A 230,686-nucleotide genomic window follows, 5' to 3' on the forward strand; every position below is an offset into this window, starting at 1 on the left:
GCCAGCCAGCAGCCGAAAAAGCTAAGTCTTAAGCAGGTTTCATCAGGTTTTTAGTACCAGATATCATGTTATTTACGGCCTGAGCACCTTTTGTTCAGGCCGATTTCAGGAAAAACGATATGACCCGATTTTTTATCACACGCCCGATTTTTGCTAGCGTGCTGTCTATCATCATCGTGTTGGCAGGGTTGGCAGCGGCATTTAAATTGCCGATTGCACAGTATCCGCAGATTGCGCCGCCAACCGTACTGATCACAGCGACTTACCCTGGCGCCAGTGCCGAGACACTGTCTAAAACCGTGGCTGCCCCGATTGAAGAGCAGTTGAGCGGGGTGGAAAACCTGCTTTACTTTAACTCAAGCTCAGACAGTAGCGGCACGCTGACCATCACCGCGACTTTTGACATCGGTACCGATGTCGACCAGGCAACGTTTAACGTCAGTAACCGCGTGAATATCGCCTTGCCGAGGCTGCCGGAAGATGTGCGCAGGACCGGTGTGGTGGTGCAAAAACGTTCCAACGATATTCTGCTGGTGGTGATGCTGATCTCCAGCAAAAAAGAACATGACCGTTTGTTCTTGAGTAACTACGCCACGCTGAATGTGCTGGATGAATTCAAGCGTATCAAAGGCGTGGGCGATGTCACCATTTTTGGTGGCCAGGATTACTCCATGCGTATCTGGTTGCGTCCTGACCGCATGGCGCAGCTGGGTGTTTCAACCAGTGATATTTCTGCCGCCATCAATGCACAGAACGCGCAATATGCGGCAGGTAAGATAGGCGCCGAACCGGCACTGCCTAGCCAGCAATTATCATTCACGGTGACAGCCAAAGGGCGTTTGATCGAGCCTGAAGAATTTGGCAACATCATTATCCGTGCGCAAGGCCCGAACGGTGTACTGCGCCTGAAAGATGTCGCACGGATTGAACTGGGTGCACAGACTTACAACGTGGCTTCTGCGCTGAATGGTCAGCCAGGTGTCGCGCTGCCTATCTTCCTGCAAACCGGTGCCAACGCGCTGGAAACGGCTGAAGCGATCAAGGCGAAAGTGGATGAGTTGAAAGCCAAGTTCCCTGAGGGCATGGATTACAACATTCCTTACGATACCAGCGACTTCGTGAAAGCGACTATTGAAGAGGTGTTCCACACCTTTGGTGAAGCCTTGCTGCTGGTGGTGCTGGTGGTGTTCCTATTCCTGCAAAGCTGGCGCGCGACGTTGATTCCGATGATCGCGGTACCTATTTCTATCGTCGGTACCTTTGCCGGGTTATACCTGTTTGGTTTCTCTATCAACCTGTTGACCATGTTCGCGATGATTCTCGCCATTGGTATTGTGGTCGATGATGCGATTGTGGTGCTGGAAAACACCGAACGCTTGATGAAGGAAGAAAACCTTAATCCTCTGCAAGCGGCGATCAAATCGATTGCCCAGGTACAGGCAGCGGTGGTGGCGATTGTGCTGGTGCTGTGTGCGGTTTTCGTGCCGGTGGCTTTCCAGGGTGGTATCGCCGGTGAACTGTATAGGCAGTTCGCGGTGACGGTTGCCATCTCTGTGGTGATCTCGGGTGTAGTGGCGTTGACGCTGACACCAGCCCTGTGCGCCATGATCCTGAAAAACAGCCATCATGAAAACAGTTTCTTCAGGGCGTTTAACCGTGGCTTTGGCCGTTTAACCAACTGGTACACCGGTACGGTGAACCTGACCCTGCATCATAAAATCATTGGTGCGGTGGTGTTTGGTGGCATGGTGATCGTCATGATTTTCCTGTTCCGTGCCGTACCAGGTGGCTTTGTACCGCCAGAAGATCAGGGTTATGTGATCAGTATCGTCGTCATGCCAGATGGTGCGACGCTGAAACGCACTTCACAAACTGTGGAAAATATACGCGCGACCATCGCCAAAGACCCTGCTACCGCGCATGAATTTGCGGTGAACGGTTTTGAACTGCTGACCGGTGCGAATAAAACCAACGCCGGTACCATGTTTGTGCGTATGACAGACTGGGATAAACGGACCACCAATGCTGACCAGATGGTAGGCAAATTGATTGGTGTGGGTATGAGCCAGCCGGATGGTATGGGCTTTGCGGTGAACCCGCCAGCGATCCGTGGTTTGGGTTCTGCCGGTGGTTTTGAGGTGTATGTACAAGCCCACGGCGATACTGATGCCATCAAGCTGGCGCAAGTCATGAATAACTTTATGGATGCCATGCGCGCTAGCCCGCAATTGACCGGTATCAACAGTTTCTTCCGCCCGACTGTACCTCAGTTGTTTATTGAGGTGGATGAAGCCAAGGCCTTGTCACAAAATGTGAAGATCGCTGATATTTATGCCACTTTGCAAAGCACCATGGGTTCGCTGTATGTGAACGACTTTAACCGTAGTGGCCGTACTTATCGCGTCCAGTTGCAAGCCGAAGCCGCTTATCGGATGAAGCCGGAAGATTTGGGCAAAGTGTATGTGCGTAGCCAGCCGACCGCAGACAGCCCGGATGGCAATATGGTCCCGATGTCTGCTTTGGCCAAGGTCAGCAATATTGTAGGTGCTGAACAACTTGAGCGTTACAACGGCCTGCTGTCTGCCAAAGTATTTGGTAGCGGTGCGCCTGGTGTGAGTTCGGGTGATGCCATCAAACTGGTGGAAAAAATCGCCAGGGAAAACCTGCCGGATGGCTACCAGATTGCCTGGACTGGCCAGGCTTACCAGGAAAACCGTACCGGTTCTGCCGCATTGGTTGCCTTTGGTTTTGCGACCATTATGGTGTTCCTGATTCTGGCAGCACAGTTTGAAACCTGGGCATTGCCACTGGCTGTGATTATGGCGATTCCGTTTGCGATGACAGGCGCGTTGATTGCCGTGCTGACACGTGGCATGAATAACGACATTTACTTCCAGATCGGGCTAATTACCCTGATCGGGCTGGCGGCGAAGAACGCGATTCTGATTGTGGAATTCGCCTCGCAGAAAATGGAAGAAGGGATGCCGTTGGCCGAAGCTGCACTGGAAGCTGCCCGTTTACGTTTCAGGCCTATCGTGATGACGTCCATGGCATTTATGCTGGGGATTCTGCCACTGGTGTTTGCGACAGGGGCTGGTGCGGCAGCGCGTCAGTCTATGGGTACCGGCGTGTTTGGCGGTATGTTGCTGGCGACCTTTATTGCCACCATTTTTATCCCGCTGTTCTTTACCTGGCTGACCAACGAGAAAAAAGTGCGTCACCACGGTCATATTGAAGAAGAGGAATCGGTATGAAACCGACAATGAAATTGAGTTTAAAACCATTGCAACAGTCGCTACTGTTAGGGCTGGTCACCATGTCACTGGCTGGTTGCCAGGTGCTGGGGCCATTTTATTCACGGCCTGAACCGGTCGTACCTGCGGAATATACCAGCGGCCAAGCGGGGCAACTGACCCAGGAACAGCAACTGGCATTACAACAATGGTGGACATTGTTTAATGACAGCAAGCTCAACCAGCTGGTCGATACCGCGCTGGCAAAAAACAACAACCTGCAATCCGCCGTAGCCCGCATCGAAGAAGCCGACGCGTTTGCACGTGAAAGTGGTGCCAGTTTGTTGCCTACTGTTACAGGTACTGGTTCCGGCATTCGTAACCGGGTGACCGAATCCGGGATTTTCCCGGTGTTTGGTGATAACCCGCGTAAAACCTACAAAATTGGTTTGAACGGTAGTTATGAGCTGGATTTCTGGGGCAAACTGCGCCGGGGCAATGAGGCTGCACGTGCACAATTGCTGGCGACCCGTTATGCGAAAGAGGCTGTCACCTGGTCACTTTCCAGCCTGGTGACCAACAACTACCTGATGATACGCAGCCTGGACGGACAGTTGCTGGTTAACCAGCAAAACCTGAAAACAGCACAGGAAAGCCTGGATCTGGCCAAGCGCCGGGTTGAGGGTGGTGTTTCCACCATTCTCGATGCACACCAAGCTGAACTGGTCGTGACCACATTGCAAACGCAGGCGCTGGAACTGAAAAGGCAGCGTGCTTTAAGTGAGCATCAGCTGGGTTTGTTAACCACAGACCTGGGCTTGAGGATCCCGGCCGGTGATCTGATGGCGATGCCGCAACCACTGACACCGCCTACCGGTTTGCCTTCAGCGCTGATGGAAGCCAGGCCGGATGTACGCCAGGCTGAGCAAGCCATGATTGCGGCGAATGCCAATATCGGCGTGGCACGTGCCGCGTTCTACCCGAGTATTGCGCTGACGACCACTTATGGCGGTGAAAGTATCGCGCTGAATAACTTGCTGAAATCGCCAGCACGTGTCTGGTCATTGGGCCTGGATATCAACCTGCCGATTTTCAACGGCGGACGTCTGAAAGCACGTGAAGATCAGGCCACTGCGCAACAAAAGCAAACATTGGCAAGTTATCAAAGCACCTTGCAAACCGCCTTTACTGAAGTCAGCGATGCGCTGGTGAATACCAGCCAGTATCGTGAACAGGAAACACTGGCGCAGTCCAAGGAAAAAACTACGGCGAATATCCTGACAGTGGCACAAAATCGCTATCAGGCCGGTTATACCAGCTATCTGGAAGTACTGGATGCGCAACGTAACCATAACGAAGCGACGCAAGCGATGGTGCAAAGCCGCCAGAACACCCTGATCGCCACCGTAGATTTATTCAAGGCCTTAGGTGGTGGCTGGAAACCTGAAAGCGTGAAACAGGAAGAGTATTACAAAAAGTAATTGTTTGATTACCTGCCTGTAAAACCGGGATAGCATGCGAGTGCTATCCCGGTTTTTTATTGCCTGTTTCCGCAAGAGCCAAGCTCGACTCAGAAGGCGCCATGCATAACCTTTGCATCAACTATCCATGCTCAAGCCCGGTCAATATGGCTGGGCAAATGCATCAACAGTTTGATTAGCTCAGGCTGGCGGTTAGTGGCGGTTTTCTGGTAGATCGATTGCAGTTGTTTGCGGATAGTGTCTTCTTTTTTACCTAAGGATTCCGCGATTTCAATCACTGCATAGCCTTCGGCCAGCATCGCGGCAATCTTGCATTCAGCGGGTGTAAGGCCGAAAGCGGCACCAAGCAAGGTCGTATCGACCGGCGCGGTAGATTGTGGCAAGTAAAGAGCCAGCAACTTCTCGGCTTGCCCGCACTGGTTTTGCGCCTGTAAATTCAATACTTTGTATGGATGGTTGGCGCCATTTTCATGTTGTCTATTTTTAATATCCTGTTCAATCGCTGCGCACTCATCAAGAAACTGCGCTAACGCGCATTCCGGCATGCATAGATATTCCTCATTGATTGAAACCAGCCCGGTAGTCGCAAGCAGATGTTGCGCGGCATCATTGGTGAGTACCACTTTGCCGGTGATGGTGGTTAAGATCACTGGCTGTTTCAGTTTATTGATAAGGGTGTGCCCGATCAGCGCCTGGGTGGAATAGATAAAGTGGCTGGTATTGATCCTCACTGCGCGATGTAAATGCGGCAGTAATTGGTGGATCAGCTGGATTGCTTCCCCGGACAGCGGACCTTGCTCTGGGCCGCGCAGGCAAGCGATAGAAAACGAAATGTCATCATTTTCGATCACTTTCAATGCCGTGAGGTAGCGTACGCCATAAGGTAGCAAAAATGCCTGGTAAAACTCACTGTTGGCGACATAGTGATCGTCAAACACTTCGTGGTCATGAAAGCATGCCATGGATGGCAGAATACTCCAGTGCTTGCTGCGCGGATCAATAAATTGGTATTTCTGCAAATAGCTCAGTTCGCTATCCACAGGCAAATTCGAACCGCTACTAAACGACATGGTGCCGTGATGTTTATCAATGGCAAAAGCATGCACGACTTTGCAGTCTAGCGCCGCTCGCAACGCTATAAATACCTGGTCCCACAGGCTAGCGTCATGAATGGTGTCGTAAATCAGGTGAACCAGACGCTCGTAATTTTGTGAGGGTAAATCCATTTCTTTTCCTGTGATCATGGGATTCAGTGAGTAACGTTCCTGATGTCGCCGGGAACATTCTCAATTCTGTTTTCAATGGATTTAATCATACTTTGTTTACATTAAATAACATATGTATTGTTTGGTATGATATTTAAGTAGCGGTGCAGCACTCTCATAAGAACGTTGTGTATGGGTAAAAGAGACCAAAAATGTGCCATCGTGCAATCGGCCTCACTGTCAGGCCTTTATGAACTCTTATTTCCAGGGGCATGGTTTCACGCCGCTAGTGATATCTGATCAAATGGAAAAGCGGCCAAACAGTCTCTTTTTCTAGAGGTGGTGCCGTTTCTGGCAAGAAAAGTATTGCTGAGGACTGTATATCTGCAGATTCAACTTGGCTATGGCAGCAATAGGGAATAACCCGACATGATGGAGCTGCCTATCGCTTCCATTGATGGTGATTTATTGATCGAATTGCACTTTGCATTATCATGACGGTATGTCTGATATTTCCTCTTCTCCCTCTCTCACTCGTATTGCGTTCGCCAGCTTTATTGGCACTGCCATAGAGTTTTATGATTTTTATATTTATGCCATGGCGGCAGCACTGGTGATCGGGCAAGTGTTCTTCCCCACCAGCGACCCTGCTGCGCAGTCCTTAAATGCATTCCTTACTTTTGGCCTGGCATTCATCGCCCGTCCCTTGGGCGCAATGTTGTTTGGTCACTTTGGCGATAAAGTCGGGCGCAAGTCCACGCTGGCGGCTTCATTGCTGGTCATGGGCGCTTCTACCTTTTTGATTGGATTATTGCCGGGATACGACACGATGGGTTTGTGGGCACCGGTATTGCTCTGTGTGCTGCGTTTTGGTCAAGGCATAGGGCTAGGCGGGGAATGGGCTGGGGCAGCGTTATTGGCAACGGAATATGCGCCCGAAGGTAAACGGAGCTGGTATGGCATGTTTCCGCAACTTGGGCCTTCAATAGGCTTTTTGCTGGCGACGCTGACTTTTCTGGCGTTAAGCCTGAGTTTGACTGACGCGCAGTTCGTACAATGGGGATGGCGGGTGCCCTTTATTATCAGTGCCGCCTTGGTGCTGGTGGGCTTGTATGTCAGGTTCAAATTGGCTGAAACCCCGGTATTTGCAAAAGCGCAATCTGCACATCATTTGCACCGCTGGCCACTTAAAACATTGTTATTGCAACATGGCCGCGCCATTGTACTTGGTGCTTTGGCGATGAGTGTGTGCTACCACCTGTTTTATACCGCGACGGTGTTTTGCCTGAGTTATGGCACGCAGGCATTACATATTTCGCGGCCTGTCTTTCTTGGTCTGTTATGTGTGGCGGTGCTAGGTATGACAATGGCGACTCCGCTGGCAGCCTGGTGGGCTGACCGTGCCGGCCGACGGCCGGTATTGCTGGTTGGTCAGTTACTGGCGTTAGTGCTTGGCTTTGCTTTGGCGCCCATGATAGGGAGTGGGCAACTACTCTTGATTGCATTGTTTTTGTTTCTGGCCCTGTTTCTAATGGGCGTGACATTTGCACCCATGGGCGCATTTTTACCTGAGCAATTCCCGGTAGCCGTGCGTTACAGTGGCGCCGGATTGGCTTACCAGTTAGGAGGCATTCTTGGCGCCTCTTTTGCCCCGGCCATCGCACAGTTTCTGGTGCAACAGGGCGGTTTGACCTGGGTAGGGTGGTATATGTCGGTGATGGCTGCGATCAGTGCCTGGGCGGTCTGGCAAATAAAGCCACAAAAGATTACGCATGACTGAAGGTTTGCCTGAGCAGGTATAATGCAACTTTTTATAGCAAAGCCATTTGAGTATGTTCATCCATCCGGGGTTTAACCCTATTGCGTTGCAAATCGGCAGTTTTGGTATCCACTGGTATGGCCTCATGTACCTGGTGGGGTTCTTTGGCGGCTTGTGGTTAGGCCAGTACCAGGTCAAGCGCCTGCTAAAGATAGACCCTAACTCACCCTGGCAGCACAAAGACCCTGACGACATGCTGTTTTATATTGCGCTGGGTGTGGTGCTGGGTGGTCGCTTGGGCTATGTGCTGTTCTATCAGCCGCTGTATTTCTTGCAGCACCCGCTGGAGATTTTCGCCTTATGGCAAGGTGGCATGTCTTTTCATGGTGGCTTTATCGGCGTGATGGTGGCGATGGCCTTGTTTGCACGCAAGCGTGGCGTGATCTGGTTGCAACTAATGGATTTTGTCGCCCCGCTCGTACCGATTGGCTTAGGCGCAGGCCGCCTGGGTAACTTTATCAATGGCGAATTATGGGGCAGGCCGACACAGTCAGACTGGGGCATGGTGTTCCCGCAAGTGGACGCATTGGCACGTCATCCTTCACAGCTGTATGAATTTGCGCTGGAAGGCATCGCGATGTTTCTGATCTTGTGGATTTTTTCCGGTAAAAAACGTCCGATAGGCGCGGTCTCGGCCGTATTTTTGCTGAGTTACGGCAGTTTCCGTTTCCTGGTCGAATTCACGCGGGAACCGGACAGTTTCCTCGGCTTGTTGTCATTAGGTTTGAGCATGGGCCAATGGCTGTGCATCCCCATGATACTGGTCGGCCTGGCCATGCTGCGCTGGGCTTACCGCAAAACTTGATTTCAAGCCCCGGGTTGCGTCGCCAGTTCAAGCGTATTCAGCCAGGCGATGGCATAGTCCCGGCTTTGCTGCGGCGTGCCACACATTTCCAGGCTAGGTTGCAGGCCACCACAAAACGCCGGGCGTTCCGGTTTGCCAAATAATTTACAACCATAGCGTTCATCCAGCTGAATGCAGGGAACACCGGCCGGTTTTCCATCGGGCATGCCGGGGATAGCGCTGGTAATCGAAGGGGCGATGCAGCAGGCCCCACATTGTGGACGGCAATCCATAGGTTTAAACATCCACCCACGGATAACCCAATGCGGTCACGCCAGCCTTTAAGTGAAGCATGGCCTGTTTCACCAAAGTGCTTTCACCTTTCATCCCTACTTCAGTGGTCCGGCGCTGATTGGTCCGTGGCAAACTGAACAGCTTCAACATGGGGTACTGCGCCAGCATCTGGTTCATCAAATCAATCAGGTCACTTTCACCTGCTTCAGTCACTACAATCGCTTGTTCCAGATAATCCAGCGTATGAAATAAATGGCTGTAATGCGTATCCAACACCCATTCGATCATCGGGTGGGCCATTTCAGGAAATCCAGGCACAAAATAATGCTGGTTAATACTGAACCCTGCCACGCGGTTAATCGGGTTGGGGATTAATTCGCAGCCTTGGGGGAAATCAGCCATCAACACCCGTTTTGGGTAGGCGCCGTCACCATATTGCGCTTCTATATTAGCCACTGCCCCAACGTGCCGCTCAATCGGCACGCCTGCAGCCTCTGCGGCGCATTGCCGGGTGTGGTCATCCGGTGTGGCACCTATGCCGCCAAAACTGAATACCACCTCGCCGCGTGCCATACTTGCTTTGAGATGGCTGGTGATCTGATCGGGAATATCAGAGATAAAGTAAGCCCAGCTTAATGGCAGCCCGCGCGCAGATAGCAATGAAATGACTTTGCTCAGATGCGCATCCTGACGTTTGCCGGACAGGATCTCGTCGCCAATGATGTAGATACCGAAAGACTGCATGCTGAGTGAGTATGTTGAAGAAATAAAAACCTATTATACCGTTGGCCGCGCTTGATATTGGATCATTGCAGAATGAGGGATATTCGCGGACCAAATTCCCTAATCTAATAGGCTCAAAATAAAATGGCGATGACTTTTCAGTCATCGCCATGTTTGTTTTATACCTTGTGCTAAAAGTCAGCTGGCAAGCATTAGCCTTTTCGCAATGCGCGCGACAGGAAAATCAGGAAAATAGCACCCACGGTCGCTACTACAATGCTACCGATCAAACCGCCGCTGGCACTCAAGCCCAGCAAACCGAACAGCCAGCTACCTACAACAGCACCTGCAATACCTAAAATCAAATCCCAGATCAGGCCGTAGCCATCACCCTTCATAATCAAACCCGCCAGCCAGCCAGCAATAATGCCAATTACGATGGTCCAGATCATATTCATTTCCTCATTGTTGTTATCAAATGTTTGAGTCGCAATGTTAATAGCTACCTCATGCTTAATCTGTCAGAGCATGTAGGAAAAACTTGTCAGAAAAGACTGATACTGATTTCCGGAAAACTTATTTTTTCAAGCCAACCAGCACAAAGCCTGCGCCGGCAATAATCAGAATCACACTGAGGGCTTGGGGGATTGCCACATCTTTAGTGATATCGGCACTGGCTTCCAGTGAACCGATTTTTGCGACAGTCTCTTTGCTTTCGTAACTGAACCCTTTGTAGATAAGACCGGCAGAGCCAAGTGCAATCAGGATAATGCCGATGATGATGGATGATTTCATGATGGTGTCGCTCCCTGTTCAGTTGAATGAAACATTACCTTAACATAGGCTTAATCTTAATGTGCACTTTCCCAGTTGTTGCCCATGCCGACTTCGGCTAATAGCGGCACATCCAGCTTGGCAACGCTTTCCATCAGCAGCGGTAATTGTTGTTTCACCAGTGCTAGTTCTGCATCTGGCACTTCCAGCACCAGCTCATCGTGTACCTGCATAATCAGCTTGGTCTGCAGTTTTTCCTCAGTCAGCCATTTATCCACGGCAATCATGGCCAGTTTGATCAGGTCTGCAGCGGTGCCTTGCATTGGGGCATTAATGGCGGCACGTTCTGCACCTGCCCGGCGATTGCCATTGGCACTGTTGATTTCGGGCACCCATAATCTGCGGCCAAAAATGGTTTCGACATAACCTTGCTGTTTGGCGAGTTCGCGCGTCTCGCTCATATACTGGCGCACGCCTGGGTAGCGGGCAAAGTAGCGTTCAATGTAACTTTGCGCGGCGCTGCGTTCGATATTCAGGTTTTGCGCAAGGCCGAATGCGCTCATGCCATAAATCAGGCCGAAGTTGATCACCTTGGCATAGCGGCGTTGTTCATTATCGACGCTGGTTTTATCGACACCGAATATTTCGGCGGCAGTGGCGCGGTGGATATCTTCATTATTGGCAAAGGCGCTGAGCATGCCGGCATCCTGCGAGAGATGCGCCATGATGCGCAATTCGATCTGTGAATAATCGGCTGACACGATATGGTTACCGGGTGCGGCGATAAACGCTTCACGGATACGGCGGCCCTCAGCCGTACGCACCGGGATATTTTGCAGGTTGGGGTCGCTGCTTGCCAAACGCCCGGTGATCGCCACCGCCTGGTTGTAATTGGTATGTACGCGCCCGGTAGCCGGGTTGATCATTTTCGGCAATTTGTCGGTATAGGTCGATTTCAGTTTGGCCAGGCCGCGGTATTCCAACAGCACTTTAGGCAGCGGATGATCCAGTGCCAATTCTTGCAACACATCTTCATCGGTAGAAGGCACGCCGGAAGGCGTTTTCTTTAATGGCTTGATGCCCAGTTTGCCAAACAGGATTTCCTGTAATTGTTTCGGGCTGCCCAGGTTGAATGGCTGCCCGGCCAGTTCATACGCCTGTTTTTCCAGTTCCATCAGGCGCAGGCCGATTTCATTGCTCTGGCGGCTGAGCATATGGCTATCGATCAGTACGCCGTGACGTTCCATACGCTGTAATGCCAGCATGCTCGGCATTTCGATCTGCTGGTAGATAAAGTCCAGCTTGGATGATTCTGCCACTTGCGGATAGAGTGCGCCATGGAGTTGCAAGGTGATATCGGCATCTTCTGCCGAATATTCGGTGGCCTGTTCCACTGTCACCTGGTTAAAACCTACCTGTTTGGCACCTTTGCCGGCCACCGCCTCGAAAGGGATAGGCGTAATGCCTAAATGGCGCTCACTCAGTTCGTCCATGCCGTGGCCTTTATGGCTCTCAAATACGTAGGATTGCAGCAGGGTATCGTGGGCGACACCTCGTAACTGTATGCCGTGATTAGCCAGTACATGCATATCATATTTCAGGTTTTGCCCGACTTTTTTGATGGCCGGGTTTTCCAGGATAGGTTTCAGTTTCTCAAGCGTTGCATTTAATGGTAACTGAAAAGGTGCATCAAAGTAATCATGCGTGAGCGGCACATAGGCAGCCTCGCCGGGCGTGACACTAAAGGACACGCCGACGATTTTTGCTTGTAACGGGTCCAGCGAAGTGGTTTCAGTATCGAAGCACACCAGCGCTGCCTGTTGCAGCTTTGTTAACCACTGATCCAGATCAGCGTCCGTGAAAATCGCCTGGTACTGGCGGCGGGTGTCAGGGATGTAGTCTGTTTTGATCGCGGCTGGTGCTGAAGGAGTGGATGGGGAGGGCGTAGCAGGCGAGCCATCCGCCAGCTTATCCAGCTCGCGTTTCCAGGTGCGAAATTCGAAGTGGTCAAATAAAGAATGGAGTTTTTCTTTATCTGGTGTCTGTTGAATCAGGTCATCAAATTTTTCGCATACACCGACGTCGCAGCGGATAGTGATCAACTCACGTGCGGTTGGTAACCAGGGCAGGGCTTTGCGCAGGTTATCGCCTACCACGCCTTTGATGTTGTCGGCATTGGCGACAATATTATCCAGTGTACCGTATTCTTTTAGCCACTTTACCGCGGTTTTAGGGCCGACTTTTTCCACGCCAGGCACGTTATCCGAGGTATCGCCAACCAGCACTAAATAATCAATGATTTTGTCGGGCGGGATACCAAATTTGTTTTCCACGCCTGCAACATCCAGCACATCATCGGTTTTACGGAAAGCATCGCGCATGGTGTTGACGACAGTGATATGCGCATTGACCAGCTGTGTGATGTCTTTGTCGCCGGTGGAAATAATGGTTTTGATGCCTTCTTTTTCTGCCTGCTTGGCTAATGCACCGATCACATCATCTGCTTCTACGCCTTCTTCAATGATCAGCGGCCAGCCCATGGCGCGTATGGTCTCGTATAAAGGCTCGATCTGCACCCGCAAATCATCCGGCATGCTGACGCGGTTGGCTTTGTATTCTGGATACAAATCATCGCGGAAAGTCTTGCCCTTGGCGTCGAACACACAGGCGCTGTAATCGGATGGGTAGTCTTTATGCAGTCGGCGCAGCATATTCAGCACGCCCTGAATGGCCCCGACCGGCTCATTGGCTGAGTTGCGCAAATCAGGCATGGCGTGAAAGGCGCGGTAAAGGTAACTGGAGCCGTCTACCAGAAGCAGGGTCTTCATTATTTAGTTCTCAAGGGTTAAATGGACTTATGCAATCGCTAAAGTCAAAAACATTTCAAAGGCGTATTTTACGCAATTCAAAGCCACTTCATGTACACTAATTTTGTTTGTAATTTGAAGGACTGATGTATGAACAACCAAAAGCTGCCCAGCATGGTGGAGCCTGAATTGCTCAATGGTGCTGATGCCAGCCATGAATCCTGGCATGCGTTCGAGATTATGGCCGAGTTTGTGGGTGCCACCGAAAATCTCAAGGCGATTATGCCTGCCGTATCCATTTTTGGCAGTGCGCGCACCAAGCCCGACCATCCTTACTATCAACAGACAGAAGAAATCGCGCGATTACTCTCTGATTCCGGCTTTAGCGTACTTTCTGGCGGCGGCCCGGGCATTATGGAAGCCGCCAATAAAGGCGCTTTTCCCGGGCGTGGTGCCAGTGTGGGCTTGAATATCAGGCTGCCATTTGAGCAGCATGGCAACCCGTACCAGGATATAGGCATCAGCTTCAAATATTTTTTCATGCGCAAAGTGATGTTCGTCAAATATGCCAGCGCATTTGTGGTGATGCCGGGCGGTTTTGGCACGCTGGATGAATTGATGGAAGCCATCACGCTGGTGCAAACCGGCAAAACACGCAAATTGCCTATCATCCTGGTTGGCAGCCAGTATTGGTCAGGCCTGGTGGATTGGCTGCGCAATACGCTGGTGGCGGAAGGTATGGCGTCAGAGGCCGATCTTGACCTGATTCAACTGATTGATGAGCCGCAAGCAATTGTGGATGCCATATTCAAGCATTATGAAACAACCGGTTTTGAGCTTACCCCTGCTGAACGCAAGCTGCAGCTTTATTTATAAGGGTTTTTTCACTGAAAATGACTTCTGTACGCACCGCGCCAGGCCATTTGATTGATTAATATATTTATTTCGCGGTTATTGTGATTGCAGGTGTCGCCTAGAGGCGGCTTTTTGCTAGAATAGCAATCACTGATTAAGGAGTTCTCCATGCGTGACTTTCCCCGTTTCTTGCTTGCTCTTGTAGGTATTGCCGGTATCGTACTGCCGGTATGGGCAGCGGCCCCTGGCAATGCAGAATTGCTGGAGGAAGTCCCTTCTCCGCCCAAAATCATTGAAGGCCAGCCGATAGACCAGCCTACTATTTCCAAGCGCAAAGATGGCGAAAATGAGCTTGAGGAGTACAGTATTAATGGCGACGTCTACATGGTTAAAGTGACGCCACCTAGCGGCAAACCTTATTATTTGCATCGCGAAGACCGCAATGGCGATTGGGTCAATGATGGCCCGACCCGTCCGCTCTCCGTGCCTAAATGGACACTGTTCCGATTCTAATCCTAATCTTTGAGGTCTGCCCGAAATGGGCGGGCCTGTAAATCACATGTCTGTTTTTACCACCCTGAGTTTGGAAGAGGTACGCGAGTGGCTGGCGCCGTTTAGTATTGGCGAATTGCAGACGCTGCGCGGTATCGCTGCCGGTATCACCAATACCAATTATTTTGTAGAAACCACGCAGGCACGTTTTGTGCTGACGGTATTCGAAAAAAATGATTTTGATGAACTGCCTTATTTTGAGCATTTGCTGGCGCACCTGTCACGGCATGGCGTGTTATGCCCAAGGCCGATTGCAGATACCAATGGCGTCGCGCTCCACCGCATTCACGGTAAGCCTGCCTTGATGGTCAGCTGCCTCAACGGCAGCGACGTCAGCCATCCCAACCTGGTGCAGATTGAGGCAGTGGCACACACCCTGGCGCGTATGCACCTTGCCGGGCTGGATTTTAATGAGCAGTCGCACAACCAGCGCGGGCAAGGCTGGCGGGCAATGACAGCCCAGCAAGTCATGCCCAAACTCGCACCAGTGCAGCAGCATTTGTTAAAGGAAGAGCTTGATTTTCAGCATGGCCTGGATTTATCCGGGTTGCCGCACGGCGTGATTCATGGCGATCTGTTCCGTGATAATGTGCTGTTTGATGGCGACGCCCTGGGCGGCTTTATTGATTTTTACTATGCCTGTTACGATGTGCTGGCTTATGACGTCGCCATTGCTGTCAATGAGTGGTGCGCAGACGCCAATGGCGCTTTTGTCGATGAAAAACTGGCTGTATTTATGAATGCCTATCAGTCGGTGCGTGCCTTTACGCCCACCGAAAAAACACATTGGCCTGCACTCTTGCGCCGGGCTGCCTTGCGTTTCTGGTTATCGCGCCTGTATGATTTTCACTATCCAGTCGCGGGCGAACTAACGCATGCCAAGGACCCGGCACATTTTGAGCGGGTGCTGCTTAACCGTAAAGCTTTAACGTAAAAAAGATAAAAAAAGGGAAAGTCATGACAGAAACCGGAACCCAACAGGGCCTGCGCTGGGTGCGTGAGAGTCTTGCCTTGTTTAAAACGCAGCCACATGTCTGGATGCTTTGGTCACTGGCCTATATTGTCATTTTCAGGGTATTGCCTTCGCTGGATAAGATACTGGCATTGCTTTCTGTCGTGATCTGGCCGGCGTGTATGGCCTTTATCGTCATGCTGTACCGGCAGATGGATTTGCAGGGAGAGATTCATCCGCGGGTCGTGTGGCAGCAGTTGCAGGCACACTTTAAAACATTGACATTGCTTGGCCTGAGTTGCCTGATTTATGCATTATTGGCGACTTACCTGCTCGGCAGCGAATTGGCAGCTTTGGTCGCACATGCGCCTACCAAGGCTGGTATGACAGAGTCGCAGATGACACAGTTTCTCGAGGGCACCCTGTCGTTTATCGTCAAACTGCTGCTGTTACTTTTGCCATTGTTCATTGCCACCTGGTTTTCACCCATGTTAATCGCCCTGAATGGCTACGATTTGCCAAAAGCCATCAAATCCAGCATTGCAGGCATGTTGCAATACATTGTCCCCATGATCATCTCATGGGTGGTGATGACACTGGGTATGCTGATCGTGATGCTGGGCCTGGGTCTGGTGATCGGTATTCTGGGTGCTTTGATTCCAATGCTGGCGGAGTTGCTGATGCCGTTGCTGGTGTTTGGCGCGTTACTGGTGATTAATGCCTTGATGTTTGCCTTCCAATACATCAGTTACAAAGACGTGTTCAGGGCTGCGACTGTGGTTCAGTAGCGATTTTCTTCTGTTAGTCATACAATAAAAAACGCCTGCATTGAGCAGGCGTTTTGTGTTTTAAGCGATGCGCTTTTTAAATCAATTCAAGCTCAAGCAATCGTTTTCTTTTGAGCGCGACGACGCATCAAGCCAGTCACTCCCAGGCCTGCCAACAACAAGCTGATGCTTTCTGGTTCAGGAACAGCGCTGGCTGTATAGGTCACGTTATCCACTGTATAAACGCCATAGGCAGATTTATATACCACTTTATCCACCAGCCCATTGAAACCACTGGCAAAGTAGGTCGGGGTGTCACTTAAGCTGCTAAAAATGGCTGATTCAAAAACCAGGGTATTGTTTTTATATAGCAAATATTGGACTGTATCGGGATCACCAAGCTCATCTGTTTCAGGGTCAGCAACTGGTTCTCCAAAACCAGATAAAAACGAGCCATTGAACACAAAGGCTGTTGCAGAAGTGATGCTGTTTGCTGATACGTCAACAAAAGCTCTGGTTAATCCGGATGCCGGAGTGAATGGGTTTTCATCAACTGTGTCAAAATAAGTCCAGCCAGTCCAGGTTAAACCTTGATAGTTAGCCGGTAAAGCACCTGCGCCCGTCAGATCATCAAAGGTTATCACTGTGGCAGATGCTGCAGATGCTGCGTTGGCAGCGCCTAAAAACGCTAATGCGGCCATCCATTTTTTCATTTTCTGACTCCTCAAATGCAATCCGGTTAAGGGTTTGCTTCTAGCTTATTATTAAATATTGTTTCTAGAATACTAAATCAAATTCAAACTCACAATAGTACGTTTGGGTAATGCTAGGTAAATCTTTTGTCAATGGGGATTGGCTATTTTTTCCTTTAAACACCCGTTAAAACAATCTATCGCGTGGCGGGTGAGTATTTAACGCCTGCTTTAAACTGCAAGACATTAGCTTTTAGCATTGGCTTTGTTTATTTCGGCCAATAACCCTTTAAGTATAGATTGATCTTCGGGCGCTAATTTTCGGAGATCAGCCTCTAAATTTCCACCAGCAAGCAGCTGGATCCGTTCGAGATGTTGCATGGCTTCAGTATGTCTGTGCCGCAGTTCGAGCAAGGTCACGTAGTGCAAGCTGGGCATACGTAGTGGAATAAAATGAATCGCACTTTCAACAATCTTTAATTGCACATCTGACTGCGCCATATTTGGGCGCATATAAGTGGCCAATACCAATTCAGCGTAAGGTGCCAGCAATGTATATTCACTCACCCAGATCATCTCTTCTACAAATGCCTGCTTTTGTGAATCAGACATATCGGCCTGACTGGCAACAGTAATCTGGGTTTCCAGTTTCCGATAACCGAGTTGCATCACATACAACTGATACCCCCCGTAAACCAACACAGCAATAAGAGAAAACTTGAGTAATTGTTGTGCTGAACGAGATAACCGGCGCAGGTCCAGGCTGGCGGTCTCTCCCATGCCGAGCAAAAAAGCGCATATGCCTAAAAACGGTGTGTACCATAATGGATATTCCAGCATGCTGTGTGCGCCAATGATTGCCAGCACGCCAAGCAGCCACCATGATTCCCAGGTGAGTGCGTTTCGTTTGAAAAAACCATAAATCCAGATGGCCAGGCCTAGCAATACCATCACTCCGGCAAACAAGCCCATTTCAGCTAATAAATTCAGAAATAGATTATGCGCATGTTCGAAAAAGATGCGTGCCGGATTTACTATCGGGTTATCTGACATCAAATAAGTCTGCCAGCGCATTTGACCTGCGCCTATCCCCAGCCATGGCGACTGGCTAAACAGGGCGAGGCTGGTATGCCAGAACTGCCAGCGTAATGAGGCTGATGGCGTACCCATCGTCTCCATTGTTCGCATGATAGGTGTCTGAATCAATGCTTGCGGCAGAAAAGTTGTCAGGAGTATTTGTAACAGAAAGAAAAGTGGCAGTAGAAGCAGGCTGATGTGAAGCAGTTGTTTGGCAGAGGACGTCTCCTTTGCTTGATGCCGGAGTCCCATATAGATTAAAAAGTTCAGCAATGCGATGATGGCTAAATAAAGTACAGAACTGCGTGAGCCAGAAAACGACAATAGGGTTAAGCCTGCCAGTAAACCCATCGCCAGCGTTTTAAACCGGATCTGTTTTTGGGTATATAAATACATCAATGAAACAATGGCCAGGCTTATAAAGTCTGAAAATTGATTGGTTTGAGCAAGCATGCCATAGCTTTGAAGGGTGGGGATGGGCAACTGCCATCCCAGCCGTTGCAGGATTTGTAGAACAAAAAAGCTGGCATTTATTGCCGCCGCAATCACCACAGCCTTGGCGAGAGTGCCTGCTATTTTCCCTGCACTCAGATGTATGCTCAAGTGGTGACCCAGGATCGTTAACAAGCAGGCCCATAACAGATACAGTTGAATCAATAAGTTATGTTGAGGTGAAAGCTGGGGCTGGCTCATTAACTGCAGGTTGCAGATGAGTAATAGCCCTGCAAAAACGAGCCCGATTCTGGGCATTTGCATGGCTTGCAAGTAGCGAGGATTCAGTAGTCCTAGCAATGCCAGTAGCCCGAAAGCAGCTGCCAGCCACTCCCCATAAAATGTCGCAATCGGAACATCGTGGTAGGCAATGATAAACGGCAGGCTAAACATCATTGCCATCAAGTACAGGCTGGCCTGTGGAGATGTCACTCTAAGTGCAAGCCGTTTTAGCATGCCTTAGTTAGATTTTTTCCAGCTTGGCATATTCGAGCATCAGTGTTTTTAATCCCGCACTGCCAAAGTTGACTTTCACTGCCAAATCACTGGCGTTCCCCTCATAGCTGACCACTACACCTTCGCCAAATTTGCCATGGCGCACGCCTTGGCCAATTTTAAAAGGGTAACCGGCTTGTGTGCTCTTGGCAGGCGCATATTGGCCACCAGTGGCATAGGTCTTGGCAACAGGTTTGCTGTTGAGTCGTTTGGTCAGCTCTACCGGTATTTCATCAATAAACCGCGAGGCGATGCCGTAACGTACCTGCCCATGCAACATGCGGCTTTGCGCGTAGCTTAAATACAAGCGCTGGCGTGCACGCGTCACTGCGACATACATCAGCCGGCGCTCTTCTTCCAGCCCGCCGTTTTCGTAGGCAGCCTGCTCGTGCGGGAATAAACCTTCTTCAACTCCACCAATAAACACGCTATGAAACTCTAATCCTTTAGCTGCGTGCACAGTCATCAATTGCAATGCTTCATGGCCGACATCAGCCTGATGGTCGCCGGCTTCCAGGCTGGCATGGTTAAGAAACTGGGTCATGAGGTCAGCATCTTCCTCCATGTTATGGTGGTTGCCTAAATCCTGTTTGCTGAAAGCGACGGCTGCGGTGACCAGCTCCTGCAGGTTTTCAACCCGGTCTTCGCCTTCTTTGTCGTTTTGGTAGTGGGCCATCAATCCGCTCAGGGTGATGACCATTTCTGCCACCTCACCCAGGGTGATGCCATAAGTCTGGTCTACCATATGGCGGATTAGCGCCACGAAGCCTTCCAGCCCTTTGCTGCCCAGCATGCCTTCGCCTACCTTGTTGGTGGCTGCCTGCCATAAACTGCATTCGTTCTGGCGTGCGGCTTCCTGCAACTGCTCCAGGCCGCGCGCGCCTATGCCGCGTGGCGGGAAGTTGATGATGCGCAATAACGCAGTATCATCGTTGGCATTGGCGATCAAGCGGATGTAAGCAAGCGCGTGTTTGACTTCGGCGCGCTCAAAAAAGCGTAAACCGCCATACACACGGTAAGGGATATTGGCCGAGAACAGAGAGTGTTCCAAAATACGCGATTGCGCATTGCTGCGGTAGAGCAGGGCGATATCGCTCAATGCCACGCCTTCGCTTTGCAGCATATTCACTTCATCGACAATGAATTGGGATTCATCGGTATCGTTATAGGCTTCATAAATGCGGATAGGCTCGCCTTTGCCGGCTGAAGTCCACAAATTTTTACCAAGACGGTTGCTGTTATTGGTAATGATGGCGTTGGCTGCATCCAGAATATTGCTATGCGAGCGATAGTTTTCTTCCAGTTTGACGATGTTCTCGACTTTAAAGTCGCGCTGGAAATCGGTCATATTGCCGACACGCGCCCCACGGAAAGCATAAATACTCTGGTCATCGTCACCTACGGCAAAGATACTGTTGTGCGCACCGCCCAGCAGTTTTAGCCATAAATATTGCAAGCGGTTGGTGTCCTGGAATTCGTCCACCAGGATATATTGGAAACGCTGCTGGTAATGCGCGCGAATATGCGGCTCTCGTTGCAACAGTTCATAGCAACGCAACAACAGTTCGGCAAAGTCGGTGACGCCATCACGGTTACATTGCTGGTCATAGGCCGCGTAAATCTCGCGTAGTTTCTGGCTATGGCCATCGTAAGCATCGACGGCATCCGCGCGTAACCCTTCTTCCTTGCAGCTGTTGATATAGCCCATGGCTTGTTTGGGCGGGTACTTTTCGTCATCGACATTCATGATTTTCATCACGCGTTTGATGGCAGAGAGCTGGTCGGCTGTGTCCAGTATCTGAAAAGTGCTGGGCAATCCGGCTTCACGATAATGCGCACGCAACATGCGGTTGCACAAGCCGTGGAATGTGCCTGCCCACATGCCGCGGGTATTGATCGGTAGCATGCTGGTCAATCGCGTCAGCATCTCTTTGGCAGCCTTGTTGGTAAAGGTCACTGCCATGATGCCCATAGGCGAAGTTTGAGAGGTTTGGATCAGCCAGGCGATACGGGTAGTCAGCACCCGGGTTTTGCCACTGCCCGCGCCCGCCAGGATCAGCGCCGAGACGTGCGGCAGGGTGACCGCTTGCAGTTGTTTGTCGTTCAGGCCCTGTAATAAATCGATTTCAGATTGCATCTTATTATTATCGCATGATGTGGCATTTGAGCAGACAATCCCGCGCGATCAAATCTGTATACATATGCATAAATAATTCGGCTGGAACTTTTTGAATTTGTGCGCACTCATACAAATACGATGATGATGAATCATCTTTCCGCTTCTTTCCTCCCTGAGCGGAAGCCTTTACGATGAGGCCTGTTGCCCCGATTTACCCCTTAATCGGGGTTTTTTTTGTCCGTTTCAAACGCCACCGGTAAAACCGGTCTGGCGCCAGGCTTCATATAAAAGGATGGCGGCAGAGTTTGATAAGTTGAGGCTTCTGCTATGCGGCAACATGGGAAGCCTGACTCTATGTTCTGCTGCGAATTGGGCACGAATGTCTTCCGGCAAGCCGCGAGACTCTGGCCCAAAAACAAAGACATCTTCGTCTTTAAATGCTAGATCTGTATGCCTGGTGCTGCCTTTCGTGGTGATGGCAAACATGCGTTTTTCTTGCAAGGCCTGCTGGCAAGCCGCCCAGTTTTCGTAGACGTTTAATGCAGCATATTCATGATAATCGAGCCCGGCCCGTTTCAGATGTTTGTCTGATAACTCGAATCCTAAAGGTTTGATCAAGTGCAGGCTAGCACCGGCGTTGGCACACAAGCGGATGATATTTCCCGTATTAGGCGGAATTTCTGGTTCAAAAAGCACGATATGAAACATGTTTTGCGGTTTGTTTACAAATGTAAGATTGGAATGTTGATGATATGATAGATGAAAATATCTATTACGATAAATAATTAAAAAGCCATGGCACGTCCCGAAAAAATTAGACTAGGGGAAATTCTAGTCAGACAGAATTACATGACCCAAGCTCAGCTTGATCAAGCGCTGGAAGAACAGCGCAAGACAGGCCGCCGCCTGGGTCGCGTCATTGCCGATAAAGGGTTTGCCAGTGAACGGCAAATTGCCGAGGCAGTAGCACATCAACTGAATATCCCTTTCCTTGATCTGGGGCAGTACGAACTGGACGTCAAGCAGGTGCAAAAGCTGCCGGAAGTCCAATCCAGGCGGTTCCGTGCCATTCTGCTGGAAGAACGCATCGACAGCTTCCTGATCGCTATGGTCGATCCTTCAGATGTGTATGCTTATGATGAGTTAGTCCGTTTACTCAAGCGCGATATTGAAATTGTCGTCGTGCAGGAAAGTCTGCTCATGCAGACGATCGATCGCTCTTATCGACAAACCGAACAAATCTCTTCCCTGGCGCTTGAGCTGCAAGAAGATCTGGCCGCCAGCAATGTGGATCTCGCCAGCCTGATGGGCGTAGACCTGGGGATTGATGATGCCCCGGTCGTTAAACTTTTGCAGACCATTTTTGAAGATGCGGTGCAGGTACGGGCTTCTGATGTACATATCGAACCGCAAGAAAACAAGTTGTTGATCCGTTTCCGGATTGATGGCGTGATGCACTTTCAAACCCAGGCGGATATGAAGATCGTTTCCGCACTGATCATGCGTTTAAAAATCATGGCGGGCCTGGATATTTCCGAGAAGCGTTTGCCGCAGGATGGCCGCTTCGGGTTTACCGTCAAAGGCCGTGCGGTCGATATGCGTATTTCTACCATGCCTACCCAGTATGGTGAAACCGTGGTCATGCGGCTGTTGATCCAGAATACTGCGCATTTCCAGCTAGACAAACTAGGCATGCCGCCTGAGTTACTGGCGCGCTTCCGCAGAATGATCAACCGGCCCAGTGGCATGGTGCTGGTCACCGGGCCAACCGGTAGCGGTAAAACCACCACGCTTTATTCTGCATTAAGTGAACTGAATACGCCTGAAACGAAAGTGATCACGGTTGAAGACCCGGTAGAGTATCGCTTGCCTGGCATTATCCAAACCCAGGTCAGTGAAAAAATCGAGCTCGACTTCCCCAAGCTACTACGTGCTATTTTGCGTCAAGACCCGGATATCGTCCTGGTCGGTGAGATGCGGGATGAGGAAACTGCCCAAACTGGTTTGCGTGCGTCCATGACCGGTCACCTGGTGTTATCCACATTGCATACCAACGATGCTTCCACTGCCCCGGTGCGTTTGATTGATATGGGTGTGCCACGCTTTATGGTGGCAATGTCATTGATTGGGGTGATGGCGCAACGTTTGGTAAGGTTAATTTGCCCGCATTGTGCTGTTGAGCATGCACCGAGTGAGGCTGAAACTGTCTGGTTGCGCCAAGTGTTACCGCAAGAAGAAATCCCCGCTTTTTTCAAACATGGCAAAGGTTGCCAGCATTGCAACCGCACCGGTTATCTGGGGCGTGTCGGCTTATATGAATTGCTTGAGATGACCAATGATCTTGCTTTGGCAGCCAACATGACAGATACCAATATCTTTATTACTAAAGCGCGCGAAAAGCTTAAAGGACAAACCTTACGCGACCAGTCTTTGCAACTCGCTTTACAGGGTAAAACGACTCTCGATGAAATCATGCGTGTGGATAATCAGTTTGAAGGGTAGAGCAGATGCCATTATTTGATTACAAAGGGCGTAGCGAAGATGGTTTGATTGTGACTGGTACGCAGGAAGCGACCGATTTTGATGCACTGGGCGCAGCGCTCATGGTCTCTAAAATCACACCGCTTGAAATTAAACAAAAGTCTGCAGTTTCAGTTAGCTTTAATCTTTTCGAGGAAAAGATTGAGAGTCTTGATGTAATGCTATTTAGTCGCCAGTTGTATACATTACTTAAAGCCGGCATTCCAATTATGCGGGCTTTAAGCGGCATTCAGAGCTCGGTAGGTAATCTGCAATTAGCAAAGGTTGTAGGGCAGTTGCGCGTTAGTCTTGATTCAGGGCGGGAGCTATCTGCAGCCATGGCTGAGCACCCTAAAGTATTTGACGGTTTTTATATAAGCATGATTCGAGTTGGTGAAACAACGGGTAATCTCGATAATATTTTTCTCCGTTTGGCTGAGCATATTGAATTTGAGCGATTCATGCGTGGCCAAATTAAGTCTGCTTTGCGTTACCCTATGTTCGTGATGATTGCGATGGCGATTGCAATTGTGGTGATTAACATTATGGTGATCCCCCAATTTGAAAAAGTATTCGCCACTATGAATGCTGATTTACCCTTAATTACAAAGATGTTAATTGGGTTTTCCAATTTTATGCGTAATTATTGGTTTGTGCTGATCGCAATGGTTGTGGGTGCTTGGTGGGTGTTTAAATCTTATATCAGTACATCTAATGGCCGTTCACAATGGGATAGGGTAAAGATGCGCATTCCTATTGCCGGGAAAATTATTTTTAAAGGGACTATGGCAAGGTTTGCACGCAGCTTTGCATTATCCACTCGAAGTGGATTGCCGATTCTTTCGGCATTGCGCTTGGTTTCGCAGACGGTTGAAAATGATTACATAGCGATCAAAATTCTTGGTATGTCCTCGGGGATTGAACGTGGAGAAACTATTTTAAGAACGGCTACGCAGACAGGTGTGTTTAACCCTCTGGTATTGCAAATGATAGCAGTGGGCGAAGAGTCTGGTTCGCTAGATGATTTGATGCAGGAAATTGCTGATATGTATCAGGCAGATGTTGAGTACGACGTTAAAACGCTAGGCGCTCAAATCGAACCAATTATGATTATTTTCCTGGGTGTTTTAGTCTTGATTCTAGCATTAGGCGTGTTTTTGCCGATATGGGATATGAGTTCAACCATGCTTAAGGGTACTTAAGCGGTAACAATCCAGGATGCTTGCAGGTAAAGTTTTTACTTATAATAAATTAACCATTAAAGATTGTTGTATTTAGCCGATAACATAAAATATTGTCGCATTAATAGTTGTAATGATACGATTCAGCAAATAGGACCAAAATTGTCTGGCACACTATTTGCTTTTTACTAACTAACGCAGTTTTTACCTGTCACTGTGCGAATAAAGGCAGGAAATTTTGATAGGAGTCTTTGCAATGAATAAACAGGCTGGCTTTACATTGGTTGAATTGGTTGTGGTAATTGCAGTGTTGGGAATCTTGGCGGCAACGGCCTTGCCACGATTTATCAATGTGCAATCAAGTGCGCAAAAAGCGGCTGCACAAGGGTTGGCTGGTGCCGTCTCATCAGCTGCAAGTTTGGCTAAGGCTGCTTGGGTGGCTGGCGGTGCTTCGGGCACAACCGTAAAAATGGATAATATCGATGTTACTGTGAATGCTGCGGGAACTACTGGCGAAGGCTGGCCTGTTTCGAGTGCTGCTGGCATTGATGCGGCGATTCAGGATAGGGCTGGTTTTACATTTAACGCTGGAGCCGGAACATATACCAAAGGAACTTGTGTCGTGACTTACACGCCTGCTACTGGTTTGGCAGCAGTTACTGCAAATTGCCCATAAGGTTTTACAATGAAGGGCTTTACCCTTGTTGAGTTAGTGGTCGTGATCTCAATAATGGGGATACTGGCGGCGGTAGCTGCCCCCAGGTTTGCGAATGGAGATATCTTCGAAACCCGCGGTGACGCGGGTTTACTTGCTTCTACCATCCGGTATGCACAAAAAACTGCCATCGCTCAGCGAAAGATCGTGTATGCGATACATACTGCCAGCCCTTTGCCAGGTAAGGTGAGTCTATGTTTCGATGTTAGCTGCAATCAGGCGGTGATCAATCCAGAAACTGGCGGCGCGTATATTTTTAGCGTTTCAAAAAATGTTGAGGTTGTGCCATCTAATGCCAGTCTTGGATTTGACTCTTTGGGGCGGGCCGTACCGGATGAGTTGGCGAAGTATAAAGTAAGTAATAGAAAAAATTTTGCTCAGGTAGTGAACATCCTGGTTGAGGCAAATACCGGTTATATCCACTAATATGCCATCTGGTTGGCAGGCGAGATGATGCAATGACCAATACAGACAAAAATAATATTAAAAAGCGATCTCGCTTTTATCGACAGCCCGCCAAAGGTTTTACTTTAGTGGAGTTGGTGGTATTTATTGTGATTGTCACGACTGCTATTGCTGGCGTTCTCGGTGCTTTGGCATGGATGAGTGGCCACTCCGCTAACCCTCTGGTACGCAAACAAGCGCTGGCGATTGGTGAATCACTCATGCAAGAAATCCAGCAAATGCCATTCACTTTCTGCGACCCCGATGATGCAAATGCTTCTACCGCTAATGGTTATGGAGATTGCACCAATCCACAGAATGCCAGTTTAAATGGCCCGACACCTTCACTTGAAAGTCGCTACAGTGCAACCAACCCGTTTGATAATGTGGCTGATTATGGTGGATTTACCATGCCTGGCGGTGGCTGCTCTGGTATTTGTCGTATCGGTAGCTCAGCGGCTCTTACGGGTTTAAATGCATATGTAGCTTCTGTGGCGATTGCGCAGGCTGGCGGTACTGGGGCATTTATTGGACTGCCTGCAGATGCAGTGTTGCAGATTGTGGTGACTGTGAAAGGTCCTGTTAATACTACGATACAACTGACTGGCTTCAAGGTACGTTATGCGCCCAAAGTTTAAGTCATTACGAGCGCAGATGACTGGTTTTACGCTCGTTGAGCTGGTGGTTGTCATCGTCGTTGTTGCGATTTTAGGCGGTATCTCGGTTACCTTTATTAAAAATTCGGTATTAGCCTATGTGAACTCAGAGGCTTATTATGAGTTAGCCGATCGCGCAGATGTGTCTTTACGGCGTATGTCACGCGATATCAGAAACGCATTACCTAATAGCGTGTGGGTTTCGTCAAACGGGTTATATGTTGAATTTGTTCCGATCAAAGCCGGAGGGCGTTATAAACAGGACTCATTGGATTTTTTAACTGGCAATCCGCCTCCATACACCTTCACCGTGCTTGGTGACATGGTCCCAGTGGGTGCTGGCGATCAGATGGTTATTTATAACTTGGGGATTGATGGTGCTGATGCTTATGCAGGCAACACGGTGCGCACGATTACTGGCAGTAGCTCAAGTACACTGACATTCTCGGGCACTATGTTTCCACTACCATCACCGGCCAATCGCTTCTATGTTGTCAATGGCGCTGTGATTTATGCATGCGATCTTGCCAATAAACGCTTGTTAATGTATTCCAATATTGCTATTCCATCCACGCCCCAAGCCTTACCACAACATCCGACAAGTTTTTCAGGGTTGAGCCCAAGCATTGTTGCCGAGGATGTCACAGGATGCAGTTTTACTTATACCGAAGGCGTAATGCAACACTCCGGTGTTGTGACCGCCCAGCTTCAACTGGAAAAACGCGGTGGGATTGTCAGGTTGCTGAACTTGATCAATGTGGTGAATTCACCATGAAAAATACAGTTATTCGCCAAAATGGTTTGATGTTGCCTGTGGCAATATTTTTACTCGTGATATTGGCTGGACTTGTTGGTTACGCCATGCGTTTGTCTTTGCTCGCCAATATGGGGACTACGCAAGATATTCAAGGTGCACGGGCTTATCTTGCAGCCAGGGCTGGCATAGAGTGGGCGGCATATCAAGTGTTATCGCCGGGTTCAACCACCATGCAAGTGTGTCCTACACCGCCTTCACCATTTGTGATTAATGGTTTCAATATTGTGCTGACTTGTAGCCGAGTGGTGCCGAAAGATAAGGGAGACACTCAGGATATCGGGATATATACGATTATCTCGAGAGCGTCAGTGGGGGCCGCAGGTGCACAAGACTATATTGAACGAGAAATCAAAGTTACGCTCAGTCGGTGCCTATTTGGGACTGAGGAGTGTAGCTAAAGGATAATTATTCGTGCATAAATTCACTAAATTAATATTAAAAACACTTTTGCTTACAGCAGGAGTGTTTTTTTATACGAGTGCCAATGCTGGATTTGTACATATCAATAAAGCTGGTGGCACTACAAGTGGAGATGGGCTGCATTTTATTATCGATGACAGTACACAACTTCAGGTAGTTAGAAATAAAAAAGGTCAGGTTTTTGCTGATAAATCCACACCAGATAGGCAGTGGGCTATAGATAATTTAGGGTATACAGACGCTAGGCCAGTACTTGAACGATTGGATAACGGAGTGTATCTGCGGGCGAATAAGCAGGTTTATGGGCCTAAACATCTCGCTATCGCTGCTAATAGTACTCTTGTACACTATGACCAGTTAGTTTATAGCTCAATCACTGCCGCAACGCCTGCAACCATCTCACAAGGGCAGACGCAACAAACAACTTCAAAGTTTAAGCTGCCGCCAGCGGGACCTGAGGTGGAGATTACCTGGAGTTATATTTTCCCGTATGACTTTATCACCGCAAATGTAAAAATTAAAATTCCGGCAGGTTATCCGGTGAGTACAACAAACCATGTACGCTACTTTCACGTGATAGATACTTACCTCGGTGGCGACGATAATGGTTGCGGTGTTATGTATAAGGACCCCAAGGGTAAACAAGTGATTGGTACTTATCCGCGCATCAGTGGAGGGTGTCCGAAGAGTGATGGTTTGCCGTCAGGTTTAGACACGGTTGAGACTTTTCGCGAGAGAGATGGAGCGTTTAATTCTTGGTGCGTTGGGTATTATGAGTTCTGGGGTGAAGGCGGGAGCTTAACTGACTGCAACATCACCACGGCTCAAGCGTCGAATAGCACTGCTCCAGCTTTGAATAGAACTGTGAGTAAAGTTTATAAAGATACGGCCATGGCTATTGAGTATGATTTCACTGCTCCAGGAGATTATACATTTAGTTATGACTTTGTTGTAGGGTCTACAGCTGTGCCTGCTTATGACCATCTTGAAGTCAGGCATCCTGGCACCAGTTCATTATGTCCTGTTAATGTACAAGTTTTAGCCTGTTTGTCTTCTGCAGTGCCATGCCCTGATAATCAATTGATCTATTCAGGAGATTTGACCGGTGATTTAACGTTGGTACCTGGAATTCCAGCAGTCAGTAAATCTCCCAATCAGCAATTCAGTATAGGCTCAAATGGTCCCATCTGGACTTATGCTCTGCAAGGTAGCTCGGCGGGGGTGTACACATTTGGATATTCGGGACTGAATGCTGCGCCACTGAATGGTCTGAAATGCTGGGATACCTCGACTAACTCGCAAAGCTGCAGTTTTGCCATTACCAATACGCCGTGTGTAGACAAGTTTGAGTGTATGGAAAATACGCTAACTTATAAAAACCTCACAGTCAGTCCTTCTGAGCGCAATCCGCTATATACCAAAGTATTGGGTAAGGATTTTGATGTAGATGTGGTGGCCGTGCTGGCCAGTGGCAGTCAATCCAGTGGCTACAACTCAACATTGGGGTTAACTGTTGATTTGGTAGTCGAGAGTGGTAATACCTGCGGGCCTACGGTGGTCGCCTCTCAGACTGTGCCTTTCACCTCCTCTGATAACGGTCGGAAAAAAGTGACGTTTACTGCCTCAGCAGCAAATATGCTGCTCGGCACCTATCCGAAGAATGCCAGCCCGATTTTAAGATGCAAAGTGCGTGATTTGACGTTAAATAAGTCGGGTTGTTCGTCTGATAATTTTGCTCTTCGTCCTCAGGTAATGACTGTGTCGTCTACAGATGCCGTCCAAACCTTGCCCGGATTAACGCCATCGGAAACGGTCACACCAGTGTTCAGGGCTGGTTCAGGAAGTTTTAATCTGACTGCTTCGACTGGAGAGATAGGGTATAACGGGACACCTAAGGTGAGGGCAAAAAATCCTGGGATAAGTTATAACCCCCTGACGGCACACCCAAGTGCGCCTGCGATTGGCGATCTAGATGGTAACTTCCTTGCAGCATCGTCCGGGGTGAGTTCAGCTAACTTCAAATATAGTGAAGTCGGTCATTTCAAATTCAAGGCGCAGGCCTTGTATGATGATACATTTACAGCGGTAGATTCGGCTAAGGGCGATTGTGACAATGCTGCTGCGAGCCAGTTTAATAATGATCCATCTGCGACACCAAAGTTGTTTGGTTGCTCGTTTGGGACAGCCGCCGAGAGTAATTATTTTGGTCGTTTTATCCCTGATAAATTTAAAGTTGTTCCAGGTACTGCTGTCGCAGCGTGTGGAGGTTTTGTATATTATGGACAGGATACGCCTTCGACCGTAACTCCACCGTCCCCAGGTGCGGCAGGATTGAAAACCCCATTCACACTCAGTGCAATCAACTCAGCTGGTAATGTGACTCAAAATTACACAGGTAGCTATGCAAAGTTTTCTTTAGCAAATTGGGACAATTTCAAATTCACGGCATCCCCACTCAATGGAGCAACATTATCAGCCAGTGATTCCAAACCTAATGTCACTGGAAGTTGGCTAAATGGAGTTGCTGCAATTGAGGCGAAACATAAATTATCTCGCCCCGCGAACCGGATATCAGAGCAAGCTGTGACAATATATACTGAGATACAGCAAAATGAGGGGACCGTGATCACTCCTGTCACGGTTGTAACAAATCCTGCACAGGCCCCTTTAAATACTGTGAATTATCGATTTGGCCGCCTTGCAATCATCCCGGCACATGGTTCGGAATTATTGCCATTACCTGTGCAGATTGAAGCGCAGTATTGGACTGGCGGAGTTAATGGGACGTACATCAGAAGTGTTGGTGACAGTTGTACAACTATCGCCCCTTCAACTATCGTGATGAAAAAGTATAAAGTGAATTTGAATCCCTGTGAGACACAGATTTCAGGTGGTCCCCTGATGAGTAGTGGTGTTTTGAATATGCTGCTGTCGGCACCAAAAATTGGAACGGATGGCAAGCCTAATATAGGGAGCGTGGATTTAGAAGTGAATCTGGGTGCTAAGGCCGTTCCTCCTGACGATATAGAGAAAACATGTATTGGCTCAGCCGAGTCGGATGCCACAAGTGGAGTGATCCCGTGGTTGGGTGGGCCGGATCCTGTTGGTCGAGCCTCTTTCGGCATCTACAAAGCCCCCATCATCTACATGCGAGAAAACTTCTAGTACACACAAAACCACCTAAATCAGGTGGTTTTGTTCTTTTAATCCCCGGATTGAACCGTTAATTCAGGCACTAAAGTTGCTAACACTAATTTGATGGCGTATTTGTTGACACTATTTGTAACTAATACAGCAAAGTTTTAAAACTTTTTCGGTCAGACCTTTTCTCGCGTCTCGAAAGATGGTTTTTTAGCATACAATGCTTTATATTAACTTTAAATGTTCATTGTTATACATTGATTTTAAATAATAATTTCTTATAGAGAGTAGATGAATGTCTATGAGTTGGTTTAAACGACAAAAGAACAAGCAACAGGTGGGGGTCAGCTTCACTGATATGCATGTGAGCACCGTGGCTTTAACGCCTGGGCTGGATGGCGCCAAACCAATCGTCTCATTCGCTGCGATTCAGCAGGTGCCTTTGCAGGCAGCGTCTACATTGCGTCACTTTGTGACCAAAAATGACTTAAAAGCCATGCCTTGTAATGTCATGCTCAATGTTGATCAATACAATGTGTTGCAGATTGAAAAACCCACCATGCCTGAATCCGAGATCAAGCAGGCATTACGCTGGAAGGTCAAGGATCTGCTGGATTATTCGGTTGAGCAAGCTGTGGTGGATGGCGTGAACGTGCCAGTAGACCCTGCCTATGCCAATCGCCAGCCATCCATGTTAGCCATCTGTGCCAAAAAAGCCACCGTGACCCAGATTGGTAACCGGATCGTGGAAGCTGGTTTTAATTTGAAGTCGATTGATGTGCATGCGCTGGTGCAACGTAACATCGCCCAATTGCTGGAAATAGAAGACCGTGCCCTGGTCATGCTGACCATGTTGCCCAGAGGTTGCCTGCTTACATTTACTGCCAAAGGGGAGTTGTACCATGCTCGCCTGATCGAGTTGGACAAAGACTTTCTTAATGACAGGGGTGAGTTGTACCAAAGCAACTTTGATAAGCTGGTACTGGAGCTGCAACGCTCGCTGGACAGTTTTGACCGTCAATTCCCTTATCTGAGCCTCAATCGCCTGGTGGTCGCACCGGTTGCCAACCGTGATTACCTGGTGACGGGGTTGAGTACCAGCCTGTATGTGCCGGTAAATATATTTAACCTGGAAGATATCGTCGATCTGCCGCCTAACCAGGATTTCGCCAGCCTGGAAAAACAAGCCATGTTGCTGCCAGCATTAGGTGCTGCCCTGCGTCAGGAGGCCGTCGCATGAGTCAGCAAGTCAACCTGTTTGAAAGTGGGCTGGTCAAGTCCAAAGACTGGTTTACATTAACGCTGGTTGGCGCAGTCTATGCACTGGCGGCGCTGGCGATGGTTTATTTCTACACCGGCATCGAGTCAGAAAATGCGCAGTTGCTCGAACAACGTAACCAGGCTGTCGCCCAGTATGAGGCGATGCAAAAAAAGGTGGATGAGTTTGCCAAGAAGGCTACGCCGGTGGATAACAGCAAGCTGGAGGCCGAACTGAAGCAGTTGAACAGCCGGTTTGAAATGCAATCACAAATACTCGCCATTTTTCAGCAATCTATTTCTGAGAACGCTTACCACCTGATTGATTACATGCGTGCCTTGACCGGACAACAGCAGCCAGGCTTGTGGCTCACTGGTTTTAGAATCGAGCCCAGTGCCCAGCATGTCTCTCTTTCTGGCCAGGCTTTGCAGACTGAGGATATCCCTTTGTACCTGGATTTATTGTCTGCGCAACGTGTATTTGAAGGTACCCAGTTTTCTGGTTTGCAATTTAAACAAGTCGAACTACAAAAAAATGTGCCTGCGCCAGCAGCGGTAGCTGTCGTCGCGCCACCTGTGGCCGCACCAACGCCTCAGGCTTCAGGTAAAGGAGCGTCAGCCGCAACACCTGTTGCAACGCCGGCGACACCCGCTGCCACAAGTACACCTGCGGTTGAAGTGCCCGTGAAATTGCAGGTGTATGCGTTCGACGTTAAAGGCCAGGATTTACGCGATAAAACTAAAGCCGTGAGCGCGATGAGCTGGGATGAGTTTGTCGGTCAGACCGGAAAACCACCGCAATCCAAGCCTCAAGCGAAGCAGCCATAGGAAAAACGCGCATGCGATTCGAACAGTTACACACACTTAACAGTAAATGGTTGGCCCTCTCCAAGCGGGAGCGCTGGATGATTTTTGGCGCGGGCCTGTTTGCCGTAGTTGGCTTGCTGGATACCTTTTTGCTGGAACCACAACGTGGTCAGCTCACCAATACGCAAGCAGAGATTCTTAAAATACAGAGTGATACAACGGCGTTGACTGAGCAAATGAGCACCATTGCCAGCCAGGCCCAGCCACAGCCCGCGAGCAATGCTTTTCAGCATGAGATTGATGCAGTGAATGCAAAAATCACCAGCCAGTCTTCAGACCTGGTCAGGATTTCTGCCTACATGGTGCCACCGCAAGAGATGGTGTTGTTGCTGAAAAAGCTGCTGCAAAAGCATACGGATGTGCAAGTACTTGAGATGCAGTCGCTGCCAGTGACGGATTTTATTGAAAAACAAAGAAAGCTGATCCAGGAACAAACAGCCCCTGTTGCTAGCCCTTCGCCAACCGGCGCGGAGGATATCTGGCTGAATGTGCCACATGTTTACCAACACGCAGTGAAGGTGAGGTTAAAAGGTAAATACTTCGCTTTAATGGATTATGCGCAGTCGTTAAAAGCCATAGGCCAGCGTGTGGCATGGGAAACCGCGGAACTGAAGTCAGATTATCCGGAAAATGAACTGACTATTCAGGTATATACCCTGAGTGGTGAAAATGCATGGTTGGGGATTTAGCATGCGCGTATTGATACAAGCATTTTTGATGTTGTGGCTCGCACAGGGAAATGCCTTTGCCGAGTTGATTGATCCGACCAAGCCGCCGCCTGCCGTGCTGGAGTATTTGCCAAATGCAGAATCACAGGCAGAAAAACCATGGGAGCTGACAGCGTTACAACACAATGGCAAAAGTGGGTTTGCTGTGGTGAACGGCCAGATGGTGCAGCTGGGGGAGAGCTACAGCGGATTCAAGCTCACTTCAGTGAAGAACCAGCAGGCGGTGTTTATCAGTAGCACGGGTGAGAAGAAAGTGATTGGATTGGGTTTGACCAGCTATATCGTAGAAGCCAAGCCGCAGGTAAAAACAACACCAAAAGCAAAAACGACCAGACACACTGGAAAAGTAAAGAAATAAAGTAATACATACCTGCATGTTGAAAATTGTTCGGCATCCGGGTTTATACACATTGAGAGACTGCTATGAAAACTTTTGTGAATACGTTGGGTTTGATGATCATCAGTGCCGGGTTGGCAGGATGTAACAGCAATCCGTTTGCGCCAAGCAATGTATCAATCAACTCTAAAATTCAGAGTGAGCTGAGCAAATCGGCCGCCCAGGCAAAGGCACAGGTCGCGCCACCCCCTAAAGAGGTGACTGATGAACTGTTCGAGCCGCTGCGCATCGAGCCGCCAAAATCATTGGCCAAGCGCGCCGAGCCAAGATTCGACCTGGTTGTGAACAAAGCCCCTGCCACACAGGTGTTGATGGGTATTGTCTCTGGTAGTCCGTATAGCATTGCACTCAGTCCTGAGCTCAAAGGCGATATCTCGATTAATTTGCGAGACGTGACGCTGTTTGAAGCGCTTAATGCCTTACGTGATTTGTATGGCTATGAATACAAGATGAGTGGCAAACAGATTTTTGTTGAGCCACAAACTATTCAAACACGCGTATTCCAGGTCAACTATATCACTGGCTCTCGTAAGGGTACCTCTGCAACGAAGGTGACTTCAGGTTCAGCAAGTGCCGGTACCGGTGCTGGTGGAATAGGACAGTCTTCAGCAATGTCTGGAGGGGCTGTGGGTATGCAACAGGGCGTAGGTGGCGGTGCAGCTAATACACAGGTTTATGCATCTGATGTCAGTATGGGTACGAACAATGATTTTTGGGGTGATATGGCTAACTCCTTAAACAGCATGATTGGTGAAGAAAGTGGGCGTAAGGTTGTCATCAATCCACAGTCAGGGCTAATTATGGTTAGAGCAATGCCTAAAGAAATTCGCCAGGTCGAAAAATTCTTAAGTTTGATGCAGGTTACAGTTGATCGTCAGGTGATTTTAGAAGCAAAAATTCTTAAAGTGCAATTGAATAAAGATTCACAGCAAGGGATCAATTGGTCATTTTTAAGAAGTGGCGCTCGTGATGTTACCTTTGGTAATATTAACGGTAACACTAGGCTGGGCGAAACCGGTACCATTTCAAATGGGAATGTTTCAAGTTCGGGCCCTAGTTTTTTATCTAATAACTCACCAGTTTCACTTGGTGGTTCAGTCTTTGCGCTTGCTGTGCAAGGCGGTAATTTCTCGGCACTACTTACTTTTTTGGAAACGCAAGGTAATGTAGAGGTGCTGTCCAGCCCTAGGATTGCGACCCTGAATAACCAAAAAGCAGTACTTAAGGTGGGGAATGATGCATTTTTTGTGACCAATGTAAGAACCAACGTGACCACTAGCGCCGGCTCTGCAATTGTAACCCCGGATATTCAGTTACAATCTTACTTCTCTGGGATATCGCTTGATGTGACGCCTCAGATTGACAAAAACGACAACATTATCTTGCATGTGCATCCGTTTGTGAGTGAAGTGACACAGGTCAATAGGACGGTGACTTTGTCTAGTGAGAACGGTGGTACTTATACCATTCCGACAGCATCTTCCAATATTAATGAGACCGATAGTATCGTGCGTACCAGAGATGGTAACGTCATTGCGATTGGTGGGTTGATGTCTGAGTCTATAGACAACACCCGCACCAAAGTGCCTGGCTTAGGTGACATTAAATATCTTGGTAACCTCTTCCGTCAAAAAGGTGAGATTACCAGAAAAACTGAGTTGGTCATTTTGTTAAAATCTACTGTTGTACGCGGTGGCGACAGCTGGGCGCAAGATATGCTTGATAGTCAGGATCGTATTGATAAACTGAAAGGTGAGAGCTTCTAGGAGCGGGCATGTACCTGCAGCATTTTGGTTTGAAAGAGTATCCATTCACCATCACCCCGGATACCAGCTTTTATTATGCGACACGCAGTCTGCAAGAGGCGTTGAACACCCTGCTGATCGCGATTCAGTCTGGCGAAGGGTTTGTCAAAATCACAGGCGAAGTCGGCACTGGCAAAACGCTGTTGTGCCGCCGCCTGCTCAAAGCGTTAGAGTCCACCTGTAAAGTCGCTTTTATCCCCAACCCTTATCTTGATCCGCATGCCTTGCTCATGACACTGGCGACCGAGTTCGGTGTCGCTTTCAAGCCGGATTTTACCCACCATGACATGATAGACGCCTTGCATCGCAAGCTGCTCACCTATGCCGAAGAAGGCAAACACGTGATTGTCTGCCTGGATGAAGTGCAGGCCATGCCCCTGGAAACCCTGGAAGCCTTGCGCCTGCTCAGTAATCTGGAAACCGAAAAGCGCAAATTGATACAGGTAGTGATTTTTGGGCAACCAGAGCTGGAAGAGCGCATTAACCATCCCTCCATCCGTCAGTTGCGCCAGCGCATCAGCTTTGAATACCAGTTAAAAGGCCTGCAATGGTCTGAGTTGGGGTTTTATCTCAACCATCGCATGCACGTGGCCGGATACCAGGGTGGCATGATTTTTACGCCCGCCAGCATGCGCTTGCTGTATCGCTATGCCAATGGCATCCCCAGGTTGCTGAATATTCTTGCGCACAAATCGCTGCTCTCAGCCTATGGCCGCGGCCAGCAAGGCGTCTCAGCCGAAGATGTGAAAGCGGCGATCCTGGATACACAAGCCAGTGTAAAAGCGCAGCATCGCTGGTGGAGCCATGGGTTTAAATGGTGGTTGACTCTACATACAGCGTTGGCTGGTTTTGGCCGCTAACGGGCAGTGAGGAAAAGCAGTGAGTTTAATTAATCAGGTATTAAAGGATGTTGAAGCGCGCCAGGGCGGCACGACCAGCGATGGCTGGGGCGGGCAGCAGATCAAGCCTGTGTTGTCACATTCAGCTTCGGGTTCCAGTCACTGGGCCAAGCGCCTGCTAGTGGCGCTGGTGGTGCTGGGCCTAGGCGTATGGGGCTTTTTTCAGCGGGCTGAGTTGGTCTCAGTTTACCAGTCTACGCTGGGCAACTTCACACAAAAGAAACCTGCGCAGGTTCAGGTCGCATCGCCGGTTAAGCCGCAGCCAGCGCCAGTGGCTACACCACCTGAGGTTACTGCCAATGTCGAGAATCAAACGGTTGATGCACATCCGCAGTTAACAAAGTCATTGTTCAGTGAATGGCAGGCCGAGCTGTCTGCTTCTGTGACTAAACCTGCAATCCGCCAAAAAATCACGCCTACACCTAATAGCGCCAATCGCGTTCCTAGCAAAAGTGAAACAGCACCGCAGGTGGAAGGTGAGTTCTCGATCAAGCCAGCAGAAAATGGTGCTTCGGCAACGGTGGTCTCTGTCATTGAGCCGCCATTGGAGTCGACTGCTGCAAGTAAGAATAAGGTTAGCCAGGACACAGCATCTTCCGAATCAAATGGCAGTGTGAGCAAACATGTACGGCCAGAACAAGAAGTGAATGTGCTGATTCAAAAAGCGGTAGACCATGAGCAAAAGGGGCGCCTCAGTGAAGCATTGGCCACCTTGCGGCAGGCACTGGCCACCTATCCGCAATCTGAAGATGCGCGCCAGTTATCGGCCGCTTACCTGTTTGAAACCAAGCAGGACGCCGAAGCAGTGGCTATGTTGCAGGCGGGCATTAAGCGCTACCCTGAACAAGCGGGGTTATCCAAAGCGCTGGCAAAATGGCAGCTGGCGCATAATCAGCCAGAAACGGTATTGCTTACGCTGAAACCCAATGCAAATGCGTTGGCCCGCGATGCCGAGGCACAATGGATGCAGGCAATCGCCTACCAGCAGTTAAATCAGCATCAGGCCGCTTTGCCGTATTTTGAACGGGCGCTTACCTTACGTCCCGGGCAAGCGCAGTGGGTAGTGGCTTATGCGATTTCATTGCAGGCCAGCGGACAAAATGCGCAGGCTTTACAGCAACTACAAGCGGCACAAGGCATGCCGTTAAGCGATAGATTAGCCGACTTTGTCGGCCAGCGCATCAGTCAACTCGGCGGTGCTACGCAAGCGCGTGACGACTAATCTTTACTCCATCACGCTCACCACCTTTAATCCGCGTTAATCTTCAGTACCTTTCAATGTGCGGGCCACCACTAGCGCCGTGACACGGCCAGCACCGGCCTGCTTGAGTGCTTTCGCCAGTGCATGCATGCTGGCGCCGGTGGTCATCACATCATCCACAACCAGCACATGTTTTCCCTGCCATTGTTTATCTGAAGCGAATGCGCCACGCAGGTTGCGCGTCCTGGTTTTCATATCCATGCCAGCCTGGGAGGGTGTGTCTAGGATACGTGTGCAGCCAGCGATATCTAACGACACCATCAAGGCTGGCTGCAAGTGCCTGGCCAGCGCCAGCGCGTGGTTGAATCCACGTTGCCGGACGCGATAGGGATGCATAGGCATGGCCATCATCACCTCAGGTATGTCTGTCTGTAATAAGGGTGCGAGGTGTGGCAACATGCATTGCGCCAGTAATTTCCCTATCGGTAATTGTTAATGATATTTAAATTGCTGCAACAGGCGGTCTAGCGGGTAGGCATAGCGAAACGGGGCAAGCGTATAGTCAAATGCGGGCGCATGCTGCAGGCAGACACCACAGTAATCACCGTTCAAAGTAGGGAGTGCGCACTGCGGACAACGCGCAGATGTATACCAAGGCAGCGAAGTGGCACAGGTCTCGCAAAGAGGTGCGTGTGTGATGTGCGGCTGCCTTTGAGCAGGTGCACTACATAGCGGACAAGGCAAACTACTACTTAACCAATGCTGTAACCAAGGCATTGGATTGAGGTGATTAAAATTTAATCTGTTGTAAAATTTTTTCACGTTGTAGCGTAAACAACCTATAATTCAGCCCATTGAACACTCATCTTTTATACTTCTGCGATCATTATGGAACAACAAACTTCTTCTAGCGCTTGCAACAGCGAACTGCAAACTTCCATCATTAATATCGATGGCCTGAGAGCCTCCAGTGCATGTGACCATCCTACCGTTGAACGCTGGTCGGTGGACGATATCGTGGCATTGTTTGAATTACCTTTTAATGACTTGTTGCATAGGGCGCAACTCATGCATAGAGAGCACCATGAGCCGAATGCGGTGCAAGTGAGTACTTTGCTGTCGATCAAAACCGGTGGCTGTTCCGAAGATTGTGGCTATTGTCCGCAAGCTGCGCGTTACCACACTGAGGTGGAAAATGAGCCGTTGATGAAGCTGGATGACGTGTTGGCTGCTGCCAAGGCCGCCAAAGACAGCGGTGCCAGCCGTTTCTGTATGGGTGCTGCCTGGCGCGGGCCTAAGCAACGTGATCTTGACCCGGTGCTGAAAATGATCGCTGAAGTGAAGGCCATGGGCCTGGAAACCTGCGCCACCCTGGGTATGTTAAAAGACGGCCAGGCCGAACAATTGAAAGAAGCCGGGCTGGATTATTACAACCATAACCTGGACACCGCGCCGGAATATTATGGCGATGTGATCAGCACACGTACTTACCAGGACCGCCTGGATACCCTGGACCGCGTGCGCAGTGTCGATATCAACGTCTGTTGTGGCGGCATTATTGGCATGGGCGAGAGCCGGGCCCAACGCGCTGGCCTGCTGGCGCAACTGGCGAATATGGAGCAACCGCCTGAAAGTGTGCCGATCAACTTGCTGACCCAGGTGGAAGGTACACCTATGCACGGTACCGAAGCGCTGGATCCGCTGGAATTCGTACGCACGATTGCTGCGGCACGCGTGACCATGCCTAACAGTTTTGTGCGTTTGTCTGCCGGTCGCCAAAGCATGGGCGATGCCGTGCAGGCGTTGTGTTTCCTCGCCGGTGCCAACAGCATTTTCTACGGTGAAAAGTTACTGACTACCGGTAACCCGGAAGCGGATGCCGATAATGCGCTGTTTGCCAAACTTGGCTTAAAGAAAATCTAAGTGGCCGCGCATGCTGGATTTTCTACACGCTGACCTGGAAAAGCGTAAAACACTAGGCCTGACGCGGCAACGCCGCTTGCTGGATTCACCTCAGGCTGAGCATATTACCGCCAATGGCCAGCGATTTCTGTCCTTTTGCAGTAATGATTACCTGGGGCTGGCTAACGACTCTGCGCTGGTGGCCGCCTTGCAACAGGCAGCGGCTGAGGCGGGCGTAGGCAGTGGCGCTTCCAATCTGATCACCGGCCATCACCGTTACCATGACCAACTGGAGCACGCGCTGGCCGCATTGGTCCGTCAACCTGCGGCGTTGCTGTTTTCAACCGGTTATATGGCTAATATCGGTGTCATCAGTGCCTTGATGGGGCGCGACGATGCGGTGTTTTCTGACAAACTCAACCATGCCTGCCTTAACGATGGTGCCTTTCTGTCGCGTGCCACGCATCACCGCTTTGCGCATAATGATGTCGCCGCGCTGGAAAAACTGCTGCAAGTCAGTACCGCGCGTCACAAATTGATAACTGCAGATGCTGTATTCAGCATGGATGGCGATATCGCGCCTCTGGCCGCCTACCTGCAGCTGTGTGAGCGCTATGATGCCTACCTTTACGTCGATGATGCGCACGGCTTTGGCGTGCTTGGTCCGCAAGGTCGAGGTACATTGCAGCATCTAGGTTTGCGATCGCCTCGCCTGATCATGATGGGCACGCTGGGAAAGGCCGCCGGTGTCGCCGGGGCATTTGTTGCCGGTGAGCAGGTGGTCATCGATTACCTGATTCAGCACGCCAACAGCTATATTTACACCACACCGGCCCCGCCACCGTTATCGGCAGCGTTACTGGCCTCGGTGCATGAAATTGAACATGGCGATGCACGCAGGCAGCAATTGTTTGCCATGATAGATTTGCTGAAAAGTGAGCTCTCACTCACGCGCTGGCATTTGCTTGCATCAGAAACGGCGATCCAGCCACTGATCGTCGGCGACAATTTTGAAGCGCTTGAACTGAGCCAATACCTGCAAACACGCGGCATTTTGGTGCCTGCCATCCGTCCGCCGACTGTGCCAGTGAATACGGCGCGCTTGCGGATATCCCTCTCTGCCACCCATCGCGAACAAGATGTGCGCGCATTGATAGCCGCATTGCAAGCCGCCGAGCGTGACATTCCAGCCAGGGTACAGGCATGAGTTGTTTCATAGAAATCATGGGGCAGGGCAAGCCACTGGTGCTGCTGCACGGCTGGGGCATGAATAGCGCGGTCTGGGAGCGTATCACCAAACGCCTGTCTGCCAACTACCGTTTGTTCCTGGTGGATTTGCCCGGCATGGGGCAAAGCCGCCCGGTTAACCCATACCATTTATATAGCCTGGCAGAAACCGTGGCTGAAGAGATTCCTGGTGTGTCCACCATCTTGGGCTGGTCACTCGGTGGCTTGATTGCGCAACAAATCGCATTGAATCAGCCAGACCGGGTGGAAAAACTCATTCTTGTGGCCAGTAACCCCAGTTTTGTCAGCAAGCCGGATTGGCCGCATGGCATCGAAGCCAGGCATTTCCAGCAATTCAATAAGCGCTTTGAAAAGGATTTTCAAACCACGCTACTGAATTTCCTGACCCTGCAATGCATGCATGCGAAAGACGCGCGCAGTACCGTGCGCCAGTTACGTATCGCTTTTGCTGCCAAGCCAACGCCTACGCAGGAGAGCCTGAACCTGGCGCTGGATATCTTGTTGCAAACTGACTTGCGCGAAGCGATCAGCCGTTTGTATCAGCCCACCCTGATTATCCACGGTGATAGGGACACCCTGGCACCAGTGAGCGCTGCCCACTGGCTGGCCATGCATCTGCAACGGGCAAAGTTGCGTGTGATTGCAGGCGCGGCGCATGCACCGTTTCTTTCACATGCGGATGCTTTCTGCGAAACGGTAGAGACCTTTATGGCTGATGAATTTACCGTGCGCGCTGTCGCGGAGAGCTAAATGCAGGATGAGTATTTAATAGACAAGTCGCGCATGCGGCAGTCGTTTCATCGCGCTGCAAAACACTATGATGCCGCCGCTATTTTGCAGCGGCAGGTGCGTGAAGAAATGCTCAGCCGGCTGGACGTAGTCAAGCTGCAACCCGCTGTGATTTTGGATGCCGGCTGTGGCACCGGCCATGGCCTGAATGCCTTACTCAAACAATATAAATCTGCGCAAGGCATCGCACTGGATATTGCCGAAGGCATGCTGACACGCAGTCGCACCTTATTCCCCTGGTACCGCTTCTGGCAATCCACGCCGCGTTTTGTCTGTGCTGATATTGAAGCGATCCCATTGGCTACCGGCAGCGTCGATATGGTGTGGTCCAACCTCGCCATGCAGTGGTGCAATGACCTAGATGCCACCTTGCAGGAATTCCGCCGTGTGCTACGCCCGGATGGCTTGCTGATGTTTGCTACCTTGGGGCCGGATACTTTAAAAGAGTTACGCGCCGCCTCAGGTGCAGACCATACACATGTCAGCCGCTTTATCGATATGCATGATATTGGCGACGCCATGACCCGCGCTGGTTTCAATGCGCCGGTGCTGGATGTGATGCATTACACCCTGACCTACGATACCGTCGAATCGGTGATGCGCGACCTGAAAGCGATAGGGGCACATAACGCCACTGCCGGGCGCCCTAAAGGATTGAATGGAAAAGGTTTTTTACAGAAACTGCGCCAGGGTTATGAAGGCTTCCGTCAGCAAGGCAAATTGCCAGCGACTTATGAAGTCGTGTTCGTGCATGCCTGGACTGGCAGCCAGCCTTACACAGTGCCTGGCACCAGCCCGATACAGTTAATGCCGCGCAAGGCTGACGTGCTGGAATAAAGATGACAGTGACGACATTGCCGCGACATTTTTTTGTGACCGGGACCGATACCGGCGTCGGTAAGACCACGGTGAGCGTACACCTGATGCAGCAATTGATTGCACAAGGGTTGACCGTGGTGGGCATGAAACCGGTCGCTTCCGGTTGTGAGTGGGTGGATGGCCGTTGGCAAAACGAAGATGTGATGCAACTCACGGCGGCATCGAATGTGCAGGCACCGCCTGAACTGGTCAACCCCTATTGTTTTCAACCGGCGATCGCCCCGCATATTGCTGCGGCCAATGCCGGTGTTGAAATTGAACTGGATGTGATTCAAGCCGCTTACAGCGAATTGGTCAAATTGGCAGATGTGGTGATTGTGGAGGGGGCAGGCGGCCTGATGGTGCCGCTCAACGCACGGCACAGCATGGTCGATCTGTTACAGGTGCTCGCGCTGCCGGCACTGGTGGTGGTGGGCATGCGGTTAGGATGCATTAATCATGCTTTGCTGACGGTGCAGGCTTTGCAGCAAGAGCAGATTCCTTTTTGTGGCTGGGTTGCCAACCAGGTCGACCCAGAGATGTCCATGCCGCGTGAAAACCTGCAAACGCTGAGTGACTGGTTACAACAACCCCCAGTGTTACATCTGCCATATCAGGGACGCCCCGCCTAGATGACAGAGATCGAGCAAAATAAGCATTCAGCGCTGAGCCAGATCGATGTGCGCGCGACTGTGCCGCCAGTCACCAGGGTGTTGATCGTCCTTAATCTATTGGTGTTTGTGGTGATGCTGTGGGGTGGCGCCGGCTTCTGGCACTCGCCGAACAATGTGCAACTGACCTGGGGTGCCAACTTTGCGCCGGCGACGGCGGATGGGCAGTGGTGGCGGCTGGGTTCGGCCATGTTTTTACATTTTGGCGCCTTGCATCTGGGCATGAATATGCTGGCGCTGTGGGATGGCGGCAAGCTGGTCGAACGTATGTTCGGTCCGGCACGTTTTCTCGGGATTTACGTCATCAGCGGCATTGCCGGAAACCTGCTGTCACTGGTGATCCAGGGCAATGAAGCGGTGTCTGGGGGCGCTTCTGGCGCCATTTTTGGTATTTATGGCGCGTTGCTGGTCTATGTCTGGTACGCCAGGCACCAGATGCAACAGATTGAATTCCGCTGGCTGTTCTGGGGCGCGCTGGCCTTTTCAGCCTTGACCATAGCCATGGGGTTTATTATTCCCGGCATCGATAATTCTGCGCATATTGGCGGTTTTCTGACGGGTATCGTTTTTGCCGTGCTGTGTTTGCCTGCCACGGCCACCCGGCATGCGCACCTGCAGCAATGGCGTGCCATCAGCGGTGTCAGCTGGCTGGTAGGTATCGCTATTTTACTCACCCATCTGCCAGAGCCGAAATATCGCTGGCATGAAGAGCTGGCCATCCGCAAACAGGTGCAAAAATTCACCCTGATAGACCAGCAGGCCAACCGTAAATGGCATGCGATCATGCTGGAAGGGCGCGAAGGCAGCGTCAGCTTTGATGATATGGCGACCCAGATAGACGAAGAAGTCGCTAATACTTATGAGGAAAGCTTTGAAAAACTTTCCTCACTACCGGATGACCCTAACCTGCCTTCAGCTGCCTTGCTGGAACAAGCCAAAGCGTATGCCTTGAAACGCAGTGAAGACAGTAAAGCCGCTGCGGATAAATTACGTAATATCCCGTTTACACCTGGTCGGCCAGCGCAGTAAACACACATACAAACATTTTCTTTGTCACGTGCTCAATCCCCCGGCGCTTTCCAAGCGCAGGTGCTATAAATCTGTCGCGTCTCTTTGTTGCTTGAATTTCTTTTGCTGTTTCGGGCTGTGGAATTTGGCATGCAATCGCTGCGCGCGGTTGAAGGCCTGTGTCCAGAAATCGTCACTTTGCGGCAGATAATGCGCCTTGAATGCCTGCCAGTCTTCCTGCGTAAACCCAAAGTCCATGCAAGAGAAAATCAAGCCGGCAATATCCTTGCGCACGGCAGTGCCATTAGCTGAAACGCCCTGCAGTACACGGTGCAAGTCCAGCAGGTAAAAGTCGGTGTCAGCTGTTAAGGATGCAGATTTCTGCAAGGCGATATGGCAAAGATAAAAGTCTCTGTGGCACAAGCCGGCCGAATGAAATTTTTTCGCCAGCTTTGCCACCGCAATCAGCATTGCCTGACGTGTTTCCGCAGGGGCGGGCTGTGCTTGCCAGCTTTTGCAGATATCTTCCAGTGAATGAATGTCACCTAGATCTTCAGTCAGTAAAAAAGAGCGCTGGCTGGCAGCACAACGGCCTTGAATGCCGTAAACAGCAATGGGCGTGGTGGCGATGCCTATGTTTTCCAGGGCCTGAATCGCGCGCACTTCGGTTTCCGCGCCAATAATCGGACGCTTGAAAGTCAGCCAGTTTTTAACAATCTCGCCCCAGCCGGTAACACCATGCTGCTTGATGAAATACGACTGCCCGGCAATAGCGAGGCGCATGGTTTTGCGATTGGCAGCGGCACGTACGGTATAGCCTTCCAGCGCCATAAAATCTTCAAAAGAAAATGCCGTTAAGTGCTGTGCGTGCTTGGGCGACAGCCAAAGCTGGGTGTCAGCCGATGGTGGCACAGGATTAGTTTGTTGAGCCAATGTTCTTTTCTGAAGCTAACTGCGTGAGTATGTTTGCTTCAGCCTTTCCTGGGTTATCTTGCATTAATTGCTTGGCACAGGCCAGCCCGGCCACACTGAATGCAGCACGTTCAGAGGACAGTGCTGTGGCAAGCGCGTGGTCCAGTGCCGTTTGTGTAAATGGGCTGCCAAGTACGATGCCTGCGCCTGCATTTTCTATATATGGGGCATAACCGCACACATTTGTAGTGACCACTGGCAAACCGCACGCCATAGCTTCGAGCAAGACATGGCCAGCCAGTTCGCGTCTGGCCGGATGCACCATCCAGTCGCATGCCTGCATCAGTTGTGGAATATCGTCGCGTCCACCCAATACCTGTATTTGACTGCTTAAATCGTATGCCTGGATATGTTTTTGCAACCAGCGCGGATTGTCCTGACCGATAATCAGCATGCGGATGTTTTTTCTCACTTGCGCTGGCAAAGCGGCAATCGCTGTCACTGCGCGGTCAGCCCCTTTGGTTTTAAAGCCGGAACCAACCAGTAGCAACGCCGTATGCTCAGGCAAAATGCCAAACGTTTCTGCCAGCCATAGTTTGCGCTGCGCGCGGTCAAACGCCGGGAAACGTTGCGGATCCAGGATAGGCGGGATCAGGTAAAAACGCTGATCAGGGGTCTGGTACCAATGCTGGAAAGTGGCTTGCTCTTGTGCAGTCAACGTCAATATATGTGTGCTGCTGGCGGGCGAAAAAATGGATGTTTCAGCCTGCTGGAACCAGCGATATCGGCTGGTCAGCCGATACCACCAGGGCCGTTCTTCATGCGCTTTGGCAATAAAACAGGAATCAGCCGCGAAGTAGACATCGATAGGCTGCATGCGGTTAAAGCCTACCACCAGGTCAAAGTGCTCGGCTCGTACGGCCTGCTGCATGGCGTGAATCAGGCTGGCATGCCTGCTATGGTTAAGCCAGCCGCTGCTTGCACATAACTTCACCTGCATATCGGTGGGCTGCGGGCCTTGCCATTCACCGGTGAAAATGGTCACCTGGTGGCCCAGAGCGACGCAGTCTCTGGCGATGCGTAACATGTCGCGCTGCACCCCGCCGTAAGGGAAATATTTGAATATCAGAAAAGCAAACTTCATGGTCGAGATTGTATGCGAAAATAGCGGCCATGAAACGTATTCTGATGGTCAAAACCACTTCTATGGGCGATGTGATCCACGCCCTGCCAGCAGTGCAAGACATTTTGCAGCACTATCCTGATGCCCAGATCGACTGGCTGGTCGAAGAGAGTTTTGCCGATATTCCCCGCCTGCATCCGCATGTGCACCAGGTATTCACCGTCGCTGTCCGCCGCTGGCGCAAACAGGTGTTGCAGTGCCGCACCTGGCAGGAAATCAGGACGGTTAAACGCGCATTAGCAGCGCAGCCCTATGATGCAGTGATTGATGTGCAAGGCCTGGTGAAAAGTGCCTGGATGGCCGGTTGGGCGCGCGGACCGCGCCATGGCTATGATGCACAATCGATACGCGAACCGCTCGCTAGCCGCTGCTATCAGCACCGCTACCCCATCTCGTACCAGCAGCATGCGGTGACGCGTATCCGTACGCTGGTGGCGCTTAGTTTAGGCTATGCGGTTCCCCAGGATTTACCGGATTATGGCTTGCGGCAGTCACAGCTGATTGCTGCTGCATCACCGGCACTCGCACTGCCACCTCAATCCTGGATCGCCTTGCATGCTACTAGCCGTGACAGTAAATTGTGGCCGGAAGATCACTGGATCGCCTTAGGCCAGCATTATGCTGAATTGGGTTTGGCGATGTGTCTGCCGTGGGCTTCGGCAGCAGAAAAAAGCCGTGCTGAACGCATTGCCCAGAAAGTGCCGCAAGCCTTGGTGCTGCCTAAGCTGAGTTTGCAGCAATTGGCCACCGTGTTGCCGCACACACAGTTTGCGGTCGGGGTGGATACCGGGCTTTCACATCTGGCCGCGGCAGTGGATCTACCGGTGGTCGCTTTATATACCGATACTGACCCTGGCTTGACTGGCGTGGCTGGCGGACGCAAAGCGGCGGCAATCAATCTGGGGGGTAAACAGCAAGTGCCGGATGTCGCCGCTGTCATCGCGGCAGTGGCTAAAGTGACGACTGCCAATCCTGTATCTGGAAGCCAGATCTAATCAACCACCCTCCAATTTTTGCTAAATGACGATTTTGCCCTTGAAATCAGTAGGGTCATCCCCATGTGTGTGAAATCGTCAAATGAAAAGTCTTGAATTCATAGGGGAGTATCATGCAAGAACCGCAAACATCCGTAGACACGGCGGCTAACGAGCAAGCTGTTAACGAAGTCAATCCAGAGCAATCTGTTGAAAACCACGAGGCACGCATTGCTGCACTTGAGGTTGCGTTGGAAGAAGCCAAAGCACAAGTGCTATATGTAAAAGCAGAAGGCGAAAATGTGCGCCGTCGCGCGCTGGATGATATCGATAAAGCGCGCAAATTTGCGCTGGAAAAATTCAGTGGAGAGTTGCTGGCAGTTAAAGATAGCCTGGATGCGGCGTTGACCGTAGAAAATGCGGATGTCGCCAGCTATAAAAACGGCGTCGAATTGACCGCCAAGCAGTTGCTGGGCGTGTTTGAAAAATTCAATATTGCTGAAATCAATCCATTAGGTGAGAAGTTTGACCCTAACAAACATCAGGCGATCAGCATGGTGCCAGCAGAGGGCGAACCTAATACCGTATTAAGCGTGCTGCAAAAAGGCTATGCCTTGAATGAACGTGTGTTGCGCCCGGCGCTGGTCACCGTCATACAGGCAAAATAATCCACATTACAAACAGGGACTTGAAATCTGTTCAGGCATCCCAATTATCACAACATCGGTTGATTAATTAACAACTTAGTGTGATTCACAAAATTTAAGGAAGCGAATATGGGAAAAATTATTGGTATTGATCTGGGCACCACCAACTCGTGTGTGGCCGTGATGGAAGGTGGCAAGCCACGTGTGATTGAAAACGCTGAGGGTGCGCGTACTACGCCATCTATCATTGCGTATCAGGAAGATGGCGAGATTCTGGTCGGTGCACCAGCCAAACGCCAGGCTGTGACTAACCCGAAAAATACATTGTTTGCGGTAAAACGCCTGATCGGCCGTCGTTTTGACGAAAAAGAAGTGCAAAAAGATATCGATCTGATGCCTTACACCATCAGCAAAGCGGATAACGGTGATGCATGGGTGGAAGTGCGCGACAAGAAACAAGCGCCACCACAGATTTCTGCCGAAGTATTGCGCAAAATGAAAAAAACCGCCGAAGATTACCTGGGCGAAGAAGTAACTGAAGCTGTGATTACCGTGCCGGCTTACTTTAACGATAGCCAGCGCCAGGCAACCAAGGATGCGGGCCGTATCGCCGGTTTGGACGTGAAACGTATCATCAACGAACCAACCGCTGCTGCCCTGGCTTTCGGCCTGGACAAGCAAGAAGGTGACCGCAAGATCGCGGTATACGACTTGGGCGGTGGTACATTCGATGTGTCTATCATTGAAATCACTGAAATCGACGGCGAGCACCAGTTTGAAGTCTTGTCTACCAACGGCGACACTTTCCTGGGTGGTGAAGACTTTGATAACCGTATCATCGACTTTTTGGCAGATGAGTTCAAAAAGGAAAACGGCCTTGATCTGCGTAACGACTTGCTGGCCAAGCAACGCCTGAAAGAAGCCGCAGAAAAAGCCAAAATCGAATTGTCCGGCGCACAGCAGACCGAAGTGAACCTGCCTTACATCACGGCAGACGCGACAGGTCCTAAACACTTGGTGGTGAAGATCACGCGTGCCAAACTGGAGTCATTGGTAGAAGACTTGATCGAACGTACGATTGCGCCTTGCCGTACTGCATTGAAAGATGCTGGCGTATCACCTGCGGATATCGCTGACGTGATTTTGGTCGGTGGTCAGAGCCGCATGCCAAAAGTGCAAGAGCAAGTGAAAGAGATTTTTGGCAAGGAACCTCGTAAAGACGTGAACCCGGATGAAGCGGTTGCTGTAGGTGCTGCGATCCAGGGCGGCGTGTTGAAGGGTGACGTTAAAGACGTGTTGCTGTTGGACGTTTCACCATTGTCCCTGGGTATTGAAACCCTGGGCAGCGTGATGACCAAGCTGATCAAGAAAAACACCACGATTCCTACCAAGGCATCGCAAGTGTTCTCGACAGCGGAAGACAACCAGAATGCAGTGACGATTCATGTGTTGCAAGGTGAGCGTGAAATGGCTGCTGGCAACAAGAGCCTGGGTCAGTTCAACCTGAGTGATATTCCACCATCACCACGCGGCATGCCGCAAATTGAAGTGACGTTTGATATTGATGCCAACGGTATTTTGCATGTGTCTGCCAAAGACAAAGCCACCGGCAAAGAGAACAAGATCACTATCAAGGCCAACTCTGGTTTGTCTGAAGAAGAGATTCAGCGCATGGAAGAAGATGCCGCTAAATATGCTGACGAAGACAAGAAATTGCGTGAACTGGTCGATGCCCGTAACCAGGCTGACAGCGTATTGCACAGCGTGAAAAAATCGCTGACTGAACATGGTGACAAGATCGATGCCGATGAAAAGGGCAAGATCGAAGATGCCATTAAAGAGCTGGAAGCCGTTGCTAAAGACAGTGATGACAAAGACGACATTGAGGCGAAAACCAATGCTTTGATGGAAGCTTCACAGAAGCTGGGCGAGAAAGTCTACGCTGAGCAACAAGCGCAGGCCAATACCGAAGGCGCACAACCACAGGATGAAAAAACAGTGGAAGGCGATGTGGTCGATGCCGAGTTTGAAGAAGTGAAAAAAGACTAACGCTAAAGGGCGAGTGGCGACACTTGCCCTTCTTTATGAAGCCGGCAAACACACTTCGTTAAACGCGAGTGTGTTTGTTTATATGGCGCAAGCGCATTAAACGGAATAACTATGGCAGCCGCAAAAAAAGATTACTACGAAGTGTTAGGCGTGAACCGCGATGCTGGTGACGAGGAGATTAAAAAATCCTTTAAAAAACTGGCAATGAAGTTCCACCCTGACCGCAACCCGGATAACCCGAAAGCTGAAGAAAGCTTTAAGGAAGCCAAAGAAGCTTATGAAATATTAAGCGACGAGCAGAAACGCGCCGCTTATGACCAATATGGCCACGCCGGTGTCGACCAGAGTATGGGTGGCGGCGGATTCAGCGGCTTTAACTCCGGTAATTTCAGTGATGCGTTCGGCGATATCTTCGGCGATATCTTCGGTGGCGGCGGTGGTGGCCGTAACCAGCGTTCCAATGTCTATCGCGGTGCTGATTTGCGTTATAACCTGGAAATCTCTTTAGAAGAGGCTGCCAAAGGCACTGAAACAAAAATCCGCATTCCTGTACAGACCAATTGTGAAACCTGTCATGGTTCAGGTGCACGCCCTGGCACTTCGCCGGTGACGTGTACCACTTGTAACGGCCATGGCCAGGTGCGTATGCAGCAGGGCTTTTTCTCAGTCCAGCAAACCTGCCCGAAATGTCACGGTAGCGGCAAAATGGTGAAAGAGCCTTGCCCGACCTGTCATGGTGGTGGCCGCATCAAGCAAAACAAAACCCTGAATGTCAAAATCCCGGCTGGTGTGGATGAAGGTGACCGCATCCGTTTAAGTGGCGAAGGTGAAGCGGGTGTCAATGGCGGGCCGACTGGCGATCTATATGTCGTGGTCCACTTAAAAGAACACGCGATCTTCCAGCGCGAAGGCGCGAATCTGCATTGCGAAATGCCTATCAGTTTTAGCACGGCGGCATTGGGCGGCGAAATTGAAGTGCCTACGCTGGATGGCGCTGCTAAAATGAAGATTCCAACCGAAACACAAACCGGCAGTGTGTTCCGTCTGCGTGGCAAAGGCATCAAGCCATTGCGCTCCAGCGAGCATGGTGATCTGATGGTACATGTCGTGGTGGAAACTCCGGTGCGCCTGACGGAAAAACAGAAAGAATTGTTGCGTGAGTTTGAAAGCAGCACGCAGGCAGATGCCGGCAAGCACAGCCCAAAGAATAAAAGCTGGGTCGATAAGGCGCGCGACTTCTTCAGCTGATTTTTTAGTACCCTGAATATTCAAATAAATAGGCGTGCCAATTCAATACTGGCTGGCATGCCTGTTTTCAAGCGGTTTGCCTTTATGGACAGGATAAGCAGCCTGATTGCATTGGTTACAATTTAATAACAATTAAATTTCGACTTTTACAATTCAGTTACAGCTTGGTCAAATTGTTGCAATAACTCTCTCCTAAACTAGAGTCATCTTTAAGCAGAGCACAAAATGTTTTGTTTAATGGCTAGCTTGGTTGATTTTTCAACGACTAGCATTGATTTCCTCCTGATCCAAACCCCCTTTTAACCCGCCTTAGCGGGTTTCTTTTTGTCTATTACTTTCATATACGCTCACCGCCAGTCGCGGCGGGTGTAGTGTCCGGCAACAACATCGTTTATGATGACTAGCAATTTAATCACAGTCTCTGGTTTATAAAACCAATTCTGCACATACTCAATTATGTTGAAAATAGCGATCTTTAATCATAAAGCCGATGTCGGTTCGACCACTACGACGCTCAATCTGGCCGCCGCCTGGCAACGTCAGCGCCAGCAGGTATTGTTGCTGGATATGGATCCACAGGCGCGATTGACCGAGACTTTCAAGCATTATGGCCTGGATGCGCAAAAGCATCTGTTACGTTTTTATCAGGCAAGCACGCCTTTGGCAGAGTTGATCCAGCCTTTACGCAATGGCCTGCAACTGATCCCGGCGAATAAAGAATTAATGACTCTCGACTCGCAGTTTGGCCGTGGGCCTGCCGTTCTGAAGCGGCTGGGTGAGGGTCTGGCGCAACTGGGTAAAACACACGCTGGATATACCGTATTCATGGATTGCTTTCCAGGGATTGGCGTGATTTCACTGAGTGCCGTCTTTGCCAGCGATTTGGTGTTGGTGCCTGTCTCAACGGATTATTTGTCCATTCATTCCGCCGTGAAAGTGGACAAGGCGCTGAATGCGCTGGAGCCAGTGTTAAAGCGCCGCGTACAGCGACGGTATGTACTTACCCGTGCCGATAAACGCAAGGAAATGGCTGCCGAGGTGGAGCAGGAAATGCGCCGCCTGTTTGGCGATGAAGTCCTGGTCACCAAAATCTCGGAACATGCGGCCCTGGCCGAATGCGGGCGCATGGGGCAGCATGTGTTTGAATATGATGCCAGCAGCCCCGGGGCGCGTGATTATCTGGCGCTTTATTTCGAGCTGCAGGATGTCATCAAACAGTTGCCGCGAGTGGTGCCTCTGGCCGCTTAATCATTGTTCGCGGTGACGGCTGCCTAGCCATTGCCGGCGCCAGAACATCAGCAGCATCACCGATGCAATGCCCAGCATGATCAGTATTGCCCACCAGAAACCATATGGGTCATGCGTCCATGGCATCTCTTCGAAATTCATTCCAAAGATCCCGGCAATCAGGGTGGCTGGCATAAACAGCATGGCGACAACGGTCAATGCGCGCACCTCGAGATTCACTCGCTGGCTGATGGTGGTCATGTAAATATCCATCAGGCCGCTCAGCATGTCGCGGATCGCTTCCAGCGATTCGGTGAAGTGCGCGGTATGGTCGTATAAGTCACGCAGGTAAGGCAAGGTTTGTGGGCTGAAGAAGCCATGCTCGTTGCGAATCAGGCTATTGAGTACTTCGCGCAAAGGCCACACTGCGCGGCGTAACTGGATAGTGACATGCTTGAGACGGTGAATGTTCTGTAAATCATCCGGGCTGGGTTGATCCAGCAAATGCGTTTCCAGAAGCTCGGCATCCTCATTGATCGCCTCCAGTACCTGGAAATAACGCTCCATCAGGCTATCGAGTAAGGCATAGCACAAGTAATCCGGCCCACTCTGGCGCAGCAATGCCTGGCCTTGCCGCAAGCGTTCGCGCACGGGTTCAAAACTGCCTGACGGGCGCTCCTGAAAGCTAAGTAACCACTCACGCCCCAATGCCATGCTGATCTGTTCGGAGCTGACACTCATGGTGTCGGCATCGTAATAAAACAGGCGCGTTTCCAGAAACAGGTAATCCGGGTAGGTGTCCAGCTTGGGCCGTTGTTCGGTATTTAAAATGTCATCCAGCACCAGCGGATGCAACTTGAAACGGCGGGCGACCGCCTGCAATAAGGCAATATCCAGTACACCATGAACGTTGATCCACGAAGTATGTTCTGCTGGCGCCTGCCACTCCACGATGTCGTGCATGGTCAGTTGCCTGGATTCAAGGTCGTTGGCGTTATAGCTGATGCTATGGATACAGGCTGGCGTTGTTTCATTTTCCGCATTGGTACCGGGGGCAGATGCGGTGTTGGTAGTGCCCAGTAAACGGTGTTTGCGGTGAGTGTGTTTGCGTTTGGCCATGGTTGTCCGAATAAACAGTGCTGGCCCAGCATAAGCGTTCGTTGTGCATAAATCAAGTCAGGGCGGGCAACAAGCCGAAGGCAGGCTGTAAGCCAGTCTATGATAAAATATCGTAAATTATTCAATGAGAGAATCGCATGTCTGGCAACACCATTGGTAAGCTGTTCACCTTGACCTCGTTTGGCGAGTCGCATGGCCCGGCCATTGGCGGCGTGGTCGATGGCTGCCCACCAGGGTTGGAACTTTCAGCGGCAGATTTGCAGGTGGACCTGGACAGGCGTAAGCCGGGAACATCGCGCCATGTGACCCAGCGTGCGGAAGCGGATGAAGTTGAAATACTGTCCGGCGTGTTTGAAGGCAAAACCACTGGTGCACCAATCGGCTTGCTGATCCGCAACACCGATCAGCGTTCGCAAGACTACAGCAAGATCATGAATACGTTTCGGCCCGGGCACGCCGATTATACCTACACCCAGAAATACGGCATTCGTGACTACCGTGGAGGTGGCCGTTCCAGCGCACGTGAAACAGCGGTGCGTGTCGCGGCCGGTGCCATTGCCAAAAAATGGCTTTTACAAAAATTCGGCGTGCAGATCCGCGGCTATTTGAGCCAGTTGGGTGAAATTGAAGTGCCTTTTGTGAGTTGGGATGCCATCTCGCAGGAAGGTAATCCGTTCTTCTCGCCGAACCTGCAAATCCTGCCGCAACTTGAAGCCTATATGGATCAGATCCGTAGTGAGCGCGATTCAGTCGGTGCGCGGATTACAGTGGTTGCGCAGCATATTCCGGTAGGCTTAGGCGAGCCGATTTTTGACCGCCTGGATGCAGATATCGCCCATGCCATGATGGGCATCAATGCGGTGAAAGGCGTCGAAATCGGCGCTGGTTTCAAGTCCATTGCACAACGTGGCAGCGAGCATTGCGACGAACTCACACCCGAAGGCTTTGCTTCTAATCACGCTGGTGGCGTATTGGGTGGTATTTCCAGCGGCCAGGATATCGTGGTGAATGTGGCCTTTAAACCCACTTCCAGCATCCCACAGGAGCGCCGCTCTATTAATCACGCCGGTGAACCAGTAATGATGCAGACGACTGGCCGGCACGACCCCTGTGTAGGCATACGCGCAACGCCGATTGTGGAAGCCATGCTGGCACTTGTCTTGATGGATCACGCCTTGCGGCATCGTGGCCAGAATGCCGATGTGCATTCTACGGTGCCTGTTTTGTAAGCTGTCATCGCCTCATCTCACCGGCTTGTGCCTGCAAAGCGTGCAAGTCGCTCACGGCCATTTTTTTAACGCGAGTATTTCATGAGTCACGCTTTACACTTTAATCTCTCGCGTTTCTATTTCATCTATTATTTTTTCGTCGGCGCTTTTGTGCCTTACTGGGGCTTGTACCTCACTTCTGAGTCTTTTTCCCCGGCCGATATCGGCGTGTTGATGTCCTTGTTCCAGCTGAGCCGTATCATCGCGCCCAACCTGTGGGGCTGGCTGGCCGACCACACGCGGCAACGCGTACGCTGGATACGCATGACGGCCTTTCTGGGATTGTTCGGCTTTGCCGCTATTTTCTGGGCACATGATTTTATGACTATGTTTATTGTCATGGCCGCCCTGAGCTTGTTCACCAGTTCCACTTTGCCATTGTCAGAATCATTAGTGCTGGCGCATCTGGCAAGCACCAATGGGCATTACAGCAAGATCCGCTTATGGGGGTCTTGGGGCTTTATCGTAGCGTCTGTGTTGCTAGGCTATTTGACTGACTGGTTTGGTATCCGGAGCCTGCTCTGGTTCATCTTGCTGGTGCAATGCCTGTTATTCGGGCTCACCTGGAAGTTGCCGGAAGCGCATGTGCCGCCACACGCAAATGATAGCTTCTCTGTGTGGAAGATACTGAAACAGCCTGCCGTCATTTCTTTACTGGTAGGCTGCGCCATGATGGTGACTGCGCATGGCCTGATGTATAACTTTTATTCTATCTACCTGGCGGAGCATGGCTACAGCAAAGGCATGATAGGGTGGTTATGGGCCTTGGGGGTGATCTGCGAAATCGGTATTTTTATGAAAATGCCGTGGATCATGTCCCGCTTTAAACTCAAGACTATCCTGGTCGCCAGTTTGCTGATTGGCGTGATCCGTTTTTCCATGATGGGGTTGGTGCCTGATAACCTTGGGTTATTGTTACTTGCGCAAACCATGCATGCATTCACCTTTGGCAGCTTCCATGCCGCCGCGGTTGAAGTCATCACGCAATATTTTACCGGGCGCCACCAGGCCAAAGGGCAAGCCATCTACAACAGTGTGGCTTATGGCATAGGCGGTGCGTTGGGCGGCTTGCTGGGTGGATTTTCGCTGCAATATCTGGGTGGTCAGCTCACGTTTACGATAGCCGCTTTGTTTCCCCTGTTAGGCGCGATTATTGTTGCTGTGGGGCTACGCCTCTCGCAACCTTATGCCCGAAGCGGTATGTTCAGCCATTAACCAATTGCTGGATATGAAAACAGCCCGTCTACGGGCTGTTTTTTATGACTGACAAAACAAATATAACAATTAGCTAATACGTTTGTCGCGCTCGATCAGTGCATAGGCGCTGTGGTTATGGATACTTTCAAAGTTCTCTGATTCCACTACGTATTTCACAATACGCCGCTCATCATTCAGTTGCGCAGCCACATCACGTACCATGTCTTCGACAAACTTCGGATTATCATAAGCGCGCTCAGTGACGAACTTTTCGTCAGGACGCTTGAGCAGGCCATACAACTGGCAAGAAGCCTGATCTTCAATCAGGGTGATCAGATCTTCCAGCCACATGAACTCGTTCAGCAAAGCAGTCACGGTGACATGTGAGCGCTGGTTATGCGCGCCATAGTTTGAGATCTGTTTGCTGCACGGGCAGAGGCTGGTGACTGGCACCATAACCTGGACTGTGATTTCAAACTGGCCATTCTTGATTTCACCGATAAAGGTGACTTCATAATCCAGCAGGCTTTTCACGCCAGACACAGGCGCTGCCTTGTTGATGAAATACGGAAAACGCATTTCGACATAGCCGGATTCCGCTTCCAGGCGGCTTACCATTTGACGCAAGATTGTTTCAAATGAATCGATGGAAATCGCGCTTTCATTGGTGTTGAGTATCTCAACAAAGCGCGACATGTGCGTGCCTTTGAAGTTGTGTGGCAGATGCACATACATATCAAAGACCGCCACGGTATGTTGTTCACCGCCGGTTTTATCTTTCACAATGACTGGGTGACGGATAGATTTGATACCAACTTTGTTGATGTCCAGTCTACGCACGTCAGGAGTATTTTGTACGTCTTCAATCACTGCAGGGATTACGGGTTGATTCATCAGGGTTCCAAAGCGGGAGTCGCCCGCGATTTGATAAATGGTTGAATATACTACTCAGCTATTAATTTCTCAATAGCAGAGCAAATACCGGATTTGTCTAGACCACATTCGGCCAACATAGTTTCGTGTGCGCCATGTTCGATAAAGCGGTCAGGCAGCCCCAGGCACACAATCGGCTTCACAATCTGGTGTGCTTGCAGGCATTCCATCACCGCCGCACCAGCGCCACCCATGATCGCGTTTTCTTCTATAGTCACTATATAGTCATGGTTGCGGGATATTTCAAGTACCATGGCTTCGTCTAATGGTTTGATAAATCGCATGTTGACCACCGTCGCATCCAGTGCATCCGCGGCCTGCAAGGCTGGCTGCACCATACTGCCAAATGCCAGGATGGCGATTTTTTTGCCTGGGCGGACCAATTGCGCTTTACCTATCTCTAACGCTTCCAACGTTGCCGATGTGGCTGCACCTATGCCACTGCCGCGCGGATAACGCACTGCCGCCAAGCCTTTGTACTGATAGCCGGTGGTGAGCATCTGTCTACATTCATGTTCGTCGCTGGGCGCCATGATCACAACATTGGGGATACAGCGCAAGAAACTCAGATCAAAACTGCCGGCATGGGTAGGGCCGTCGGCGCCGACCAGCCCGGCGCGGTCAATCGCCAGCAGTACATCCAGATCCTGCAAGGCGATATCGTGTACTAATTGATCATACGCGCGTTGCAGGAAGGTGGAGTAAATGGCAACCACTGGTTTCAAGCCATCACAGGCCATGCCGGCCGCGAAAGTAAGCGCATGCTGCTCGGCAATGCCTACGTCAAAATAGCGTTGCGGATAAGCCTCGGCAAAACGGTTCAGCCCGGAGCCATCACACATGGCCGGTGTAATACCAACCAGCCGGCTATCTGCTGCTGCCATATCTACCAGCCAGTCGCCAAAAATCTGGGTATAAGTAGGGCGCTCACTGAGTGTCAGGCAATGGCCATTTTGCGGGTCGAACTTGCTGACGCCGTGATATTTGTTCGGGTTATCTTCTGCCGGGCTATAGCCTTTTCCTTTTTGCGTGACCACATGCAAAAACTGTGGACCCTGCAATTGGCGGATATTGCTTAAGGTATCGACCAGCGTATCAATATCGTGACCATCAATCGGGCCAATGTAGTTAAACCCGAATTCTTCGAACAGGGTGCCGGGGGTGACCATGCCTTTGGCGTGCTCTTCAGCACGGCGGGCAAATTCTTTGACCGGCGGCATGATATCCAGCACCTTTTTGCCGCTACGGCGCACACTGTCATACAGCTTGCCGGACATCAGCCGCGCCAGGTAATTATTGAGCGCACCCACATTGTTGGAGATGCTCATATCGTTATCATTCAGGATCACCAGTAAATTGGTATCCATATCCCCGGCATTGTTCAAGGCTTCAAACGCCATGCCGGCAGTCATCGCGCCATCGCCAATAATGGCCACACTACGGCGATTGGTGCCCAATGCTTTGGCGGCAACGGCCATGCCTAAAGCGGCCGAAATCGATGTGCTGGAGTGGCCGGTGCCAAACGTATCGTAGGCGCTTTCATCGCGCTTTGGAAAACCGGCGATACCGCCTGCTTTGCGCAAAGAAGCCATCAGTTCCCGGCGTCCGGTCAGGATTTTGTGCGGGTAGGTTTGATGGCCGACATCCCATACCAGGCGGTCATCCGGCGTCTGGTAGACATAATGCAACGCAATGGTCAGTTCTACCACTCCCAGGTTAGAGGCCAGGTGGCCGCCAGTCTGCGAAACGCTTTGGATCAGGAACGCCCGTAACTCACCAGCCAGCGCTTTTAATTGCGCCCGGTCAAACGTGCGCAAGTCGGTAGGAGATTCAATGCGGGACAGCAGGGAGGTCATGATCAGAATGGGCGCTCACAAATAAATCTGGCAATACCGCGCAGTGAATCAGCCCGTGTGTCAAACCCGGCTAGTGACTGCAAGGTTTTTTCATACAATGTCGCCACCAGGGCTTTCGCCTCATGGATGCCTAACAGGCTTACGTAAGTGGATTTTTCCTGCAAGGCATCTTTGCCCGCTGTTTTGCCCAGGGTTTGGGTATCGGCAGTGGCGTCGAGAATGTCATCCACCACCTGGAAAGCCAGGCCCATGTTCTGGCTGTATTGATTGAGCAGGGTGAGGTGTTTGTCTTCAGTCTGCTCGGCTGCATAAGCGCCCAACAGCGCCGCGGCACGGATCAGCGCCCCGGTTTTGTATTGATGCATGGTTTCCAATGCATCACGCGAAAGCCGCTGGCCGGTGCTTTGCAAGTCAATATCCTGCCCGCCACACATACCACGGGAACCTGTTGCTTCTGCCAGTATCTGCACCTGTTTTAAGGCTTGCGGCGCATGTGTATCAGCAATGCACTGGAAAGCCAGTGACTGCAGCGCATCGCCGACCAATAAGGCCGTGGCGTCACCATATTGCTTATGGCAACTGGGTTTTCCACGACGTAAATCATCGTCATCCATACACGGCATATCGTCGTGTACCAGTGAAAAAGCATGAATTAGCTCTACCGCCACCGCGGCAGCATCAGCAGAACTCGCTGGTGCGCCCACCAGCTCAGCCGCCGCATAGCTCAACAATGCACGCACGCGTTTGCCGCCACCAAGCACCGCATAGCGCATGGCAGCATGCAGTCTTTCCGGCGGTGTGTCTGCCGAGGGCAAGGCCGTTGCCAACGCTTGTTCAGCCCGTTGCTGGTGCACGGTTGCCCATTGCTCAAATGCTGTGGATGAAGTTGTCATGACTAAAAGTGAAGGCTCAGGCAACTCACTCAGGGTCGAAAGGGATTAATTGCTGTTGCTGATTCAGGACCAGCACGGTCTGCTCGGCATGCTGCAAAGAACCCTGGCAGGCTTGTAGCAATTGCATGCCTTCAGCGTAAGCAGTAAGCGCTGCTTCCAGAGGCAACTCGCCAGATTCCATACTCCGCACGATTGTTTCCAGGGACGAGATGCGCTGGGCAAAACTTTGCGTGTCACTTGCCGGGGAGGAGGATTTCTTTGATGCATTCATGAGAATTAGCCTGTTAAAACGCCTGCCATTTTAACAAAACTCCCTGCGCTTGCGGGATTAATCTCAAGCGTTGATTGGCAGTCAGGCAGGCAATGCCTGCAACAGAAAACTGCGGATGTCAGCTATCTCCTGTTCGCAGACACTGTGGGCCATCTCGTACTCATGCCATTCCAGCGGATAACCAGCAGCTTCAAGTGCTTGCCTGGCAGCGACAGCGGTAGAAAGTGCAATCACCGTGTCGGAGCGACCATGTGCCATCCAGATAGGTGTCTGCCGGTTAGCCGGATGCTGCTCGCCAACAAGTTTATTTTTTAATGGTAGGTAAGTAGACAGTGCCAGTACACTGGCGAGTGGTTGTGTAAATCTTGTCGCCGTATGCAGCGCCATGGCGCCACCCTGCGAAAATCCGGCCAATACGATGCGGTTGGAAGGAATGCCCTGAGAGATTTCACTGTCAATCATTGCGTTAATCGTGCCCTGCATTCCTTTAATACCAACCTCATCTTGTGGACTGTCTGGCTGCAGCCCAAAAATGTCATACCACGCCCTCATTTCGTAACCATTGTTTAAGGTGACAGGGCGGTAGGGTGCATGTGGCAGGATGAATTTAATATGTGGCAGGTTCAGCATCTGCACCACAGGCTCAAAATCATGGCCGTCGGCGCCCAGACCGTGCATCCAGATGACAGTGGCGGTTGTATGTTCTTGATTCTTGATTAGTACAGCTTCTTGCATAGCAGTTTCCTAATATGAAAAGGTGCTATTTTAGTTGAGCATTTCAATGGCAGCTGGGAATGAATTGATTCGAGGAGATTTTATTTCTTTAGTGAGCAAGCTTAATCTTAGGAGGTGATACAAACCCCTGTTGCTATTGTACAAGTGGTTGTTTTACTTCCTGGATATTTGGCTGTTGCCGTAATGCTGGTCGAGTCGATGGCAGCGAGGTCAGTACAAGCCCCAGCGACGCTGGTTGGTATTGTTTTATGGGTTTGGTTGGCTAAGTTGTAATTGTCAGTGAAACTTTTGGTTTGTACGGCACAGGCATTATCAGCGGTGTCTATTGAGTAGTCTTTATAAACCGGAATGGCTATTGAAGCTAATATGCCAATTATAGCTACTACAATCATAAGTTCAATTAATGTAAACCCTGTTTGAAGTCGCATAAAATAATGTCTTGAAAATTTTTGAAAGGAATTTAGTTGCATTAAATGCCCAGCATCGGGCATTTAATGCAACTGTAAGACTTTAATTAAGATGAGGTGCAAACGCCGGTTGCAATCACGCAAGTCGTGGTTTTGCCGCCAGGGGCTCTTGCTTTTGCTGCGATTGTTGTACCAGTGATGGCTTGCACATCATCGCACACGCCTTTAGCAACCGTAGGAAGTGTTCTATCAGTTTGTTGGGCCAATACATAGTTATTTGTAAAGCCTTTAGTTTGAACCGCACATGCATTGTCAGCAGCATCTTTCGTGTAATCCTGATAAGCCGGAATCGCTACAGAAGCCAAAATACCAATAATGGCTACTACGATCATCAATTCAATCAGGGTAAAACCTTGTTGTACGTGTTTTTTCATCATGTTTCCTTCAGAGTCAAAGTTTAAAGTGAACAGCTTTTGTTTCAGTCACTGCTTTTCTAACAGTGTTCGAGAACCTATAAGCAATAGGTGTGCCACCTAAATTTAATTGCTATCAACATATTGAAAAAAAAGAACTAAATGGGTTTTATGCCTTATTTCTTTGGTTTGGTATCGAATTATTGCAGTTAAACATATCGAATGATGGCTGACAAAAAATGACAGGATTTGTCAGTCTTGGGAATAGAAGTGATGTTTTTTGTCAGGATGGGTAGCCCAGGCATCGTTGGTGCTTTAATAAGCAAAAAAGGGATTGTGTGGTACACAATCCCTTTATTTGTGACAGGGCCAGACTTTTGGCCTGATCCCGCATTTGCAAAAAACTAAATGGTTACAGCGTAAGACTTACCAGAATTTCCACCAGGGTTTACTGTTGCCTTGCGAGTTTTTGCCAGAACCCTGGTTAATTACTTTCCCGATTCGGCTACCTTTTTCAGGCTTTCTAAACCTGGATCAAAAAACTCGTTGATGGCTTTAGTGGCTGCATCATCGTTTTGTTCCGGTTTAGGGATGTTAGAAGAGTCAGCACGTGTGTAGCTGCCTTTTACGGTGACCACGGTTTCGCTGCCTTTAGCAGTCACAGAAACAGTTGGGTAAAAGTTGGACAGTTGCAATGTGCTTTTATCCAGGATGTACTCATATTTCAGGCGCATGCCTGCGTCGTCGATGGAACGCAGTTTTTCGTACATGGTGCCGCCGTTTTTCAGTTTGACGGTACGGTAAGTGGTGTCATCACCGTTTTCGTCTTTTTTCTGCTCTACTTTTGTAGATTCCACGCCAGAATGCCAGGCTTGCACATTGCCAAAATCTTTCAGCAATGCCCAGACTTTTGCCGGAGGCGCTTTGATGGTAACGGTTTTTTCAAAACGTAATGCTGCGGCACCGTGTGCAGCTGCGGTCAATGGAATCAATGGCAATAAAGAAACGGCAATGATGCCAAATATTTTTTTCATTTCAATCTCCTGATATTTACAGATGTTTTAAAGCTTAAAAGTAATCAGTCTTTTGAGTTTTAAAATAACCCGTGACTTTACCTAAAAAAATGACTCTTTGCGACTAATTCATGGGCGATCCTGTGAAAAAACTAAAAAGGGGGAGTAGGTGAAACATCGCTGAATCACTTTGTTTCAAGAATAAACTGCCCAAACGACCGGCATAGTTTTGGGCTGGCAATGGTGTTCGTCACCGTATTCGTCTTCGCATCAATGATGGAAACAGAATCCGAACCCCAGTTGGCGACGATGACTTGCTGCGTCGCTTTGTCATATTCAATGCCCTCGGGAAACTCGCCGACATCTATGGTTTTGACTGTTTTGCCACTGGCGATCTCAATCACAGACACACTTTCCGCATGATTGTTGCTGACATACGCCCAATGCCCATCCGGGGTGATGGCAACGCCATAAGGATGTTGGCCGGTTTTAATGGTGCTGGTCTGGTGTGAATCCACATTTAGCAACGTCAGGCTATTGCTCACCACATTGACGACAAAGACCGTTTTGCCATCCGGGCTGAGGGTCAATGCGAACGGGTGTAAACCCACCTTGATTTGTGCAAGGGTTTGCAGCGTGCGCGTATCCACCACTGTCACATCATCGCTATCGCGGTTGGCGATAAACAGTTTTTTATTATCTGCACTGACGACCATGCCCGAAGGCGTCTTGCCTGCTTTAAAGGCTTTTTGTTTTTCAGGATGTGCTGTCTCGATCGCAATCACTTGCGCGCCGCCCCAGTCCGCCACATACAGCGTTTTCTCGTCACGGCTAAGCGCAATGCCAACCGCCTGGATATTCACCGGGATTTCTTGTATTGCTTGTTGGGTACGGCTGTTAATCACAGAAACGGTTTGGCTATTGGCGTTGCTGAGGTAAACGCGCTGCTGTTTACGCGCAATCGCCACGCCGACAGGTGCTTTACCAACCTCAATCGTGTGCGTGACCTTTTTGCTCTCAATATCAAGCACCGAAACGGTGTTGCTACCCTGGTTGGTAATGTAGGCAAGATTGCCGGCAACCGTATTGACACTCCAGGCCAGTATGACTGGCAGGATTGCTATTTTTTGCCAAAAAGGCACTTTTGTTGCAGAGGTATGCTTAGAAGTAATTGGTGGGGTGAGTGCAGAGTTCATGGCTGAAAAACGCTTTGTATTAAAACGGGTTGACACGGGATTTTGCAAAAAATTTTGTTTATAAGCAACGAATATGATATTAAGTTGTAAATGTATGAAAATAAAGGGTTTTTTAATCATTTTGCTTATCGGGAAATACTCCTGGCTGTTGAATTACCCTACAATGATTATGGGGATGATTCAATTGAGGAGAGATTGAAATGAAAAAACTATTTATTTTGAGTGTTAGATGCATATTGGCACTATCGTTCCTGGCGGCCACGCAATCTGCCTATGCGTTAACGGCCAGCACTGTGTTAGGCGCGGACTTCGTGAATGGGCAATCAAGCTACAGCCAGACTTTCGCAGATGGCACAGTCGCCACTTTTACCGGCAGCCGTTCATTTGAGAAAAAAACGCAGGATGGCATCACCGGTGTAGGAATATCTGGCGGTAGAACAGCAGGTGAGATCGATATTGATGAAAAGCTCACTGGTACATTTTCCAAAGCTATCGTTGTCTCTACGCTCACTGTGGGTTTGCTGTTTGATGGCCCTGAATATAATGATGTAAAAGAAGTTGCAAAGTTTCTGGTGAATTTTTCTGATGGCGGTGTGGATACCTATTATCTGACCGCGATAGGCACACATACTGCGAGCTGGACCGGTGCAGGTGGTGCAAGTTCAGTGTTGTCCCTTGGTAGTGGCGCCGTAGATGGTGGTACAGGTGCCTGGCAACTGACTGACCCATTTGGTACGCGTTCGATCACCAGCATCCAGTTCAGTGCAGCAACCGGGGAAGCCAGGAATTCATGCACTAGCTGTACCAATCAGTCTGACTATACCTTAGTGAGCATGGCGGTGACGCCAGTGCCTGAAGCGCATACATCAGCCATGATGTTTACGGGGTTGTTAATGATGGGTGCACTGGCGTTACGTCGGATGAAGTCCTGATCATCATCAGCAATAAAAAAGCTCACCGGGTGTGAGCTTTTTTATTGCCCGTTGTTCTTTTCGGGCAGGGTGCCATGGATGTCCTTTCATTAAACTGTAAAGTGTGAAAAAATTGCAGTAAATATTCAAGGCAGTTTTTATGTTAGATCGTGATGGGTACCGTCCTAACGTGGGGATTATTTTATGTAATACCCACAATCAGGTGTTTTGGGGCAAACGTATCAAAGAGCATGCATGGCAATTTCCTCAAGGAGGCATCAAATATGGTGAAACTCCTGAGCAGGCCATGTATCGCGAGTTGATGGAAGAAGTAGGCCTGAGACCCGACCATGTAAAAATCCTGGGGCGCACCCGTGACTGGCTACGCTATGAAGTGCCGACCAGCTGGATCAAACGTGAATGGCGCGGCAGTTACAAAGGCCAGAAGCAGATCTGGTTCCTGTTGCGGTTGATAGGCCGGGATTCGGATGTGTCATTGCGTGCGACAGAGCATCCTGAATTTGATGCCTGGCGCTGGAGTGAGTATTGGGTACCGCTGTCTGATGTCATTGAGTTCAAGCGTGAAGTTTACCAATTGGCGCTGAACGAGTTGTCCACTTTTTTGCGCAACCCTGCCAAGCGTTATGGCGGCAAGACGCGCAAACCATTAAGTACACCATTGCCCACATTAGGCAATGACTAGTGCCCTCAACAACAGGTCAAACCGCTGCTGCTAAATCGCGGGGCAATATCCATTCCGGCCGTATCCGGTGGCAGGTATAGCCTTCCGGATAACGCAACAAATAATCCTGGTGTTCTGCTTCAGCCACCCAAAAGTCACTGGCAGGCGTGATTTCGGTCACCACTTTGCCTGGCCAGATGCCTGAATCATTCATTTCGCTGATCAATTGTTCAGCCACTGTTTTCTGGCTGGCATCCAGGTAAAAAATGGCAGAGCGGTACGAAGGCCCCAGGTCATTCCCCTGGCGGTTAGGCGTGGTCGGGTCGTGGATCTTGAAGAAAAACACCAGCAATTGCCTTAAGCTGATCTGTTCAGCATCAAATACAATTTCCATCGCCTCGGCATGATCACCATGGTTGCGATAAGTGGCATTCGGCACATCGCCGCCGGTATAACCAACGCGCGTACTGATCACACCGGGAAGCTGGCGAATCAAATCCTGCATGCCCCAGAAACATCCTCCCGCAAGAATTATTTTGTCTGACATACTAAAAAAACTTTCTGTAAAAGGGTTGTAAACACGTAAAAGCAACACAGGCATATTGTGGCCAGATGTGGCTCATCAAATCAACCACTTACAATCTGTCCAGTATATGAGGTTTAGGTTAAAATGCTGAGTTTTAGTTCTATTGTATTCGCTGGGGAGAAATATGGCTGTCAAGTTGGGGATTAACGGGTTTGGACGTATTGGTCGTATGGTACTGCGCGCAGCCGTTCAAGAAGCCGAGTTCAATGATATTGAAGTGGTAGCCATCAATAGCTCGTATGACATCGAATATATGATGTATATGCTCAAATATGATTCGGTACATGGCCGTTTCCAGGGCACAGTAGAAGCCAATAACGGTGACCTGGTGGTGAATGGCAAACGCATTTACCTGACCGCAGAACGCGACCCTAACAATATCGACTGGAGCAAAGGCGGCGCAGACGTCATCGTTGAATCTACCGGTGCTTTTTTAACTGAAGAAACCTGCCAGCCACACCTGAACCGCGGCGCTAGAAAAGTAGTGCAATCCGCCCCGGGCAAAGATGACACCCCTATGTTTGTCTACGGTGTGAACCATGAAGAGTACGCAGGGCAGTCTATCATCTCTGCGGCATCCTGTACTACCAATGGCCTGGCACCATTGGCCAAAGTCTTGCATGACAATTTTGGTGTGAAACGCGGCCTGATGACCACGATCCATGCAGCGACCGCTTCACAACTGACTGTGGATGGCACTTCTAAAAAAGACTGGCGCGGTGGCCGCAGTGTGTTTGAAAACATTATTCCTTCCAGCACTGGCGCGGCCAAAGCGGTGGGTAAAGTGATTCCCTCATTGAATAAAAAACTGACTGGCATGTCCATGCGCGTGCCATCCGCAGATGTGTCTGTAGTAGACCTGACCGTTGAGCTCAGTAAGGAAACGACTTATGAAGCCATCTGTGAGGCGATGAAGCAGGCATCCACCGGCGCATTGAAAGGCGTGCTGGATTACACTTCGGATAAAGTCGTCTCCACAGATTTCCGTAGCAGTCCTGCCGCCAGCGTGTTTGATGCCGATGCCGGTTTGATGCTGGACCCGACCTTTGTCAAAGTCATCGGCTGGTACGATAACGAATACGGCTATACCTGCAACCTGCTGCGCCTGGTGCAACATATTGCTTAATCATAAACGGGGCTTGATTGCCCCGTTTTTACATTCCATTTCGATTTCTTTTTAAGCGGTATATCGCTCGGAGTACGTGTATGAAATTCATCAAAATGACTGACCTCGACTTGCGTGGTAAACGTGTATTTATCCGCGCCGATTTGAATGTGCCGGTGAAAGATGGCGTTGTGACTAGCGACGCCCGTATTGTGGCCAGTATGCCAACGATTGAATTCGCCCTGAAAGCCGGCGCTAAGGTCATGGTGACTTCGCACCTGGGGCGTCCTGAAGAAGGCGTTTATTCAGAAGAGAACTCACTCAAACCAGTGGCGGATGTGATGAGCAAGTTGCTGGGTCAACCGGTACGCCTTGTGAAGAACTGGCTGGCACCGAATGCGCCTGCAGATAGCCTGGGCACCGATGAAGGCCAGTTGATCTTGCTGGAGAACTGCCGCTTTAACGTGGGTGAAAAAAAGAATAATGACGAGTTGGCCAAAAAATATGCCGCCTTGTGCGATGTCTTTGTGATGGACGCTTTTGGCACCGCCCACCGTGCTGAAGCTTCAACGCATGGCATTGCCAAATTCGCACCAGTGGCTTGTGCCGGTATTTTGCTCACAGAAGAGCTGGATGCCTTGAGCAAAGCCCTGTTGGCACCTGCCAGGCCTTTTGTGGCGATTGTCGGTGGCTCCAAGGTCTCGACCAAGCTGACCGTGCTGGAAAGCCTCTCCGATAAAGTGGACCAGTTAGTGGTGGGCGGCGGTATCGCCAATACCTTCCTCAAGGCCGATGGGCATGAAGTGGGCAAATCGCTATATGAGCATGACCTGATAGACACTGCCCGCAGCCTGATGGACAAAATGGCTGCGCGCGGTGCCTGTGTGCCGATTGCCAAAGATGTGGTGGTAGGCAAGCAGTTTGATGCGAACGAGCCTGCGGTGAAAAAATCAGCCGATGACGTGACTGCCGATGACATGATTTTTGATATAGGCGAAAAATCAGCTGCCGAATTGGTCGACATCATCATGAAAGCAGGCACCGTGGTCTGGAACGGCCCGGTAGGCGTGTTTGAGTTTGACCAGTTTGGGGATGGCACCAAAACCATTGCCAACGCCATTGCAGAAACCAAGGCGTTTACGCTGGCGGGTGGTGGTGACACCATTGCCGCTATCCAGAAATATGATATCTACGACAAGGTATCGTATATTTCTACGGCGGGCGGCGCTTTCCTGGAGTTTCTGGAAGGTAAAACATTGCCGGCAGTGGCTATTTTGGAAGAGCGCGCAACTCAGTAGACACATTGCCTGACTCGTTGTGCAAGCCTGTCATGGGTTTGCACAACGTCAGGAATTAAAAAGTAAGCGGGACAGTCAGCCGGTGGTGCTTGTCGTACACTTCCACCCGGTTCCTGCCCTGTTTCTTGGCCACATACAACGCCTTATCCGCCTGCTCAATCAATAAATCGCCATCCTCGCTGAAATTGAGTGACTGGTTGCGCGCATGTTGTTCTTTATGGGTCGTTGACTGATGCATGCCCAGCGAAGCAATGCCTATGCTGATGGTCATCAGGCGATGGCCGGCGAAACGGATATCCAGTTCCATGACCTTTTGACGGATACGCTCGGCGATTTTAACTGCCTCCTGTTGAGTAGTTTGGCCCAGGATCAGCACAAATTCCTCACCACCATAGCGGGCAGCCATATCACCAGGGCGGTTACTGTAGCGTTTGAGTATTCCGGCCAGCTTACGCAAGCACTCATCTCCGGCCGCATGGCCCATGCTGTCATTCAACTGTTTAAAATGGTCTGCATCTATCATCATCACACTCAGGCTGGATTGATGCCTGATCGCGCGTGACCATTCATCCCGCATAAACTGCTCTAACCGGCGGCGATTGGCCAGGCCAGTCAGCGGATCGGTGTGTGTAAGCGCAGAGATGCGATCTTCTACCTGTTTGTGATGGGTGATATTGGTCAGTGAAAGCAGGAATAACTTGTTATCTGCCAGTGAGGTTTGCATGGGTTGCAAACTGAGGGTGAGCCAGGTGGGCTGTTTGGTCGGCGTGTGACACAGATAGTCCATACTGAAGTGACCTAATGTGCCACTGAGCACTTTTTCTATGCCGTTCAGCAATGGTGGCAGGTTGGTATCTTCGTTCGCCCGGCAGATATCCAGGTAGGCAATGCCAAACCAGTCGGTATTGATGTCCAGGCCATAAAACAAACCGAACGCACGCCAGGCCTGATTGACGTAGATAATACTGCTGGTCTCATCGACCACCGCGATTTGCAGTGGCAATGTGTCCAAAATACCATTCAGTAATTGTTCTGCAATATCCACAAAATATCCAACAAGGTTGCTGAAATTTACAACGGGAAAAGCCTGCTTTCCCTATTCTATGCAAGGGTACACCTGCTGTCTAATATTGTGCATGTAAATTAGCATTAAAATTGCTTATGTTATGCTTATCCACTATTGAAGGAGACCAGTATGGGTATTCGGGTAGGCATTAACGGGTTTGGCAGGATAGGACGTATGGTGCTGCGAGCCGCATTGAATCAGGCGGAGTTCCATGAGATGCAGGTCGTTGCCATCAACGGGATTGAAGAGCCGGAGCATATGCTATACATGCTGAAATATGACTCTGTGCATGGTCGGCTGGCCTATGATGCACACTTAGAGGGCGATTTCCTGGTAGTTGATGGGCAAAGAATCCGCCTGACTGCTCATACCAATCCCGCGGATATCGATTGGAAATCCCACCATGTCGATGTGGTGGTCGAGTGTACCGGCGTCTTCCTGACGCAGGAATCCTGCGCTGCGCACATTGCTGCGGGTGCGCGTATTGTTGTGCAATCTGCACCTGGCAAAGATGATACGCCTATGTATGTTTATGGCGTCAACCATACCCAGTACAAAGGCGAGGACATCGTCTCTGCCGCTTCTTGCACCACCAATGGCCTAGCGCCTATCGTGAAAGTCTTGCAAGACCAGTTTGGCGTTAAACGGGGGTTGATGACGACGATTCATGCGGCGACGGCTACCCAGAAAACAGTGGATGGCACCTCTAAAAAAGACTGGCGCGGCGGACGCGGCGTGTTTGAGAACATTATTCCTTCAAGCACCGGCGCGGCAAAAGCAGTGGGTAAAGTGATCCCCGAGTTGAACAAGAAATTGACCGGCATGGCGATGCGTATCCCATCCGCAGATGTGTCTGTGGTCGACCTGACGGTTGAATTGCAGCAGGAAACTTCTTATGCCGAGATTTGTGCGGCCATGAAACATGCCTCAGAGCACGATTTAAAAGGCGTGCTTGGCTATACCGAAGAACAAGTGGTTTCTAGCGACTTCCGCGGTTATCCGGCAGCCAGTGTGTTTGATGCCAGCGCCGGCATCATGCTGGATCCGACCTTTGTGAAATTGATAGGCTGGTATGACAACGAGTATGGCTACACCTGCAACCTGTTACGTTTAACCGCTTATGTGGCGCATGCCAAATTGTCCATGTCCCAATTGCCGCAACAGGACATAGAAGCGGTTGCCGCTTAGCTTGATTTTGAAACCATGACCCCCGTTGCTAAATTGTTCGCCCGCAACGGGACAGCGCATTTATAATATTGCTTTTTACTTTGCGGTAGATATTTATGCGTGCGCCTTTGCTGGAAACCTCGATTAAAAGCCTGAAAAGATTGCATCAGGGCAAAGTGCGCGATATTTATGATATTGACGCTGACACCATGCTCCTGGTGAGTACCGATCGTTTAAGCGCGTTTGATGTGATTCTGCCTACTGGCATTCCGCACAAAGGGGCCATGCTGACGCAGATGGCTAATTTTTGGTTTGAACAGCTTGAAAATGTAGTGCCTAACCATTTGACCGGCATCGCGCCTGAATCTGTAGTCGCGGCAGATGAAGTCGAGCAGGTCAAAGGCCGTGCTGTCGTAGTCAAAAAGCTGAAAGCGTTACCGCTGGAAGCCATTGTACGTGGCTATCTGGTTGGCAGTGGCTGGAAAGAGTACCAGGCCAAGGGCACCGTGTGTGATATCCCGTTGCCCGCAGGTTTAACGTTGGCACAGCAATTACCGGCTCCCTTATTTACCCCTTCCAGCAAAGCCGCCGTGGGTGAGCACGATGAAAACATCAGCATCGCCCAGGTTGAAGCGCTGATTGGTAAAGACCTCACCGCGCAAGTAGAAAAAGCCGCCATTGCGCTATATACCCAGGCGGCTGAGTATGCGCTAGCGAAAGACATTATCATTGCCGATACTAAATTTGAATTCGGTGTCGATGCGCAAGGCGTATTGCATGTGATGGATGAAGTGCTGACACCGGATTCTTCCCGTTTTTGGCCTGCAGACCAGTATCAGGTGGGCGCTAACCCACCCAGCTACGACAAGCAATATGTGCGTGACTGGCTGGAAACCTGTGACTGGAACAAAACAGCCCCTGGCCCGGCTTTGCCTGCTGATGTAGCGCAGCGTACCTCGGACAAATATATGGAAGCGTTTGCCAAACTGACCGGGCGCACCTTGCAGGTTGACTAGCGCATATTGAGTGCAAGTGGCATCGGTAAAGACAATATGGGTTTTCGCGCACAATTAGCGACATTGGCCAGCAGGTTCAAACAGGAACTCGCGTTTTACCGTGCGCTACAGAAGCATCCGCAAACTCCCAGGTCAGCAAAAGCGTTGTTGTGGCTGGCACTCGGATATCTGGTGCTGCCATTTGACCTGATCCCAGACTTTATTCCTGTCATCGGCCAGCTGGATGAGCTGGTGATCATTCCCTTATTGCTCTATCTGGCACTTAAATTCACACCGGTCAGCGTACGGCAGGCGTGTCGTGATCAGGCGCAATCTGCAGAAAATCAAAAATAATGCGGTTTGCAAACAAAGGTTTATGTTAATCGCCTATAATGGCGGCTTTTCGTGAAATAGGTTTGAAAAGATGTCTTTGAATTTGGTAGCAAGCGGCAAAGACTTGCCGAACGATTTTAACGTCATTATTGAAATTCCAGCCAATGGCGATCCAGTTAAATACGAAGTAGACAAAGAGAGTGGTGCCCTGTTTGTGGACCGCTTTATGGGTACTTCCATGCAATACCCATGTAACTATGGCTATATTCCTCACACTTTGGGTGATGATGGAGACCCGGTCGATGTATTGGTGATCACACCAGTGCCGTTGCTGCCAGGCGTGGTTGTGCGTTGCCGCGCTTTAGGCATGCTGAAAATGACTGACGAAGCCGGTGGCGATGCCAAAGTGCTGGCGGTGCCGATTGAAAAGGTATGTGGTTTATACGCTTATCAGAGAACATTGAGTGATGTTTCGCCTTGGCGTTTGGACATGATTGCCCACTTCTTTGAGCATTACAAAGACCTGGATAAAGGCAAATGGGTGAAGATCGAGGGTTGGGCCGGTGTTGATGAGGCGCATGCGGAAATCATGGATGGCGTCGCACGCTACAATGCTTTGGAAGTAAAACCTGCTTTCTAAGCTTAGGCAACTACAGAAGTAGCAAGGAAAAAGTCGGCAGATGCCGACTTTTTTTATATGCAAAAAAAGGAATGATTTAGTGCAGTAGCGGCACGATCAGCAACGCCACAATATTGATGATTTTAATCAGCGGGTTGACCGCCGGGCCAGCCGTGTCTTTGTAGGGGTCGCCCACTGTATCGCCGGTCACCGCCGCTTTGTGCGCGTCTGACCCTTTGCCACCATGGTGACCATCTTCAATGTATTTCTTGGCATTATCCCAGGCGCCACCACCAGTACACATTGAGATTGCCACAAACAGGCCGGTGACTATGGTGCCCATCAGTAGTCCGCCAAGGGCCACCGGGCCCAGGAATATACCCACCAGGATGGGCGCAGCCACTGGGAGTAGTGATGGGATCATCATTTCCTTGATGGCAGCCGTGGTCAGCAGGTCAACTGCCTTGCCGTATTCCGGCTTGGCAGTGCCTTCCATAATGCCTTTGATCTCACGGAACTGGCGACGTACTTCTTCCACCACGCTACCCGCGGCACGACCAACGGCTTCCATCGCCATCGCTGCAAACAGGAATGGGATCAGGCCGCCAATGAACAGGCCGATAATGACTTTTGGGTCACTCAAATCAAAGCTGGCTGTAATCCCTGCGGCTTCAAGTTTATGTGTGTAATCGGCAAACAGAACCAGTGAAGCCAGCCCTGCGGAGCCAATCGCGTAGCCTTTGGTCACGGCTTTGGTGGTGTTGCCGACGGCATCCAATGGATCAGTCACTTCACGCACGCTGCTGGGTAGTTCCGCCATTTCGGCAATACCACCTGCGTTATCTGTGATCGGGCCATACGCATCTAGCGCGACGACTATGCCTGCCATGCTCAGCATAGACATGGCCGCAATCGCGATGCCATACAGGCCAGCCAGGTGAAACGAAACATAAATGGCTGCGCACACAGAAAGCACCGGCAGCGCGGTGGATTTCATGGATACGCCTATGCCCGCAATAATATTGGTCGCATGGCCGGTGGTAGAAGCTTGGGCCACGTGTTTGACCGGGGCATAATCGGTGCCGGTATAGTATTCAGTGATCCATACCAGCGCGGCAGTCAGTACCAGCCCGACGGCACAGGCGCCAAATAATGCCTGGCTGGAAACGGTCACTTCGCCATGAGTGTAGCCTTGCGGAAAGGCGTATTGCGTGACAAAGTAAAATGCGATCAGCGAGAGTACCCCGGCGACAGCCAAGCCTTTGTAGAGCGCAGGCATCACGTTTTTCATACCAGGGGAGGCCTTCACAAAGAAACAGCCGATAATAGAGGCAACGATGGAAACCGCGCCCAGCAGCAACGGATAAAGTACGCCATTGGCACCGGCTTCAGCCGCCATCAGGCCGCCTAGTACCATGGTGGCAATCAGGGTCACCGCATAGGTTTCAAATAAATCGGCAGCCATGCCGGCACAGTCGCCAACGTTATCTCCGACATTGTCAGCAATCACGGCCGGGTTGCGTGGGTCATCTTCTGGAATACCTGCTTCCACCTTGCCTACCAGGTCGGCGCCCACATCAGCCCCTTTGGTAAAAATGCCGCCACCTAAACGCGCGAAAATCGAGATCAGCGATGAACCGAACGCCAGGCCAATCAGCGGATTTAAATCGGTGGCTTGTTCAGCACCCAGGAAAATATAGAAGCCGGTCACACCTAATAACCCCAGCCCAACGACCAGCATGCCGGTAATGGCTCCGCCTTTAAAAGCGACATCGAGTGCCGCTCCAATGCCATTGGTCGCCGCCTGTGCGGTGCGCACATTGGCTTTCACCGACACATTCATGCCAATGAACCCGCAGGCGCCGGAAAGCACCGCGCCCACTACAAAGCCGATTGCAGTGTGTAAGCCAAGAAAAAGTCCGATGAGTACAGCCAAAATGACGCCAACTAAGGCAATGGTTTTGTATTGCCTGGCCAGATAGGCGGCCGCGCCTTGTTGAATCGCCCCTGCAATCTCTTGCATGCGGGCATTGCCTGCAGGTAATCCCGAAATCCACTTACTCATTACTACGCCATAAAGTACCGCCAAAACTGCTGCGCCTATGGCCAACATTAATGCGACTGACATGTGTTCTCCTGTTCCTGGTGAAACTGCGTTGAACGTAATGACTACTTAAGACCTGTTACTTAAGTTGTAAAAAATGAAAGTGTGAATGCTTGGTGATCAATCCTTCGGCTATTAGTATTGAGTTGTAAATAAAATGTAACAGGGTGATGCATTATTGCACTAATTCAAGAATGCGCACAAGTACAGTGCATAGGGAAAATAGGCTCAGTAAAATGCACTTGAACCCGCACATTCAGGCAGGCTGTCTATACGGGGAAAATAGGGAGGTTATGAATCGCGCTGGCGGTCAATAAAGTGGCGTAAAGCCGCTTCAAGTGCCGGGTTCTCAATCTGGTCGGCGCATGCTTCCAGCGTGTTCAAGGCCTGGTTGGATGGGGATTTGATACGTTTCTGTTTGGCTGGTGGCCTAGATTTTACTTGCACTTTAACCTTAATTGCGCTAAGGTTTAACCCTTTGATTTTCTGGGAATTTTCGCAAAAATCCCCAATTCTTCGTATCAGTCCGGTTTCCAATAACCGGATTTTGCTGGCGACAGTGCCCGATTGTGCGCCGATGGTAAGTATGCCGTCTTCTACCGCCAGCACCTGGGAAAGTTTAGAAAGTTCCGGGGCAACCACAGACCATAATTGCTGTAATTGTTGACGATCATAAGCCTCATCCAATAAAGGCTTGAGCTCGTGATGGTGATTGAAAATCCGATTGATTTTTAACATGCGTGAGTTTTTATAATGCGTGTTTAAAATACGTGGTTGTCTGCAGAATGCTTGAATATTGTACTACACCGATTATTCTCACGGGCTATTCCGGTGGGCAATCGGTTAAAAGCGAGAGTTCGTGGCATGATTAATATCATTATTGTTTCAGAAAAAATGGCCAAGCCTAAAACGCTGGGTATCTTTGAAAGCCTGGGCGTGGTCCTGGCGCTGATACTCGTGCCTGTGGTGCTGACCTTATTATTTATCACTCCGCAACAGGTGATCAAAACCCAAGGCGTGAAAGCGATCTTGCCTCCACATTTAAGAGGCGCCATGCTTTCCACACAAAGTCACCTGGACGCGTATGCCAAGCAAATTGGCGAGTTACAGGCACGTATCCTGCGCCTGGATGCGCAAAATCAGCGCTTGTCCAAACTGGCTGGCATCAAGTCCAGTGCCGAACCTATCAATGAGCGCACCTCCGTCAATGAAGTCATCGGCCAGGGCGGGCCATTGGTGAAAGATGCACCACTCAGCGAAGAAGACCTGAAGGCGACCATAGAACAGATGTCGGCTGATCTTGATTTCCGCGATGAGTACCAGGGCAAGATCGAGGCTAAGTTGTTGTTAAAAAGCGTGTTGCGCGAAATGCTGCCTAATAGCAGCCCGGTCGATGCTGCTTATAGCTCTTCAAGTTATGGCTGGCGCATTGATCCCCTGAGTGGCCATCGCGCTTTTCATGAAGGATTGGATTTTCCTGCTGCTTCCGGTACGCCTGTCTATGCGGCGGCCGACGGTATTGTGGCTACCGCCGCGCAAACCTCCGATTACGGTAATTTATTGAAGATCGATCATGGGTCTGGACTGGAAACGCGCTATGCGCATAATTCCAGATTGCTGGTTAAAGCGGGTGAACGTGTCACCAAGGGCCAGAAAGTGGCACTGATAGGCAGTACTGGTCGTTCTACCGGGCCGCATCTGCATTATGAGATCCGCCTGAATGGTAACCCGCTGGACCCACGCGAATATCTCAGGAACCATTCCTGACCGAATTCAGTTGCTGGCATGCAATAATCAAGACAATTCGCCTCTATATCTTATACAATCCTAGTTTATTTCTTATAACCCCGCTCCGGCGGATATCGGTGTGACTCATGTTAGCCTCGTTGTTTAAAAAATTCTTTGGTAGCCGCAATGACCGCCTGGTCAAGCAATATCAGCAAACCGTCAAACAAATTAACGCGTTGGAGCCGGATTTCCAGGCATTGAGCGATGAACAGTTGCGGGCGAAAACCGACGAATTCAAACAACGCTATACCAAGGGTGAGACGCTGGAGCAATTATTGCCGGAAGCATTTGCTGTGGTGCGTGAAGGCAGCAAACGTGCGCTGGGCATGCGTCATTTTGATGTGCAGTTGATCGGCGGCATGGTGCTAAACGCCGGCAAGATTGCCGAAATGCGCACGGGTGAAGGTAAAACGTTGGTAGCGACTTTGCCAACCTACCTGAATGCGCTGACCGGCAAGGGCGTGCATGTGGTGACTGTTAACGACTACCTGGCCAAGCGCGATGCCGAGTGGATGGGCAAGTTGTATAACTTCCTCGGCTTGAGCGTTGGTATCAATCTTTCGCAAATGCAGCATGACGCCAAGCAACAGGCTTACGCCTCAGATATCACCTACGGTACCAATAATGAATTCGGGTTTGATTACCTGCGTGACAACATGGTATTCAGTAAGGAAGAGCGTGTACAGCGGCCTTTGCATTATGCGCTGGTGGATGAGGTCGACTCGATTTTGATCGATGAAGCGCGTACGCCGCTGATTATTTCCGGTCAGGCTGAGCATAGCGTTGATCTGTATGGCGCAATCAATGAAGTGGCCAAGCAACTGGTGCGTCAAACTGAGGAAGAGGGCGAAGGTGACTTCTGGGTGGATGAGAAAGCCCAAAGTGTGACCATGAGTGAAGCCGGTCATGAACATGCCGAGCAATTGCTGGAGCAGGCAGGCATGCTGCCAGCTGGCTCCAGTTTGTATGAGCCAGCCAACATTACGCTGGTGCATCACTTGTATGCATCGTTACGCGCGCAAAACCTTTACCACCGCGACCAGCACTACGTTGTGCGCAATGATGAGATCGTGATCGTAGATGAGTTCTCTGGCCGTATGATGCCGGGCCGCCGCTGGTCAGATGGCTTGCATCAGGCGGTGGAAGCCAAAGAAGGTGTGGCGATCCAGAAAGAAAACCAGACACTGGCCTCTATCACCTTCCAGAATTACTTCCGCATGTACCAGAAGCTCAGTGGCATGACCGGTACTGCAGATACTGAAGCCTATGAGTTTAACCAGATCTATGCGCTGGAAACCGTAGTGATTCCTACCCATAGACCAGTACAGCGTTCGGATGCGATGGACAAAGTGTATCGCACCGGCATGGAAAAATATAAAGCAGTCATTGAAGATATCAAGCAATGTCAGGCAAAAGGCCAGCCAGTGCTGGTCGGTACGACTTCGATTGAAAACTCCGAGCTGATTTCGCAATTGCTGACACAGGCCAAGCTGGAGCATCAGGTGCTCAACGCCAAGCAGCATGAGCGCGAAGCGACCATTGTGGCGGAAGCCGGCCGCCCAGGCATGATTACCATTGCCACCAACATGGCCGGTCGCGGTACCGATATTGTATTGGGCGGTAATTCTGAAGGTGAAATTCACGCCATCCATAACGATGCCAGTTTAAGTGATGCTGACAAAGAGGCTAAAGTCGCACAGCTGAAGGTTGAGTGGCAGCAACGCCACGACGCCGTGTTGGCAGCGGGCGGCTTGCATATTATTGGTACCGAGCGTCACGAGTCTCGTCGCGTCGATAACCAGTTGCGTGGCCGTTCTGGTCGCCAGGGTGATCCTGGTTCTAGCCGTTTCTACTTGTCTCTCGAAGATCAGTTATTGCGTATTTTCTCTGGCGAGCGTGTGGCTGCGATTATGACGCGGCTGAATATGCCTGAAGGCGAGGCGATTGAGCATGCCATGGTCACACGGGCGATTGAAAATGCGCAGCGCAAAGTAGAAGGCCGTAACTTCGATATCCGCAAGCAACTGCTGGAATACGATGATGTCTCCAATGACCAGCGTAAAGTGATTTACGAACAACGTAACGAGCTGCTGGAATCGGTTGATGTGGGTCAAACCATCCGTGCGATGCGTGAAGATGTCGTGAATAGCCTGTTCAGCACGCATATTCCGCCTGGCAGTGTAGAAGAGCAGTGGGATGTGCCCGCACTGGAAGTCGCATTACGTGAAGATGCCAGCCTGACCTTGCCCGTAGGCGAGTGGCTGGAAAGCAATCCTGATTTGCATGCAGAAACATTGCGTGACCGTATTGTTGAGGCTGCTAACGAAAGTTATGCTTCCAAGGAAACCCTGGCCGGCAACGATAACATGCGCAATTTTGAACGTGCAGTCATGCTACAAAGCCTGGACAATCACTGGCGTGAGCATCTGGCGGCGCTGGACCACCTACGCCAGGGCATACATTTGCGTTCTTATGCGCAAAAAAATCCCAAGCAGGAATACAAACGTGAAGCATTCGAACTGTTTGAATCGTTGCTGAATACCGTTAAAACTGAAGTCACTAAAATTACCATGCAGGTACAAGTCCGCTCACGCGAAGAGCTGGAAGCGGAAGAGCGTCGTGCTGAAGAGGCACTGCGTGCCACGGATGTCGGCAATGTGCAATATCAGCACACTGACTATGACAATGCCTTGAGTAGTACTGGTAAAGCGGCTGCCGACAAACAGCCATTGAACTTGCCCGAAGGTGTGCGTGTGGGCCGTAATGATCCTTGTCCATGTGGCTCTGGCAAGCGTTTCAAAAATTGCCACGGCGCCTTGAGCTAATTGCGAAAGGGTTACTCCATGTCTGATCAAACAATTATTCCATCACCCTGTATAGGCGTTTGCAGCATGGATGAAAATAGCGGCTTTTGTGAAGGGTGCTTTCGTACCCTGGACGAAATCCGGCAGTGGTGGGATATGGATAATGCGGCTAAATCCGAAGTGATTAAAAAAGCATCGGCGCGTGAGGCGGCGGTATTTGGTGATTAATTCCCTAAGTTAATCGAAATCAACAAACAAAAAGCCGGCAATGCCGGCTTTTTGTTTTGCATACATCTTGATATTTATAAATCTGCCATTGGGTGACCGCCCATGGTCGCCGCCTTAGTATCCAGCTTGGACACCACCATTTCTAATGAGGCTTTTAGGTTCTTGAGAGCATCTACCTCCATCGTCGCCAATACCTGCGGCAGGATGCCATCGACAGGTTGCGGGGCTTTGGCAAGGAGCGTATGCCCTGCCGGTGTCACCAATAAGCCAACTTTACGCTGGTCTTCAGTCAAACGTTGCTTTTTGACCAGCTGCTTCTTGACCAGTTTTTCTACCAGCAAGCTACAGGTAGATTGATGGATAGAAAGATTTTCCGCCAACCTCGAGACGCCGAGTTCGGGATGTGTTGCGATTTCGTGCAGCAGCCAAAGCTGTGACCCCGAAATACCGCAAGTTGACTCTATCTCCCTGAAATGTTGTCTTACTGCTCCGAAAATAATACGGAACTGTTTAAGTGCTTCTTTAGCAAGTGAATTCTGCATAATTTATATATTTCTAAATTCTTAGTTGACATTCTATCAGTTTCTTTAAAAAGAATTTCGCAGGAACTGTGTTGTTGTAAAAAAAATTTGCTGGATAATTATTATTGCAGCAATTAAAAGCTTAAAAAAATGACTTCCTGGCCACTTTGAAATTTGGCTCAACCTTGTACCAGCGCGGTGCGCAGAGGGGGTTGGTTGATATCAGCCAGGGATTCATGACGCAAGAAATTATTGTTAAGTGTTGTAAAATTACGACAAGCATTGGTTCTCATCTATTGTTAAATGGCGATTGCACGCTGCAAATAGAGGGTAAACAGCGTCTCAAATCCAAATTCAAACACCCTTTGTGAGGGTAAATGAGGCAGCATTTTCTGGGCCAGTTGAGTTAAATGATGTGTTGAAGTAGCTTGTTCTGATTGTATACGTTGCAATAAAACGTAAGTTATTTCATTGAGTTGGATAAACTCAATCTTAAAATCATTAATCAAGAATACCAGCAGATAAGTCGGTTTGGCTGCCAGATTAGCGTGTTTTTTGGACAACTGATGTACCGGATAATCATAGCTCAGCAGCATGTGCGTGGCGGGTAATTGCAAGATAACTTCGGCCAGATCGCTTGCCTGCCGGATCTCGGAAACTGGCGATGTTGACTGATATATGTCTGGCAGCTTCGCTAAATCTGGCAATTTAGCTAAATAGAGTTCCACCCATTCATAATGCGCCAGTTCAAAAGCATAGGGCGGTAAATGGTGTTGAGCAAGATCCAATGTTTGCAAATAGTCGATCAATGCTTTAGGTATATCCGCAAATAAAGGACTGCTGAAGTGATGGTTGGCAAAGCACTGCCTGGTCAATTGCTTGAAACGCCGTTTGCCTAAAATGGAAAGCAGCACCGGGAAACATGCACTGATGCTGGCCGAAAAATTATTAAAAACGATTTCACGGTAAACACTTATGCGTTTAGCGTTTGTTCCTTGCGGTTTAGGCTGTTGCTCAGGATTGCGCAGATGCGCATTAAACGCCGCTTGATATTGCTGAAACAGGGGTTGTTTCATCAGGCAACCTGGTGCACGTGCTGTGGTTGATGTTGACTCGCCGCTTGCTGAATGTCATGGATGCGGTCAATTTCCTGCATCACTTCCACTAAGGGCGGGATATTCGTGTCGCGCTCCAATAAAGTAGGGAACACGCCGAACCTTCGGTAAGCATAGGCCAGTAATCGCCACACTGGGTCGATAACGGGGGCGCCATGCGTATCTATCAATAAGTCCGGCGCTACTTGCAGGTGGCCGGCGACATGGCTATAAACAATGCGTTCTGCAGGTAACTGGTCAATGAACGTGTAGGCATCGAACCCGAAATTGACGCTATTCACATACACATTATTAATATCCAGGTGTAAATTGCAATCGGCTTCAGTCAGTACGGCATTGATAAAACTACATTCATCCATTTCTGAGATGGGTGCTGCCACGTAGAATGAGGCATTCTCGACAGCAATTCTTTGTCCTAAAATATCTTGCGTCTGCCGGATACGTTGCGCGACGTGATGCACCGCTTCTTCAGTGAATGGGATGGGCAACAAGTCGTAAATATAGCCATTGGCATCGTCACTGCAATAGCTCAAGTGCTCGGTATACAGGGGGATTTCAAAGTCGGCCAGAAACTGTTTAACTTTGTGCAAAAAATTGACATTAAGAGGGTCAGGCCCACCCAGAGACAAGCATAAGCCGTGACAGGCAATCGGATAGCGCTCGGCGAACCAGCGCAGGTCAGCAGCATATTTTCCGCCCATCTCTATCCAGTTTTCAGGGGCGATTTCGACAAATTGCACATGCTGGAGTAAGGCCTGGCCATGATGTTGTTTCAGTGGCGGGATCAGCTCTCGTTTGAGCCCTAAGCCAACTCCGCGAATATCAGACAGGTGTGCCATGCCTTAACCAGCGTGAACCATTATTTGCTAGCGTGACAGGCGCCTTCTTTCATCTTCTCGGCTGAACAGCTGCCTTCTTTTGATTTATCTGCAGCACTTGCATCTTCTTTAGCCTTGTCATGGTGATGGTTGCCATCTTTCGTTTTATCCGCAGAACAATGACCTTCTTTGGCTTTTTTCTTTTCTGCACTGCATTTGCCGTTCGCACATTTTCCTTCTTTGGCTTTATCGGCATCGGCGACCTGGTAGCCTTGCCCCAGTGTTTTTAATTCAAATGGATTCTCTACCGCTTGGGCGGCCGCAGCAGCCACTGACAGAGCGACAGCGCTGGAAATAGCAGCAATTTTATGGGTACTCATGTTGGTTTCCTTTATCAGATAGTGTTAAAAATAGACAGAGCGGCGATAGCCCAATGCTAGCAGGTGTTAAGTGATTCATCCATGGATGGCGGGCTATGGATCGCAATTTAAGTTGAGGGGGCGATGCCCGCACGTTGTTCTATCAGTTGCAGGTAATGCGCCGCATCTAGCCCGGTCTGGTTGCGTTGCGCCAGCCAGATGGTTTCTGCCAGGCATTCGAGCAAGGCATGTTGTGCTTCGTGTTCTTCTTGATAGCGTGTGCACAGCTTGCCATAAGCCTGCGTGATCCCGGTCGGCTGGTTGATGCTTATTTGCTCCTGGATAGACAGGTGCAAACTCATGTGCAGGAACGGGTTGGTCTCACCCATCTCCGGATAATAGGCTTGTTGCAGATGCTGGTCGGGCGCATCCAGGATGGCCTGGTATTCGGGGTGCAAATGCATGATGCCCACCGCCATTTTCTCAAGGTCGGTCAATACCTGCTGTTGCTGGAACTTGGCCCAGGCATCAAAGAAAAACTGGCGTACTTCATCGCGGCTGGGGTTGAACAAGGCCATGGTTAGCTTTCTGCCGGTGGCAACACCGGATGTATCTGTTTATCACGATATTCACATAGATCGACAATGCAGCAGATGCCACATTTGGGGCTGCGCGCAGTGCAGGTATAACGGCCGTGTAAGATCAGCAAGTGGTGAGCGTCCTGCAAAAATTGTTTGGGCGTTGTGCTTAAAAAGCGTTGTTCGACTTCAAGCACTGTTTTCCCGGTCGCCAGTTTGGTGCGATTGCCAACGCGAAACAAATGCGTATCGACTGCAATCGTCGGCTGACCAAAAGCCGTGTTCAGAATGACATTGGCGGTTTTTCGTCCCACACCTGCCAAAGCCTCGAGTGCCTCACGCTTGTCCGGTACTTGACCCTGGTGCAAGGTGATTAGTTGCATGCAGCATTTCAACACATTTTGCGTTTTGGCGTGATAAAGCCCTATGGTCTTGATATAGCTTTCCAGGCCATCAATGCCTAAATCTACAATCGCCTGCGGCGTGTTGGCGACTTTAAACAATTTGCGCGTAGCGATATTGACGCCTTTATCCGTGGCCTGGGCGGACAGGATAACGGCAATCAGTAATTCAAACGTGCTGCTGTATTCCAATTCCGTGGCCGGATGGGGAATGGCAATGGCCAGTCTTTCAAAAATGGCGAGTCTTTTTTGTGCATTCATAAACGTAATATCAACAATCGCTGGCTTGGGTGTATGCCATCAAGCAGCGGGTAAATTCAAGTGGCTCATCCATGATTAGTCGGTCACGCCTGTTTTAAAGCTTTTACGCGCGCCATGGCCGCCGCAATCGCGGCTTTTTTGATGGCCTCGGTGCTGGAGGTCGTAGATATTTTATCACCCGCAGGCAAGCCCTGTTTTCTCTGGCTGGTAGTTTGCATGTGTGCCTGTTTTTCGCGTTCGAGTCGTGCCTGCCGGTGTTGATGGCGCTGGCGTGCCACATTAGCGGCTGATGCTGCATGTTCAGCCTCGGGCACGGCATGTGCGAGACTAGCGACCGGCTGCATGATGATGCAGTCGACCGGGCAGGGTGCCAGGCATAATTCACAGCCGGTACATTCCTGGCTGATGACCGTATGCATCTGCTTAGCTGCGCCCAGAATGGCATCCACCGGGCAAGCCTTGATACATAGCGTACAGCCTATACAACGTTGCTCATCTATGATGGCAAGTGCTTTGGGCTTGGTGATGCCATGCGTGGTGTTGAGTGGCAGGTACGGCAGGTTTAACAGCTTGGCCAGTGTACGGATGCCCGTTTCACCGCCGGGTGGGCACTGGTTGATATTGGCCGCTCCCTGAGCGAGCGCAACGGCGTAAGGTTTGCAGCCAGCGTAGCCACATTGCTGGCATTGGGTTTGCGGCAATACGTCGTCTATACGTTCAACCAGGTCTGCTACCTCAACTGAACGATCACGGCCAATGCCAGGAAGGTTTTGGCCGATGGCGCCTGTCACTATCGCAATCGCATCATGGCTCAAATGTTGCATGAAATCATACGCAGCTGCGTTTCTCACCATCAATTTGTCAATGCGGCTATTATAGCCGAATCTAAGTTGTGGCATCGTGGATAGGATTTGTGATGCGCCGCTGAGTGAGTACAAACTTGCCTGCATTTTTCGAGCTAAGGCCACTTGGCAAAGTAGTTGCCCATGGTTGCCACGAATGAAGCGAGGCACTGTGGCATTGCAGTGCGCTTCTTTGGCGTTCAGGCGCATAATCAGTTAAAATAATCGCTTTATTATCGAATGGCAGAAGTATGTTAACGGGTAGTTTGGTGGCAATCGTTACCCCCATGTTTGAAGATGGTCGCTTGGATCTGGACGCGCTCAAGCAATTGATCGATTTTCAAATCGAGGCGGGGACTGACGGCATCGTGATTGTTGGCACGACCGGCGAATCTCCCACTGTTGATGTGGATGAGCATTGTGCGCTGATCAAGACCACAGTCGAGCATGTTGCCCAGCGTGTACCGGTCATCGCCGGCACCGGGGCAAACTCTACTTCTGAGGCCATAGAGTTGACTGCAAAAGCCAAGGCGCTCGGTGCTGATGCGTGTTTGCTGGTAGCGCCTTATTACAACAAACCGTCGCAAGAAGGCTTGTACCAGCATTTTAAAGCGATCGCAGAAGCCGTTGAAATTCCACAGATTCTTTATAATGTCCCTGGTCGTACCGGTTGTGACCTGAGCAATGACACCGTCTTGCGACTGGCGTCTGTGCCTAATATTGTAGGGATCAAAGATGCCACCGGCGGTATTGAGCGTGGCACCGATTTATTACTGCGTGTTCCAGCCGGGTTTGCCGTTTACAGCGGTGACGACGGCAGTGCATTGGCGCTGATGTTACTAGGCGGAAAAGGCGTGATTTCTGTGACTGCCAATGTGGCGCCGCGCCTGATGCATGAAATGTGTGCCGCTGCGTTGCAGGGCGATGTAGTGAAGGCACGGGCGGCGAATGCCAAGTTGTTTGCCTTGCATCAGAAATTGTTCGTAGAAGCTAATCCGATTCCAGTGAAATGGGTCTTACAACAAATGGGATTGATTGCGGCTGGTATTCGTTTGCCACTGGTCAATCTTTCAACCCAATATCATGAAGTGCTGCGTCACGCCATGAAACAGGCGGAAATCGCATCTTAAATGAGGGAAATGAATTACATGAGTAATGTGTTTTTACAGCGTGCGCTGCTGATAGGTCTGGTTATCGTATTGGCTGGCTGCGATTCGATACCATTTTTAAATAATAGCTCTGACTACAAGGGCGCTGGCCGTTCCAAATCGCTGGAAGTGCCGCCTGACCTGAGTTCTGTACGTTCCAGCAGCACCTATAATGTGCCGGGGGCGACTAACTACTCTACCTACAGCCAGAACCAGGAAGCGCAGGAGCAGAATGGTCCGGCGCCGGTGCTGAGTGATATGAAGAATGTGCGTATGGTCAAAGCTGGTTCCCAGCGCTGGCTGGTGGTCAATGCGCCACCGGAAAAAATTTGGCCGATTGTGCGCGACTTCTGGCTGGATCAGGGCTTTGCGGTCAAAGTTGAGAATCCTGAAGTTGGTGTGATTGAAACTGAATGGTTGCAATCGGATGCCATCAAGCCTAAAGAAGATAATCGTGGCTACGGCGACAAGTTTGATGCTTGGCTGGATAGATTGTCCGGCTTTGCGGACAGACGTAAATTCCGCACCCGGCTGGAGCGCGGTGAAAAAGACGGCACCACCGAGATTTACATGACACATCGCACTGTTGCGGGCGCGCCGGATGATGGTAAAACGTATGTGAATACTCAGTTGGGCAGAATTGATACTGGCTACCGTGTAAATGCCGCAGAAAACAAGAACAATGCCGGCCAGGAGTTTGATGCTGATCTCGATGCAGAGTTACTACGCCGCATGATGGTCAAATTGGGCCTGGATGAACAGAAAGCCGACCAAGTCATTACGCAGGCAGCTTCTGACAAGCGTGCAGACGTAGTAAAAGAAGCTGACCAGAGCGTGACGCTGAAATTGAATGAGCCGTTTGACCGCGCCTGGCGTCGTGTCGGACTGGCCCTGGACCGCATCGGCTTTGTGACTGAAGATAAAAACCGTTCTGATGGTATTTTCTATGTGCGTTATGCCGATACCGATGCTGAAGACCCGATCAAGCAGAAAAAAGGCTTGCTGGAGCGCCTGAAATTCTGGGGCAGTGATGAGGATGAAAAGTCTGCTGCACCTTCAGAGGTAAAGCAAGGGGATAAAACCAAATTCTGGAAAGGCACGTCAGAGGGCGATAAATCCAGCAAGCAATACCATATCCAGGTGCTGGAAAATGCGGATGATACGACAGATATCTATGTGCTGACTGCTGAAAACAAGCGCAATACATCTACGACGGCAAATCGTATCGTCTCTTTGCTGTATGAACAACTCAAGTAATTGAGGCCTGCGTGCGCTTTGCATCGTTAGGTAGTGGCAGCGCAGGCAATGCGACTGTGGTGGAAGCCGGGGAAACCCGGCTTTTGCTTGACTGCGGCTTTAGTGTCAAAGAAACGGTGCAGCGCTTGAACCGGCTGGGCCTGCAGCCGGAACAACTGTCCGGCGTTTTAATCACGCATGAGCATGATGACCATGCACGCGGAGCCTTTAAGCTGGCAGCGCGCTACCAGGTGCCGGTATGGTTAACGCATGGAACCTATACCATGTGCCAGCGTTATCTGCCTGCACAAGCGGTGACCGTGCATATTATTGATGCCCATACGCCGTTTGCCTTGCAGGATATTGAAGTCATCCCTTATCCGGTGCCACATGATGCACGAGAGCCTGCCCAATTTGTGTTTGGTGATGGTGTACGCAAATTTGGCGTGTTGACTGATGTCGGCAGCGTGACGCCGCATATTGTGACCATGCTGCAGGGATGCGACGGCTTGTTGCTTGAATGTAATCATGACCTCGACATGCTGCGAACTGGGCCTTATGCGCATTCGCTCAAAAAGCGTGTCGGCGGCTGGTTGGGGCATCTGGATAACCAGAGCAGTGCGAAATTGTTAGCGCAATTAGATAACAGCAAACTGAAACATATCGTCGCAGCACATTTGAGTGAGAAAAATAATACGCCTGCGTTGGCACAGCAGGCGTTGAGTGAGGTGTTGCAGTGTGCAGCCGATTGGGTGCAGATCGCCAGTCAGCAGCAGGGGCTGGACTGGCGGGCTTTATAGTTAAGCCATTCTTTCTACTCACCTTGAGCGATCATAATTTACTGGCCAAGATGATGTTTAAGATATACCCCATCGCTGGATCAGTTGGGCATATTACTCTTTTACATACACAGCTAAATAAGTAGTGGTCCCTTGTCCCATGCCCAGGCATCCCGGTTGAGACACGTGAAATACAGAGTGAAATTTATAACCTTCTTCTGCCTTTTCATCGAGTCGCTTTTCAAGTGCTGCAATACCCTTATTTGAGAATTGTGCCCCAATTGATTCAATTTTATATTGCATAAACTAATCTCCTTGTTTTAAGTGTAAAAAATCAATGCCGCCTGCACCTGGCTTGCATCTGCCCAAGCGTTTGTATGTATAAATAATTCCATTTAATAGTCCGTGTTGCCTAAATGCAAGTTCACTGTAATGAGAGCAACTGGGGTCAAACACACACCTGCATCGCAATGACTTCGGTGCAACTTTACGATAAGTCCTTAATAGCTTGATTGCTAACTTAATTCCAATTGGTCTTGTTGGTAAAGGAAGCGCAGCTATTTGAGCATCTATTTGAGTGATGCCTGCTAGCTTTCTCTCGACAGAGGGTCTTAAATGCTCATCAACGTTATACTCAAAAGTATCCATTTTTAACTCACATTAAATTCATCGTTAAATCTAAATGCAAACATGATTATTTAGCACCTCCTATTTTAAGATAATGAATATTCATTGATATCATTGCCCGCTAACAGATAATACAAAGCGCCATTGGTTGCCAGATTGCCTGTACATTGCGGAAGCTGCACTTACTACACCTATTTGACTCAGCATCTTGGTCGCTTCTTCAATCACTGTTCGCTTTCCTATGTTGCTTATTGTTAATAGCAATTTCCCATTTTTTTTCAGGTAGGGTTGTGCGGTCTTAATGAAATTAAGCATCACAACTCCCTCATGGTCGATGGCTATTTCGTTATATTCTTTTTTCTCAAGAGGCAAGGGCTCGCAATGAAGGAGAGGTGCGTTGAATATGATGTAATCAAACTTTTCGTCCGGAACGTTATCGAATAAGTTGGATTCAATCACTTCTACTTGATTGTGCAACTCCAGATTTCTAATGTTGGATTGGGCGCATTGGTAAGCGCCTTTGCCGATGTCGGTAGCGATGATTCGTGATACACCTAATTTAGCTGCGACGCATGATATTGCGCCTGTTCCACACCCAATTTCTAGCAAACTTGTGTGCGGCTGAAGCATGCTAAAAAGAGCGTCTCCAATAAAGTGAGTAGATGAACCCTCTATCGGATGATAAACACCATCAATAGATTTAATATCTAAGCCATAGAAATTAGAGGTCTCCTCCTTTTTTTGTTTTTGAATGAACTCAAGATGAGACATCATCACGCTGTCCATATTTGCTAACCAGAACTGATCTTCTAACCACCACCAATTTTTACTCAAACGATCTTCTTCTTTCTTATTGTTTTAAAAGTGTTATTTAATTTCATGGATGTCATTTAAAGCGTTTCTTGAAAAATGAGGCACCACGAAAGCCCATTTTTTAGTAAAGCTAAAGGCCTATTTCTAAAAAAGATTTAATGATGCTTGGGTCACCCGGATTGCTCATGAAATTCAGTTGTAGTAAATCGATTTTCGCTCGCTGAAAATTAGACTGACTTGCAAGTTCAAGCCATTTTTTTGCGGCAATAACATCTTTTTCTATAAATGTTCCCAGATATAGCATCTCACCAAGTTCGGTTTGTGCTATGGGGAAGCCTGATTCCGCAGCCTTTGTTAGCATGCGAATGCTTTTTTTATTACTGCTATTCGTTCTAACAACCTTGCCTGTATCGACATCCACTATTTTTTTCAAACCATCGCGGTAAGCAATGCCTAACGTCGTTTGTGCAACCAGATTCCCATTGTTTGCACGGCTTAAAAGTAAAGGAATCTCATCTTCAGATAAATGCTTAACACGTTGCTGTATTTCAGCATCAAGCTGCGACAATTCTGATTCACTAAGTTGCGCATACCAGCTGGAATTGACTTGTTTATTTTGAAGTTTCACGCCTCGAGAAGCCTGAATATGTTGATTTTGAGTCTGAAGTTTGGCAGTTTTGGGCGATACCATTTGAACACCATCTGGAGGCACAAAATAAAAGTCATCCACAAGCGATGACTCATACCATGGCTGTTGGTCATCAAAGGTCTTTTTGCGCACTGCATCAGCAACCTTTTTCAGAACAGTTTCAATTGCCACTCCAGGTTTTTTTATTTCATCAGAAAGCATGGCTGTATAAAGACTATGCTTATTACCCAAGCCATCTTCTGCAAGCTGCCCTGGCGCAGTAGAGTAAGCAATAATAGAACCTTTTGGCGTATTTACTTTTGCAAGCCCAATATTTTCTAAACTTCGGAATTTTGAAGGGTTGCTGGGTTGAAACGGATTGTTTCGACATGCGTCCAAAATGACTATGTTCACAACTGAGTTCGCATGATGAAGACTATCCAGCATCGATTTAAGCGGATAGGCATTGACCTCGACGCCACGTTCGCTGGTAAGGCGCATGTCAATTGGAATCAAATAATTTGCGCCACTAATCTGCACTCCATGACCAGCGTAGTAAACCAAAGCAACCGAACCTTTCGGTAATCCATTGTAAAAATCTCTCACTTTGGTAAAAAAAGCCTTGCGATCTAAATCTGTGACTAGCGTTACATTAAAGCCAACCTCCTTCAAGGTATCAGCTATGAGTTGCGCATCTTGCCTGGGGTTAACGAGTGGCTTATTTATATAATTACTATTGCCAATCACTAGCGCTTGCATGGTCACTGGAGCTAATTCAACAGCATAAGCATCCAACATAAACAATGACAATCCTGTCGCTATCGATAGACCTATGGAGGTGTAAACGCGCCTTAATGCTTTTACATAAGCTTGATGCAGACTCATTGGGGTGTACCCGGCAAAATTGACAAAGCTTCATCTACCAAGCCCGAATTGAGCAGATCTGCTTTAATAGTATTTAGCTTTTCTGGCGCTTCTAATTGAAGCCATAACTCTCCAGTCTCAGAGGGCCCTGCGACAACGCGACAGCCATTTTTTCTTAGCAGATCTACCAGCTGTGCATAATCTGTTTGGGGATTAACGGTTACTTTTAAATGTGCTTCAACCTGGGCCGGACTGCTAAATCCTCTGTAAGCTGAACTACTTGAAAGGATGCCAAGCTGTAAAATTGCTGCTGATTGCGCGATAAATAAACTTAAAACCACGGCGAAGGCGGGTGTTAGTCCCAGATGAATACATATGTTTTTAAAACGCTCTGTTAACGTCAACTTTTTATGCAATGCTTGATACTGTTTTAATAGTTTTTGCCATGCAACATCAGAGGCAAGTTGCGTAGTGTCCCGTTCTAATGCTGATCTTATTCTGTTAGATAAGTCTATGTGTGCTTTAAGCGCTGGAAACTTCATTAAGTAGTTCTGCATAAACTGCTTATCTTCAGGGCTTAGCGTCCCATTCACGTAAAATGGAATCAACTCTTCAAATGCTCTACGGTCTGGGTCCATTTCAATCATGATTATTTCCATTACCTAAGGCTTTTTTTACGCATTCTGTGATTTTCAATCTGGCATGCATTAATCTTGTTTTCACGGTTCCTATAGGACAGTCCTGCATCAGAGCAATCGCCTCTAACTTTTCGTCATTGAAAAACACCAGACTAATCGCTTCTCGCTGCTTAGGTGGAAGCTGCTTCACACATTCCCTTAGAACCTCATCTATCTCCTGATGCTCCAGTATTTCAAGGATGGATTTACTGTCATCTGGAATGGTATTGATAATTGCTTCATCAATCTCCTGAGTGGGTGGCTGACGATTTTGTTTTCGCCCCCAATCTTTAGCTTTGTTGCTGGCAATTGCACACAGCCAAGTAGAAAACTTGCATGATCCATCATAGCCATGCGGTTTTTTACAAAGCACCATAAACGTATCATTCATAATCTCTTCTACAGAAGAGTCATCATTCACTTGATAGCGAATAAATTTTGATAGATTTGGCTGATAGTAAAAATACATCTTCTTAAATGCTTTATCGTTGCCATTAGCAATAAGGTTCAATAGTCGATATATTTCTTCGCGGGGGAGATCATTCATAAGGCTATTTTGAGCAGATTGTTGATATCAAACGAATAGTTGCTACAAATGTGGCAACTATCTGTTGCGAGTTATATTGGCTGATTCCACAGTAAAGCGTCTAAGGTAATAAGATATATCTACTTAACGATTGGTCCTAAGCTAGAAGTAAAAGCCGTTTCTTCGTGCTCCGTTACTACACGCTCGTGTATAGAAAATAAGATTGATTCGGCTAACTCTGCATTAATGTTATTTTCTGTAGCTTTTACCCTCCAACTTTGCAAAATGTGACTGTGTCTTGATTCGTCAGTCGCTGCAAGGTTATTAAGTTTTTTTATTTCACCAATTCTTCTCGTCATTACAAATCGCATACCTAAAACTTTGAGTAATTCACTATCCAGAATGTCTATTTCTGCTCTTAATTTATCAAGCTCATTCATCTTGTTTTAATCCTTTTTTTATTGATATTAATCTATAAGCAAATAAATCCAACTAAAGTGAACCATATTTCGATTTTTAACGATTAATGGGTAAGCGTTAGCATGGAGGAGATTCCAGTCAACATGCCAACTTCTTTACTTGCCATAATGACCGCTACAAAGACAAGCTAGTAGTGATTCAATTAATAATTAATCAACATTAGTTTAGAGATAATATAAGATAATATAAAAAACATTAAGAATGTAAGGGAAGAACATGATACATAAAATGCGGTCAATTGCTGTCGCTTTAATTTCCACACTGACATTACAAGGGTGCGCTCATATAGAAACGGCTAAGCAAAAAGCAAAAGAAACCTTTGCCAGCGATGATCCATGCTCGAATAATGCACGCAATATGGGGATTCTTTTGGGATCTGTGGCTGGCGCCATTATCGGCAACAAGGTGGGTGGCGATAAGACTGCAGGAACATTAATCGGGTTGGGTTTAGGTGGCGCTTTGGGCGCATATATTGGCGTTGAAATTGATAAGCGAGAGTGCGAGCTCTCTAAGATAGGAAAAAAATACGATCTGGACATGCAGGTGACACCTCTTGCCATCAGCGCAACACCCACAGACAAAGAGAGTAGCAATGCAAACGCTAACGTTCAAAATGTAGGTCTTTCAGTATCCATCACCGATATTGATGGCAAACCACAATTCAATAGCGGTTCTGGCGAGCTGTTAACGGATGCAAAAATTCATTTTAGTGAAATTGCTAAGCAATATTCACCTATTGAGCAAGCCAAACTTTTGTCAGCCGACAAAACTGAACAAGAGAAAAAAACGGTTGTTAATGAGCTAAGTAAAAAGCGCATTTTGTTGATCGGCCATACAGATGACACTGGAGATACTAAGCTGAATGCCGAGTTGTCCGAGAAGCGGGCCAAAGCTGTCGCCAGGGTGTTCAAAGACAGTGGAGTAAGCGAAAATCAGCTCTTCTATCAAGGCTCAGGTGAGACTATGCCAATCGCGGACAATAATACTCCTGAGGGCCGAGCTAAAAATCGTAGAGTAGAGATCGTTGACTTATCTTCTGAAGAGGCATTTAAATTATATTTGCAAAACAAACGTGCAAATACTGAATATTACCGTCCTGTTGATAACACCAGTAACGTTGAGCAGGCGGCCGCTACAGGCTCAATTGAGATTAAGCCTAACCAAAAACAGGTGAATAGCGCGAAAAAAACAAAAAATAAAAAAACACCATCAACACAAGCGGACAAAAGCGAAAATATTGAGACCATAGCGCAGCCTGAGGTTTCAGTTGCTGAAAGCAAGACTATTCAAAGCAGTAAAAAAACAAATGTAGCGAAATCGAATACGAATAGCAAAACTCAAGAAGACTCAAATAAGCAAGTCAATCTAGCCACGGCATCAACCATCGATTTTGGTGGGCTCCCAATGTCTAAACAAAACAATATCGTTAACATTGGTAATGTAGAGCAGAAAAAATCAAGTTTTTCTTTGATTAGTCAGGCGCAAGCGACTGATTTAAAAGCAATCAGTACTTGTAATCTGGATCGACCAAGAGTTAGCGGTACGGTGAAATCGTTAAAAGACGGGAAAAGCTATTCCACATCAGATTATTTGCCAGGCGTTTACGACAGCTCATGGGCTGGGGATGTCAATGGTCATCTGGTTGCTTTGACACATGTTGCAGTATTAAGAGATGGTGGCGTTCCTGCAGGCCAGCCAAATCTTCTTATTTACCAAGATTACAATCCAAAAAGCAAAAAAACACCTATTTATAACAGTCCAGCCAATGTGAATACCTATCAGGGAGATAAGGCACTTTTATATAGGGTTTTCGTTACGGGCCCTGTTCAATGTATAGACATCGTGATACCAAATGCTAACCCTAGGGAAGCACCAAACTCATCAGTTGTATACAAAAAGAATAACGAATTCTATTCTTCAGAATTCAATCCAAAATTAGCAAAGAAATAACAGTAAAGGGGAATTAAATGTGGGAATCTATCAATAACTTTATGCTTCAAAATGCACTATTTTTTAAGATATTAGTGCCTATTATTATCAGTATTTGCCTATACCAGATTCAAAGTGTGAGATTTTGGGTGACTGATTTTTTAGTGAGTGTTAAATGGGTAGGCAAGATTGCCAGATGGTCTAAAGACGAAGCACAGGGTGCACCAGGCTGGACAGCTGCTGAAGAAAGTTTATGTGCGACGTATAAACCTTTCGTGTCGTTTCTGACACAAAAGCAATTCAATAATAACATTGAGTACATCAAGGCGGCTGGAGATTTAGGCAATAAACCAACGCCTGCTTGGGTTTGGTTTTTGCTGTTTCCTTTAGTGGTTGCTGAAGGCCTGGGGTTTTCTTTTTTATTGGCAAGTTGGATGGCAAGGGAAGGTAGTGCGAACACGCTTAATCTACTCATGTTTGCAATCGTATTCGTGATAGCGATTGTTTTAGTAGCAATTATGCATCAAGCGGGGCATCAGTTGCATCGTACGTTACTACTGCGCGCGCAATATAAAGAATATAAAGGAAACAGTAGTGCTTACTCAGACAGCTCTGTGGCACTTAATGACAATCAGGACGACGATAAAGATAAGCCTAACCACACTCGTTGTGTGAACCGTGTAGCAAAAAATCCGCGTGATAAAGGTAGCTTTTTTGTGGTGTACCTCGCAATAGTTTCTATCGCTATTATTGCGGTCACTTCAACTGTTATGAGGTATGAAAATTTGCAAGCAGATCATGCCCGTAGTGCATCCGTACAAGAGTCAAGCTCAGGCAATCCTTTTGATAATACAGAGTTGCCAAGTGAAGTGATGGAGCCTCAACAAGCAGCAGATGCGAAGGCGCGATCTGATATCAATTCAAATGAAAATACTGAGGGTATGTTTGCATTTATTATGCTTGGTTTCATTTTTGTGATCACTCAGTTTGTCGGTATTGGTGCAGGATACAAGTACGGTTTTGTGGGAAAAGAGTCTGCAGAAGCTTATAAATCGACATTCGGATTTTCTACTTATGATGCGTATCGTAAATCGATGACGCCACTTGTTGATCTCATCAATAGACGATTAAAAGATTTGCAACAAAAGCTTAAAGATTTGCATGCGAATACTAATCCACTGAACAAAAAGTTTTTAGATTACATCGCAGAGCAAATCAAAGTGGACGAGCTTGCAGAAGAGACTATTAATCAAACTTCAACTAGTTCTGTTAAGTCAGCTGTAGCGTCTTATCCATTACCCTCCGAAGTCGACGTTGCGAAAGCTGAGATTCTCAAGCGTGATGAAGCTGCGCAAAAAGAATATTATTTAACGCTAAGTCCTCAAACTCAAGACGCCCTCAAGCCTTGGTTAAAACAGCGAAAAGAAGAAAAGTTAGCCAAAATACAGCAGGAAGAATTACTGAAACAACAGCAAGCCAAAGCTGACGTTGAAGATTTATTTTAAGTAAGATGCACAGATTCAGGACTGGATAATAATTATGAAAAAAAATAAATTAATCATTGCTTTGGGATTGTTGCTTAATGCAACTAGCTTATTAGCCGGCATAAGTAACGACATTCCCAGTTGCTACGAGGCTAATAAAATAACCAATACAATGACACCTGAAAAAGAAGTGTTTGTATTAATCGATCAGACAACGAAATTTGATGCCAATCTTCAAAAATCAATCAAAGAAAATACAGGAAGTCAGTTAAAACCAGGTACATCATACGTAGTCAGTCAGTTTTCATCATTTTCACAAGGGCATTACATGGATGTTTTGTCTGCCGGCACTTTTGAGCAGCAGATTCCAGATGATCTGAGGAATGATATTAGCGTCAGGTTATTGAAAAAATTTGATTCCTGTATGCAAGGCCAAAAAAAATATGGTTTAAAAGTTGCCGCGACAGCACTGAATAAAGCTTTGGCTGGCAGCAGTTCTGACCTGGCGAAATCTGATGTACTGGCTGGGCTTAAAGATTTATCCAATCGCGTCAAGAAATCACAAGCTAAGATGAAAATCGTTATTTTAGCTTCTGACATGCTTGAGAACTCTTCGATTAGTAGCTTTTATGCAAAACAAGCTGTGCGGCTGATTGATCCAAAAAAAGAACTCAAACTAGCGACAGATAATAATATGGTTGGTGATTTTGGCGGTGCTAAAGTTTATATAATCGGCGCTGGCTTGCTTGCAGAGGATGTGAATAATGCGAAGGGTGTTTACCGCTCACCGCAGATTATGCAGGCGCTTACTACGTTTTGGAAAGAGTGGTTTAAGCAATCAAATGCGGAGGTGGTCGAGTTTGGTCAGCCTGCGTTACTTAATCCTATAAATTGATTCCATATAAAATAATTTATTTGACCTGATTCAGACGAATAAAGAAGTAGATAGACAAGGCACTTTTGAGTGCCTTGTTGTTTTTTATGTGAGTCATGTTTACCAGTTTTTATAATAATTGTTTTGATACACCAGACATTATTTTAAGCACTTACCCTCAGCCCTGATTCAGCGCAACTCATTAACACTCATGAGGCTGCCACGTTTGCTAGGAAAGACCGTGCTCTCTCCGTTAAGTAGATGAGGTTCAGCGAAATATACATTGTTCGTTTTTTTAATAATCTGAACTCGCGATTGATTGTCGCCACATTCACGAAAATATACCAACTGGATATCTAAATGATGCGTGACAAAGCCAGATAAAAAGCAGTAAAAATTTTAGACAAGAAAAAGCGGTTCATATTTCTATGAACCGCTTTTTAATTGGCAGTGGAGCTAACCCATACTAAGTGGATTTCTAATCCAGCACATGAATCTGTTCAGATAACCGTATCATGCGTTCTACCGGTGTCACCCAGACAATACCGTCGCCGATATTGCCAGTGTGCCCGACCTCGACAATGGTTTGTAAAATGCCTTCTACCAGCTCATCCGGCACCACCATATACAAATACACTTTAGGGCTGTAATCGGTCAGTTCTTCGCGTACGCCTATGCTCGGTTTTTGCAAATGGTGTCCGCAGCCTTCGACCTTGTTCACCGACATGCCAGGGAAACCTTTGATGTTACGCAGTGCCGAGCGGATCTTTGGTAATCTGGCTGGTTGTATAACTGCTTTAATTTCTTTCATAGAATTGTCCTTTTGAGCGCTAGCTCACTGGGCGGCATTATGCCTCGATTTTGCTTTCTTCAAACTTACGATACAGCGTAGGTACCACAATCAGTGTTAGCAGGGTAGAGGTGATCAACCCCCCGATCACGACAATGGCGAGCGGGCGCTGCACTTCAGCCCCGGGGCCAGTTGCAAACAGGAAAGGCACCAGGCCCAGCATGGCAACAGTGGCGGTCATCATCACTGGCCTGAAACGCTGGGCACATCCCTGTAAAATCGCATCCAGCTGGCTTTTGCCTTCGTCTCTCAGGGTGCGGATATACGATACCAACACCACCGCATTCAGCACGGCAATACCCCATAGCGCGATAAAGCCAACTGAAGCAGGCACTGACAGGTATTCGCCTGTGATAAATAAGGCAATCACACCACCAATCGAGGCAAACGGCAATACCAGGATGATCATGGTGGCAAAACGTATGGATTGGAACAGTAAAAACAGCAGGAAGAAAATCGCTGCAATCGTCGCCGGAATAATAATCATCAGGTGACCCATGGCACGTTCCATGTTCTGGAACTGGCCGCCATATTCCAGGTAATAGCCATCCGGTAACTGCAACTTCTGGTCCAGCACTTGCTGCATTTCGGCCACAAAACCACCGAGGTCGCGGTCTTTGACGTTCACGCCGATCACGATCCTGCGTTTGGCCAGTTCACGGCTGATCTGTGCCGGGCCATCCTTGATTTCGATATCTGCCAGGTCATCCAGTGCCACGCGTGAGCCATTGGGTGAAGTCAGCATGATATTGCGGATGGCTTCCTCATCATTACGGAAAGATTCCGGGTAGCGCACTGCGGCAGAGAATCGACGTTGCCCTTCGAAAATCTCGGTGGCAATTTTGCCGCCAACCGCGGTTTCGATCACATCATGCACATCTGCGGCATTAATGCCGTGGCGGGCAATCGCTTGCCTATCAATGGTGATATTCAGGTATTGCTGCCCGGAGACTTTTTCTACCTTGATTTCAGTGGCGCCTGGCACCGTACCCGCAATCCTGGCGATCTCGTCTGCTTTCTGTTTCAGCATATCCAGGTCTTCGCCAAAGATCTTCACCGCCACATCCGCCCGTACGCCGGTCAGCAGTTCATCGACACGGTCAGAAATCGGTTGCGCCATGATGATTTGCACGCCAGGAATGTATTTTTCCAGCACTTCGCGCATTTTTTCGGCAATGTCATCCTGGGTCCAGCCTGCTGGCCATTCTTCACGTGGTTTCAGGCTGATAATAGGCGTAGATTCGTTTTGTGCTTGCGCATCTGCCGGGCTTTCGCCGCGGCCCAGGCCGGAAATCGCAGATTTAACGCCTGGCACCTGCTCCATAATCAGTTTCATGCCCTTGTTTTCCATCTTGATGGATTCTTCAAGCGAGATATTAGGCACGCGGTTGATACCAGGAACAATAGACCCTTCTTTCATTTCCGGGATAAACGATGTCCCCAGAAATGGAAACAATGCAATCGTGCCCACAAACAACAAACCGGAGGCGATGATGGTTTTTTTCTCATTATTGAGGACCCAGTTCAGGGCTTTCAGGTAGGGGCGTTTAATTGCCTGGATAAACTTGGTATCTTCACCGCTACCGCCTTTCAGCAGGTAAGAGCACAAAGCCGGCGTCATGGTCAGAGATAACACTAACGACACAAACAGGGCAATTGCAATGGTGTAAGCCAGCGGGGCAAACATCTTGCCTTCCATGCCTTCCAGCGTCATCAACGGCAAAAACACCAGGATGATAATACCCACCCCGAAGAGCACCGGGGTAGCGACTTCAGTCGCCGCCTCTAACACTACCCGGATCTTGCTTTCATCTTTGCGATGACCCAGATGGTGAAAGGCGTTTTCTACAACAACCACTGAGCCATCTACCATCAGGCCAATCGCAATCGCCAGGCCACCCAGTGACATCAGGTTGGCAGAAATGCCGTAATGGTTCATGACCATGAAGGTAATCAAAGGCGTCAGGACCAAAGTACCCACGACGATCACGCTGGAGCGTATATCACCGAGGAACAGGAACAGCACGACGACCACCAAGATAATGCCTTCAATCAGCACTTTGGTGACGGTGTGCAACGCGGCATCGACCAGCTCGCTACGGTCATAGTAAGGCACGATTTGCAGCCCATGCGGCAGCATGCCTTTGCTATTGATTTCTTCGACACGGGCTTTGATACGGCTGACAACTTCTTTCGCATTACCGCCGCGCATCATGATGACGATACCACCGACAGATTCCGTATCGCCATTTTTGAGCACAACACCAACCCGGACTTCATGACCTATGGTCACTTCGGCGACATCACGGATATAGACCGGGATGCCGTTTTCTTCCTTGAGCACCATGTTACGGATATCGTCCAGGTTTTGCACCAGGCCAACGCCGCGAATCAGGTACTGTTCGGCATGGTGTTGCAGAATGCCGCCGCCGCTGTTGGCATTGTTACGCGCCAGCGCCTCATACACATCTTTAAGCTTGATCGAGAAATGTGTCATGCGGTCTGGGTTGACCAAGACCTGGTATTGCTTGACGTAGCCACCTTGCGAGTTGATTTCAGCCACACCGGGAATGCCGCGCAGCAAAGGGCGTACTACCCAATCCTGGATGGCGCGACGTTCGGTCAGGTCTGCCTGCGTCAATGGTTTCTTGCCATCATCGGGTTTATCCAGCGTGAATTGATAGACTTCGCCTAGGCCCGTAGATACCGGCCCCAAGATCGGCATCACGCCATCTGGCATGCGCTCCATCACTTCCATTAGCCGTTCCATCACCAGCTGCCGTGCAAAATACACATCGGTGCTGTCGGTAAATACCAGCGTAATCAGCGATAAGGCATTTTTATTCATCGAGCGCATTTCCACCAGGCCAGGCAGGCCGGTCATGGCGATTTCCAGCGGTACGGTGATAAAGCGTTCTACTTCTTCCGGTGATTTTCCGGTGGCTTGGGTGGCAATCAGTACTTGAACGTTGGTGACGTCAGGGAATGCATCCACTGACAGGTTTTTGACGGCGAACAAGCCGGCAAACACCAGTGCAACGGCAAGTACCAATACAATCAGGCGCTGCTTGAGCGCCCCTCGAATCATTGATTCAATCATGCTTTTACTCCATTTCCTTGCGCTTGCGTTCGTTGTTTACATGAAAAGCGCCGTCCAGCACGATTTGATCACCAGGTTGTAACCCTTGTAATACCTCTTTCTGGCCGTCATAAGTTCGGCCCAGCGTCACAGGTAATAATTTGTATTGCTTGGATTTAAGCGTTTGCGCGAACACATGATCGGCATTGTTTTCACGCACCACCGCCGTGGAAGGGATCGCAATGACTTTCTCCGGCTTGGCTTCCAGCAGAATAGTGATCAGCATGTCAGGCTTTAACAGCATGTTATTATTGCTGATATTAGCCCGTGCCATCACAGTCCGCGTCGCAGGGTTGACGATATCTCCGACAAACGCCAGTGTGCCAGTCAGTTCTGCATCATCCAGCGCCGGGACTTCGATATTCAGCGATTGCCCTTCTTTGATATGCGCAATTTGTTGTTCAGGGATTTCTGCCACGGCCCATACATGCGACAGGTCAGCAATCACAAACAGCTCTTCTGCCGGGGCGACCACTTGCCCCAGCCTGGCTTTACGCGCAATCACAGTACCGGTGATTTTTGAATTGACCTGGCTGGTGGACATGCCACTGTTTTGCAAACCCAATTTCGAGATGTTACCAGGCGCCATACCCAGTACCAGTAACTGGTCACGGGCAGCATTCACCTCGGCATTGGCGGCATTCAGTTCGCCTTCGCGACGTTGCAGTTCAGCCTGGCTGATGACATCGGCTTCAAGCAACTGCTTGGCACGATCAACAGCTTTGGTCTGCAACTGCACTTGCTGGCTGGCTTTAATATAATTCAGCTGGAATTGCGCGAGTTCGGTACTTTTGATCGTAGCCAGGCGCTGTCCTGCCTTAACCTCATCACCCAGGTTGACATCCAGTGTACTGATGCGGCCGGTAATAGAAGCGCCTGCCCTGGATTCATATTGCTCATCGACCTGGATACGACCGGGGATGCGCAGGGTATCAATAAACTGTATCTCAGTGACGGCGCCGGTTTTGATATTGGCTTCCAGTTCCGGGGTGAGTGTCACCAGGTTTGGGTCTACCACTGCTTTGGTTTCTGGGGCGGGTGCCGGTTTTTCGGAGCACGCGGTGGACATCACTGCCAGTGCGGCAGTAAGCAAAGTTGAAAATAAAATACGAGACATGACCATTCCCTTATGGTTGAACCAAATCCGAACCGATGAAACGTTCGATTTGCAATACACTGAAAAAATAATCGAATTTGGCAATCAGATAGTCACGCTTGACATCACGATTGACGCGTTGCGCATCAAGGAATTCCAGGATGCCGCGTTCTCCGAATTTATAGGCTGCTTCTGCACGGCTCAAGGTCGCTTCAGATTGCTGTAATAAGCCATTCTCGAATATTTTGAGCTGGTTACTCGCAATGACATTGCGCTGATAGGCACTGTCAATCTCTTTACGTAATACCTGTTGTTGCAGGCGAATATTGGCGTCCGCTTCGTCTATGCCTGCGGCTGCCTGTGCGATCTGGCCTTCACGCCTGTTCCACACCGGCAAAGGCAAGACCACGCCTACTCTTAAAGTATTCAGGTCGGGATCCTGGGTGAAGTCCGACTTCAGCGTCACCCCGGGAAAGCGTAGTGCCTTTTCCAGCTTGAGCTTGGCTTCTGCACCATCTTTGGCGGTGATCAATTGTTGCAAATAAGGATTGTTGTCTGCAGCTTGCCTAAGCTCGTTAATGCTGGGCAGGGGGGCAATGGTTGGTAATGCAGGCTTGATCTCAAAATCATCCGGCATATTGCCTATCATGCCGCGCAAAATGGCTTTTGATTCATCGATACGTGTTTGCGCACTGGCGTAGTCGCGTTCCGCGACCAGCAGCTCGGTATCGGCTTTGATCAATTCGTAGCGCGCAGCTTCGCCAATCTCGACTTTGCGTTTTACCTTGGCTTGGATTTGTTTCAATACCGCCAGGTTGGCGCTAAACATTTCCAATACTTGCTGGCGTAGCAAAACGCCGAGGTACGCTAGCTTGATTTGGTTACGCAAATCGAAACTGGTGGTGTGTATGCCTTTTTCAGCAAAGGTGAATTGCTGTTCGGCCAGTTCACGGCGTGATGCACGGGTGCCGGGAAAATCCAGCATTTGTGAAACGGTCACACCGTAGTTTCTTTCGGTGGCCCCTGGTGTTGCTACACCACGATATCTGGCGGGTCCGGCCATTAATTCAAGGTCCGGGTTATAAAATGCCCTGGCAGTCGTGATGCCAGCGGCGGCAGCTTCAGTCTGCGCTTTGCTGGCTGCCATCATCGGGTTTTCGGCGACGGCTTTGTCCAGCAGGGTTTTCAGGTCAAACGTAGGTTCAGCAAACGCTAATGGCGATATCAGGCAAGACAACCACAGTAGCCTGCAAGCGTTTCGCCAGCGGATATGACTTAACATAACAATCCTTCTCAGATGACTTTGCCCATCATGACATAGCCACCTTAATTAATAATTAAAATTACACTCTGACAGCAAGGCTGAAAGAGGGAGGAAAGTGCTAAGCGAGTTGGGGCGGCCGGTCTAGCCAGAACGGAAAGAGAATATGATAAGCAGGTAAGTGGTGTTCAGGCGCGTGATGGCTGGTTCGGCGTAAAGGATAGCTATACGCTGGCAAAGTGATTTTATCGACATCGACCTCAGGGACTGCAAGCATGTCGACAAAGCCGATCACCTCAACAAAGTCCGCAGATAAGGAGTCATCAATCGCATTGGAGAGAATCACCCCTAAGGTACCCGTTTCTAGCAACGTCGTTGTGTCTATCGGTTCAGCAGCAGTTGTCTGCAAGGCGAACACTAAACACAACAAATGTAGTAAATAAAAAATTTTTTGCATGTACAAAATCACGACTGGCTATGATTGCTCTTTATAACTACAAAGTTAGCAATTACCGTACCAGCGATGAGTGTGTGGATAACCTATTGATTTAAATGCTTTAATGAAGCCAGCTGTCAATGCGAGCTCCGGATGAAGCGATGAATGCACCTTTAAAGTGCAAAACCACAGCGACATTATAGTGGATGTCGCTGTGGTCGCATAGTTTCAATCGGCCTAATCCGGGAATCAGGCTGAAATGGTTTCTTCTTTAAAGATCAGTTTGATCTGATCATTTTCATCGATATCAATGTGGACCTGACCACCCTCATTCAGGCGACCAAACAATAACTCGTCGGCCAGTGCCTTGCGGATAGTATCCTGAATCAGGCGTGCCATTGGTCGTGCACCCATCAATGGGTCAAAGCCTTTTCTGCCCAGGTAGGCTTTGAGCTCATCACTGAATGTGACATCGACTTTTTTCTCGTGCAGCTGATCTTCCAGCTGCATAAGGAATTTGTCGACCACGCGCAAGATGATTTCCTGATTGAGCGCACCGAATGACACCGTCGCATCCAGGCGGTTACGGAACTCAGGGCTAAACAAGCGTTTGAGATCCGCAGCCTCGTCCGTCACGTCTTTACTGTTGGTAAAGCCGATGCTGGCTTTGGACAGGTTTTCAGCTCCCGCATTGGTGGTCATGATAATGGTCACATTGCGGAAATCTGCTTTGCGGCCATTGTTATCGGTCAAGGTACCATGATCCATCACTTGCAGCAGGATGTTGAAAATATCCGGGTGCGCTTTTTCAATTTCGTCTAACAGCAAGACGCAATATGGTTGTTTGGTGACAGCTTCAGTCAACAAACCGCCCTGGTCAAAACCAACATAGCCTGGAGGCGCACCGATTAAGCGTGATACCGCATGGCGTTCCATGTATTCAGACATGTCAAAGCGTAGCAATTCAATGCCCAGTACATAGGCCAGTTGTTTGGCGACTTCTGTTTTACCGACACCGGTAGGGCCGGCAAACAGGAAGCTACCAATCGGTTTATTACCGTTGCCTAAACCACTGCGTGCCATTTTGACGGCTGAAGCCAGTACATCAATCGCTTTATCCTGGCCAAATACCACAGCTTTCAAATCGCGTTCCAGGGTTTTCAATGCGTTGCGGTCATCGGTAGAAATATTTTTGGGCGGAATACGCGCAATCTTGGCAATGATTTCTTCAATCTCTTTGTTGCCAATGATTTTCTTCTGTTTGCTTTTCGGCAGAATACGTTGCGCGGCACCAGCCTCATCAATCACGTCAATCGCCTTATCCGGCAAGTGGCGGTCATTGATGTATTTCGCAGATAATTCTGCAGCCACAGTCAATGCGCTGGCACTGTATTTCACGCTGTGATGCTCTTCAAACCTGGTTTTCAGGCCTTTCAGAATCTCAATGGTTTCGGCCACGCTAGGTTCAGCCACGTCAATTTTCTGGAAGCGGCGTGACAGGGCGTGATCTTTTTCAAAGATACCGCGGTATTCCTGATACGTGGTCGCGCCTATGCATTTGAGCGAGCCATTGGATAACGCCGGTTTCAGCAGGTTGCTGGCATCTAAAGTGCCGCCGCTGGCTGAACCCGCGCCGATCAGGGTGTGGATCTCATCAATGAACAGGATTGCTTCCGGTTTTTCTGCCAGTTGTTTCATAACAGCTTTGAGGCGTTGCTCAAAGTCACCACGGTATTTAGTGCCCGCCAGCAATGCGCCCATGTCCAGGGAGTAGACCGTAGCATCTTGCAGTACTTCGGGGATTTCGCGATTGACAATGCGTGAGGCCAGGCCTTCGGCAATGGCAGTTTTACCCACGCCAGCTTCGCCCACTAACAGCGGGTTGTTTTTCCGGCGGCGGCATAAAGTCTGGATAACGCGTTCCAGTTCCAGGCTGCGGCCGATCAGCGGATCAATTTTTCCGGCAACGACTTGCGCATTCAGGTTGAGCGTAAAGCTTTCCAGCGCGCCTGTAGAAACACTTTCACCTTCGGTTTCCTGTTCGGTATTGCTGGCCTTAGGCTCGCTTTCCTGGATTTTGGCTACGCCATGCGAAATGAAATTCACCACATCCAGGCGGGTCACGCCTTGCTGATGCAGGAAAAATACCGCATGTGAATCTTTTTCACCGTAGATGGCGACCAGCACGTTAGCGCCTGTCACTTCTTTTTTACCGGAGGATTGTACGTGCAGCATGGCACGCTGGATTACGCGCTGGAAGCCGAGCGTCGGTTGCGTATCAACCTCGTCCGTGCCTGCCACAGTGGGCGTGTGTTCTTCAATATATTGGGTCAGCTCGCCGCGTAGCGTATCGAATTTTGCCCCGCAAGCGCGTAGGACTTCTGCGGCAGTTGGGTTGTCCAACATAGCCAGTAACAGATGCTCAACTGTAATCAATTCGTGACGCTTTTGTCTCGCGTCCATAAAAGCCATGTGCAGGCTAACTTCAAGTTCTTGAGCAATCATGATGACTTTCCTTAATCCACTACACTACAAAAATACACTAGGAAAAACGCTACGTTCACAGATGCTATTAATGTACACCCGCGAGTCTGTGTCTGGTTATTAATATCGTGCCTAAATGCAAAAATTTCAATGGTACGTTTGAGCTATTCAGTCAATATTTGCTACATATTTTTTGTGAGGCTGATTCTTTGTTCAATCAGTTGCTTTATCAAACCGCTACCACTACTGATGCTAACACTGCCAGGGTCATTTTGAAGCTTGGGAATGTCGAGCTATTCCCTCGATATTCTCAGAATACACTTAAGAGATACTTAAGCGGCTTCAATCACACATTGCAACGGGTGCTGTGCTTCCTGTGCGGATTCCAGTACCTGATGCATTTTTGTTTCAGCGATGTCTTGCGGGTAGACGCCACATACTCCGGCGCCTTCAGTATGTACTTTGAGCATGATTTGCGTGGCTTGTTCGCGAGATTTGTAAAAAAACCGTTCAATCACGGCGACCACAAACTCCATAGGGGTGTAGTCGTCGTTCAATAACAACACTTTATATAGTTCTGGAGGTTTTGGTTTGGCAATCTGTGGATCCAGAGCCACATCACCATCACGCTTGGGTCGTACCATAATTTTGCATACCTGATCTTAAGTTTATTTTGCGCTTTGTATGAAAAAATTCAAGTGCCAGATGGCGTGGAGATTAAAGATAAATTTTGACCAGCTTGACGATGCGATCCTGTGCGTCCACGATTTCCAGTCTATGCTCACCCAGCTTGAAGCTGGTGTCAGGTTCCGGAATATCTTCAAAATGCTCAAGAATCAAACCGTTCAAGGTACGTGGACCGTCAATCGGCAGAGAGAGTTTCAATTTGCGGTTAATGTCGCGTAACTGGCTGCTGCCATCTACCAGCCAACTGCCATCTTCATTTTGCTGGAAATCCTTGGTCCGCTCAGGCGATTGGGTGGTGAATTCGCCCACCACTTCTTCCAGGATATCTTCCAGCGTCAGCAGGCCCCTGAACTCGCCATACTCATCTACGACCAGCGCAATACGCTCATGGTGTTTCTGGAATTGCTGCAGCTGGGTATACAGCGGTGTGCCGGAGGGAATGTAGTAGGGCGGGCTAATCGCCGCCTGCAATAAGTCTTTTGTCGGCACTCTGCCAATGTAAAAATCACGCAGTAATGGCAATACTTTGCGGACGTTGACGATACCGACTATATCTTCATGGTCGCCTTGCCTGACCGGTAACCTGGAGTGACGGCTATTGGCCAGCTGTTCCATGATCTGGTCTATGGGGTGGTCAAGATCGATAAACTCCACCTGCGTGTGGGCAGTCATGACGTGGTCGACAATGATGTCTTCCAGATCCAGCAGGTTGAGCAGGATGGTGCGATTTTGTGTAGGGATGTATTGCCCGGCGTCGCTGACGATGCTGCGTAACTCATCCGTGGTCACCGATTGCGCCTGATCAAAGTTGACGCGTACGCCCAGCAGCTTCACGAAGGCTTTGACGAACAGATTGACAAACCAGACGACCGGGTTAAATAACCAAATCAGTGGATAGAGTAGATAGCTGGTCGCGTAGGCGAGTTTTTCTGCATGCGCGGCAGCAATGACTTTGGGTGAAATTTCGCTGAATACCAGGATGGCAAAAGTAATCGCCAGCGAACCCCACATCAGCACGTAGTCGCCTTCGCCAAACAGTCGCTCGGAAATGATCACTTCCAGCGTCGAGGAGCCTACGATACAAAAAGTGTTGCCAAGTAAGATCGCGCCCAGGGTTTTGTCAGTTTGTGCAAGCAGGCGGCTGGCGAGTTTGGCGCCGCGATGGCCTTCTTTCGCCATGTGTCGCATGCGGTAACGGTTGAGCGACATCAGGCTGGTTTCGGCGATAGAAAAAAACGCCGTGAGTGACAGTAGCAGAAGTAATAAGCCTATCTGCCAGCTTAAGGGAATATTGTCCAAGGGAGTGGGGCTGAAAACAAGAAGCCACTAGTGTACCCACCAGTGGCTAAAAATCAAGGGAAACCCGTAATGTACTATTTGTACATGGCGGTTTATATGTTCCATATGCCTTGTACTTCAACCGCTCGCTCACTGATCACGAGCTTCCGTGAATGCTAAATGCTTAAGGAGCCAGTGCCGCTTCGTCTTCTTTAGGCTTTTTCTCAGAGTCACCAATCAGGTTGGCGCGGCTAACACCCAGCCACATGGCGATTGGGCAGGCAACCAAAACTGAAGAGTAAATACCGAACAAAATACCAATGGTCAGCGCCAGTGAAAAATTATGCAAGGTTTCGCCGCCAAAAAACAGCATGGAGCAGACCATGGTTTGGGTCATCAAGTGGGTGATGATGGTACGTGACATGGTGCGGGTGATCGCGTTATCAATCACTTGTACAGAAGTCGCTTTACGCATTTTCTTGAAGTTTTCACGTACGCGGTCAAACACCACCACGGATTCATTCACCGAGTAACCGAGCACCGCCAGAATCGCCGCGAGTACCGTCAGGTTGAATTCCCACTGGAAAAAAGCAAAGAAGCCGAGAATGATGATGACATCATGCATGTTGGCGATAATCGCTGCCACCGCAAAGCGCCACTCAAAGCGCAATGCCAGGTAACCCATGATGCCTGCACACACCAGCAGCAAAGCCAGGGCGCCGTTTTCATAGAGCTCTTCACCCACTTGCGAGCCTACAGACTCCACACGGCGAATCTCAGCGCCACTATCCGCATTCTTCAATGAACTGGAGATTTTTTCTGACAATTGCGCAATGGATAATTCTTTTTTGACCGGCAGGCGGATCAGCACGTCCTGGCTGGAGCCAAAGTTTTGCACCGTGACATCTTTTAAACCAGTTTCATCGATCACTTCGCGGATTTTGCTGATGTCGGCCGTGGTCGGGTAGTGCACTTCCATCACTGTGCCGCCGGTAAAATCCACCCCGTAATGCAAGCCCCTATGCATCAGGAAGAAGATCGCCAATATAAAAGTGATCAGCGAAATCGAGGTAGTCAGACGCCCGTAACTCATAAACGGGATGTCTTTTTTAATTCTGAATAATTCCATAATCTGTTCTCAAATAGGTTGTGACAGCAATCACTCGGGGATCGGTTAACCGATCGGCAGGCGCTCGATCTTGCGGCGATAGCCGTACAAGAGGTTGACGATCGCACGAGAGACCAGTACAGCGCTAAACATTGAAGTCATGATGCCCAGTACGTGCACCACTGCAAAGCCTTTGATCGGGCCGGTACCAAACATGAACAGCGCCAGGCCAGCAATCAGGGTGGTGACGTTAGAGTCGAGAATGGTGTCAAACGCGCGGTCGTAACCAGCGTGGATGCTGGCCTGCGGTGTATTGCCATTACGCAATTCTTCACGGATACGCTCGTTGATCAGCACGTTGGCATCAATCGCCATGCCTAACGCCAGTGCAATCGCAGCCAGGCCAGGCAGGGTCAATGTGGCTTGCAACATGGAAAGGATAGCCACCAGCAGCAATAGGTTGACGCCCAATGCCATCACAGACACACCACCAAACACCATGTAATAGATAATCATCATCACGGCAATCGCGGCAAAGCCCCACAACGTTGAGTGCACGCCACGCTTGATGTTTTCTTCACCCATGCTAGGGCCAACGGTACGTTCTTCAATGATTTCCATCGGCGCTGCCAGTGCACCTGCACGCAGCAGCAATGAAATGTCTGTCGCCTCCTGAGCGTTCGCCATGCCGGAGATTTGCACGCGGCCGCCGCCGATTTCTTCATTGATCACCGGTGCGGTGATCACTTCGGTACTGCCTTTTTCAATCAGCAAAATCGCCATGCGTTTGCCGACATTCTCGCGGGTCACGTTTTTGAAGATACCAGCGCCGCGGCCATCCAGGGTCACGTTTACCACTGAAGAGCCATTCTGGCCATTCACGCCAGGGCCGGCATCGGTAATACGGTCACCCGTCAGCACGACGCTTTTCTTAACCAGGACCGGACGGCCATCACGGTCAAAATACAGCTCGTCACCAAATGGCACCTGGCCGCTTTGCGCTTTCTGCAAAGTCGCCATATCGGCTTTTTCTTCATCGATCATGCGGATTTCCAGCGTCGCGGTGCGACCCAGGATTTCCTTGGCTTTTGCCGTATCCTGCACGCCAGGCAACTGCACCACAATCCGGTCTACGCCTTGCTGTTGCACGATAGGCTCGGCCACACCCAGTTCATTGATCCGGTTATGTAGCGTTTGCAGGTTTTGCTTGAGCGCAAACTCCTGAATGCGCTTTTGCGCCATGGCGCTCATGCTGGCGGTCACGCTGAACTCTTTATCGCCGCCAGAAATCTTATAAGTCAGGTCTGAGAACTCTTTTGCCAGCAAATTGCGGGCTTTAGTCGCTTCAGCCTCAGATTCAAATTTTACGATCACGACCTGGCTTTGACGCTCGATACCGTAGTAATTGATTTTCTCCTTACGCAAAGACATACGGAAATCACCAACAGTGCTTTCAGCCGCTTTATCCAGCGCCGCCTTCATATCCACTTGCAGCAGGAAATGCACACCGCCGCGCAAATCCAGGCCCAGATACATAGGCTTGGCGCCTATGCTTTGCAGCCAGTTCGGCGTTTGCGGCACCAGGTTAAGCGCTACGGTGTAGTCTTTGCCCAGGGTAGACACCAGTTTGTCTTTTGCCAGTAGTTGCGTATCCGTACTGGCCAGGCGTACTTTTACCCCGCTGGTATCCAGAAACAAGCCATCAAAAGGGATTTTTGCCTGCGTTAAAGTGTTTTCCACTTTTTGCAGCAGACTCTCGTCTACCTTGAGCGAGCTTTTAGCCGGGCTGATCTGCACCGCTGGCGATTCCCCGAAAAAGTTGGGGATGGTGTACAGCAAACCAATGACAATGACTGTGCCAATCAGCACGTATTTCCATAATGGATAACGGTTCATAAAAAACTCTTATACGGAATAAAGGACTGGAGAATGGTCACTTGTAATTAAATGGACTTGATTGTGCCTGGGGGCAGCAACGTTTGTACGGTGTGTTTTTGTACATTGACGACAGTATTGGCTGCGATTTCAATGCTGATGAAGCTCTCACCGACTTTGGTCACTTTGCCGACGATACCACCGGTAGTCGCGACTTCATCACCAGCTTTCAATGTTTCCAGCATGGATTTATGTTGTTTTGCCTGTTTGACTTGTGGACGAATCAGCATGAAATAGAACAACACAAAAATCACGATCATAGGCACAAAGCTCATGATATCGCTGGTTGTTGCAGTGGCTGCATAGGCGTTGCTAATCAACATATTTTTTCTTCCTGAATCAATCTACGAAATAACACGCGATTTTAGCACAGGCAGGAGAAGAATGAGCGAGCGCGGAGAAGAGGGTGTAAGGATGCTAATTTAAATAATTATTTTGGGTTAGTTGTTTTTAGGCGAGATCAGTTTTTGAGAGCGGGTTTTTTGCTTTGTCATTTGTCAGATTAAAACGAGATTTTCGGTGCGTCATTCTGGCGGAGGGTTTAGCAGGTGTTTCAAAGAGCATGCTCTTTGCCTGCGAAACGACTGGCTTATGCAGAAGCCAGTGCGCCTTTCAAGGGAGAATCCAGTCAAGGATGATGCTTAGCTTGGTTGCAATAAAAAGCAAGTGTCGCCCTTGTTGATAGTTGTAATCGGTATTTCTTTGGATGGTTAAGCATTCGATGTTGGTGCTTTATTGCACCATTCTTTTTCGCCCCTAGGCGAGTGACTTTTCTTTGCTTGCCCAAAGAATAAGTCACCAAAAGAAAGGGCACCCTAGCTTCCGCTTATTTCCTGCGTTGCTCGTCAACGTGGGCGTCCAGCGAAACTCGCCCTAGCGGCTTGCATACTACGCAAGCCACCGCGGAGCTCAAACAGGCGCTGGCCGACAACTCCCACGCTGACTGCGCTACTCGGCGCGTCAGATAGGGGCCCGTGAAAAGCACCACGCGGTTACTGAAGTGAGAATACGCACATTGCATCCCGCCGACACATTGAAATAAAACAAAGCAAACGGACAAAGCGACCAACAAAATATTTTGTTGGTCGTTTGCTTTAGATCTTGGAAAAATAGCTTAGCGCCCTGAATGCAAAACGGTTAACTAACATTTCATCGTGGTGGGTTTCAACGGGCCCCTATCTGACGCGCCGAGTAGCGCAGACAAAATAAGGAGGAAGGGAGCGACTGTACGAATCCCGCGGTGGCTTGCGGGGTGTGCAAGCCGCTAGGTTGAGTTTCGTGACCGCTTATTTTGGCGAGCAACGCAGGGAACAAGCGGAAGCTAGGGTGTCTTGTTCTTTGCCTTCTTTCTTATGGACAAGCATAAGAAAGAGGGTCGCCTAGAGGCGAAAGGCGATGATTAATATCCGAAAAAATATTAAACATTTCCTGGTCAAAACCCGCTCTGTACAAGATCAGCGCTTCTCCGCACGCTTCCTAGCAAACTCTATCTTAAACGCCTCAAACCTGTTTTCTTCAATCGCCGCCCGCATCCCCTGCATCAAAAACTGATAATAATGCAAGTTATGAATGGTGTTTAAACGTGCGCCCAGAATCTCGCCAATCCGGTACAAGTGGTGCAGATAACTGCGGCTAAAGTTGCGACAGGTATAGCATTCGCACTCATCATCCAAAGGCCGCGTATCCGTTTTATAAGTGGCATTCTTGATTTTAACATCGCCATATTGCGTAAACAGCCAGCCGTTACGCGCGTTGCGCGTTGGCATGACGCAATCAAACATATCGATGCCATAACTCACTGCGTCCACCAGATCTTCCGGCGTGCCTACGCCCATCAGGTAACGCGGTTTGTCTTTGGGCATTTGTGGTGCGGTATGCGCCAAAATGCGCAGCATGTCTTCTTTGGGTTCGCCGACTGACAGGCCGCCAATCGCGTAGCCATCAAAGCCTATTTTCTCCAGGCCCTGTCGGGAAACATCGCGCAGGTCTTCAAACATGCCGCCCTGGATAATGCCGAACAAGGCGTTTTTCTGCTGGCTTGCCGTGGCTGGGTGTTCGGTTTCACTTGCTTGCTCAGTTTGTTGTAGCAACTGCTGCACTTCACCTTCGCCGCCTTGCAAGGCCATTGCCTGCGGGATGGTTTGATGTTGGTACACATTAAACGCATCGCGGCTGCGTTGCGCCCAGCGCAGGCTGAGTTCCATCGACTGGCGTGCTTCGTGGTGGGTGGCCGGGTAGGGTGTACATTCGTCAAAAATCATGACGATGTCGCTATTGAGTACGCGCTGGATGCGCATCGATTCTTCCGGGGTGAGGAAGCAGCTGTCACCATTGATGGGTGATTTGAATTTGACACCGGCTTCGCTGATTTTGCGTAAATCGCCCAGGCTCCAGACCTGAAAGCCGCCAGAGTCGGTGAGTATGGGTTGGTTCCAGCCCATGAATTTGTGCAGGCCATCGTGTGCAGCGACCACTTCTAAACCTGGGCGCAGCCATAAGTGAAAGGTGTTGCCAAGGACGATATGGGCCTGAATCTCGTTCAGTTCTAATGGCGACATGGCTTTGACGGTGCCGTAAGTGCCCACAGGCATAAATGCCGGGGTCTGGACTTCGCCATGGGGTAAATGAACGGTGCCGCGTCTGGCGAGGCCATCGGTGTTGTGTAGGGAAAACTGCATGAAATGGCGATAAATAGCTGAAATAAATGCGCATTTTATCACAGCGTGATGATGCGTCCGGTGCCTATGTCCGGGCTGTCGTATTGCCCGGCTTCGCTTGCATTTTTTGTGATTGCCCGCAACAATGCACATATTCCTTTATAAAGCTCTTCTATGGCTGAACCACAGACCCGCCTGTCGCGACGTGAAGAACATACCAGTTTGCGTCAGCGTGGTATTTATTTGCTTCCTAATTTATTCACATCTGCTTCTCTGTTCGGTGGCTTCTACGCCATTGTGCAGGCGATGAACCAGCATTTTGAGCAGTCTGCCATTGCGATTTTTATTGCCATGGTTCTGGATGGGCTGGATGGGCGTGTAGCGCGTATGACCAATACGCAGAGTGCATTCGGCGCGGAATATGACAGCCTGGCAGATATGGTCTCATTTGGCGTGGCGCCAGCACTGATTGTGTATGTGTGGGCGTTGCAACCCATGAATAAACTGGGTTGGATCGCTGCATTTATCTACTGTGCCTGTGCCGCCTTGCGCCTGGCGCGGTTCAATACCAAGATCGATGACCCTTTCCAGGATAAACGTTATTTCCAGGGCTTGCCTAGCCCGGCTGCGGCGGCTTTGCTGGCCGGATTTGTCTGGGTGTCTTACGAATACAATATCGATGGGCGCGAGATTTTCTTCGGTGCGGTACAAGTGAAATGGATCGCTTGGTGCCTGACCGTGTTTGCTGCAGGGTCTATGGTGTCTGACCTTAAGTTTTATAGCGGCAAGGATATCAACCTCCGTCATTCAGTGCCTTTTGTCGCGATTCTGGCGGTGATGCTGGCATTCGTGCTGATCTCGTACAGCCCGCCTGAAGTGTTGTTCAGTGTAGTGTTTGTATATACCTTATCGGGATACTACTTATGGACGCGCGATAGAATGGCGGCAAAAAAGAAAACGTAATGCATTCAGAAACAAAAAACGCGTCAATCTGGCGCGTTTTTTGTTTCTGGCGCACTTTATATTGGCGCGGGAATCCTGTTGCACTGTTATAGTCAATTGTGGGGCAAGCAGGTAAAATTCAGGCTACCAGGTTAGGATAAATTCATGGAACAAATTATTATTTTTGATACCACGCTGCGTGATGGGGAGCAAAGCCCGGGCGCTGCGATGACCAAAGAAGAAAAGATCCGCATTGCACGCCAGCTGGAAAAATTGGGTGTAGATGTGATTGAAGCCGGGTTTGCTGCGGCCAGCCCGGGAGACTTTGATGCGATCTCTGAAATCGCCAAAGTGATTAAAACGTCCACCGTATGTTCATTGGCACGCGCCAGTGAAAATGATGTGCGCAGAGCCGGTGAAGCCATCAGGCACGCGGCCAAAGGCCGTATCCATACGTTTATCGCCACCAGCAAGATCCATATGGTGAACAAGCTGCGTATGACTGAAGATCAGGTGGTCGAACGCGCAGTGCAGGCGGTGAAATGGGCGCTTGAATATACGGAAGATGTAGAGTTTTCGGCTGAAGATGCCGTGCGTTCTGAGATGGATTTTCTGATCCGCGTGTTTGAAGCGGTGATTGATGCCGGTGCCAAAACCATCAACGTGCCGGATACGGTCGGTTACAGTATTCCCTCTGTATGGGGCGAACGCATGGCTGAACTGATCAAGCGCGTGAAAGGCGCTGACCAAGTCGTCTGGTCTACCCACTGCCACAACGATCTGGGTATGGCGGTAGCGAACTCCCTCTCAGCCGTGATGAACGGCGCGCGCCAGGTCGAGTGCACCATCAATGGCCTGGGTGAGCGTGCCGGCAACGCCAGCCTGGAAGAGATCGTCATGGCGATCAAAACCCGTAGCGATATTTTCAACCTGACCACCCGCATTGATACTACCCAAATTGTACCTGCGTCCAAGCTGGTTTCAACCATTACCGGCTACCCGGTGCAGCCGAACAAGGCCATTGTCGGTGCCAATGCCTTTGCGCATGAATCCGGCATCCACCAGGATGGCGTGCTCAAGCACCGCGAAACCTATGAAATCATGCGTGCCGAAGATGTGGGCTGGGGTGCCAATAAACTCACCCTGGGCAAATTATCTGGCCGTAATGCTTTCCGTACCCGCTTGAAAGAATTGGGGATTGAACTGGAAAGTGATGACGCACTCAATGCTGCTTTTGCCCGTTTCAAAGAGCTGGCCGATAAAAAGTCAGAAATCTTTGATGAAGACTTGCACGCGCTGGTGAATGACGAAGTGGTGCAAGATACCGCTGAATTGTTCAAGCTGACTTACCTGCAAGTGGCCTCGCAAACCGGGGAAATCCCGCATGCGGTGCTGACACTGAACCGCGATGGCACTGAACAGCGCACGGAAGCCAGCGGCGGTGGTCCGGTGGATGCAACGTTTAAAGCGATTGAAAACGTGGTGAAGAGTGAGACGGAGCTGCTGCTTTACTCGGTGAATAATATTACCAGCGGGACCGATGCGCAGGGTGAAGTCACGGTGCGCCTGGCCAAAGGTGGCCGGGTGGTCAACGGGCAGGGCGCAGATACTGATATCGTGGTGGCTTCAGCCAAGGCCTACCTGAATGCGCTTAACAAACTCTATGCCAAAGTGGAAAAGCTGAATCCACAAGTGGAATGATTCAGATGCGTTAAAGCGCAGTTGTTAGGCTGCGCTTTAACGTTTGAAGATAAATGCGAATAAGTGCTTGATTGCGTTGAATCTCTTGTTCTTCAGGATGATTTCACAAAATCTGTGGCGTCATCCTTAGGGTAAGCAAGGTGTCAGATCGATTTCGCTGAAATGAATATAAGGATGTTGAATGTCGGCTAAGCATCAGTGGCTGTTAATCGTGAGTGCGCTGGCTTGTACTTACCTCATCTGGGGTTCTACCTACCTCGCAATCAAATACGCCATTGAGAGTTTTCCGCCATTTGTCATGGTCGGTGTGCGTTTCACCGTGGCCGGCTCCTTGCTATATCTGACCTTGCGTAGCATGGGTCATGCGGCACCCACGCTGATCCAATGGCGGGGCGCCGCCCTGGTCGGGCTGTTGCTGCCGGTACTGGGCAATGGCACCGTTTCGCATGTGCAACTGCATGTCTCATCCAGCGTGGCGGCCCTGGCGATTGCCACGGCACCGATCTGGATGGCGATTTTTTCCAGCCTGTGGGGGCACAAGATCAGCCGCCGTGAATGGCTGGGCATTGCCATAGGCCTGGTCGGGATCCTGTTATTGAATACCCGCGGCAGCCTGCAGGGCGATTGGCTGAGTGCATTCTTGCTCATGTTTGCCGCCGCTTCGTGGTCGCTGGGCTCGGTGTGGAGCAAGCATATGGCGATGCCAACTGGCCTCATGGGTGCCGCCAGCCAGATGCTCTGTGGCGGCTTGATCGCGCTGGTATTCAGCGCGGCATTTGGCGAGCAATGGCCGGCAGACATTACGGCACGTTCCTGGGCGGCAGTCGCCTTCCTGATCGTGCTTGGCTCCATCGTCGCGTTTTCTGCTTACCATTGGTTGCTGCACAATGTGCGGCCCATGGTGGCGAGCAGTAATACCTTTGTCAATCCGGTAGTCGCCTTTGTGGTCGGCGTATTATTTGCCGATGAGCGGATACACGTCATGGAATATATCGCGCTGGCGGTGATTCTGGTGGGTGTGTTCCTGGTATTAACTTCGACGACAGAAGCTGTGCCCGATGAGCAGATTGTTTAATTAATAGGATTAAAGAAGTGATTGTATGAAACAGAACCTGGCGTTATTTGATTTGGACAACACCCTGCTGGCGGGGGATAGTGACTATAACTGGAGCGTTTTCCTGATTGGCGAAGGCTTGCTCGATGAGCAAACGCACAAAGCGCGCAACGAGCAGTTTTACCTGGATTATAAAAATGGCAATCTGGATATTTATGCTTTCCTTAAGTTCCAGCTACAGCCATTGTCGCAGCATCCAAAAGCCTTTCTGGATGCGCTGCACACCAAGTATATGGCGAATGTGATCCGCCCGATGATGACGCAAAAAGCACAGGCTCTGGTGGATCAGCACAAAGCCAATGGCGATTTGTGCATGGTGATTACTGCTACGAACAGTTTTGTCACCAAACCGATTGCCACCGCCTATGGTATCGAACATCTGATTGGCACCGACCCAGAGTTCGTGGAGGGGAAATTCACTGGTGGCGTGAGTGGTACACCTAGCTTTCAGCAAGGCAAGGTCACACGATTGAATGAATGGCTGGCGGCCAAAGAGCAAACCCTGGCTGATTTTGAAACCAGTTATTTTTATAGTGATTCACACAATGATCTGCCGCTGATGAAACTGGTGACCAATCCAGTGGCGGTAGATGCAGACCCGACTTTGACCAGCTATGCCACCGAGCATGGCTGGCCTATCATCAGCCTGCGTGATTAATCAGCTGCTTTAAAAGCGCAGTGGCGGCTAGCGGGCCGCTATTGCGCGGCGCTCGTTATATGATGAATTGCAGCTTGTGGATTTAAATCTGTTAAACCAGTTAACGGTTTAACACCACATGCAGCACAAAACGGCTACCTATATAAGCCAGCAGCAACAGCACAAAGCCGATCAGTGTCCAGCGCGTGGCAGTTTTGCCACGCCAGCCATATTTAAAACGTCCAAACAGCAGCCAGGCATAGATCAGCCATGACGCAATCGAAAAAACGGTTTTATGGTTGAGTTGCAACGGCTTATCAAAAATCTCTTCACTGAATAGCATACCGCTCACCAGCGTGATGGTCAGTAACACAAAGCCGATATGCAGCACCCTGAATAACAAGGCATCCATCACCATCAATGGTGGAAAGCCAGGCAAAGCCAGCCAGCTGTTTTTCTGGTGTAGTGCGCGTTCTGCCATGCGCATCAGGCAGGCGTGCAGCGCGGCAAAGGTAAACAGGCTGTAAGCGACAATCGCAATCACTATATGCAGGCTAAATAGCGTCAACCCTGTAGCGTTCACGTAATAATCTTTAATGGCAAAGGCCGGCATCAGTACAAACAGGGCCGCTGGCGGCAGCACAAACGCCTGCAAGCTGTGCAAGGCATGCTTGAGGTCGGCAATCCAGTAAATCAGTACTGTGAGCCACAAAATGGCAGACAGCGCGTAATAGACACCCAGGTTGAAGCCGCCCACCGCAAACATATCTCTATACAGCAACCAGCCATGCAAAATCACGCCCAGTGCCACCATGGCGCTATGTAGTTGAAATGACGCCTGTGTTTCACTGGCGGGCTTGTTTTGCCTGGCAATGCGCCAGTAATCCATCGCCACTGCCGTATAGATAAACGCGACTACCAGATAGGGAATAAGATGTTGAATCATGCGCCACATTATGGCAAAACTCGGCGTATTCGCCTAGCATGATGTAAAATCCCTAGCTTATTCAAAGACCTGTTTTAAAGAGAGTTTACCCATGCTGGAAAACCTGACCGGCCGCCTGCAAGGCGTGATTAAAAACCTACGCGGCCAAGCACGTTTAACCGAAGACAATATTGCCGATGCCATGCGCGAAGTGCGGATGGCACTGCTGGAAGCCGATGTCGCCTTGCCGGTGGTGAAAGACTTCATTGCCCGTGTCAAAGAGCGCGCCAATGGCCGTGAAGTATTGCAAAGCCTGACCCCTGGGCAAGCCGTGATCGAAGTCGTCAATGACGAACTCACCGAGTTAATGGGCAAGGCCAATGTCGGCCTCAACCTCGCAGCCGTCCCGCCAGTCGTCATTTTGATGGCAGGTTTGCAGGGCGCGGGTAAAACCACCACTTCCGGCAAACTGGCCAAATTGCTCAAAGAACAAAAGAAAAAGGTATTGCTGGCCAGTGCCGACGTTTACCGCCCGGCTGCGATCACCCAGTTGCAGACCCTGGCAAAACAGCTGGAGATCGATTGCTTCGATAGCAATCCACAGCAAAAGCCGCTTGATATTGCCGCTCAGGTCATGGAGCAAGCCAAAAAGAGCTACTACGATGTGGTGATTTTCGATACGGCAGGCCGCCTGGCGATTGATGAAGCCATGATGGCCGAGATCAAAGACCTGCATGCCTTATTAAAGCCGACTGAAACCCTGTTCGTGGTCGACGCCATGCAAGGCCAGGATGCCGTCAATACCGCCAAAGCCTTTGGCGAAGCCCTGCCACTCACCGGCGTCATCGTCACCAAGCTGGATGGTGATTCACGTGGTGGTGCCGCCTTATCCGTGCGCCATGTCACCGGTCAGCCAATCAAGTTTATCGGCGTCAGCGAAAAAGTAGATGGCCTGGAGCCCTTCCACCCTGACCGTATGGCGGGCCGTATCCTCGGCATGGGCGATGTACTGAGCCTGATTGAAGAAGCGCATAAAAAAGTCGATCTCGACGAAGCGAAAAAAGTCGCCGACAAATTAAAGTCCGGCGCCAAGTTCGACCTCAACGACTTCAAGTCGCAAATGCTGCAAATGCGCAAAATGGGCGGCATGGCCTCGCTGATGGACAAAATGCCTTCGCAGATCGCTGGCATGGCGCAAAAAATCAATACCGATGACGTAGATAAATCCTTGCGCCGTATTGAAGGCATCATCAATAGCATGACGCCGGATGAGCGCAGCAAGCCAGAGCTCATCAAGGCTACACGCAAAAAACGCATTGCGGCCGGTAGCGGCGTGCAGGTGCAAGACGTGAACCGCCTGCTGAACCAGTTTGAAGAAACGCAAAAAATGATGAAAATGTTCAGCAAAGGCGGCATGGCCAAGATGATGCGCGGCATGGGCGGCATGATGGGCGGTAAATTCCCGGGGATGTAAGGTCATGAAAACAGGATTCTGTCAAAATAAACTTTTTATACAAAAAAGCAAAAACAGCATTGACCAATCCTCGTAAATCCCCCATAATCGCGTTCTTTCAAATTTGACGCAAAACAGCGCAGCAGACAAGAAAACATTGGGGTGTTAGCTCAGCTGGTAGAGCAGCGGACTTTTAATCCGTTTGTCGTGGGTTCGATCCCCGCACACCCTACCAAAATATAAAAGACGGCTTGCAGAAATGTGAGCCGTTTTTCTTTTCTCAATAGAAAACAGTGTTTGAGATTTCAGTTTTTCAGCATTACGCAAATTTCAAAAAACCGTAGTTGATTTTCAGAATTCCAGCTTTCAGGATTTTGAGCCAGTTGGCACCCTAGCAACTTCAAAAGTTTACCCATCTGTAGCCCCAAACCCCGCTCATAGTCTCGTGCCTTGAGCCATAGCCTGACAATCACAGGCTGGCTGATACAAAGGTAATCCCTGCGGGAAACATTGGCCGCTATGTTGGTTTAGTGTGGGTGCTTAGATTTATAAAGGTGGGAGTTGCTAGCGTGATAAGGTAGGCTTCATTGAGGAAATCGAGCAAGTTAACGCTGATGAATGGCCTAAAAGTCAGCCAAATGGGGAACACATAAATATGTTCCTACCTTACAGATGATTTGTGACTTTAGCTTTATCAAATAATCCTAGTTCTGTCAGTACCATTTCAACAGCTGCCTTAGCTTCTGATGAGGTGCAATTAAATACTTCACCAAATGGTGCGTCGATGTCTAAATACTTTGCAAGAAATTTGTGCGCGGCAGTCTCGACGTTGACGGCGTCTTCAATGTAATACGCAATTTTGAAATCCCATTTACCCAATCCTTGCACATACCGTCGATACTTTGTAATCCGCTTTTCAAGCGTACTGCTCATGCGCGTGACTGAGCTTCTTTCTGTGCTTGAAAGAGTGGGTAAGCTACTTCTTAGTTTTTCCAAATGAGATTCAGCTAATGCCACATCTTTTTCTATAGGTAATGCATTGCCACCAGGGCATTTAACTCCGCATTTCGCATGCTGTGGAACCAATCCCATAATGTTTATCAAACGCCCCCCGCAGATTTGGCAAGTGACCTTTCTTTCAAACCACATATCATTAATGTCTTTGAGCCGATCTGCGACATCATTAACACCTATGCTAGATGTGCCTATTTTTACTCTTTGAGCAATTAAGTTTTCTAAAATATAAACAGAACCTTTGGGATACGGAAGTGGCATATTTCTATCAAGATGATTCTACTTATTCAGATATTTAAACAAAGCCATTAATAAGTCTACAATTAGAGTAGCGAATCTACGTATCTCTGCATTAATATTTCCGATACAGTCAGATAAGTCATAAAATTAAAATCAGATTCGGGTAGGAACTTTAAAACACGAATTTACTAGAATGATATTTCAGGCACTATAATTATTGTTAGCCATTCAGGGAGAAAGTATGTCTAGAAATACGGATAACGTGTTGCGTATTCTCAAAGCAGGCGGAAATATTATTGTAGATGGCAAAGGTCGCAATACAGAAAACATTCTTCGCATAGTAAAGCTGGCGGTCGAATTGAATAAAGTCGTCACGTTCAGAAATCTGGATAGCCACAATACCGAAAATATCTTACGTATCGTCAAAGCTGGTGGCGATAATGTGATTTTAGAAGTTTAGTCGTTTCAATTCGAAAAATGGCTAACCATGTGTGAAGTCAATTGGGTTCTTCTTCTTGAGTACGTGAAAGTGATTTTCGCTTGGCCGCCTATCACCCTCGTTATCGTATTTGTGTTTTTTAAGCGGTTTCAGGTATCCATTCAGGGGTTCTTAAATCGTGCTATTGAAGCCAATGTTTTCGGGCAAACCGTCAAGGCAGCACCTCCTGAGGCGCAACGTGAAGTGAAGGGGACATCCGGGGACGCGCTTACTCAAGCTGCAGAAGCTCATTCAGCTGAAGTTTCAGGTGGCACTTTAGATGATGTAACATTGCCTCAAGAGCTTCAAAATGACCCTCAAGCTAGGGTAGCAATCGCTTACGTAACCAACAATCCAATCGATACTGTAATTGAATACAAGAAGCTTTTGTTTAGTTACAACTGCGAACGTCTTTTCAATTCAATCTACGGAACTCAAGTTTCACTTCTAGAACATCTTGCATCACGTCCCACCGAGAGTATCACTCTTCCAGAAGTTTCACCGTTCCATGCTGCTCATCAGGCTCTTATAGGCCGTACCGAATATCAATTGCGAGAATACGTTCATTTCCTGATTGTATTTGAGGTAGTATCGACGGAGGGTGCACCCGAAAGTCAACACTATCGGATTACGCAACACGGTGTCGAATTTCTATCCTACATAAAAGCCAACTATCCATCTGTTTGGAATCAACGTGCGTACTAAAACATGCTTTACGTCCAGTGGACAGATGCAAAGCTAGCCCATAGACGCACGTCTTGAGCTATAGCCACACAATCAGGGGCTGGCTGATGCGACGGGTAATCCCGATGGTAATCGTTGGCCATTATGTTGGCTTGGCGTGGTAAATTGGAGTTGTACAGGCGGGGAGCATTTTGAGTGCATGCTTAGGTGGATAATCTAAAATGGGATTTCATCTTCAACTACGCTTTCAAGATCAGCTTCATTGTCCAATAAAGCTTCTAATAAATTTGACACTCCACTATCGGTATAATCTTCGGACTCTTCCAAAAACTCAAAATCTCCGACTAGGTCATCATCAGAATCAAAATAAGCCATTAACTCATTTTGAGATAGTGAGTCACTTTTAGGTTTGAACAATAACTCTAGTTTTTTAGAAGCATCATAGAAGGAAATTCCATGCTTGTTCAAGATGCTAAAAAAATCATCACTATTAATTGAAGATTCGGTTGCCCCCATCCAATTTCTAATTCCAGCTTCGTATGCAAGAAGCCAATTTGTTCTCCATAATTCTTTAGCATCCAACAAATCCTTAAATTGACTAATGTCTAAATTACTTTCTAAGAGACCAGACATTTGTAAGTCAAATGCCAATATCAGGCATATTGAGCTTTTGCTTTGACTTAACGCTTTGCATGCTTCAGCACTAAGTTTAATGTTTAGTTCTTTAGCCAGCCAAAGTGACCAAGCTATTTCACTATGGTGCTCAAGGTGAGCATGATCTAAAACTAGCCTATTTATCGTCTTTGAAATTCTTTGCTTATCTTGAATATATTCATAGTTATTATATGTACACAAAATTTGTGCAACATCTTGTAATACATTTGGGTGTAGCAATAATGCTCTACATAAATATGCCTCGAAAAGTTCCCAGTTTTGTCTCTTAACAATAACGCCTTTTAGTCGTTTAATTGCATAAACCATGACATTTTCATCATGGTGCTGCTTAGCAGTTCTATTAGATAAGTCAAAGTAATGATTAATTGAGTTTCTTTGCTTTTTGCTTGCAGTATCAAATTTGAATTGTTGTAGTGAATATTTCCAGGTTTCTTCGGATAACTCTTCAACTGAAATTATTTTAGTTTTAACTGAATTTATCTTTAACTCAAAAAAGGACATGGATCCAGAAAGTTTCGTTAATGCATCTTCAGCTTCTGTGTGTGTGTCGAAGAAAAAATAAAAGTCATCAACAAATCTGAAGCCGACAGGTTGCTTTCCGAGTCGTTGGATTAATTCCTCATCAATGGCTGTTCCTATCATTTCGGCAATAATGTGCGATGTATCGGGACCAATCGGAATGCCAATTGTTTGACTCGACTGGCAATGGCCTATCTTCTTATCAAGGAGAATTCCTAAATCATTTTGATGCAAATTTTTCGCATATTGTTTTGGTTTAGCCACATCCTTGCCATCAAGAGACCACCCAATAGTATGCGTATAAATGGTTGGAAAAAACTGAGCTATGTCACTTATTAAAACGTATTTATGTCCTGCTGAAAGAATGATTTTCTTTTCTTGCAGATCTTTGATGGGGGTAAATGAAATGGATCTCTCAACATCTTCTGTTATTTTCGGAGTGCTAAGAGATATGGGAGACTTAGCATAATGTTTTTCTAACTTTTTCCAATTTAAAGAGATCAAATGCGCTAAAAAATATTGAGTAACAGGATTAACAATGCTAGTTAATCTTCTTGAGTGCCCGATTCTGGCGACACTATAAAGCTCAGGTCTTATTGATGAGCATTTTTTCGAATTTAAAGGAGTCTTTTTATTAAAATTAATTGTAACTGCAAGATGTTTACTGCCGAACTTTTCAGCTGAAAAACTTGGAGGAAGCTGAAAAGGAAAAAAGCCTTTTGAAAGTAGCTGTTTAATTTTTATCATATTTTTATTCTAATAATTAAAATATTGAATCAATTTCAATACCTCTATTAGCTAGAATTTCGACTATGTCTTGAAACACTTCCGTCGTGGATTTCCCGCCTGACGTCCTATAAATTAAATGTTCTACAGAGAATTTGCAATGAGTACATTTCCTAGGATTAAAGAATCCGGCATGGGTCCATTTTTTATTGCCAGAAGAGTAATGTAGAGCTAGATATAGCACTAACTGTTTAACATCTTTTCCAGAAATGTTTCTTGAGACAGTTTTTACTTCATAAAGAGTGTCATCAATAGAAAGGTCTGCTTCACATAAGCCTAGAAAACCTGAGCCGGCTACTAGTGGTGAGAACTCTATCGTAGTAGGCTTAATAAACTCAAAAAAAAGGTCATATTGATTTGCTATTAAATAAGATTCTTTTATTTCATCTTCACTTAAGACCATTTCAAGGTCGATATTGTTATATCTTCTGATGAATGAGACAGATCTGCTGTATGCCTTTTTAAAGCTGTCTGAGGTCGCTCCAATATCTGCTATTTTTATATCATCTTCCAGTGAAACTTTGGCAAGTTGGAACGACAGTTCTGCAACTAGGTCATGTTTTTCAATATTTGGCCCAACGGGTATATGGTGAAATTTGCTTTTATAACTCTCTGTCAAATCTTCAGCATTCGCTGCGTTAAGCAGGCTCACAAAACTAGGGGTTAATAGAGGTAAGCATTCTTCCCATAAACTATTAAACTCTTTAGCTATAATTTTTTCAGTAATCATAATGGGATACTTTGGTTGGATTGAGCCCTATGTGCGTACCAGTCTCTGACCAGTTTTTCTCGACTATTCCAATTATCTCTAATATGATCTCTCCAATGCTTTCCTTCATCTCCAAGTTTGTATGAGGCTATAATTAGCGCGCGCTTTTCCCACTCTGAAAAACCGCCATAATGTTTCTTGATATCCGTTAACCAGTAATGACATTCCCAGTGAGCCATTATCAAAATGATTAATCTTCTTATAAGTGGTTTGGTCGAGTTCTCGAAAATATCAATTAATATTTCTTCTTTTTCAAGCGTTCGGCTGACCGAAAGAGCTTGGATAAAATAGCTCACGTTTAGCTCTACGCTGAGTAGATGAGATTTATTTTCATAAAGTCTAACAAGGCTGTTATCAACCAATTTCTGACCATACTCCGGTAAATCTTGGTATAGGCCTTTTACAGCTCTCATGACCGTGACAAATACAGGCGATAAGACTATAAGATTATTTTCATCCAGCAATGTTCGGATGGCTCCTACTTTTGCATCCACATCTAATGCATGTATAGCTTTAATTGCTTGTTTTGAGACTGTTGAGTCAATTGTTGTTTTTGTGACTTCTCTGCCTAAAATTCCTAAAATATCTACACCCTTTACAGCCGATTTTAGGTATTCATAATCTTCGTCAGCAGTTTCTGAGTAGGGATCATAGCGAAGCGAAATATTCAGCAGCTTTTGTTCCTCGCTTGCAAGAGCATTGGAAGTTTCAGCTGGGTCTAGCAGATTATTTATTTCTCTGTATTCTTCAGTAGTTAGAATTTTTGTTTTCTTTTTCTGTAATGCTAAGCCTTCGTTATGAAGTTTCTCTGACAGTGTTACTAATACTTTGTAAGCTTCGGATTTGTCTTTACAAAAAATACTGTAATCATCAGCATATCTGCAAAATTTAATGCCCCTTCTTGAAAGTTGGGTGTCAGTGGACACTAGAGCTAATTCGGCGAGCATTCTCGAGGCTGGACCTCCGACAGGTAACCCATAAGATACATTATTCGAGAATGTACTTAATAACTGCATTATTCGTTTAGGGGTGTCGCCGACCTTGTCTAGACGTTGAAGCGCATTCTCGACACGGTGGTGATAGATGCGGGGATAAAAGTCAGCAATATCTGTAACTACTACATAAGCAAACTCTTTGCTTAAAGTCATTCCCCGCTTTCGATAATCATTCCATGAACTATCGAGAAAAAGCTTGGCATTTTCTTCATACCAGTCAAATCTGTACGAAAATACAGACTCTTCAGAAATTAATGGCCTCGTTTGCTCAATTTTTTCAGCTACTGATATAACCAAGGCTAAATAATAGGCATTCCAAAAGGGCTCAATTTGTGTAGCCCATCTAAATCCTGTATATCCAACTTGTGTAAGGGTTTCTAAAGTCGATGGCGTTTGTTGTGCTAAATACTCATCGAAGTTTTTATGTATATCTAAAAGTATTTCTTTGCACTCATCTGGTTTATCGAAAAAAAGATGTCGTTCAAACGGAAACGGGAAAACATCCGTATCCCCATGTTTGGCGATATTTTTTAAGGCTTTTTCAATAGCGGATTCAATTTTCATTGGACTTGAAATATCCTAATGTCGTTATTGTTGGTTGCGATTGGGAATCGTTAAATCTTTGAATTGTCAGCTTAGCATTACATGGAAAAGATTTGTAGCAACTAATGCTCATCCTTTTCTAACTTGTATGCCTTTGTACACGCAATGGCGATAAACCCTCGTAGTAACTTTCCCAAATTTTTCCCGCTCTTAGCCTCAAGCTCAATCCAAAATTCATCCGCTTACCGTCCCCAACCCTCCTATAGTCGTGAGTTTTGACCATAGACAATCAATCACAAGGTGGCTGATACCAAGATGATCCCGGGTGCAATCGGGGGCCGTTATGTTTGCTTGGCGCGGAAGTTGGGATTTGTCCAGGCAGGAGCTGTAATTCTTATTATTCAGAAACTATAAATGAAAGGAGACTCATCAAAGATCACAACTAATCAGTAAGTCACTCAGCTTCATATCTAAAGCATCTACAATTTTCAGCAGATTAATCACCGCGACATTATGCTCGCCACACCTTAATCACCACTGGGTTCAATGATGATTTTTTCTCTTTCTGCTTTGCCCAGCCTTGGGAAGCATTTTATCCACTCAGCTAGTTCATCATCTGCTGCATAAAAGTACGGTATGGGAACATTGAGAACTTGTGCCAAACGCTCCAATGTAGTGTAGTCCGGAATATGCTTGCCACGTTCATATTGATTCATTCTTGGGCTTGCAGAAAACTCATCAATCCCTGCGGCAATGCCAAGCTTCTTTTGAGATAGGCCTTTAGCCAATCTCGCTTCTTTCAATCTCTTTGCAACAACATCACTCATTTAGAATCATCGGTACGTTTTAGGTGCTCAGAGATTCTTAGTTTTTTGATAAACTCGATACTAAGGAATACTTAGTTTTTCGTGGTAAGTAACCTGTAGAAGTACTTTGTACAATCAGAAAGGAAAATAATGAAATTCTGTTTACTAATGACACTGGCATTAACGCTAATACCTATAGCAAATGCAGATACAACCAATGAAGCAATTACATTCAAAGGTATCCCTTTTGGGAAACCAGGTGCATTTGATGATGTGCAGAAATTATGTATGGAAAAAGCTGACGATAAAAATCGTGGAAAAGCCTGCGAGAGGAGCGTCTATAACAAAAACTCAATGGATTTTTATGTGGATTATGGCAGCTTGAGAAATGAATATATGTCCTTTTCATTCGATGAGCAAAACTCACTCAGGGCAGTAAGAATTATGTTGTTGCCTAGATCATTTATTCCAGATTTAGTAGCCGTATTAGAGGCCAAATATGGAAAACCAGATATCACTTCTAATCAAGTAGAAAATGGAATTGGAATGAAGTTCGATAACAATATTTATATATGGACTGACTCCCAGGGAAATCGAATCAGAATTCAGTCGCTCTTCAAAGAACTGAGATACGGTAAGTTGGAGATTGAATCCGGTGTAGATTTAAGAACTCAAAACCAACTTAAAGAAATTATGAAAGAAGCGGGAAAAGCTAATCTTTAAACATTGACTTCAAAAATCCATTGACCCGTATGCCGAAAGGTGTGCGGGTTTTTTTTACGCCTATACAAAGGAGCCCTATGGTCGAAATATGTAATTTCAAGGAAGCTTTCCAGCTTTATCAAACCAATCAATTAGCCTTAACCGTTGTCCAGGATATTGCTTACCTGCTCATGAATGTTTGTGACGATCACCCACCGAATGTTCATTCTTATACAGACATCAATGCTGACAATCTCAAATGGCTATCCGGCCAACTGTATGCTGAATTTTCATTCAATGAATACCTTGGTGGGGATGCATATATCTGTGAATCCGAGGCTGACTTAAAAAGCATCAAAGCTTTTGATCCGGCATGGGCTGCTAAACATGGAGATTGGCCCAATATCACTGACCAACCAATGATTTTTGATGTATGCCACAAACTCGATAGTGGATGGGCAGTGTTTTGTTTCATTTGGAACAATGCCGGTGGTTCGACCTATTACGTTCCCGAGTCGTTGTGGTCCGCAGCAAGAGTTGAGGAGCATCTGGCAATGAATCAAAGTTAATTCAGTCGCGATAAACCAGCCATCTTATATGAAGGGTGCAATGCATTTGATCATTTAATTTATTCAAAAGGAACAACTATGAAAGCCAAACGCATCGTCAAAGCGAGTGAGTGTCTTAACTTATCTGCAAAGTACAACATTAAATACCACATCGGAATTGATGACCAAGACAACATCATTATTCGTGTGTATGAAAATGAAGGTGGAGGGTACTTCAGTTCAGAATGGGTTAAATTGCAAACCATCCTGGACAAACTAGACAGTGCCAAAAAGCCACTAACATCATTCTCACTGCATGGCATTTTTGAGGGTAAGAGTGCCAATACACCGGGTTTTGTCTTTGCAGTTATTTATGCAGAAGACTTGGTCGAGCGTGATATTGAAAACCCACGTGTTTATGTCAGTTGCGATCCAAAGCCTGTCATTGAATCAATAGAAGCCCTCATCAAAAGTGGTGTCGATATCAAGGTCCAGCCCATTGAAAAGTCCAAGCCAGAACCATCAAAGCCTGTCAAAACCACACCATCAAAAACTACCAAATAGCTTCCATAGCAGTAGGTCGGATTCTTAGTCCGTTAGTCTAGTTTCAACTACCCCTCATCAAGCCAAGCCAGATAAGGGTTTAGCAAATATCTGTTTTCTCAATTTCCGCAATACCGCCCCTATACCGACCTTACCGGTAACCGTTTTACCTTACACCACTAATTTTCAGTGAATTCTCGGAGTTCTTAATGGCACTTTTGACCCTGCTCGTAATTGGGCTTTTCTGTTTGTTATTTCGCAGTACCCGGATGATTGGCGTAATTGGATTAACTCTAATCGTCCTTGTTTACCCGGTAGTGTTTCTGACACTTTTGCTTGTTTGTTCTGTTGTTGCTTTTTTAAAGTTACGGAGGAAATTAAATGTTATTAATCAATCAAAATTACCTGGAAGCTCTTGAGGTTATTCTTACATGGGACATACCTGACGATGCAATACCCCGTGCTGTGGCAGATCAAGCGCAGCTAATGGCCGGATTCCATTGCGAACAGCTATACATGGACGATAGGCTTCAATAACAATTCAGTATTACCTTTTATCCCCACCTTACTTAATCACCTGATATGACAAATATAAAAGTCGGCTTAATTGTCGAGATTTGTCACATCTATTGATTGGGTGGAGTGGGGCTTAGCTTAAATTTTTTTGCGTTATTTTTGGTTCTTTTCTGAAGTGGGCGCGAAACTGCAAAACTGAAATTCTGTTATTGGATGCATATGTCTGGCCACTCATTTGGCGTGTTGACATATCATTTAATTTGTCTATAAAATAGAAGGTTGCTCTATTTAAGTTTATGATTATATTGAGTTTTCCTTTCTGGGGAGCCTTACAAAGTAATCAATAAAATTAGCTTATTTGGAAGCCCCCGCATGGGAAGAGAAATTTTCTGATGTGGACGCTCTTTAACAAAACGAATGGAGGTAAATAAGCCCCTGGGAAGGGGGAATAGAATTTGTGAATCTAAAATTTATAAAAATATTTTTGAAGAAATTTCAAAGGAAAAATTATTAATACTCAGTCAATTAACGGGAATGCTCTTAGCACAACAAGTGCATTTGCTATCCCAGGCGTGAATAAGAGTGAAGCTAAAAATGAATATATGGAATCTGCGATTGTGTTTTTACAGTCGGGGTTCCCAGTAATACCGCTAAAAATCGGTGAAAAAATACCTGCCGTGAAGTGGGATACATGGTTGGAAGGTTTGGATGAAGTCAAAATTCGTCAATACTGGAGCAAACACCCTGATCATGAGCTAGGCTTTATCGTACCTGAAAATATTCTGGTACTAGATTGCGATGGGCCTGAGTCATTAGCTGCGTTAAATATATTAGAGGCTGATTTTGCGATTACTTCTAATTTTGTTGTTGCAACTAAAAGAGGTCAACACCGATATTACCGTTTAAGTTCTGACGTGTGGGCCAAAACTGACTCTCACAAAACCGATGATCATCCCGAAAGAATTGATGTAAAAGCCAAGCGCTCTATGGTTGTTCTACCCCCTAGTACCGGCAAGACAATGCTTTCTGAGAAAGTCATTATCGCAAGTGATTTAGTCGAGGTAGATCAAAGTTTTGTTGATGCTGTTTTTACGCACAATGGCAGATCTAGTCCATCTAGCCCTGTCTTAACTTCTCGAATTGTTGAGGATAGGGTAGCAACAGAGCAAACCTTATTTCGTTTGAACGCCATGTTAGCAGTGCTTGACCCTGATTGCGGTCGGGATGACTGGCGAAATGTTGGCATGGCTATCCATTATGAAACTGGTGGAAGCGATGTTGGCTACACTCTCTGGCAAGCATGGAGTGAGAAAGGCAAAAAATATCCTGGCGATGCGGAAATTAGATATCAGTGGTCTACCTTCGATAGTGATGTACCTAACCCAATCACGATTGCATCTATGCGTAGTATGGTTGTTAAGGCTGGTTACGATGCTGAGGAATTATGCATGTCTCCTGAAGATCGTTTCAAAACGGTGACCGTTGAAGATGTGCAAGAAGAGAACTTGCTAAAAAAATACTCATTGGCTGGTGATCTGGCTGAAATGGAGAAAAACACCCTGGCTTCTGTGCCGCTGTTGGGCAACATCGCGTTGCAAGGGCAATGGACCGCCATATTTGCAGCCCCCAATACTGGTAAAACTCTGATTGTGTTATCCATGATCATGAATGGTATTGAAAGCGGAAAGATCAATCCTGACAAGCTTTATTACCTTAATATGGATGATTCTGGTGAGGGTTTAGTTACTAAATTAGGTTTTGCTGAAGAGTTTGGGTTTCATATGCTTGCAGAGGGCCACCATGGGTTCAAAGCCACAGATTTTCTGGAAATATTAAAGCAGTTAATTCAGAAAGATCAGTGCTCAGGTGTCATTGTCGTTCTTGATACTGTGAAGAAGTTTGTCGATGTCATCGATAAAAAAAGGGTGCGAGAGTTCACTACGGCAATACGCGGCTTTGTCATGCAGGGCGGGACATTAATTAGTCTGGGGCACGTCAATAAAAACTTGAATGCATCAGGTAAACCTGTGTTTGGCGGGGTCTCTGATTTTAGGGATGACGCCGATTGCGTCTATATGCTTTACACGCTTGATGAGTCCGTACCTGATCATAAAGTAGTTATGTTTGAAAATGACAAGCTACGGGGCAATGTCGATCTCAGGGTTGCTTACCGATATGCCAGAGTTAACGGTCTACCTTATTCTGAACTGGTCGCATCAGTTGAAAAAGTTAACGAAAATGAAGTAGGCAAAATGTTGACTGAAATTGAGCAAAAGTCTGATGTCGATGTTATACGGGTCATCCTCGAATGCATAAGCTCCGGGACCAACACTAAAATGAAATTAGGCAAGGTGGTCGCCAGGCTTGCAGATGTCAGCGAGAGAGCTGCACTGCGAACCATAGACAAATATACCGGCACTGATACTGCCTTACATCATTGGAAGTTCGAGAGAGAAGGGCATGGCGCTCACAAGTATTCAATCCTAGTCTAAGCAGTAATTCAGTTCCGCAGTTTCGCACTGCACCTCAAGGCGGGTTCATCTTCACGGGTGACCCGCCTTTTCAATTTATAACTAATCAATGAAAGGCATGATGCATGGCAATTGTAAAATTAACCCAGGACTTTATTGATCATCACTTAGTTTGTCCTTATGGTGTCAATCGCATTGAATTTGTAAGCGATACACGATCTGGGCTCTATGTTGAAACCAGAAAGGCCAGCAGTGGTTACGGGACTTGGTACCTTAGGTACAAAGATGCAAATGGTAAATCCTGCCACCAGAAAATAGGTCGCACTATTGATATGACGCTCGCAGAAGCTAATGAGGCTGTGAAAATACTGAAGGCCGAAATTGCCTTGGGAGCTGATCCCCGCGCTGAAGAAAAAGCCAGGCTTGCAGTCATAACGCTAAACCAATTTTTTGATGAATACTACTTACCGCATGCCAAGTTGAATAAACGCTCGTGGCTTCGTGACCAGCAATTATTTTCCAGGTTGGATACTAGGTTTGGTAATAAACGCCTGAATGAAATTACTCGACTGGAGTTACAGCAGCTTCACGGTAACTTGATTCGAGAGGGTTTAGCACCTGCAACAGCAAATCACCACATTAAGCTGGCAAAACGAATGTTTAATCTTGCCATTTCTTGGGACCTTGCGACTGTGAATCCTGCATCCAAGATACGGTTGTATGCTGAAGATAACTTGGTTGAGAACTTACTGGATGAGGACCAACTGAGTCATTTGCTGAATGTGCTCAAAGATGGGAAGCCGAAAGCAGTATGTCAGCTGCTGATTTTTCTGTTGAGTACAGGTTCGAGATTTAGTGAAGCAGCGAAAAGCACATGGTCACAATTCGATTTGAAAAATCGGGTATGGAGGATACCTGCAACAAACGCAAAATCTAAGAAGGTTCGAGCGCTACCACTGAACGATTCAGCAATGGCTGTGATTAATAATTTGGAAACCATTGGCAATCATGATTATCTGTTCATTAATGTGAAAACTCAGCTTCCTTACACAACGATTGCCAAAAGCTGGTCAGTGTTGAAGAAGAAGGCTGGTATTCATCAGTCACTGCGAATCCATGATATGCGACACAACTTCGCTAGTATGCTGGTGAACTCAGGCGTTAGTTTGTATGTGACTCAGCAACTACTGGGTCATTCAACACCAGTGGTTACGCAGCGGTATGCACACTTGAACACTAGCTCGTTGCAAAAAGCATCCGACATGGCATCCCAAAAAATCATTGCTGGGCAGGAATCAAAAGCTGCTGCCTAGTAGTGTGATGTGCATGTAACTTTGATCCAGTGGTTTGTTATTCTTTGATGTCGAAGGGTGGCAAGCTGCTGGGTTACACTTATTTCGAGGGTGTGCAGCGTCGCAGTTTTTCAGTGTTGCACCAGTTTCACTTTTTTGGGTATTTCAGTTGCACCCGAATCTCCACCCGATGAGAGTCGCAAATCTCGTCCGCAGTCGCATTTCTTGGTCCATGGTGAAGCAATCCGGGGTGGGTTGTCACAAAGGTACTCCAGGAGGTCATCGTCAGCCATTATGGTGGCTTGACATGGGAATTAAAATTTATCCATGGAGAGGACGATTAGTTTCAGAGCTTTTTAATGTTGCACTGGGATTGCCACAATCGCTGTTTCATAGCCGATCATGTTGAGTTAACGACCCGTGATTTTCAGTTCGGTGAGGTTTCGGTAAACCAAACCTGCTAACTCATTGATTCGGATAGAAAAGGGGTGCTGAAACTTGTCCAACATCAACTTCATTGGTTCGGTATTAGGTTCGGTATTGAGTCCAGATTGCAGCGTGACCTGAAAAAATACTTAATTTTCTTGTCATTAGAAATTCAACCGGATCACGTTCCGTGTACTTTTAATCCGTTTGTCGTGGGTTCGATCCCCGCACACCCTACCAAAATATAAAAGACGGCTTGCAGAAATGTGAGCCGTTTTTCTTTTCTCAATGCCTAATATCTAATTAGAGCACCGAACTCATAATCCGTCTGTGCTGTGTTCGACTCACAGAGGGGCCACCATTTATAAAGAGACTCAAGGTTAACGCCTTGGGTCTCTTTTGTTTTGGGGTAAGCATCATATGCTTTGACTTGTGGAGAAAGTTACACAGAACCATAGATAACAATCAAAATTCTAATTAATAAAATTTTAAATTATATATACAATGCTTCCGCGAATGGCCGACTCAAATGCTGTGCGGTTGATCATAAACATTAAAAATAATTTTCGACCAATTGGAAAGTCATGCTGAATAAAAATAACAATTCAATATCCGATCGTGCTCTGGAAAATCTACGCGGTATTGTAAAAAATAAAACGCGCTTTGAACCTAACGAAATTTTAGCCGTTTCGCAGGAAGATATTCAACAGTCATTTCAAGTTGTGTCTCAGCATGAATTGAAGGCGGTCTTAGTTGAGAAAAATATTACGGGAAATTTCCTAAAAGCGGACGCAGTAGAAAAGCTCAAAGTTGATAATCCTAGGCAATCTGCTGAGTCTGAAACTGAAGCCCGATTAAATTTAGCTGCCACAAATCTGCTGGCTGAACTCAACGAGCCAAAAACAAAATACAACCATCCAAGGTTAAATCCTTACTTAGCGGCGCAACATAAATATTACATGCTGAATACATGTAACACTTGTGCCGGGCATGGCAAACTTAGATGTGGCAAATGTGGGGGTGCTGGAGAAAATACATGCTCAAGCTGTCATGGATATGGAAAAGTTAGATGCACAGCGTATAACTGTCTCAACGGGCAAGCAACATGCTCGAAATGCAGTGGCACTAACAGCATTGCCGTCTCAGTTCCATATCAAGAGACGTATTGGGTCAGCAACGGAAATGGTGGTGGATACAATTCTTACCGAACAGTCTATCGAACAGAGTATCGCGGTTGTGATGCCTATGGCTGTTACAACGGTCGCGTCAGGTGTCAAATTTGTTTTGGCATAGGAAAAGTTAATTGCGGCGGTTGCGGCACATCAGGCAAGGTTACATGCTCACTATGCTCTGGATCTGGCGCTTTGACTTGCAGCGATTGTGAAGGCACAACGGTAACCGGATTGGCGGGATGGATCAATGTCGATGTCGACACAAATAACGCCCTTAATCTTGTTAAAGACCAAGACCCTAATGCTAGAAAAATAGTGAGTGTTGAAGGGGTTAGTGGCGTTACTCAGGTGGCTAACGAACTCAAACTTTCAAATACTGAAAAATCACCAACAACACAAAATCAAATCATTGCGAACTATCAAGGTCATTTTGATATCGCTAATTTGAAAGTAAGCTGTGCAGGCTCGGAATTTAAGCTTGTAGCATATGGCATTAACTTAAACTGGCTTTATACAGATGGAATCATTGAGCATCTTCTGCAAAGTGACCTTTCAAATCTTGAATCAGCCATCATATCGATTCGTGATGAAGGGTGGAAGTCTGCGAATTTTATTCCCTTGCTTCAGCCACTAAACTATGTGATTTCATCAGAAATAAATATCGATCACATTGATGCCGAGATCGAGGGGAAGTCCTTGGAAGATTCCCTTGTGACGCCTGAATTCAGCAATCGTTTAAAAGATTCTATTTACCAATCACTAAGCTTAATTCACAGTCGCTCTGCGAAGAATGAATGGTGGAAACTATTTATAGCAACTGGTGTGATTGATGTAGCAACAACATACTTTTTAGAAGATATAACGCATGGCATACTTGCCGGAATAGCTACTGTGATATCAGGCTGGTTTATATTCAAAAACAAAACAGCCAAAATCATAACTGGTCAACTCACTGAGCCTAACGATTGGCACAGAGTTAATAGCATTGCAGCTAAAACGAAGGTTAGAAGAATCGCCGCGCTCTTACTTGCAGCTCCATCGCTGGTATTAATAATAGCTTTGACAGCGCTAATGCCGTTGTGATGTGACTTACGAGTAACACTCCGCTTTCAGGATTATGCAAACGGCGCACTAGATATTAACAATTACTCTAATCTAATTAACAGTCAACCTTTATCTGCTGATTTCCACGTTAATAGTTATCTGGATAAATTGGTAATTCAAATTATTAGTAATTCAAACGCTCTTAATTTGATGACAATGATGGTCTTAGCAAGAATAAATCAAAGCCAAGATGACGTGAGTTTCGTCAAGGGGCTACGGTTAAGCTATCAAGACATAATGCTCGAGTTACGATTTAACTAATTCCTCAAATTCATTCGACGCACTCGACGACTTGGCGCCTTTCGATGGACTATATGACTTTCTGACTGGTTTCGGGTTTGTCAGGTCGTCGAATCGTGTCAAATCGCTTTGATCAGGACATTCACCCACGCGCAGTCCCAAGCCCAGCCCATAGTCTCACGCCTTGATCCAAAGCCAAGCAATCAGGCGCTTGCTAATGCCGACGTAATCCCGGTGGCAATCGTTGGCAATTATATTGGCTTGGCGTGGAGGTCAGTTTTAGAGCCTACTTCATGGTATTGGGGAAAATGGAAAAGAAACCGAAGAGTTTCAAGGCTTCACAAGTATCGAAGAATTTAGTCGCTGTTATTAAAGATTTTGGAAAACGTGCCGATGTTAGTTAAGTACCACTAATTTTTGAAATGGAGTTGGTGTGGATTCTGTCGTAGATGGTTCTGGTGAAAGTACGAATGGAGGAAGCGCCGCCCTTGATTTAATAATACAAAAACCAAAGGACATTCCCATGAAACCTAGTTATTTAACCGCGCTCTTTTTCCTCATTGTGTCATTTATACCAATCAACACCTATGCCGGATTCGAATCAGAATCCCATCTCATGCTTACCCAAAAAGTAGTATATATCGAATACGAAAACAGAAAAAACAAAGCGCTTTATAAATTGGATACACCAATTTATGTTCAGGGACGTAAAGTGAATGATTACAGGAACTCAAATCCAGGGTATGAAGGCACTGCTTGGTATCATTTTAAAATCACTCATGTTGCCAGATATGCACAGGACGGTGAGCCTGGACCAATTTTCCCAAATGGGCAGGTATCGGATGATTATGAGCTGGTGTTTTTAAATAACGGCGGTGCTAGAGAGACTTTTTATGTCAGCGAAATAGAGTCGGTCAATACCACTTTCGAAAGTAATGTTCGTGGTGCTAGAACTTCAGCTGCGTTCAAATTCCATAACGGACGCGAAGTTCAATATGCATACATGAATAATCCTGAGCTTCCGAATTTATTGTGCCCGAAGGGACTAACTAGTAGCAGAGATACTTCCAGTAAAAAATGTTACAACGTCGATTTAGTTGGTCAATATGTTGACTGGGCAAACAAACATTATGTAGAAATGGCCGATATAAAATCTTATGGCATGACAAATATAGAATTTTTCACTGGTAAAAAAGGTGAGGATCTATTCAAGCAAGTAATGACTGAAGTTTCGGCTATGAAGGCATCGGAAGAGAGCAAGAAATTAGCAGAAAGCAAGAAAAAGGAGGAGGTTGCCAAGAAACTAAATGCTTGGAGAAAAACTTTGGCCGAAGGTGAGGAAACCGCTTGCGGTATTGTTATCGAGCGTAAAAAAGGAATTGCTAACATTCAGATGAAGGGTCAAACTCGCTGGATAAAAGTTGACGAACTGGCGCCATTTAGCCTTGGAAACTGCAATAGTTAATCATGATGAAAGCACTACCGATATTGATCAGCTATTTCTAGTCTGTTTGTCGTGGGTTCGATCCCCGCACACCCTACCAAAATAAAAAAGACGGCTTGCAGAAATGTGAGCCGTTTTTCTTTTTCTAATGCCGAACGGCGACTCAGAATTTCAGTTTTTCACTATTTTTCAGCAAGTACAGTTTTTCAAAATTTCGGCGTTTCAGGATTTTTAGGTTAGCTCAACTCTGCCGACTCCGAAACTTCACCCGCCAGCTGCCTCAAACCCAACGCAGGTGAATTCGAGTATTTACACACAACTTCAAGAGTTGGTCCTGATGCCGTGGGGGTCTTTTTTGTTTTGAGGTGAGGTAAACTAGATTATTGTCAGCCCCCGCCTTGCGTATTTAACTTTAGAAATTTATGCAAATTAAAAATTACTGGTTTGGTGCTTTATCTTTAATTCTGGCATTAGCATATGCTGTAATGGCATTTAACATGGGACCCACGGATACTCACATGAGTAATTTTTTATGGGCAAGTATGTTTTACATTCCGTTTTGTATTATTTCATTTCAGACTTTCAAATACTCCAAAAAGCTAGTAATCAAGAAAGGTTCTTGGGCATACCTCTTTTTACTTATTGTAAGTACTGCCGCAATGATGAGTATTGGTCAAAATATGGCTGGGGCTATATTGGGATTATTTAATCTAATTCTTTGCTCTGTTCTCCTTATCCATATAAATTCTGAAAGAAACCGGGCAATCCAACTCTAAATACCTATGACTTTGTTTCCAAACCCTGCCCATAGTCGCACCCCTTGAGCCATAGCCACACATTCAGCGGCTGGCTGATACGACGGTAGTCCCGGTGGCAATCGTTGGCCGTTATGTTGGCTTGACGTGGTAGTTTTGGTTTATCCAAGCGGGAGTGTCTAGCGTTAATATTCAAGTTCGATGCTCAAATGGGAAGCCATCACAAAAGATTCATTTGATACACTATCGATTCAGCAGTCGCATCATTATTCAAAGTGTATATAAATTTTTTTAAAAATATTCTTGCCTGCAAAATACTGGTGCTAATACTTTTTAGCCTGCCTAAAGAGTCTCTTGCTAACGAGCTTTCTGAGGACTTTGATGTAGAAGAATTTATTCAGATGAATATCAATCAGGGTAAAGTTTTTGTTGATTATTGCTCAGCTCAAAATGAGTCTTATGCTGAAAAAATATGGCATAAGTTTTATTTCAATGCCAATGTAAATAAGCCGCAGAGTATTCGTGATTTGAACGAAAAAGAACTTGAATCTAATTACCAAAACAAAATGCGGAGTTTTAAAGAAAGTGCTTGGGGAGTTTGCCTGAGTAAAAAGCAAATATTATCAAACAATCTGTGTGAGGACATTGGAGCAGCTATGTTGAATGGCTCAATTAAATTGATAGTAGACACCCTTTTTAAGCATGTAGAAGAAATGAAAAAAAACGATGAAAATTTCAAAAAAATGAATGATGCTTTTGGTGGGCCTGACTCTGCAAATGTGTGTCCTGAGTAGGTGATTTTCTCGACTCACATAGGGGCCACTATTTATAGAGAGACTCAAGGTTAGCGCCTTGGGTCTTTTTTGTTTTGTGGTGCTAATATCTTTCTATGAAGAATAACAATCTCAAATTCTAATCAGATGACCGCTTCAATAAGTTCTAATCGTATTTACTTTCAAGGGAACCCTTGGCCTGAAGGACATAGGATTAAAGATTTTCAGTGGAGATTAGAGATAATAGACGCTGAGGTCTGGTTCCACTTCCATTTGGTAACAGATGATTATTATGCAGAGCGGGATATTGAAGATGATGAAAATCTAGATTATCCGTCGGATTGGAATGCTCCTATTGTATGGGGCAACTATCATCGATGCACTATCTCTTCAACTGATTGGCACGAAGGGGGCTTTAAAATTTGCGAGATTGACAAATACTCATTGGACTTTTTAGATGAATTAGAGCTTGGTGTAGATGCTTTGCCATGTGACCTTAATGATCATGATGCAAAAGCATTTCAGATTTACCTCTTAGGCCACGATACCGTAGTAGATCATTGTATTAAATTTTTTCGTATTGAAAGGACTGACAACTTTAGAATTCAATGGAATGGCAAGATTGCTTTGACGTATGTTGGTGACTATGAGCCTTCTCATCAATTCAATTTAGAAATTGCATCTGTTAAAGCGCCAACGCTTTATTTTACACCCTACACATAGTCTCACGCCTTGAGCCATAGCTAAGCAATTAGGGGCCTGTGGATACGAAGGTAACCTCGATTGAGATCGTTGGCCGTTATGGTGGTTTGGCGTGGGAAATCAGATTTGTCCAGGCGGGAGTGGCTTAGCGTTGATAGTTACTAATTAACTGTTCTATAAAGATGTAAAAAAGCCCTGAATACAACAGGGCAAGGAGGATATTACATTTTTATATTTAGTTATGGTGTTTACGTCTGGTGGAAAAGCCAATCAATCCAAGTCCAGTAAGCAACATGGCTAGATTCTCTGGTTCAGGTACAGGTGCTACTTTTCCTGAAGTAATTGCCCATGCATATAATTGGAAGTTTTTGTGCTCTTCAAACGGTTCGCCAATAAAATTATTGAATATTCGAGCCTCCGAGTCTGTGCTTTTCTCCGTGCCAGACCAATAGAAATCAGTTTTTAGATTATCGAAGGTCGTTGTGCTTGGGACATTTGAAAACATACTTCCGCCCAACTCATCATAAAATAATTCTGAATACTCATTGCCCGAGCTTGTGCCATTTCTAAGCGGTGTGGTAAAAAAAGTATAATCAGAAGTATATTTAGGTAATAACCAGTCGTTACTGCCTCCATATCTGACGTCGTTTAAGTAGCTGATGAATGCCATTGCACCAAACCAGCTTGTGCGCCCCAATTCGCTTTGGCTAAAGTCTGTGGCAGAGATTGTGTAGATGCCAGTGGGACTGAAGTTATTAGGTAAGTTGGTGATGGTTGGGCTTGCACTTATAATTGCATTAACGACATTGGTATAGCCTTTTGACGCTATCAAACTACCTAATAAATTGGCATCTTTAGTCCAAGTCACGTCACTAACTGAACTGTAAACTAGATCAACTCCATTCGGATTGTATGAAGTGAGTGCAGCTTCAGCATTCAAACTTGCCAATGCGATTGATGCTGCGAGTATTACTTTCGATTTAATTCGAGCTTTCCCAAGCATGTAGACACCTCTTCTGAGCAATTATTTTTAAAGTTTACGGCGAGATGCCCAACCAACAAGTCCAAAACCTAAAACTAGCATGGCATAGCTTTCAGGTTCAGGTACTGCAGTGGTAACTGAGTATGCAAGCTGAATTTGCCAGTTACCATTTGGATTGAAACTGGTAAAAGCCCCATTTCCATCGGTGTTATAAACCCCAAAATCAATCGCAGTGAATGTTCCGCTGCCATACGCGCCACTAAATAAACCTGTGCCACCTGTGATCGTTACTGTGCCGTCATAGTAATTATCTACTGTGCCTGGATTAGAAATGCTAGGTGTAAGCGCACCATTAGCTAATGCATGGGTGAAAAAGATCTTGTCGCCATTGCTAAGTGTTTCAGTGATTGTGCAAGAAACACAAGTGACGACATTTTCGATTGTTGAGAATGACTGAGTACTGCTACCAGTGAATATTGAAGCGTCGCCTGCAGTTAGTGTTTGAGATGAACTTGTATGAACAAACGTAGCAATCGGTAAGGCCCAAGTCGCTTCCCAATTTCCACTAAAACTTTCTTCAACGGTATAAGTGATTGCACTTGCATGCAGTGAGATCGATGAAAGAGTGACTGCAATAAGAAATTTACCAAGACTGCTCAGTGTGCTCATACTATCCTCCACAATTAATAATAATTTTTATGAAATCGTTATGCTTAACAACTAAGTGGTAACGATCAATTAAGTGAAGTTTTCACGAAAGTATGCTTTGAGTCTATTCCTCAAATGGGGGGTGTTTTGGAAATTGAATCCATAAATTCAGATTAAGCAGGTTTGGTTACGATTTTTATGAATTAAGTCTTAGGTTAAGCGGCTCTTGCACGAAGTTACTTGGCAAGTGCAGCATCAATCGTATTAGCTCCGATTGCTGATTTGTAGAGGTCTTATAATAAATGCTTTGTAATTGTTTTCTCACAGTGTCGTGCTTAATATTCAACTTAGTTGAAATTTCTTTTTGTGAGAGCCCTTCAGCTAATAGTATGGCTATTCGGCATTCTGCGGGTGTGAGACTAAATGCAGCGCTTAAGATGGAGGCATCAACTTTAGGTGCCGATTCTGGGTGGTAGAAAAACAACATGACTAAAGGTCGCAAGCCATATGCTCTCATCACTTGTTGAGGGGGAAGCATTGTATAAAAAGCATACAAAGTCTTATCTACATTCGAGGAAGTAATCTGCAAGGTTTTGAATGAGGAAGTTTCAGTAAAAGTACCTTTTCTGATATCTATTTCCATCGCTTCACATTCGTTTAAAAACTCTTCTTTGTATTTTGGAGGCATTTGCAAATTGCCTCGTTCAATTCGTAATAAATCAGTTGCTTCAAACATACGTTTGGCCGCCTCATTCACATGCATTACCTCACCATGCACAGAAGCCAAAATAACAGGCTGCCTTAATTTGTTTACTAATGTATGCCCCACGAGAGCCTGAGTTGAGTAGATAAAGTTTTGGATTGAAAGTCTACTAACCCTACACATATGAGGGAGTAGTTTATTCATGAACTCCAAGCACTCTTTTGTGATCGGCCCTTGAGATGGGCTTGTGAATATTCCAAAAAAAACTACAGCACGTTCATCGTCAACAAGTTTGCAAATGGATGAATACTTGACGTCAGCTGGAGCTAGAAACTCTTGATAGATTGGATGAGCTGACATCACCTCTTCACCTACTGTTTCAAAGTCATGCGCCCAGTGCCCAGGAGGTTTATCAATTAAATGCTGTAATCGTACTTCAACAAATTGATACTTATGCAGATAGGCGAATTCTGATTCAACAGATACGTTAGCGTGCTCACTAAATGATATAGCTTGGTTATTTTTATCTTGAGCAATCATGTGAATCACTTTGATATCCACAATCTCACTCAGTTTGTGTAGGAATGGCTCCCAACCAACTTCATTTTCTAAACTCTGATAAAGGAGCTCGATCAGAAGGTTCACATTCTCATCAGAAAGCTTGATGTTATTTATTACTGCATTTTCTACTGATGTCATTTTTAACTCACTTAGCGCTTAACTATTCAGAGCAAAACTTAACTACAACGGATATATGTAACTTATAACATAGAAAATCTTACACAGTTGTATTGGCAATAATCTATTTACTAGCAATAAGAATTAAAAGTCTGAATTTTGTTTTTCCGATAATCTTTAAAGAGTCTTAAGTTTTGTGGGTTTAAAAATTATCCCCCATTTGAGGAATAGACCGGCCATTGCCTAGATGATGTAATTGCTTCAATTCATTCAAAGGCTATTCATCGTGATTAACATTTCTCATCTAAAAGCAAAAGCTTCAATCCTTACAATCTCCACAATCCTCAGCGTTTTCTCTGCTAATGTAAATGCGGGTGGGCAACTCATTGGGTTGGGTACGGGGCTAGGTGCATTCGACTATAGCCCTCTCAAGGTTAGTTCAAACGGAATGGTGGTAACAGGCGAGATGCAGATTGGTTCTCTAGATGATGGATTTCCAATCTATGGGAACGCTATATGGACGCAAGCAAACGGCATGATTAGAGTGCGAGAATTATCTGGTGGACTTTTTGGTGGTATGGTGATCAATGCAGATGGTACTGTATTTGTTGGAAGTGACAGTTCAGTGGCTGCTAGCTGGAGTGAAAGTGAAGGAGTAATTCATTTAGGGCATTTGCCTGGAGATTCTAACAGTAGAGCATTTGGTGTTAACGCCGATGGATCTGTCATAGTCGGCACGTCCTCAAATGGTTACAAAACGGAAGCATTTCGTTGGACTCAAACTGAAGGAATGATCGGGTTAGGTGATTTGGCGGGAGGTTATTTTCATAGTTTTGTAAGTGGAGTAAGTGCGGATGGATCAGTAGTTATTGGTAATGGTTCGACTACCAGTGGTCTAGAAGCATTTCGTTGGACTCAAACTGAAGGTATGGTTGGCCTTGGTTATCTATTTGCAGATGATCTTCAAAGTAATGCTACTGGTATTAGTGCGGATGGATCAGTAATCATTGGAGACTCTTTTACCATTGGTTTTACACGTCAAGCATTCCGCTGGACTCAAACTGAAGGTATGGTTGGCCTTGGGTACTTATCTGCTGACCATCTTCATAGTAATGCTGAAGGCGTTAGTGCGGATGGGTCTGTAATTGTGGGCAGTTCTTTTTCGAGTTGGCTTGATGAGGAAGCATTTCTGTGGACAGAGGCCGATGGGATGGTAAGCCTTATGGATTGGCTAACTGAAAAAGATGTCGATATGTCAGGTTTTACTCGTTTAGTAAGCGCACAAGGGATTAGTGCAGATGGTAATACGATTGTTGGATCTGGTATTAACCTAGCCGGAAAAGAAGAAGGTTTCTATGTCAGAATTACTGCAGTACCAGAACCTGAAAGCCTAGCAATGTTAATTGCAGGATTAGGTTTAATTGGGTTAATTCAAAGACCGAAGAAACGCATGATGTAAGGAGCTGTGTTTGCTCAAAATGGGCAACATTTTAATAAGACTCAAGGTTGATACTTTGGGTCTTTTATTTTCATTCAAAACATCCTCCAGCGTACAGTTTTCAGAATTCTGGCGTTTAAGTATTTCTAACCATTTGCTCACCCGCAACTCATTCCCAAAATTCATCCACTCGCAGCCACAAACTCTGCCCATAGTCACACGCCTTGAGCCATAGCCTAGCAATCAGAGGCTGGCTGATTCGGCGGTAATCCCGGTGGCAATCGTTGGCCGTTATGTTGGATTGGCTTGGGTTGGGAGTTGGGGTTAGTCCAAGTATTAAACTTAATGTTTATAGTAGCCATGCGCTTGGATAGGATGCATGGCTTTTCGAGTATCCTCAAGAAGATGGTCACGAAATTCAATTTATTCCCCATTTGAGGAATAGACCGACCAAAAGCTAAATGCTGTAATAATCGGATAGTCTCAGCAAGTACAGCATCTGGTGTGTAAGTTTTTGTTTATGCATTGACACCAAAGCACGACAAACTTACACTCGCCCCACCATGGTTCAGCTTGGCGATGCTTAAACATAGCCAAGCAGATTAATAGGGAATCCGGTGCCGTCTCAAGAGATTACGAGACCATTCCGGAACTGCCCCCGCAACTGTAATCGGATAGCCTGTTCGCACATCTAGCCACTGAGTTTATGACTTGGGAAGGCCGCGAATAGGCAGCGACCCGAGAGTCAGGAGACCTGCCCTGGTGTAGTCGTAGAGTTCGAATTAGGGCGGGGTGCTCCTGAGTAGAAGTGAATGTCAATTCACCGTTTACATATCTATAACACCGCATATACAAGCTGAGTCGTGTCGCAACCGGCACGAATGAGGCTGTCTACTTTGAACCCTGCTATTACCAACGTACGTGACGGTTTGGTCGCGTTAATTTGAATGGTATTCAGGGAGTATTAAATCATGTTTAAACAAAAGGTATTGGGCGTGGCCATATTGGCAGCGCTCTCCGGCATGGCATCCGCAGCAGAGGATTTGCTGGACGAGGTGGTAGTAAAAGCTCGCGCGGAACCCAAGGCAGCAATCAACCTCAATAAAACCAATAGTACGGCAACGCGATTGGACCTGACCGCGAAAGAGACACCTGCCAGCGTTGACGTCGTTGATAGCGACACCATCCGCCAACGCGGCGACATCAGCATCAAAGAAGCGGTGACCCGTACAACCGGCATCACTGATATCAGCACGCCTGGCAATGGACAATCCTTTTCATCACGGGGATTCACAGGCAACAACTCCGTCGCACAAGCTGAAGACGGTGTCCGCCTGGTCACAGGTGCTGGCACGCTGACTTATCCTTCAGATACCTGGGGTTACGAGCGGATTGAAGTGTTACGCGGACCTGCTTCTGTCATATTCGGCGACGGTTCTGCCGGAGGTGTGGTTAATAGTGTCAGGAAAAAAGCTAGCCGGGAAACATCGCTTGAAGCTCTGTTCGGGTTGGGGACACGCGGTAACTATCGTACCGGTATCGGCGGCTCAGGTGCCATCGGTGAAATGGGTGCTTTTCGTATTGATGCCTCTGCGTTAGGCGGTAATGGATACATAGATAGGGGTGATTTTAAAAGTAAAAAAATCATGTCGTCGTTTCTGTTCACGCCTACAGAGAATCTACGGATCGGTTTTACGCTTGACCATGCAGAAGAGTCACCGACAGCCATTTATGGTTCACCGTTAGTGAACGGCAATATTTCGCGTGCATTACGTAAAGCCAATTTCAATGTCGACAATGACAAAATGGATTTCGTTGATACCCGTGCCCGCGCCAAGGTCGAATGGGATATCACCCCTTCATTGAAATTCAAGAATGAGACTTACTGGTTCAAGTCGGACCGGGAATGGCGTAACGCAGAAAACTACGCACTGAATACGACGACTAATCGTGTCACCCGCAGCAGTTTTTTAGCGATCGAACATGAACAGACCCAGTATGGCAACCGCATGGAGCTGGCCTCGATTGATACTCTGTTGGGACATCAGAACCGTATCGCAGCGGGTTGGGAGATCTCGCATACAGATTTCCTGCATAGCAGCAATGCGGGCAACACTGTTTCAGACAGTGTCCCGGTATATAACTTCTCTCCCGGCCTGTTTAGAAGCACGACGGCGGTATTGAAAAACTATGATGCTGATCTCAAGCAACAGGCTTTCTTTGTGGAGGATGCATTCAATGCGACTGATCATTTAAAGCTGATCGTTGGCCTGCGCAAGGATCTGATCGATACTTATCGTAAGGATTACAGGGGCGCCGCCAATGTTGATCAGGATTTCTCACCGCTGACCTGGCGCGCAGGGGCTGTGTTTGATTTGACGCCAGAGACTGCCTTGTATGGGCAGATGAGCCGGGGCACGGATCCGGTGACTAACTTGTTAGGCTTGAATCTGGCCAACGCTCAGTTCGACCTGACCAAGTCCCGTCAGGAGGAAATAGGCATTAAGCACCTGCTGCCTGATGCTAAAGGCCAAATGACCCTTGCCCTGTATCACATCGCTAAAGATGACATCATCACGCGTGATCCGGTCACGCCATCGGTTTCCATCCAGGGTGGTAAACAATCTTCAAGAGGTATTGAATTTGCAACTACCTTGTTTCCCGTCGAGAATTGGCGCACGGACTTCAATATAGCCATACTGGACGCTCGTTTTGACGAGTTAAAAGAAGGCAATGCCGGTATTTCACGTGCCGGAAACACGCCTTCGAATGTGCCTGAGCGCGTGGCTAATGCCTGGTTATATTATCAGCAGCCTAAGTGGGAAGCCGGTGTAGGCGCCAGATACGTTGGCAAGCGTTATGCCGATAGCGCCAACGCAATCACCATGGACAGTTACACCGTTTACGATGCGAGCGCAGCCTGGAATATCAACAGGCAGATCACATTGCGGGCAAATCTACGCAACCTGACAGATAAGTTCTACGCGGCATTGGCTTACGGAAATACACAGCAAATCATAGGCGCGCCCAGACAACTGGAGTTGACGGCTGAGTTCAGGTACTAACCGTCTTCGATGCGATTATTGACTTTACGCAATCTGCATCTGTGGCATCGCTGGCTGGGGATAGGCTTGGGGTTGTTGGTACTGCTCTGGTTTATCTCTGGCCTGGTGATGCTCTACGTCGCCTATCCCAAACTGAATCAAGCGAAACGCCTGGCTACACTGCAGGCAGTGGATTTAAGCAAGATTCAATTCAGCGCTGAAAAAGCATGGCGTACCGCCGGTAATCAGCATGCGCCCGAAAAAGTCAGGCTGAATATGCACCATGACAGGCCCGCCTATCATTTTTTACAGGGCGGCGCATGGCTATCAATCTGGGCGGATACGGGCCAACGCCTTGCCATTAATGATGCGCTGATCAGGAGCAGTGTCAGCGCGTTTTCACCACATGCTGACATTCAGGGTAGTCAACTCATTACCCGGGATCAATGGTCGATTGCATCCGGCTTAGATGCACATCGCCCCTTACATCGTATTGCACTGGAAGATGTGATGGGCACTGAGCTTTACGTATCCAGCCATACCGGTGAGGTCGTGCTAGATACACAGCGCAATGAGCGCACCTGGAACTGGCTGGGGTCTGTCATTCATTGGATATATTTCACGCCTCTGCGCGTGGAACGTGAATTGTGGCGCCAGGTGATCATGTGGGCCTCGGGCGCCGCTTTGCTATTGATTGTATTAGGGATGTACTTGGGTATACAACGGCTTCGCATCAAGCGCAGATATAGCCAGAACCGTGTCTCGCCATATCGCGGCTGGGCACGCTGGCATCATCTTTCCGGTTTGATCGCAGGTATGTTTTGCATCACCTGGCTGTTTAGCGGCTGGCTGTCGGTCAAGCCGTTTGACTGGATATCCGCTCGCAAAATGAGCGAGCAGGAAACGCTGGCATGGACAGGCGGCAAGATCGGCCTGGCTGAAATGCAGTTGCCCAGCCGTTTGGATATGAAAGAGATCAAAGAAATCGAATGGACCAAGTTCGACGGCAAGGTAAGAGTGTTGGGGTACACAGCAGATCACAAATACCTGATAGATATCTCAAATGGTGCAACGGTCGCCCCTTTTGATCAGGCCGTGCTTACCAAGCGGGCACAAGCCATGCAGGCCGGGGTGGCTCAGATATCTGCCGAGTGGTTAAACGATGGCGACTTGTACTATCGTTCTAGCGCGGAACACAAAGTCTCAAAAGTATTGAAAGTGGCATTCGCAGATAGCGCCAGGACGACCTACTACCTGGACGCTGAGACAGGGCAAGTCGTATCGTCCCATAATAATGATAGTCGGCTTTACAGATGGTTGTTCAATGCACTGCACTGTATGGATTTTCCACCACTTGGAAACTATGAGATCGGGCGTCAAGTCGTTGTGATTGCGCTTTCTATTGGCGGCATCCTCGCTAGCATCGCAGGCGTCGTGCTTGGTTGGCGTAGACTACGTCATTGATTTTTAACACTTTGATTATGTGGCTGGCGCATTCTCTGCGGAAATCATTTGCCGTTTTTTTTGCTTTGCCTAACGTTGCTTAGGCCCAAACAGACTAATGACAGCAGTAATATTTTTATCATAATATTATTAGTGTAATATTGATTGTTTATTGAACGTCGTAGATGTTAAATGAGATGTTAAATATTAAAAGGGGATAACAATGAAAAAATTAGCTTTAGTAATGGCAATAGGTTTGGCTTCTGTAAACGCATACGCGGTTGATATTGCAGGTTTAAATAACACAGGCGCTGGCTTTACGGCAGGTACACAAGATACAAATTACGCATTATCAAGCACTACCAGCCCAGTTGGCGCACACGGTTATGTCTCAGTAAATGGTTCATTTCCACTTGCAGGCAACTGGCTTGCGAATAATGCTACTTCGTCATGGTTAACACCTACTGCAAACCAGGGTGACTCATTCGATTCTTCAAGTGATGGTACCTACACATGGACTACCACATTTGATCTGACTGGGTATTCCGCAGCTACAGCCAGCTTTAACGGCCAGTTTGCTGCTGATAACTCTGCTATTGCTTACCTCAACGGCATTGAGATCGGCACTGCTGATGGTTTCACATCATGGAGTACCTTTACAGCTTCTGCAGGTAGCTTTGTTGCAGGTATCAACACCTTGTCATTTGTTCTGACGAATACAGCACTCAGTTCTGGCAACCCAGCTGGCTTGCGCGTCGAGTTCTTGTCTTCAAACGTCGCTGCTGTACCAGAAGCTGACACATCAGCATTGATGTTAGCTGGCCTGGGCTTGATGGGCTTTGTTGCACGCCGCAAAAACGTAGCTTAAGCACTACACTCGTTAGGCAAAAAGCCACGCTGATATTTCAGTGTGGCTTTTTTATTTGTTTCTCCCATCTAGTGCCAGGCCTATTATCCAGGCATGTGGTACGCACAATGATTGTGTTTTCCAGGTTTGCCTACCTACACATTTCCTTTTTCCGACCCCTTGGTCAACCTGTTTCAAGGTGGTTTTTTAGCTGCAGCATTGCAAAGTGTTTGCTTTCTTGAATTCCTCAGGCAAGAGAATTCCTACACGGTTTATAGAAATCTTCCGATAAATCTTTATGCAAACTATCGTTAGTCTGACAGGGTTGATGCCAAGAAGGACTCTCTCCTAGTGAGCACATTCACCGGTTATTAACAAGACAGTGGTTTCAGCGTAAACACTGCACCTTCAGAAATGTGATGGTTCTATCAATTTGTAGAAAGTTAAGGAGAAGTTATGAATTCAAATACCTGGAAGATCTTAGGACTTGCATTAGTCTTGTCTGCTTGTAAAAGCACACCCACGGATTTATCGCATACCGGTAATCCAACCTCAAAGCAGGAAACTGCCGCAGAGCATGCTGTGTCTGATGCAGATGATTCAGGGCGGGCATATAAAATATACGGCGCTTACCTTTCAAACCGCCAGGTTTATTTTGATTACGACAGCGATACGCTGAATCCAAAATATAAAAACCTGATCGCCGTGCATGCCAAATATTTATTGAATCACCCGCAAAGCAAAATCTCATTGCAAGGTCATTCAGATGAAAGAGGCAAGGGTGACTACAACAAGGATCTTGGCTTACGCCGGGCAGTGGCGGTGAAAAATGCATTCAATGCGCAGGGTGTAAAAAATGCGCAACTTGAAACAATCAGTTATGGCAATGAGTTCGCAAGCCGCGATTGCCCTGATGAGCATTGCCACAAGATTGATCGTCGCGTAGATATCAATTATGGTGTGAAATAAAACGGACATAAACCAAGGTATAGGTTTATAGAAGGCTTTATTCATTACAGCATGTAAAAGACGGTTCGCAGAAATGTGAACCGTTTTTTATTTCAGAAATTCTGGCGTTTTTGGGTTTAAAGCCGAGATTGATAATAACCACACTGGCATTCCTTAGGCGAGGTGTCGGTTGAGCGTAGAAAAGACGACGCATTAATCAGCCACCTCCTACACTTGAATGGGAGTGGGGCGGATAACCTAAAGACGCAATAAATCATCTAATTCACAAGCAGTCCAAAAAAAGCTATTCAGTAATAAAACTTCATTTTTATAGGGACACCACCATGAGCAAATTATTCATCACCTTATTATTCACGGCATTTGCAATGACAGCCTTCGCTGCTGACACAGATAAACAAACCGATGGCGCCGAACTTGGCACTAATGAAACACCGCAAGCACAGGATCAAAGCAGGAATAACCGTGATACAACGGCCACCAAGCCTGCTAAAAAGCATAGCCATGCGAATAAAAAATCAAAACATAATCATCAAAAAGCCGGGAGTGCAGAAGCTAACCCGATACAGCCTACAGATGCAGAACCGGCACCAGGTGCTGCAACCCGCTAAGGAAAAAAGAGATCGCTTAATGCGATCTCTTTTTAGCACATCATTTTCAGCTTGAAGTGTTTAATATGCCTGGTCATGCCAGCTGAAACCCTGCGTTCATGTACGCACCTAGATGCCATCGCCCATCCACTTCTATTCGTGGTTTAATAGCGGCTAAACCCGTGAATGAATGGCTTTGATACTATGCACTACGCCACTACACCCAACCCATATCTGATTGATAAGCTGCGCAAAGTCAGGCTGCGGTTATTAAAAGCCTATGTGATCCATGTAGGGTTCTTTTTTTCTACTTGTGCGTTCGCGGCCACGGATGTGGTACAGATTGGCGCAACCACGGCGATGCTGGTCACGCTGCTCACCATTCCGCCTGTGCTTATCTACACGGTGCTAGTCCATAAAGCATGTCGGGAGATTGATCCCAAGGCGCGTACCGCGGGTGTGGTACAGATCATTTTCTTCACCGTTTTTCTCACTCCGCTTGAGTCCGGGCTGGTGCTGCCAGCAAGAAATCTATGGGTCTCCAAAAAAATCCTGTTGGCCTGTAAGCCTGATTTATTCCCAATCAAAGCAGCTAGCCCGCCAGATGCGTAGCCTGATTTATCTCATTTCATAAGCATCGGTATCGATCATCGCGCCTGGTGAAGAAGCCACTGCGAGCAAGATCGCCAATAAGTGATAGGCGTATGGCACAATCGGAATCGCAGTCAGGGCGGGCGTCAAATTGAATACGAAGGCGACTGTAGGGATAAGCACCAGCCAGTTTTTGCCGATGACAGCACCCCTGATCAGACAGATCCCCCATATCCCCACCATAGATAAAAGATAGATTATTGCAGGCGGGCTGAAGATGTTCGATAGCGTCGCGTTTGCTACCAAGCCTGAGTATGCTGAATAATAAGTCGGCAATACACAGATCAGATAAGCGATGGTGAATAAACTGGTATTTGCAAATGCTTTATGCATGGCTCAGGTTCCTTGTGAGTGCTTCGCTATGTGGATGCTTTATTAGGTCAATGCATCTAAGGTGTATGTTAACCATTTCTGGCTATAAAATTAGTCCTACAAAACGCATATAACTGTTTCCATTTGGGATACAATCCGGGCATGTATGATTTAAACCTGATGGTCATTTTTGCCAATGTGGTCAGCGAGCAAAGCTTTTCGGCTGCCGCCAGGAAGCTGGGCATGACCAAATCCTCAGTGAGCAAGGCGGTCGCTAAATTGGAGCATGCCTTAGGCGCCAGCTTGCTTAACCGCAGCACCCGGCATTTGAGCCTGACTGAAATCGGCGCCAGCTTTTATGACTATTGCACCCGTATCAGCAATGAGGCCGATGAAGCGAACCACATGATCGAAAGCTTGAATGCGCAACCGCGGGGAGTACTTAAAGTGGCTGCTTCAGTGGCTTTTGGCACCTTGCATATTGCGCCTGCCATCGCGGAGTTTATGCATAGGTATCCGCAATTGGAAATCGACATGACCATTACTGATCGATTGGTGGATTTGACGGAAGAGGGTTACGACGTTGTGATCACCATCACACGGGATTTGCCGCTCAGCCTGGTGGCCAGAAGGCTAGCGCCTATCCGGCGCAATCTGTGCGCAACGCCCAAGTACTTTGAACAGCATGGAATACCTGTGATTCCGCAAGATTTAGTCAATCATAATTGTCTGGATTACATACATTCAGGAGACAAAGGCCAGTGGCGTTTTAATGGCCCCAAGGGCGAGGTGACGGTAAATGTCTCTGGCAGGCTGCGCATTAATGACGATGAAGCATTGTCGCAAGTCGTTCTGGGGGGCTTTGGTTTAGCGCTTTTGCCTACATTTATTATTGGTAAAGACCTGCAAGCCAGACGCCTGAAATCGGTATTGTCTGAATACCTGCCTATTGAACAACACGTCTATGCTTTGTATTTGCCCAAGCGCAATTTACCGCTGAAAACCCGCGTGTTTATTGACTATTTATCTGAGCGGTTTGGCGCAGAACCCTATTGGGATAAAGAGTAGCCGCCCAGCCATGATCAAAATCACAGCGTAACAAAAGTTGAGATTTTCGCTTTAAATAGTCTTTGCATCGCTTTGCACATTCCAATGTCAGCTTAGTGCGAGTCCACGTGATCTGTCAGCGAATTGTAGCTGTTAAGGAAACAGTCATTTTCAATTGCGCAGGCTTATTTTTTCAACCTATCCCGATTACTCTGTCGGCTTGTCCTCACGGATGACTCGTATTAATGAAGATGGTTGAAAATATGGAATCTGAAAATTTAATATTGTCGGATAGCGACTATGCGCGCTTATCCATGCTGATCAATGATGAACTGTTACGCGATGAGCTCGGCAGGGCGATTGTCGTGTCAACTGATCAAGTCCCTGAGGATGTTGTTCGAATGAATGCACGGGTGACTTATCTGGATAAAAGTAGCGGTTTAGAGCGGGAGATAGAATTGTGCTTTCCTGAAGAGGCGGATTTTAAACTCGGCAGGGTTTCAGTCATATCGCCAGTGGGCTCTGCGTTACTTGGTTTGAAAGTAGGTCAGGAGATTGACTGGCCATTTCCTAATGGGGAATCGCGGCGGCTGAAAGTGATGAATGTGGTGCATGCAGCCTGACGTAGCCTCGGTTTAATCGCTCAGGAAAAGCGTTGATGTCACTAAAAAACAGCCCTGACTATCAAAGATAGTCAGGGCTGTTTATATCAGACTGAGTGATTATTTTGCGCGACGACGCACGACAATACTCATTAAGCCTAGCCCTGCTAACAACATGGCGTAGCTATCCGCTTCAGGCACCGCGGCGACATTTGAAGAGAGGATGATCAGCCTGGAGCGCGCATCTGCAAGAGAGACGCTGCCATCTTGCTCCTGCTCGGCCACCAGGTAAATCGTGCCGTTTTCATCAATAGTGACGCCTTCGATCCCGTTATGCGGTACAACCGCCGACAGGTCAAAAGAGCTGATCAACTGGCCAGTACGGCTGACTTCAACCAGCATTCTTGAACCCAGGCTCAATAACAGCAGGTTATCTTCACCCGGAGTGCCATACAGCGCAGTGACTGACGACAATGTTTGCACGTCCGAAAGCGTAGCTAACCCCAAGCTGGATGGATTAAACAGCTGCGACATGTTGGCGATGCCGCTGCCATTCGCGCCAAATGTGAGCGTGCCACCCAGAATATCTTCCGGGGACTCTTGCTTGACGGTGACAAAACTGCCGCCGTTACGCGCATCGTAGCTGATACCTTCCAGGCCACTATTGCCCACATTCGCATTGCTGATGGAAACCGAGCTATTTGCCAGATTGGCCGTGCCGCCAGCAACGTAGTTGAAGCGGTAAGCGTCATATAAACGCTCTTCGCCGACTACTAACACGCCGTTTCCCAGATACGTGAGACCCTCGGTGTCATGCTTGCTGCTACCAGTATTGGACCAGTTGAAATTCATATGACCCAGTGTTTGGCCGGTCAATGAGATTTCGACAACGCCTGTGCCTTCGTCGCCCACAAAAAACAGTGAACCGCGATCTTTGGCATAAGTGATGGCGGAGGCCTCAAGGCCTGAGATGCCACCGTTGGTGCCATTCAGGGCGTCGAGTGCATAACTGCCTGTCACTGCGTAATTCGCCAGGTTAAGCGTACTTGCGGCATAGGCTGGCGTAGCCATGATCGCAGCCAGTGCGACCATTAAATGGGTAAGCTTCATGGGTGGCTATCCTTAGTTGGACTTGGCTTGGCGTTTGCGGCGGATAGCACCGATGGCAGCGATACCTGCTAACAGCATGGCATAGCTTTCTGGCTCAGGAACAGCTGCAGCTGCGATTGAACCTGGTGAGCCGATTTCATTCTGGGAATTGGCTGCTTTGAATGCACCATTCACGCCAACAACGCTCAGCTGGGAGATCGTGACATTGTTTAAACCCGCTGCGTTATCAAATGTTTGAAATGGAGTCGTCGAGTCAGAGGCACCGAAAGTGACTTTCGCCTGCAACGCACCGGATGCATTGAAAATATTCACGGCATCACCGCCTGTGCTCAAGCCAATACCAGAACCGCTGTAGTAGCCAATGGCAAAGCCTGCTGGCACATTAGAGCCGAACCATGTTGAAACGAATGTTGCTGCGGTCGCTGCATTGCCTTCGATAAAGACAACAGATTGACCAGCGTTGATGCTGCTAATACCTGTGAGCGCTAAAGCAGCAGAGAAACTGTTGGAGTTGTCATCTACTTTCCAGCCCGCGATATTGATAGCCGAACTGCCTGTGTTGGTGAGTTCAAACCAGTCTGCACCTACTACAGAATCACCGCTACTCCAAGGTGCCACCTCTGAAATGATGATTGCTGCCTGCGCCTGGCTGACGGCAGTTGCTAAAATTAACGCGACAAGACCCACTAAAGATTTTTTCATTATTATCTTCTCCACATATGTTGTTTAAATACTTCTGATTTAAGAAGTCCAGGAGACAGAAAATGTAAAATCCCCAACCATCTCAGCTAAGACTGAGGGCATCGTAACCAGCGGTTGTGAACTAATTATTAAGGGCGGCGGATAGGGCTGTGCAAGATTTTTACCCGCAGCGGCCTGTTGTGGCGGGTGGACGGCGCTCTATTGGCAGAATAAATAAAAGGGATTAAATTTGTATTGGCATTGATTGAGGCCGATGTCGCACTCATCCAAAAAGGCTCAGGGTTGCTGCCTTGGGCCTTTTTGATTTTAAGCAGATGTTTATCTCATCATGAATTGTGATGGGACCTCAATCTTGCAGGGAGGTGTTGTAAACGTTGGCAGTGATTTCATAGGATCTCAGGCGCGCGGGGTTATTGAAAATCTGCGAAGTGATCATGAGTTCATCTGCCCCTGTTTTGGCGATAAAAGCCTGGATTTCACTCAACACCTTTTGCCCTGCACCAATCGCGGAGCAAGACAGTACTTGATTCAAAATCGCCCGTTCCGCGCCACCTAATTGATTCCATAGATCAAATACCGGCGGTGGTAATTTGCTTGGGCTGCCACTGCGCAAGTTGATAAATGCCTGTTGCATGGAAGAGGCCAGAAAGACCGCTTCTTCATCTGTGTCTGCTGCAAACACATTGAACCCAAGCATGAGATAAGGTTGCTCCAGGTATTGCGATGGCCTGAAGGTGTCCCGGTATATTTCTATCGCTTGCATCAGATACGCCGGCGCAAAATGCGAGGCAAAGGCGAAAGGTAAACCGAGGGCAGCAGCCAGTTGCGCGCCAAATAGGCTGGAGCCAAGAATCCATACTGGCACATGCAAGCCAGTGCCAGGCACCGCTTTGACAGAGCGTTTGGGTTCCGAGGAGAAGTAATCCAGCAACTCCACCACGTCCTGCGGAAACGCATCCGCGTCCGAATCCAGGTTACGGCGTAAGGCGCGCGCGGTGATCTGGTCCGAACCGGGGGCGCGGCCGACGCCGAGGTCGATCCGTTTGGGAAATAAAGATTCCAGCGTACCGAATTGTTCCGCAATGACCAGCGGCGAATGGTTGGGCAGCATGATGCCGCCAGCGCCTACGCGTATCGTGGTCGTGCCCGCCGCTACATGGCCTATCAGTATAGAGGTCGCGGCACTGGCGATGCCTGGCATGCCATGGTGTTCTGCCAGCCAATAGCGGTGGTAACCCCATTTTTCGGCATGCTGCGCGAGCGCGAGCGTGTGCTTGAAAGACTGTGCCGCTTCACTCCCTTGCGTAATGGGTGAAAGATCAAGCACGGATAGTCTGGGTTTCATGTTGTTCTGCATTGATAAGTTGATAGCTTTGATTGCGTTGGCGCGATTGGTTCACGCGACAGGTGAATTTTAAGGAATATCTGCTACTCTAGCCGACATTCTTGCTATCCAGTGTTTGATGAAACCTGACCAATCTTCTTCCAGTTTGCATCCGCGTAATCTGCATCGTGCCGGCTATGATTTTGCTGCGCTGGTGAAAACGCATCTGCCACTTGCGCAATATGTGCGTGCAAATGCATATGGGGATGCTTCTATAGACTTTGCCAATCCGCAGGCGGTAAAGGCGCTGAATCAGGCTTTACTCAAGCAGCATTACGGCGTGGCAGTGTGGGATATCCCCAAACAATACTTGTGTCCGCCGATTCCGGGGCGGGCTGATTATGTGCATTATCTGGCGGATCTGCTGGCGGAGAGCGCTAAGCAGCCCGTGCCTGCACCGGTGCGAGTGCTGGACATAGGCACGGGTGCGAACCTGATCTATCCATTAATCGCCAGCCAGGTGTATGGCTGGCAGTGCGTGGGCGTCGATATTGACCAGCAGGCCTTAAGCAATGCGCAGCAGATCATTGACGGGAATGGCTTGCAGCAGATTTTCTTGCGTCACCAGCAAAATCCGGCGGCCATTTTTAAAGGCGCGATCTTGCCGGGGGAGCAGTTTACGCTCACTTTATGCAATCCGCCTTTTCATGCCTCGGCAGAAGCGGCGCAGGCGGGCACACAGCGTAAATGGCGTGGCCTGGGTAAGCCGTCTGCGCAGGTACTTAATTTTGGTGGCCAGGCCAATGAACTGGTCTACGCCGGTGGTGAAGCGGCATTTTTAACGGCGATGATTAACGAGAGCAAGCTGTTTGGCCGGCAATGCGTGTGGTTTACCACGCTGGTGTCAAAGGCGAGTAACTTGCCTTTAGTCTACCGAACCTTGAATAAGGTGCAGGCAGTGACGGTTAACACTATCCCCATGTCGCAAGGGCAAAAGCAAAGCCGGTTTGTCGCGTGGACGTTTCAGCCCGGATAGCTGATGCTCAAATTTTTAGATGCCTCTTTTGCTGAACAGCTTAACCAGGTGTATGCGCTGGATGTAGCCGACGGAGACGACGCGGTTCATATTCGCATTACCCGCATGGTGGATGTACAAAGTGACAGGCAAGCACAACGGTTAAGGCAATCGGCGCTGGCAAGACATTTGTTGGTGCATGCATTGGCGCACGAGTTTGGGTCTGAGCAGTTGCAGCATTGGCAGTTAAGCACGCTGGATAATGGCAAACCGCTGATTGTGTCTTCCGGCCAGGCGGTGTCGCCTGTCATCAGCTTTTCGCATAGCGGTGATATTGTCGCCTGCGCCTGGGCTGGCAGGCCGCAAGTGGGGATTGATGTCGAGTCTTTGCGGCCCAGGGACTGGGATGCAGTCAAGGATTTATACCTGCATCCTGAAGAAAAAGCATGGATGGCTGAATTGCCGGTTGAGGATCAGGCTTACCACTATTATGGTTTATGGTGCCTGAAAGAAGCTTTTTATAAGTGTTCGCCAGCCAACACAGAAGTGGCGATGACTGAGTTATGTTTTTCAGCTGAACATATTTTAAAGCAGGCCCCGGCAGCTTTTTTGCCGCTTGAAAAATGGCAAACCCATGTGGATTTTTTACCACGTGAGGGTGTAGTAGTAGCAGTGGTTTGGTAAATTTTTATTGATAATAATTTTGACGGATGATGACTTTTTCTAAACATAACAACAATAGCGACCAACTTGTCCCGAGCCAGCAAGTTGTCCTGCCTGTCGCAAAATGGGCTAGCTGGCAGCAGCAGGGGGAGCAGGCCAGCCCGGATGTGAGCTTTATGGAGCTTTCCATCAGGCGCAAATTAGGCCTGCTGACCAAGATGTGCCTGCACGTAGCCAATGAGTGTGCGGGTTATGATGCGCAGGTGCGGGTGGTGTTTGCCTCGCGACATGGGGACCTGACAAGAACAACCGCCATGCTGCAGGAGATCGTCTCTACTGAACCATTGTCGCCAACGGCATTCAGTATGGCGGTGCTTAATGCTAGTACCGGTGTGTATTCCATGCAGGCGAAAAACATCTGGCCATCCACGGCCATCTCTGCCGGAGTGCATACTTTTGCCATGGGCCTGCTTGAAGCCGCGTTGCAATGGCAGAGTCAGCCAGAACAACCAGTGCTCTATTTGTATGCGGAAGACGCGCCGCCAGCTTTATATCACACAGATGATGCAGGCACTTTTGTGCCACATGCGGTGGGTGTTTTACTGTCTGGTACAGCTCCGGCTTGTACGCTCAAACTCGCAACGCAAACTTCGTCCTTTGCCTTTCCGCAGGCATTGCCGATGTCGTTGACCTGGGTAGAGAGCATGCAGCAGCGGCAGGCCGCCTCCTGGCAAGGTGACGGGCGTACATGGCAGTGGGAGTTTGAACATGCAGCGCATTGATTATGCCTGGCGATTATTTGCCACCGCATTGTGCTTTTTCCTGTTTGGATTGGGTGCCCTGGTGATGACAGTTGTCATTTTCCCCCTGTATTTCCTGTTTGCAGGTAAATACCGCACCCAGCTGGCGCGCAAAACCATCCAGACCGCATTTGCCATGTTTCTCTGGCTGATGCAGTTTACCGGCGTGCTTCAGTTTAAGATCAAGTCAGCCCAACGCCTGGCTGAAAGCCGTGGACAGCTGATCCTGGCCAATCATCCTACCTTGATTGATGTGATCGCCATCATTGCCTACATGCCAAATGTCAATTGCATTGTGAAACAGGATTTATGGAACAGTCCTTTTGTGGGCATGGTGGTGCGGTCGGCAGATTACATACGTAACTCGGATTCCGATGGCTTGATTGATCAGTGCGAGCAAGCACTACAGGCGGGCAATAACCTGATTATCTTCCCGGAAGGCACACGCAGCCGCCCTGGCGAAGCGCTGAAATTCAAGCGCGGTACTGCACATATCTTGTTGAGAAGCAAAGCCATGCTGACCCCTGTCATCATTCAGTGCAGGCCGAGCACATTAACAAAAGGGGAGAAGTGGTATAAAATCCCGCGCACCAAGGCAAGTTTGCTTGTCGAGGTGCAGCCTGCGATGAGCATAGAAACGCTGATGATGGATGCTAAAAGAGATGTCGACGGTTTTTCTGCACGACAACTCACCAAAAAACTAGAAGATTATTTTGCGGGCCAGATTGCACTTAATCACTAGAATGTATTTAATCAGCAATATAATAAAACCAATAGAATAGTAAATGCATGCCTTCTACTTTAGAAATTAAACAGCTAGTCATCGATGCCCTGGATCTTGAAGATGTGACGACAGGGGATATCGACGATGATATGCTGTTATTTGACGCTAGCGGATTGGGCCTGGACTCGATAGATGCGCTGGAGATCGGCGTGGCGTTACGAAAAAAATACCAAATCCAGATTGAAGCTACCAATAGCGACAACCGTAACAACTTTCAGTCAGTCAAAAATCTGGCTGAATTTGTGACGCGACAACTGGAAGAGCAATAATAGAAGCTTAATCAGGGCTTACGATAATAAATCAGGGATAGGACTAAGAGGGTGATGCTACACGAGTTATCTGATCAGGAAATTTTGGGGCGGTTAAAAACAGTATTCAAGGACACGTTTGATGTGGATGCAGAGAGTATCAAGCCAGAAACACATTTGTTTCAGGATCTGGATCTCGACAGTATCGACGCGGTGGACCTCGCCATTAAATTGCAAACCATGACTGGCAAACGGATCAAGCCGGAAGATTTTAAATCGGTGCGAACGGTGAATGACGTGGTCGGCGCCGTGCGCAAGCTGATTTCCAGCTGAGGCCCTGATGAAGCTCCACGAGGCCAGGTTCTCATGGATGCAGGTAGTGGCCGCGATTTCAATACTGGCTTATCCCTTTATCATTTTGTTCGGCCTGGTTTATTTTGAGCCGCGCTATGTAGGGTTAGGCCTGCTCGTCGTATTGCTGGTCAGAATGCGGGCGAATATCCAGCATCTCTTTTCTGCATTTCCCCGCCCTTATCTAGTCATCATGCTGGGGTTGGGCTTACTGCTGTGCAGCGTGCTGATCTCCAATGACCCCTTGCTGTTGCGCTTGTACCCTGCTGCGATGAACGCGGGTGTCTGGCTATTATTCACCTTGTCTTTGATCTATCCGCCTTCTATGATTGAAATATTCGCGCGTATACAGCAGCCTGATCTGCCGCCACGGGCGATTCGCTATACCCGCAATGTGACCCGGATATGGAGCCTGTTCCTGTTGTTGAATACCAGCTTCTCCCTCTACACCGCACTATATAGCAGCAAAGCGTTTTGGGCCTGGTATAACGGCTTTTTCACCTACCTGGCCATGGGCGCTTTGTTTGCCGGTGAATGGCTGTTCAGGCGTTACTGGTTAAAACGGGCAGGTTGAGATGCAGCCCCTGATCTCTTTAAGCCAGTTGAACGCGCAGTCGTTCCCCGCTGACCATATCGTCTGCATAGACGGAACCCAGGCATGCACCTGGGCAGAGTGCTATCAGCGCATCGCTGAGGCCACGCAATCTTTCTCTGCGCACCCGGCCCGGCGCTGGATGCTGGCCTTGACGCAATCGCTGGATTTCCTGATAGCCATGCTGGCGTTGCTGTATGCCAATAAAACAGTCGTTGTGCCGCCAAACACGTTGCCAGGCACCATGCAGTTGCTAGCCGAAAGTTGTGATGCGACGCTGGACGCGCTGCCGGAGCGTAGCTCTGGGTTTACAGGACTTACAGGACTTGCAGGGTTTACAGGACTTGCAGGGTTTGAATTGCCAGTGCTTGCGCCGGAACACGCCACCATTGTGTTTTATACCTCGGGTTCCTCCGGGCAACCCAAGCCGGTAGAGAAAACCCTGCTGCAAGTGCAGTCTGAATTAACCACACTTGAACAGGTGCTGGGCGACCGCTTCCGGCAGGTGGCGGTTGTCAGTACCGTACCGCATCAGCATTTTTACGGATTTACCTTCCGCTTGATGTTGCCTTTTGTGCTGGGCAGCACCTTCGACAACCACTTGTGTGCCACGCCGGATATGCTGATGGAGCGTTTGCGGGTGTTACCGAAAGTCGTGCTGGTCTCCAGCCCCGCGCATTTGTTGCGGTTGCCGGACTTATTGGATCTATCCCTTTGCCAGCAACAGGTAGGCATGGTTCTTTCCTCCGGTGGGGTGTTGCCAGGGGATACCGCCACGCGCTTGAACGGTTTACTCCATCACCCGCCGGCTGAGATTTATGGCAGCACCGAAACTGGCGCCATTGCCTGGCGGCTGCGGCAGGGTGATGATGCCTGGCACGCATTGCCGGGCTTGCAAGTGCGCGCAGATACCGATGGTGCGTTGTTGTTACAGTCTCCGTTTGCGTCTGATCGCCATGAAATGCGTATGGAAGACCAGATTGAAACTGTGTCAGCGCAGCAGTTCAGATTGATAGGGCGCTTGGACCGTATCCTGAAAATAGAGGGCAAGCGTTTATCTTTGCCTGAAATGGAGCAGCGTTTGATCGAGCACCCCTGGATCAGCCATGCGGTGATTTCTGAGGTTTCGCGGCGCAGGCAATCGGTAGGTGCAGTCATTGTGCTGAGTGCCGAGGGCACACAAGCACACGCAGGGTTAAGCCAGCGCGCGAGTTCACAGCTGATCAAACAATATCTCGCCCAGTTTTATGATGCCGTGTTATTGCCACGCTACTGGCGGTTCGTGAAAGAATTGCCAGTCAATGACCGCGGCAAGGTACAATTTTCTGCCGTACAGGCATTATTTATGTCGACAACTACTAATTGATGCCATGAATGTCCCTGAGATTTTAGCCATCCATACCGAGAGTGCCAGCCGCTGCCGCATAGACTTGCGCATACAGCCTGAGTTGGATTTTTTTGCCGGGCATTTCCCCGGCATGCCGATCCTGCCCGGTGTTGTGCAATTGCACTGGGCCATGCAGTATGGCTGCGAATACACGCCTGCCGCCGGTACATTCCTGGCGATGGAAAACATCAAGTTTTTAGCTGTTGTGCTGCCGGAAATGCTTTTAAGCCTGTCACTGGACTGGCAGGCGGAAAAGCAGGTGCTGAGTTTTGAGTATGCATCTGCCGACAAAAAGTACTCGGCAGGCCGGATTCTATTGGGTGGCTTGTGATGGCTTTTACACCGTGCATCATCATCCCGATTTATAACCATGGCCGCACGATCACGGCGACTGTGAATCAACTCGCAGCCTATCAATACCCGATATTGATAGTCGATGACGGCAGTGATGGCGATACCCAGGCCGTTCTTGCTGACCTGGCTGCCAGCTGTACGCTGGTGACACTCTACCGCTTGCCACAAAATCGTGGCAAAGGTGCGGCAGTCGTGCATGGCTTGATGCAGGCCGAAGCAAAAGGCTTTACGCATGGCTTGCAAATTGATGCCGATGGCCAGCATGCGGTGCAGGATGTCGCCCGTTTTATGGAAGCAGGCAGGCAGTCCCCGCAGTCCGTGATTCTGGGTAAGCCAGTTTATGATGACAGCGTGCCTAAAAGCCGCTTGTATGGCCGCTATGTCACGCATGTGTTTGTCTGGCTGGAGACGCTCTCGTTTGAAATAAAAGATTCCATGTGTGGTTTTCGGCTGTATCCACTAGCGGCGGTCAAGCGCTTGCTGGCGCATACCCGCTTGCCCGAGCGTATGGATTTTGATACGGCGATCGCAGTACGGCTGGCGTGGCAGGGCGTCAGGTTTGTCAATGTAGCGACCAGGGTGGTGTACCCTGAAGATGGCCTCTCTCATTTTGATTTATGGCATGACAATGTGCGCATCACTAAAATGCATACCCGATTATGCTTAGGCATGCTCTGGCGGTTGCCACTATTGCTGGCGCGTAAACTGGTGCCAGCTTCGGCAACGTCCGCTATGGCAGTATCTGCGGCACCTGTTTCTGCTGCTTCGGCTTCTACGATTCATTGGTCCCGCTACCCTGAGCGTGGCAGCAAGTTAGGCATGGCCGTGATATTGGCCAGCTACCGCTGGCTGGGTAAACCGATTGCCAGGCTGATGCTGTACCCGATTGTGCTTTATTTCCTGCTGACCAATAAAGCGGCCAGGCAGTCCTCCACCCTATATCTACATCGCTTATCACAAAGCACCGCTCAGCCCACGCCACATGGCATTTGGGCGATATTCCGGCATATGCTGGCATTCTCTCGCTCTGCGCTGGACAAGGTTTCTGCCTGGATAGGTGAGATTCCAACCAGCCAGGTCACTTTACATGGGCTTGAGCACCTTGCAATTTCTGGGCAGTCTTTGTCTGGGCAAAGCAAGCAAGGCGCGCTAATCGTCAGTGCGCATCTGGGCAATATCGAAATGGCGAGGGCGCTGGCGGTACAACGCAACTTAACCATCAACGCAGTGGTTTACACCGAACACGCGCAACGCTTTAATGCGCTGCTAGCCAAATCCAGTGCGGATTTTGGCGTGAATCTATTGCAGGTAAGCCAGTTTGGCCCCGACACGGCCGTCATGCTGAAAGAGAAGATAGAGCAAGGCGAAATGGTGGTCATCATGGGCGATAGAACACCGCCTGCCGAAAATGGCCGTGTGGTGACGGCTGATTTTTTAGGCCACCCGGCACAGTTCGCGCAAGGGCCATGGATATTGGCCAGTTTGCTGGAATGCCCTGTTTACCTGATGTTCTGTTTATCAGATAGACAGGGGCACAATATTTTTCTGGAGCCGTTTGCCGAGCAAGTGGTGCTCCCCAGAAAAGAACGTCAGCGCTATGTGGCCGAATATGCGCAACGCTACGCACAGCGGCTGGAAGCCTATTGCAAGCAATATCCGCTGCAATGGTTCAATTTCTTTAATTTCTGGAAATAATCCGTGCATACAGCCAACGCCATTCCCGTCATTAGCGCAACTGTAGAGATAGAAGTTGCTTTCCATGATGTCGATCAAATGCAGGTGGTCTGGCACGGGCATTATGTGAAGTATCTTGAGATCGCCCGGTGCGCCTTGTTCCGCAGGTTTGGCTATGACTACCCGGACATGACCGCATCTGGTTATCTGTGGCCGGTGGTGGATTGTCAGCTGAAATATATTAAACCGGCATTTTATGGCGATGTGTTACAGGTACAAGCCACGCTGGTCGAATATGAAAACCGGTTGAAAGTGGCTTACCTGATCAGTCACCGGCATACCGGCGAAAAACTCACCAAGGCCAGCACCACGCAAGTGGCACTGGAGGCGACCACATTAGAGTTGCAGTTTGTTTCGCCAGCCGTGCTATTAGAAAAAATTGACCTGTTGTGTCAGCAAATTGCAGCCAGTGGCAATCCAGATATTAATGAACCAGACATTGGTAAACCAGGGAATAAAGGTTAATGCCTTATTTAAGCATGCTGTTATGTGTGGCTATGTGGGCAATGCCTGCCATGGCCGCAGAAAAATCAGAGGCCTTGTTGCAGGAGATCAGCCAGCAACTGGCAAAACAGTCCAGCTTGCAGGTGGATTTTATCCAGACCAAGCAAATGGCCGCGCTCAAAAAGCCGCTGGTGATGAAGGGCGCGCTGCTCTATAACCAAACTGACGGCATTGTCTGGCAATTGACATCGCCTTACCGGGTGCGTTATGAGTTTAACGGGCAGGCCATGATTGAAACCAATGCTGCGGGCGAACGCCGTGAGCGCAAAGCAGAAGATTCGCCTGCCATTGCGCAGATCAGTAATATTTTTAAAGCCATTTTAAGTGCCGACCAGGCGCTGCTGGCGCAACATTTTCAGATGACGGCGCTAGGTTCTATCCAGCAGTGGGAGATGCATTTGACGCCCAAAGCCGCATACCTGCGTAAAGCCATGACGGAAATCGTCATGACCGGCAACCAGACCGTAGAAACGGTGCAACTCGACGAAGCCAATGGCGACCGCACGGATATCCGTTTTCTGAAACGGGCGGGTGCTGGCCAAACCAGCGCGAACCCATAATGTTTTCGCCTGATATCCCCATGTTGTTGAGTAATCATGGATAAGTCATTAAAACAGCGCTTATGGCTGTGGATGCTCCTGGCTGCGCTGGTGCTGGCAGGCGCGTTCCGCGTCTGGAGCGTTCACGACTTCCGTCAGGGGCTGCCGATTGAGACCAATCTGCTTGATTTGCTGCCAAAAACCGAGCGCAATGCCGTGGCTGAAACGGCTGTACAGCATTTATCTGCATTGATAGGTAACAGGGTATTTCTGCTGGTAGGCGCGCCCATTGAAACGGCAGAAAACGGCCAATCCTCAGCGGGTGACGCCCAGTTGATGGTTGCTTCCCGTCAATTCGCCCGGCAATTACAGCAGTCCGGCGTTTTTCAGCGCGTGGATATTGAAGTGCCAGCATTTGATCTCCGGCAAATCCAGCAAAATTATCTCTCCCATCGCACTACGTTGCTGGCCGATGCCGATGCGCAAGCCCTGCAGCAAAACCAGATGGATTGGGAAGCGCAGCTACAGCAGAAGCTGATGAGCCCTTTGTCATTCGGTATGACAGTGCCGCTAGCCCAGGACCCCTTTGGCTTAGGTGACCGCTGGCTGGCGCAGACCATGGTTAATCCTGGCAAGCTGACCGTCAACGATGGCATATTAACCACGCAGGAGAAGATGGCAAACGGGAAGTCCCGCACCTGGGTGCTGGTGAGCATCCTGCTTAAAGGCTCCTCTTATGATGCCGCCATTCAGGAAAAGACACTGGAAGCCTTGCAGCAGGCAGAGCAGGGGTTGCATCAGCAATTACCCGGTGCCGAGTTGCTCAAAGCCGGGGCGGTATTTTATGCCAGTGACGCGCAAGCCAGTACCCGCGCTGAGGTCGATATGATAGGGCTGGTGTCATTAACAGGCATTCTGTTGCTGATGCTATTAGTGTATCGCACCGTGCGGCCACTATTGCTAGGCCTGGCAAGTGTGGCATGGGGGATACTGACGGCGCTGGTGGTGATTTTACTGGTCTACGGCAAAATCCATTTAATCACACTGGTGTTTGGCGCCAGCCTGATTGGCGAGGCGTTTGATTACAGTATCCAGTTCTTTTCTGCCAGGATGGCTGCCGGTACGCAGTGGCAGGCGCGTTCTGGCATACGCAACATCACTTCGGCACTGACCATGGCGTTGCTGACCAGCCTGCTTGGGTACGCCGCGCTTGCTGGTGCGCCATTCCCTGCATTATCGCAAATTGCCATGTTTGCCATGGTCGGGCTGCTGGCAACCTGGGCAACGGTGTTGCTGTTGTTGCCTATATTTTTATCCCGGCCTCATAAAATCACGACCCCCGCTTATTTTGTTCGCCTGCAACAGGCGTTGCCACGTTTTTTGAACTGGCTGAGCGCAAAAAAGATGCTGGGCGCACTCCTGATTCTCGCGGTGGTGATGGTGCCTGGCTGGCGGATGATACAGGCGAATGATGATATCCGCATCCTGGTTCATCGCTCGCAGGCCTTGCAGCAGCAGGAACAGAAAGTGCGGCAACTGGTGGGGCTGGATACTGAAACGGCTTTCTTCCTGGTGCAGGGCAACACGCCGGAACAGGTATTGCAGCATGAGGAGCAACTGCAAGGGGTGCTGAAGCAATTTGTCAGCAGGCGGCAGTTATCTGGTTACCAGAGTCTCTCAAGCATGGTGCCGTCTGCTCGTACGCAACTGAAACATCACCAGTTATTGCAAGCACGCCTGGGCGGGCAGCAGTCACAGCTCACAGGCATCATGTCCGAAGCAGGCTTGCGTGAGGAAGTCATTGCTGAGTGGTTGCAGGCGATGGCTGCATCGCCACGGCTGGTGACGATAGAGGATTGGTTGCAATCACCGGTTTCAATGCCCGTGCGGCATTTATGGTTAGGCCAGCAAGGTGATGGCTATGCGTCTATTGTGCAATTGCAGCGTAGCCAGGATATGCCCGCCTTACAGCAGGCGACCAGAAACCTGCCCGGGGTGGTGTTTGTGGACAAGCCGGCCAGTGTCAGCCAACTGCTAGCCCAGTACCGCCAATGGAGCGCGCTCTGGCTGGCCGGGGCGTTCGCCCTGATCCTGGTGCTGCTCGGCATACGCTACCGCTGGCGCCGTGCATTGTTGATGCTGTTACCACCCTTGCTGGCCATTTTTGTGACCATAGGCGTGCTCGGCTATGCCGGTATCACATTCACGCTGTTTAATATGATGGCCCTGATGCTGGTGCTGGGCGTTGGTGTCAATTACGCGATATTCTTGTATGAAGGCGGCTGGAGCCAGCCCTCGGCACTGGTGGGCGTGCTGCTCTCTGCCGCCACTACTTTGCTTTCTTTCGGGCTGCTGTCGCTCAGTCATATGCCGGCACTGTCGGGTTTTGGCGCAACTTTGCTGATAGGCATAGGCGTGAGCGTGATCTGTGCACCTTTAAGCTTGTTGGGAACTGTGTTGCCGGAGCCACAACATGTTTAAACATTTAGTGATACTGGCCATGGTTATGCTGATGGTCGCCTGCAGCAGCACCTCTTCCCCGCGATGCACTGTGTTACCTGGCAATGTGCAATATTGCTTGCAGCCGACGACACAGATGCCTGCATTTGCCGAGCAACAGAAAGTCACGGTGACGCTGAAACAAACACAGGAAACCCTGCTCACCAGTGTGGAAGTCGATCCTGCAGGTGTGCGTATGGTGATGTTGTCGCCACTGGGGCAAACGCTGGCTAACATCAATATGCCGAATGCAGGCGCGATCCAGGTCGAGCAGCAAGGTAAACAATGGGATGCCAAATGGTTGCTGGCGTTATTGCAGGTGACGCGCTGGCCAGCCAGCCAGGTCCGCGACGGATTAAGTCGCAATGCGGAATTGCACGAGAGTACATTGCAGCGCGATATAATATTAAATGGTAAAGTGATAATGGATGTTAAGTTCCATTCGGTAGAAAGTCCTTATCAGAAGTTGATGGTCCGTTTTCCTGCACTGGATATGCAGATGGACATTGAAACGCTCGAATAACCAACCATTAAAAATAAAAATGTTGATGCAGCAAGCTTCCATTTATTTATCACATCCGGGAATCATCAATGCGCTGGGGTCTGGCCGCGAGTCGGTCGCTGCGGCATTGTGGCAGGCTGATACCTCCGGCATGGTGGACGAAACTGGCTGGATTCCGCAGCGGACCATCCCGGTCGGGCGCGCGCAAGGACAGTTGCCTGAGATCCCGGCGCATTTACGCAAGTTTAACAGCCGCAATAACCAGCTGTTACTTGCGGCTGCGCTGCAGATTCAACCTGAGATTGAAGCCGCTATCGCGCAATTTGGGCCGCATAGGGTAGGGGTGGTGCTGGGCACCAGTACTTCAGGCATTGCAGAAACTGAAGCCGCTTTGCGCGTCATCCGCACGTCAGGTGAGTTGCCTGAAACCTATGATTATGCGCAGCATGAGTTTGGTTCGCCTTCCCGTTTCCTGTCTGAATATTTCGGCCTGACTGCGCTGGCCTATACCGTGTCAACCGCATGCACTTCCAGTGCCAAAGCCTTCCAGTCGGCGCGCAACCTGATACGGCACCAGTTATGCGATGCCGTGATTGTCGGCGGCGTAGATTCGCTTTGCCACCTGACCTTTAATGGCTTCCATGCGCTGGAATCCATTTCGTCTACCTTGTGTAACCCTATGAGTGTCAACCGCTCAGGCATTAATATCGGCGAGGGTGCGGCCTTGTTTGTCATGAGCCGTGTTGCGTCGCCTTTCCAGCTATTGGGCATAGGCGAAAGCAGCGATGCCTGGCATATTTCCTCCCCGCATCCAGAAGGAACCGGCGCAAAACAGGCCATGCAATATGCCTTGCAGGACGCGGCATTGACCGCGCGCGATATCTGGTACCTGAACCTGCATGCCACCGCCACCCCTAAAAATGATGCGATGGAAAGTCTGGCGGTAGCCGAGATCTTTAGCGCAGGTGTGCCTTGCAGTGGCACTAAACCATATACCGGGCATACTTTAGGCGCCGCCGGTGCCACCGAAATCGCCATCTGTGCATTAGCCATCCAGGATGGAAAAATGCCTGCCCATCATTGGGATGGCTGTGCAGATACTGAGATACCAGCGTTAAACCTGGTCACGGCCGAGACAGGCACAGGCGCAGTGACTCCACGTATCTGCATGAGTAATTCGTTTGCTTTTGGCGGCAGTAATGCCAGCGTTATCCTGGGGGCTGGCCTGTGAACCCATCCGACATACATGCATTGCCCGATGTCTCTGAGTTACTGATGCACAGACCGCCCATGCTGCTGATAGACCAGGCCGAGAGGTTTGATGCCGAGTCCGTGACCATGCTGTATACCCCGGACACACAAGCCTGGTACGCCGATGCAGATGGCAATATGCCTGCCTGGATAGGCATTGAGCTGATGGCACAAGCAATAGGCTGCCATGTGGCATTGAATAAACGCTTGCAACAGCAGCCACCCAAACAGGGTGTGTTATTGGGAACGCGGCGCTACCTGGCCAGCGTGCCAGCGTTTACCGGCAACCGGCAATTGCGTATACACGCAGTGATGATTTTCCGCGATGAAAGTGGCCTGGCTGCTTATGATTGCGCGATTTGTGAGCAAGCAATCGCAGGCGATGACAATCAGCGCCAGCAAGAAAAACATGATGAAAACAGGCGTGAAGAGACTCAAGCTGGCGAGACTGCAAAGGTCCTTGCCAGCGCCACACTAAAAGTATTTGAACCAGATAATTTTCAACAATTTTTACAAGGGGCCGGGGCATGAGTGGCAGACGGGTATTGGTGACAGGCTCTAGCCGGGGCATAGGGCGCGAAATCGCGTTACGGCTTGCGCGTGAAGGGTTTGTAGTGACTTTGCATGGCCGGAGTGTGTCCGATGCGCTGACAGCGGTTGCCAGTGAAATCGAAGCCATTTATGGTAAAGAGCATACGGGCAAAGCGCATGCGCTGACATTCGATATCTGTGACCGCGCGCATGTCAAAGAAGTGCTGGAGAACGATGTAGCCGCCAATGGCGCCTTTTATGGTGTGGTCTGTAATGCGGGCATAACGCGCGATGGCGCCTTCCCCGCGTTGACTGAAGAAGACTGGGATCAGGTCATAGACACCGGATTGAACGGTTTTTTTAATGTGGTGCAACCGCTGGTGATGCCTATGGTGAGGATGAAGCAGGGCGGGCGTATTGTCACGCTAGCTTCTGTGTCCGGCATCATGGGTAATCGCGGCCAGGTCAATTACAGTGCGGCGAAATCGGGTTTGATAGGCGCTACCAAAGCCCTGGCAGTTGAGCTCGCCAGCCGCAAAATCACCGTGAATTGTGTCGCCCCGGGTTTGATTGAGACCGATATGACCGGGCAACTGGAGCATCTGCAAGAAATGCTGAAAATGATTCCGGTCGGCCGCATGGGCAATACCCGCGAAGTCGCTGCCGCGGTGGCATTTTTGATGTCGGATGATGCGGCTTATATGACCCGGCAAGTGCTGAGCGTGAATGGCGGGATGGTGTGATGAAACGCGTTGTCATCACCGGCATGGGCGGTGTCACTGCATTGGGCTCCCAGTGGGCAGACATCGAGCAGCGGTTGCGGGCCGGGCAGAATGCCGTCAGGTACATGCCTGAGTGGGATTATATAGGCGCATTGAATACCCGCATTGCTGCGCCGATTGATGACTTCAGCGTCCCCGGTCATTTTTCGCGCAAGATGACCCGTTCTATGGGACGGGTGGCCCAACTTTCAGTGGTGGCGACAGAAATGGCACTGGCGCAAGCCGGGCTGCTCAACAGTGACGAGATACAGAATGGCAGCATGGGCATTGCCTATGGCTCATCCTCAGGTAGTGTAGAACCTGTAAAAGTATTTGCCGCCATGCTGGAAAAAGGGGATACGCAGAATGTGACTTCTACCAGTTACATCCACATGATGCCGCATACTGCGGCCGTCAATATCGGCCTGTTTTTTGGCTTGAAAGGCCGTGTGATCCCCACCTCTAGTGCCTGTACCTCAGGTAGCCAGGGCATAGGCTATGCCTATGAATCGATTAAATATGGCCGCCAGACCATGATGGTAGCAGGCGGCGCTGAAGAGATTTCGGCGCCAGGTTCTGCAGTGTTTGATACGCTATTTGCAACCAGTACCCGCAATGACACGCCTGCACTCACCCCGCGCCCGTTTGACCGTCAACGCGATGGCCTGGTGGTGGGCGAAGGCGCGGCGACCCTGGTGCTGGAAGAGCTGGAGCACGCACAGATGCGTGGCGCCACTATTTATGCCGAGATTGTCGGTTTTGGCTGTAACGCCGACGGCACGCATATCACGCAGCCCGAAATGGAAACCATGGCTGTGGCCATGCAGCAAGCGCTGGATGATGCCGCTTTACCCGCCAGTGCCATCGGTTATGTCAGTGCGCACGGCACGGCCACCGATCGCGGCGATGTGGCCGAAAGCCACGCCACAGAAAAAGTATTGGGCGGACAGGTGCCCATCAGCTCCATGAAGAGTTTTCTCGGGCATACCCTGGGCGCTTGTGGTGCCATCGAGGCCTGGTGGGGGATAGAAATGCTCAGGCGTCAATGGTTTGCGCCAACCATCAACCTGGCGCAGCCTGACCCGGCCTGCGCCATGCTGGATTATGTGACAGGTGCCGGGAGAGCGCTGGATATAGAGTATTTCATGAGCAATAATTTCGCGTTCGGGGGGATTAACACCTCTCTTATTTTCAAGAAGTTTACCGGCTGATTATTTAAAAAAAGGAGAAAAAAATGAAAAGATTTTTGCCAATAGTAATGTCGTTGTTGTTGATTGCTGTGTTGCCTTTGCAAGCGAATGCCCGTACTACCGTACCTGTAGGCGGTGCTGAACAGGTCACCGTTCACCCTGCCAATGGCAAGGCCTTGACCGCCGCACAAATAAAGCAGGCAATCACCACTGCCGCCGAAAAAAATGACTGGAAAGTGACTTCTGCCACTGACGGCAAGATTGAAGCCACCCTGGTAGTGCGCTACAAACACACGGTACGCATTGAGATCACCTATGATGCCACCGCTTACTCGATTCATTACAAAGACAGTGTGAACATGAAGTTTGAAACCAAAGACGGTCAATCTTTTATCCATCCTTTTTATCATAAATGGGTAGGCGTCCTGAAAGAGGGTATTGATCAGGAAATCAGCAAGCTGTAACCATGCGTCGCGTTGTCATCACCGGCGTGGGGATCACCTCCTGCCTGGGAAATAGTCTTGCCGAAGTCACGGATGCCTTGCGCGCTGGCCGCTCAGGCATTCGTTATGACGCCGAGTATGCAGAACATGGCATGCGCAGCGTGGTCTCCGGCAAGCCGGATATCAGCACCTTGCCACCCGTCCCACGCAAGCTACGCCGCTTTATGGGCGATGCTTCCCTGTATGCCTACCATGCAGCGCGACAGGCGATTGAAGGGAGTGGCCTGACTTCTGCACAGTTAACCTCTGAGCGCACTGGCCTGGTGACAGGCTCGGGTGTCGGCTCGCCTTTTGAGCATCACCTTGCAACACAATTACTGCAGCAGCAAGGTTTGCATAAGGTGTTGCCCTATGTGGTGCCGCGCGTGATGGGCAGTACTGTGTCTGCCAACCTGGCGACGGCATTCGGCATACAAGGGTTGAGTTGTGGCATGACTTCGGCCTGCGCTACCTCGGCACATTGCATCGGTTATGGCAGTCAATTGATACAGTTCGGCAAGCAGGATGTCATGATTGTAGGCGGCGCCGAAGAGGCCAACTGGACTAGCGCGGCTATGTTTGATGCCATGGGCGCATTGACCACGCACTTTCCCGATGAGACAGCTTCACGCCCTTATGACGATAGCCGCGATGGCTTTGTGTTCGCTGGCGGGTCCGGCATGCTGGTTCTGGAATCGCTGGAGCATGCGCTGGCCAGGGGCGCACACATTTATGCCGAACTGACCGGGTTTGGTGCCTCGTCTGATGGGCTGGCGGATATGGTGACGCCTTCGCCGGAAGGCGCAGCCAGGGCCATGAAGCTGGCATTGGCTGAACACCAGGCAGGTAGATCAGAAGCCGCGGCAGTGGATTATATCAATGCGCATGCCACCTCGACCCCGGTGGGTGATGTCAGTGAGCTCGAGGCGATCAAGCAAGTGTTTGAGTCGCGCATCCCCATGATCTCTTCCACCAAAGGGCTTTCCGGGCATCCTATCGGTGCCTCGGCTGCCCACGAATTAATTTATGTGATCGCCATGATGCAGGACCGATTTGTTGCCGGGTGCCAGCATCTTTACAACCTGGATGCCAAGGCGGTCCGCCTGCCTATCGTTGAGCACAATATGGATTATTCGATAGAATGCGCCATGTCCAACAGCTTTGGATTTGGCGGTACCAACGTCAGCATTATCCTCCAGCGATACCATGCTTGATTTTCACTGTTATTGATTAAAGGCTATAAAAATGAAAAAACCTAATGTCGCAATGCTATTAGTCATCAGTTCACTCATCTGCGTCTCCCATGCGCAAGCCAGGGATGACCGCAAAATGTATCCTGTCGCCGATGCGCTGGCTAACGCTGAAGTAAAGAGCAAGCTGGACCCGGCGATCACGTTGCAGTTCGGCAACCAAAAAGCCGGCGCGGTTGAAAAAGAGTTTGGCGAATGGAAAACCAATAAAAAAACCAACGGATTCAACAAGTCTGACCAGGTGGCCTGTGAGTGGGCTTTTTTAAGTGCGGTGCTCGAGTTGCAAGAGCGTGCCAGGAAAGAAGGCGGCAACGCGGTCATTCACATTAAGAGCAACTATAAAGATATTGAAACAGTGAGTGATACAGAATACATGTGCGGTAGCGGTGCATTGATGTCAGGTGTCGCCTTGAAAGGGACAGTGGTTAAATTAAAATGACAACGCAACTTTTTCCTTTCGTCAAAGAGTCCCGTTTTGGCGACTGGTTCCTCAATACGGATATGTGGAAGATCCGCGTACTGGAACGGGCTCTCAATGATGTGCAGCGCTTTATCCCGCCAGAAAAATCCCAGGTTGAGACCATACTCGACATCGGTTGTGGCTTTGGGCACGCGTTTGATAGCTTGAGCCGTCGTTTTTCGCCTTCATTGCTGATTGGTGTGGATGCCGACCCAGATATACAGACCCGGGCCGGGGCGGCTGCGACGCGTTGTAAAACGCCTGTGCAGCTATGCCATGCCAATGCGGCGAATATGCATGAGATCGCGGATAACCAGGTCGATATGATCTTCTGCCACCAGACTTTCCACCATATTGTCGAGCAGGAAGCAGCCATGCAGGAGTTTTTCCGCATACTCAAACCAAATGGTTTGCTGCTGTTTGCCGAATCTACCAAGCACTACATTGAAACCCTGCAAATCCGCCTGCTGTTTCGCCATCCCATGGAAGTGCAGCGCACGGCTGATGAATATGCAGACATGATCCGTAGCGTCGGCTTCTCCCTGCCGCAAACGCATATCTCCTTGCCGTTTTTATGGTGGAGCCGTCCCGATTGCGGATTGATGGAGTGGCTGGGATTCTCTGTCCCTGAATCACGCAAGGAGACATTGATTAACGCGGTAGCCGTCAAGCCTGCTTAATTGCGTTAAAACTGGAGGGGGAATGTCGCGCTGCCCCTGATGGTTTCGTAAAAACAGGCAATGCTGCGCGATTGTAATGAATTGAAAACCCCTGAGGACAATCTGGTTATTTTTGCAAGCTTGTATTAGCATGAGCTAGTAGTTTTATATCATTTGTATAGCTTAAACAGGCATTTTAGGGTGAGTGGATTCGATGAGCTTAGAAGGGCGTATTGACGAAGCGTTGTTTCATCGACTGATGGCTAGCGCCCATATCCCATTGATCGGCAGTGCCTTGGGTGGCTTGCTGATCAGCATTTCACAGCTGGATTCTGATAATCGCGATTCTTTTTTTACCTGGGCTTTACTCGTCTATGTGGTGATTGCTTTTCGCTGGTGGCTGACACATCGCTGCAAAAACAAGCTTGCCAAGCATGGATTTAATTCGAAGCTGGCCTACCAGTACTGCCTGACCATCGCCTTATCCGGGCTGGCTTGGGGTGCACTGGGATTTTTGATCACAGATGCCTCACCGATGACGGTGATTATCGTCATCACCGCCATTCAGGCCATGGTGATGGGGGGCGTAGTGACCATGGCTTCGTGCATTCCGGCTTTTTTTGCTTTTAGCCTGCCGGCCATGCTGCCTACCGTGGTGATCTTTGCCACTGGCAATAGTCTGCCGAATGCCGTGATGGCGGTGTTCAGCGTGATTTTCTATATCTTGATGATAGGTGTCACCTATCGTTTCAATCAGTCTTTACGGCAGGCCCAGCGCATCAGTTTCGAAAACGAGGACCTGATCGGGTCTCTGAAAGAGGCTTACCAAAAAATCTCTGCCCAGAACCTGGAGTTGAATCATGTCGCGCATCATGATCTTTTAACCGGCCTTCCTAACCGCAAGTTGCTGGCAGTGCGCATGCGCCAGGCGATGGAGATCGCTGCGGTCAAGCACACGAGTACCGCAATCCTGTATCTGGACCTGGATGGCTTCAAGGCGATTAATGACCAGTTGGGACATGAAGCGGGTGACCTGGCGCTGATCGAGGTTTCACGTCGCCTGGGCAAGGTGATTCGTGGCAGCGATACCCTGGCCAGGGTGGGCGGCGACGAGTTTGTGATTGTGCTATCTGACTTGCAGGGGCAGCCAAATGCTTCAGTAGAAATGGTCGCCAATAAATGCCTGATGGTGTTTGAACAGATGTTTATGATCCACGCGTCCGAGTGTCGGTTGGGCGCATCTATCGGGCTGGCCATTTGCAAAGAGGGTGACAGCATAGAGCAGTTACTTTCAACCGCTGATAAGGCCATGTATCAAGCCAAGTTACTAGGCTGCGGCCAAATCTACTGGGCCGCATCCCCCACGCTAGAAACCACCTGACCCGGCAATGATTGCATTGCTAGCCTTATCTGGCCAGTTTTTAACTGACCGGCCTGTTTCAGGCATCTTGTACTAAATTACCAGACATTCTTCTCCCTGTTCAACGGTTTGATTTTTATGCTGTCTCATACAGTAGTGGGGTGGTAAATTATATTTGCACCCAATTTTGTAACTCATTTAATATGACAGGGAAAGCGGCATCCAGCAGTTAAGCACCAGATTCTTAACTGCGCTGTTTTTATACAGGCAAAATTCGTCAGCACCTGGCGGAGGTCGTGTTTAATGATTGTGTAGCGGAGTGATGGCATGAGTACGTCGCAGACTGTCAAACATCATCAGCAATTGACGCAGCTGTATCTGGCGCTCAGTCAATGCAACCAGGCGATCGTGCAAAGCCATGATCGGCAGACGCTGTTTGAAAAAATTTGCCGCATCATCGTTGATTTTAAGCATGCCAAACTAGCCTGGGTAGGCGAGGTGCTGCCAGCGACTAAACAGATCACAGTTGCCGCCGCATTTGGCACCGGGCTTGAATACCTCAATAAAATATCCATCTCGGCAGACCCTCAGGCGCCGAACGGCAGGGGCCCGTGCGGCCTGGCTATCGCCAATGACCAACCCTACTGGCTGCAAGACTTCCAAACTGACCCGGTTGCCGCACTGTGGCATGCCTCGGCCTCGGAGTTCTCATGGAAGGCGGCTGCTTTTTTACCCTTGCACAGCGAAGGGAAAGTGGTGGCTTGCCTGTCGCTGTATACGTCTGAAGAGCAGGCATTTGATCCCGATACCCAGCGATTATTGATTGATATGGTCGCCAACATTGATTTCGCGCTAGACCGTTTTGCCGTTCAACAAGAACGTACCCAGTATCAGCAGAGTTTGCTCGCCAGTGAACAAAGAGCGCAGCTGGTGATGGAGAACGCGATGGATGCGATTATCAATATGGACACTGACGGTTTCATTATCGAGTGGAACCTGGCGGCAGAACGCATTTTCGGGCACCAGCGCGTCGATGTGGTGGGCAGGAGCCTGGGTGAGGTCATTGTGCCACCTGCGTATAGAGATGCTCATAATAAAGGCTTGCAGCGATTACAGCGCTCAGGGGAATCCAGGCTGTTGGGTCGATCCATCGAAATCGCTGCCATGCGCCATGATGGCACTGAATTTCCGGTGGAATTGACCATTATCGAAATCGAGCGCAATAGCGAACGCTATTACAGTGCGTTCTTGCGGGACATCACAGTGCGCAAAGAGGCTGAGCAGCGCATACAGTTCTTGGCTAATTATGATGCCCTGACCGGCCTGCCTAATCGCAACCTGCTGAATGAACGTGTGACTGTGGAAATTGAGCGAGCCTGGGCGCAAGATGGCCAGTTCGCCCTGATGTTCCTCGACCTGGACCATTTTAAAGATGTGAACGACAGCCTGGGGCATCGCTATGGGGATAGCCTGCTGATCGAGTTAACCAAACGTTTTCAAAGCCTGGTGCGGCCTGAAGATACCATTTGCCGCCTGGGTGGTGATGAGTTTGTGTTCCTGCTGGCAGGCTCCGGGCATGACATTGCCCAGGAAGTCGTAGAGCGGTTGCTGAAGGCGATAGAGCAACCGCTGGTGATTGATCAATACCAACTGACGATTACAGCATCAGTCGGCATTGCCATTTACCCCGATGATGGCCTGGATATCGAAAGCCTGCAACGCAATGCAGATGTCGCCATGTACCGCACCAAGAAGGAGAGCCGCAATGGCTATCGTTTCTTCAGTAACCAGATGCAAATCCAGACAGCCCGGCATCTGCAACTGGTGAATGCCCTGCGGCAAGCGATTGCGCTGGGGCAATTGGCGGTGTATTACCAGCCGCAAATGGACCTGGCCACGCAGAAGCTGGTAGGCCTGGAGGCCTTGTTACGATGGCAGCATCCAAAGTTGGGGGCAGTTTCTCCGGCCGAGTTTATCCCGCTGGCAGAATCCAGTGGCTTGATTATTTCTATCGGCAGCTGGGTGCTGGAGCAGGCGGTGCAGCAGGTCCGGCAATGGCAACAGGCAGGCATCGCCGACATGTGTGTGTCAGTCAACCTATCCAGTGTCCAGTTCCGCAACCCCGGCTTGCCTGCATTGATACAGGATATCCTGCATCGTTATGATGTCGCGCCGCAGTTTCTGGAGCTTGAGCTCACTGAAGGGGTTGCACTGGAGAACCCAGAAGGCGCCGTCAATATGATGGATACGCTGGATAAACTGGGGATACGCATGTCCATCGATGATTTTGGCACCGGTTATTCTTCCTTGAGTTACCTCAAGAAATTCAAGGTGTGCAAGCTGAAGATAGACCAATCGTTTGTGCGCGATATTTCTACCGATGACGAAGACAAAGCCATTGTGATCGCCATTATTCACCTGGCACGCAGCCTGGGATTGAAAACCATTGCTGAAGGTGTCGAAACCGCTGAACAAAAAGCCTTTTTGTTGTCGCATGGCTGCGATGAGATCCAGGGCTATTTGCTGAGTAAACCGATGAGTAGTGAGCAGGCAACGGCCTTCCTGCTAAAACATCAATAGTTGTTGAACCTGCCTTGAACCCGCATGCATTTAAAAGCATGCCGGGTCTCACCTGATCCCGCAGTTTTCTAGCCTTTGATCTTTACATAAATAAAATAGTTGACTTCGTAAATGATAATAATTATCATTTACCTGTTGTTTAACGAGGCAGGAGATCCATGATGAAGCGTCAAACTGTAGTAGGCAAGACCATGCTGGCAGGAAAAACGGCTTGTAAAGTGCTTTATCATAAATCTTCTGACACGGTAGAAGTCGAAGTAGGTGGCACGACACTGAAATTCGAGGCCGACAGCTTTATTGTCATTAATGAAATGCTGCGTAAAGCCGCCGCCCGGATCGTCATGCAAACCGAAATAGAAATGAGCGTTTGAAAGGATCATCATGCAGGCAGTCAGTATCAATCCCATGCGCTATGACCCGGCATTGCCTGATGCTGAGTCTGTCATGGCGTCTTTGCTTTACATAGCTACTTTATATATTAAAAAACCAACCTACGAACTGGCCAAGCAGGCTCTGCGGCTGGCTGAAACATTAACCGCACCAGAGTACGCAGATTCTGATCTGATCTGCCGCGTTTCCCGGCGCATGTGCGTGCAATGGACGCTGCTGGTCAATGAACACGAGCAATCTGCACCACAGACAGGCGAAGCCGGTCACTCATTAACCCAGTTGAATGAAAACCAATCATGAGCGAACATTCCATGTGTAAGAAAATCTTGTTATCAGGCCAGGCGGGGTTCCGCGTGCATTATTGCGAAACCCACGGCACCGTAGAGCTGGAGATAGGGGCCATGAGTTTACGCCTGGATGAAGATGCGCTGGAGATGATGAGCGATTCTCTGGCAGAATCAGTCAGCAAGTTGCAAGCCCTGCAAGCGACCAAAGGCTCATTTGAAGCGTTCATGCGCCAATTGAAAAACGCCTGATAAAGTCAGAAAAGGCGCACGCGCATTAAAAAGGCAATGACTGTGAAGTCATTGCCTTTTTATGCTTGCAGCGGAAATATTTATCCGCAGCGGATGGTTAGTCTGCCAGCTTCGCGCTCACGTTTTTAGTGAGCTCGCTCAACGTCGTGTTCAGGGTCTGGAAAGCGACATCTGAGAGGCCGGTGTCACAGGCCACCCGCTTTTGAATATCAGACAGCTTGCTACGCAGGTTTTTACCTTCTTCCGTCAGGGTCACAATCACCACGCGCTCGTCGTCTTTCTGGCGAGTGCGGTTGATGAGTTTTTTTACTTCCAGGCGTTTGACGACCGGTGTGATAGTTGCGGGTTCCAGCAGCAATTTCTCTGCAATGTCTTTGATTGAAAGTTGCTTGAATTGCCATAAGGCCACTAGCACCAGATACTGCGGATAAGTTAAATTGAGCTTGTCCAGATCCGGCTTATAAGAACGGAGCAGGGCGTGTGTGGCAGAGTAAAGTGAGAAACAAAGCTGATTTTCTAGGTATAAATTCGGCATGTTATTTAGTTATAATTGTCATCAATAGAATCCAATGATTACAGCATCAATTTAAACTGATGTCTATAGTAGTTTTGCTTAGAAATGTATGCATTTTGATACAAGCACCTTTACCTGATTAAAGGCAGGTTAAAATGCGCTAAGAGCCCCGTTTTTCTTAACAAATCCAGCCTTAATCCAAGCAAAAAACGGAGATTAAGATAAGATAGAATGGGTAACGCACATGACAATATGTGCAGTCAATCTAGCCTTGAAACTTATGCTGCCATCCATCACTTTTCTTGATCTTGAAACCACTGGCGCCACCCCGTTAAAAGACCGAATTACCGAAATTGCGCTGGTCCGTTTTGATGGTGGGGTAGAAACTGCCCGCTGGCAGACGCTGGTCAATCCGCAAATGGCCATTCCGCCTTTTATTCAGTCTTTGACCGGCATTAATAACGCCATGGTGGAGCATGCGCCGCTGTTTTCCGAAGTGGCCAGCCAGTTACTGACTTTTCTTGAAGGCACGGTGCTGGCCGCGCATAACGTTCGCTTTGATCATGGCTTTCTCAAAACCGAATTCAAACGCCTGGGCATCACCCTGCAGCAAAAAGTGTTGTGCACGGTCAAACTTTCCCGCCTGCTATATCCGCAACACTTCAGTCATGGCATCGATGCCATCGTCGCCAGGCACAACATGGTAGGCATCGCACGCCACCGCGCCATGGGGGATGTTGAAGCCGTATTGCGCATGCTGGCTGATGCCCGGCAAGAGCTAGGTGAGGCCGCGGTGCAATCTGCCGCTCAAAAGCTGATGGCAGCGCCTGTATTGCCAGCGCATATTGATGCCAGTGTGATCGGTGAGTTGCCGGAAACGCCTGGCGTTTACCTGTTTTATGGCGAGAATGATGTGCCACTTTACATAGGTAAAAGCGTCAATGTCCGCGCCCGTGTGCTGGCGCATTTCAGTGGCGATAAAGCCGCCAGCAGGGAGCAGCGCATGACACAGGAAATCAAGCGCTTTGAGTGGGTCCCTGCTGCAGGTGAACTCGGCGCCTTGCTGCTGGAAACACGCTTGCTCAGGGCGCATAAGCCTTTGTATAACCGCCAGTTAGCACGTGAACAGCCGTTATGTAGCTGGCAGCTGGATCCGCTTTCACAACCAGTGGTCAGGCTGATTGAGGCAAGTGATATAGACCCCAGCCAAATGGGCGGCTTATTCGGCACTTTTAAGAGTAAAAAACAGGCGACGGAAGCGTTGCGAAAAATAGCCGAGCGCAACGGTTTATGCCTCAAGATATTGGGATTGCAAGGGGACAGCAAGGGCTCTTGCGTGGCTTTTCCGCTCAAACGCTGTAAAGGTGCGTGTTGCGGCCAGGAGTTGGCTGAGATCCACAGTTTGCGTCTGCAACAGGCGCTCATTGCGCATAAGCTGAGTCTTTGGCCTTATGCCGGAAAAATCGGCATAGAGGAATATAACCTGGAAAATGACTTGCGCCAGATCCATGTGTTTGAGCATTGGGTCTATCTGGGCGTCGCTGCCAACGATGAAGAATTGCAAGCCTTGCGCACGCAAACAACGCCGCTCAAGTTTGAGCTGGAAACCTATAAATTACTGCTCAAAGTCTTGTCACAAAAAAAGACCCGTGTGCTGAATCTGTCGTCTTGATCACGCCAGATCAGCTTGCACGGGTTAAGGGGTAGTCGAAAAGTCTGGCTGATCAATGTCAGCCAGATACCCATTTATTTAGGCAGGTAGAAGGTGCTATCGGTCGTGACCGTTTCGCCGGAAGGCTGGGCGGTGACCTCAATGGTGATGCGCTGACTGCCGGTTTTTTCTGAATGCGGTACAGCCAGGCTCAGCGGTATTAAAGCCTCTTCAGTCGCACCCACCGTGAGTGACCGTTCACTTTCTATCGTGATATCCGCCATACCGCTCGCCCGGATGCGATAGTGCTGAGGCTGCTCGGTGGCGTTCAGCAGATGTAGCTGGTAAAGATTCTCTACGCCTTGGGTGGTCTCGCGATACATGATATTGCGGTCGCGCATAATGTCGACTTTAAAGGCCGGTTTATGCAGCATGCTATAGGCCATCCAGCCGAATATCAGTGCAAACAGCGCGCTATAAATCAACACCCGCGGACGCAGCATATGGCTTAATAAACCATGCTCACTGGTGTTGCCACCGGCTGAAAAACGGATCAACCCGCGCGGATATTGCATCTTGTCCATCACCTCATCGCAGGCGTCGATACACAGTCCGCAGCTGATACATTCATATTGCAGGCCCTGGCGGATATCGATCCCCACCGGACACACCTGCACGCAGATGTTGCAATCTATGCATGACCCCAGACCCTGGGCCTTGAAATCCTGTCCTTTGCTGCGGCCACCACGCGGTTCGCCGCGTTCGCTGTCATAAGCCACTATCAGTGTGTGATTATCAAACATGGCACTCTGGAAGCGGGCATAAGGGCACATGTGCTTGCAGACCTGCTCACGTAAAAACCCGGCATTGCCGTAAGTGGCGATGCTATAAAAACCGAACCAGAACCACTCCCAGCCGCTGAGCTGGAATTGCAGCAAGGCAGGCGAGAGTTCACGTATGGGCGTGAAGTAGCCGACAAATGACAACCCGGTCAGCATGGCAAAGCCTAGCCAGACACTATGCTTGCCTAGCTTGATGCCTGTCTTCCTCAATCCCCACGGCTGCGCATCAAGTTTCTGCCTGGCCATGCGGTCGCCTTCAATGCGGCGTTCCATCCATAAGAATATTTCTGTGTATACCGATTGCGGGCACGAGAAACCACACCACAAACGGCCGGCAACAGCGGTAAACAAAAACAAGCCCAGCGCGCAAACGATCAGCAACAACGCCAGGTAAAACAAATCTTGCGGAAAAATCACCATGCCAAACAGGTAAAAACGTTGCGCGTTGATATCCATTAAAAACGCCTGGCGCTCGCCATATTGCAGCCAGGGCAAGCCATAAAACACGATTTGTGTGAGCCAGATCATCAGCCAGCGCCAGTTCTTGAAATAGCCGCTGACTGTACGCGGATAAACTTTCGCAGTTTTCTGGTACAAAGAAATAGTTTTTTCAGTGACCGGGGCGGACACGATAGGAATCACGGTTTTGTTACGCGAGGCTTGCATGATGACACTCGAAAACGACTGAAGACGAGCGCACTATAAGCTGTTTACGCCAGTTAAAACAGATTCAGTTTTTAATTAAAAAACCATATCAGTTTTAACTGCTGGCGTGTGAAATCAGCTTGCCTAATGTCTGGATGGCCTGCAGGCTAGGCGCATTTAATGGGTGACCGTAGTTGAGGCGGATGAAGTTGGCATATTGCTGCTGCGAAGAAAACATATGTCCTGGTGCCAGGCTGATGTTTTGTGCGATGGCCTGCTGGAAAAGCTGCAGGCTATCGCACTGTTCTGGTAATTGCATCCAGAAAAAATAACCGCCTTGTGGCAGGTTAAAACGTACTTGTTCAGGAAAGTGCTGATGGATGGCCTGTGAGCATTGCAGTTGCTGCAACATCAGTTGGTGCCTGAGCTGGCGCAGGTATTTATCATAACCGCCTTTAGCCAGGTAGCTTGCCAGTGCATGCTGGGCCGGGATGGATGTCGCCAGGGTGGTGGAGATTTTCAGGCGCGTGATCTGGTCAGTAAACCGGCCCGCCGAGACCCAGCCGACGCGGTAGCCGGGTGCCAGGGATTTGGAAAACGAGCTGCAATGCATGACCCAGCCTTCCGTATCCCAGGCCTTGGCCGGAAGCGGGCGCTGTTTGCCAAAATATAGTTCGCGGTAAACGTCATCTTCGATCAGTGGCAATTGGTGGCGCGTGATCAATGCAACCAGTGCCTGCTTTTTTTCTGCCGGCATCAGACTGCCGGTGGGGTTTTGAAAGTTGGTCATCAGCCAGCAGGCTTTGGGCTGGTGCTGGAGAATGGCTTGTTCCAGCGCAACCAGATCAATGCCATGCTCAGGATGGCTGGCCACTTCAATCGCGCGTAAGCCCATTCTTTCAATCGCTTGCAAAGCGGCATAAAAACTCGGTGATTCGATGATGACGCTATCGCCTGGTTGCGTCACCGCTGCCAGGCTCAGGTTAAGTGCCTCGAGGGCACCATTGGTCACGACAATGTCTGCTGCGTCTGTTTGTGCCCCATCCAGCTGGTAACGCAAGGCAATCTGCCGTCTTAGCTCGAAATCTCCTTGCCCGATATCGCTGACCGTATCAGAGGGTTGCATGCGGCGTACCGAAGCGACCATATGGTCAGCCAGTTTTGATAGCGGGAAATGCAATGGGCTGGGGAACGCAGAACCGAATGGTACATGCTGCGGGTCTTTAATGCGGTCCAGCAGGGTAAACACCAGGTCACTGACTTGCAGGGTGGTAGGCAGGCCGGTATGCGCAGGGCTGGCAGGAGTTAGTAACCGTTCACTGCGCAATGGCCCGGCCACGTAATAACCTGAGCGCGGCCGGGTGACCAACAGCCCGCGCGCCTCGAGTAAATAGTAGGCCTGGAAAACGGTAGAAGCATTCACCTGCTTCAGGGCTTGTATCTGGCGGATGGAAGGCAACTTGTCGCCGCGTTTGAGCAGGCCTTGCTGTATGGTGCTGGCTATTTCTTCGGCAATGATTTCGTATTTCTTCACGTGGCGACCTTGCGGCATCATAACCGCGCAACTGATATGGTAAATTAAATCCAAACTGAAGCTGTTTGGCAAGCGTGATTCTGTTTACGATGCTGGTTTTTTGCAGATTAGATTCTTTCATCATGTCCCAGTTAATCATCAGCCACATTGAACGCTTAAATAAAAGGCATTACCTGCTCTGGTTAAGTGACGGGCAATCCATGCAGTTATCGATTACGGATATGTTTAATGTCAAAGTGATGCTGGCAGATCAGGAGGTGGCTTCTGCGCATTTCCAGCCATTGAGTTCCTTGAATAATATTGAAATGCCGCCGCTGTATCGCATCAATGACTATCGCGCGCCAAGCGGTGTTTTTTCTTTAATGGCCGATGGTTTGCTCAATGCAATATTAAGTGTCTATGCATTCTACACACACGGTATAATCAAGCCCTGGCGAGCAGGCGCGACACCGAAATCGCTGCCGACCTGATAGTCATCCATCCACCATCCGCATACGCTTGCGAATATCCGCAAATGTATTTGCATTATTGAATTAATTGCGTATAATTGCGGGTTCTTTAAAAGGCGACGTTTAAGGCATTTTTATGTACGCAGTGATCAAAACAGGTGGCAAACAGTACAAAGTTACCGCTGGTGAAAAATTAAAAGTTGAAAAATTAGTGGGTGACGTGGGCTCTACTGTTGTGATCGACAAAGTATTGTTGATTGCAAACGGTGAATCAACCACGATTGGTGCACCTTTGGTAGCCGGTGCTAAAGTCAGTGCCACTGTGGTATCACATGGCCGTGGCGACAAAGTGATGATCTTTAAAATGCGTCGTCGTAAGCACTATCGCAAGACTCAAGGTCATCGTCAGAGCTATACTGAAATTCAAATCGATACTATTTCTGCTTAATCGGCAGATTGCTAGAGTAAGGAATCAAACATGGCACACAAAAAAGCAGGCGGTAGTTCACGTAACGGCCGCGACTCACAAGCCAAACGCCTGGGCGTAAAAGCTTTTGGTGAAACAGTAGTTAACGCCGGTAGCATCATCGTGCGTCAACGTGGTACAAAAATGCATGCTGGCGAAAACGTTGGCATGGGTAAAGACCACACACTGTATGCACTGGTAGAAGGCAAAGTGAAATTTGCTGTTAAAGGCGCGTTAAAGCGTCACACAGTGAGCATCGAAGCGGTTTAATCGCAGATGTATGAAAAAAGCCCTGTCGCTTGACGGGGCTTTTTACTTTATAGTTATTAGATTGTGCCTTGTATGATTGCCTGTGACGGAGCTTCCTTGACAGGCAATTTGAAATTTTAAGATGCAGTGCAAGGCGCACGGCGCAAACGAAACTGCAATGTACAATGCGTACATGAGAATTTTGAGCATCGTGTCACGCAACAGTGCGCTTAAAAGGCAAATTGAATTATGAAGTTTATTGACGAAGCAACAATCAAAGTCTACGCCGGTGACGGCGGTAATGGCGTAGCCACATTCCGCCGTGAGAAATACGAGCCCATGGGCGGCCCCAACGGTGGTGATGGTGGCCGTGGCGGCTCGGTACTGGTGCTTGCAGACCGCAACATCAATACCCTGGTTGATTACCGCTACACGCGTACTTTCAAAGCACAGCGCGGTGAAAATGGCAGTGGCTCCGATTGCTATGGCAAAGGCGGCGATGACATGGTGTTGCGTGTGCCCGTAGGCACTACTATCAGCGACAAAGCGACCGGCCATGCCATGGTCGACCTCAATGTCGACGGCCAGCAAGTGATGATCGCGAGTGGCGGTAAGGGCGGCCTGGGCAATATTCATTTCAAAACCAGTACCAACCGTTCACCACGCCAATGTACCAAGGGCGATCCCGGTGAGGCATTCGAGTTATACCTGGAATTGAAAGTACTGGCCGATGTCGGTTTGCTGGGCATGCCAAATGCAGGTAAGTCTACATTTATCCGCTCAGTTTCTGCCGCCAAACCTAAAGTGGCTGATTACCCGTTTACCACGCTGCACCCTAATCTAGGTGTAGTACGCGTCGATAGTAACCGCAGTTTCGTGATCGCCGATGTGCCTGGCCTGATTGAAGGAGCGGCAGAAGGGGCAGGGTTGGGTCACCAGTTCTTGCGCCATCTGCAACGCACTTCTTTATTGCTGCATCTGGTGGATATCGCGCCGTTCGATGAAATGGTGGATCCGGTAAAAGAAGCCAAAGCGATCGTGAACGAATTAAAGAAATACGATCAGGAACTCTATGACAAGCCACGCTGGCTGGTGTTGAATAAAATCGACATGCTGCCTGACAGCGCTGAGAAAGTCGCTGAGTTTGTCAAAGCCTATGGCTGGGATGGTCCCGTGTTCGCTATTTCTGCCATTAGCGGTATTGGTTGTAAAGAACTGACCTATGCGATCATGGACCATATCGATCAGGCGCGCATACAACGTCATGCTGAAGCTGACCAGGCGCAGGCAGCGCCAGCGCCACAAGTGACAGAATAAATAACCGATAATAAAAAATCAGCATGGGTGTCTCCCTCATTCAAGATAGCAAAACCCTGATTGTGAAGGTCGGGTCCAGCCTGGTCACCAATAATGGCCAGGGCCTGGACAGGGCGGCGATTGCTGCCTGGGCCGAACAGATCAGTGCCCTGGTCAAGCAGGGCAAGCAGGTAGTGCTGGTATCCAGTGGTGCAGTGGCTGAAGGCATGCAACGCCTGGGCTGGAAAAAACGCCCGGTGGAAATCAATGAATTGCAGGCCGCTGCGGCAGTAGGGCAGATGGGGCTAGTACAAATGTACGAGCAATGTTTCGCACAACATGGGCTGCACACCGCACAATTACTGCTGACCCATGACGACCTGGCTGACCGCAAACGCTACCTCAATGCGCGCAGCACATTACGTACTTTGCTCGATTTGAAGGTGATCCCTATCATTAACGAAAATGATACGGTGGTCACTGAAGAGATCCGTTTTGGCGATAACGACACCCTGGGTGCCCTGGTCGCCAACCTGATTGAAGCCGATGCGCTGATCATCCTCACTGACCAGCAAGGGCTGTATTCCGCTGACCCCCGCAAAGACCCTGCAGCCGTATTCGTACATGCCGAGATGGCAGGTAACCCAGCCCTGGAGGCGATGGCAGGCGGTGCAGGCAGTGCTGTAGGCACTGGCGGCATGCTCACCAAGATACTTGCCGCCAAACGTGCCGCCAACAGTGGCGCGCATACCGTGATTGCTTCAGGCCGCGAGCCAGAAGTGCTGCTTAGATTAAGCCAGGGTGAAGCGATAGGCACGCACCTGCAAGCCGGCAAAATGAAGATCATCGCCAAAAAACAATGGCTGGCGGATCATTTGCGCCTGGGTGGAAAGCTGGTGCTCGATGACGGCGCGGTGAATGTATTATGCAAAGATGGCAAAAGCCTGCTGCCGATCGGTGTGGTAGAAGTGCTGGGCCAGTTTGAGCGTGGTGATGTCGTAGCCTGTGTCGATGTCGAAGGCAAGGAATGGGCACGCGGCATCGTCAATTACCATGCCAACGAAGTACGCCGCATCATGCGCAAGCCGAGTAGCGAGATTAAAAATATACTCGGCTATGCAGAAGAAAAAGAATTGATCCACAGGGACAACCTTGTGCTGCTATAAAAACAACGGTCGGGGATGCGTTGACTGAATAAGCAGCGTTGCCTTAAGTTTTGCACTAAAAAATTAACTAAAAAGGTTATGTGATATGAGTAAACCTCTGGTAGCCATCATTATGGGTTCTGACAGTGATTGGCCGGTGATGAGAAATGCCGCGCAAATGCTGGCAGATTTTGGCGTTGCTTATGAAGCGCGTGTCGTGTCTGCGCACCGTACGCCAGACCTGATGTTCCAGTTTGCCGAATCTGCCTCTGCTAACGGTTTCCAGGTGATTATCGCTGGTGCCGGTGGCGCCGCGCATCTGCCAGGCATGGTAGCGGCTAAAACCACATTGCCAGTGTTGGGTGTGCCTGTGCCGTCCAAGCATTTGCAAGGTCAGGATTCGCTCCTTTCTATCGTGCAAATGCCAAAAGGCATTCCGGTCGCTACCTTTGCCATTGGCGATGCAGGCGCTGCGAATGCCGGTTTGTTTGCCGTCTCGATATTGGCCAATCAGGATGCTGCCCTGGCCCAGAAGCTGGCAGATTTCCGCCGCAAGCAAGCCGAGAAAGTGCATGCCATGACCTTGCCTGAGCAGCCTTAATTTATTCAAGAGATATTCAATAAACGCGTACCCGGCACAGAGTTCTATAACAATGAAAATAGCTGTACAAAGTAATTCTGCCAGGGCGTGATGGGGATGGTTGATGAGTTCACAAACAAATATTCAGAGTCAAAGTTTACATAATCCAAATGGGTCAAGCGTGATCCAGCCACCAGCCATGCTAGGCATGTTGGGTGGCGGCCAGCTTGGCCGTTTTTTTGTGATCGCCGCGCACGAGATGGGTTACAAAGTCACCGTACTGGACCCGGACAAAAATAGCCCGGCAGGACAGATCGCTGATGTACATCTATGTGCCGCCTTTGATGATGCCGCAGCCCTGCAAGCCATGGCGCAAACCTGCCAGGCCATTTCAACCGAATTTGAAAATGTGCCTGCCGAAACGCTGGCCACGCTGGCAAAATCCACCGTCGTGCACCCCAGTGCTGAAGCGGTAGCCATTGCCCAGCACAGAATCAAGGAAAAAACATTTTTTAAAGAAGCAGGTTTGCCTATCGGACCATTTGTAGCGGTCAATAGCGAAAGTGATTTGCCGGCAGATGGCGACATGTATCCTGCCGTACTGAAGGTGGCGCGTTTTGGCTACGATGGCAAAGGCCAGGCACGCGTGGCAAACCAGGCCGAGGCTCAAGCTGCTTTCCAGGCTTTCAAGCAGGAAGTCTGTGTGCTGGAAAAAATGCTGGCACTGGACCTGGAAGTGTCTGTGGTATTGGCGCGTGATGCACATGGCAATATTGCTGCCTTCCCGACCGCTGAAAACAGCCATTTAAATGGCATCCTGGATATCAGCATCGCGCCGGCCCGTTGTTCTGAAGTGATTAAAGCCAATGCCCAGGAGCTGGCTAAAAAACTGGCCAACCAACTCAATTATGTGGGTGTATTGGGAGTGGAGTTTTTTGTGGTCGGCAACCAGTTGCTGATCAATGAAATTGCGCCCCGGCCACATAATTCCGGCCACTACACAGTGGATGCCTGCATCACCAACCAGTTTGAACAACAGGTGCGTGTCATCACTGGTCAGGCCTTGGGTAATCCCGGTTTACATAGCAATGCCGTGATGGTGAATATCCTGGGTGATAGCTGGCTTTATAGTGGCCAACAGCAAGATCCTGCCTGGGATAAAGCGTTTGCACACGCTAACCTCAAAATGCACTTGTATGGCAAACATGAGCCGCGCAAAGGCCGCAAGATGGGCCACTTTACCGTGATTGGTGACGATGCTCAGGCGGTATTAAATGCTGCCAGGATCGCACGCAGCGAATTGCATATAGGCGAATAACTTTTTCAGCATAAAAAATGCCCGGTTCATCCGGGCATTTTTATTGAAGCTGGTGCTCAATACAAATGGGTTGGCACTTGCTTTCTGAATACCAGGAAGACCTCAATCTGATCGAATGTTTCCTTGGTGCCGCCGATGCCAGTCGCAACGAGGCTAGCAATGTCACTTTAATCGCGTCACTTAGTCTAGTCCATGGACAATAAAAAAAGCCGGACATGCGTCCGGCTCTTTTAGTAAGCACCCCTACTGAAATTATTCAGCAGCTTTTTTCGCGCGAGGCTTAGCGGCAGCTTTTTTGGCTGGAGCGGCTTCGGCTTTAGCAGCAGCTTTTTTCGGAGCTGCTTTAGGAGCAACTGCTTTTTTCACAGAAGTCAAAGTTGCAGGTGCGTCACCAGACAATGCTTTGATCGCAGCTGTCAAACGGCTTTTGTGACGAGCAGCTTTGTTTTTGTGAATGATTTTTTTGTCAGCGATACGGTCGATCACGCTCACATTTTCCTGGTAAGACGCAACTGCAGCAGCTTTGTCACCAGTTTGAATTGCCTTGATTACTTTTTTAATCGCAGTACGCAAAGTTGAACGTAACGCAGCGTTGTGCGCGTTCACTTTTACGGATTGGCGCGCGCGTTTGCGTGCTTGTGCGGTATTTGCCATATCTGTTTATCCTGTAACTTTTCAAAAGGGGTGTAATACGAAACCGTGCATAATACTGTTTTTGCTTCGTTTTTGCAAGGCGAAAATCATATTTCTGCGGATTCTAATGCTGTTTATAAATAGTCGCGTGGTAAAATCGCCCGACTCTAAAAACAATTGTTCTGGATGTTTTAAAACATGCGGGTCGAATGATAAAGCAATTAGCATTCGACCGGACGGTTTTTTACCAGACTGCCGGAAACCTGAACACCCCATATGAACTTGCTTAAAGCTTTGGCCACCGTGGGTGGTATGACGTTTATCTCGCGCCTGCTAGGGTTTTTGCGGGATACGCTGATTGCCCGTATTTTTGGCGCAGGCATGGCGACCGATGCCTTTTTTGTGGCGTTCAAGATCCCTAACCTGTTGCGCCGTATCTCAGGTGAGGGTGCGTTCAGCCAGGCGTTTGTGCCTATCCTTTCCGAGTACCGCAAACAGCGTACACCAGAAGCCACCAAGGCTTTGATCAACCATGTCTCCAGCTTGCTGGGCTTGTTCCTGGTGGGCATCACCATCGTCGGCATGCTGGCGGCACCGCTGATTGTGCGGCTGACTTCCCCGGGCTTTGTCAGTGATCCGGCCAAGTTTGCGCTGACCATCGATTTGTTGCGCATCACCTTTCCTTATATATTGTTTATTTCGCTGGTGTCTATGGCCGGTGGCGTGCTCAATGCGCACAGCAAGTTCCAGGTGCCAGCGTTTACGCCAGTGTGGCTGAACCTGAGTTTTATCACGGCCGCTTTGTTTGTGGCGCCATACTTTAACAACTCGGTGTATGTGCTGGCGTGGGCGGTATTTGTCGGCGGTATCATACAGTTGCTTTACCAGTTGCCTTACCTGCAGAAAATCGGCATGTTGCCGCGCTACGCGCTGAATACGCAAGATGAAGGCGTGCGCCGTATTCTCAAATTAATGGGGCCAGCGATCTTCGGTGTGTCTGTGGCACAGATTTCGATCGTGCTGAATAACATATTCGCCTCATTTATGCCGACCGGCAGCGTGTCGTGGCTCTATTATGCGGATCGCCTGATGGAGTTCCCCACTGGCGTGCTGGGTGTCGCTTTGGGCACGATTTTATTACCCAGCTTATCCAAGGCGCATGTCGATAAATCGTCCGTTGAGTTTTCGCAGCTGCTGGATTGGGGTTTACGACTGACCTTTATGCTGGCGATCCCGGCTGCAGTCGCCATGGCGGTGCTTTCCAAGCCACTGGTCGCCAGCTTGTTCTATTACGGTAAATTTACCGCGATTGACGTGGCGCAAACCGAGCGTGCACTGATTGCCTATAGTCTGAGTTTATTGGGCCTGATCATGGTGAAGGTGTTAGCGCCCGGTTTCTACGCACGGCAGAATGTCAAAACGCCGGTCAAGATTGCTATCTTTACCCTGGTTGTGACGCAGGTATTAAATGTATTATTCCTTTACTTTACACCTTTGCGCCACGCCGGATTGGCTTTGGCAGTGGGGCTGGGCGCCTGCCTGAACGCGACTTTATTATGGGTGGCGCTACAGCGCAGTGGCGCGTTCGTGCCAAATAAAGGCTGGTTCTTGTTCCTCGCCAAATTATTGCTGGCCGTCACTGTGATGGCGGTGGCGCTGCATCTGGTGGCAACTTGGGCTGGCGACTGGCTGGCCATGCCAGCCTTGCCGCGCCTATTGCACCTGGCTGGCATAGTGGTGATGGGGATGCTGGTCTATTTTTCCATGCTGGGATTACTGGGTTTCCGCCCCAGGGACTTTATGAAACGAGTGGCTAAATAATGCAGATTTTCCGCCATATTCCGCTATCTTCTGCACCGGCAGCGATCGCGATTGGTAACTTTGATGGCATGCACTTGGGCCACCAGGCTTTGTTGCGCCAATTGATCGCCTACGCACAGACCTATCGCATCGTGCCCGCGGTGATGACGTTTGAGCCGCACCCGCGCGAATTTTTTATGCCGCAAAATGCGCCTGCGCGCCTGGCTTCCATGCGTGAAAAACTGGAATATTTTGCCGAGTTTGGTGTGCAGCGTGTCTACGTGCAACGGTTTAGCCATGCTTTTGCCGCGCAAAGCCCAGCCACTTTTATGCAGGTACTGCGCCAGCAATTGAACGCGAATGTGGTCATGGTCGGAGAAGATTTCTGTTTTGGGGCCAAACGTGCGGGCACGGTGCAAACCCTGATTGAACATGGTTTTAACGTGATCCCCCTGCCGGAAGTGCAGCTGAACGGTGAGCGTGTGTCCAGCACGCTGGTGCGTGATGCGCTGGCGGCAGGTGCGTTTGCAAAGGCGCATACTTTGCTCGGGCGCTCTTACAGCATCAGCGGCACAGTGGTCCATGGCGCCAAGCTGGGGCGGCAATTGGGTTTCCCCACCGCCAATGTGCACATGCGTCACGAGCGGCCTGCACTGACTGGGGTTTATGCGGTAAAATTGAACGGTTTACCGGCAGTTGCCAATTTGGGCGTACGGCCTACCCTGGAAGGCATTCCAAAACTGAAACTCGAAGTACATGTGTTTGATTTTGCTGGCGATTTATATGGCCAGCACGTGCATGTGCAATTTCTGCACAAATTACGCGATGAAATGAAGTTTAACGGGCTGGATGCACTCAAGGCGCAAATTGCCGCAGATGTAGAACAGGCAAAACATTATTTCCTGTCTGGCGCGCCTGGATAACATAAGTAGCTGTGAAATGGTGTCCTGCCTGACCAAGGTGCAGGGCATACAATATTGAGATTTTTAAATGACTGACCAAAGCAAAGACTCTAAATACCCGCTGAATTTACCTGAGACCAGCTTCCCCATGCGTGGCGATTTAGCCAAGCGCGAACCTGTCTGGCTCAACAGCTGGCAGCAACGCAAGGTGTATGAGCGTATCCGCGCCAAGCGCCAGGGAGCCACAAAATTCATCCTGCATGATGGCCCTCCGTATGCTAACGGCGATATTCATATTGGTCATGCGGTCAATAAGATCCTCAAAGACATCATCATCAAATCCAAAACCATGAGTGGTTTTGACGCCCCTTATGTGCCGGGCTGGGATTGCCACGGCCTGCCGATTGAACTGGTTGTTGAGAAAGCGCACGGCAAAAATATTGATCCGGCCAAGTTCCGCGAGTTGTGCCGCGCCTATGCTGCCGAGCAGGTAGAGAAACAGAAAAAAGACTTTATCCGCCTGGGTGTCTTTGGCGATTGGGATCATCCCTACCTGACCATGGCTTTCGATACCGAAGCTGACATCATGCGTGCGTTGGGCGATATCTATAAAAACGGTTACCTGTACCAGGGTAGCAAGCCAGTGCACTGGTGTGTGGACTGCGGATCAGCCCTGGCTGAGGCGGAAGTGGAATACGAAGACGTGAACTCACCGGCAATTGATGTGGGTTTTAAAGTAGCCGATAGCGCTGCATTGGCTAAAGCATTTGGTTTGGACAAAGTTGAAAGTGATGTTTTTGCCATCATCTGGACAACAACGCCTTGGACGCTACCTGCCAACCAGGCCGTGAGCGTGAATGCCGAGCTGGAATATGACCTGATTCAAACCAGCAAAGGATTGGTGATCCTCGCACGTGAACTAGCTGAAAAAACGCTGGCACGTTATGCCGAAGAAAATACTTCTGTGCTTGCCAGCGCAAAAGGTGACGCCTTACGTGGATTGCAATTACAACACCCGTTCGACAACCGCCAAGTGCCGGTGATCACGGGCGACCACGTCACCACCGAAGCCGGTACCGGCCTGGTGCATACTGCTGCTGCACACGGTAACGATGACTGGCTGGTCATGCGCGCCAATTTCCCTAACGAAAAACCGCGTGTGCTTATCGGCGGTGATGGCAAGTTCTTTGATAGTGAACTGGTGGAGTTCGCTGACATCCGTGGCTTGAGCCGCCAGGAAGCCAACAAGATCATTCTGGCGAAGCTGCAGGAAAACGGCGCGCTGTTTGCCTCTGCCCGTTTGAATCACAGCTTCCCGCATTGCTGGCGCCATAAAACGCCGTTAATGCAACTGGCGACGCACCAATGGTTTATCGGCATGAACGCCGTTGGCACCGATGGCAAAGCCTTGCGCGAGCAAGCCAATACCGCGGTGGATGCCACGGCATTTTTCCCCAGCTGGGGCCGTGCCCGTCTGGAAGCGATGATCAAAAATCGCCCGGACTGGTGTGTGTCGCGCCAGCGTAACTGGGGCGTGCCCATGCCGTTTTTTGTGCATAAAGAAACCGGTACGCCACATCCTGATACATTGAAGCTGCTGGGAATCGTCTGCAAACAGGTAGAGCAGCAGGGCGTTGAAGCCTGGTTCAGCCTGGATGGTGATGCTTTCCTGAATCAGCATGCGCCGGCCAATGCCGGACAATACAAAAAAGTCACCGATACCCTGGATGTCTGGTTTGATTCTGGTGCCACGCATTACGCAGTCATCCGTTCCGCGCAACATCCTTCACTGGCGGCAGAAGCCAAAGTGCGCGCTGCAGCAGGTAAACCGGTGGCGGATTTATACCTGGAAGGGTCTGACCAGCATAGAGGCTGGTTCCAGTCCAGTTTGCTGACCGGCTGCGCGATTGATGGCCATGCGCCATACAATGCCTTGCTGACCCACGGTTTTGTGGTGGATGGCGCGGGTCACAAAATGAGTAAATCCAAAGGCAACGTGGTTGCGCCGCAAAAGGTGATGGATACCTACGGTGCCGATATCCTGCGTTTATGGGTGGCCTCGACTGATTATTCAGGTGAGCTGACCATCAGTGATGAGATCCTGAAACGGGTCGCCGATGGTTATCGCCGTATCCGCAATACTTTGCGCTTTTTGCTTTCCAACCTGGCGGATTTTGATGCGAACAAAGATTTATTGCCGGTGGAGCAATGGCTGGAAATCGACCGTTATGCCTTGCACCTGACGCATGAGCTGCAAGCGGGCATTCTGGCGGATTACGATCAGTACGAATTCCACCTGGCCGTGCAGAAGTTTGTTGGTTTCTGTTCCGAGGATTTAGGTGGCTTCTACCTGGATATCCTCAAAGACCGCTTGTATACCAGCGGTGAGACTTCGCATGCACGCCGTGCCGCGCAAAGTGCGCTGTATCACATCACCCATGCATTGATTCGTTTGATGGCGCCGATTCTGAGCTTTACTGCGGATGAGATCTGGCAGACATTAGGCCTGGATGCAGTCGCGACCGTATTTGAAGAAGATTGGTACGCTTTGCCTGCGCATGGATTAAGTGATACGCAATTGCAGCACTGGCAAACGGTGATTGATTTGCGCGGCCAGGCCGCCAAGGAAATCGAGCTCCTGCGCGGTGAAGGCAAGGTCGGCTCATCGCTGCAAGCAGAGCTGGAATTCCATGTGGCGGGTGAGGCATTTGAGGCGTTGAGCAGTCTGCAAGATGACTTACGCTTTGTCACCATTACTTCTGCCGCGACTACTTTTAAAGTGGCGGATGCGGCAGCGCAGAAAATCCTGGTCAAACCAAGTGCTTACCAAAAATGTGACCGTTGCTGGCATTACCGTGCCGATGTTGGCAGTGATGCAGCACACCCGACTATTTGCGGCCGTTGTGTGAGCAATTTGTTTGGTAATGGTGAAGTGCGCACATATGCCTAAATTAAATACGCTTAATGTGCGTTCGGCCTTGCCCTGGCTGTTGTTGAGCGCAGTAGTGATCGTGCTCGACCTGTATACCAAACACCTAGTCCAGCAGGCGTTTGTCTATGGTGAGCATGTGCCGGTCACTGGCTTTTTTGACCTGGTCCGTTATCACAACACCGGCGCGGCATTCAGTTTCCTCGCCAATGCCGGTGGCTGGCAACACGGGTTTTTCACTGCAGTGTCTACCCTGGCATCGGTGGTGATGGTCTATTTGCTGGTCAGGCAGCCACAGAAAACATTGTTCTGTTTTGGTATCGCCCTAGTGTTAGGCGGAGCGCTGGGCAATTTATACGATAGACTGACATTGGGCTATGTGGTCGATTTCCTGCTGTTTTACTACCAGCAATGGGCATGGCCTGCATTTAATGTGGCCGACAGTGCGATTTGCGTAGGTGTGGGCGTGCTGGTGCTGGATAGTTTTAAAAATCCGGCTGGCTGATGGAACCCTGGCTTTGCGGCTTGCAGATGAAAGCCAGCATGCGTGAGTGAGTGTGATGGACGGGCTTGAGTATACATTTACAGATAGCATCAAGATCTGGCAGGGCGGCAAAAGCACCTGGCATTATGTGAGTTTGCCCATGCCTGTGTCTGATGAAGTGCGTACGCTTAGCCAATATCACCAGACCAGGCGCAGAGGCTGGGGCGCTGTGCGTGTCAGCGCGCAAATAGGCGCTTTCACCTGGCAAACTTCTGTTTTTCCTGCGTTTGAACATCAGCAATATCAATTGTTTTTAAAGGCAGGTATCCGTAAACGGGCAAAGATCGCCGTCGGCGATGAAATCACTGTGCGCTTGCAGTTGCTGTTTGGCGTGGCCGGGTAAGCGGTTGCTTTCATCGCAATACCGCTAAATAGCGGCAAATATTATGCCTTGCGGAACAATCCTGAAATTGGCGTAATGACGGCCACACATATCGCACCTACCAGCACACCAAACAATCCGTTCAGCAGGATCTCCCAATGGCCGGTGCTGGTGATCCAGTGATGTACCACGGGGATACCATGCGCAATAATGCCACCCCCGACCAGGAACATGGCGGCAGTGCCCAGTACACTGAGTAATCGCATCAGGTAAGGTACCACCCAGACCATGCCCCAGCCGATTTTTCGGTTGAGTTGCGGCAGCAAACCCTGGCCCTGGCGCTGCATCAGCCATAAACCGATATCATCCATTTTGACAATAAACGCGACCAGGCCATAGACGCCCACAGTCATGAGCACTGCAATCACCGAAAGCACCAGGATACGCTGGGTCAATGCGGCTTCGGCCACCACGCCCAGTGATATGACGATAATCTCAGCCGATAAAATGAAATCGGTACGCACGGCGCCTTTCACTTTTTCTTTTTCCAGCGCGACCAGGTCAGTTTGCGGGGCCGGGATGGCTTCAGGCACGGCTTTTTTACCTGCGGTATCCGGTTTGGCATGCAATGTGTGCCAGACTTTTTCAAAACCTTCGTAGCACAAAAATGCGCCGCCAAGCATCAGCAAAGGCACGATCAGCCACGGTGAAAAACTACTGATGATCAAGGCCGTTGGCACCAAAATCAGTTTGTTCAGGAAAGAACCACGCGCCACTGCCCACACCACCGGTAGCTCGCGTTTTGCCGTAATGCCTGTGACCTGCTGCGCATTCAAGGCCAGGTCGTCGCCCAATACACCGGCTGTTTTTTTGGCTGCCAGCTGGCTCATGACAGACACGTCATCGAGCATGGTGGTGATGTCGTCTAATAAAGCAAGCAGGCTGGAAGCGGCCATGAAACATTCCTGAGCAATGACTAAAGATTGCTTATTCTACGTGATTCCCGCTAGAATGGCCGGATGCAGAACTCAGGAACTCAGCGCTGGATAGCACGGTTGGCCATCATGGCTATGCTGCTGGTCAGCCTTGTGCCTACCCTGAGCCTGGCTTTCCCCATGCAGCAAGGCAACAGTTTTATCGGGCAGATCTGTTCTACACAAGGCAGCAAGCTGCTGGTACAGGTGATGACTACCCAGGGCAAACAGTTATCGACATTGATCGATTACAAGCCTTCGCAAAAACCGGTTTCAATTAGCCACCATCTTGATCACTGCCCGTTTTGCCATATGGCAGCGGATCACGTGACATTGCCTGCATATAGCCCCGCCTTTATCCTGTTTCAGCAAGCCCAGGCCGAGATCGCACTCAGCGATTACCAGCCACCCGTTGTCTCTAGTTTTTACCCCACTGCGCATCCCTCGCGCGCACCGCCACTGACACCACACTCAATCTAGTCCCAGCCTGATCAAGGCCGGATTCTGAGTAATGCCTGCGCCGCAGGCATAGATGGAGTCATCTCGTGATTATTATCAATCTTCAGGCAATGATATTTGCCAAGCAGGGGGAATGGAAACGCCGCGTCACCCTGAAAGAAATCGCTGAATCTACTGGTATCAGCCGCATGACCTTGCACCGCATCGTCAAAAATCCTGCTTATAACGCCTGCACCGAACACCTGGACAAGCTTTGCGCCTATTTCGATTGTGATATCGGGGCGCTGGTCCGCTGGCAGCCTAATGAAACGGCCAGGCAGGTGTTTGCTGCCTGATGCAGGGTCATTCACTCTGCTGGTCACTACTTGGCCGCAGAGTGAATGGCATACCTATAAGAAAATAAGGATAAATTCGCAATGAATGACACAAAAATCAGATTGGCGATGTTGCCAGTCCTTGCCTGTTTTGCCCAAATATTCACCACCGCATTGTTAGTGTCCCCAGCGTCAGCCTATGCCGACCACAACGAGGCTGTTGAGCTGGATGATATCAATGTGACCGGGACAGTCGATAGCCGGATTATTAAACATCCTGCTACGGTAGAAACTTACTCCCGCAAACAGATCCAGGAATCGGTGAATGCGACCACTTCACAACAAACCCTCAAATACTTACCCAGCTTTCAGGTGCGTGAGCGCTATATTGGTGACCGCAATGGGCCATTAGCCACCCGTACGACAGGGACGTTATCAAGCGCCCAGACCATGGTGTATGCCGATGGTATTTTGCTATCTAATTTGCTGGGTAATTCTTTTAGTTTCCCGCCGCGCTGGGGCATGGTCAGCCCCGAAGAGATTGAGAGCGTGAGCATTTTATATGGCCCATTCTCAGCGTTATATGCGGGTAACTCATTTGGTGGCGTGGTAAGCATGAACACCCGCATGCCAACCAAGTTTGAAGCACATGCGACAGCACAGGTGTTTGCGCAGGATTTTGAGTTGTACGGCACCAATAAAACATTTCATGGAAATCACGAAACAGCTTCGGTTGGTGACAAAGTCAATGACTTCAGTTTTTGGCTGGGCGTGGATCGCTTGGAAAACGAGAGCCAGCCCATGCAGTTCGCCAATGCATTGTTGTCTGCAACAGCGCCAGCGGGCGCGCCGTTAGTGACCGGTGCCTATCTGGACAGGAATGAAAAAAACCAGAACAGGGTGACATTTGGTGCTACCGGTAAAGACCATACCGAGCAATTGAATGTCAAGCTGAAAGCTGCTTACGATATCAGCCCCACTGTGCGCGCTACCTATACTTTAGGCTTGTGGGATTTAGACAGCCGTACCGATGTGGATAGTTACATTAAAGATGCCGCAGGCAACCCGGTGTATAACGGGCGCGTCAACTTCAATGGGCAACGTTACGATATTTCGGGGTTTAGCCCGGCAGAAGTGTCGTCTTTCCATGTGATGCAGGCGATAGACTTGAAAAGCAACACCAAAGGTTTTTTTGACTGGAACCTGACGCTGTCTGACTACGATTATCAAAAAGATAAAAATAGTAGTGCGAATGCACCCGCAAACGGAACAATAGCCGCTGGCAATCCTTATCTGAATCGTACCGGACGTATTGTTGATATGAGCGGCACCGGCTGGACCGTCTTTGATGCGCGCGGTACTTTGCGCCCCACAGATGGCAATGGTGACAGGCACGAAATCGATGTTGGCTATCACGTAGACCAATACACGTTGAAAAGTGATACCAATAACACGGCTGACTGGTCTGGCAGCAATAAAGGGTCATTGTTTGCCAGCTCACGCGGCCAAACGCAGACACAAGCCATATATGCGCAAGATAAGTGGCAGTTAAGCCCGGCCTGGGCGGTCACGTTTGGCGGACGGTTTGAACATTGGGAAGCCAGTGACGGATTGAATCAGACAACGACGGGCGCGGGTTTGCAGGCGAGCCGCTATGCAGATAAAACGGATAATAAATTTTCACCCAAGCTTTCCATCAGCTTTGAACCTGTACCTGAGTGGGGTTTCAGGGCGGCGTTTGGCCAGGCATTCCGCTTTCCAACGGTGAGTGAGTTATATCAGCAGATTACCACTGGCACCGCCCTGGTGCAGAATAATCCGGACCTGAAGCCGGAGGAAGTGATATCGAGTGAGCTGACTGCGGAACGCAGGTTTACCAGTGGTTTGCTGCGCGCGAGCCTGTTTCATGAGAATAAATACGATGCACTGGTGTCGCAAACCACTACTAATGGTAACGCGGTGCCATTTGGGTCCGGCACCTGTACTGCAGGGGCGGCTGGCTGTACTTTTATCCAGAACATCGACCAGGTGCGTACTTACGGTATAGAGCTGGCCAGCGAGTGGCAGGATGTGGTTGTGCATGGCCTGGATTTAATGGGTAGCGCCACGTTTACCCATGCCGAGATTGTGAAGAATGATGCTAACCCGGAGTTTGAAGGCAATAAGCCACTACGCATCCCCAGAGCAATGATCAAAGGCGTGGCCACATATCATCAAGGCAACAATATCACTTACAGTCTGGCGGCGCGTTACAGTGGCAGGCAGTATTTTTACCTGGATAACAGTGATAGCAACCCGGATGTATTCGGTGGTGCCAGCAAGTTTTTTATCATGGATGTGAAAGCCAACTACAAGTTTGCTAACCGCTGGACGGCCTCTTTAGGCGTGGATAATCTGAATAATTATAAAGCCTATATTTTCCATCCTTATCCGCAACGTACGGCTTATGTGCAGATCAGGTTTAATTACTGATGCCCGGCGAGCAGATTGGATGACATCATGAAATTACGCCGCTGGCCTGCCCATCAGATCGTCTGGCGCTGGCATTTTTATGCCGGGCTACTCTGTATCCCTTTTATTTTGTTGCTGTCGGTGACAGGGGGCCTTTACTTGTTTAAACCGCAGGTAGAGGCAGCGCTGGATAGCCCTTATGAACATCTGCCACTGACAGGCCCAGCCGTATCTGCGCATCTACAGGTCGAGGCGGCATTAAAAGCTGTGCCGGGTGCAGTACTGCACGCTTATGAGCTACCGCTTGACCCTCAATCGGCAGTGCGGGTATTGGTCAAACAGGCGCAGGTAATCTCACGTGTCTATGTGCATCCGCAGACATTGGAGACTCTTCACATCGTTCGCGAAGATGCCAAATTCATGCGCGTGATGCACGAGCTGCATGGAAACTTACTGCTGGGTGCACGCGGATCTTACCTGGTAGAACTCGCGGCTTCCTGGGCGATTGTCATGGTGATTACCGGCTTGTATTTGTGGTGGCCCAAAGCCGGGCAGGGCTTGGCTGGTGTAGTGTACCCACGCATGCGCAAAAGCAGCAGGGTGTTTTGGCGCGACTTGCATGCGGTCACCGGGTTCTGGATATCACTTTTTACATTATTCCTGTTGATTTCCGGGCTTCCATGGACCAAATCATGGGGCGGCATGTTAAAAGAGATCCGGCAACTGCAAACAGTCAGCGCCCCAGCTAGCGCGAAAGCTCCACCGCAAGACTGGACGGTTGGTGGCGTGGCCGCGGGTGAGCATGCCGCCCATGAAGGGCACAGCATGGCCATGCAAGCGCACCATCATGCATTGGACTACCGGTTGTTGGATCAGCTAGTAACAGAAGTGACACCATTGCAACTTGCACCACCAGTGCTGATTGCGCCTCCCTCTGAAAAAGCGACAAACTGGACGGCACGCTCCGATGCGCAGAACAGGCCTTTGCGGGTGAATATCAGTTTTGATGCGGATGGCAATATAGCCAGCAAGAAAAACTTTGCTGACCGGCCCTGGCTGGACCGTGTCATTGGTTTAGGCGTTGCGATTCATGAAGGCCAGTTGTTCGGCTGGCTGAACCAGGCATTAGGGGCGTTGACCGCCTTAGGCTTGATACTGCTTTCTGTGAGCGGTGTTGTGCTGTGGTGGAAGCGGCTCACTAATGCTTCTTTATTGCGTACATTAGGTGCGCCACCAGATAGCCGGCAGCGAGTACCTTATGCCTGGGCAATGATAGCCACAGTGTTTATGTTGGGGGTTTTATTGCCATTTTTTGGGTTGTCATTGTTGCTGGTATTAGTCATTGAGCGGTGCTTAATGCCTTATTTCCCCGCGTTGGCTAGTTACCTTGGTTTGCGCAGCATTGCGTCATAGCGCATCTGCAAATATATCGATTTGTGAATAGAAAGGTTGAACCATGAAGTCTTACTTAACACACGGATTAGTCATGATCAGTATGGCCGGTTTCGCAGCGCTTGCGCATGCAGATTTGAAAGTGTCCAACGCATGGGTGAAACCCACTGTGCCAGGGCAGCCTGTGGCAGGCGCATACATGGTCCTGAGTTCCGATAAAGACATGGAAGTCATAGACGTGCTTTCAGCTGTTGCCGGTAAGGCCGAGATCCACTCCATGTCCATGGAAGGTAATATCATGCGCATGAAAAAGCTGGACCGTTTGCAGTTGAAAGCAGGGCAGGTGGTTGAATTAAAACCGGGTGGATTCCATATCATGTTAATGGAATTGAACCACCAGATTAAAGCGGGTGAAGTCGTCCCTATCCGTTTGGTCACCCAGGATGGGAGCGGAAAGAAGGCAACGATATCTGTCAATGCCATTGCAACTGCACCTAACAATGCTGAGTCCGCACCCGCTGCGCATCACCATCACTGACGGTTCAATGTTTACGCGCACTTTATAAAAAAGGATGGTTCCGGTGAGGCAGCCATATTGCAGATGCCCGTACAGTGCATGTACGGGCGATATGCGAAAAATGCAGAACGCTTAAGCGCCGGTGACTTTGTCTATGAAATAGCTGGTGCGTTGTTTCTGGCGCATCATTCTCTGCAGGATATTCGGTAACTGTTCCGGCTTCAGGCATTGAATAATGTTGAGGTCCAGGGTTTCGCGCAAGTCTATGATTTCGCCGTCTTCCTCATTGCTATCGTTGAGCAACTGGATAAATGGGCGTAGCGGTTGTTGCGGGTTGGTCGACAGCACCGTCGCCAGTTTCTGGTCTGACAGGCGAATGATGCTGCCCGGTGGGTAAATGCCGAGGCACTTGATAAAGCGGCGCAAAATGGTTTGATCAAACTGGTGGCGCTGTTGGGCAAACATGACGCTCAGAGCTTCATAAGGTGTTTTTGCCAGCGCAGGGTTAGAAGGGTTGCACAAATTATCGTACATATTCGCAATGATGAGGATATGCGATAAAGGATCGATCTCATCGCAATGCAAGCCTTTTGGATAGCCGCTGCCGTCAGCAAATTCATGATGCTGGCCTATGATAGACAGTATCTTTTTCGGTACCGAGACTTCCTTCAGCATATTCAGGCCCAGCAATACATGGGTCTGGTAAATCGCGGTTTCGCGCACACTGAGCGGGTCTTTTTTCAATAAGATCTTGTCGCTGATCTGGCGTTTGCCGATGTCATGCAGAATCGCCGCCATGCCGAGAATGATGGCATCTTCATCACTGACATTCAGGTTTTTCGCCAGCAACATAGACAGCACCAGGATATTCAGCTCATGCTGGTAATGCTGGTCGCCGATGCGGTGGCCGTTCATGGCGTGAATGGCAATGTCGCCTTCGGTCAGGGTGCTGGCCACCAGGTCGAGGACTACGCTGGAGGCCATGCCATAGGCTTGGTCAGGATGCTCTGTCGACATTTTCTGGATGTTCCAGACATCGGAACTGGCTTTGAGGAATTTTTGTTCGCTTTCCGTGATCGCTTGCTTGAGTGCCAATTGCTGTCTTTGTGCCGCGCTCAGCTCCGGGCTATCGTCTATCACATCCAGTTTGGCTGAATAAGCCTTTCTCATGGGGAACTCAACCACATTGTCAATTTTTCCGTTGCTGCTACGCAATGGCGTGCTGGAACTGCGACGCGGGTCATAGCGCAGTTGCGTCAGCCCCAGGGATCGAATGGTTTCTATCTGCGATTCGTCAGTGACTTTAAAGTTGCTGATGGAGAAAGGATGGTCCATCCATCCCAAATCCAGATGGATGTACAGTCCGATCTGGAGTTGTTCAATGTCGATATAAAAAGTATCGGAGGCGTGATTAGGCATGGCGTTTTATTTTTCTTTGATTGTTTAACACTAATAACTGCAAAAAGTCGTCGGAGTTGACCGGGTAGGCATATAAATAGCCTTGCGCGGTCTGGCAACCCAGACGTTGTAAAAATTTTTCCTGTTCTTCTGTTTCTACTCCTTCGGCTACAACGGTGAATCCTAACTGGGTGGCCATCGCATAAATGGCGCTGGTAATGGCCGCGTCATCTTTGTCATCCGGCAAATCCTTGACAAAACTGCGGTCGATCTTGATCTGGTCCAGGGGCAAACGCTTGAGGTGCGACAGCGATGAATAGCCAGTGCCAAAGTCATCAATCGCAATGCTGATGCCCAGTTTCTTTAACTGGTTAAATGTATCCACCACATGCTGCGTATGTTGCATCAGCGTGCTCTCGGTGATTTCAAGTTCAATGATAGACGGGTCGCAATCGCTTTCCATCAAAATACCATACACGGTATCGGCGAACTTGCTTTTCATGATTTGCACAGCGGATACATTGATGGCGATCTTCTTGAACTCAGGGTGCCGTTTATGCCAGGCATGCGCCTGACGCACAGACTCGCGCAATGCCCATTCACCTATGCTTAAAATCAGGCCGGTTTCTTCAGCCAGCGGGATGAATTTGGCTGGCGGGATCAATCCCTGCGTCGGGTGCTGCCAGCGGATCAGCGCTTCCGCGCCGATAATCATGCCGGTGTTCAGGTCTATCTGCGCCTGATAGAACATTTTGAGCTGCTTTCTGGACAAGGCCTGGCGCAACTCGGTTTCCAGCTGGAAGTGTTCGACCGCATTGCGGCTCAGTGCAGCATCGTAGAATGACACATGGTTTTTACCATTATTCTTCACCTGGTACATGGCGAGATCGGCAGCTTTGATCAAGCCTTCTACATCGCTGGCATCATGTGGATACATAGAAATACCAATGCTGGCACCTATGAATATTTCATGATGATCAATCATGAACTGGCGCTTGAGTGTCTCCAGGATGTCTTGTGCTTTTTGCGCAGCATCTGCCTTGCTGTGCAGGTTTTCCAGCAACACAATGAATTCATCCCCACCCAGGCGGCCAACAATATCAGATTCGCGCAACGAGGCCTGGATACGCTCGGTCACACCCAGTAACAGCTGGTCGCCGGAATAATGGCCCAGGCTATCGTTGATGTTCTTGAATCTATCCAGGTCAATAAATAATACCGCCGCCTGCTGCTCATTACGGTTAGCGCGTTGAATCGCATGCGTGAACAAATGATTAATCAACCTGCGGTTAGGCAGGCCGGTCAACGGATCATGGTTGACCAACGAGTTGAGCTGCACTTGTGAGCGCTTCATCTCGGTGATATCAGCAAACACCCCCACGTAATTGGTAATTGCGTTGGCATGATTGCGTACGGCGGTAATCGTCATCCACTCGGTATAGCTTTCGCCATTCTTGCGCATATTCTCGATTTCGCCAGACCATTTGCCATGGCGTTTGAGGGCGCCGAACAGGCCGCGAGGGCGCTGGCGGAAGATTTGCGGTTTAAAGCCCAGCACTTCGGATTCATCAAAACCGGTGATCAGGGTAAAGCCCTGGTTGATGCCGACCAGTTCACCGGAAGGATTCACAATCATGATGCCTTCGGTGGTGCTGTCAAAAGCGATTTTTGCCAGTTTCAGGCTTTTGCCGGTTTGTTCGCGGTCAATCGCCACGCTCAAGGTACGGCCAATCGCCATCAGTGAACCTAATTCCTGTGAGCTGGTGCTTTCGGCATCGAAGCAACGTTCGATGACCATAGACCCCCACCACTCGTGATCTATCATCAACGGCACAATCACCAGGTTAACCGTATCATGTGATTTCAGCAGGAAGCGTTCATCTTCCGGCAGCGTATGTGCATCGCACATCACCGGTTGCCCTTTGGAGAGCAAATCATGCCAGCGCTTCAGCTCTGGCGTGAGAAATGAGATTTTTTCCCAATGTTCGTAAGTCGAGTGAAAGCCATTGGTCGCCCAGTGGAACAGGGCCTGGGAGCGTGTTTCGGTTTTTTTGCGCAACGTTGTCGTGTGATGTTGCAGCAACACCGCACGGCTAAAGCGGAAAGACAGGCAGCATTGCTGTAATACATTCTCTGCCACGGTTTGCCAGCGTTCGGCCGAATGCAACATCCAGTCGCACGAAATCAGTGTATCCAGCACCGCACTGCGATTCAGCAATTGGCTTTGAATAAACTTCTGCTCGCTGACATCACGCGCTACTGTGATCAGGTGGCTGGGTTGCTCGCTTTGGTCGAAATAAGCGGTTTTATTCACCTCCAGCGTTTTATAGCCACCCTGGGGCAAGTGCACCAACTCTTCGTTATGGTAGGACTGGCCTGTCTGCCAGACGGTCTGGTCAGACTTCTCGTGATGCTCAAAACTGTTGCGGAATACCGGGTGCAGGGTATCGGCAATTTGCAGGTTGTTCAGGAACTCATAATCAAAATTATCGATCTGGAAAGTGTTCAGCATGCGCTGGTTAGCCATCATCCAGCGATTATCATGGTCTTTGATCGAGATCAGGTCAGGGCTCATCTCAATCAAGGAATGCACGATGGATTGCATATGCACTAATTGCTGCACTAAGGCATGCGCTTGCTCTTCCAGCAGCAAGCCAATCGCACGCCTGCCATGCTGGGCATAAAACAGGCGGCATTTGAAATCACGATTCAGGTCATTGATACGGGTGTGCAGTGTCAGTTCAGTCTTATTGTCGCGGATGGCTTGCACCAGCGCCTGGCGCATATCTTTAGGCAAAGCATCGGCGCGCTCGCCCAGCAGTTTTTTTGCCGTGTCGTTGGCAGCCACACACTGTGCCCGGCGGTTGATGGCCAGCATGGGCATATCTGCCATGCTGGCCGCCAAAGGCTGTAGCCACGCTGTGCTATGATGATCAAAGGTTGCTTGCATATACATAATTTATTGCTATTCGACAGTGTGTCGTCATTCGTCCAGTTATTTGGGTTAACGGCTTTTGACACCCTAACTTTAGCAGCTTTGTTGTTTGTAAAGAATTATTTGTTTAAATATATTTAAGTAAGGGTTTTAAGCGGTGAAATGGCTGATTAACGGGTTGATTTCTGTCTGTTGCATGGTTTTTTTGTCACAGGTAAATGCGCATGAAGCACATGTTGAGCAAGGTGCGGCCAATTTGGCGGTTAGCCTGGCTACAGATGACGATGGCCGGATATGGCAAGCGCGTGCCAGTAAAGGGCAGGTCTGGGTGTCTAGTAGCGTAGATGCAGGGCAACATTTCAGTGCCGAAATCGCCGTCAACTCTACGCCGATGAAAGTGGCCGCAGATGCCGAGGCCAGGCCTAAAATTGCGATTTCCAGCAATGGCAACATCTACCTGAGTTGGACTGAATCGCTTAAAAAACCTTTTGCCGGTTACATCTGGTTCGCCCGCTCGGTGGATGGTGGCAAAAGTTTTGAAACACCTTATATCGTGCATCAGGACAGGGCAGAGATCACGCATCGATTTGATGCATTGCAGGTTTCCCCCGATGGTGCAATCACTGTTGCCTGGGTCGATAAGCGTGATCTACTGGCGGCCAAAGCGGCAGGAAAGCCTTATGATGGCGCTGCCATCTATTACGCTGTTTCCACCGACCAGGGTAAAAGTTTTGCCAGTGAGAAGAAACTGGCCGACAGCAGTTGTGAGTGCTGCCGCATCGCCATGACCAGCAAGGCCGATGGCACGGTTGCCGTCTTGTGGCGACATGTGTTCGCCGGCAGTGAGCGCGACCATGCCATGGCCGAAATCAACCGGCCAGGTGCGGGTAAATCGGTCAAGCCAGCGATTGTACGTGCCAGTCATGGCCGCTGGAAGATCGATGGCTGTCCACACCACGGTGCCGCACTGGCAGTGGGCGAGGGCTTTGGCTACCACCTTTCCTATTTTGACGGCGCCGGTGATAAGCCGGGGCTGCGCCTGGTGCGCATGGATGGGCAAGCGTGGGTGACAACGCCGCCCAGACGCATTGGCGACCCTAAAAAGAATGCCGGGCACCCTGCTTTGTTGAGCGTGGGCGACAAGGTGTGGCTGGCCTGGCAGGAGCGCAGCAGCGAAGGCATGGAGATTTTGACCATGGCTTCACTGGATGGCGGCAAAACCTGGGGCTTGCCTACAGTTGCCGTGCACAGCGCAGGCAAGCTCGATTACCCGCAATGGCTAAACGTGCGCGGACAAGCGCTACTGGCGGTGAACAGTGTAGAAAAAGGGCTGTTGCTGGTGCCGTTTGCACCACAATAATGAGGCAAGTTTGATCTGGCGCTATTGAAAACGTAAAAACCCGCCGCATTATAGGGTTATCCCGCCGCAGTCCGCGGCATGACTTTCGTGTGAAAGGGTTTACCGTGCGTTTTGATAAGCTCACTACCAGATTCCAACAGGCACTCGCTGATGCGCAAAGCATGGCGGTGGGTGCCGACCAACCAACCATAGAAGCGCCCCATTTGTTATTGTCCATGTTGTATCAGGACGATAGCGGCGTGGCTGCGTTGCTGTCGCGCGCCGGTGCGCAAGTGCCTGCCTTGAAAACCAGCCTGCAACAGGCGGTAGATGCGCTACCTAAAGTCAGCGAAAACAGTGGCGAAGTCACGATTTCGCGCGACCTCAATAATCTGCTCAATGTCACCGATAAATTCGCCCAGAAAAATGGCGATACTTATATTGCCAGCGAAATGTTTTTGCTGGCGCTGGCTGAAGACAAAGGCGAAACCGGTCGCTTGCTCAAGCAGCATGGCGTCAACAAGACGGTGCTGGAACAAGCTATTAAAGCGGTGCGCGGTAATGATTCAGTGAACAGCCAGGAAGCAGAAGGCCAGCGCGAAGCCCTGAAGAAATTCACCATGGACCTGACCGAGCGCGCCCGTGCTGGCAAGCTGGATCCTGTGATTGGCCGTGATGACGAGATCCGTCGTGCCATCCAGGTATTGCAGCGCCGTACCAAAAACAACCCGGTCCTGATCGGTGAGCCTGGTGTCGGTAAAACCGCCATTGTTGAAGGGCTGGCGCAGCGTATCGTCAATGGCGAAGTGCCGGACTCCCTCAAAAACAAAAAAGTACTCAGCCTGGATATGGCTGCCTTGCTGGCGGGCGCCAAATACCGCGGCGAATTTGAAGAGCGCCTGAAATCGGTGTTGAAAGAGCTGGCGCAGGATGAAGGCCAGACCATCGTCTTTATCGATGAAATCCACACCATGGTCGGCGCCGGTAAATCTGAGGGTGCGATGGATGCGGGCAATATGCTGAAACCGGCGTTGGCCCGTGGCGAGTTGCACTGTGTCGGCGCCACTACGCTGGATGAGTACCGCAAATATATAGAGAAAGATGCTGCTCTGGAGCGCCGTTTCCAGAAGGTGCTGGTCGATGAGCCTTCTGTGGAGGCGACCATTGCCATTTTGCGTGGCTTGCAGGAAAAATATGAGCTGCACCACGGCGTGGAAATCACTGACCCGGCCATCGTTGCCGCGGCAGAATTATCTAATCGCTATATCACAGACCGTTTTTTGCCGGACAAGGCCATTGACCTGATAGACGAGGCAGCCTCGCGTATCAAGATGGAAATCGACTCCAAACCGGAAGTGATGGACAAACTGGACCGGCGCTTGATCCAGCTCAAGATCGAGCGCGAAGCGGTGCGCCGTGAAAAAGATGAAGCCAGCCAGAAACGCTTTACCCTGATTGAAGATGAAATCGACCGGCTGGAGAAGGAGTATGCCGACCTGGAAGAGATCTGGAAGGCCGAAAAAGCAGCAGTGCAGGGCTCTGCCGGAGTCAAAGAGGCGATAGAAAAAGTCAAACTGGATATGGAAGCCGCGACCCGTAAGGGTGACTGGCAGCGCGTGTCGGAATTACAGTATGGCAAATTGCCGCAACTGGAAGCGCAACTGAAACACGACTCAGGCAATGAAGCACTGCCGGCGGTGAAACATAAAATGTTGCGTACCGAAGTCGGCGCTGACGAAATTGCGGAAGTGGTCAGCCGTGCTACCGGTATCCCGGTCAGCAAAATGATGACTGGCGAGCGCGAAAAACTGCTGCGCATGGAAGATAAACTGCATGACCGCGTGGTCGGCCAGGATGAAGCTGTGCGCCTGGTATCAGATGCGATCCGCCGTTCACGCAGTGGTTTGAGCGACCCTAACCGGCCGTATGGCAGCTTTTTGTTTTTGGGCCCGACTGGCGTGGGTAAAACCGAGCTCTGTAAAGCCTTGGCGGGTTTCTTGTTCGATAGCGAAGAGCACCTGATCCGCATTGATATGAGTGAGTTTATGGAGAAGCATTCCGTCTCTCGCCTGATTGGCGCGCCGCCCGGCTACGTAGGCTATGAAGAAGGCGGCACACTGACTGAGGCTGTGCGTCGCAAACCTTATTCAGTGATCTTGCTGGACGAAGTAGAGAAAGCGCATCCGGATGTGTTTAACGTGCTGTTGCAAGTATTGGATGATGGTAGGTTGACCGATGGCCAGGGCCGTACGGTAGACTTCAAGAATACCGTGATCATCATGACCTCCAATCTGGGCAGCCAGATGATACAAAGCATGGCTGACCAGGATTACCAGGTCGTTAAACTGGCAGTGATGGGCGAGGTGAAAGCACACTTCCGGCCGGAGTTTATCAACCGTATAGACGAAGTGATTGTGTTCCACTCGTTGGGTGAGGCGCATGTCAGGTCTATTGCCAACATCCAGTTGCAATTGCTGGCTAAACGCGTGGCCGCCATGGAAATGCACCTGGAGGTCAGTGATGCAGCGCTGGCTGAGATCGCCAATGCCGGGTTTGACCCGGTTTACGGTGCGCGACCATTGAAACGGGCGATACAAAGCGAGATTGAGAATCCGTTGGCGAAAGAGATTCTCGCCGGACATTTTGCGGCTAAAGATACGATACGCGTGGGTTTCGAGTCTGGCAGAATGGTGTTTAATAAGGCCTGATGGTTGCCTGACGGCGAACCATCGTCGTTCAATAGGGTCATAATCATTATGGCCCTATTCTTTTTGCGGGTTAGAATGGAATTATCATGAATCAATTTAAATATTTGCGTTTAGTGTTGGCAGTCGCTGTGCTGGGCGTGCTGGCGGGTTGTGCTACGCAACCGCAGCAGCCAGTGCAGATTGAAAGAATTTCGCCCGAACAGTTGGCTGCTTTGCTCCCGCCTGCACAATCCACCCTGAGCCTGGATGAGATTGTCAGCCAGAGTAAAAAAGGCAAATCAGATGCCGAGATTATCGAAGCAATCAAACAGTCACAGTCCCGCTACTCACTGACGCCTTCAGAGGTGTTGAGCTGGCATCAAAAAGGTATTTCAAAAGGCGTGCTGGACTATATGCAGCAAGCCAATGCCCTGGCACAGCAAAATGCTATCGCCGATGAAATCAACAAACGTGAAAAAGCACGTGTGGAGGCAGAAACCCGCTTGAAACGTGAGCGTGATTCAGCCCGCCTGCGTAGCATGGATCCATGGTTCTATGGCCCTGGTTATTATGGCGGCCCATGGGGTTATCGTCCGTACTGGGGCGGCGGTATGGGTTGGCGTTATTGGTAGGACGGCCATTTGACTCTGGCTTTGAGCCTAACTAAGTTATTTATCAAGATTTTGTAGCGGAAAACAGGCATGAGACAGAGCCACGAAACACTGAATATCAATGCGCAAGGACGACGCCTGTACGACATTACACCGCAAGTGGCGCAGTGGGTAGAAGAGTTGGCTATACAGAGCGGTTTGCTGACCTTATACATACAGCATACTTCTGCCAGCCTGCTGATTAATGAAAACTATGATCGCGATGTGCTGGTGGATCTGGAAGCTTTTTTTAACCGGTTAGCCCCGGATGGTGATGCGTTATTTATACACACCGTGGAAGGGCCGGATGATATGCCGGCACACGTGAGGACGGCCTTAACGCAAACCAGCTTGTCTATCCCTGTGATAAACGGCAAGGTGGCGCTGGGGCAATGGCAGGGTATTTTCCTGTTTGAACATAGACATCAACCAGCCCGTCGGCGGGTGTTGATGCATGTGATTGGCGAATAAGCCAGTTGTTTTACGATACCAATGTTTTTTAACGATAATCAGAAGTAATAAAAGGAGAAATTTATGAGATGGAATACTTACTTGCTAACATTTTTTTTAGCTTTGGGTTTAGTGGCTTGCGGTAAAGAAGAAGCCCCTGCACCAGAAACCACAGCCCCGGCCGCAGAAGCTGCTGCAACAGATGCGCCCGCTGCTGCGAAGCCTGCTGCAGGTGGCGGTTACGAGCCAGCAGCAGATGAGCGTGTGCCTGGTATTACTGTATCCAAGGAAGAATTGGAAAAACAGTTGGAAGCCGCGCGCGCCAATACGCCACAGCCAGAAATTCCTGCTGAATAAGGTGCAAAAAGCAGAGTAGGTTATCACCTCTCTACCTGCCTGCAAGCTAGCCTTGTGCAAGCAGGCAGCATAAAAAAAGCGCAGTTCACTGCGCTTTTTTGCATGGTTGGCTATGAGTTGTTATTTAAGCCAGCGTAGCGGCTTAAACCAGAGCTGTTATTTAACCGAACTCCATTGCAGCGGGTCAAACGGGATGCTGTTACGACGTAATTCATAATACACACCATTCTCGGCATTACCGCCGCTATTGCCCACTGCCGCGATGGTATCGCCGCTTTTTACCGGTTGGCCCGACGATTTGTATAGCGCTTCGTTATTGCCATACAGGCTCATATAACCGTTGCCATGATCGACCACGATCAAATTACCAAAGCCGCGCATCCAGTCCGCAAACACCACCTGGCCACCAGCAACAGACTTCACTTCGCTACCTTCTTTGGCGCGGATAAACAGGCCTTTCCAGCTGACGCCGGTTTCTGCACGCGCGCTGCCGAAACGATTGATGACTTCGCCACGCACCGGCAACCGCAACCGGCCACGCAGTTGGGCGAAGTTTTCCTTTAAGGCATTGTATTCAGGCAGGGTGTCATTCTTGGCGACGACTGAACTGCTTTGAGACTCAGTCTCGGCGTCGTCTTTACCTTGCCCGTCTACCCTGGTTTGGGCTGAATGCTCAGAGGTGCGGCCACTGGATTTTTTCTTGCGTGCCTGTTCGGCCAGGCGTTTGGCAGCCGCTTCTTTTTCACGCTTGGCTCTGGCGATGGCTTCCTGCTCACGCTTTTTAGCTTCGGCGGCCAGTCTCTGGAACAGTTTGGATAAAGCTTCTTCATCCTTCTTCAGGCGAACCAGCTGCTGCTCCTGAGTCTCGATCTGCTTGGAAAGCTGGGTCAACACTTCGGCGCGCTTTGATTTCTCATTGACCAGTTTATGCGTAGTGTCGCTGTATTGTGTCGCCAGCCGGTCAGTTTCATGCAATTGTTCGGTGGTCGCCGTGCGCACGCGCTCTATGGCATCGCGGTTATCCTGCAATGTTTGTATTTGTTCCTGATGTGCAGCTGTCAGGTAACCAAGGTATTTAAGGTTGCGGGTGGTGTTCGCCGGGTCCTGCTGCTGTAACAGCATCTGCAACGGGCTGTTATTGCCGTGCCGGTATTGCTGGTTAAGCTGCTGGCTGAGGGATTGGTGTTGCTGGTTGACCTGTCGCTGTAGCAGTGACATCTGCTTCTGTAAATCTTGCAGCTTGCCACGGTTTTCCTGCTGCGCATCCTGGATATCACGCAGCTTTTTACGCGAGGCACTGATGGCCGTTTCTGACGCTTTTAGGGCTTCATTGGCGTCTTGCCTGGCCAGTTGGGAAGCCTTGATCGCATTCGCCAGTTGCTGTATTTTTTCTTTAACCTGTTCGAGATCGCCTTTGGCAGCATCTGCTTTGTCGTTAGCTGCCGCCATCGCCGTCAGTGACCCGGCGGCAAGCAAGGCATACAGCCCTGCCGCTATTAAACATTTGCGCAAAATAAGGTTTAGCAATGTGGTATCAGGCATGCACCAATAGCGTTAAGCCGCTTCATTGAGTGTGACCAGGCTCTCGCCTGTCATTTCAACCGGTTTAGGCACGCCCATCAAGGTCAGTAATGTGGGGGCGATATCAGACAGTGCACCGTCAGCATTCACCTTACCGGCACGGCCCACATAAATGAAAGGCACCAGGTTGGTGGTATGTTGCGTATGGGCCTGGGCGCTGTCATGGTCAAACATGCTTTCTGCATTGCCATGGTCAGCTGTGATGATCACCTCGGCGCCGCTTTTTTGTGCGGCTGCGACCACTCTGCCTACGCAGGTATCCAGTGTTTCCACGGCTTTGATCGCTGCTTGCAGATTGCCGGTGTGGCCGACCATATCGCCATTGGCATAATTACAAATCACTGCCTGGTATTGTTGGGATTCGATCGCTGCCACCAGTTTATCGGTCAGCTCATATGCGCTCATTTCCGGTTGCAGGTCATAAGTGGCGACTTTAGGGGAGGGCACCAGGATGCGGTCTTCGCCGGCAAAAACGGTTTCTTCACCACCGTTGAAGAAGAATGTCACATGAGGATATTTTTCTGTTTCGGCAATCCTCAATTGTTTGAGACCAAGGTTGGCAACGTACTCGCCAAAGGTGTTAGGCACGGTGAAAGGCGCAAAAATTGGCTGCGCCAGACGCTGGTTTTTATCGTATTGCGTGAGGGTCAGGTAGTGGCTAAACACTGGCACACGGCTACGCGCAAACCCGTCAAATGCCGGGTTGAGCAGGGCATCGGTGAGTTGGCGGGCACGGTCACTCCTAAAGTTCATGAATACCAGCGCGTCACCATCTTCCATACGCACTGGCGCAGCATCTGCCGCATGTATGGCCGTGCATTTCACAAACTCATCGCTTTCATCGCGCGCATAAGCCTGTTGCAATGCGGTCAGGCTATCCGGTGCCACATACTCGGCAGTGCCATTCACCAGTAACTCATAGGCGACTGAAACGCGTTCCCAGCGTTTATCTCTATCCATGCCGTAAAAACGGCCACCCACTGTGGCAACCTTGCCCACACCGATCGCTTGCAGCTGTTTTTCCAGTGCTTCAAGGTAAGGTTGCGCGCTTTTTGGCGGCGTGTCACGCCCATCGAGGAAGGCATGGATATAAACTTTGCTCAGGCCTTGCTGTTTGGCCAGCTCGACCAGTGCATGGATATGCGGCTGATAACTGTGCACGCCGCCATCAGACAGCAGGCCAAGAATATGCAATGCCTTGTCGTGTGCTTTCAGCATTTGCATGGCATGGACCAGCGCAGGCAGTTTAAAGAACTCGCCGCTGCTGATGCTATTGTTAATGCGTTCAAAGTCTTGAAAAACGATACGTCCCGCCCCAATATTCAAATGACCCACTTCAGAGTTACCCATTTGCCCATCAGGCAGGCCGACATAGTGCTCAGAGGCGTTGATCAGACCATGCGGGTAATGAGTTTTCAGGTGATCGAGGTTGGGCGTACTGGCTTGTAATACAGCGTTATGTTCGGGGGTTTCACTATGACCAAAACCATCCAGAATCAGCAAAATAACAGGTTTGATTGACATGGCTAACAACTTTAAAAGTGGTGACGGGGCGTCGGATTCATGAATTAGGCTATTATAATCGCAACCGCAGGCGGCGCATACCAAAGGCTGATGCTGACAGCGGGTTCGACAACATAGACAGGTAAAAGATCAAGTGGAATTCTTTAAAGAAAACGTATTATTAATCGGGCTGGCTATCGGCTCTGGCCTGGCATTGCTGGTGCCCATGTTCAGCCGCTCTGCGGCAGGTAGTACGCTGGTGTCAGCGACTGAAGCCGTGATGCTGATGAGCCGCAAGCAATTGCTGGTGCTGGATGTGCGGGAAACTGACGAATTCAAGCAAGGCCACTTGCAAGGCGCGCGTAATGTGCCGTTGGCTGAATTGGCGACGCGTATTAAAGAGCTGGAAAAATTCAAGGATAAACCGGTGTTGCTGGTATGCGAACGTGGTAACCGTACGCGCTCCGCTGCAAAAATACTGAAAGGTCAGCAATTTACCGCATTGCACCAGTTAAACGGTGGCATGCAGGCCTGGTCAGAGGCGAAAATGCCTCTCAGCAAGTAATAGCAAACTAATGCGTTTTGGCAAAAAAGTGAAGTTAGAAAGGTAATCATGGCAAAAGTAGTGATGTATACCTCGGCAGTCTGCCCTTATTGCATCAATGCCGAGCGCTTGTTGCGCAATAAAGGCGTGACCGAGATTGAAAAAATCCGCATAGATATCCAGCCTGAGTTGCGCGCAGAAATGATGGAAAAAACCGGTCGCCGTACCGTGCCGCAAATCTATATAGGCGAACGCCATGTCGGCGGCTTTGATGATTTGCATGCGCTGGATGTGCAGGGCGGATTAGACCCGCTGCTGGCGGCTTAAAGCCTGGATCAAAACCCGGTTGTAACCCGTCACAAAAAACACATAGTCAGGCCGTGGTTGAGCAGTTAGAATAGCGGCTTTTGCGTATTGATATTACAAGGATAGATTCATGGCTCAGGAACCACAAAACCAAGCAGAACAGAACGCAGGCCCAGTTTTCAGTATTGAAAAACTGTACGTGCATGATGCGTCAATCGAAGTGCCTAATGCACCGGCTATTTTTACAGAGCGTACTACTCCGCAGATCAATGTGGAGCTGGGCAATGCGGTTGAGCAAGTGCAAGACGGCATTTTCAATGTGTCTATCAAAGTCACAGTGACTGCTAAAATTGAAGACAAAACTGCATTCCTGGTAGAAGTGAACCAGTCCGGTATTTTTGCTATCCGCAATGTGCCACAAGAAAATATCGAGCCTATCTTGTCAGTGGCTTGTCCTAACATCTTGTTCCCTTATGCCCGTGAAGCGATTTCCGATATGGTGACACGTGCCGGTTTCATGCCAGTATTGTTGAACCCGATCAACTTTGAAGCGTTGTACCTGCAACAGCAACAGCAGGCTGCACAAGCCGCTGGCGCGCCTAACTAATTTTATTTAAGCAAAAAAGTAAGTCACTGGTGACTTACTTTTTCTGGATAAATATCAATGAGTAAAGTCGCCGTTTTGGGTGCAGGTGCCTGGGGCACCGCACTTGCCATGCATATAGCCTTGCAGCACGACGTCGTGTTGTGGGCGCGTAACAGTGGCCATGTCTCCGGCATGCGTAAGGCGCGTGCCAACCCGCTGTATCTGGGTGAATTCCCTTTCCCTGAAAAACTCACGGTTGAAGATGACCTGGCGACTGCTGTTGCCGGCGCAGACCTGATTCTTTCTGTGGTGCCCACTGCTGGTTTTCGCCCGATTCTGCAACAGCTGAAAGCGTTAGGCATTAGCCAGCCTTTTATCTGGGCCAATAAAGGGCTGGAACCGCAGACGGCAAAACTGCCGTTTGAAGTTGCGCAGGAAGAGCTGGGCAGCGAGTATCCATGGGGCGTATTAAGCGGCCCCAGTTTTGCGGCTGAACTGGTGCGCGGCTTGCCGACGGCGATCACGCTGGCGGCTAACCATAAAGAATTAGCGCAACAGGCGGCACAATTGATACATGGCAGCTGTTTGCGGGTGTATAACAGCACCGATGTCATCGGCGCTTCAGTCGGTGGTGCGGTGAAAAATGTGATGGCGATTGCCGCCGGGATTTCTGATGGCATGGGCTTTGGCAACAATGCGCGTGCTGCCATGATCACGCGTGGCCTGGCGGAAATCACCCGCTTCGGCATGGCATTGGGCGCTAAAGCAGAAACCTTTATGGGACTGGCAGGGGCGGGGGATTTGATCCTGACTTGTACCGGCCAATATTCGCGTAACCGTGAAGTGGGCCTGCAACTGGCCTCAGGCAAGTCGCTGGAAAGCATACTGGCAGGCTTGGGCCATGTGGCCGAAGGCGTCAACACCGCGCGGGAAGTCATGCGCCGCGCCGAGGTGATCCAGGTGGAAATGCCCATTACCTACGAAGTGAATCAATTGCTGACCAATCAGAAAACAGCACAGGATGCAGTCAGTGCCTTGCTGGGTCGTGGTCAGCGTCAAGAGTCTGTTTAGCAGAATGAGTATCTGGCCTGATCTTAATCAGGCTGTGTTGTGAGATTGCTAATGCCAGAAGTGAAATGTCTCGCGACAAGAGTCACTTTTAATAACTCCCTCTGAAGTAATCTATTCAGCCCTGTGCAGTGCGCGCTGTCATCTATGTTAAAGCGACCAGCGCAACCAGATATAGTCGATGTCGTACGCATGTCATGTAAATGACCTATAACACTAGGAACTATACTTAGTGAGAGCAGTCATGTTATTAGCTCAAATGAATGAGAAGATTATTTTGCAGTTTAGTAAAAAGAAGTTGTTAAAAGCAGGTTTTAGCTTTGCCGTCATTGCGACCATCGTCTCCACCTTATATGTCCTGAAAGCTGAAGCGCTGGCCTGGCATGTCTGGCACCAGTTCAAGCATCAGGCGCATCATGGCCTGGATCTGTCAGATTATGAGGTCGCCATTGAAGGCAAGCCTCTGGCTGACTACAAGAATGCTTCTGGCCTGGCCTTTAACCATGAGACGGGTACTTTGTTCACCGTACTCAATGACAAGGGCCTGATCGTCGAATTTAGCCTGAATGGTGACCCGATTCGTGAGATTCAGGTGCATGGCACGGATGACCTTGAAGGCATCTCGCATCTGGAGAAGGATTATTATGTCGTGGCCGATGAGCGCGAAAGCAAGTTGTGGCTGCTGCAAATCAAAGCGGACACGCGTGAGATTTCGATCAAAGACGCCAAATTGTTGCAGTTTGGCATGAATGAACGCGGCAACAAGAATTTTGAAGGGGTGACCTACGACAGTGTGCATCACCGGCTGATCGTGGTTAAAGAGCGTGACCCCAAGTATGTGATGTCGGTGACCGGTTTGTATGAGCCGGATGAAAGCAAACAGAGCCAGATTGAAGTGCAGCGCATGCGGCAGTTTGATCCGGCATTAAAATGGGCATTGAGGGATTTGTCCTCAGTCACTTATCACGAGCGCACTGGCCATTTCTTTCTGCTCAGTGATGAATCCAAATTGCTCAAGCAGTTTAACGAAGCGGGGCAAACCCTGGGGTCATTGGCATTGTGGAAGGGCTTCCATGGCTTGCATGAAAGTGTCCCGCAAGCTGAAGGAGTTTCGATTGATGATGAAGGCAATATCTACATCGTGAGTGAGCCTAACCTGTTCTATGTGTTTAAGCCAAAAACACATGCGAGTCATACCTGAATCGCGTGTACTCAAAACTAAAAAACCCGCTTAGCGGGTTTTTTAACGCACGGATTTTGTAACGAGGGTAGAAGCTTATTCAATACCCAGTAACTCAACTTCAAATACCAGGGTCGCATCCGGACCGATCACCGGGCCACTACCGTTTGCGCCGTAAGCCAGTTCAGAAGGGATGGTCAGCTCAAATTTGCTGCCGACTTGCATCAACTGCAAACCTTCCACCCAGCCAGAAATCACACCAGTCACCGGGAAAACAATAGGCTCACCACGGTCATAAGAACTATCAAATACGGTGCCATCGATCAGCGTGCCTTTGTAATGCACTTTGACTCTATCACTAGGTGCAGGTGTTGCGCCGTCGCCAGTCACCAGCGCTTTATACTGCAAGCCGCTGTCAGTGGTGATCACGCCATCTTTTTTAGCGTTCTCAGCCAGGTAAGCAACGCCAGCGGCCTTGTTTTTTTCTTGTGCTGCTGCTTGTTTAGCCTGTGCTTCTTTCTGCACCTGCTCAACCGCACTCTGCTTTTCTTCATTCGACAAACGCGATGGCTGGTCTGTCATCACATCACGCACCGCCAGTGCAACCACGTCAGCATCCAGTTCCAGGTTGTCGTTTCTGAGCTGATGGGCGAGGTTTTCACCCACGATGTAGCTCAGGCGTTGCGTCAGGGTTTTTAATTCAATGGTCATTAAAGTTCTTTCGAGATTTTAAGATTGTTGACTAGTCTTAGAGATTATTTTGTTAAATAAGACAAAACCCGCGAAAGCGGGTTCTGTTTTAAAAATGATGCATAGGGCATTTTTGCAAGTTAAAGCGGTTAGTGCAAGGCGCTTATCCGCAGGCAGTACATCTAGTACGACAAGGATAAGCAACGCAGCAATAAACGCTTTGACGTAGCAAAAATTACATCATACCGCCCATGCCGCCCATACCACCCATATCCGGCATCGCTGGCGCATCTTCTTTAGGCAACTCAGCAACCATGCAATCAGTCGTCAGCATCAAGCCAGCGACAGAAGCGGCATTCTGCAATGCAGAACGGGTCACTTTAGTTGGGTCCAGAATACCCATTTCAATCATGTCGCCGTAAGTTTCGTTAGCAGCGTTGTAACCGTAGTTGCCTTTACCAGCCGCTACGTTGTTCACGACTACAGATGGCTCGACACCAGCGTTTTGTGTGATCTGGCGCAATGGCTCTTCAACCGCACGCAGAACGATTTTCACGCCTGCTTCCTGGTCCAGGTTCTCACCTTTTACTTTAGCAATCGCATCACGGGCACGGATCAGCGCTACGCCACCACCAGCTACGATACCTTCTTCAACCGCAGCACGTGTTGCGTGCAATGCATCTTCCACGCGGGCTTTTTTCTCTTTCATTTCGATTTCAGTCGTCGCGCCAACCTTGATCACTGCAACACCACCAGCCAGTTTGGCTACGCGCTCTTGCAATTTTTCACGGTCGTAGTCGCTAGAAGCTTCTTCGATTTGTGTTTTGATCTGGCCGATACGGGCTTTGATAGTTTCTTCGTTGCCAGCGCCGTCGATGATGATGGTGTTTTCTTTACCCACTTCGATGCGTTTCGCCTGGCCAAGGTCAGTCAGCTGTACGCTTTCCAGTTTCAGGCCAACTTCTTCAGAAATCACGGTACCACCGGTCAACACAGCAATGTCTTCCAACATGGCTTTACGACGGTCACCGAAACCAGGTGCTTTTACAGCCGTGGTTTTCAGGATGCCGCGGATGTTGTTTACAACCAGGGTTGCCAATGCTTCACCATCTACATCTTCTGAAATGATCAGCAATGGACGGCCGGCTTTAGCTACTTGCTCCAGTGTTGGCAGCAGGTCACGGATGTTGGAGATTTTTTTGTCGTGCAATAACACGAAAGGATTGTCCAGCAACGCAATTTGACGCTCTGGATTGTTGATGAAGTAAGGAGACAGGTAACCGCGGTCAAACTGCATACCTTCAACTACATCTAATTCATTGGTCAGGCCTGAACCGTCTTCAACAGTGATCACGCCTTCTTTACCCACTTTGTCCATTGCATCGGCAATGATCTGGCCAACTGAGGTATCAGAGTTCGCAGAAATAGCACCAACCTGGGCGATTTCCTTGCTGGTCGTACAGGGTTTTGATTGCTCTGCCAGGTTGGCAACAGCCGCTTCAACCGCTTTGTCGATACCGCGCTTCAAGTCCATCGGGTTCATGCCAGCAGCAACAGATTTCATGCCTTCGCGAATGATCGCTTGTGCCAACACTGTTGCAGTAGTCGTACCGTCACCAGCGATGTCATTGGTTTTAGAAGCTACTTCTTTTACCATCTGTGCGCCCATATTTTCGAATTTGTCTTTCAATTCGATTTCTTTGGCTACAGAAACACCATCTTTAGTGATAGTAGGCGCGCCGAAAGAACGCTCCAACACCACATTACGGCCTTTAGGGCCCAAAGTCACGCGTACTGCATTCGCCAATACGTTGACACCGTTAACCATTTTTTGGCGAACGTCATCACCAAATCTTACGTCTTTAGCTGCCATTTAAATTCTCCTGAATTTTGAATGTTCAATAAGGTTTACTAGATATTGTCTCAAACGTGACATGTTGAAGCGGGGTGAGTGCAAAGTGCATAAAACGGATTTGGCGTAGACAGTACATCAAGTACAGCAAGCCAAAACGGCTTTATGCAACGCAGCTATTGCCCGTTGCAATCAGTCAGGCTTACTCAACAACTGCCAGAATATCTTCTTCGCGCATCACCAACAGCTCTTCGCCGTCGACTTTAACTGCTTGACCAGAGTATTTGCCGAACAACACTTTGTCGCCGACTTTAACGTCCAACGGAATCGCTTTGCCGTTGTCATCTTTTTTACCGTTACCAACGGCTTGCACAACTCCTTGATCAGGTTTTTCAGTGGCGCTATCTGGAATCACGATGCCAGAAGCGGTTGTGCGCTCTTCAGCGGCGCGTTTAACGATCACTCGATCGTGCAATGGACGAATACTCATGAATATCTCCTTGTATTCCTAAAGGTTTATTTGGGAAGAGTTTTAATAAAAATAACAAAATAGAGTTACAGCGCGCATTTTAGCACTCGCGCACCCTGATTGCTAATTTGGGACACTAAACCTTATTTTCAAGATGGAAATGAAAAAATGTTGTAGTTGTTATGGTTTACACAGCGGCGATGTGAATAATCTTCAGAAGTTACTTTTTAGTAATCAGGAATGAACAAACAGGCACCAAACCCAGTAGTAATGCCAGCATGATAAATGCATTAGGCAGTCCGATGTGTTGTGCGACAAACCCGATCAAGGCCGGGCCGAGCAATACGCCCGAATAGCCGACGGTGGAGATGGCCGCTACCGCCAGGCCGGTAGGCATCTCGGTTTGCGCACCTGCCAGCCTGAATAATATGGGGGCGGTATTCGAAGCGCCTGCGCCAATCAGGAGAAACCCGCTCAATGCGGCCAGCGTTGAGCTTGCATGCACGGCGATAAACATTCCCAGCACGGCGATGCTACCACCCCATAACAAAAGCGTGCGATCACCTAAGCGGTTGCTCAGTCCGTCTCCCATAAAACGGCCTGTCAGCATGGCAATGGAGAACACGATATAAGGCAGGCCGCCTTGCGCAGTGGGTACCAAGCCTGCATCGGTGATCAGCAAGGCACTCCAGTCCAGCATGGCGCCTTCGACCAGGAATGCAATGCCGGTCAACAATGCGAGAATGAGTACGATGCCTCTGGGGATGGAGAATAGCTGCCCATGCTCACCTTTGGGCGTTTGCGCCAGGCGTGGCCAGGTGAGCACCATTAATATCGCTAGTAAAATGGCAGAGACCGATGCACTGCTGAACGTGCTCATATGCAAACTTAACATCAAGGTCATGATGGCCGAACCGGCAAAGCCACCCACACTGAACATGGCATGAAAGCCGGACATCAACGAACGCTGGGAGGCTTTCTCAACCTCGACCGCATGCAGGTTCATGGAGACATCCAGTGAGCCTAGCGATGCGCCAAAAAACAATAAGGTCATAGCGAGTTGCAGGGTGCTTTCAGCAACCGGCAGTAGCATGACGGTTATGGCAAGCGAGAAGCCACTCAGGATGATGATGGCGCGGCTACCAAAACGCGCACTGATGGCGCCGGTAACCACCATGGCAGACACTGAGCCTAGTCCCAGACATAACAATAATGTGCCTAATACGCCGGCATCCAAATGCAGCTGCGCTCGCATAAAGGGAATTAAAGGTGCCCAGCAAGAGAGGCCAAATCCACCCACAAAAAAGGCGAGCCTGGTGGCTAGTCTCGCGGCGTTACTATTTAAAGCGGGCATTTGTTTCCTGTATCAAAGTTTAGCAGACTGCTTTAGAGTGAACTGGTTTTGAGTTGAGTGGCTTTTAACCTACACTCGGCATCACGGGCACTCATGATATACAGCAAACGTGTATAAATGATTTCAGGAGCAGATTTATTCCAGGAGACAGCAACATGGCAAATCGTCGAATCGTTCTGGCCGGTGCATCGGGGCTGGTAGGCTCCTCACTATTGGCGTATTTATTGCAGGATAGTTCCGTAGTCGAAGTGCATGTATTGAGCAGGCGTCCTTTAGAGGTGCCACACCCCAAGTTAACGACGCATGTGGTGGATTTCAACGCTATTCCACCTTTGCCGCCGCTGGATGAAATCTACCTGGCGCTAGGCACCACCATCAAACAGGCGGGTAGTCAGGCGGCATTTCGAGCGGTTGACTTCGAGGCAAATCTGGCCGTTGCGCATGCTGGGTTAGCCTCGGGTGCAACACGCCTGGGTGTTGTCAGTGCCATGGGCGCTAACGCCAAGGCATCGATTTTTTATAATCGTGTCAAAGGCGAGCTTGAAGACGCATTATCCAGTTTGAAACTTGAATCGCTGGTCATTGCCAGGCCGTCATTCATCATAGGCGACAGGGAAAAGCTGAATCAGCCTGCCCGTTCGGGTGAGAAATTAGGACTATGGATAAGCAAGCTGTTAAACCCATTATTGCCAATGAATTACAAAGCGGTTGAGGCAAGTAAAATCGCCCTGGCATTGGTCTCGGAAGTCCCGAATTCTCATGGCAAGCGAGTATTGTTGTCTGGCGACATTCAAAGTTTTACTGCGTAATTGGCTGGTATGCCATGTTTCAGTCATTCCAAAGGCAGGCTGTTGCGTGATAGTCAAAAGTAGTTTGGCGGATCGCTACCGTTGCAGGTTGCAAACGATAGCGATCTGTCATCTTTAATCGATATGAACCAATGCTGAGACCAGATGCATCACGAGTGGCCTGACGATCAGCACACAAAAAAATGCCACCGGCATAGCCAGTGCATAGGCATGCACGACGCGCAGTAAATAGCCGCTGTGGACCCCGCTATTTGCACCTACAATGACCATGGACATTAGAAAAGCCATGATGCCAGCCATGAAAAACGCAAACACATAAGGCGTAAACCTTTTTGGGATTCTGCGTGCATTGGGTTGTGGTTTGATCATTTTTAGCCTCCATATTGAAGCGTCACTTTATTCGCATTGCCACTGGTCGGGTAGAGGGTTGATTCTTGAATCATCTTAAAGTTAAACTATCGAATGGGTTAACTAATCGATAGTGAAATGGATACACTGCGTAGCATTGAGAGTTTCGTCAAGGCGGTACAGGCCGGGAGTATTGCGGCGGGTGCCCGCTTGCAAGGGATCACTGCAGCGGCGGCCAGCCAGAATATCCAGCGTCTGGAAAAATCACTAGGCACCCGCTTGCTGATACGCACCACGCGTAATCTGGCCATGACAGAAAGCGGTGAGCTGTATTACGCAGAAGTGGCGCACCTGATTGAAGGGCTTGCGCGGGCACAGTCTGCGGTGACTGAATTTCACGGGCAGCCCCAGGGCCGATTAAGGGTAGGTGTTTCCGTTGCGTTTGGGCGGCATATCCTGATGCCGCTGATCCCGCTGTTTGCGCGCAATTTCCCCAAGTTGTCGATTGAGGTCGTGTTATCGGACCGGAGCCTGGAGCATATCACTGAAGATATTGATGTGAGTATCCGGTTTAAAGAGCAACTGGAGCCTGGCCTGGTCGCCAGGAAGATTGCAACCGCCCCTGTTGTCTATTGCGCCTCTCCTGACTATCTGCAACGAAAAGGCATGCCGAAAACGCCTGAGGATTTATCCGCCCACGACTGCCTGATGTTCCGTATGCCAGTAGATGGGCGACTGTTTAGCTGGGCATTTGTGCGGGATGGCGTCCGTTATGAACCTGAGATCAAGCCGAGCATTATTTGTAATGACATCGATTCGCTGCATCGACTGGTATTGGAAGGCGCGGGCATTACGCGCTTGGCCACTTTTATTGCCAATCAGGATATCCAGCGGGGTGCGTTGATAGCGTTATTTCAGCCATCCGCCGCCAGCGGAAATGCAGTTCGATCGGATACGGTCCCGCTGGAATTCTATGCCTGTTTTCGTGACAAGCATGCGATCACCAATAAAGTCAGGGCATTTGTGGATTACCTAGTCAGCGCAATACCCCAGGCCTTGTAAATCCATTGCGTCTGCAAGCGGTTAAAAACTTTCACGCATATAAATCACCGGGGTTTTATAAATACCAAATGTGGCACGCGCATTGGGGGCGGTGATGCCAAACCAGGGCGAGAGTATGCCGGCTGTTGCAGATGTGGCTGAGCTGCTCAGGCAAGTTTGGTCGCCCGGCGTGAGGGTGCCCAGGTTCACCGCAATATCCACGCTGCCGGTGTTAGGCCTGCTATCACTACCGACCCCTGGCGCGGTTAACTTCAAGCCTAATTTGCCATTGCTCATGGTGGCGCTGCCAGACAGGTAAGTTTCGCATGCAGACAGATTGCCTTTATAGTTTTTCAGGGCGATGCTGGACAAAGGCACCGCGGTGCAATTGTCACCTGCGCTTCTGACATAGGCACTGCCGTTCCAATATTGCGCTTCAATCTGAAGAGGCAGCGCGAGTAATTCTGAGCCGTGTGCACTTTGCACATTCAAGCGGCCATATAAATAAGTCACATTGGATGATAAGGTCGTTTGGGTCGAAGAAATGGTTACGCCTGCATCCACATATTGTGGTTGCGCCGACAGGGTGATGATTTGCGGGCTGACTGCCGAGCCTGGGCGCGAAAGGGAATGCGTGGCGACAATGTTGGCTACCCCTTGGACCCAGTTTCCTGTCACTGCCGGGACCGCCAGGCCGCTGCTTAAGGCGGCGCCATTGAGCGGCGTGGCTGAGAACTGGTATTTACTCCAGTCTGTCAGCAGAAAGGCGGGTGAACCAATGTAGTTTTGCGTGGTGTTCCCGGCGGCATTCTTGGCGGTCAGGATAAACGGGGTGGTTAGCCCAGGAGTCGTTGCCGTGCCTTGACCATAATAGGTAAATGCACCGCAAGCTTGCGTCACACTGGCGCCGGGCGTGACTGAAAAATGGTCTGGGACAAACCTGCCGTAGTAATAAGGGCTTAAGGGCACATAGCCAAAAGCACATGCATTCAGGGTACCCATCGGTAAAAATCCCATCGCGCAATCACCGCTACTTGCATCCACCTGGGTGAATGTGTCGTCATATACGGCATATGGGTCAAAGCGGAAGTAACCAATTTCGCTGTAGGTGAAATTGCTACCGCTGGCACTGCCATTGGCCGCAGTGGTAAATGCCCCTGCAAGCAGGCCGGTATTCACTGCCCCGACATGCGCGACTAGCCTGGTGATATCAATCTTGGGCGTGCCGGTGTAGTTTGAAAGCCCGGTGCTGGCCGTTAAGCTAAATACACTCCCTGCTTTGATGGCCGGGCTGGCGGTGACATTCAGGCCTAGCAGCGGATCTGCATTGGCATTGGAAGTGACACTGGTGAAGGCACTTGGCCTGACTGCAAAATTATCAGTTGAGCGCGAAGTGGGGTTGTTAGCGTTGTTATCTGTCACCTGGCAGCGAATGTTTTTATAAGCATTGGTAATGGTGGTTGAAATGGTTTTCCGGCCACTATCTGTGCTGGTAAAGGTCACGTTTTGTGTGGTGATTTCTGCCATGCTGCCGCTGCAGGTCTGGTTGACCAATATGCTGGGGTCGCCACAATCCATAAATTTCAAGGTCACCGTTTTGTTATTATCGCCTTTGGAAACATAAGTGGTGTTGACGGTGCTGTCGGCATTCAGTGCCACCACATCGGCATTGAATACCGTGTTGGCCACCTGGGTAAATAAATGCCCGCTGGCCGCGTTGGTATTGGAGATCGAGGGGTCTATGCAGGTGAAATTGTTGGCGGGTGTCGAGCAGCCATTCACTTTGTAACCCCACAGGTTTGAAACGCACGAGCTGGTCGAGCATTTACTACCATTGAAACAACACACCCCGGTCGTCGTAGAGTTATATTCCATCACAATCGCCCAGATATAACTGGAGGTCGTCCTGGCGCAGCCGGCGATCTTTCCCCAGTTATCGATCACGCCGGTGACAGTGACCGCATTGTTGATCGCAGATGAGCTATCCACAAACACATTGGTAGTCACCGCCGCCAGCAAAGCGCCGTTATTGGACATATCAACGGCGCCATTCACGACGGACCCCGAATACAAAAACAATTGCGAAGACACTTGCGAGGTGGCTGTGACTGTCCCGTTGATCACGGTTTGAAAGGCAGAGATATACGAAACGCCTAATCCCGTAGAAGTCGCCGTGACATTACCCGCCACCGTTGAGCCACTGCCCAATACGATGGATGACAGGTTGGCGATGATCGCGCCGTTATAACTCGTGTTGCTTGAAAGCGCCCCCACCACATTGCCGACGCTGACATCTGCACCCAGCACATTGTTGGCCCCGTTCACAATCAATGAGCAGCCGCTGCAATTGACCGTGGATGCGATCTGGTTGC

219 protein-coding genes, 1 tRNA gene and 1 riboswitch (2 of these 221 running past the window's edge) are annotated in these 230,686 nt (G+C 49.2%); of the genes, 138 read left to right on the forward strand and 82 right to left on the reverse strand.

Annotated features, from left to right (window positions below; genetic code table 11):
• The 3 genes from ACSSVF_RS06365 to ACSSVF_RS06375 form a co-directional block, all read left to right on the forward strand.
• Positions 1–32: the 3' portion of an efflux RND transporter periplasmic adaptor subunit gene (locus ACSSVF_RS06365; protein ID WP_492406074.1), read on the forward strand. Its footprint begins 1,153 nt before the window's first position; the window shows 32 of its 1,185 coding nt (coding positions 1,154–1,185); the start codon falls outside the window, past its left edge; the stop codon is at positions 30–32.
• An 87-nt stretch (positions 33–119) separates the two neighbouring features.
• On the forward strand, positions 120–3,254 hold the full coding sequence (locus ACSSVF_RS06370) for an efflux RND transporter permease subunit (RefSeq protein ID WP_492406075.1): 3,135 nt from the start codon (positions 120–122) through the stop codon (positions 3,252–3,254).
• A complete protein-coding gene (locus ACSSVF_RS06375) occupies positions 3,251–4,714 on the forward strand; it encodes an efflux transporter outer membrane subunit (RefSeq protein ID WP_492406076.1) in 1,464 nt (487 codons plus the stop codon). Before ACSSVF_RS06370 ends, ACSSVF_RS06375 begins: the two co-directional genes overlap by 4 nt.
• A gap of 131 nt (positions 4,715–4,845) precedes the next feature.
• Here ACSSVF_RS06375 and ACSSVF_RS06380 read toward each other — a convergent pair whose 3' ends face one another.
• Entirely contained in the window at positions 4,846–5,940 is a 1,095-nt protein-coding gene (locus ACSSVF_RS06380; RefSeq protein ID WP_492406077.1) for a helix-turn-helix transcriptional regulator, read from the reverse strand.
• A gap of 481 nt (positions 5,941–6,421) precedes the next feature.
• Between ACSSVF_RS06380 and ACSSVF_RS06385 the strand changes: the two genes are divergently transcribed.
• Together ACSSVF_RS06385 and lgt are read left to right on the forward strand one after the other, a co-directional pair.
• Positions 6,422–7,699, forward strand: a complete 1,278-nt coding sequence (locus tag ACSSVF_RS06385; protein WP_492406078.1) for an MFS transporter — start codon at positions 6,422–6,424, stop codon at positions 7,697–7,699.
• Positions 7,700–7,751: 52 nt separating this feature from the next.
• Positions 7,752–8,543, forward strand: coding sequence for a prolipoprotein diacylglyceryl transferase (gene lgt, locus ACSSVF_RS06390; protein ID WP_492406079.1), 792 nt, complete (start codon positions 7,752–7,754; stop codon positions 8,541–8,543).
• A 2-nt stretch (positions 8,544–8,545) separates the two neighbouring features.
• Here the strand turns inward: lgt and ACSSVF_RS06395 are convergent, their stop codons facing one another.
• The 5 genes from ACSSVF_RS06395 to polA form a co-directional block, all read right to left on the reverse strand.
• Positions 8,546–8,815 (reverse strand): YkgJ family cysteine cluster protein, encoded by a 270-nt coding sequence (locus ACSSVF_RS06395; protein WP_492406316.1) that lies wholly within the window; start codon positions 8,813–8,815, stop codon positions 8,546–8,548.
• A gap of 4 nt (positions 8,816–8,819) precedes the next feature.
• Positions 8,820–9,560: a competence/damage-inducible protein A gene (locus tag ACSSVF_RS06400; protein ID WP_492406080.1), complete on the reverse strand. Its 741-nt coding sequence runs from the start codon at positions 9,558–9,560 to the stop codon at positions 8,820–8,822.
• Positions 9,561–9,751: 191 nt separating this feature from the next.
• On the reverse strand, positions 9,752–9,991 hold the full coding sequence (locus ACSSVF_RS06405; RefSeq protein ID WP_492406081.1) for a GlsB/YeaQ/YmgE family stress response membrane protein: 240 nt from the start codon (positions 9,989–9,991) through the stop codon (positions 9,752–9,754).
• 124 nt (positions 9,992–10,115) lie between these two features.
• Entirely contained in the window at positions 10,116–10,334 is a 219-nt protein-coding gene (locus ACSSVF_RS06410; RefSeq protein ID WP_492406082.1) for a hypothetical protein, read from the reverse strand.
• Between the two features lie 56 nt (positions 10,335–10,390).
• Positions 10,391–13,141 carry a DNA polymerase I gene (polA, locus tag ACSSVF_RS06415; protein ID WP_492406083.1) on the reverse strand — a complete coding sequence of 917 codons (2,751 nt, stop codon included), beginning with the start codon at positions 13,139–13,141 and terminating at the stop codon, positions 10,391–10,393.
• A gap of 129 nt (positions 13,142–13,270) precedes the next feature.
• On the opposite strand from polA, the gene ACSSVF_RS06420 reads away from it, so the two are divergent.
• From ACSSVF_RS06420 to ACSSVF_RS06435, 4 genes are all read left to right on the forward strand, one after another.
• Positions 13,271–13,996 (forward strand): LOG family protein, encoded by a 726-nt coding sequence (locus tag ACSSVF_RS06420; RefSeq protein WP_492406084.1) that lies wholly within the window; start codon positions 13,271–13,273, stop codon positions 13,994–13,996.
• Between the two features lie 147 nt (positions 13,997–14,143).
• On the forward strand, positions 14,144–14,488 hold the full coding sequence (locus tag ACSSVF_RS06425; protein ID WP_492406085.1) for a DUF2782 domain-containing protein: 345 nt from the start codon (positions 14,144–14,146) through the stop codon (positions 14,486–14,488).
• Positions 14,489–14,534: 46 nt separating this feature from the next.
• Positions 14,535–15,461: a homoserine kinase gene (locus ACSSVF_RS06430; protein ID WP_492406086.1), complete on the forward strand. Its 927-nt coding sequence runs from the start codon at positions 14,535–14,537 to the stop codon at positions 15,459–15,461.
• Positions 15,462–15,484: 23 nt separating this feature from the next.
• Positions 15,485–16,267, forward strand: a complete 783-nt coding sequence (locus tag ACSSVF_RS06435) for a BPSS1780 family membrane protein (protein ID WP_492406087.1) — start codon at positions 15,485–15,487, stop codon at positions 16,265–16,267.
• A 92-nt stretch (positions 16,268–16,359) separates the two neighbouring features.
• On the opposite strand, the gene ACSSVF_RS06440 is transcribed toward ACSSVF_RS06435, so the two are convergent.
• From ACSSVF_RS06440 to trmL, 4 genes are all read right to left on the reverse strand, one after another.
• On the reverse strand, positions 16,360–16,959 hold the full coding sequence (locus tag ACSSVF_RS06440; protein WP_492406088.1) for a PEP-CTERM sorting domain-containing protein: 600 nt from the start codon (positions 16,957–16,959) through the stop codon (positions 16,360–16,362).
• Positions 16,960–17,184: 225 nt separating this feature from the next.
• Positions 17,185–18,909, reverse strand: a complete 1,725-nt coding sequence (locus ACSSVF_RS06445) for a PglL family O-oligosaccharyltransferase (RefSeq protein ID WP_492406089.1) — start codon at positions 18,907–18,909, stop codon at positions 17,185–17,187.
• Positions 18,910–18,970: 61 nt separating this feature from the next.
• The gene (locus ACSSVF_RS06450; protein WP_492406090.1) at positions 18,971–21,139 is read right to left on the reverse strand and encodes a UvrD-helicase domain-containing protein; all 2,169 of its coding nucleotides are present in this window, start codon (positions 21,137–21,139) and stop codon (positions 18,971–18,973) included.
• A gap of 225 nt (positions 21,140–21,364) precedes the next feature.
• Entirely contained in the window at positions 21,365–21,829 is a 465-nt protein-coding gene (gene trmL / locus ACSSVF_RS06455; protein WP_492406091.1) for a tRNA (uridine(34)/cytosine(34)/5-carboxymethylaminomethyluridine(34)-2'-O)-methyltransferase TrmL, read from the reverse strand.
• A 141-nt stretch (positions 21,830–21,970) separates the two neighbouring features.
• Here trmL and ACSSVF_RS06460 point away from each other — a divergent pair, with 141 nt between their 5' ends.
• The 15 genes from ACSSVF_RS06460 to ACSSVF_RS06530 all read left to right on the forward strand — a co-directional run bounded on the left by ACSSVF_RS06460 (position 21,971) and on the right by ACSSVF_RS06530 (position 38,190).
• Positions 21,971–23,623 (forward strand): GspE/PulE family protein, encoded by a 1,653-nt coding sequence (locus ACSSVF_RS06460; RefSeq protein WP_492406092.1) that lies wholly within the window; start codon positions 21,971–21,973, stop codon positions 23,621–23,623.
• Positions 23,624–23,628: 5 nt separating this feature from the next.
• The gene (locus ACSSVF_RS06465) at positions 23,629–24,843 is read left to right on the forward strand and encodes a type II secretion system F family protein (protein WP_492406093.1); all 1,215 of its coding nucleotides are present in this window, start codon (positions 23,629–23,631) and stop codon (positions 24,841–24,843) included.
• 235 nt (positions 24,844–25,078) lie between these two features.
• On the forward strand, positions 25,079–25,498 hold the full coding sequence (locus tag ACSSVF_RS06470; RefSeq protein WP_492406094.1) for a type II secretion system protein: 420 nt from the start codon (positions 25,079–25,081) through the stop codon (positions 25,496–25,498).
• 9 nt (positions 25,499–25,507) lie between these two features.
• Entirely contained in the window at positions 25,508–25,963 is a 456-nt protein-coding gene (locus tag ACSSVF_RS06475; protein WP_492406095.1) for a pilus assembly FimT family protein, read from the forward strand.
• 32 nt (positions 25,964–25,995) lie between these two features.
• Positions 25,996–26,619, forward strand: coding sequence for a type IV pilus modification PilV family protein (locus ACSSVF_RS06480; protein ID WP_492406096.1), 624 nt, complete (start codon positions 25,996–25,998; stop codon positions 26,617–26,619).
• Between the two features lie 16 nt (positions 26,620–26,635).
• Complete coding sequence (locus ACSSVF_RS06485) at positions 26,636–27,412, forward strand: prepilin-type N-terminal cleavage/methylation domain-containing protein (RefSeq protein WP_492406097.1); 777 nt, start codon at positions 26,636–26,638, stop codon at positions 27,410–27,412.
• Entirely contained in the window at positions 27,409–27,852 is a 444-nt protein-coding gene (locus ACSSVF_RS06490) for a hypothetical protein (protein WP_492406098.1), read from the forward strand. The genes ACSSVF_RS06485 and ACSSVF_RS06490 overlap by 4 nt, the downstream gene beginning before the upstream one ends.
• A 13-nt stretch (positions 27,853–27,865) precedes the next feature.
• Positions 27,866–31,039 carry a hypothetical protein gene (locus ACSSVF_RS06495; protein WP_492406099.1) on the forward strand — a complete coding sequence of 1,058 codons (3,174 nt, stop codon included), beginning with the start codon at positions 27,866–27,868 and terminating at the stop codon, positions 31,037–31,039.
• A 277-nt stretch (positions 31,040–31,316) separates the two neighbouring features.
• A complete protein-coding gene (locus ACSSVF_RS06500; protein ID WP_492406100.1) occupies positions 31,317–32,255 on the forward strand; it encodes a hypothetical protein in 939 nt (312 codons plus the stop codon).
• The gene (locus tag ACSSVF_RS06505) at positions 32,252–33,100 is read left to right on the forward strand and encodes a PilN domain-containing protein (protein ID WP_492406101.1); all 849 of its coding nucleotides are present in this window, start codon (positions 32,252–32,254) and stop codon (positions 33,098–33,100) included. Before ACSSVF_RS06500 ends, ACSSVF_RS06505 begins: the two co-directional genes overlap by 4 nt.
• 11 nt (positions 33,101–33,111) lie before the next feature.
• Positions 33,112–33,828, forward strand: coding sequence for a type II secretion system protein M (locus ACSSVF_RS06510; protein ID WP_492406102.1), 717 nt, complete (start codon positions 33,112–33,114; stop codon positions 33,826–33,828).
• A gap of 28 nt (positions 33,829–33,856) precedes the next feature.
• On the forward strand, positions 33,857–34,225 hold the full coding sequence (locus ACSSVF_RS06515; protein ID WP_492406103.1) for a hypothetical protein: 369 nt from the start codon (positions 33,857–33,859) through the stop codon (positions 34,223–34,225).
• Positions 34,226–34,290: 65 nt separating this feature from the next.
• On the forward strand, positions 34,291–36,030 hold the full coding sequence (mshL, locus tag ACSSVF_RS06520; RefSeq protein WP_492406104.1) for a pilus (MSHA type) biogenesis protein MshL: 1,740 nt from the start codon (positions 34,291–34,293) through the stop codon (positions 36,028–36,030).
• 8 nt (positions 36,031–36,038) lie between these two features.
• Positions 36,039–36,929 (forward strand): ExeA family protein, encoded by an 891-nt coding sequence (locus tag ACSSVF_RS06525; RefSeq protein ID WP_492406105.1) that lies wholly within the window; start codon positions 36,039–36,041, stop codon positions 36,927–36,929.
• Positions 36,930–36,948: 19 nt separating this feature from the next.
• Positions 36,949–38,190 (forward strand): tetratricopeptide repeat protein, encoded by a 1,242-nt coding sequence (locus ACSSVF_RS06530; protein WP_492406106.1) that lies wholly within the window; start codon positions 36,949–36,951, stop codon positions 38,188–38,190.
• 36 nt (positions 38,191–38,226) lie between these two features.
• Here ACSSVF_RS06530 and ACSSVF_RS06535 read toward each other — a convergent pair whose 3' ends face one another.
• Complete coding sequence (locus ACSSVF_RS06535) at positions 38,227–38,628, reverse strand: ComF family protein (protein ID WP_492406107.1); 402 nt, start codon at positions 38,626–38,628, stop codon at positions 38,227–38,229.
• A gap of 33 nt (positions 38,629–38,661) precedes the next feature.
• Positions 38,662–38,946 carry a double zinc ribbon domain-containing protein gene (locus tag ACSSVF_RS06540; RefSeq protein WP_492406317.1) on the reverse strand — a complete coding sequence of 95 codons (285 nt, stop codon included), beginning with the start codon at positions 38,944–38,946 and terminating at the stop codon, positions 38,662–38,664.
• A gap of 111 nt (positions 38,947–39,057) precedes the next feature.
• Here ACSSVF_RS06540 and bioB point away from each other — a divergent pair, with 111 nt between their 5' ends.
• The 6 genes from bioB to ACSSVF_RS06570 are packed head-to-tail and all read left to right on the forward strand — an operon-like array spanning position 39,058 to position 44,666.
• Positions 39,058–40,092, forward strand: coding sequence for a biotin synthase BioB (gene bioB, locus ACSSVF_RS06545; protein ID WP_492406108.1), 1,035 nt, complete (start codon positions 39,058–39,060; stop codon positions 40,090–40,092).
• 10 nt (positions 40,093–40,102) lie between these two features.
• The gene (gene bioF, locus ACSSVF_RS06550; protein ID WP_492406109.1) at positions 40,103–41,278 is read left to right on the forward strand and encodes an 8-amino-7-oxononanoate synthase; all 1,176 of its coding nucleotides are present in this window, start codon (positions 40,103–40,105) and stop codon (positions 41,276–41,278) included.
• Entirely contained in the window at positions 41,275–42,069 is a 795-nt protein-coding gene (gene bioH / locus ACSSVF_RS06555) for a pimeloyl-ACP methyl ester esterase BioH (protein WP_492406110.1), read from the forward strand. Before bioF ends, bioH begins: the two co-directional genes overlap by 4 nt.
• Positions 42,070–42,945 (forward strand): malonyl-ACP O-methyltransferase BioC, encoded by an 876-nt coding sequence (bioC, locus tag ACSSVF_RS06560; RefSeq protein WP_492406111.1) that lies wholly within the window; start codon positions 42,070–42,072, stop codon positions 42,943–42,945.
• 2 nt (positions 42,946–42,947) lie between these two features.
• Positions 42,948–43,598, forward strand: coding sequence for a dethiobiotin synthase (gene bioD / locus ACSSVF_RS06565; protein ID WP_492406112.1), 651 nt, complete (start codon positions 42,948–42,950; stop codon positions 43,596–43,598).
• On the forward strand, positions 43,599–44,666 hold the full coding sequence (locus tag ACSSVF_RS06570) for a rhomboid family intramembrane serine protease (RefSeq protein WP_492406113.1): 1,068 nt from the start codon (positions 43,599–43,601) through the stop codon (positions 44,664–44,666).
• 63 nt (positions 44,667–44,729) lie between these two features.
• Here the strand turns inward: ACSSVF_RS06570 and rfaP are convergent, their stop codons facing one another.
• Together rfaP and ACSSVF_RS06580 are read right to left on the reverse strand one after the other, a co-directional pair.
• Complete coding sequence (gene rfaP, locus ACSSVF_RS06575; RefSeq protein WP_492406114.1) at positions 44,730–45,578, reverse strand: lipopolysaccharide core heptose(I) kinase RfaP; 849 nt, start codon at positions 45,576–45,578, stop codon at positions 44,730–44,732.
• Positions 45,562–46,701: a glycosyltransferase family 4 protein gene (locus ACSSVF_RS06580; RefSeq protein WP_492406115.1), complete on the reverse strand. Its 1,140-nt coding sequence runs from the start codon at positions 46,699–46,701 to the stop codon at positions 45,562–45,564. Before ACSSVF_RS06580 ends, rfaP begins: the two co-directional genes overlap by 17 nt.
• A 29-nt stretch (positions 46,702–46,730) precedes the next feature.
• On the opposite strand from ACSSVF_RS06580, the gene waaC reads away from it, so the two are divergent.
• The 5 genes from waaC to ACSSVF_RS06605 all read left to right on the forward strand — a co-directional run bounded on the left by waaC (position 46,731) and on the right by ACSSVF_RS06605 (position 52,906).
• Entirely contained in the window at positions 46,731–47,735 is a 1,005-nt protein-coding gene (waaC, locus tag ACSSVF_RS06585) for a lipopolysaccharide heptosyltransferase I (RefSeq protein ID WP_492406116.1), read from the forward strand.
• A gap of 113 nt (positions 47,736–47,848) precedes the next feature.
• Entirely contained in the window at positions 47,849–48,382 is a 534-nt protein-coding gene (gene grpE, locus ACSSVF_RS06590; RefSeq protein ID WP_492406117.1) for a nucleotide exchange factor GrpE, read from the forward strand.
• A 108-nt stretch (positions 48,383–48,490) separates the two neighbouring features.
• Complete coding sequence (gene dnaK, locus ACSSVF_RS06595; protein WP_492406118.1) at positions 48,491–50,410, forward strand: molecular chaperone DnaK; 1,920 nt, start codon at positions 48,491–48,493, stop codon at positions 50,408–50,410.
• A gap of 111 nt (positions 50,411–50,521) precedes the next feature.
• A complete protein-coding gene (gene dnaJ, locus ACSSVF_RS06600; protein WP_492406119.1) occupies positions 50,522–51,658 on the forward strand; it encodes a molecular chaperone DnaJ in 1,137 nt (378 codons plus the stop codon).
• A gap of 456 nt (positions 51,659–52,114) precedes the next feature.
• Positions 52,115–52,906 carry a ParA family protein gene (locus ACSSVF_RS06605; RefSeq protein ID WP_492406120.1) on the forward strand — a complete coding sequence of 264 codons (792 nt, stop codon included), beginning with the start codon at positions 52,115–52,117 and terminating at the stop codon, positions 52,904–52,906.
• Here ACSSVF_RS06605 and corA read toward each other — a convergent pair whose 3' ends face one another.
• A complete protein-coding gene (corA, locus tag ACSSVF_RS06610) occupies positions 52,907–54,004 on the reverse strand; it encodes a magnesium/cobalt transporter CorA (RefSeq protein WP_492406121.1) in 1,098 nt (365 codons plus the stop codon).
• A gap of 137 nt (positions 54,005–54,141) precedes the next feature.
• Between corA and aroC the strand changes: the two genes are divergently transcribed.
• Both aroC and ACSSVF_RS06620 read left to right on the forward strand, forming a co-directional pair.
• Positions 54,142–55,233, forward strand: coding sequence for a chorismate synthase (gene aroC / locus ACSSVF_RS06615; protein WP_492406122.1), 1,092 nt, complete (start codon positions 54,142–54,144; stop codon positions 55,231–55,233).
• An 81-nt stretch (positions 55,234–55,314) separates the two neighbouring features.
• A complete protein-coding gene (locus tag ACSSVF_RS06620) occupies positions 55,315–56,487 on the forward strand; it encodes an MFS transporter (protein ID WP_492406123.1) in 1,173 nt (390 codons plus the stop codon).
• Between the two features lie 69 nt (positions 56,488–56,556).
• Here ACSSVF_RS06620 and folE2 read toward each other — a convergent pair whose 3' ends face one another.
• From folE2 to ACSSVF_RS06665, 9 genes are all read right to left on the reverse strand, one after another.
• A complete protein-coding gene (gene folE2 / locus ACSSVF_RS06625) occupies positions 56,557–57,363 on the reverse strand; it encodes a GTP cyclohydrolase FolE2 (protein WP_492406124.1) in 807 nt (268 codons plus the stop codon).
• Between the two features lie 50 nt (positions 57,364–57,413).
• Complete coding sequence (dxs, locus tag ACSSVF_RS06630) at positions 57,414–59,258, reverse strand: 1-deoxy-D-xylulose-5-phosphate synthase (RefSeq protein ID WP_492406125.1); 1,845 nt, start codon at positions 59,256–59,258, stop codon at positions 57,414–57,416.
• 2 nt (positions 59,259–59,260) lie between these two features.
• The gene (locus tag ACSSVF_RS06635; RefSeq protein WP_492406126.1) at positions 59,261–60,151 is read right to left on the reverse strand and encodes a polyprenyl synthetase family protein; all 891 of its coding nucleotides are present in this window, start codon (positions 60,149–60,151) and stop codon (positions 59,261–59,263) included.
• A 25-nt stretch (positions 60,152–60,176) separates the two neighbouring features.
• Complete coding sequence (gene xseB, locus ACSSVF_RS06640; RefSeq protein ID WP_492406127.1) at positions 60,177–60,422, reverse strand: exodeoxyribonuclease VII small subunit; 246 nt, start codon at positions 60,420–60,422, stop codon at positions 60,177–60,179.
• A gap of 81 nt (positions 60,423–60,503) precedes the next feature.
• Positions 60,504–61,157, reverse strand: a complete 654-nt coding sequence (locus ACSSVF_RS06645; protein WP_492406128.1) for an alpha/beta hydrolase — start codon at positions 61,155–61,157, stop codon at positions 60,504–60,506.
• Between the two features lie 107 nt (positions 61,158–61,264).
• Positions 61,265–61,627, reverse strand: a complete 363-nt coding sequence (locus tag ACSSVF_RS06650) for a pilin (RefSeq protein ID WP_492406129.1) — start codon at positions 61,625–61,627, stop codon at positions 61,265–61,267.
• A 44-nt stretch (positions 61,628–61,671) separates the two neighbouring features.
• Complete coding sequence (locus ACSSVF_RS06655; RefSeq protein ID WP_492406318.1) at positions 61,672–61,998, reverse strand: pilin; 327 nt, start codon at positions 61,996–61,998, stop codon at positions 61,672–61,674.
• Positions 61,999–62,465: 467 nt separating this feature from the next.
• The gene (locus ACSSVF_RS06660) at positions 62,466–63,011 is read right to left on the reverse strand and encodes an SRPBCC family protein (RefSeq protein ID WP_492406130.1); all 546 of its coding nucleotides are present in this window, start codon (positions 63,009–63,011) and stop codon (positions 62,466–62,468) included.
• Positions 63,012–63,175: 164 nt separating this feature from the next.
• Positions 63,176–64,186, reverse strand: a complete 1,011-nt coding sequence (locus ACSSVF_RS06665) for a beta-propeller fold lactonase family protein (protein WP_492406131.1) — start codon at positions 64,184–64,186, stop codon at positions 63,176–63,178.
• 200 nt (positions 64,187–64,386) lie between these two features.
• On the opposite strand from ACSSVF_RS06665, the gene ACSSVF_RS06670 reads away from it, so the two are divergent.
• Together ACSSVF_RS06670 and ACSSVF_RS06675 are read left to right on the forward strand one after the other, a co-directional pair.
• Positions 64,387–65,118, forward strand: a complete 732-nt coding sequence (locus ACSSVF_RS06670) for a hypothetical protein (RefSeq protein ID WP_492406132.1) — start codon at positions 64,387–64,389, stop codon at positions 65,116–65,118.
• Positions 65,119–65,257: 139 nt separating this feature from the next.
• Positions 65,258–65,800: an RNA pyrophosphohydrolase gene (locus tag ACSSVF_RS06675; RefSeq protein WP_492406133.1), complete on the forward strand. Its 543-nt coding sequence runs from the start codon at positions 65,258–65,260 to the stop codon at positions 65,798–65,800.
• Positions 65,801–65,816: 16 nt separating this feature from the next.
• Here the strand turns inward: ACSSVF_RS06675 and msrA are convergent, their stop codons facing one another.
• Positions 65,817–66,326: a peptide-methionine (S)-S-oxide reductase MsrA gene (gene msrA / locus ACSSVF_RS06680; protein WP_492406134.1), complete on the reverse strand. Its 510-nt coding sequence runs from the start codon at positions 66,324–66,326 to the stop codon at positions 65,817–65,819.
• 163 nt (positions 66,327–66,489) lie between these two features.
• Between msrA and gap (ACSSVF_RS06685) the strand changes: the two genes are divergently transcribed.
• Positions 66,490–67,491: a type I glyceraldehyde-3-phosphate dehydrogenase gene (gene gap / locus ACSSVF_RS06685; protein WP_492406135.1), complete on the forward strand. Its 1,002-nt coding sequence runs from the start codon at positions 66,490–66,492 to the stop codon at positions 67,489–67,491.
• A gap of 80 nt (positions 67,492–67,571) precedes the next feature.
• On the forward strand, positions 67,572–68,768 hold the full coding sequence (locus ACSSVF_RS06690; RefSeq protein ID WP_492406136.1) for a phosphoglycerate kinase: 1,197 nt from the start codon (positions 67,572–67,574) through the stop codon (positions 68,766–68,768).
• Between the two features lie 55 nt (positions 68,769–68,823).
• Here ACSSVF_RS06690 and ACSSVF_RS06695 read toward each other — a convergent pair whose 3' ends face one another.
• Positions 68,824–69,813 carry a GGDEF domain-containing protein gene (locus tag ACSSVF_RS06695; protein ID WP_492406137.1) on the reverse strand — a complete coding sequence of 330 codons (990 nt, stop codon included), beginning with the start codon at positions 69,811–69,813 and terminating at the stop codon, positions 68,824–68,826.
• Between the two features lie 150 nt (positions 69,814–69,963).
• On the opposite strand from ACSSVF_RS06695, the gene gap (ACSSVF_RS06700) reads away from it, so the two are divergent.
• The 4 genes from gap (ACSSVF_RS06700) (at position 69,964) to ppa (ending at position 72,969) form a co-directional block, all read left to right on the forward strand.
• On the forward strand, positions 69,964–71,022 hold the full coding sequence (gene gap / locus ACSSVF_RS06700) for a type I glyceraldehyde-3-phosphate dehydrogenase (protein ID WP_492406138.1): 1,059 nt from the start codon (positions 69,964–69,966) through the stop codon (positions 71,020–71,022).
• Between the two features lie 95 nt (positions 71,023–71,117).
• A complete protein-coding gene (locus ACSSVF_RS06705) occupies positions 71,118–72,017 on the forward strand; it encodes a phosphoribosylaminoimidazolesuccinocarboxamide synthase (RefSeq protein WP_492406139.1) in 900 nt (299 codons plus the stop codon).
• 36 nt (positions 72,018–72,053) lie between these two features.
• On the forward strand, positions 72,054–72,350 hold the full coding sequence (locus tag ACSSVF_RS06710; protein ID WP_492406319.1) for a YkvA family protein: 297 nt from the start codon (positions 72,054–72,056) through the stop codon (positions 72,348–72,350).
• Between the two features lie 70 nt (positions 72,351–72,420).
• Entirely contained in the window at positions 72,421–72,969 is a 549-nt protein-coding gene (gene ppa / locus ACSSVF_RS06715) for an inorganic diphosphatase (RefSeq protein WP_492406140.1), read from the forward strand.
• Between the two features lie 76 nt (positions 72,970–73,045).
• On the opposite strand, the gene ACSSVF_RS06720 is transcribed toward ppa, so the two are convergent.
• Together ACSSVF_RS06720 and ACSSVF_RS06725 are read right to left on the reverse strand one after the other, a co-directional pair.
• On the reverse strand, positions 73,046–75,076 hold the full coding sequence (locus ACSSVF_RS06720) for a sodium-translocating pyrophosphatase (RefSeq protein ID WP_492406141.1): 2,031 nt from the start codon (positions 75,074–75,076) through the stop codon (positions 73,046–73,048).
• 267 nt (positions 75,077–75,343) lie between these two features.
• On the reverse strand, positions 75,344–75,790 hold the full coding sequence (locus tag ACSSVF_RS06725; RefSeq protein WP_492406142.1) for a DciA family protein: 447 nt from the start codon (positions 75,788–75,790) through the stop codon (positions 75,344–75,346).
• A gap of 126 nt (positions 75,791–75,916) precedes the next feature.
• Between ACSSVF_RS06725 and ACSSVF_RS06730 the strand changes: the two genes are divergently transcribed.
• The 3 genes from ACSSVF_RS06730 (at position 75,917) to ACSSVF_RS06740 (ending at position 79,872) form a co-directional block, all read left to right on the forward strand.
• Positions 75,917–76,819 (forward strand): M23 family metallopeptidase, encoded by a 903-nt coding sequence (locus tag ACSSVF_RS06730; RefSeq protein ID WP_492406143.1) that lies wholly within the window; start codon positions 75,917–75,919, stop codon positions 76,817–76,819.
• A 107-nt stretch (positions 76,820–76,926) separates the two neighbouring features.
• A complete protein-coding gene (secA, locus tag ACSSVF_RS06735) occupies positions 76,927–79,665 on the forward strand; it encodes a preprotein translocase subunit SecA (protein WP_492406144.1) in 2,739 nt (912 codons plus the stop codon).
• An 18-nt stretch (positions 79,666–79,683) separates the two neighbouring features.
• Positions 79,684–79,872 carry a DUF1289 domain-containing protein gene (locus ACSSVF_RS06740; RefSeq protein WP_492406145.1) on the forward strand — a complete coding sequence of 63 codons (189 nt, stop codon included), beginning with the start codon at positions 79,684–79,686 and terminating at the stop codon, positions 79,870–79,872.
• 74 nt (positions 79,873–79,946) lie between these two features.
• Here ACSSVF_RS06740 and ACSSVF_RS06745 read toward each other — a convergent pair whose 3' ends face one another.
• From ACSSVF_RS06745 to rsxB, 7 genes are all read right to left on the reverse strand, one after another.
• Positions 79,947–80,414 carry a MarR family winged helix-turn-helix transcriptional regulator gene (locus ACSSVF_RS06745; RefSeq protein ID WP_492406146.1) on the reverse strand — a complete coding sequence of 156 codons (468 nt, stop codon included), beginning with the start codon at positions 80,412–80,414 and terminating at the stop codon, positions 79,947–79,949.
• 278 nt (positions 80,415–80,692) lie between these two features.
• A complete protein-coding gene (locus ACSSVF_RS06750) occupies positions 80,693–81,469 on the reverse strand; it encodes an HvfC family RiPP maturation protein (RefSeq protein ID WP_492406147.1) in 777 nt (258 codons plus the stop codon).
• Positions 81,469–82,347, reverse strand: a complete 879-nt coding sequence (locus ACSSVF_RS06755) for an HvfB family MNIO-type RiPP peptide maturase (RefSeq protein ID WP_492406148.1) — start codon at positions 82,345–82,347, stop codon at positions 81,469–81,471. Before ACSSVF_RS06755 ends, ACSSVF_RS06750 begins: the two co-directional genes overlap by 1 nt.
• Positions 82,348–82,367: 20 nt before the next feature.
• Positions 82,368–82,706 (reverse strand): hypothetical protein, encoded by a 339-nt coding sequence (locus ACSSVF_RS06760; RefSeq protein WP_492406149.1) that lies wholly within the window; start codon positions 82,704–82,706, stop codon positions 82,368–82,370.
• A gap of 107 nt (positions 82,707–82,813) precedes the next feature.
• A complete protein-coding gene (locus ACSSVF_RS06765) occupies positions 82,814–83,263 on the reverse strand; it encodes a DUF1841 family protein (protein WP_492406150.1) in 450 nt (149 codons plus the stop codon).
• A 2-nt stretch (positions 83,264–83,265) separates the two neighbouring features.
• Entirely contained in the window at positions 83,266–83,925 is a 660-nt protein-coding gene (gene nth / locus ACSSVF_RS06770; protein ID WP_492406151.1) for an endonuclease III, read from the reverse strand.
• Between the two features lie 83 nt (positions 83,926–84,008).
• Entirely contained in the window at positions 84,009–84,779 is a 771-nt protein-coding gene (rsxB, locus tag ACSSVF_RS06775) for an electron transport complex subunit RsxB (protein WP_492406152.1), read from the reverse strand.
• Between the two features lie 239 nt (positions 84,780–85,018).
• Here rsxB and dapA point away from each other — a divergent pair, with 239 nt between their 5' ends.
• From dapA to ACSSVF_RS06790, 3 genes are read left to right on the forward strand one after another with little or no spacing between them, the layout of a single operon-like run.
• On the forward strand, positions 85,019–85,897 hold the full coding sequence (gene dapA / locus ACSSVF_RS06780) for a 4-hydroxy-tetrahydrodipicolinate synthase (protein WP_492406153.1): 879 nt from the start codon (positions 85,019–85,021) through the stop codon (positions 85,895–85,897).
• A gap of 18 nt (positions 85,898–85,915) precedes the next feature.
• Positions 85,916–87,172: an NlpB/DapX family lipoprotein gene (gene bamC / locus ACSSVF_RS06785; protein WP_492406154.1), complete on the forward strand. Its 1,257-nt coding sequence runs from the start codon at positions 85,916–85,918 to the stop codon at positions 87,170–87,172.
• Between the two features lie 11 nt (positions 87,173–87,183).
• Complete coding sequence (locus tag ACSSVF_RS06790; RefSeq protein WP_492406155.1) at positions 87,184–87,951, forward strand: MBL fold metallo-hydrolase; 768 nt, start codon at positions 87,184–87,186, stop codon at positions 87,949–87,951.
• Between the two features lie 93 nt (positions 87,952–88,044).
• Here the strand turns inward: ACSSVF_RS06790 and ACSSVF_RS06795 are convergent, their stop codons facing one another.
• The 7 genes from ACSSVF_RS06795 to ACSSVF_RS06825 all read right to left on the reverse strand — a co-directional run bounded on the left by ACSSVF_RS06795 (position 88,045) and on the right by ACSSVF_RS06825 (position 92,505).
• The gene (locus ACSSVF_RS06795; RefSeq protein ID WP_442584604.1) at positions 88,045–88,233 is read right to left on the reverse strand and encodes a hypothetical protein; all 189 of its coding nucleotides are present in this window, start codon (positions 88,231–88,233) and stop codon (positions 88,045–88,047) included.
• 3 nt (positions 88,234–88,236) lie between these two features.
• Entirely contained in the window at positions 88,237–88,578 is a 342-nt protein-coding gene (gene yidD / locus ACSSVF_RS06800) for a membrane protein insertion efficiency factor YidD (RefSeq protein ID WP_492406156.1), read from the reverse strand.
• A gap of 90 nt (positions 88,579–88,668) precedes the next feature.
• Positions 88,669–89,391 carry a methyltransferase gene (locus ACSSVF_RS06805; protein WP_492406157.1) on the reverse strand — a complete coding sequence of 241 codons (723 nt, stop codon included), beginning with the start codon at positions 89,389–89,391 and terminating at the stop codon, positions 88,669–88,671.
• A 109-nt stretch (positions 89,392–89,500) separates the two neighbouring features.
• Entirely contained in the window at positions 89,501–90,883 is a 1,383-nt protein-coding gene (locus ACSSVF_RS06810; RefSeq protein ID WP_492406158.1) for a caspase family protein, read from the reverse strand.
• On the reverse strand, positions 90,880–91,509 hold the full coding sequence (locus ACSSVF_RS06815; protein WP_492406159.1) for a hypothetical protein: 630 nt from the start codon (positions 91,507–91,509) through the stop codon (positions 90,880–90,882). The genes ACSSVF_RS06810 and ACSSVF_RS06815 overlap by 4 nt, the downstream gene beginning before the upstream one ends.
• The gene (locus tag ACSSVF_RS06820; RefSeq protein ID WP_492406160.1) at positions 91,502–92,086 is read right to left on the reverse strand and encodes an RNA polymerase sigma factor; all 585 of its coding nucleotides are present in this window, start codon (positions 92,084–92,086) and stop codon (positions 91,502–91,504) included. Before ACSSVF_RS06820 ends, ACSSVF_RS06815 begins: the two co-directional genes overlap by 8 nt.
• A 119-nt stretch (positions 92,087–92,205) precedes the next feature.
• Positions 92,206–92,505 (reverse strand): chorismate mutase, encoded by a 300-nt coding sequence (locus ACSSVF_RS06825; protein ID WP_492406161.1) that lies wholly within the window; start codon positions 92,503–92,505, stop codon positions 92,206–92,208.
• Between the two features lie 256 nt (positions 92,506–92,761).
• On the opposite strand from ACSSVF_RS06825, the gene ACSSVF_RS06830 reads away from it, so the two are divergent.
• The 3 genes from ACSSVF_RS06830 to ACSSVF_RS06840 are packed head-to-tail and all read left to right on the forward strand — an operon-like array spanning position 92,762 to position 96,853.
• The gene (locus tag ACSSVF_RS06830) at positions 92,762–94,495 is read left to right on the forward strand and encodes an OmpA family protein (RefSeq protein WP_492406162.1); all 1,734 of its coding nucleotides are present in this window, start codon (positions 92,762–92,764) and stop codon (positions 94,493–94,495) included.
• Positions 94,496–94,512: 17 nt separating this feature from the next.
• Positions 94,513–95,979 (forward strand): hypothetical protein, encoded by a 1,467-nt coding sequence (locus tag ACSSVF_RS06835; protein WP_492406163.1) that lies wholly within the window; start codon positions 94,513–94,515, stop codon positions 95,977–95,979.
• 34 nt (positions 95,980–96,013) lie between these two features.
• On the forward strand, positions 96,014–96,853 hold the full coding sequence (locus ACSSVF_RS06840) for a hypothetical protein (RefSeq protein ID WP_492406164.1): 840 nt from the start codon (positions 96,014–96,016) through the stop codon (positions 96,851–96,853).
• A gap of 457 nt (positions 96,854–97,310) precedes the next feature.
• On the opposite strand, the gene ACSSVF_RS06845 is transcribed toward ACSSVF_RS06840, so the two are convergent.
• The 12 genes from ACSSVF_RS06845 to ACSSVF_RS06900 all read right to left on the reverse strand — a co-directional run bounded on the left by ACSSVF_RS06845 (position 97,311) and on the right by ACSSVF_RS06900 (position 113,784).
• Positions 97,311–97,643 (reverse strand): P-II family nitrogen regulator, encoded by a 333-nt coding sequence (locus ACSSVF_RS06845; RefSeq protein WP_442584595.1) that lies wholly within the window; start codon positions 97,641–97,643, stop codon positions 97,311–97,313.
• Positions 97,644–97,680: 37 nt separating this feature from the next.
• The gene (locus tag ACSSVF_RS06850; protein ID WP_492406165.1) at positions 97,681–100,782 is read right to left on the reverse strand and encodes an efflux RND transporter permease subunit; all 3,102 of its coding nucleotides are present in this window, start codon (positions 100,780–100,782) and stop codon (positions 97,681–97,683) included.
• Between the two features lie 4 nt (positions 100,783–100,786).
• Positions 100,787–101,938: an efflux RND transporter periplasmic adaptor subunit gene (locus tag ACSSVF_RS06855; RefSeq protein ID WP_492406166.1), complete on the reverse strand. Its 1,152-nt coding sequence runs from the start codon at positions 101,936–101,938 to the stop codon at positions 100,787–100,789.
• Positions 101,939–101,948: 10 nt separating this feature from the next.
• Positions 101,949–103,199, reverse strand: coding sequence for a TolC family protein (locus ACSSVF_RS06860; protein WP_492406167.1), 1,251 nt, complete (start codon positions 103,197–103,199; stop codon positions 101,949–101,951).
• A 100-nt stretch (positions 103,200–103,299) separates the two neighbouring features.
• Entirely contained in the window at positions 103,300–103,635 is a 336-nt protein-coding gene (locus tag ACSSVF_RS06865; protein WP_492406168.1) for a hypothetical protein, read from the reverse strand.
• 228 nt (positions 103,636–103,863) lie between these two features.
• A complete protein-coding gene (gene clpA / locus ACSSVF_RS06870; protein WP_492406169.1) occupies positions 103,864–106,119 on the reverse strand; it encodes an ATP-dependent Clp protease ATP-binding subunit ClpA in 2,256 nt (751 codons plus the stop codon).
• A 311-nt stretch (positions 106,120–106,430) separates the two neighbouring features.
• Positions 106,431–106,742, reverse strand: coding sequence for an ATP-dependent Clp protease adapter ClpS (gene clpS / locus ACSSVF_RS06875; protein ID WP_492406170.1), 312 nt, complete (start codon positions 106,740–106,742; stop codon positions 106,431–106,433).
• A gap of 73 nt (positions 106,743–106,815) precedes the next feature.
• Entirely contained in the window at positions 106,816–108,084 is a 1,269-nt protein-coding gene (locus ACSSVF_RS06880; RefSeq protein WP_492406171.1) for an HlyC/CorC family transporter, read from the reverse strand.
• A 163-nt stretch (positions 108,085–108,247) separates the two neighbouring features.
• Positions 108,248–109,192, reverse strand: coding sequence for a protein translocase subunit SecF (gene secF / locus ACSSVF_RS06885; RefSeq protein WP_492406172.1), 945 nt, complete (start codon positions 109,190–109,192; stop codon positions 108,248–108,250).
• 45 nt (positions 109,193–109,237) lie between these two features.
• Complete coding sequence (gene secD, locus ACSSVF_RS06890; protein ID WP_492406173.1) at positions 109,238–111,067, reverse strand: protein translocase subunit SecD; 1,830 nt, start codon at positions 111,065–111,067, stop codon at positions 109,238–109,240.
• A 47-nt stretch (positions 111,068–111,114) separates the two neighbouring features.
• Positions 111,115–111,429 carry a preprotein translocase subunit YajC gene (gene yajC / locus ACSSVF_RS06895; RefSeq protein ID WP_379032141.1) on the reverse strand — a complete coding sequence of 105 codons (315 nt, stop codon included), beginning with the start codon at positions 111,427–111,429 and terminating at the stop codon, positions 111,115–111,117.
• 1,131 nt (positions 111,430–112,560) lie between these two features.
• Positions 112,561–113,784 (reverse strand): tRNA guanosine(34) transglycosylase Tgt, encoded by a 1,224-nt coding sequence (locus ACSSVF_RS06900; RefSeq protein WP_492406174.1) that lies wholly within the window; start codon positions 113,782–113,784, stop codon positions 112,561–112,563.
• 153 nt (positions 113,785–113,937) lie between these two features.
• Between ACSSVF_RS06900 and pssA the strand changes: the two genes are divergently transcribed.
• From pssA to ACSSVF_RS06920, 4 genes are all read left to right on the forward strand, one after another.
• Positions 113,938–114,726 (forward strand): CDP-diacylglycerol--serine O-phosphatidyltransferase, encoded by a 789-nt coding sequence (pssA, locus tag ACSSVF_RS06905; protein WP_442584584.1) that lies wholly within the window; start codon positions 113,938–113,940, stop codon positions 114,724–114,726.
• A 144-nt stretch (positions 114,727–114,870) separates the two neighbouring features.
• The gene (locus ACSSVF_RS06910; RefSeq protein ID WP_492406175.1) at positions 114,871–116,406 is read left to right on the forward strand and encodes a 2-isopropylmalate synthase; all 1,536 of its coding nucleotides are present in this window, start codon (positions 114,871–114,873) and stop codon (positions 116,404–116,406) included.
• Between the two features lie 181 nt (positions 116,407–116,587).
• A complete protein-coding gene (gene yedA / locus ACSSVF_RS06915) occupies positions 116,588–117,481 on the forward strand; it encodes a drug/metabolite exporter YedA (protein ID WP_492406176.1) in 894 nt (297 codons plus the stop codon).
• A 25-nt stretch (positions 117,482–117,506) separates the two neighbouring features.
• Positions 117,507–118,178, forward strand: coding sequence for a histidinol-phosphatase (locus ACSSVF_RS06920; protein WP_492406177.1), 672 nt, complete (start codon positions 117,507–117,509; stop codon positions 118,176–118,178).
• A gap of 100 nt (positions 118,179–118,278) precedes the next feature.
• On the opposite strand, the gene ACSSVF_RS06925 is transcribed toward ACSSVF_RS06920, so the two are convergent.
• Positions 118,279–119,103 (reverse strand): cytochrome C assembly family protein, encoded by an 825-nt coding sequence (locus tag ACSSVF_RS06925; protein WP_492406178.1) that lies wholly within the window; start codon positions 119,101–119,103, stop codon positions 118,279–118,281.
• 91 nt (positions 119,104–119,194) lie between these two features.
• Here ACSSVF_RS06925 and ffh point away from each other — a divergent pair, with 91 nt between their 5' ends.
• Together ffh and ACSSVF_RS06935 are read left to right on the forward strand one after the other, a co-directional pair.
• Complete coding sequence (gene ffh, locus ACSSVF_RS06930) at positions 119,195–120,556, forward strand: signal recognition particle protein (RefSeq protein ID WP_492406179.1); 1,362 nt, start codon at positions 119,195–119,197, stop codon at positions 120,554–120,556.
• A gap of 138 nt (positions 120,557–120,694) precedes the next feature.
• Positions 120,695–120,770, forward strand: a tRNA-Lys gene (locus ACSSVF_RS06935).
• A 431-nt stretch (positions 120,771–121,201) separates the two neighbouring features.
• Here ACSSVF_RS06935 and ACSSVF_RS06940 read toward each other — a convergent pair.
• On the reverse strand, positions 121,202–121,810 hold the full coding sequence (locus ACSSVF_RS06940) for a hypothetical protein (RefSeq protein WP_492406180.1): 609 nt from the start codon (positions 121,808–121,810) through the stop codon (positions 121,202–121,204).
• A 220-nt stretch (positions 121,811–122,030) separates the two neighbouring features.
• Between ACSSVF_RS06940 and ACSSVF_RS06945 the strand changes: the two genes are divergently transcribed.
• On the forward strand, positions 122,031–122,249 hold the full coding sequence (locus ACSSVF_RS06945) for a hypothetical protein (protein ID WP_492406181.1): 219 nt from the start codon (positions 122,031–122,033) through the stop codon (positions 122,247–122,249).
• 27 nt (positions 122,250–122,276) lie between these two features.
• Entirely contained in the window at positions 122,277–122,972 is a 696-nt protein-coding gene (locus tag ACSSVF_RS06950; RefSeq protein WP_492406182.1) for a hypothetical protein, read from the forward strand.
• Between the two features lie 195 nt (positions 122,973–123,167).
• On the opposite strand, the gene ACSSVF_RS06955 is transcribed toward ACSSVF_RS06950, so the two are convergent.
• The 4 genes from ACSSVF_RS06955 to ACSSVF_RS06970 all read right to left on the reverse strand — a co-directional run bounded on the left by ACSSVF_RS06955 (position 123,168) and on the right by ACSSVF_RS06970 (position 128,065).
• Complete coding sequence (locus tag ACSSVF_RS06955; protein WP_492406183.1) at positions 123,168–124,892, reverse strand: RNA-directed DNA polymerase; 1,725 nt, start codon at positions 124,890–124,892, stop codon at positions 123,168–123,170.
• A gap of 16 nt (positions 124,893–124,908) precedes the next feature.
• Positions 124,909–125,661 (reverse strand): hypothetical protein, encoded by a 753-nt coding sequence (locus tag ACSSVF_RS06960; RefSeq protein WP_492406184.1) that lies wholly within the window; start codon positions 125,659–125,661, stop codon positions 124,909–124,911.
• Positions 125,658–127,259 (reverse strand): RNA-directed DNA polymerase, encoded by a 1,602-nt coding sequence (locus ACSSVF_RS06965; RefSeq protein WP_492406185.1) that lies wholly within the window; start codon positions 127,257–127,259, stop codon positions 125,658–125,660. Before ACSSVF_RS06965 ends, ACSSVF_RS06960 begins: the two co-directional genes overlap by 4 nt.
• A gap of 506 nt (positions 127,260–127,765) precedes the next feature.
• A complete protein-coding gene (locus tag ACSSVF_RS06970; protein ID WP_492406186.1) occupies positions 127,766–128,065 on the reverse strand; it encodes a helix-turn-helix domain-containing protein in 300 nt (99 codons plus the stop codon).
• A 129-nt stretch (positions 128,066–128,194) separates the two neighbouring features.
• Between ACSSVF_RS06970 and ACSSVF_RS06975 the strand changes: the two genes are divergently transcribed.
• The 10 genes from ACSSVF_RS06975 to ACSSVF_RS07020 all read left to right on the forward strand — a co-directional run bounded on the left by ACSSVF_RS06975 (position 128,195) and on the right by ACSSVF_RS07020 (position 140,753).
• Positions 128,195–128,767 carry a hypothetical protein gene (locus tag ACSSVF_RS06975; RefSeq protein ID WP_492406187.1) on the forward strand — a complete coding sequence of 191 codons (573 nt, stop codon included), beginning with the start codon at positions 128,195–128,197 and terminating at the stop codon, positions 128,765–128,767.
• 77 nt (positions 128,768–128,844) lie between these two features.
• On the forward strand, positions 128,845–129,315 hold the full coding sequence (locus ACSSVF_RS06980; protein WP_492406188.1) for a hypothetical protein: 471 nt from the start codon (positions 128,845–128,847) through the stop codon (positions 129,313–129,315).
• Positions 129,316–129,393: 78 nt separating this feature from the next.
• Positions 129,394–129,858 carry a hypothetical protein gene (locus tag ACSSVF_RS06985; protein WP_492406189.1) on the forward strand — a complete coding sequence of 155 codons (465 nt, stop codon included), beginning with the start codon at positions 129,394–129,396 and terminating at the stop codon, positions 129,856–129,858.
• 1,097 nt (positions 129,859–130,955) lie between these two features.
• Positions 130,956–132,845 carry a PriCT-2 domain-containing protein gene (locus tag ACSSVF_RS06990; protein WP_492406190.1) on the forward strand — a complete coding sequence of 630 codons (1,890 nt, stop codon included), beginning with the start codon at positions 130,956–130,958 and terminating at the stop codon, positions 132,843–132,845.
• A 104-nt stretch (positions 132,846–132,949) separates the two neighbouring features.
• Entirely contained in the window at positions 132,950–134,137 is a 1,188-nt protein-coding gene (locus tag ACSSVF_RS06995; RefSeq protein WP_492406191.1) for a site-specific integrase, read from the forward strand.
• Positions 134,138–135,126: 989 nt separating this feature from the next.
• Positions 135,127–136,797, forward strand: coding sequence for a DnaJ-like cysteine-rich domain-containing protein (locus tag ACSSVF_RS07000; RefSeq protein WP_492406193.1), 1,671 nt, complete (start codon positions 135,127–135,129; stop codon positions 136,795–136,797).
• Positions 136,798–137,491: 694 nt separating this feature from the next.
• Entirely contained in the window at positions 137,492–138,523 is a 1,032-nt protein-coding gene (locus ACSSVF_RS07005) for a hypothetical protein (protein WP_492406194.1), read from the forward strand.
• Between the two features lie 401 nt (positions 138,524–138,924).
• A complete protein-coding gene (locus ACSSVF_RS07010; protein WP_492406195.1) occupies positions 138,925–139,278 on the forward strand; it encodes a hypothetical protein in 354 nt (117 codons plus the stop codon).
• Positions 139,279–139,532: 254 nt separating this feature from the next.
• Complete coding sequence (locus ACSSVF_RS07015) at positions 139,533–140,051, forward strand: hypothetical protein (protein WP_492406196.1); 519 nt, start codon at positions 139,533–139,535, stop codon at positions 140,049–140,051.
• A gap of 126 nt (positions 140,052–140,177) precedes the next feature.
• Entirely contained in the window at positions 140,178–140,753 is a 576-nt protein-coding gene (locus tag ACSSVF_RS07020) for a hypothetical protein (protein WP_492406197.1), read from the forward strand.
• Positions 140,754–140,967: 214 nt separating this feature from the next.
• Here the strand turns inward: ACSSVF_RS07020 and ACSSVF_RS07025 are convergent, their stop codons facing one another.
• The 3 genes from ACSSVF_RS07025 to ACSSVF_RS07035 form a co-directional block, all read right to left on the reverse strand.
• The gene (locus ACSSVF_RS07025) at positions 140,968–141,735 is read right to left on the reverse strand and encodes a PEP-CTERM sorting domain-containing protein (protein ID WP_492406198.1); all 768 of its coding nucleotides are present in this window, start codon (positions 141,733–141,735) and stop codon (positions 140,968–140,970) included.
• A gap of 27 nt (positions 141,736–141,762) precedes the next feature.
• Entirely contained in the window at positions 141,763–142,383 is a 621-nt protein-coding gene (locus tag ACSSVF_RS07030; RefSeq protein WP_492406199.1) for a PEP-CTERM sorting domain-containing protein, read from the reverse strand.
• Positions 142,384–142,558: 175 nt separating this feature from the next.
• Positions 142,559–143,764, reverse strand: a complete 1,206-nt coding sequence (locus ACSSVF_RS07035; RefSeq protein ID WP_492406200.1) for a helix-turn-helix transcriptional regulator — start codon at positions 143,762–143,764, stop codon at positions 142,559–142,561.
• 265 nt (positions 143,765–144,029) lie between these two features.
• Here ACSSVF_RS07035 and ACSSVF_RS07040 point away from each other — a divergent pair, with 265 nt between their 5' ends.
• The 7 genes from ACSSVF_RS07040 (at position 144,030) to ACSSVF_RS07070 (ending at position 152,683) form a co-directional block, all read left to right on the forward strand.
• Positions 144,030–145,202: a PEP-CTERM sorting domain-containing protein gene (locus ACSSVF_RS07040; RefSeq protein WP_492406201.1), complete on the forward strand. Its 1,173-nt coding sequence runs from the start codon at positions 144,030–144,032 to the stop codon at positions 145,200–145,202.
• A gap of 526 nt (positions 145,203–145,728) precedes the next feature.
• Positions 145,729–145,957, forward strand: a riboswitch (cobalamin riboswitch).
• A gap of 195 nt (positions 145,958–146,152) precedes the next feature.
• On the forward strand, positions 146,153–148,246 hold the full coding sequence (locus ACSSVF_RS07045) for a TonB-dependent receptor (RefSeq protein ID WP_492406202.1): 2,094 nt from the start codon (positions 146,153–146,155) through the stop codon (positions 148,244–148,246).
• Positions 148,247–148,255: 9 nt separating this feature from the next.
• Positions 148,256–149,689: a PepSY domain-containing protein gene (locus ACSSVF_RS07050; RefSeq protein WP_492406203.1), complete on the forward strand. Its 1,434-nt coding sequence runs from the start codon at positions 148,256–148,258 to the stop codon at positions 149,687–149,689.
• Between the two features lie 202 nt (positions 149,690–149,891).
• Entirely contained in the window at positions 149,892–150,536 is a 645-nt protein-coding gene (locus tag ACSSVF_RS07055) for a PEP-CTERM sorting domain-containing protein (RefSeq protein WP_492406204.1), read from the forward strand.
• A 435-nt stretch (positions 150,537–150,971) separates the two neighbouring features.
• Positions 150,972–151,484, forward strand: coding sequence for an OmpA family protein (locus ACSSVF_RS07060; protein ID WP_492406205.1), 513 nt, complete (start codon positions 150,972–150,974; stop codon positions 151,482–151,484).
• Positions 151,485–151,807: 323 nt separating this feature from the next.
• On the forward strand, positions 151,808–152,092 hold the full coding sequence (locus tag ACSSVF_RS07065; protein ID WP_492406206.1) for a hypothetical protein: 285 nt from the start codon (positions 151,808–151,810) through the stop codon (positions 152,090–152,092).
• A 183-nt stretch (positions 152,093–152,275) separates the two neighbouring features.
• The gene (locus ACSSVF_RS07070) at positions 152,276–152,683 is read left to right on the forward strand and encodes a hypothetical protein (protein ID WP_492406207.1); all 408 of its coding nucleotides are present in this window, start codon (positions 152,276–152,278) and stop codon (positions 152,681–152,683) included.
• Positions 152,684–152,689: 6 nt separating this feature from the next.
• Here ACSSVF_RS07070 and ACSSVF_RS07075 read toward each other — a convergent pair whose 3' ends face one another.
• Positions 152,690–153,055, reverse strand: coding sequence for a hypothetical protein (locus tag ACSSVF_RS07075; RefSeq protein WP_492406208.1), 366 nt, complete (start codon positions 153,053–153,055; stop codon positions 152,690–152,692).
• A 141-nt stretch (positions 153,056–153,196) separates the two neighbouring features.
• Between ACSSVF_RS07075 and ACSSVF_RS07080 the strand changes: the two genes are divergently transcribed.
• A complete protein-coding gene (locus ACSSVF_RS07080) occupies positions 153,197–154,102 on the forward strand; it encodes a LysR family transcriptional regulator (protein ID WP_492406209.1) in 906 nt (301 codons plus the stop codon).
• Between the two features lie 242 nt (positions 154,103–154,344).
• Positions 154,345–154,704: a nucleoside diphosphate kinase regulator gene (gene rnk / locus ACSSVF_RS07085; protein ID WP_492406320.1), complete on the forward strand. Its 360-nt coding sequence runs from the start codon at positions 154,345–154,347 to the stop codon at positions 154,702–154,704.
• Positions 154,705–154,803: 99 nt separating this feature from the next.
• Here the strand turns inward: rnk and ACSSVF_RS07090 are convergent, their stop codons facing one another.
• The 3 genes from ACSSVF_RS07090 to ACSSVF_RS07100 all read right to left on the reverse strand — a co-directional run bounded on the left by ACSSVF_RS07090 (position 154,804) and on the right by ACSSVF_RS07100 (position 157,840).
• Positions 154,804–155,793 carry an SdiA-regulated domain-containing protein gene (locus ACSSVF_RS07090; protein WP_492406210.1) on the reverse strand — a complete coding sequence of 330 codons (990 nt, stop codon included), beginning with the start codon at positions 155,791–155,793 and terminating at the stop codon, positions 154,804–154,806.
• Positions 155,794–155,805: 12 nt separating this feature from the next.
• Positions 155,806–156,495, reverse strand: coding sequence for a lamin tail domain-containing protein (locus ACSSVF_RS07095; protein ID WP_492406211.1), 690 nt, complete (start codon positions 156,493–156,495; stop codon positions 155,806–155,808).
• 346 nt (positions 156,496–156,841) lie between these two features.
• The gene (locus ACSSVF_RS07100) at positions 156,842–157,840 is read right to left on the reverse strand and encodes an LLM class flavin-dependent oxidoreductase (protein ID WP_492406212.1); all 999 of its coding nucleotides are present in this window, start codon (positions 157,838–157,840) and stop codon (positions 156,842–156,844) included.
• A gap of 118 nt (positions 157,841–157,958) precedes the next feature.
• Between ACSSVF_RS07100 and rlmF the strand changes: the two genes are divergently transcribed.
• The 27 genes from rlmF (at position 157,959) to ACSSVF_RS07235 (ending at position 181,241) form a co-directional block, all read left to right on the forward strand.
• Entirely contained in the window at positions 157,959–158,855 is an 897-nt protein-coding gene (gene rlmF, locus ACSSVF_RS07105; RefSeq protein ID WP_492406213.1) for a 23S rRNA (adenine(1618)-N(6))-methyltransferase RlmF, read from the forward strand.
• Positions 158,856–158,858: 3 nt separating this feature from the next.
• The gene (locus ACSSVF_RS07110) at positions 158,859–159,518 is read left to right on the forward strand and encodes a 4'-phosphopantetheinyl transferase family protein (protein ID WP_492406214.1); all 660 of its coding nucleotides are present in this window, start codon (positions 158,859–158,861) and stop codon (positions 159,516–159,518) included.
• Between the two features lie 26 nt (positions 159,519–159,544).
• Positions 159,545–160,279, forward strand: a complete 735-nt coding sequence (locus ACSSVF_RS07115; RefSeq protein WP_492406215.1) for a beta-ketoacyl synthase chain length factor — start codon at positions 159,545–159,547, stop codon at positions 160,277–160,279.
• Entirely contained in the window at positions 160,266–161,039 is a 774-nt protein-coding gene (locus ACSSVF_RS07120) for a lysophospholipid acyltransferase family protein (protein WP_492406216.1), read from the forward strand. The genes ACSSVF_RS07115 and ACSSVF_RS07120 overlap by 14 nt, the downstream gene beginning before the upstream one ends.
• A gap of 47 nt (positions 161,040–161,086) precedes the next feature.
• A complete protein-coding gene (locus ACSSVF_RS07125) occupies positions 161,087–161,350 on the forward strand; it encodes a phosphopantetheine-binding protein (protein WP_492406217.1) in 264 nt (87 codons plus the stop codon).
• A gap of 54 nt (positions 161,351–161,404) precedes the next feature.
• The gene (locus ACSSVF_RS07130; RefSeq protein WP_492406218.1) at positions 161,405–161,662 is read left to right on the forward strand and encodes an acyl carrier protein; all 258 of its coding nucleotides are present in this window, start codon (positions 161,405–161,407) and stop codon (positions 161,660–161,662) included.
• Positions 161,663–161,669: 7 nt separating this feature from the next.
• Entirely contained in the window at positions 161,670–162,254 is a 585-nt protein-coding gene (locus ACSSVF_RS07135) for a COG4648 family protein (RefSeq protein WP_492406219.1), read from the forward strand.
• Position 162,255: 1 nt separating this feature from the next.
• Positions 162,256–163,638: an AMP-binding protein gene (locus ACSSVF_RS07140; RefSeq protein ID WP_492406220.1), complete on the forward strand. Its 1,383-nt coding sequence runs from the start codon at positions 162,256–162,258 to the stop codon at positions 163,636–163,638.
• A 4-nt stretch (positions 163,639–163,642) separates the two neighbouring features.
• Positions 163,643–163,990 carry a 3-hydroxyacyl-ACP dehydratase FabZ family protein gene (locus ACSSVF_RS07145; protein ID WP_492406221.1) on the forward strand — a complete coding sequence of 116 codons (348 nt, stop codon included), beginning with the start codon at positions 163,643–163,645 and terminating at the stop codon, positions 163,988–163,990.
• Complete coding sequence (locus ACSSVF_RS07150; RefSeq protein ID WP_492406222.1) at positions 163,990–165,708, forward strand: glycosyltransferase family 2 protein; 1,719 nt, start codon at positions 163,990–163,992, stop codon at positions 165,706–165,708. The genes ACSSVF_RS07145 and ACSSVF_RS07150 overlap by 1 nt, the downstream gene beginning before the upstream one ends.
• Before the next feature lie 3 nt (positions 165,709–165,711).
• On the forward strand, positions 165,712–166,212 hold the full coding sequence (locus ACSSVF_RS07155) for an acyl-CoA thioesterase (RefSeq protein WP_492406223.1): 501 nt from the start codon (positions 165,712–165,714) through the stop codon (positions 166,210–166,212).
• Positions 166,212–166,811 (forward strand): outer membrane lipoprotein carrier protein LolA, encoded by a 600-nt coding sequence (locus ACSSVF_RS07160; RefSeq protein ID WP_492406224.1) that lies wholly within the window; start codon positions 166,212–166,214, stop codon positions 166,809–166,811. The genes ACSSVF_RS07155 and ACSSVF_RS07160 overlap by 1 nt, the downstream gene beginning before the upstream one ends.
• 36 nt (positions 166,812–166,847) lie before the next feature.
• Positions 166,848–169,271 carry an MMPL family transporter gene (locus ACSSVF_RS07165; RefSeq protein WP_492406225.1) on the forward strand — a complete coding sequence of 808 codons (2,424 nt, stop codon included), beginning with the start codon at positions 166,848–166,850 and terminating at the stop codon, positions 169,269–169,271.
• Entirely contained in the window at positions 169,264–169,812 is a 549-nt protein-coding gene (locus ACSSVF_RS07170) for a DUF3261 domain-containing protein (RefSeq protein ID WP_492406226.1), read from the forward strand. The genes ACSSVF_RS07165 and ACSSVF_RS07170 overlap by 8 nt, the downstream gene beginning before the upstream one ends.
• Before the next feature lie 19 nt (positions 169,813–169,831).
• Complete coding sequence (locus ACSSVF_RS07175) at positions 169,832–171,022, forward strand: beta-ketoacyl-[acyl-carrier-protein] synthase family protein (protein ID WP_492406227.1); 1,191 nt, start codon at positions 169,832–169,834, stop codon at positions 171,020–171,022.
• Positions 171,019–171,573, forward strand: a complete 555-nt coding sequence (locus ACSSVF_RS07180; RefSeq protein WP_492406228.1) for an ApeP family dehydratase — start codon at positions 171,019–171,021, stop codon at positions 171,571–171,573. The genes ACSSVF_RS07175 and ACSSVF_RS07180 overlap by 4 nt, the downstream gene beginning before the upstream one ends.
• A complete protein-coding gene (locus tag ACSSVF_RS07185; RefSeq protein WP_492406229.1) occupies positions 171,570–172,316 on the forward strand; it encodes a 3-ketoacyl-ACP reductase FabG2 in 747 nt (248 codons plus the stop codon). Before ACSSVF_RS07180 ends, ACSSVF_RS07185 begins: the two co-directional genes overlap by 4 nt.
• Positions 172,316–173,545 (forward strand): beta-ketoacyl-ACP synthase, encoded by a 1,230-nt coding sequence (locus ACSSVF_RS07190; protein WP_492406230.1) that lies wholly within the window; start codon positions 172,316–172,318, stop codon positions 173,543–173,545. The genes ACSSVF_RS07185 and ACSSVF_RS07190 overlap by 1 nt, the downstream gene beginning before the upstream one ends.
• 23 nt (positions 173,546–173,568) lie before the next feature.
• Complete coding sequence (locus ACSSVF_RS07195) at positions 173,569–173,988, forward strand: hypothetical protein (RefSeq protein ID WP_492406231.1); 420 nt, start codon at positions 173,569–173,571, stop codon at positions 173,986–173,988.
• 2 nt (positions 173,989–173,990) lie between these two features.
• A complete protein-coding gene (locus tag ACSSVF_RS07200; RefSeq protein ID WP_492406232.1) occupies positions 173,991–175,220 on the forward strand; it encodes a beta-ketoacyl synthase N-terminal-like domain-containing protein in 1,230 nt (409 codons plus the stop codon).
• Between the two features lie 31 nt (positions 175,221–175,251).
• Positions 175,252–175,695: an excinuclease ABC subunit A gene (locus ACSSVF_RS07205; RefSeq protein WP_492406233.1), complete on the forward strand. Its 444-nt coding sequence runs from the start codon at positions 175,252–175,254 to the stop codon at positions 175,693–175,695.
• On the forward strand, positions 175,692–176,396 hold the full coding sequence (locus tag ACSSVF_RS07210; RefSeq protein ID WP_492406234.1) for a class I SAM-dependent methyltransferase: 705 nt from the start codon (positions 175,692–175,694) through the stop codon (positions 176,394–176,396). The genes ACSSVF_RS07205 and ACSSVF_RS07210 overlap by 4 nt, the downstream gene beginning before the upstream one ends.
• Positions 176,397–176,589: 193 nt before the next feature.
• Complete coding sequence (locus ACSSVF_RS07215) at positions 176,590–177,756, forward strand: diguanylate cyclase domain-containing protein (protein ID WP_492406235.1); 1,167 nt, start codon at positions 176,590–176,592, stop codon at positions 177,754–177,756.
• A 306-nt stretch (positions 177,757–178,062) separates the two neighbouring features.
• On the forward strand, positions 178,063–180,315 hold the full coding sequence (locus tag ACSSVF_RS07220) for a putative bifunctional diguanylate cyclase/phosphodiesterase (RefSeq protein WP_492406237.1): 2,253 nt from the start codon (positions 178,063–178,065) through the stop codon (positions 180,313–180,315).
• A 158-nt stretch (positions 180,316–180,473) separates the two neighbouring features.
• Positions 180,474–180,686, forward strand: coding sequence for a hypothetical protein (locus ACSSVF_RS07225; RefSeq protein ID WP_379032017.1), 213 nt, complete (start codon positions 180,474–180,476; stop codon positions 180,684–180,686).
• 10 nt (positions 180,687–180,696) lie between these two features.
• Positions 180,697–181,005 carry a hypothetical protein gene (locus ACSSVF_RS07230; RefSeq protein WP_492406238.1) on the forward strand — a complete coding sequence of 103 codons (309 nt, stop codon included), beginning with the start codon at positions 180,697–180,699 and terminating at the stop codon, positions 181,003–181,005.
• Complete coding sequence (locus ACSSVF_RS07235) at positions 181,002–181,241, forward strand: hypothetical protein (RefSeq protein WP_492406239.1); 240 nt, start codon at positions 181,002–181,004, stop codon at positions 181,239–181,241. Before ACSSVF_RS07230 ends, ACSSVF_RS07235 begins: the two co-directional genes overlap by 4 nt.
• Before the next feature lie 97 nt (positions 181,242–181,338).
• Here the strand turns inward: ACSSVF_RS07235 and ACSSVF_RS07240 are convergent, their stop codons facing one another.
• On the reverse strand, positions 181,339–181,776 hold the full coding sequence (locus tag ACSSVF_RS07240; RefSeq protein WP_492406240.1) for a MarR family winged helix-turn-helix transcriptional regulator: 438 nt from the start codon (positions 181,774–181,776) through the stop codon (positions 181,339–181,341).
• Between the two features lie 259 nt (positions 181,777–182,035).
• Here ACSSVF_RS07240 and ACSSVF_RS07245 point away from each other — a divergent pair, with 259 nt between their 5' ends.
• Positions 182,036–183,427, forward strand: a complete 1,392-nt coding sequence (locus tag ACSSVF_RS07245) for an exonuclease domain-containing protein (RefSeq protein WP_492406321.1) — start codon at positions 182,036–182,038, stop codon at positions 183,425–183,427.
• A 74-nt stretch (positions 183,428–183,501) separates the two neighbouring features.
• Here ACSSVF_RS07245 and ccoG read toward each other — a convergent pair whose 3' ends face one another.
• Together ccoG and ACSSVF_RS07255 are read right to left on the reverse strand one after the other, a co-directional pair.
• On the reverse strand, positions 183,502–184,914 hold the full coding sequence (ccoG, locus tag ACSSVF_RS07250; RefSeq protein WP_492406241.1) for a cytochrome c oxidase accessory protein CcoG: 1,413 nt from the start codon (positions 184,912–184,914) through the stop codon (positions 183,502–183,504).
• Between the two features lie 94 nt (positions 184,915–185,008).
• Entirely contained in the window at positions 185,009–186,427 is a 1,419-nt protein-coding gene (locus ACSSVF_RS07255; RefSeq protein WP_492406322.1) for an aminotransferase-like domain-containing protein, read from the reverse strand.
• A 122-nt stretch (positions 186,428–186,549) separates the two neighbouring features.
• Here ACSSVF_RS07255 and ACSSVF_RS07260 point away from each other — a divergent pair, with 122 nt between their 5' ends.
• From ACSSVF_RS07260 to ACSSVF_RS07290, 7 genes are all read left to right on the forward strand, one after another.
• Entirely contained in the window at positions 186,550–186,897 is a 348-nt protein-coding gene (locus tag ACSSVF_RS07260) for a hypothetical protein (RefSeq protein ID WP_492406242.1), read from the forward strand.
• A 115-nt stretch (positions 186,898–187,012) separates the two neighbouring features.
• On the forward strand, positions 187,013–187,324 hold the full coding sequence (rplU, locus tag ACSSVF_RS07265; protein WP_442584534.1) for a 50S ribosomal protein L21: 312 nt from the start codon (positions 187,013–187,015) through the stop codon (positions 187,322–187,324).
• A gap of 30 nt (positions 187,325–187,354) precedes the next feature.
• Positions 187,355–187,612, forward strand: a complete 258-nt coding sequence (rpmA, locus tag ACSSVF_RS07270) for a 50S ribosomal protein L27 (RefSeq protein ID WP_049637894.1) — start codon at positions 187,355–187,357, stop codon at positions 187,610–187,612.
• 228 nt (positions 187,613–187,840) lie between these two features.
• Positions 187,841–188,908: an Obg family GTPase CgtA gene (gene cgtA, locus ACSSVF_RS07275; RefSeq protein ID WP_492406243.1), complete on the forward strand. Its 1,068-nt coding sequence runs from the start codon at positions 187,841–187,843 to the stop codon at positions 188,906–188,908.
• Positions 188,909–188,931: 23 nt separating this feature from the next.
• Complete coding sequence (gene proB / locus ACSSVF_RS07280) at positions 188,932–190,053, forward strand: glutamate 5-kinase (protein ID WP_492406244.1); 1,122 nt, start codon at positions 188,932–188,934, stop codon at positions 190,051–190,053.
• 85 nt (positions 190,054–190,138) lie between these two features.
• Entirely contained in the window at positions 190,139–190,633 is a 495-nt protein-coding gene (purE, locus tag ACSSVF_RS07285; RefSeq protein ID WP_492406245.1) for a 5-(carboxyamino)imidazole ribonucleotide mutase, read from the forward strand.
• Positions 190,634–190,736: 103 nt separating this feature from the next.
• On the forward strand, positions 190,737–191,930 hold the full coding sequence (locus ACSSVF_RS07290; protein WP_492406246.1) for a 5-(carboxyamino)imidazole ribonucleotide synthase: 1,194 nt from the start codon (positions 190,737–190,739) through the stop codon (positions 191,928–191,930).
• Between the two features lie 252 nt (positions 191,931–192,182).
• Here the strand turns inward: ACSSVF_RS07290 and rpsT are convergent, their stop codons facing one another.
• Positions 192,183–192,536: a 30S ribosomal protein S20 gene (gene rpsT / locus ACSSVF_RS07295; protein WP_492406247.1), complete on the reverse strand. Its 354-nt coding sequence runs from the start codon at positions 192,534–192,536 to the stop codon at positions 192,183–192,185.
• Between the two features lie 303 nt (positions 192,537–192,839).
• Between rpsT and murJ the strand changes: the two genes are divergently transcribed.
• The 5 genes from murJ (at position 192,840) to ACSSVF_RS07320 (ending at position 199,081) form a co-directional block, all read left to right on the forward strand.
• The gene (gene murJ / locus ACSSVF_RS07300) at positions 192,840–194,384 is read left to right on the forward strand and encodes a murein biosynthesis integral membrane protein MurJ (RefSeq protein WP_492406248.1); all 1,545 of its coding nucleotides are present in this window, start codon (positions 192,840–192,842) and stop codon (positions 194,382–194,384) included.
• On the forward strand, positions 194,384–195,286 hold the full coding sequence (locus ACSSVF_RS07305; protein WP_492406249.1) for a bifunctional riboflavin kinase/FAD synthetase: 903 nt from the start codon (positions 194,384–194,386) through the stop codon (positions 195,284–195,286). The genes murJ and ACSSVF_RS07305 overlap by 1 nt, the downstream gene beginning before the upstream one ends.
• A gap of 67 nt (positions 195,287–195,353) precedes the next feature.
• Entirely contained in the window at positions 195,354–198,215 is a 2,862-nt protein-coding gene (ileS, locus tag ACSSVF_RS07310) for an isoleucine--tRNA ligase (protein WP_492406250.1), read from the forward strand.
• Positions 198,208–198,699: a signal peptidase II gene (lspA, locus tag ACSSVF_RS07315; RefSeq protein WP_492406251.1), complete on the forward strand. Its 492-nt coding sequence runs from the start codon at positions 198,208–198,210 to the stop codon at positions 198,697–198,699. Before ileS ends, lspA begins: the two co-directional genes overlap by 8 nt.
• Before the next feature lie 55 nt (positions 198,700–198,754).
• Positions 198,755–199,081: a DUF1905 domain-containing protein gene (locus ACSSVF_RS07320; protein WP_492406323.1), complete on the forward strand. Its 327-nt coding sequence runs from the start codon at positions 198,755–198,757 to the stop codon at positions 199,079–199,081.
• Positions 199,082–199,122: 41 nt separating this feature from the next.
• On the opposite strand, the gene ACSSVF_RS07325 is transcribed toward ACSSVF_RS07320, so the two are convergent.
• On the reverse strand, positions 199,123–200,016 hold the full coding sequence (locus ACSSVF_RS07325; protein ID WP_492406252.1) for a DUF808 domain-containing protein: 894 nt from the start codon (positions 200,014–200,016) through the stop codon (positions 199,123–199,125).
• Positions 200,017–200,124: 108 nt separating this feature from the next.
• Here ACSSVF_RS07325 and ACSSVF_RS07330 point away from each other — a divergent pair, with 108 nt between their 5' ends.
• The 5 genes from ACSSVF_RS07330 (at position 200,125) to ACSSVF_RS07350 (ending at position 205,188) form a co-directional block, all read left to right on the forward strand.
• Entirely contained in the window at positions 200,125–200,514 is a 390-nt protein-coding gene (locus ACSSVF_RS07330) for a DUF2946 domain-containing protein (protein ID WP_492406253.1), read from the forward strand.
• Between the two features lie 65 nt (positions 200,515–200,579).
• Complete coding sequence (locus tag ACSSVF_RS07335; RefSeq protein WP_492406254.1) at positions 200,580–200,828, forward strand: helix-turn-helix domain-containing protein; 249 nt, start codon at positions 200,580–200,582, stop codon at positions 200,826–200,828.
• Positions 200,829–200,909: 81 nt separating this feature from the next.
• Positions 200,910–203,279 (forward strand): TonB-dependent receptor, encoded by a 2,370-nt coding sequence (locus tag ACSSVF_RS07340; protein ID WP_492406255.1) that lies wholly within the window; start codon positions 200,910–200,912, stop codon positions 203,277–203,279.
• 27 nt (positions 203,280–203,306) lie between these two features.
• A complete protein-coding gene (locus ACSSVF_RS07345) occupies positions 203,307–204,671 on the forward strand; it encodes a PepSY-associated TM helix domain-containing protein (RefSeq protein WP_492406256.1) in 1,365 nt (454 codons plus the stop codon).
• Positions 204,672–204,714: 43 nt separating this feature from the next.
• Positions 204,715–205,188 carry a copper chaperone PCu(A)C gene (locus tag ACSSVF_RS07350; RefSeq protein ID WP_492406257.1) on the forward strand — a complete coding sequence of 158 codons (474 nt, stop codon included), beginning with the start codon at positions 204,715–204,717 and terminating at the stop codon, positions 205,186–205,188.
• A 111-nt stretch (positions 205,189–205,299) separates the two neighbouring features.
• On the opposite strand, the gene ACSSVF_RS07355 is transcribed toward ACSSVF_RS07350, so the two are convergent.
• Both ACSSVF_RS07355 and ACSSVF_RS07360 read right to left on the reverse strand, forming a co-directional pair.
• Complete coding sequence (locus tag ACSSVF_RS07355; RefSeq protein WP_492406258.1) at positions 205,300–206,586, reverse strand: cyclic di-GMP phosphodiesterase; 1,287 nt, start codon at positions 206,584–206,586, stop codon at positions 205,300–205,302.
• Complete coding sequence (locus ACSSVF_RS07360) at positions 206,579–209,521, reverse strand: EAL domain-containing protein (protein WP_492406259.1); 2,943 nt, start codon at positions 209,519–209,521, stop codon at positions 206,579–206,581. Before ACSSVF_RS07360 ends, ACSSVF_RS07355 begins: the two co-directional genes overlap by 8 nt.
• 175 nt (positions 209,522–209,696) lie before the next feature.
• On the opposite strand from ACSSVF_RS07360, the gene ACSSVF_RS07365 reads away from it, so the two are divergent.
• The 5 genes from ACSSVF_RS07365 to ACSSVF_RS07385 all read left to right on the forward strand — a co-directional run bounded on the left by ACSSVF_RS07365 (position 209,697) and on the right by ACSSVF_RS07385 (position 214,983).
• Positions 209,697–210,860, forward strand: coding sequence for a sialidase family protein (locus ACSSVF_RS07365; protein ID WP_492406325.1), 1,164 nt, complete (start codon positions 209,697–209,699; stop codon positions 210,858–210,860).
• 104 nt (positions 210,861–210,964) lie between these two features.
• Complete coding sequence (gene clpB / locus ACSSVF_RS07370) at positions 210,965–213,547, forward strand: ATP-dependent chaperone ClpB (protein WP_492406260.1); 2,583 nt, start codon at positions 210,965–210,967, stop codon at positions 213,545–213,547.
• Between the two features lie 86 nt (positions 213,548–213,633).
• Entirely contained in the window at positions 213,634–214,158 is a 525-nt protein-coding gene (locus ACSSVF_RS07375) for a hypothetical protein (RefSeq protein WP_492406261.1), read from the forward strand.
• Positions 214,159–214,227: 69 nt separating this feature from the next.
• A complete protein-coding gene (locus tag ACSSVF_RS07380; protein WP_492406262.1) occupies positions 214,228–214,647 on the forward strand; it encodes a secondary thiamine-phosphate synthase enzyme YjbQ in 420 nt (139 codons plus the stop codon).
• A gap of 63 nt (positions 214,648–214,710) precedes the next feature.
• Complete coding sequence (locus tag ACSSVF_RS07385) at positions 214,711–214,983, forward strand: hypothetical protein (protein ID WP_492406263.1); 273 nt, start codon at positions 214,711–214,713, stop codon at positions 214,981–214,983.
• Positions 214,984–215,139: 156 nt separating this feature from the next.
• On the opposite strand, the gene ACSSVF_RS07390 is transcribed toward ACSSVF_RS07385, so the two are convergent.
• On the reverse strand, positions 215,140–216,525 hold the full coding sequence (locus tag ACSSVF_RS07390) for a murein hydrolase activator EnvC family protein (protein ID WP_492406264.1): 1,386 nt from the start codon (positions 216,523–216,525) through the stop codon (positions 215,140–215,142).
• A gap of 12 nt (positions 216,526–216,537) precedes the next feature.
• Positions 216,538–218,088 (reverse strand): 2,3-bisphosphoglycerate-independent phosphoglycerate mutase, encoded by a 1,551-nt coding sequence (gpmI, locus tag ACSSVF_RS07395; protein ID WP_492406265.1) that lies wholly within the window; start codon positions 218,086–218,088, stop codon positions 216,538–216,540.
• 133 nt (positions 218,089–218,221) lie between these two features.
• Between gpmI and ACSSVF_RS07400 the strand changes: the two genes are divergently transcribed.
• The 5 genes from ACSSVF_RS07400 to ACSSVF_RS07420 all read left to right on the forward strand — a co-directional run bounded on the left by ACSSVF_RS07400 (position 218,222) and on the right by ACSSVF_RS07420 (position 221,772).
• The gene (locus ACSSVF_RS07400; protein ID WP_492406266.1) at positions 218,222–218,632 is read left to right on the forward strand and encodes a rhodanese-like domain-containing protein; all 411 of its coding nucleotides are present in this window, start codon (positions 218,222–218,224) and stop codon (positions 218,630–218,632) included.
• A gap of 48 nt (positions 218,633–218,680) precedes the next feature.
• On the forward strand, positions 218,681–218,938 hold the full coding sequence (gene grxC / locus ACSSVF_RS07405) for a glutaredoxin 3 (protein ID WP_492406267.1): 258 nt from the start codon (positions 218,681–218,683) through the stop codon (positions 218,936–218,938).
• 109 nt (positions 218,939–219,047) lie between these two features.
• On the forward strand, positions 219,048–219,524 hold the full coding sequence (gene secB / locus ACSSVF_RS07410) for a protein-export chaperone SecB (protein ID WP_492406268.1): 477 nt from the start codon (positions 219,048–219,050) through the stop codon (positions 219,522–219,524).
• A 57-nt stretch (positions 219,525–219,581) separates the two neighbouring features.
• On the forward strand, positions 219,582–220,574 hold the full coding sequence (locus tag ACSSVF_RS07415) for an NAD(P)H-dependent glycerol-3-phosphate dehydrogenase (RefSeq protein ID WP_492406269.1): 993 nt from the start codon (positions 219,582–219,584) through the stop codon (positions 220,572–220,574).
• Between the two features lie 241 nt (positions 220,575–220,815).
• A complete protein-coding gene (locus ACSSVF_RS07420) occupies positions 220,816–221,772 on the forward strand; it encodes an SdiA-regulated domain-containing protein (protein WP_492406270.1) in 957 nt (318 codons plus the stop codon).
• A gap of 75 nt (positions 221,773–221,847) precedes the next feature.
• On the opposite strand, the gene bamJ is transcribed toward ACSSVF_RS07420, so the two are convergent.
• From bamJ to ACSSVF_RS07440, 4 genes are all read right to left on the reverse strand, one after another.
• Positions 221,848–222,462, reverse strand: a complete 615-nt coding sequence (gene bamJ / locus ACSSVF_RS07425) for a BamJ family beta-barrel-assembly machinery protein (protein WP_492406271.1) — start codon at positions 222,460–222,462, stop codon at positions 221,848–221,850.
• Positions 222,463–222,676: 214 nt separating this feature from the next.
• Positions 222,677–224,314 carry a chaperonin GroEL gene (gene groL / locus ACSSVF_RS07430; RefSeq protein WP_379056743.1) on the reverse strand — a complete coding sequence of 546 codons (1,638 nt, stop codon included), beginning with the start codon at positions 224,312–224,314 and terminating at the stop codon, positions 222,677–222,679.
• Between the two features lie 181 nt (positions 224,315–224,495).
• On the reverse strand, positions 224,496–224,783 hold the full coding sequence (locus ACSSVF_RS07435) for a co-chaperone GroES (protein ID WP_492406272.1): 288 nt from the start codon (positions 224,781–224,783) through the stop codon (positions 224,496–224,498).
• A gap of 199 nt (positions 224,784–224,982) precedes the next feature.
• A complete protein-coding gene (locus ACSSVF_RS07440; RefSeq protein WP_492406273.1) occupies positions 224,983–226,116 on the reverse strand; it encodes an MFS transporter in 1,134 nt (377 codons plus the stop codon).
• Positions 226,117–226,271: 155 nt separating this feature from the next.
• On the opposite strand from ACSSVF_RS07440, the gene ACSSVF_RS07445 reads away from it, so the two are divergent.
• Entirely contained in the window at positions 226,272–226,925 is a 654-nt protein-coding gene (locus tag ACSSVF_RS07445; protein ID WP_492406274.1) for a Rossmann-fold NAD(P)-binding domain-containing protein, read from the forward strand.
• A 114-nt stretch (positions 226,926–227,039) separates the two neighbouring features.
• Here ACSSVF_RS07445 and ACSSVF_RS07450 read toward each other — a convergent pair whose 3' ends face one another.
• Positions 227,040–227,294, reverse strand: coding sequence for a DUF2798 domain-containing protein (locus tag ACSSVF_RS07450; RefSeq protein WP_492406275.1), 255 nt, complete (start codon positions 227,292–227,294; stop codon positions 227,040–227,042).
• A 117-nt stretch (positions 227,295–227,411) separates the two neighbouring features.
• Here ACSSVF_RS07450 and ACSSVF_RS07455 point away from each other — a divergent pair, with 117 nt between their 5' ends.
• Positions 227,412–228,335: a LysR family transcriptional regulator gene (locus ACSSVF_RS07455; protein ID WP_492406276.1), complete on the forward strand. Its 924-nt coding sequence runs from the start codon at positions 227,412–227,414 to the stop codon at positions 228,333–228,335.
• Between the two features lie 21 nt (positions 228,336–228,356).
• Here the strand turns inward: ACSSVF_RS07455 and ACSSVF_RS07460 are convergent, their stop codons facing one another.
• A protein-coding gene (locus tag ACSSVF_RS07460) for a DUF6701 domain-containing protein (RefSeq protein ID WP_492406277.1) crosses the window boundary here: on the reverse strand, positions 228,357–230,686 show its 3' portion. Its footprint extends 634 nt past the window's final position; only the last 2,330 of its 2,964 coding nucleotides appear in the window; its start codon lies beyond the right edge, outside the window; its stop codon occupies positions 228,357–228,359.

The sequence above is a fragment of the Methylophilus sp. E2MeOHC9 genome (assembly GCF_058744375.1).

Excerpts from the sequence above, each read along its gene's own strand:
- dxs (WP_492406125.1), bottom strand. The coding sequence starts at position 59,258 with ATGACCTCCCTGCTGTCCCGCATTGAATCTCCTACCGACTTGCGCACG.
- ACSSVF_RS07290 (WP_492406246.1), top strand. The coding sequence starts at position 190,737 with ATGAGTTCACAAACAAATATTCAGAGTCAAAGTTTACATAATCCAAAT.
- ACSSVF_RS06960 (WP_492406184.1), bottom strand. The coding sequence starts at position 125,661 with ATGATTACTGAAAAAATTATAGCTAAAGAGTTTAATAGTTTATGGGAA.
- ACSSVF_RS07375 (WP_492406261.1), top strand. The coding sequence starts at position 213,634 with ATGAATCAATTTAAATATTTGCGTTTAGTGTTGGCAGTCGCTGTGCTG.
- ACSSVF_RS07240 (WP_492406240.1), bottom strand. The coding sequence starts at position 181,776 with ATGCCGAATTTATACCTAGAAAATCAGCTTTGTTTCTCACTTTACTCT.
- pssA (WP_442584584.1), top strand. The coding sequence starts at position 113,938 with ATGGCTGAACCACAGACCCGCCTGTCGCGACGTGAAGAACATACCAGT.
- ACSSVF_RS06855 (WP_492406166.1), bottom strand. The coding sequence starts at position 101,938 with ATGTCTCGTATTTTATTTTCAACTTTGCTTACTGCCGCACTGGCAGTG.
- dnaJ (WP_492406119.1), top strand. The coding sequence starts at position 50,522 with ATGGCAGCCGCAAAAAAAGATTACTACGAAGTGTTAGGCGTGAACCGC.
- ACSSVF_RS06380 (WP_492406077.1), bottom strand. The coding sequence starts at position 5,940 with ATGGATTTACCCTCACAAAATTACGAGCGTCTGGTTCACCTGATTTAC.
- dapA (WP_492406153.1), top strand. The coding sequence starts at position 85,019 with ATGTTAACGGGTAGTTTGGTGGCAATCGTTACCCCCATGTTTGAAGAT.
- yedA (WP_492406176.1), top strand. The coding sequence starts at position 116,588 with ATGTCGGCTAAGCATCAGTGGCTGTTAATCGTGAGTGCGCTGGCTTGT.
- ACSSVF_RS07150 (WP_492406222.1), top strand. The coding sequence starts at position 163,990 with ATGGCTTTTACACCGTGCATCATCATCCCGATTTATAACCATGGCCGC.
- ACSSVF_RS06510 (WP_492406102.1), top strand. The coding sequence starts at position 33,112 with ATGCGATTCGAACAGTTACACACACTTAACAGTAAATGGTTGGCCCTC.
- ACSSVF_RS07000 (WP_492406193.1), top strand. The coding sequence starts at position 135,127 with ATGCTGAATAAAAATAACAATTCAATATCCGATCGTGCTCTGGAAAAT.
- ACSSVF_RS06980 (WP_492406188.1), top strand. The coding sequence starts at position 128,845 with ATGGTCGAAATATGTAATTTCAAGGAAGCTTTCCAGCTTTATCAAACC.
- ACSSVF_RS07325 (WP_492406252.1), bottom strand. The coding sequence starts at position 200,016 with ATGGCCGCTTCCAGCCTGCTTGCTTTATTAGACGACATCACCACCATG.
- gap (WP_492406138.1), top strand. The coding sequence starts at position 69,964 with ATGGGTATTCGGGTAGGCATTAACGGGTTTGGCAGGATAGGACGTATG.
- ACSSVF_RS06815 (WP_492406159.1), bottom strand. The coding sequence starts at position 91,509 with ATGATTGAAATGGACCCAGACCGTAGAGCATTTGAAGAGTTGATTCCA.
- ppa (WP_492406140.1), top strand. The coding sequence starts at position 72,421 with ATGTCTTTGAATTTGGTAGCAAGCGGCAAAGACTTGCCGAACGATTTT.
- ACSSVF_RS07435 (WP_492406272.1), bottom strand. The coding sequence starts at position 224,783 with ATGAGTATTCGTCCATTGCACGATCGAGTGATCGTTAAACGCGCCGCT.
- ACSSVF_RS06745 (WP_492406146.1), bottom strand. The coding sequence starts at position 80,414 with ATGCAGAATTCACTTGCTAAAGAAGCACTTAAACAGTTCCGTATTATT.
- ACSSVF_RS07125 (WP_492406217.1), top strand. The coding sequence starts at position 161,087 with ATGCCTTCTACTTTAGAAATTAAACAGCTAGTCATCGATGCCCTGGAT.
- rlmF (WP_492406213.1), top strand. The coding sequence starts at position 157,959 with ATGAAACCTGACCAATCTTCTTCCAGTTTGCATCCGCGTAATCTGCAT.
- secD (WP_492406173.1), bottom strand. The coding sequence starts at position 111,067 with ATGAACCGTTATCCATTATGGAAATACGTGCTGATTGGCACAGTCATT.
- ACSSVF_RS06665 (WP_492406131.1), bottom strand. The coding sequence starts at position 64,186 with ATGAACTCTGCACTCACCCCACCAATTACTTCTAAGCATACCTCTGCA.
- rsxB (WP_492406152.1), bottom strand. The coding sequence starts at position 84,779 with ATGGTGAGAAACGCAGCTGCGTATGATTTCATGCAACATTTGAGCCAT.
- ACSSVF_RS07165 (WP_492406225.1), top strand. The coding sequence starts at position 166,848 with ATGGATAAGTCATTAAAACAGCGCTTATGGCTGTGGATGCTCCTGGCT.
- ACSSVF_RS07260 (WP_492406242.1), top strand. The coding sequence starts at position 186,550 with ATGTCCCAGTTAATCATCAGCCACATTGAACGCTTAAATAAAAGGCAT.
- xseB (WP_492406127.1), bottom strand. The coding sequence starts at position 60,422 with ATGAATGCATCAAAGAAATCCTCCTCCCCGGCAAGTGACACGCAAAGT.
- ACSSVF_RS07055 (WP_492406204.1), top strand. The coding sequence starts at position 149,892 with ATGAAAAAATTAGCTTTAGTAATGGCAATAGGTTTGGCTTCTGTAAAC.
- ACSSVF_RS06490 (WP_492406098.1), top strand. The coding sequence starts at position 27,409 with ATGAAAAATACAGTTATTCGCCAAAATGGTTTGATGTTGCCTGTGGCA.
- ACSSVF_RS07070 (WP_492406207.1), top strand. The coding sequence starts at position 152,276 with ATGCACTACGCCACTACACCCAACCCATATCTGATTGATAAGCTGCGC.
- ACSSVF_RS06645 (WP_492406128.1), bottom strand. The coding sequence starts at position 61,157 with ATGCAAGAAGCTGTACTAATCAAGAATCAAGAACATACAACCGCCACT.
- ACSSVF_RS07225 (WP_379032017.1), top strand. The coding sequence starts at position 180,474 with ATGATGAAGCGTCAAACTGTAGTAGGCAAGACCATGCTGGCAGGAAAA.
- ACSSVF_RS06440 (WP_492406088.1), bottom strand. The coding sequence starts at position 16,959 with ATGAAAAAATGGATGGCCGCATTAGCGTTTTTAGGCGCTGCCAACGCA.
- bamC (WP_492406154.1), top strand. The coding sequence starts at position 85,916 with ATGAGTAATGTGTTTTTACAGCGTGCGCTGCTGATAGGTCTGGTTATC.
- ACSSVF_RS07200 (WP_492406232.1), top strand. The coding sequence starts at position 173,991 with ATGCGTCGCGTTGTCATCACCGGCGTGGGGATCACCTCCTGCCTGGGA.
- ACSSVF_RS07185 (WP_492406229.1), top strand. The coding sequence starts at position 171,570 with ATGAGTGGCAGACGGGTATTGGTGACAGGCTCTAGCCGGGGCATAGGG.
- ACSSVF_RS07060 (WP_492406205.1), top strand. The coding sequence starts at position 150,972 with ATGAATTCAAATACCTGGAAGATCTTAGGACTTGCATTAGTCTTGTCT.
- secF (WP_492406172.1), bottom strand. The coding sequence starts at position 109,192 with ATGGAATTATTCAGAATTAAAAAAGACATCCCGTTTATGAGTTACGGG.
- ACSSVF_RS07110 (WP_492406214.1), top strand. The coding sequence starts at position 158,859 with ATGCTCAAATTTTTAGATGCCTCTTTTGCTGAACAGCTTAACCAGGTG.
- gap (WP_492406135.1), top strand. The coding sequence starts at position 66,490 with ATGGCTGTCAAGTTGGGGATTAACGGGTTTGGACGTATTGGTCGTATG.
- ACSSVF_RS06955 (WP_492406183.1), bottom strand. The coding sequence starts at position 124,892 with ATGATAAAAATTAAACAGCTACTTTCAAAAGGCTTTTTTCCTTTTCAG.
- ACSSVF_RS07045 (WP_492406202.1), top strand. The coding sequence starts at position 146,153 with ATGTTTAAACAAAAGGTATTGGGCGTGGCCATATTGGCAGCGCTCTCC.
- msrA (WP_492406134.1), bottom strand. The coding sequence starts at position 66,326 with ATGTCAGACAAAATAATTCTTGCGGGAGGATGTTTCTGGGGCATGCAG.
- ACSSVF_RS07360 (WP_492406259.1), bottom strand. The coding sequence starts at position 209,521 with ATGTATATGCAAGCAACCTTTGATCATCATAGCACAGCGTGGCTACAG.
- ACSSVF_RS06465 (WP_492406093.1), top strand. The coding sequence starts at position 23,629 with ATGCCATTATTTGATTACAAAGGGCGTAGCGAAGATGGTTTGATTGTG.
- ACSSVF_RS07415 (WP_492406269.1), top strand. The coding sequence starts at position 219,582 with ATGAGTAAAGTCGCCGTTTTGGGTGCAGGTGCCTGGGGCACCGCACTT.
- ACSSVF_RS06690 (WP_492406136.1), top strand. The coding sequence starts at position 67,572 with ATGAAATTCATCAAAATGACTGACCTCGACTTGCGTGGTAAACGTGTA.
- ACSSVF_RS07440 (WP_492406273.1), bottom strand. The coding sequence starts at position 226,116 with ATGCCCGCTTTAAATAGTAACGCCGCGAGACTAGCCACCAGGCTCGCC.
- ccoG (WP_492406241.1), bottom strand. The coding sequence starts at position 184,914 with ATGCAAGCCTCGCGTAACAAAACCGTGATTCCTATCGTGTCCGCCCCG.
- ACSSVF_RS06910 (WP_492406175.1), top strand. The coding sequence starts at position 114,871 with ATGGAACAAATTATTATTTTTGATACCACGCTGCGTGATGGGGAGCAA.
- ACSSVF_RS06920 (WP_492406177.1), top strand. The coding sequence starts at position 117,507 with ATGAAACAGAACCTGGCGTTATTTGATTTGGACAACACCCTGCTGGCG.
- ACSSVF_RS07390 (WP_492406264.1), bottom strand. The coding sequence starts at position 216,525 with ATGCCTGATACCACATTGCTAAACCTTATTTTGCGCAAATGTTTAATA.
- cgtA (WP_492406243.1), top strand. The coding sequence starts at position 187,841 with ATGAAGTTTATTGACGAAGCAACAATCAAAGTCTACGCCGGTGACGGC.
- ACSSVF_RS06845 (WP_442584595.1), bottom strand. The coding sequence starts at position 97,643 with ATGAAAGAAATTAAAGCAGTTATACAACCAGCCAGATTACCAAAGATC.
- ACSSVF_RS07075 (WP_492406208.1), bottom strand. The coding sequence starts at position 153,055 with ATGCATAAAGCATTTGCAAATACCAGTTTATTCACCATCGCTTATCTG.
- ACSSVF_RS06990 (WP_492406190.1), top strand. The coding sequence starts at position 130,956 with ATGGAATCTGCGATTGTGTTTTTACAGTCGGGGTTCCCAGTAATACCG.
- bioH (WP_492406110.1), top strand. The coding sequence starts at position 41,275 with ATGAGTTGTTTCATAGAAATCATGGGGCAGGGCAAGCCACTGGTGCTG.
- ACSSVF_RS06835 (WP_492406163.1), top strand. The coding sequence starts at position 94,513 with ATGTGGGAATCTATCAATAACTTTATGCTTCAAAATGCACTATTTTTT.
- ACSSVF_RS06605 (WP_492406120.1), top strand. The coding sequence starts at position 52,115 with ATGTTGAAAATAGCGATCTTTAATCATAAAGCCGATGTCGGTTCGACC.
- bioB (WP_492406108.1), top strand. The coding sequence starts at position 39,058 with ATGGAACAACAAACTTCTTCTAGCGCTTGCAACAGCGAACTGCAAACT.
- ACSSVF_RS07330 (WP_492406253.1), top strand. The coding sequence starts at position 200,125 with ATGGCTATGCTGCTGGTCAGCCTTGTGCCTACCCTGAGCCTGGCTTTC.
- ACSSVF_RS07115 (WP_492406215.1), top strand. The coding sequence starts at position 159,545 with ATGATGACTTTTTCTAAACATAACAACAATAGCGACCAACTTGTCCCG.
- nth (WP_492406151.1), bottom strand. The coding sequence starts at position 83,925 with ATGAATGCACAAAAAAGACTCGCCATTTTTGAAAGACTGGCCATTGCC.
- ACSSVF_RS06620 (WP_492406123.1), top strand. The coding sequence starts at position 55,315 with ATGAGTCACGCTTTACACTTTAATCTCTCGCGTTTCTATTTCATCTAT.
- mshL (WP_492406104.1), top strand. The coding sequence starts at position 34,291 with ATGAAAACTTTTGTGAATACGTTGGGTTTGATGATCATCAGTGCCGGG.
- ACSSVF_RS06985 (WP_492406189.1), top strand. The coding sequence starts at position 129,394 with ATGAAAGCCAAACGCATCGTCAAAGCGAGTGAGTGTCTTAACTTATCT.
- trmL (WP_492406091.1), bottom strand. The coding sequence starts at position 21,829 with ATGTTTCATATCGTGCTTTTTGAACCAGAAATTCCGCCTAATACGGGA.
- ACSSVF_RS06540 (WP_492406317.1), bottom strand. The coding sequence starts at position 38,946 with ATGCCTTGGTTACAGCATTGGTTAAGTAGTAGTTTGCCTTGTCCGCTA.
- ACSSVF_RS07065 (WP_492406206.1), top strand. The coding sequence starts at position 151,808 with ATGAGCAAATTATTCATCACCTTATTATTCACGGCATTTGCAATGACA.
- ACSSVF_RS06970 (WP_492406186.1), bottom strand. The coding sequence starts at position 128,065 with ATGAGTGATGTTGTTGCAAAGAGATTGAAAGAAGCGAGATTGGCTAAA.
- ACSSVF_RS07445 (WP_492406274.1), top strand. The coding sequence starts at position 226,272 with ATGGCAAATCGTCGAATCGTTCTGGCCGGTGCATCGGGGCTGGTAGGC.
- clpS (WP_492406170.1), bottom strand. The coding sequence starts at position 106,742 with ATGGTACGACCCAAGCGTGATGGTGATGTGGCTCTGGATCCACAGATT.
- ACSSVF_RS06760 (WP_492406149.1), bottom strand. The coding sequence starts at position 82,706 with ATGAGTACCCATAAAATTGCTGCTATTTCCAGCGCTGTCGCTCTGTCA.
- corA (WP_492406121.1), bottom strand. The coding sequence starts at position 54,004 with ATGGCCAAACGCAAACACACTCACCGCAAACACCGTTTACTGGGCACT.
- ACSSVF_RS07345 (WP_492406256.1), top strand. The coding sequence starts at position 203,307 with ATGAAATTACGCCGCTGGCCTGCCCATCAGATCGTCTGGCGCTGGCAT.
- gpmI (WP_492406265.1), bottom strand. The coding sequence starts at position 218,088 with ATGTCAATCAAACCTGTTATTTTGCTGATTCTGGATGGTTTTGGTCAT.
- ACSSVF_RS06505 (WP_492406101.1), top strand. The coding sequence starts at position 32,252 with ATGAGTCAGCAAGTCAACCTGTTTGAAAGTGGGCTGGTCAAGTCCAAA.
- clpA (WP_492406169.1), bottom strand. The coding sequence starts at position 106,119 with ATGATTGCTCAAGAACTTGAAGTTAGCCTGCACATGGCTTTTATGGAC.
- bioD (WP_492406112.1), top strand. The coding sequence starts at position 42,948 with ATGACAGTGACGACATTGCCGCGACATTTTTTTGTGACCGGGACCGAT.
- ACSSVF_RS07190 (WP_492406230.1), top strand. The coding sequence starts at position 172,316 with ATGAAACGCGTTGTCATCACCGGCATGGGCGGTGTCACTGCATTGGGC.
- dnaK (WP_492406118.1), top strand. The coding sequence starts at position 48,491 with ATGGGAAAAATTATTGGTATTGATCTGGGCACCACCAACTCGTGTGTG.
- ACSSVF_RS07160 (WP_492406224.1), top strand. The coding sequence starts at position 166,212 with ATGCCTTATTTAAGCATGCTGTTATGTGTGGCTATGTGGGCAATGCCT.
- ACSSVF_RS06375 (WP_492406076.1), top strand. The coding sequence starts at position 3,251 with ATGAAACCGACAATGAAATTGAGTTTAAAACCATTGCAACAGTCGCTA.
- ACSSVF_RS07380 (WP_492406262.1), top strand. The coding sequence starts at position 214,228 with ATGAGACAGAGCCACGAAACACTGAATATCAATGCGCAAGGACGACGC.
- folE2 (WP_492406124.1), bottom strand. The coding sequence starts at position 57,363 with ATGAATCAACCCGTAATCCCTGCAGTGATTGAAGACGTACAAAATACT.
- ACSSVF_RS06725 (WP_492406142.1), bottom strand. The coding sequence starts at position 75,790 with ATGTTAAAAATCAATCGGATTTTCAATCACCATCACGAGCTCAAGCCT.
- yidD (WP_492406156.1), bottom strand. The coding sequence starts at position 88,578 with ATGGATACTTTTGAGTATAACGTTGATGAGCATTTAAGACCCTCTGTC.
- ACSSVF_RS07305 (WP_492406249.1), top strand. The coding sequence starts at position 194,384 with ATGCAGATTTTCCGCCATATTCCGCTATCTTCTGCACCGGCAGCGATC.
- ACSSVF_RS07235 (WP_492406239.1), top strand. The coding sequence starts at position 181,002 with ATGAGCGAACATTCCATGTGTAAGAAAATCTTGTTATCAGGCCAGGCG.
- lgt (WP_492406079.1), top strand. The coding sequence starts at position 7,752 with ATGTTCATCCATCCGGGGTTTAACCCTATTGCGTTGCAAATCGGCAGT.
- ACSSVF_RS06500 (WP_492406100.1), top strand. The coding sequence starts at position 31,317 with ATGAGTTGGTTTAAACGACAAAAGAACAAGCAACAGGTGGGGGTCAGC.
- ACSSVF_RS06840 (WP_492406164.1), top strand. The coding sequence starts at position 96,014 with ATGAAAAAAAATAAATTAATCATTGCTTTGGGATTGTTGCTTAATGCA.
- ACSSVF_RS06830 (WP_492406162.1), top strand. The coding sequence starts at position 92,762 with ATGATACATAAAATGCGGTCAATTGCTGTCGCTTTAATTTCCACACTG.
- ACSSVF_RS06525 (WP_492406105.1), top strand. The coding sequence starts at position 36,039 with ATGTACCTGCAGCATTTTGGTTTGAAAGAGTATCCATTCACCATCACC.
- ACSSVF_RS07095 (WP_492406211.1), bottom strand. The coding sequence starts at position 156,495 with ATGAAAAAATCTTTAGTGGGTCTTGTCGCGTTAATTTTAGCAACTGCC.
- ACSSVF_RS06730 (WP_492406143.1), top strand. The coding sequence starts at position 75,917 with ATGATTAATATCATTATTGTTTCAGAAAAAATGGCCAAGCCTAAAACG.
- ACSSVF_RS07130 (WP_492406218.1), top strand. The coding sequence starts at position 161,405 with ATGCTACACGAGTTATCTGATCAGGAAATTTTGGGGCGGTTAAAAACA.
- ACSSVF_RS07120 (WP_492406216.1), top strand. The coding sequence starts at position 160,266 with ATGCAGCGCATTGATTATGCCTGGCGATTATTTGCCACCGCATTGTGC.
- ACSSVF_RS07450 (WP_492406275.1), bottom strand. The coding sequence starts at position 227,294 with ATGATCAAACCACAACCCAATGCACGCAGAATCCCAAAAAGGTTTACG.
- murJ (WP_492406248.1), top strand. The coding sequence starts at position 192,840 with ATGAACTTGCTTAAAGCTTTGGCCACCGTGGGTGGTATGACGTTTATC.
- ACSSVF_RS06445 (WP_492406089.1), bottom strand. The coding sequence starts at position 18,909 with ATGGCAATGATGTTTAGCCTGCCGTTTATCATTGCCTACCACGATGTT.
- ACSSVF_RS07455 (WP_492406276.1), top strand. The coding sequence starts at position 227,412 with ATGGATACACTGCGTAGCATTGAGAGTTTCGTCAAGGCGGTACAGGCC.
- ACSSVF_RS06720 (WP_492406141.1), bottom strand. The coding sequence starts at position 75,076 with ATGTCAGTCGCATTAATGTTGGCCATAGGCGCAGCAGTTTTGGCGGTA.
- ACSSVF_RS07230 (WP_492406238.1), top strand. The coding sequence starts at position 180,697 with ATGCAGGCAGTCAGTATCAATCCCATGCGCTATGACCCGGCATTGCCT.
- ACSSVF_RS06395 (WP_492406316.1), bottom strand. The coding sequence starts at position 8,815 with ATGGATTGCCGTCCACAATGTGGGGCCTGCTGCATCGCCCCTTCGATT.
- ACSSVF_RS07145 (WP_492406221.1), top strand. The coding sequence starts at position 163,643 with ATGAATGTCCCTGAGATTTTAGCCATCCATACCGAGAGTGCCAGCCGC.
- yajC (WP_379032141.1), bottom strand. The coding sequence starts at position 111,429 with ATGTTGATTAGCAACGCCTATGCAGCCACTGCAACAACCAGCGATATC.
- ACSSVF_RS07420 (WP_492406270.1), top strand. The coding sequence starts at position 220,816 with ATGTTATTAGCTCAAATGAATGAGAAGATTATTTTGCAGTTTAGTAAA.
- groL (WP_379056743.1), bottom strand. The coding sequence starts at position 224,314 with ATGGCAGCTAAAGACGTAAGATTTGGTGATGACGTTCGCCAAAAAATG.
- ACSSVF_RS06400 (WP_492406080.1), bottom strand. The coding sequence starts at position 9,560 with ATGCAGTCTTTCGGTATCTACATCATTGGCGACGAGATCCTGTCCGGC.
- ACSSVF_RS07025 (WP_492406198.1), bottom strand. The coding sequence starts at position 141,735 with ATGCTTGGGAAAGCTCGAATTAAATCGAAAGTAATACTCGCAGCATCA.
- proB (WP_492406244.1), top strand. The coding sequence starts at position 188,932 with ATGGGTGTCTCCCTCATTCAAGATAGCAAAACCCTGATTGTGAAGGTC.
- ACSSVF_RS07340 (WP_492406255.1), top strand. The coding sequence starts at position 200,910 with ATGAATGACACAAAAATCAGATTGGCGATGTTGCCAGTCCTTGCCTGT.
- ACSSVF_RS06950 (WP_492406182.1), top strand. The coding sequence starts at position 122,277 with ATGTGTGAAGTCAATTGGGTTCTTCTTCTTGAGTACGTGAAAGTGATT.
- purE (WP_492406245.1), top strand. The coding sequence starts at position 190,139 with ATGAGTAAACCTCTGGTAGCCATCATTATGGGTTCTGACAGTGATTGG.
- ACSSVF_RS07135 (WP_492406219.1), top strand. The coding sequence starts at position 161,670 with ATGAAGCTCCACGAGGCCAGGTTCTCATGGATGCAGGTAGTGGCCGCG.
- ACSSVF_RS06865 (WP_492406168.1), bottom strand. The coding sequence starts at position 103,635 with ATGCAAAAAATTTTTTATTTACTACATTTGTTGTGTTTAGTGTTCGCC.
- ACSSVF_RS06580 (WP_492406115.1), bottom strand. The coding sequence starts at position 46,701 with ATGAAGTTTGCTTTTCTGATATTCAAATATTTCCCTTACGGCGGGGTG.
- ACSSVF_RS06480 (WP_492406096.1), top strand. The coding sequence starts at position 25,996 with ATGACCAATACAGACAAAAATAATATTAAAAAGCGATCTCGCTTTTAT.
- ACSSVF_RS07175 (WP_492406227.1), top strand. The coding sequence starts at position 169,832 with ATGTTGATGCAGCAAGCTTCCATTTATTTATCACATCCGGGAATCATC.
- ffh (WP_492406179.1), top strand. The coding sequence starts at position 119,195 with ATGCTGGAAAACCTGACCGGCCGCCTGCAAGGCGTGATTAAAAACCTA.
- ACSSVF_RS07170 (WP_492406226.1), top strand. The coding sequence starts at position 169,264 with ATGTTTAAACATTTAGTGATACTGGCCATGGTTATGCTGATGGTCGCC.
- ACSSVF_RS06850 (WP_492406165.1), bottom strand. The coding sequence starts at position 100,782 with ATGATTGAATCAATGATTCGAGGGGCGCTCAAGCAGCGCCTGATTGTA.
- secB (WP_492406268.1), top strand. The coding sequence starts at position 219,048 with ATGGCTCAGGAACCACAAAACCAAGCAGAACAGAACGCAGGCCCAGTT.
- polA (WP_492406083.1), bottom strand. The coding sequence starts at position 13,141 with ATGAAGACCCTGCTTCTGGTAGACGGCTCCAGTTACCTTTACCGCGCC.
- rplU (WP_442584534.1), top strand. The coding sequence starts at position 187,013 with ATGTACGCAGTGATCAAAACAGGTGGCAAACAGTACAAAGTTACCGCT.
- ACSSVF_RS07090 (WP_492406210.1), bottom strand. The coding sequence starts at position 155,793 with ATGAAGCTTACCCATTTAATGGTCGCACTGGCTGCGATCATGGCTACG.
- waaC (WP_492406116.1), top strand. The coding sequence starts at position 46,731 with ATGAAACGTATTCTGATGGTCAAAACCACTTCTATGGGCGATGTGATC.
- ACSSVF_RS06435 (WP_492406087.1), top strand. The coding sequence starts at position 15,485 with ATGACAGAAACCGGAACCCAACAGGGCCTGCGCTGGGTGCGTGAGAGT.
- ACSSVF_RS06460 (WP_492406092.1), top strand. The coding sequence starts at position 21,971 with ATGACCCAAGCTCAGCTTGATCAAGCGCTGGAAGAACAGCGCAAGACA.
- ACSSVF_RS06820 (WP_492406160.1), bottom strand. The coding sequence starts at position 92,086 with ATGAATGATCTCCCCCGCGAAGAAATATATCGACTATTGAACCTTATT.
- ACSSVF_RS06425 (WP_492406085.1), top strand. The coding sequence starts at position 14,144 with ATGCGTGACTTTCCCCGTTTCTTGCTTGCTCTTGTAGGTATTGCCGGT.
- ACSSVF_RS06430 (WP_492406086.1), top strand. The coding sequence starts at position 14,535 with ATGTCTGTTTTTACCACCCTGAGTTTGGAAGAGGTACGCGAGTGGCTG.
- ACSSVF_RS06965 (WP_492406185.1), bottom strand. The coding sequence starts at position 127,259 with ATGAAAATTGAATCCGCTATTGAAAAAGCCTTAAAAAATATCGCCAAA.
- ACSSVF_RS07080 (WP_492406209.1), top strand. The coding sequence starts at position 153,197 with ATGTATGATTTAAACCTGATGGTCATTTTTGCCAATGTGGTCAGCGAG.
- ACSSVF_RS07210 (WP_492406234.1), top strand. The coding sequence starts at position 175,692 with ATGACAACGCAACTTTTTCCTTTCGTCAAAGAGTCCCGTTTTGGCGAC.
- aroC (WP_492406122.1), top strand. The coding sequence starts at position 54,142 with ATGTCTGGCAACACCATTGGTAAGCTGTTCACCTTGACCTCGTTTGGC.
- ACSSVF_RS06675 (WP_492406133.1), top strand. The coding sequence starts at position 65,258 with ATGTTAGATCGTGATGGGTACCGTCCTAACGTGGGGATTATTTTATGT.
- ACSSVF_RS06995 (WP_492406191.1), top strand. The coding sequence starts at position 132,950 with ATGGCAATTGTAAAATTAACCCAGGACTTTATTGATCATCACTTAGTT.
- grpE (WP_492406117.1), top strand. The coding sequence starts at position 47,849 with ATGCAAGAACCGCAAACATCCGTAGACACGGCGGCTAACGAGCAAGCT.
- ACSSVF_RS07320 (WP_492406323.1), top strand. The coding sequence starts at position 198,755 with ATGGACGGGCTTGAGTATACATTTACAGATAGCATCAAGATCTGGCAG.
- ACSSVF_RS06570 (WP_492406113.1), top strand. The coding sequence starts at position 43,599 with ATGACAGAGATCGAGCAAAATAAGCATTCAGCGCTGAGCCAGATCGAT.
- ACSSVF_RS06450 (WP_492406090.1), bottom strand. The coding sequence starts at position 21,139 with ATGCAATCTGAAATCGATTTATTACAGGGCCTGAACGACAAACAACTG.
- bamJ (WP_492406271.1), bottom strand. The coding sequence starts at position 222,462 with ATGACCATTGAATTAAAAACCCTGACGCAACGCCTGAGCTACATCGTG.
- ACSSVF_RS06655 (WP_492406318.1), bottom strand. The coding sequence starts at position 61,998 with ATGAAAAAACACGTACAACAAGGTTTTACCCTGATTGAATTGATGATC.
- ACSSVF_RS06710 (WP_492406319.1), top strand. The coding sequence starts at position 72,054 with ATGGGTTTTCGCGCACAATTAGCGACATTGGCCAGCAGGTTCAAACAG.
- ACSSVF_RS07350 (WP_492406257.1), top strand. The coding sequence starts at position 204,715 with ATGAAGTCTTACTTAACACACGGATTAGTCATGATCAGTATGGCCGGT.
- ACSSVF_RS06740 (WP_492406145.1), top strand. The coding sequence starts at position 79,684 with ATGTCTGATCAAACAATTATTCCATCACCCTGTATAGGCGTTTGCAGC.
- ACSSVF_RS06535 (WP_492406107.1), bottom strand. The coding sequence starts at position 38,628 with ATGTTGCCACACCTCGCACCCTTATTACAGACAGACATACCTGAGGTG.
- ACSSVF_RS06515 (WP_492406103.1), top strand. The coding sequence starts at position 33,857 with ATGTTGTGGCTCGCACAGGGAAATGCCTTTGCCGAGTTGATTGATCCG.
- ACSSVF_RS06750 (WP_492406147.1), bottom strand. The coding sequence starts at position 81,469 with ATGAAACAACCCCTGTTTCAGCAATATCAAGCGGCGTTTAATGCGCAT.
- ACSSVF_RS06475 (WP_492406095.1), top strand. The coding sequence starts at position 25,508 with ATGAAGGGCTTTACCCTTGTTGAGTTAGTGGTCGTGATCTCAATAATG.
- rpmA (WP_049637894.1), top strand. The coding sequence starts at position 187,355 with ATGGCACACAAAAAAGCAGGCGGTAGTTCACGTAACGGCCGCGACTCA.
- rnk (WP_492406320.1), top strand. The coding sequence starts at position 154,345 with ATGGAATCTGAAAATTTAATATTGTCGGATAGCGACTATGCGCGCTTA.
- ACSSVF_RS06940 (WP_492406180.1), bottom strand. The coding sequence starts at position 121,810 with ATGCCACTTCCGTATCCCAAAGGTTCTGTTTATATTTTAGAAAACTTA.
- ACSSVF_RS07020 (WP_492406197.1), top strand. The coding sequence starts at position 140,178 with ATGACCGCTTCAATAAGTTCTAATCGTATTTACTTTCAAGGGAACCCT.
- ACSSVF_RS06485 (WP_492406097.1), top strand. The coding sequence starts at position 26,636 with ATGACTGGTTTTACGCTCGTTGAGCTGGTGGTTGTCATCGTCGTTGTT.
- ileS (WP_492406250.1), top strand. The coding sequence starts at position 195,354 with ATGACTGACCAAAGCAAAGACTCTAAATACCCGCTGAATTTACCTGAG.
- ACSSVF_RS06420 (WP_492406084.1), top strand. The coding sequence starts at position 13,271 with ATGAACAACCAAAAGCTGCCCAGCATGGTGGAGCCTGAATTGCTCAAT.
- ACSSVF_RS06945 (WP_492406181.1), top strand. The coding sequence starts at position 122,031 with ATGTCTAGAAATACGGATAACGTGTTGCGTATTCTCAAAGCAGGCGGA.
- ACSSVF_RS07140 (WP_492406220.1), top strand. The coding sequence starts at position 162,256 with ATGCAGCCCCTGATCTCTTTAAGCCAGTTGAACGCGCAGTCGTTCCCC.
- ACSSVF_RS06795 (WP_442584604.1), bottom strand. The coding sequence starts at position 88,233 with ATGCAATATAAAATTGAATCAATTGGGGCACAATTCTCAAATAAGGGT.
- ACSSVF_RS07245 (WP_492406321.1), top strand. The coding sequence starts at position 182,036 with ATGCTGCCATCCATCACTTTTCTTGATCTTGAAACCACTGGCGCCACC.
- ACSSVF_RS06410 (WP_492406082.1), bottom strand. The coding sequence starts at position 10,334 with ATGAAATCATCCATCATCATCGGCATTATCCTGATTGCACTTGGCTCT.
- ACSSVF_RS06385 (WP_492406078.1), top strand. The coding sequence starts at position 6,422 with ATGTCTGATATTTCCTCTTCTCCCTCTCTCACTCGTATTGCGTTCGCC.
- grxC (WP_492406267.1), top strand. The coding sequence starts at position 218,681 with ATGGCAAAAGTAGTGATGTATACCTCGGCAGTCTGCCCTTATTGCATC.
- ACSSVF_RS06670 (WP_492406132.1), top strand. The coding sequence starts at position 64,387 with ATGAAAAAACTATTTATTTTGAGTGTTAGATGCATATTGGCACTATCG.
- ACSSVF_RS07385 (WP_492406263.1), top strand. The coding sequence starts at position 214,711 with ATGAGATGGAATACTTACTTGCTAACATTTTTTTTAGCTTTGGGTTTA.
- ACSSVF_RS07205 (WP_492406233.1), top strand. The coding sequence starts at position 175,252 with ATGAAAAAACCTAATGTCGCAATGCTATTAGTCATCAGTTCACTCATC.
- ACSSVF_RS07220 (WP_492406237.1), top strand. The coding sequence starts at position 178,063 with ATGAGTACGTCGCAGACTGTCAAACATCATCAGCAATTGACGCAGCTG.
- ACSSVF_RS06635 (WP_492406126.1), bottom strand. The coding sequence starts at position 60,151 with ATGACAACTTCATCCACAGCATTTGAGCAATGGGCAACCGTGCACCAG.
- ACSSVF_RS06860 (WP_492406167.1), bottom strand. The coding sequence starts at position 103,199 with ATGTTAAGTCATATCCGCTGGCGAAACGCTTGCAGGCTACTGTGGTTG.
- ACSSVF_RS07030 (WP_492406199.1), bottom strand. The coding sequence starts at position 142,383 with ATGAGCACACTGAGCAGTCTTGGTAAATTTCTTATTGCAGTCACTCTT.
- secA (WP_492406144.1), top strand. The coding sequence starts at position 76,927 with ATGTTAGCCTCGTTGTTTAAAAAATTCTTTGGTAGCCGCAATGACCGC.
- ACSSVF_RS06900 (WP_492406174.1), bottom strand. The coding sequence starts at position 113,784 with ATGCAGTTTTCCCTACACAACACCGATGGCCTCGCCAGACGCGGCACC.
- ACSSVF_RS06810 (WP_492406158.1), bottom strand. The coding sequence starts at position 90,883 with ATGAGTCTGCATCAAGCTTATGTAAAAGCATTAAGGCGCGTTTACACC.
- ACSSVF_RS06925 (WP_492406178.1), bottom strand. The coding sequence starts at position 119,103 with ATGATTCAACATCTTATTCCCTATCTGGTAGTCGCGTTTATCTATACG.
- ACSSVF_RS06370 (WP_492406075.1), top strand. The coding sequence starts at position 120 with ATGACCCGATTTTTTATCACACGCCCGATTTTTGCTAGCGTGCTGTCT.
- ACSSVF_RS06705 (WP_492406139.1), top strand. The coding sequence starts at position 71,118 with ATGCGTGCGCCTTTGCTGGAAACCTCGATTAAAAGCCTGAAAAGATTG.
- ACSSVF_RS06650 (WP_492406129.1), bottom strand. The coding sequence starts at position 61,627 with ATGCAACTAAATTCCTTTCAAAAATTTTCAAGACATTATTTTATGCGA.
- ACSSVF_RS07035 (WP_492406200.1), bottom strand. The coding sequence starts at position 143,764 with ATGACATCAGTAGAAAATGCAGTAATAAATAACATCAAGCTTTCTGAT.
- ACSSVF_RS06975 (WP_492406187.1), top strand. The coding sequence starts at position 128,195 with ATGAAATTCTGTTTACTAATGACACTGGCATTAACGCTAATACCTATA.
- ACSSVF_RS07050 (WP_492406203.1), top strand. The coding sequence starts at position 148,256 with ATGCGATTATTGACTTTACGCAATCTGCATCTGTGGCATCGCTGGCTG.
- ACSSVF_RS07100 (WP_492406212.1), bottom strand. The coding sequence starts at position 157,840 with ATGAAACCCAGACTATCCGTGCTTGATCTTTCACCCATTACGCAAGGG.
- bioC (WP_492406111.1), top strand. The coding sequence starts at position 42,070 with ATGCAGGATGAGTATTTAATAGACAAGTCGCGCATGCGGCAGTCGTTT.
- ACSSVF_RS06765 (WP_492406150.1), bottom strand. The coding sequence starts at position 83,263 with ATGGCCTTGTTCAACCCCAGCCGCGATGAAGTACGCCAGTTTTTCTTT.
- ACSSVF_RS07195 (WP_492406231.1), top strand. The coding sequence starts at position 173,569 with ATGAAAAGATTTTTGCCAATAGTAATGTCGTTGTTGTTGATTGCTGTG.
- lspA (WP_492406251.1), top strand. The coding sequence starts at position 198,208 with ATGCCTAAATTAAATACGCTTAATGTGCGTTCGGCCTTGCCCTGGCTG.
- ACSSVF_RS07215 (WP_492406235.1), top strand. The coding sequence starts at position 176,590 with ATGAGCTTAGAAGGGCGTATTGACGAAGCGTTGTTTCATCGACTGATG.
- ACSSVF_RS06470 (WP_492406094.1), top strand. The coding sequence starts at position 25,079 with ATGAATAAACAGGCTGGCTTTACATTGGTTGAATTGGTTGTGGTAATT.
- ACSSVF_RS06405 (WP_492406081.1), bottom strand. The coding sequence starts at position 9,991 with ATGATCTGGACCATCGTAATTGGCATTATTGCTGGCTGGCTGGCGGGT.
- bioF (WP_492406109.1), top strand. The coding sequence starts at position 40,103 with ATGCTGGATTTTCTACACGCTGACCTGGAAAAGCGTAAAACACTAGGC.
- ACSSVF_RS06660 (WP_492406130.1), bottom strand. The coding sequence starts at position 63,011 with ATGAAAAAAATATTTGGCATCATTGCCGTTTCTTTATTGCCATTGATT.
- ACSSVF_RS07010 (WP_492406195.1), top strand. The coding sequence starts at position 138,925 with ATGCAAATTAAAAATTACTGGTTTGGTGCTTTATCTTTAATTCTGGCA.
- ACSSVF_RS07355 (WP_492406258.1), bottom strand. The coding sequence starts at position 206,586 with ATGCCTAATCACGCCTCCGATACTTTTTATATCGACATTGAACAACTC.
- ACSSVF_RS06755 (WP_492406148.1), bottom strand. The coding sequence starts at position 82,347 with ATGGCACACCTGTCTGATATTCGCGGAGTTGGCTTAGGGCTCAAACGA.
- ACSSVF_RS06825 (WP_492406161.1), bottom strand. The coding sequence starts at position 92,505 with ATGAATGAGCTTGATAAATTAAGAGCAGAAATAGACATTCTGGATAGT.
- ACSSVF_RS07365 (WP_492406325.1), top strand. The coding sequence starts at position 209,697 with ATGGTTTTTTTGTCACAGGTAAATGCGCATGAAGCACATGTTGAGCAA.